Source organism: Amedibacterium intestinale (assembly GCF_010537335.1).
Lineage (GTDB): Bacteria > Bacillota_I > Bacilli_A > Erysipelotrichales > Erysipelotrichaceae > Amedibacterium > Amedibacterium intestinale.
The window spans coordinates 115343-346028 of sequence record NZ_AP019711.1 but is presented as its reverse complement, the minus strand read 5'-3'; the positions used below and the strand labels follow the sequence as shown (position 1 = coordinate 346028).

At 34.8% G+C, this 230686-nt stretch carries 221 protein-coding genes, 26 tRNA genes, 3 rRNA genes, 1 pseudogene, 3 riboswitches and 1 other annotated feature (1 of these 255 only partly in view); of the genes and pseudogenes, 54 read left to right on the top strand and 197 right to left on the bottom strand.

Features of this window, described 5'->3' with window-relative positions:
• From A9CBEGH2_RS01745 to A9CBEGH2_RS01700, 10 genes are all read right to left on the bottom strand, one after another.
• Window positions 1–164, bottom strand: the 5' portion of a protein-coding gene (locus A9CBEGH2_RS01745) for a DUF4176 domain-containing protein (RefSeq protein ID WP_115714524.1). It extends 130 nt beyond the left edge of the window; the window shows 164 of its 294 coding nt (coding positions 1–164); the start codon lies at window positions 162–164; its stop codon lies off the left edge, out of view.
• Between the two features lie 22 nt (window positions 165–186).
• Entirely contained in the window at window positions 187–990 is an 804-nt protein-coding gene (locus A9CBEGH2_RS01740) for a hypothetical protein (protein ID WP_118361180.1), read from the bottom strand.
• Between the two features lie 351 nt (window positions 991–1341).
• Entirely contained in the window at window positions 1342–1635 is a 294-nt protein-coding gene (locus tag A9CBEGH2_RS01735) for a pore-forming ESAT-6 family protein (protein ID WP_115714521.1), read from the bottom strand.
• An 11-nt stretch (window positions 1636–1646) separates the two neighbouring features.
• On the bottom strand, window positions 1647–1949 hold the full coding sequence (locus tag A9CBEGH2_RS01730; RefSeq protein ID WP_118361182.1) for a WXG100 family type VII secretion target: 303 nt from the start codon (window positions 1947–1949) through the stop codon (window positions 1647–1649).
• Between the two features lie 19 nt (window positions 1950–1968).
• The gene (locus A9CBEGH2_RS01725; RefSeq protein ID WP_118361184.1) at window positions 1969–2223 is read right to left on the bottom strand and encodes a hypothetical protein; all 255 of its coding nucleotides are present in this window, start codon (window positions 2221–2223) and stop codon (window positions 1969–1971) included.
• On the bottom strand, window positions 2220–6314 hold the full coding sequence (locus A9CBEGH2_RS01720) for a type VII secretion EssC family protein (protein WP_147360161.1): 4095 nt from the start codon (window positions 6312–6314) through the stop codon (window positions 2220–2222). The genes A9CBEGH2_RS01725 and A9CBEGH2_RS01720 overlap by 4 nt, the downstream gene beginning before the upstream one ends.
• Entirely contained in the window at window positions 6304–8784 is a 2481-nt protein-coding gene (locus tag A9CBEGH2_RS01715; RefSeq protein ID WP_118277824.1) for an Ig-like domain repeat protein, read from the bottom strand. The genes A9CBEGH2_RS01720 and A9CBEGH2_RS01715 overlap by 11 nt, the downstream gene beginning before the upstream one ends.
• 132 nt (window positions 8785–8916) lie before the next feature.
• Complete coding sequence (locus A9CBEGH2_RS01710; RefSeq protein ID WP_118277823.1) at window positions 8917–10080, bottom strand: hypothetical protein; 1164 nt, start codon at window positions 10078–10080, stop codon at window positions 8917–8919.
• 7 nt (window positions 10081–10087) lie between these two features.
• On the bottom strand, window positions 10088–10594 hold the full coding sequence (locus A9CBEGH2_RS01705; RefSeq protein ID WP_115714515.1) for a protein kinase domain-containing protein: 507 nt from the start codon (window positions 10592–10594) through the stop codon (window positions 10088–10090).
• A 3-nt stretch (window positions 10595–10597) separates the two neighbouring features.
• Entirely contained in the window at window positions 10598–11623 is a 1026-nt protein-coding gene (locus A9CBEGH2_RS01700) for an FHA domain-containing protein (RefSeq protein ID WP_118361191.1), read from the bottom strand.
• An 814-nt stretch (window positions 11624–12437) separates the two neighbouring features.
• On the opposite strand from A9CBEGH2_RS01700, the gene A9CBEGH2_RS01695 reads away from it, so the two are divergent.
• Both A9CBEGH2_RS01695 and A9CBEGH2_RS01690 read left to right on the top strand, forming a co-directional pair.
• Window positions 12438–13154, top strand: coding sequence for a helix-turn-helix domain-containing protein (locus tag A9CBEGH2_RS01695; protein WP_115714512.1), 717 nt, complete (start codon window positions 12438–12440; stop codon window positions 13152–13154).
• Window positions 13148–14098: pseudogene (locus A9CBEGH2_RS01690) on the top strand (IS3 family transposase); the annotation flags it as partial. The gene A9CBEGH2_RS01695 and the pseudogene A9CBEGH2_RS01690, both read left to right, overlap by 7 nt.
• Before the next feature lie 204 nt (window positions 14099–14302).
• Here the strand turns inward: A9CBEGH2_RS01690 and A9CBEGH2_RS01685 are convergent.
• The 7 genes from A9CBEGH2_RS01685 to A9CBEGH2_RS01655 form a co-directional block, all read right to left on the bottom strand.
• Window positions 14303–14378 (bottom strand) — tRNA-Phe (locus A9CBEGH2_RS01685).
• Window positions 14379–14381: 3 nt separating this feature from the next.
• Window positions 14382–14458: transfer RNA gene (locus A9CBEGH2_RS01680), tRNA-Met, on the bottom strand.
• A gap of 13 nt (window positions 14459–14471) precedes the next feature.
• Window positions 14472–14562 (bottom strand) — tRNA-Ser (locus A9CBEGH2_RS01675).
• Window positions 14563–14577: 15 nt separating this feature from the next.
• Window positions 14578–14654 (bottom strand) — tRNA-Ile (locus A9CBEGH2_RS01670).
• 11 nt (window positions 14655–14665) lie between these two features.
• Window positions 14666–14742 (bottom strand) — tRNA-Met (locus A9CBEGH2_RS01665).
• Between the two features lie 8 nt (window positions 14743–14750).
• Window positions 14751–14827: transfer RNA gene (locus A9CBEGH2_RS01660), tRNA-Pro, on the bottom strand.
• Window positions 14828–14838: 11 nt separating this feature from the next.
• Window positions 14839–14915, bottom strand: a tRNA-Arg gene (locus tag A9CBEGH2_RS01655).
• Window positions 14916–15577: 662 nt separating this feature from the next.
• Here A9CBEGH2_RS01655 and A9CBEGH2_RS12655 point away from each other — a divergent pair.
• The 3 genes from A9CBEGH2_RS12655 (at window position 15578) to A9CBEGH2_RS01645 (ending at window position 17724) form a co-directional block, all read left to right on the top strand.
• On the top strand, window positions 15578–16057 hold the full coding sequence (locus tag A9CBEGH2_RS12655) for a DUF6431 domain-containing protein (protein ID WP_353511641.1): 480 nt from the start codon (window positions 15578–15580) through the stop codon (window positions 16055–16057).
• 118 nt (window positions 16058–16175) lie between these two features.
• Window positions 16176–17576, top strand: coding sequence for an ISL3 family transposase (locus A9CBEGH2_RS01650; RefSeq protein ID WP_174766936.1), 1401 nt, complete (start codon window positions 16176–16178; stop codon window positions 17574–17576).
• Window positions 17566–17724: a hypothetical protein gene (locus A9CBEGH2_RS01645; protein WP_157964912.1), complete on the top strand. Its 159-nt coding sequence runs from the start codon at window positions 17566–17568 to the stop codon at window positions 17722–17724. Before A9CBEGH2_RS01650 ends, A9CBEGH2_RS01645 begins: the two co-directional genes overlap by 11 nt.
• 246 nt (window positions 17725–17970) lie before the next feature.
• Here A9CBEGH2_RS01645 and A9CBEGH2_RS01640 read toward each other — a convergent pair.
• The 8 genes from A9CBEGH2_RS01640 to A9CBEGH2_RS01605 all read right to left on the bottom strand — a co-directional run bounded on the left by A9CBEGH2_RS01640 (window position 17971) and on the right by A9CBEGH2_RS01605 (window position 19637).
• Window positions 17971–18046: transfer RNA gene (locus A9CBEGH2_RS01640), tRNA-Phe, on the bottom strand.
• 3 nt (window positions 18047–18049) lie between these two features.
• A tRNA-Met gene (locus A9CBEGH2_RS01635) sits at window positions 18050–18126 on the bottom strand.
• A 13-nt stretch (window positions 18127–18139) separates the two neighbouring features.
• Window positions 18140–18230: transfer RNA gene (locus A9CBEGH2_RS01630), tRNA-Ser, on the bottom strand.
• Between the two features lie 15 nt (window positions 18231–18245).
• Window positions 18246–18322, bottom strand: a tRNA-Ile gene (locus tag A9CBEGH2_RS01625).
• 11 nt (window positions 18323–18333) lie between these two features.
• Window positions 18334–18410 (bottom strand) — tRNA-Met (locus A9CBEGH2_RS01620).
• 8 nt (window positions 18411–18418) lie between these two features.
• A tRNA-Pro gene (locus A9CBEGH2_RS01615) sits at window positions 18419–18495 on the bottom strand.
• 11 nt (window positions 18496–18506) lie between these two features.
• Window positions 18507–18583 (bottom strand) — tRNA-Arg (locus A9CBEGH2_RS01610).
• A 115-nt stretch (window positions 18584–18698) separates the two neighbouring features.
• Window positions 18699–19637, bottom strand: a complete 939-nt coding sequence (locus A9CBEGH2_RS01605) for an RluA family pseudouridine synthase (protein WP_118361805.1) — start codon at window positions 19635–19637, stop codon at window positions 18699–18701.
• A gap of 103 nt (window positions 19638–19740) precedes the next feature.
• On the opposite strand from A9CBEGH2_RS01605, the gene A9CBEGH2_RS01600 reads away from it, so the two are divergent.
• Window positions 19741–22074 (top strand): ATP-dependent DNA helicase, encoded by a 2334-nt coding sequence (locus A9CBEGH2_RS01600; protein WP_232057298.1) that lies wholly within the window; start codon window positions 19741–19743, stop codon window positions 22072–22074.
• A 20-nt stretch (window positions 22075–22094) separates the two neighbouring features.
• Here A9CBEGH2_RS01600 and A9CBEGH2_RS01595 read toward each other — a convergent pair whose 3' ends face one another.
• Together A9CBEGH2_RS01595 and A9CBEGH2_RS01590 are read right to left on the bottom strand one after the other, a co-directional pair.
• Window positions 22095–22745, bottom strand: a complete 651-nt coding sequence (locus A9CBEGH2_RS01595; RefSeq protein ID WP_118361809.1) for an HAD family hydrolase — start codon at window positions 22743–22745, stop codon at window positions 22095–22097.
• 90 nt (window positions 22746–22835) lie between these two features.
• Window positions 22836–23120, bottom strand: coding sequence for a hypothetical protein (locus A9CBEGH2_RS01590; RefSeq protein WP_147360173.1), 285 nt, complete (start codon window positions 23118–23120; stop codon window positions 22836–22838).
• 213 nt (window positions 23121–23333) lie between these two features.
• On the opposite strand from A9CBEGH2_RS01590, the gene A9CBEGH2_RS01585 reads away from it, so the two are divergent.
• On the top strand, window positions 23334–24848 hold the full coding sequence (locus A9CBEGH2_RS01585; RefSeq protein WP_115714506.1) for a 4Fe-4S dicluster domain-containing protein: 1515 nt from the start codon (window positions 23334–23336) through the stop codon (window positions 24846–24848).
• A gap of 84 nt (window positions 24849–24932) precedes the next feature.
• Here the strand turns inward: A9CBEGH2_RS01585 and A9CBEGH2_RS01580 are convergent, their stop codons facing one another.
• The 15 genes from A9CBEGH2_RS01580 to A9CBEGH2_RS01510 all read right to left on the bottom strand — a co-directional run bounded on the left by A9CBEGH2_RS01580 (window position 24933) and on the right by A9CBEGH2_RS01510 (window position 41321).
• Complete coding sequence (locus A9CBEGH2_RS01580; RefSeq protein ID WP_115714505.1) at window positions 24933–25874, bottom strand: 3'-5' exoribonuclease YhaM family protein; 942 nt, start codon at window positions 25872–25874, stop codon at window positions 24933–24935.
• Window positions 25867–27843 (bottom strand): glycosyltransferase, encoded by a 1977-nt coding sequence (locus tag A9CBEGH2_RS01575; RefSeq protein ID WP_115714504.1) that lies wholly within the window; start codon window positions 27841–27843, stop codon window positions 25867–25869. Before A9CBEGH2_RS01575 ends, A9CBEGH2_RS01580 begins: the two co-directional genes overlap by 8 nt.
• 18 nt (window positions 27844–27861) lie before the next feature.
• Window positions 27862–28914, bottom strand: a complete 1053-nt coding sequence (locus A9CBEGH2_RS01570) for a lysylphosphatidylglycerol synthase transmembrane domain-containing protein (RefSeq protein ID WP_115714503.1) — start codon at window positions 28912–28914, stop codon at window positions 27862–27864.
• Window positions 28915–29026: 112 nt separating this feature from the next.
• Window positions 29027–29491 (bottom strand): hypothetical protein, encoded by a 465-nt coding sequence (locus tag A9CBEGH2_RS01565; RefSeq protein WP_115714502.1) that lies wholly within the window; start codon window positions 29489–29491, stop codon window positions 29027–29029.
• Window positions 29492–29580: 89 nt separating this feature from the next.
• A complete protein-coding gene (locus tag A9CBEGH2_RS01560; protein ID WP_118277462.1) occupies window positions 29581–30435 on the bottom strand; it encodes an inositol monophosphatase family protein in 855 nt (284 codons plus the stop codon).
• A gap of 40 nt (window positions 30436–30475) precedes the next feature.
• Complete coding sequence (locus tag A9CBEGH2_RS01555) at window positions 30476–31228, bottom strand: amino acid ABC transporter ATP-binding protein (RefSeq protein WP_118277461.1); 753 nt, start codon at window positions 31226–31228, stop codon at window positions 30476–30478.
• The gene (locus A9CBEGH2_RS01550; protein WP_118277460.1) at window positions 31228–31986 is read right to left on the bottom strand and encodes an amino acid ABC transporter permease; all 759 of its coding nucleotides are present in this window, start codon (window positions 31984–31986) and stop codon (window positions 31228–31230) included. The genes A9CBEGH2_RS01555 and A9CBEGH2_RS01550 overlap by 1 nt, the downstream gene beginning before the upstream one ends.
• Window positions 31987–32000: 14 nt before the next feature.
• Window positions 32001–32834 (bottom strand): transporter substrate-binding domain-containing protein, encoded by an 834-nt coding sequence (locus A9CBEGH2_RS01545; RefSeq protein ID WP_118277459.1) that lies wholly within the window; start codon window positions 32832–32834, stop codon window positions 32001–32003.
• Window positions 32835–32911: 77 nt separating this feature from the next.
• A riboswitch (Lysine riboswitch) is annotated at window positions 32912–33080 on the bottom strand.
• Window positions 33081–33108: 28 nt separating this feature from the next.
• Complete coding sequence (locus A9CBEGH2_RS01540) at window positions 33109–33594, bottom strand: VanZ family protein (protein WP_115714498.1); 486 nt, start codon at window positions 33592–33594, stop codon at window positions 33109–33111.
• Window positions 33595–33640: 46 nt separating this feature from the next.
• Complete coding sequence (locus A9CBEGH2_RS01535; protein WP_115714497.1) at window positions 33641–34936, bottom strand: immunoglobulin-like domain-containing protein; 1296 nt, start codon at window positions 34934–34936, stop codon at window positions 33641–33643.
• Between the two features lie 60 nt (window positions 34937–34996).
• Window positions 34997–36589, bottom strand: a complete 1593-nt coding sequence (locus A9CBEGH2_RS01530; RefSeq protein WP_115714496.1) for an NAD(P)/FAD-dependent oxidoreductase — start codon at window positions 36587–36589, stop codon at window positions 34997–34999.
• A 15-nt stretch (window positions 36590–36604) separates the two neighbouring features.
• Complete coding sequence (locus A9CBEGH2_RS01525) at window positions 36605–37642, bottom strand: acyltransferase (protein WP_163104157.1); 1038 nt, start codon at window positions 37640–37642, stop codon at window positions 36605–36607.
• A 42-nt stretch (window positions 37643–37684) separates the two neighbouring features.
• A complete protein-coding gene (alr, locus tag A9CBEGH2_RS01520; protein WP_118277457.1) occupies window positions 37685–38833 on the bottom strand; it encodes an alanine racemase in 1149 nt (382 codons plus the stop codon).
• A gap of 13 nt (window positions 38834–38846) precedes the next feature.
• On the bottom strand, window positions 38847–39911 hold the full coding sequence (locus A9CBEGH2_RS01515; RefSeq protein ID WP_115714493.1) for a D-alanine--D-alanine ligase family protein: 1065 nt from the start codon (window positions 39909–39911) through the stop codon (window positions 38847–38849).
• 15 nt (window positions 39912–39926) lie between these two features.
• Window positions 39927–41321, bottom strand: a complete 1395-nt coding sequence (locus A9CBEGH2_RS01510) for a UDP-N-acetylmuramoyl-tripeptide--D-alanyl-D-alanine ligase (RefSeq protein ID WP_118277456.1) — start codon at window positions 41319–41321, stop codon at window positions 39927–39929.
• Between the two features lie 303 nt (window positions 41322–41624).
• On the opposite strand from A9CBEGH2_RS01510, the gene A9CBEGH2_RS01505 reads away from it, so the two are divergent.
• Entirely contained in the window at window positions 41625–41957 is a 333-nt protein-coding gene (locus tag A9CBEGH2_RS01505) for a helix-turn-helix domain-containing protein (protein WP_118277455.1), read from the top strand.
• Between the two features lie 161 nt (window positions 41958–42118).
• On the opposite strand, the gene A9CBEGH2_RS01500 is transcribed toward A9CBEGH2_RS01505, so the two are convergent.
• Both A9CBEGH2_RS01500 and A9CBEGH2_RS01495 read right to left on the bottom strand, forming a co-directional pair.
• Window positions 42119–42835 (bottom strand): class I SAM-dependent methyltransferase, encoded by a 717-nt coding sequence (locus A9CBEGH2_RS01500; protein WP_118277454.1) that lies wholly within the window; start codon window positions 42833–42835, stop codon window positions 42119–42121.
• Between the two features lie 36 nt (window positions 42836–42871).
• Window positions 42872–43234: an HxlR-like winged helix-turn-helix transcriptional regulator gene (locus A9CBEGH2_RS01495; RefSeq protein ID WP_115716029.1), complete on the bottom strand. Its 363-nt coding sequence runs from the start codon at window positions 43232–43234 to the stop codon at window positions 42872–42874.
• Between the two features lie 414 nt (window positions 43235–43648).
• Between A9CBEGH2_RS01495 and typA the strand changes: the two genes are divergently transcribed.
• Window positions 43649–45478 (top strand): translational GTPase TypA, encoded by a 1830-nt coding sequence (gene typA / locus A9CBEGH2_RS01490; protein WP_118277453.1) that lies wholly within the window; start codon window positions 43649–43651, stop codon window positions 45476–45478.
• A gap of 212 nt (window positions 45479–45690) precedes the next feature.
• Here the strand turns inward: typA and A9CBEGH2_RS01485 are convergent, their stop codons facing one another.
• Window positions 45691–46083: a zinc ribbon domain-containing protein gene (locus tag A9CBEGH2_RS01485; RefSeq protein ID WP_115714488.1), complete on the bottom strand. Its 393-nt coding sequence runs from the start codon at window positions 46081–46083 to the stop codon at window positions 45691–45693.
• Window positions 46084–46227: 144 nt separating this feature from the next.
• Window positions 46228–46343: riboswitch (FMN riboswitch) on the top strand.
• 89 nt (window positions 46344–46432) lie between these two features.
• Between A9CBEGH2_RS01485 and A9CBEGH2_RS01480 the strand changes: the two genes are divergently transcribed.
• A complete protein-coding gene (locus tag A9CBEGH2_RS01480) occupies window positions 46433–47053 on the top strand; it encodes an ECF transporter S component (protein WP_115714487.1) in 621 nt (206 codons plus the stop codon).
• Window positions 47054–47143: 90 nt separating this feature from the next.
• Here A9CBEGH2_RS01480 and A9CBEGH2_RS01475 read toward each other — a convergent pair whose 3' ends face one another.
• The 7 genes from A9CBEGH2_RS01475 to A9CBEGH2_RS01445 form a co-directional block, all read right to left on the bottom strand.
• The gene (locus A9CBEGH2_RS01475) at window positions 47144–47881 is read right to left on the bottom strand and encodes an ABC transporter permease (RefSeq protein WP_115714486.1); all 738 of its coding nucleotides are present in this window, start codon (window positions 47879–47881) and stop codon (window positions 47144–47146) included.
• Complete coding sequence (locus tag A9CBEGH2_RS01470) at window positions 47851–48435, bottom strand: SOS response-associated peptidase family protein (protein ID WP_118277452.1); 585 nt, start codon at window positions 48433–48435, stop codon at window positions 47851–47853. Before A9CBEGH2_RS01470 ends, A9CBEGH2_RS01475 begins: the two co-directional genes overlap by 31 nt.
• Window positions 48436–48455: 20 nt before the next feature.
• Complete coding sequence (locus tag A9CBEGH2_RS01465) at window positions 48456–49301, bottom strand: putative manganese transporter (RefSeq protein ID WP_115714484.1); 846 nt, start codon at window positions 49299–49301, stop codon at window positions 48456–48458.
• A gap of 97 nt (window positions 49302–49398) precedes the next feature.
• A 5S ribosomal RNA gene (gene rrf, locus A9CBEGH2_RS01460) occupies window positions 49399–49512 on the bottom strand.
• Window positions 49513–49555: 43 nt separating this feature from the next.
• Window positions 49556–52451 (bottom strand): 23S ribosomal RNA (locus tag A9CBEGH2_RS01455).
• A 182-nt stretch (window positions 52452–52633) separates the two neighbouring features.
• Window positions 52634–54174 (bottom strand): 16S ribosomal RNA (locus A9CBEGH2_RS01450).
• The 16S, 23S and 5S rRNA genes sit together here, the layout of an rRNA operon.
• A 412-nt stretch (window positions 54175–54586) precedes the next feature.
• Window positions 54587–55030, bottom strand: coding sequence for a Spx/MgsR family RNA polymerase-binding regulatory protein (locus tag A9CBEGH2_RS01445; RefSeq protein ID WP_115714483.1), 444 nt, complete (start codon window positions 55028–55030; stop codon window positions 54587–54589).
• Window positions 55031–55169: 139 nt separating this feature from the next.
• Window positions 55170–55366, top strand: a binding site (T-box leader).
• 34 nt (window positions 55367–55400) lie between these two features.
• On the opposite strand from A9CBEGH2_RS01445, the gene trpS reads away from it, so the two are divergent.
• Window positions 55401–56387: a tryptophan--tRNA ligase gene (gene trpS / locus A9CBEGH2_RS01440; protein ID WP_118278055.1), complete on the top strand. Its 987-nt coding sequence runs from the start codon at window positions 55401–55403 to the stop codon at window positions 56385–56387.
• A 165-nt stretch (window positions 56388–56552) separates the two neighbouring features.
• On the opposite strand, the gene A9CBEGH2_RS01435 is transcribed toward trpS, so the two are convergent.
• The 6 genes from A9CBEGH2_RS01435 to A9CBEGH2_RS01410 all read right to left on the bottom strand — a co-directional run bounded on the left by A9CBEGH2_RS01435 (window position 56553) and on the right by A9CBEGH2_RS01410 (window position 63337).
• Entirely contained in the window at window positions 56553–57392 is an 840-nt protein-coding gene (locus A9CBEGH2_RS01435) for an undecaprenyl-diphosphate phosphatase (protein WP_115714481.1), read from the bottom strand.
• Window positions 57392–58714, bottom strand: a complete 1323-nt coding sequence (gene murD, locus A9CBEGH2_RS01430; protein ID WP_118276666.1) for a UDP-N-acetylmuramoyl-L-alanine--D-glutamate ligase — start codon at window positions 58712–58714, stop codon at window positions 57392–57394. Before murD ends, A9CBEGH2_RS01435 begins: the two co-directional genes overlap by 1 nt.
• Window position 58715: 1 nt before the next feature.
• Window positions 58716–59678, bottom strand: a complete 963-nt coding sequence (gene mraY / locus A9CBEGH2_RS01425) for a phospho-N-acetylmuramoyl-pentapeptide-transferase (RefSeq protein WP_115716028.1) — start codon at window positions 59676–59678, stop codon at window positions 58716–58718.
• A gap of 2 nt (window positions 59679–59680) precedes the next feature.
• Window positions 59681–61099 carry a UDP-N-acetylmuramoyl-L-alanyl-D-glutamate--2,6-diaminopimelate ligase gene (locus tag A9CBEGH2_RS01420; protein WP_158572211.1) on the bottom strand — a complete coding sequence of 473 codons (1419 nt, stop codon included), beginning with the start codon at window positions 61097–61099 and terminating at the stop codon, window positions 59681–59683.
• Window positions 61077–62996: a penicillin-binding transpeptidase domain-containing protein gene (locus A9CBEGH2_RS01415; protein WP_115714478.1), complete on the bottom strand. Its 1920-nt coding sequence runs from the start codon at window positions 62994–62996 to the stop codon at window positions 61077–61079. The genes A9CBEGH2_RS01420 and A9CBEGH2_RS01415 overlap by 23 nt, the downstream gene beginning before the upstream one ends.
• Before the next feature lie 98 nt (window positions 62997–63094).
• The gene (locus A9CBEGH2_RS01410; RefSeq protein ID WP_232057297.1) at window positions 63095–63337 is read right to left on the bottom strand and encodes a type II toxin-antitoxin system RelB family anti-toxin; all 243 of its coding nucleotides are present in this window, start codon (window positions 63335–63337) and stop codon (window positions 63095–63097) included.
• 305 nt (window positions 63338–63642) lie between these two features.
• On the opposite strand from A9CBEGH2_RS01410, the gene hdhA reads away from it, so the two are divergent.
• Complete coding sequence (gene hdhA, locus A9CBEGH2_RS01405; RefSeq protein ID WP_115714477.1) at window positions 63643–64440, top strand: 7alpha-hydroxysteroid dehydrogenase; 798 nt, start codon at window positions 63643–63645, stop codon at window positions 64438–64440.
• A 166-nt stretch (window positions 64441–64606) separates the two neighbouring features.
• On the opposite strand, the gene A9CBEGH2_RS01400 is transcribed toward hdhA, so the two are convergent.
• Window positions 64607–65254, bottom strand: a complete 648-nt coding sequence (locus A9CBEGH2_RS01400; protein WP_118276669.1) for a Crp/Fnr family transcriptional regulator — start codon at window positions 65252–65254, stop codon at window positions 64607–64609.
• A 92-nt stretch (window positions 65255–65346) separates the two neighbouring features.
• Here A9CBEGH2_RS01400 and A9CBEGH2_RS01395 point away from each other — a divergent pair, with 92 nt between their 5' ends.
• Window positions 65347–66042: an ATP-binding protein gene (locus A9CBEGH2_RS01395; RefSeq protein WP_115714475.1), complete on the top strand. Its 696-nt coding sequence runs from the start codon at window positions 65347–65349 to the stop codon at window positions 66040–66042.
• A gap of 222 nt (window positions 66043–66264) precedes the next feature.
• Here A9CBEGH2_RS01395 and rlmD read toward each other — a convergent pair whose 3' ends face one another.
• The 4 genes from rlmD to htpG all read right to left on the bottom strand — a co-directional run bounded on the left by rlmD (window position 66265) and on the right by htpG (window position 70796).
• On the bottom strand, window positions 66265–67626 hold the full coding sequence (gene rlmD, locus A9CBEGH2_RS01390) for a 23S rRNA (uracil(1939)-C(5))-methyltransferase RlmD (RefSeq protein ID WP_118361245.1): 1362 nt from the start codon (window positions 67624–67626) through the stop codon (window positions 66265–66267).
• A gap of 2 nt (window positions 67627–67628) precedes the next feature.
• Window positions 67629–68228 carry an HAD family hydrolase gene (locus A9CBEGH2_RS01385; protein WP_118361247.1) on the bottom strand — a complete coding sequence of 200 codons (600 nt, stop codon included), beginning with the start codon at window positions 68226–68228 and terminating at the stop codon, window positions 67629–67631.
• Between the two features lie 48 nt (window positions 68229–68276).
• On the bottom strand, window positions 68277–68783 hold the full coding sequence (locus A9CBEGH2_RS01380; protein ID WP_118361249.1) for an HAD domain-containing protein: 507 nt from the start codon (window positions 68781–68783) through the stop codon (window positions 68277–68279).
• A gap of 81 nt (window positions 68784–68864) precedes the next feature.
• Window positions 68865–70796 (bottom strand): molecular chaperone HtpG, encoded by a 1932-nt coding sequence (gene htpG, locus A9CBEGH2_RS01375; protein ID WP_115714471.1) that lies wholly within the window; start codon window positions 70794–70796, stop codon window positions 68865–68867.
• 212 nt (window positions 70797–71008) lie between these two features.
• On the opposite strand from htpG, the gene A9CBEGH2_RS01370 reads away from it, so the two are divergent.
• The gene (locus A9CBEGH2_RS01370) at window positions 71009–71713 is read left to right on the top strand and encodes an ABC transporter ATP-binding protein (protein ID WP_118361251.1); all 705 of its coding nucleotides are present in this window, start codon (window positions 71009–71011) and stop codon (window positions 71711–71713) included.
• On the top strand, window positions 71706–73286 hold the full coding sequence (locus A9CBEGH2_RS01365) for a hypothetical protein (RefSeq protein WP_118361253.1): 1581 nt from the start codon (window positions 71706–71708) through the stop codon (window positions 73284–73286). Before A9CBEGH2_RS01370 ends, A9CBEGH2_RS01365 begins: the two co-directional genes overlap by 8 nt.
• Window positions 73287–73327: 41 nt before the next feature.
• Here A9CBEGH2_RS01365 and A9CBEGH2_RS01360 read toward each other — a convergent pair whose 3' ends face one another.
• The 11 genes from A9CBEGH2_RS01360 to A9CBEGH2_RS01310 form a co-directional block, all read right to left on the bottom strand.
• Complete coding sequence (locus A9CBEGH2_RS01360) at window positions 73328–74356, bottom strand: DUF5700 domain-containing putative Zn-dependent protease (protein WP_115714468.1); 1029 nt, start codon at window positions 74354–74356, stop codon at window positions 73328–73330.
• Between the two features lie 186 nt (window positions 74357–74542).
• The gene (locus tag A9CBEGH2_RS01355) at window positions 74543–76117 is read right to left on the bottom strand and encodes an IS1182 family transposase (protein ID WP_115715574.1); all 1575 of its coding nucleotides are present in this window, start codon (window positions 76115–76117) and stop codon (window positions 74543–74545) included.
• 101 nt (window positions 76118–76218) lie between these two features.
• The gene (gene ppdK, locus A9CBEGH2_RS01350; RefSeq protein WP_163104156.1) at window positions 76219–78849 is read right to left on the bottom strand and encodes a pyruvate, phosphate dikinase; all 2631 of its coding nucleotides are present in this window, start codon (window positions 78847–78849) and stop codon (window positions 76219–76221) included.
• Window positions 78850–78997: 148 nt separating this feature from the next.
• Window positions 78998–79474, bottom strand: a complete 477-nt coding sequence (locus tag A9CBEGH2_RS01345; RefSeq protein ID WP_197739436.1) for a GNAT family N-acetyltransferase — start codon at window positions 79472–79474, stop codon at window positions 78998–79000.
• Window positions 79437–79937 (bottom strand): GNAT family N-acetyltransferase, encoded by a 501-nt coding sequence (locus tag A9CBEGH2_RS01340; protein WP_118276676.1) that lies wholly within the window; start codon window positions 79935–79937, stop codon window positions 79437–79439. Before A9CBEGH2_RS01340 ends, A9CBEGH2_RS01345 begins: the two co-directional genes overlap by 38 nt.
• Window positions 79938–80104: 167 nt before the next feature.
• On the bottom strand, window positions 80105–81316 hold the full coding sequence (locus tag A9CBEGH2_RS01335; RefSeq protein ID WP_118361257.1) for a precorrin-2 dehydrogenase/sirohydrochlorin ferrochelatase family protein: 1212 nt from the start codon (window positions 81314–81316) through the stop codon (window positions 80105–80107).
• The gene (gene hemL / locus A9CBEGH2_RS01330) at window positions 81313–82605 is read right to left on the bottom strand and encodes a glutamate-1-semialdehyde 2,1-aminomutase (protein WP_163051194.1); all 1293 of its coding nucleotides are present in this window, start codon (window positions 82603–82605) and stop codon (window positions 81313–81315) included. Before hemL ends, A9CBEGH2_RS01335 begins: the two co-directional genes overlap by 4 nt.
• A 13-nt stretch (window positions 82606–82618) precedes the next feature.
• Window positions 82619–83578 carry a porphobilinogen synthase gene (gene hemB / locus A9CBEGH2_RS01325; RefSeq protein WP_118276679.1) on the bottom strand — a complete coding sequence of 320 codons (960 nt, stop codon included), beginning with the start codon at window positions 83576–83578 and terminating at the stop codon, window positions 82619–82621.
• Window positions 83568–85919 carry a hydroxymethylbilane synthase gene (gene hemC / locus A9CBEGH2_RS01320; protein WP_163051192.1) on the bottom strand — a complete coding sequence of 784 codons (2352 nt, stop codon included), beginning with the start codon at window positions 85917–85919 and terminating at the stop codon, window positions 83568–83570. The genes hemB and hemC overlap by 11 nt, the downstream gene beginning before the upstream one ends.
• The gene (hemA, locus tag A9CBEGH2_RS01315) at window positions 85916–87154 is read right to left on the bottom strand and encodes a glutamyl-tRNA reductase (protein WP_115714461.1); all 1239 of its coding nucleotides are present in this window, start codon (window positions 87152–87154) and stop codon (window positions 85916–85918) included. The genes hemC and hemA overlap by 4 nt, the downstream gene beginning before the upstream one ends.
• Window positions 87155–87280: 126 nt before the next feature.
• Window positions 87281–88198, bottom strand: a complete 918-nt coding sequence (locus tag A9CBEGH2_RS01310) for an aldo/keto reductase (RefSeq protein WP_115714460.1) — start codon at window positions 88196–88198, stop codon at window positions 87281–87283.
• 235 nt (window positions 88199–88433) lie between these two features.
• Between A9CBEGH2_RS01310 and A9CBEGH2_RS01305 the strand changes: the two genes are divergently transcribed.
• Both A9CBEGH2_RS01305 and A9CBEGH2_RS01300 read left to right on the top strand, forming a co-directional pair.
• Window positions 88434–88673, top strand: a complete 240-nt coding sequence (locus A9CBEGH2_RS01305; RefSeq protein WP_115714459.1) for a hypothetical protein — start codon at window positions 88434–88436, stop codon at window positions 88671–88673.
• Window positions 88674–88687: 14 nt separating this feature from the next.
• On the top strand, window positions 88688–88867 hold the full coding sequence (locus A9CBEGH2_RS01300; RefSeq protein WP_118276684.1) for a hypothetical protein: 180 nt from the start codon (window positions 88688–88690) through the stop codon (window positions 88865–88867).
• 331 nt (window positions 88868–89198) lie between these two features.
• Here the strand turns inward: A9CBEGH2_RS01300 and A9CBEGH2_RS01295 are convergent, their stop codons facing one another.
• From A9CBEGH2_RS01295 to A9CBEGH2_RS01280, 4 genes are all read right to left on the bottom strand, one after another.
• Window positions 89199–90293, bottom strand: coding sequence for a M56 family metallopeptidase (locus A9CBEGH2_RS01295; protein WP_163104155.1), 1095 nt, complete (start codon window positions 90291–90293; stop codon window positions 89199–89201).
• Window positions 90294–90297: 4 nt separating this feature from the next.
• Window positions 90298–90627 carry a hypothetical protein gene (locus A9CBEGH2_RS01290; RefSeq protein ID WP_232057296.1) on the bottom strand — a complete coding sequence of 110 codons (330 nt, stop codon included), beginning with the start codon at window positions 90625–90627 and terminating at the stop codon, window positions 90298–90300.
• A gap of 145 nt (window positions 90628–90772) precedes the next feature.
• Window positions 90773–91126 (bottom strand): hypothetical protein, encoded by a 354-nt coding sequence (locus A9CBEGH2_RS01285; RefSeq protein ID WP_147360162.1) that lies wholly within the window; start codon window positions 91124–91126, stop codon window positions 90773–90775.
• A gap of 160 nt (window positions 91127–91286) precedes the next feature.
• The gene (locus A9CBEGH2_RS01280; RefSeq protein ID WP_163104154.1) at window positions 91287–91505 is read right to left on the bottom strand and encodes a hypothetical protein; all 219 of its coding nucleotides are present in this window, start codon (window positions 91503–91505) and stop codon (window positions 91287–91289) included.
• A 148-nt stretch (window positions 91506–91653) separates the two neighbouring features.
• Between A9CBEGH2_RS01280 and A9CBEGH2_RS01275 the strand changes: the two genes are divergently transcribed.
• On the top strand, window positions 91654–92874 hold the full coding sequence (locus A9CBEGH2_RS01275) for a hypothetical protein (RefSeq protein WP_115714452.1): 1221 nt from the start codon (window positions 91654–91656) through the stop codon (window positions 92872–92874).
• Window positions 92875–92974: 100 nt separating this feature from the next.
• Here A9CBEGH2_RS01275 and A9CBEGH2_RS01270 read toward each other — a convergent pair whose 3' ends face one another.
• The 3 genes from A9CBEGH2_RS01270 to A9CBEGH2_RS01260 all read right to left on the bottom strand — a co-directional run bounded on the left by A9CBEGH2_RS01270 (window position 92975) and on the right by A9CBEGH2_RS01260 (window position 95325).
• Window positions 92975–93217 (bottom strand): putative signal transducing protein, encoded by a 243-nt coding sequence (locus A9CBEGH2_RS01270; RefSeq protein WP_115714451.1) that lies wholly within the window; start codon window positions 93215–93217, stop codon window positions 92975–92977.
• A gap of 461 nt (window positions 93218–93678) precedes the next feature.
• Window positions 93679–94953, bottom strand: a complete 1275-nt coding sequence (locus tag A9CBEGH2_RS01265) for a glucose-6-phosphate isomerase (protein WP_163104153.1) — start codon at window positions 94951–94953, stop codon at window positions 93679–93681.
• A gap of 18 nt (window positions 94954–94971) precedes the next feature.
• Entirely contained in the window at window positions 94972–95325 is a 354-nt protein-coding gene (locus tag A9CBEGH2_RS01260) for a CvfD/Ygs/GSP13 family RNA-binding post-transcriptional regulator (RefSeq protein WP_115714449.1), read from the bottom strand.
• A gap of 138 nt (window positions 95326–95463) precedes the next feature.
• Here A9CBEGH2_RS01260 and A9CBEGH2_RS01255 point away from each other — a divergent pair, with 138 nt between their 5' ends.
• Complete coding sequence (locus tag A9CBEGH2_RS01255) at window positions 95464–95985, top strand: gamma carbonic anhydrase family protein (protein WP_163104152.1); 522 nt, start codon at window positions 95464–95466, stop codon at window positions 95983–95985.
• Window positions 95979–96617, top strand: coding sequence for a lactate utilization protein (locus tag A9CBEGH2_RS01250; RefSeq protein ID WP_115714447.1), 639 nt, complete (start codon window positions 95979–95981; stop codon window positions 96615–96617). Before A9CBEGH2_RS01255 ends, A9CBEGH2_RS01250 begins: the two co-directional genes overlap by 7 nt.
• A gap of 20 nt (window positions 96618–96637) precedes the next feature.
• Here A9CBEGH2_RS01250 and A9CBEGH2_RS01245 read toward each other — a convergent pair whose 3' ends face one another.
• The 10 genes from A9CBEGH2_RS01245 to A9CBEGH2_RS01200 all read right to left on the bottom strand — a co-directional run bounded on the left by A9CBEGH2_RS01245 (window position 96638) and on the right by A9CBEGH2_RS01200 (window position 105558).
• The gene (locus A9CBEGH2_RS01245) at window positions 96638–96871 is read right to left on the bottom strand and encodes a NifU family protein (protein ID WP_115714446.1); all 234 of its coding nucleotides are present in this window, start codon (window positions 96869–96871) and stop codon (window positions 96638–96640) included.
• A gap of 10 nt (window positions 96872–96881) precedes the next feature.
• Window positions 96882–97340 (bottom strand): divergent PAP2 family protein, encoded by a 459-nt coding sequence (locus A9CBEGH2_RS01240; RefSeq protein WP_118276691.1) that lies wholly within the window; start codon window positions 97338–97340, stop codon window positions 96882–96884.
• Window positions 97341–97436: 96 nt separating this feature from the next.
• Window positions 97437–97616 (bottom strand): FeoB-associated Cys-rich membrane protein, encoded by a 180-nt coding sequence (locus A9CBEGH2_RS01235; RefSeq protein WP_118361267.1) that lies wholly within the window; start codon window positions 97614–97616, stop codon window positions 97437–97439.
• A gap of 44 nt (window positions 97617–97660) precedes the next feature.
• On the bottom strand, window positions 97661–99676 hold the full coding sequence (gene feoB / locus A9CBEGH2_RS01230) for a ferrous iron transport protein B (RefSeq protein ID WP_163104151.1): 2016 nt from the start codon (window positions 99674–99676) through the stop codon (window positions 97661–97663).
• Complete coding sequence (locus A9CBEGH2_RS01225) at window positions 99676–99906, bottom strand: FeoA family protein (protein ID WP_115714442.1); 231 nt, start codon at window positions 99904–99906, stop codon at window positions 99676–99678. The genes feoB and A9CBEGH2_RS01225 overlap by 1 nt, the downstream gene beginning before the upstream one ends.
• Before the next feature lie 118 nt (window positions 99907–100024).
• Entirely contained in the window at window positions 100025–100621 is a 597-nt protein-coding gene (locus tag A9CBEGH2_RS12565) for a DnaJ domain-containing protein (RefSeq protein WP_163104150.1), read from the bottom strand.
• Window positions 100608–101447, bottom strand: a complete 840-nt coding sequence (locus A9CBEGH2_RS01215) for a DUF5685 family protein (protein ID WP_118276712.1) — start codon at window positions 101445–101447, stop codon at window positions 100608–100610. The genes A9CBEGH2_RS12565 and A9CBEGH2_RS01215 overlap by 14 nt, the downstream gene beginning before the upstream one ends.
• A gap of 123 nt (window positions 101448–101570) precedes the next feature.
• A complete protein-coding gene (locus tag A9CBEGH2_RS01210) occupies window positions 101571–104132 on the bottom strand; it encodes an ATP-dependent Clp protease ATP-binding subunit (RefSeq protein WP_163104149.1) in 2562 nt (853 codons plus the stop codon).
• A gap of 233 nt (window positions 104133–104365) precedes the next feature.
• Window positions 104366–105001: an HAD family hydrolase gene (locus A9CBEGH2_RS01205; protein WP_163104148.1), complete on the bottom strand. Its 636-nt coding sequence runs from the start codon at window positions 104999–105001 to the stop codon at window positions 104366–104368.
• A complete protein-coding gene (locus tag A9CBEGH2_RS01200) occupies window positions 104998–105558 on the bottom strand; it encodes a tRNA 5-(aminomethyl)-2-thiouridylate-methyltransferase MnmM (protein WP_115714438.1) in 561 nt (186 codons plus the stop codon). Before A9CBEGH2_RS01200 ends, A9CBEGH2_RS01205 begins: the two co-directional genes overlap by 4 nt.
• A 57-nt stretch (window positions 105559–105615) precedes the next feature.
• On the opposite strand from A9CBEGH2_RS01200, the gene A9CBEGH2_RS01195 reads away from it, so the two are divergent.
• Both A9CBEGH2_RS01195 and A9CBEGH2_RS01190 read left to right on the top strand, forming a co-directional pair.
• Window positions 105616–106974 (top strand): CCA tRNA nucleotidyltransferase, encoded by a 1359-nt coding sequence (locus A9CBEGH2_RS01195; protein ID WP_118361277.1) that lies wholly within the window; start codon window positions 105616–105618, stop codon window positions 106972–106974.
• Window positions 106975–107026: 52 nt separating this feature from the next.
• The gene (locus A9CBEGH2_RS01190) at window positions 107027–107815 is read left to right on the top strand and encodes a sulfite exporter TauE/SafE family protein (protein ID WP_178085850.1); all 789 of its coding nucleotides are present in this window, start codon (window positions 107027–107029) and stop codon (window positions 107813–107815) included.
• Between the two features lie 59 nt (window positions 107816–107874).
• On the opposite strand, the gene A9CBEGH2_RS01185 is transcribed toward A9CBEGH2_RS01190, so the two are convergent.
• From A9CBEGH2_RS01185 to A9CBEGH2_RS01140, 9 genes are all read right to left on the bottom strand, one after another.
• A complete protein-coding gene (locus A9CBEGH2_RS01185) occupies window positions 107875–109023 on the bottom strand; it encodes an amidohydrolase (protein ID WP_118361281.1) in 1149 nt (382 codons plus the stop codon).
• A 166-nt stretch (window positions 109024–109189) separates the two neighbouring features.
• Entirely contained in the window at window positions 109190–110299 is a 1110-nt protein-coding gene (gene dnaJ / locus A9CBEGH2_RS01180) for a molecular chaperone DnaJ (RefSeq protein WP_115714423.1), read from the bottom strand.
• Between the two features lie 156 nt (window positions 110300–110455).
• Window positions 110456–112264: a molecular chaperone DnaK gene (gene dnaK / locus A9CBEGH2_RS01175; protein ID WP_115714422.1), complete on the bottom strand. Its 1809-nt coding sequence runs from the start codon at window positions 112262–112264 to the stop codon at window positions 110456–110458.
• A gap of 15 nt (window positions 112265–112279) precedes the next feature.
• A complete protein-coding gene (gene grpE, locus A9CBEGH2_RS01170; protein ID WP_115714421.1) occupies window positions 112280–112912 on the bottom strand; it encodes a nucleotide exchange factor GrpE in 633 nt (210 codons plus the stop codon).
• Window positions 112913–112922: 10 nt separating this feature from the next.
• Window positions 112923–113936 carry a heat-inducible transcriptional repressor HrcA gene (gene hrcA / locus A9CBEGH2_RS01165; RefSeq protein WP_115716024.1) on the bottom strand — a complete coding sequence of 338 codons (1014 nt, stop codon included), beginning with the start codon at window positions 113934–113936 and terminating at the stop codon, window positions 112923–112925.
• Window positions 113937–114145: 209 nt separating this feature from the next.
• A complete protein-coding gene (locus A9CBEGH2_RS01160; RefSeq protein ID WP_163104147.1) occupies window positions 114146–115366 on the bottom strand; it encodes a tyrosine-type recombinase/integrase in 1221 nt (406 codons plus the stop codon).
• A 104-nt stretch (window positions 115367–115470) separates the two neighbouring features.
• The gene (locus A9CBEGH2_RS01155) at window positions 115471–115665 is read right to left on the bottom strand and encodes a hypothetical protein (protein WP_004614488.1); all 195 of its coding nucleotides are present in this window, start codon (window positions 115663–115665) and stop codon (window positions 115471–115473) included.
• 457 nt (window positions 115666–116122) lie between these two features.
• Complete coding sequence (locus tag A9CBEGH2_RS01145; protein ID WP_106622565.1) at window positions 116123–116356, bottom strand: helix-turn-helix domain-containing protein; 234 nt, start codon at window positions 116354–116356, stop codon at window positions 116123–116125.
• A complete protein-coding gene (locus A9CBEGH2_RS01140; RefSeq protein ID WP_071143795.1) occupies window positions 116353–116772 on the bottom strand; it encodes an RNA polymerase sigma factor in 420 nt (139 codons plus the stop codon). The genes A9CBEGH2_RS01145 and A9CBEGH2_RS01140 overlap by 4 nt, the downstream gene beginning before the upstream one ends.
• A gap of 516 nt (window positions 116773–117288) precedes the next feature.
• Between A9CBEGH2_RS01140 and A9CBEGH2_RS01135 the strand changes: the two genes are divergently transcribed.
• Window positions 117289–117648 carry a helix-turn-helix transcriptional regulator gene (locus A9CBEGH2_RS01135; protein ID WP_077712404.1) on the top strand — a complete coding sequence of 120 codons (360 nt, stop codon included), beginning with the start codon at window positions 117289–117291 and terminating at the stop codon, window positions 117646–117648.
• Between the two features lie 70 nt (window positions 117649–117718).
• Here A9CBEGH2_RS01135 and A9CBEGH2_RS01130 read toward each other — a convergent pair whose 3' ends face one another.
• The 16 genes from A9CBEGH2_RS01130 to A9CBEGH2_RS01055 form a co-directional block, all read right to left on the bottom strand.
• Window positions 117719–117943 carry a hypothetical protein gene (locus A9CBEGH2_RS01130; protein WP_163104146.1) on the bottom strand — a complete coding sequence of 75 codons (225 nt, stop codon included), beginning with the start codon at window positions 117941–117943 and terminating at the stop codon, window positions 117719–117721.
• Between the two features lie 110 nt (window positions 117944–118053).
• On the bottom strand, window positions 118054–119415 hold the full coding sequence (locus A9CBEGH2_RS01125; protein WP_163104145.1) for a HAMP domain-containing sensor histidine kinase: 1362 nt from the start codon (window positions 119413–119415) through the stop codon (window positions 118054–118056).
• Entirely contained in the window at window positions 119406–120065 is a 660-nt protein-coding gene (locus A9CBEGH2_RS01120) for a response regulator transcription factor (RefSeq protein ID WP_131034959.1), read from the bottom strand. The genes A9CBEGH2_RS01125 and A9CBEGH2_RS01120 overlap by 10 nt, the downstream gene beginning before the upstream one ends.
• Before the next feature lie 54 nt (window positions 120066–120119).
• Window positions 120120–120944 (bottom strand): NisI/SpaI family lantibiotic immunity lipoprotein, encoded by an 825-nt coding sequence (locus tag A9CBEGH2_RS01115; RefSeq protein ID WP_163104144.1) that lies wholly within the window; start codon window positions 120942–120944, stop codon window positions 120120–120122.
• Entirely contained in the window at window positions 120937–121653 is a 717-nt protein-coding gene (locus tag A9CBEGH2_RS01110; protein WP_131034957.1) for a lantibiotic immunity ABC transporter MutG family permease subunit, read from the bottom strand. The genes A9CBEGH2_RS01115 and A9CBEGH2_RS01110 overlap by 8 nt, the downstream gene beginning before the upstream one ends.
• 1 nt (window position 121654) lies before the next feature.
• Entirely contained in the window at window positions 121655–122380 is a 726-nt protein-coding gene (locus A9CBEGH2_RS01105) for a lantibiotic immunity ABC transporter MutE/EpiE family permease subunit (RefSeq protein WP_131034956.1), read from the bottom strand.
• A gap of 2 nt (window positions 122381–122382) precedes the next feature.
• A complete protein-coding gene (locus A9CBEGH2_RS01100) occupies window positions 122383–123084 on the bottom strand; it encodes a lantibiotic protection ABC transporter ATP-binding protein (RefSeq protein WP_131034963.1) in 702 nt (233 codons plus the stop codon).
• A gap of 163 nt (window positions 123085–123247) precedes the next feature.
• Window positions 123248–123895, bottom strand: a complete 648-nt coding sequence (locus A9CBEGH2_RS01095; RefSeq protein ID WP_144017118.1) for an ATP-binding cassette domain-containing protein — start codon at window positions 123893–123895, stop codon at window positions 123248–123250.
• A gap of 12 nt (window positions 123896–123907) precedes the next feature.
• On the bottom strand, window positions 123908–124084 hold the full coding sequence (locus tag A9CBEGH2_RS01090) for a hypothetical protein (protein ID WP_163104143.1): 177 nt from the start codon (window positions 124082–124084) through the stop codon (window positions 123908–123910).
• 16 nt (window positions 124085–124100) lie between these two features.
• Window positions 124101–125468 (bottom strand): ABC transporter permease, encoded by a 1368-nt coding sequence (locus A9CBEGH2_RS01085; protein ID WP_163104142.1) that lies wholly within the window; start codon window positions 125466–125468, stop codon window positions 124101–124103.
• Window positions 125469–125584: 116 nt separating this feature from the next.
• The gene (locus A9CBEGH2_RS01080; RefSeq protein ID WP_077712408.1) at window positions 125585–126706 is read right to left on the bottom strand and encodes a sensor histidine kinase; all 1122 of its coding nucleotides are present in this window, start codon (window positions 126704–126706) and stop codon (window positions 125585–125587) included.
• The gene (locus A9CBEGH2_RS01075) at window positions 126703–127371 is read right to left on the bottom strand and encodes a response regulator transcription factor (protein WP_077712409.1); all 669 of its coding nucleotides are present in this window, start codon (window positions 127369–127371) and stop codon (window positions 126703–126705) included. The genes A9CBEGH2_RS01080 and A9CBEGH2_RS01075 overlap by 4 nt, the downstream gene beginning before the upstream one ends.
• Window positions 127372–127628: 257 nt before the next feature.
• Complete coding sequence (locus A9CBEGH2_RS01070; RefSeq protein WP_021423054.1) at window positions 127629–128264, bottom strand: ABC transporter ATP-binding protein; 636 nt, start codon at window positions 128262–128264, stop codon at window positions 127629–127631.
• Between the two features lie 13 nt (window positions 128265–128277).
• Window positions 128278–129723: an ABC transporter permease gene (locus tag A9CBEGH2_RS01065; RefSeq protein ID WP_163104141.1), complete on the bottom strand. Its 1446-nt coding sequence runs from the start codon at window positions 129721–129723 to the stop codon at window positions 128278–128280.
• Window positions 129724–129726: 3 nt separating this feature from the next.
• Window positions 129727–130950 (bottom strand): ABC transporter permease, encoded by a 1224-nt coding sequence (locus A9CBEGH2_RS01060; RefSeq protein WP_003431894.1) that lies wholly within the window; start codon window positions 130948–130950, stop codon window positions 129727–129729.
• Window positions 130951–130961: 11 nt separating this feature from the next.
• The gene (locus A9CBEGH2_RS01055) at window positions 130962–131459 is read right to left on the bottom strand and encodes a hypothetical protein (protein ID WP_003431895.1); all 498 of its coding nucleotides are present in this window, start codon (window positions 131457–131459) and stop codon (window positions 130962–130964) included.
• Between the two features lie 162 nt (window positions 131460–131621).
• On the opposite strand from A9CBEGH2_RS01055, the gene A9CBEGH2_RS01050 reads away from it, so the two are divergent.
• A complete protein-coding gene (locus A9CBEGH2_RS01050) occupies window positions 131622–132308 on the top strand; it encodes a response regulator transcription factor (RefSeq protein ID WP_021364217.1) in 687 nt (228 codons plus the stop codon).
• A complete protein-coding gene (locus A9CBEGH2_RS01045) occupies window positions 132302–133594 on the top strand; it encodes a sensor histidine kinase (protein WP_021364213.1) in 1293 nt (430 codons plus the stop codon). The genes A9CBEGH2_RS01050 and A9CBEGH2_RS01045 overlap by 7 nt, the downstream gene beginning before the upstream one ends.
• Before the next feature lie 45 nt (window positions 133595–133639).
• Here the strand turns inward: A9CBEGH2_RS01045 and A9CBEGH2_RS01040 are convergent, their stop codons facing one another.
• Both A9CBEGH2_RS01040 and A9CBEGH2_RS01035 read right to left on the bottom strand, forming a co-directional pair.
• Complete coding sequence (locus A9CBEGH2_RS01040) at window positions 133640–133864, bottom strand: hypothetical protein (RefSeq protein WP_009905044.1); 225 nt, start codon at window positions 133862–133864, stop codon at window positions 133640–133642.
• Window positions 133865–133909: 45 nt separating this feature from the next.
• A complete protein-coding gene (locus tag A9CBEGH2_RS01035) occupies window positions 133910–134605 on the bottom strand; it encodes a C45 family peptidase (protein ID WP_009905043.1) in 696 nt (231 codons plus the stop codon).
• Window positions 134606–134782: 177 nt separating this feature from the next.
• Here A9CBEGH2_RS01035 and A9CBEGH2_RS01030 point away from each other — a divergent pair, with 177 nt between their 5' ends.
• Window positions 134783–135340 carry a TetR/AcrR family transcriptional regulator gene (locus A9CBEGH2_RS01030; protein ID WP_005946872.1) on the top strand — a complete coding sequence of 186 codons (558 nt, stop codon included), beginning with the start codon at window positions 134783–134785 and terminating at the stop codon, window positions 135338–135340.
• Window positions 135341–135386: 46 nt separating this feature from the next.
• On the opposite strand, the gene A9CBEGH2_RS01025 is transcribed toward A9CBEGH2_RS01030, so the two are convergent.
• The 17 genes from A9CBEGH2_RS01025 to A9CBEGH2_RS00940 all read right to left on the bottom strand — a co-directional run bounded on the left by A9CBEGH2_RS01025 (window position 135387) and on the right by A9CBEGH2_RS00940 (window position 152155).
• Window positions 135387–136172, bottom strand: a complete 786-nt coding sequence (locus A9CBEGH2_RS01025) for a conjugal transfer protein (RefSeq protein ID WP_456298100.1) — start codon at window positions 136170–136172, stop codon at window positions 135387–135389.
• A 141-nt stretch (window positions 136173–136313) separates the two neighbouring features.
• Window positions 136314–137321 carry a bifunctional lytic transglycosylase/C40 family peptidase gene (locus tag A9CBEGH2_RS01020; protein ID WP_004843365.1) on the bottom strand — a complete coding sequence of 336 codons (1008 nt, stop codon included), beginning with the start codon at window positions 137319–137321 and terminating at the stop codon, window positions 136314–136316.
• Window positions 137318–139477, bottom strand: coding sequence for a CD3337/EF1877 family mobilome membrane protein (locus tag A9CBEGH2_RS01015; RefSeq protein ID WP_163104140.1), 2160 nt, complete (start codon window positions 139475–139477; stop codon window positions 137318–137320). The genes A9CBEGH2_RS01020 and A9CBEGH2_RS01015 overlap by 4 nt, the downstream gene beginning before the upstream one ends.
• Complete coding sequence (tcpF, locus tag A9CBEGH2_RS01010) at window positions 139477–141927, bottom strand: conjugal transfer ATPase TcpF (protein WP_163104139.1); 2451 nt, start codon at window positions 141925–141927, stop codon at window positions 139477–139479. The genes A9CBEGH2_RS01015 and tcpF overlap by 1 nt, the downstream gene beginning before the upstream one ends.
• Entirely contained in the window at window positions 141905–142303 is a 399-nt protein-coding gene (locus A9CBEGH2_RS01005) for a conjugal transfer protein (RefSeq protein WP_004843362.1), read from the bottom strand. Before A9CBEGH2_RS01005 ends, tcpF begins: the two co-directional genes overlap by 23 nt.
• 109 nt (window positions 142304–142412) lie before the next feature.
• Complete coding sequence (locus A9CBEGH2_RS01000) at window positions 142413–142916, bottom strand: antirestriction protein ArdA (protein ID WP_131035046.1); 504 nt, start codon at window positions 142914–142916, stop codon at window positions 142413–142415.
• 17 nt (window positions 142917–142933) lie between these two features.
• Complete coding sequence (locus A9CBEGH2_RS00995; RefSeq protein ID WP_131035045.1) at window positions 142934–143437, bottom strand: antirestriction protein ArdA; 504 nt, start codon at window positions 143435–143437, stop codon at window positions 142934–142936.
• Complete coding sequence (locus tag A9CBEGH2_RS00990) at window positions 143356–143562, bottom strand: hypothetical protein (RefSeq protein WP_456298099.1); 207 nt, start codon at window positions 143560–143562, stop codon at window positions 143356–143358. Before A9CBEGH2_RS00990 ends, A9CBEGH2_RS00995 begins: the two co-directional genes overlap by 82 nt.
• A gap of 178 nt (window positions 143563–143740) precedes the next feature.
• Window positions 143741–144367 (bottom strand): alpha/beta fold hydrolase, encoded by a 627-nt coding sequence (locus A9CBEGH2_RS00985; protein ID WP_163104138.1) that lies wholly within the window; start codon window positions 144365–144367, stop codon window positions 143741–143743.
• A 70-nt stretch (window positions 144368–144437) separates the two neighbouring features.
• Window positions 144438–144659, bottom strand: coding sequence for a hypothetical protein (locus tag A9CBEGH2_RS00980; protein ID WP_002323342.1), 222 nt, complete (start codon window positions 144657–144659; stop codon window positions 144438–144440).
• Entirely contained in the window at window positions 144660–144767 is a 108-nt protein-coding gene (locus A9CBEGH2_RS00975) for a DUF3789 domain-containing protein (RefSeq protein WP_368361534.1), read from the bottom strand.
• Window positions 144768–144806: 39 nt separating this feature from the next.
• Window positions 144807–146003: a MobT family relaxase gene (gene mobT / locus A9CBEGH2_RS00970; RefSeq protein ID WP_163104137.1), complete on the bottom strand. Its 1197-nt coding sequence runs from the start codon at window positions 146001–146003 to the stop codon at window positions 144807–144809.
• Between the two features lie 183 nt (window positions 146004–146186).
• Window positions 146187–147581 (bottom strand): FtsK/SpoIIIE domain-containing protein, encoded by a 1395-nt coding sequence (locus A9CBEGH2_RS00965; protein WP_163104136.1) that lies wholly within the window; start codon window positions 147579–147581, stop codon window positions 146187–146189.
• Between the two features lie 73 nt (window positions 147582–147654).
• The gene (locus tag A9CBEGH2_RS00960) at window positions 147655–148071 is read right to left on the bottom strand and encodes a 2-thiouracil desulfurase family protein (RefSeq protein ID WP_002322983.1); all 417 of its coding nucleotides are present in this window, start codon (window positions 148069–148071) and stop codon (window positions 147655–147657) included.
• A 75-nt stretch (window positions 148072–148146) separates the two neighbouring features.
• Window positions 148147–148530, bottom strand: a complete 384-nt coding sequence (locus A9CBEGH2_RS00955) for a YdcP family protein (RefSeq protein WP_163104135.1) — start codon at window positions 148528–148530, stop codon at window positions 148147–148149.
• 15 nt (window positions 148531–148545) lie between these two features.
• Window positions 148546–148872, bottom strand: a complete 327-nt coding sequence (locus tag A9CBEGH2_RS00950; RefSeq protein ID WP_095905710.1) for a YdcP family protein — start codon at window positions 148870–148872, stop codon at window positions 148546–148548.
• A 238-nt stretch (window positions 148873–149110) separates the two neighbouring features.
• Window positions 149111–152155 carry an SrtB-anchored collagen-binding adhesin gene (locus A9CBEGH2_RS00940; protein ID WP_163104133.1) on the bottom strand — a complete coding sequence of 1015 codons (3045 nt, stop codon included), beginning with the start codon at window positions 152153–152155 and terminating at the stop codon, window positions 149111–149113.
• A 590-nt stretch (window positions 152156–152745) separates the two neighbouring features.
• Here A9CBEGH2_RS00940 and pgeF point away from each other — a divergent pair.
• Complete coding sequence (gene pgeF, locus A9CBEGH2_RS00935; protein WP_118361285.1) at window positions 152746–153507, top strand: peptidoglycan editing factor PgeF; 762 nt, start codon at window positions 152746–152748, stop codon at window positions 153505–153507.
• Between the two features lie 31 nt (window positions 153508–153538).
• Here pgeF and A9CBEGH2_RS00930 read toward each other — a convergent pair whose 3' ends face one another.
• Window positions 153539–154708, bottom strand: a complete 1170-nt coding sequence (locus A9CBEGH2_RS00930; RefSeq protein ID WP_163104132.1) for a cation diffusion facilitator family transporter — start codon at window positions 154706–154708, stop codon at window positions 153539–153541.
• Window positions 154709–154835: 127 nt separating this feature from the next.
• Between A9CBEGH2_RS00930 and A9CBEGH2_RS00925 the strand changes: the two genes are divergently transcribed.
• Together A9CBEGH2_RS00925 and A9CBEGH2_RS00920 are read left to right on the top strand one after the other, a co-directional pair.
• Entirely contained in the window at window positions 154836–155729 is an 894-nt protein-coding gene (locus A9CBEGH2_RS00925; RefSeq protein WP_118276708.1) for a hypothetical protein, read from the top strand.
• Window positions 155730–155752: 23 nt separating this feature from the next.
• The gene (locus A9CBEGH2_RS00920) at window positions 155753–156607 is read left to right on the top strand and encodes an NAD(P)-dependent oxidoreductase (protein WP_118276709.1); all 855 of its coding nucleotides are present in this window, start codon (window positions 155753–155755) and stop codon (window positions 156605–156607) included.
• Between the two features lie 28 nt (window positions 156608–156635).
• Here the strand turns inward: A9CBEGH2_RS00920 and A9CBEGH2_RS00915 are convergent, their stop codons facing one another.
• Window positions 156636–157016, bottom strand: coding sequence for a desulfoferrodoxin family protein (locus A9CBEGH2_RS00915; protein WP_115714416.1), 381 nt, complete (start codon window positions 157014–157016; stop codon window positions 156636–156638).
• Window positions 157017–157156: 140 nt separating this feature from the next.
• On the opposite strand from A9CBEGH2_RS00915, the gene A9CBEGH2_RS00910 reads away from it, so the two are divergent.
• Both A9CBEGH2_RS00910 and A9CBEGH2_RS00905 read left to right on the top strand, forming a co-directional pair.
• Complete coding sequence (locus tag A9CBEGH2_RS00910) at window positions 157157–158047, top strand: RluA family pseudouridine synthase (RefSeq protein WP_118276710.1); 891 nt, start codon at window positions 157157–157159, stop codon at window positions 158045–158047.
• Between the two features lie 112 nt (window positions 158048–158159).
• Complete coding sequence (locus A9CBEGH2_RS00905; RefSeq protein WP_118276711.1) at window positions 158160–159485, top strand: class II D-tagatose-bisphosphate aldolase, non-catalytic subunit; 1326 nt, start codon at window positions 158160–158162, stop codon at window positions 159483–159485.
• A gap of 32 nt (window positions 159486–159517) precedes the next feature.
• On the opposite strand, the gene A9CBEGH2_RS00900 is transcribed toward A9CBEGH2_RS00905, so the two are convergent.
• From A9CBEGH2_RS00900 to A9CBEGH2_RS00820, 18 genes are all read right to left on the bottom strand, one after another.
• Window positions 159518–160774, bottom strand: a complete 1257-nt coding sequence (locus A9CBEGH2_RS00900; protein ID WP_163052624.1) for a patatin-like phospholipase family protein — start codon at window positions 160772–160774, stop codon at window positions 159518–159520.
• A gap of 74 nt (window positions 160775–160848) precedes the next feature.
• On the bottom strand, window positions 160849–161286 hold the full coding sequence (locus A9CBEGH2_RS00895; RefSeq protein ID WP_163052622.1) for a MarR family winged helix-turn-helix transcriptional regulator: 438 nt from the start codon (window positions 161284–161286) through the stop codon (window positions 160849–160851).
• Between the two features lie 14 nt (window positions 161287–161300).
• Window positions 161301–161663, bottom strand: coding sequence for a 50S ribosomal protein L20 (rplT, locus tag A9CBEGH2_RS00890; protein WP_115714411.1), 363 nt, complete (start codon window positions 161661–161663; stop codon window positions 161301–161303).
• A gap of 19 nt (window positions 161664–161682) precedes the next feature.
• Window positions 161683–161877: a 50S ribosomal protein L35 gene (rpmI, locus tag A9CBEGH2_RS00885; protein ID WP_115714410.1), complete on the bottom strand. Its 195-nt coding sequence runs from the start codon at window positions 161875–161877 to the stop codon at window positions 161683–161685.
• A gap of 22 nt (window positions 161878–161899) precedes the next feature.
• Complete coding sequence (gene infC, locus A9CBEGH2_RS00880; protein WP_115714409.1) at window positions 161900–162499, bottom strand: translation initiation factor IF-3; 600 nt, start codon at window positions 162497–162499, stop codon at window positions 161900–161902.
• Between the two features lie 126 nt (window positions 162500–162625).
• A complete protein-coding gene (locus A9CBEGH2_RS00875) occupies window positions 162626–163783 on the bottom strand; it encodes a DUF6348 family protein (RefSeq protein ID WP_163104131.1) in 1158 nt (385 codons plus the stop codon).
• A 154-nt stretch (window positions 163784–163937) separates the two neighbouring features.
• A tRNA-Lys gene (locus tag A9CBEGH2_RS00870) sits at window positions 163938–164013 on the bottom strand.
• 220 nt (window positions 164014–164233) lie between these two features.
• Window positions 164234–164416 (bottom strand): PDDEXK nuclease domain-containing protein, encoded by a 183-nt coding sequence (locus tag A9CBEGH2_RS12650; protein WP_163052710.1) that lies wholly within the window; start codon window positions 164414–164416, stop codon window positions 164234–164236.
• Between the two features lies 1 nt (window position 164417).
• Window positions 164418–164564 (bottom strand): PDDEXK nuclease domain-containing protein, encoded by a 147-nt coding sequence (locus tag A9CBEGH2_RS12645; protein WP_408609173.1) that lies wholly within the window; start codon window positions 164562–164564, stop codon window positions 164418–164420.
• A gap of 42 nt (window positions 164565–164606) precedes the next feature.
• A complete protein-coding gene (locus A9CBEGH2_RS12760; protein WP_163052620.1) occupies window positions 164607–164933 on the bottom strand; it encodes a PDDEXK nuclease domain-containing protein in 327 nt (108 codons plus the stop codon).
• 73 nt (window positions 164934–165006) lie between these two features.
• The gene (locus A9CBEGH2_RS00850; protein WP_163052619.1) at window positions 165007–165288 is read right to left on the bottom strand and encodes a CD1845 family protein; all 282 of its coding nucleotides are present in this window, start codon (window positions 165286–165288) and stop codon (window positions 165007–165009) included.
• A gap of 1 nt (window position 165289) precedes the next feature.
• The gene (locus A9CBEGH2_RS12470; RefSeq protein ID WP_232057295.1) at window positions 165290–165553 is read right to left on the bottom strand and encodes a hypothetical protein; all 264 of its coding nucleotides are present in this window, start codon (window positions 165551–165553) and stop codon (window positions 165290–165292) included.
• 45 nt (window positions 165554–165598) lie between these two features.
• On the bottom strand, window positions 165599–166159 hold the full coding sequence (locus tag A9CBEGH2_RS12465; RefSeq protein ID WP_232057294.1) for a BRO-N domain-containing protein: 561 nt from the start codon (window positions 166157–166159) through the stop codon (window positions 165599–165601).
• Between the two features lie 181 nt (window positions 166160–166340).
• Entirely contained in the window at window positions 166341–166823 is a 483-nt protein-coding gene (locus A9CBEGH2_RS00840; RefSeq protein WP_163052617.1) for a DNA-deoxyinosine glycosylase, read from the bottom strand.
• Window positions 166817–168118: a 30S ribosomal protein S12 methylthiotransferase RimO gene (gene rimO / locus A9CBEGH2_RS00835; RefSeq protein WP_163052615.1), complete on the bottom strand. Its 1302-nt coding sequence runs from the start codon at window positions 168116–168118 to the stop codon at window positions 166817–166819. The genes A9CBEGH2_RS00840 and rimO overlap by 7 nt, the downstream gene beginning before the upstream one ends.
• 249 nt (window positions 168119–168367) lie before the next feature.
• Window positions 168368–168745, bottom strand: coding sequence for a hypothetical protein (locus tag A9CBEGH2_RS00830; RefSeq protein WP_118278044.1), 378 nt, complete (start codon window positions 168743–168745; stop codon window positions 168368–168370).
• Between the two features lie 461 nt (window positions 168746–169206).
• Complete coding sequence (trxA, locus tag A9CBEGH2_RS00825; RefSeq protein ID WP_115714404.1) at window positions 169207–169515, bottom strand: thioredoxin; 309 nt, start codon at window positions 169513–169515, stop codon at window positions 169207–169209.
• A 62-nt stretch (window positions 169516–169577) separates the two neighbouring features.
• Window positions 169578–170456, bottom strand: coding sequence for an HAD family hydrolase (locus A9CBEGH2_RS00820; protein ID WP_163052613.1), 879 nt, complete (start codon window positions 170454–170456; stop codon window positions 169578–169580).
• Between the two features lie 89 nt (window positions 170457–170545).
• Here A9CBEGH2_RS00820 and ybaK point away from each other — a divergent pair, with 89 nt between their 5' ends.
• Complete coding sequence (gene ybaK / locus A9CBEGH2_RS00815) at window positions 170546–171025, top strand: Cys-tRNA(Pro) deacylase (RefSeq protein ID WP_163104130.1); 480 nt, start codon at window positions 170546–170548, stop codon at window positions 171023–171025.
• Window positions 171026–171043: 18 nt separating this feature from the next.
• On the opposite strand, the gene A9CBEGH2_RS00810 is transcribed toward ybaK, so the two are convergent.
• From A9CBEGH2_RS00810 to A9CBEGH2_RS00780, 7 genes are all read right to left on the bottom strand, one after another.
• The gene (locus tag A9CBEGH2_RS00810; RefSeq protein ID WP_115714401.1) at window positions 171044–171892 is read right to left on the bottom strand and encodes a Cof-type HAD-IIB family hydrolase; all 849 of its coding nucleotides are present in this window, start codon (window positions 171890–171892) and stop codon (window positions 171044–171046) included.
• Window positions 171893–171938: 46 nt separating this feature from the next.
• Window positions 171939–172655, bottom strand: coding sequence for a glucosamine-6-phosphate deaminase (nagB, locus tag A9CBEGH2_RS00805; protein WP_115714400.1), 717 nt, complete (start codon window positions 172653–172655; stop codon window positions 171939–171941).
• A gap of 88 nt (window positions 172656–172743) precedes the next feature.
• The gene (locus A9CBEGH2_RS00800; protein ID WP_115714399.1) at window positions 172744–173172 is read right to left on the bottom strand and encodes a hypothetical protein; all 429 of its coding nucleotides are present in this window, start codon (window positions 173170–173172) and stop codon (window positions 172744–172746) included.
• Between the two features lie 48 nt (window positions 173173–173220).
• On the bottom strand, window positions 173221–175395 hold the full coding sequence (locus A9CBEGH2_RS00795; RefSeq protein WP_115714398.1) for a heavy metal translocating P-type ATPase: 2175 nt from the start codon (window positions 175393–175395) through the stop codon (window positions 173221–173223).
• Window positions 175396–175410: 15 nt separating this feature from the next.
• Window positions 175411–175773: an ArsR/SmtB family transcription factor gene (locus tag A9CBEGH2_RS00790; RefSeq protein WP_115714397.1), complete on the bottom strand. Its 363-nt coding sequence runs from the start codon at window positions 175771–175773 to the stop codon at window positions 175411–175413.
• Between the two features lie 89 nt (window positions 175774–175862).
• On the bottom strand, window positions 175863–176996 hold the full coding sequence (locus A9CBEGH2_RS00785) for a glycerate kinase family protein (protein ID WP_115714396.1): 1134 nt from the start codon (window positions 176994–176996) through the stop codon (window positions 175863–175865).
• 4 nt (window positions 176997–177000) lie between these two features.
• A complete protein-coding gene (locus tag A9CBEGH2_RS00780; protein ID WP_232057293.1) occupies window positions 177001–178326 on the bottom strand; it encodes an alanine/glycine:cation symporter family protein in 1326 nt (441 codons plus the stop codon).
• Between the two features lie 106 nt (window positions 178327–178432).
• Here A9CBEGH2_RS00780 and A9CBEGH2_RS00775 point away from each other — a divergent pair, with 106 nt between their 5' ends.
• Window positions 178433–178966 (top strand): DJ-1/PfpI family protein, encoded by a 534-nt coding sequence (locus tag A9CBEGH2_RS00775; RefSeq protein ID WP_163104129.1) that lies wholly within the window; start codon window positions 178433–178435, stop codon window positions 178964–178966.
• Here A9CBEGH2_RS00775 and A9CBEGH2_RS00770 read toward each other — a convergent pair.
• Window positions 178963–180492 carry an IS1182 family transposase gene (locus A9CBEGH2_RS00770; RefSeq protein WP_163104128.1) on the bottom strand — a complete coding sequence of 510 codons (1530 nt, stop codon included), beginning with the start codon at window positions 180490–180492 and terminating at the stop codon, window positions 178963–178965. The two genes, A9CBEGH2_RS00775 and A9CBEGH2_RS00770, sit on opposite strands and share 4 nt — an antisense overlap.
• A 346-nt stretch (window positions 180493–180838) precedes the next feature.
• On the opposite strand from A9CBEGH2_RS00770, the gene A9CBEGH2_RS00765 reads away from it, so the two are divergent.
• Window positions 180839–181786 (top strand): magnesium transporter CorA family protein, encoded by a 948-nt coding sequence (locus A9CBEGH2_RS00765; protein WP_115714394.1) that lies wholly within the window; start codon window positions 180839–180841, stop codon window positions 181784–181786.
• Between the two features lie 58 nt (window positions 181787–181844).
• On the opposite strand, the gene A9CBEGH2_RS00760 is transcribed toward A9CBEGH2_RS00765, so the two are convergent.
• The 7 genes from A9CBEGH2_RS00760 to A9CBEGH2_RS00730 all read right to left on the bottom strand — a co-directional run bounded on the left by A9CBEGH2_RS00760 (window position 181845) and on the right by A9CBEGH2_RS00730 (window position 188578).
• Window positions 181845–183256 (bottom strand): IS3 family transposase gene (locus tag A9CBEGH2_RS00760; RefSeq protein ID WP_118278058.1). Its coding sequence is split into 2 segments (ribosomal slippage): window positions 181845–182744 and window positions 182747–183256, totalling 1410 coding nucleotides; the frame shifts between segments, so codons are not numbered across the junction.
• Window positions 183257–183336: 80 nt separating this feature from the next.
• Window positions 183337–184467, bottom strand: coding sequence for a DUF362 domain-containing protein (locus tag A9CBEGH2_RS00755; RefSeq protein WP_115714393.1), 1131 nt, complete (start codon window positions 184465–184467; stop codon window positions 183337–183339).
• Between the two features lie 54 nt (window positions 184468–184521).
• Window positions 184522–184665, bottom strand: a complete 144-nt coding sequence (locus A9CBEGH2_RS00750; RefSeq protein ID WP_157964910.1) for a hypothetical protein — start codon at window positions 184663–184665, stop codon at window positions 184522–184524.
• A 135-nt stretch (window positions 184666–184800) separates the two neighbouring features.
• Window positions 184801–185154: a helix-turn-helix domain-containing protein gene (locus A9CBEGH2_RS00745; protein ID WP_118277988.1), complete on the bottom strand. Its 354-nt coding sequence runs from the start codon at window positions 185152–185154 to the stop codon at window positions 184801–184803.
• A gap of 203 nt (window positions 185155–185357) precedes the next feature.
• Entirely contained in the window at window positions 185358–186587 is a 1230-nt protein-coding gene (locus A9CBEGH2_RS00740; protein WP_118277989.1) for a hypothetical protein, read from the bottom strand.
• A 36-nt stretch (window positions 186588–186623) separates the two neighbouring features.
• On the bottom strand, window positions 186624–187313 hold the full coding sequence (locus tag A9CBEGH2_RS00735) for a ferrichrome ABC transporter substrate-binding protein (protein ID WP_115714390.1): 690 nt from the start codon (window positions 187311–187313) through the stop codon (window positions 186624–186626).
• 110 nt (window positions 187314–187423) lie between these two features.
• On the bottom strand, window positions 187424–188578 hold the full coding sequence (locus A9CBEGH2_RS00730) for an alanyl-tRNA editing protein (protein WP_118277990.1): 1155 nt from the start codon (window positions 188576–188578) through the stop codon (window positions 187424–187426).
• A 239-nt stretch (window positions 188579–188817) separates the two neighbouring features.
• Here A9CBEGH2_RS00730 and A9CBEGH2_RS00725 point away from each other — a divergent pair, with 239 nt between their 5' ends.
• The gene (locus tag A9CBEGH2_RS00725; protein ID WP_118277991.1) at window positions 188818–189696 is read left to right on the top strand and encodes a class I SAM-dependent methyltransferase; all 879 of its coding nucleotides are present in this window, start codon (window positions 188818–188820) and stop codon (window positions 189694–189696) included.
• A gap of 155 nt (window positions 189697–189851) precedes the next feature.
• Here the strand turns inward: A9CBEGH2_RS00725 and A9CBEGH2_RS00720 are convergent, their stop codons facing one another.
• From A9CBEGH2_RS00720 to A9CBEGH2_RS00665, 12 genes are all read right to left on the bottom strand, one after another.
• Window positions 189852–191426, bottom strand: coding sequence for an IS1182 family transposase (locus A9CBEGH2_RS00720; protein ID WP_115715574.1), 1575 nt, complete (start codon window positions 191424–191426; stop codon window positions 189852–189854).
• A 150-nt stretch (window positions 191427–191576) separates the two neighbouring features.
• Window positions 191577–191650: transfer RNA gene (locus A9CBEGH2_RS00715), tRNA-Gly, on the bottom strand.
• A gap of 10 nt (window positions 191651–191660) precedes the next feature.
• Window positions 191661–191736 (bottom strand) — tRNA-Lys (locus A9CBEGH2_RS00710).
• An 8-nt stretch (window positions 191737–191744) separates the two neighbouring features.
• A tRNA-Tyr gene (locus A9CBEGH2_RS00705) sits at window positions 191745–191828 on the bottom strand.
• 7 nt (window positions 191829–191835) lie between these two features.
• Window positions 191836–191911 (bottom strand) — tRNA-Thr (locus tag A9CBEGH2_RS00700).
• A 6-nt stretch (window positions 191912–191917) separates the two neighbouring features.
• Window positions 191918–191993: transfer RNA gene (locus tag A9CBEGH2_RS00695), tRNA-Val, on the bottom strand.
• An 18-nt stretch (window positions 191994–192011) separates the two neighbouring features.
• Window positions 192012–192085 (bottom strand) — tRNA-Gly (locus A9CBEGH2_RS00690).
• 10 nt (window positions 192086–192095) lie between these two features.
• Window positions 192096–192171 (bottom strand) — tRNA-Lys (locus A9CBEGH2_RS00685).
• An 8-nt stretch (window positions 192172–192179) separates the two neighbouring features.
• Window positions 192180–192255 (bottom strand) — tRNA-Thr (locus tag A9CBEGH2_RS00680).
• 6 nt (window positions 192256–192261) lie between these two features.
• Window positions 192262–192337, bottom strand: a tRNA-Val gene (locus A9CBEGH2_RS00675).
• A gap of 131 nt (window positions 192338–192468) precedes the next feature.
• Window positions 192469–192747, bottom strand: a complete 279-nt coding sequence (locus tag A9CBEGH2_RS00670; protein ID WP_157964909.1) for a cyclic-di-AMP receptor — start codon at window positions 192745–192747, stop codon at window positions 192469–192471.
• Window positions 192748–192833: 86 nt separating this feature from the next.
• Window positions 192834–193268 carry an ACT domain-containing protein gene (locus tag A9CBEGH2_RS00665; RefSeq protein WP_115714386.1) on the bottom strand — a complete coding sequence of 145 codons (435 nt, stop codon included), beginning with the start codon at window positions 193266–193268 and terminating at the stop codon, window positions 192834–192836.
• Between the two features lie 126 nt (window positions 193269–193394).
• Between A9CBEGH2_RS00665 and A9CBEGH2_RS00660 the strand changes: the two genes are divergently transcribed.
• A complete protein-coding gene (locus tag A9CBEGH2_RS00660; protein ID WP_118278052.1) occupies window positions 193395–194387 on the top strand; it encodes an aspartate-semialdehyde dehydrogenase in 993 nt (330 codons plus the stop codon).
• A 25-nt stretch (window positions 194388–194412) separates the two neighbouring features.
• Here the strand turns inward: A9CBEGH2_RS00660 and A9CBEGH2_RS00655 are convergent, their stop codons facing one another.
• Window positions 194413–195582: an NAD(P)-dependent malic enzyme gene (locus A9CBEGH2_RS00655; protein WP_118278003.1), complete on the bottom strand. Its 1170-nt coding sequence runs from the start codon at window positions 195580–195582 to the stop codon at window positions 194413–194415.
• A gap of 197 nt (window positions 195583–195779) precedes the next feature.
• On the opposite strand from A9CBEGH2_RS00655, the gene A9CBEGH2_RS00650 reads away from it, so the two are divergent.
• Both A9CBEGH2_RS00650 and A9CBEGH2_RS00645 read left to right on the top strand, forming a co-directional pair.
• A complete protein-coding gene (locus A9CBEGH2_RS00650; RefSeq protein ID WP_118278002.1) occupies window positions 195780–196838 on the top strand; it encodes a helix-turn-helix transcriptional regulator in 1059 nt (352 codons plus the stop codon).
• A gap of 99 nt (window positions 196839–196937) precedes the next feature.
• A riboswitch (Fluoride riboswitch) is annotated at window positions 196938–197015 on the top strand.
• Between the two features lie 61 nt (window positions 197016–197076).
• Complete coding sequence (locus tag A9CBEGH2_RS00645) at window positions 197077–198282, top strand: cation:proton antiporter (protein ID WP_118278001.1); 1206 nt, start codon at window positions 197077–197079, stop codon at window positions 198280–198282.
• 188 nt (window positions 198283–198470) lie between these two features.
• On the opposite strand, the gene A9CBEGH2_RS00640 is transcribed toward A9CBEGH2_RS00645, so the two are convergent.
• The gene (locus A9CBEGH2_RS00640) at window positions 198471–198965 is read right to left on the bottom strand and encodes a DUF1836 domain-containing protein (RefSeq protein ID WP_118318222.1); all 495 of its coding nucleotides are present in this window, start codon (window positions 198963–198965) and stop codon (window positions 198471–198473) included.
• 38 nt (window positions 198966–199003) lie between these two features.
• Window positions 199004–200002 carry an asparaginase gene (locus A9CBEGH2_RS00635; RefSeq protein WP_115715521.1) on the bottom strand — a complete coding sequence of 333 codons (999 nt, stop codon included), beginning with the start codon at window positions 200000–200002 and terminating at the stop codon, window positions 199004–199006.
• Between the two features lie 158 nt (window positions 200003–200160).
• On the opposite strand from A9CBEGH2_RS00635, the gene A9CBEGH2_RS00630 reads away from it, so the two are divergent.
• Both A9CBEGH2_RS00630 and A9CBEGH2_RS00625 read left to right on the top strand, forming a co-directional pair.
• Window positions 200161–200236: transfer RNA gene (locus tag A9CBEGH2_RS00630), tRNA-Glu, on the top strand.
• Window positions 200237–200238: 2 nt separating this feature from the next.
• Window positions 200239–200314: transfer RNA gene (locus A9CBEGH2_RS00625), tRNA-Asn, on the top strand.
• Window positions 200315–200378: 64 nt separating this feature from the next.
• Here A9CBEGH2_RS00625 and A9CBEGH2_RS00620 read toward each other — a convergent pair.
• Together A9CBEGH2_RS00620 and A9CBEGH2_RS00615 are read right to left on the bottom strand one after the other, a co-directional pair.
• Window positions 200379–200657 (bottom strand): DUF2500 domain-containing protein, encoded by a 279-nt coding sequence (locus A9CBEGH2_RS00620; protein WP_115715522.1) that lies wholly within the window; start codon window positions 200655–200657, stop codon window positions 200379–200381.
• A 46-nt stretch (window positions 200658–200703) separates the two neighbouring features.
• On the bottom strand, window positions 200704–201270 hold the full coding sequence (locus A9CBEGH2_RS00615; RefSeq protein ID WP_115715523.1) for an N-acetylmuramoyl-L-alanine amidase family protein: 567 nt from the start codon (window positions 201268–201270) through the stop codon (window positions 200704–200706).
• A 126-nt stretch (window positions 201271–201396) separates the two neighbouring features.
• Here A9CBEGH2_RS00615 and A9CBEGH2_RS00610 point away from each other — a divergent pair, with 126 nt between their 5' ends.
• Window positions 201397–202278 carry a DUF368 domain-containing protein gene (locus tag A9CBEGH2_RS00610; protein ID WP_115715524.1) on the top strand — a complete coding sequence of 294 codons (882 nt, stop codon included), beginning with the start codon at window positions 201397–201399 and terminating at the stop codon, window positions 202276–202278.
• Between the two features lie 45 nt (window positions 202279–202323).
• Here the strand turns inward: A9CBEGH2_RS00610 and A9CBEGH2_RS00605 are convergent, their stop codons facing one another.
• Together A9CBEGH2_RS00605 and A9CBEGH2_RS00600 are read right to left on the bottom strand one after the other, a co-directional pair.
• Complete coding sequence (locus tag A9CBEGH2_RS00605; protein WP_118361649.1) at window positions 202324–204156, bottom strand: cytidylate kinase family protein; 1833 nt, start codon at window positions 204154–204156, stop codon at window positions 202324–202326.
• Window positions 204157–204159: 3 nt separating this feature from the next.
• Entirely contained in the window at window positions 204160–204771 is a 612-nt protein-coding gene (locus tag A9CBEGH2_RS00600) for a TetR/AcrR family transcriptional regulator (RefSeq protein ID WP_118277055.1), read from the bottom strand.
• Window positions 204772–204921: 150 nt separating this feature from the next.
• On the opposite strand from A9CBEGH2_RS00600, the gene hflX reads away from it, so the two are divergent.
• Window positions 204922–206166, top strand: a complete 1245-nt coding sequence (hflX, locus tag A9CBEGH2_RS00595; protein WP_115715527.1) for a GTPase HflX — start codon at window positions 204922–204924, stop codon at window positions 206164–206166.
• A gap of 1 nt (window position 206167) precedes the next feature.
• Here hflX and A9CBEGH2_RS00590 read toward each other — a convergent pair whose 3' ends face one another.
• Both A9CBEGH2_RS00590 and A9CBEGH2_RS00585 read right to left on the bottom strand, forming a co-directional pair.
• Window positions 206168–207079, bottom strand: a complete 912-nt coding sequence (locus A9CBEGH2_RS00590; RefSeq protein ID WP_115715528.1) for a tyrosine-protein phosphatase — start codon at window positions 207077–207079, stop codon at window positions 206168–206170.
• Window positions 207076–207954, bottom strand: coding sequence for an NAD(P)H-hydrate dehydratase (locus A9CBEGH2_RS00585; protein WP_118277056.1), 879 nt, complete (start codon window positions 207952–207954; stop codon window positions 207076–207078). The genes A9CBEGH2_RS00590 and A9CBEGH2_RS00585 overlap by 4 nt, the downstream gene beginning before the upstream one ends.
• Before the next feature lie 173 nt (window positions 207955–208127).
• Here A9CBEGH2_RS00585 and coaBC point away from each other — a divergent pair, with 173 nt between their 5' ends.
• From coaBC to A9CBEGH2_RS00555, 6 genes are all read left to right on the top strand, one after another.
• Complete coding sequence (gene coaBC / locus A9CBEGH2_RS00580) at window positions 208128–209342, top strand: bifunctional phosphopantothenoylcysteine decarboxylase/phosphopantothenate--cysteine ligase CoaBC (protein ID WP_115715530.1); 1215 nt, start codon at window positions 208128–208130, stop codon at window positions 209340–209342.
• Complete coding sequence (locus tag A9CBEGH2_RS00575) at window positions 209336–210109, top strand: type III pantothenate kinase (RefSeq protein WP_115715531.1); 774 nt, start codon at window positions 209336–209338, stop codon at window positions 210107–210109. Before coaBC ends, A9CBEGH2_RS00575 begins: the two co-directional genes overlap by 7 nt.
• 99 nt (window positions 210110–210208) lie before the next feature.
• The gene (locus tag A9CBEGH2_RS00570) at window positions 210209–210667 is read left to right on the top strand and encodes a MarR family winged helix-turn-helix transcriptional regulator (protein ID WP_118277057.1); all 459 of its coding nucleotides are present in this window, start codon (window positions 210209–210211) and stop codon (window positions 210665–210667) included.
• A 4-nt stretch (window positions 210668–210671) separates the two neighbouring features.
• On the top strand, window positions 210672–211907 hold the full coding sequence (locus tag A9CBEGH2_RS00565; protein WP_118277058.1) for an MFS transporter: 1236 nt from the start codon (window positions 210672–210674) through the stop codon (window positions 211905–211907).
• 152 nt (window positions 211908–212059) lie between these two features.
• Entirely contained in the window at window positions 212060–212512 is a 453-nt protein-coding gene (locus tag A9CBEGH2_RS00560) for a LytTR family DNA-binding domain-containing protein (protein ID WP_118277059.1), read from the top strand.
• A gap of 5 nt (window positions 212513–212517) precedes the next feature.
• The gene (locus A9CBEGH2_RS00555) at window positions 212518–213240 is read left to right on the top strand and encodes a LiaF transmembrane domain-containing protein (protein ID WP_118361659.1); all 723 of its coding nucleotides are present in this window, start codon (window positions 212518–212520) and stop codon (window positions 213238–213240) included.
• A 51-nt stretch (window positions 213241–213291) separates the two neighbouring features.
• Here A9CBEGH2_RS00555 and A9CBEGH2_RS00550 read toward each other — a convergent pair whose 3' ends face one another.
• Entirely contained in the window at window positions 213292–214170 is an 879-nt protein-coding gene (locus tag A9CBEGH2_RS00550) for a YitT family protein (RefSeq protein WP_332066353.1), read from the bottom strand.
• A 225-nt stretch (window positions 214171–214395) separates the two neighbouring features.
• Between A9CBEGH2_RS00550 and A9CBEGH2_RS00545 the strand changes: the two genes are divergently transcribed.
• The 5 genes from A9CBEGH2_RS00545 (at window position 214396) to A9CBEGH2_RS00525 (ending at window position 220421) form a co-directional block, all read left to right on the top strand.
• The gene (locus A9CBEGH2_RS00545; protein WP_118361661.1) at window positions 214396–214959 is read left to right on the top strand and encodes a TetR/AcrR family transcriptional regulator; all 564 of its coding nucleotides are present in this window, start codon (window positions 214396–214398) and stop codon (window positions 214957–214959) included.
• 29 nt (window positions 214960–214988) lie between these two features.
• The gene (locus tag A9CBEGH2_RS00540) at window positions 214989–217919 is read left to right on the top strand and encodes an acyl-CoA dehydratase activase-related protein (protein WP_163104127.1); all 2931 of its coding nucleotides are present in this window, start codon (window positions 214989–214991) and stop codon (window positions 217917–217919) included.
• Between the two features lie 2 nt (window positions 217920–217921).
• Window positions 217922–219220: a 2-hydroxyacyl-CoA dehydratase gene (locus A9CBEGH2_RS00535; RefSeq protein ID WP_115715538.1), complete on the top strand. Its 1299-nt coding sequence runs from the start codon at window positions 217922–217924 to the stop codon at window positions 219218–219220.
• Between the two features lie 92 nt (window positions 219221–219312).
• The gene (locus A9CBEGH2_RS00530; RefSeq protein WP_115715539.1) at window positions 219313–219981 is read left to right on the top strand and encodes a uracil-DNA glycosylase; all 669 of its coding nucleotides are present in this window, start codon (window positions 219313–219315) and stop codon (window positions 219979–219981) included.
• A gap of 23 nt (window positions 219982–220004) precedes the next feature.
• Window positions 220005–220421, top strand: a complete 417-nt coding sequence (locus tag A9CBEGH2_RS00525; RefSeq protein ID WP_118277063.1) for a C-GCAxxG-C-C family (seleno)protein — start codon at window positions 220005–220007, stop codon at window positions 220419–220421.
• A gap of 41 nt (window positions 220422–220462) precedes the next feature.
• Here A9CBEGH2_RS00525 and A9CBEGH2_RS00520 read toward each other — a convergent pair whose 3' ends face one another.
• The 3 genes from A9CBEGH2_RS00520 to A9CBEGH2_RS00510 all read right to left on the bottom strand — a co-directional run bounded on the left by A9CBEGH2_RS00520 (window position 220463) and on the right by A9CBEGH2_RS00510 (window position 224832).
• Window positions 220463–222214: an ABC-F family ATP-binding cassette domain-containing protein gene (locus A9CBEGH2_RS00520; RefSeq protein WP_118277064.1), complete on the bottom strand. Its 1752-nt coding sequence runs from the start codon at window positions 222212–222214 to the stop codon at window positions 220463–220465.
• A gap of 76 nt (window positions 222215–222290) precedes the next feature.
• A complete protein-coding gene (locus tag A9CBEGH2_RS00515; protein ID WP_163104126.1) occupies window positions 222291–223616 on the bottom strand; it encodes an RsmF rRNA methyltransferase first C-terminal domain-containing protein in 1326 nt (441 codons plus the stop codon).
• A 208-nt stretch (window positions 223617–223824) separates the two neighbouring features.
• The gene (locus A9CBEGH2_RS00510; RefSeq protein ID WP_118277065.1) at window positions 223825–224832 is read right to left on the bottom strand and encodes an Abi family protein; all 1008 of its coding nucleotides are present in this window, start codon (window positions 224830–224832) and stop codon (window positions 223825–223827) included.
• A 294-nt stretch (window positions 224833–225126) separates the two neighbouring features.
• Between A9CBEGH2_RS00510 and A9CBEGH2_RS00505 the strand changes: the two genes are divergently transcribed.
• Window positions 225127–225312, top strand: coding sequence for a hypothetical protein (locus A9CBEGH2_RS00505; RefSeq protein ID WP_118277066.1), 186 nt, complete (start codon window positions 225127–225129; stop codon window positions 225310–225312).
• 119 nt (window positions 225313–225431) lie between these two features.
• Here A9CBEGH2_RS00505 and A9CBEGH2_RS00500 read toward each other — a convergent pair whose 3' ends face one another.
• Both A9CBEGH2_RS00500 and A9CBEGH2_RS00495 read right to left on the bottom strand, forming a co-directional pair.
• Window positions 225432–227768, bottom strand: a complete 2337-nt coding sequence (locus tag A9CBEGH2_RS00500) for a P-loop NTPase family protein (protein ID WP_163104125.1) — start codon at window positions 227766–227768, stop codon at window positions 225432–225434.
• Between the two features lie 111 nt (window positions 227769–227879).
• Window positions 227880–230453 carry an ABC transporter ATP-binding protein/permease gene (locus A9CBEGH2_RS00495; RefSeq protein ID WP_163104124.1) on the bottom strand — a complete coding sequence of 858 codons (2574 nt, stop codon included), beginning with the start codon at window positions 230451–230453 and terminating at the stop codon, window positions 227880–227882.
• Window positions 230454–230686 lie beyond the last annotated feature (233 nt).

The window sequence follows — 230686 nt, the reverse complement described above, 5'->3', positions numbered from 1 at the left end:
GGATCCAACATACCTTCAGGATAATAGACTGCACTGTAATCATACAATTTCCCACTTGAAATATGTTCTTGTATTCTTCCTACAATAAGTACTTTTTTTGTTCCTTGTTTTAAAGAAACTACACTTCCTAATGGTAATAAATTTTTTAAAGTTTCTTTTTTCATCTTAGTTAAACTCCTTAGCTTATCAGTTATATTTTACCTTAATTTTAAATCCTAAACCGGCCACTAGACTTGCTTTTCCTCCAATGGTAAACTCCCCGCTTTTACTGGAAAATTCCACGCCTCCGCCAAGTGCACCAACTTCTCCGCTGCCAGTTGCCTCAATCGTAATTCCAAAAATCGTAAAGGAACCTTTTACTTCACCTCTAAGCGCCGCAACACTTCCTTCGGCTTTTAGAGAAATTTCTTCTTTATTAATCACCGCTTTTGCTTCACCTGTTGCGACTCCAACTCCAACCTTACCTTCTGCATCTGCATGTATGAATGTATTTCCTATACTTCCAAACGCCTTCACTTCTGCTAAAGCTGCCTGTACCTCTGCTCGCAATTCAAGATGGGGGTCGAATTTTCCATTTAACATTGGCACTACTTTCGCATCCATAGAAAGATCTGCACTTCCTAACGATAAGGAAGTTCCAGCATTTAAATACTTTTTCGATGTAGTAAGTGAAGCTTTATAAGCAGTAAATCCTGCAAATATACCGGCACAAACACCATTTTTTAAATAGGAAAACAGATTTTTTGATGGGGATAAACTATGATGAAACCGATGGGTAGTTTTCATCATTTCTGTTTTTATTGGACTTTTAAGTATTCCTTTTACAGCACTGCCTTTTAAAGGAAAAAGTGCTATTGATGACAAGCTGTTTATTTCCCTTGTTTTTTTCAACAATGCAGTTTCCAGTTCTTCTGTATCTTGTATACTTCTTCTTAAATATGTACACAAAGATTGATGGGCTTTTTGTAACTGGATGAAATTAGAATACAATTCCTGTGCCTGTATTTGCTTTTTACTGTCTTTATAAGAGTTTATTTTAATACGATTTGTTAAAGCATATAGCTTTGTAAATGAGATATTTTGCGCTTTTTGAAGTGCATATGTTAATTTTCCAGTATCCGTTTTAATCAGTTGTTTTTAAATCTTTATATTTATTTTTGTTTTAGCTGATTACAAATAGTTCTTTGTTTTTGTATCATTTGCAGCATGTTATGTAAGTGCTGTTTCATATATGGGAGTTCTTCTTTTAATACCACTGAAAATATATAGGAATAGCTGCTTCTCAGGTTTTTTTCAATCAAATTTAATTCCTGCTCATATTGTCTAATGACATGCAACATTTCAGCGGAAAGCATCTGCACCGCTATTCAACTGTTGTTCCATCTGCTGATAAGCTGCTGCTGTCTGATCTAAAAATTTAGCGTATGATTCAACAATAACTTCATAATTGTCAAAAACTGGAAGCATTGCCTGAAACCTGTTTTTTAATGTTTCAGAAGATGGGCTTTGCCAGTAACTGGACAATTGCATCATAACCGCTGATATTTCTTTCAAACAGCCGGAAAGTTGTTTGTTCTGCATACGAATACCTTGTGCTGTTTGTTGTAATTGTTCAAGCGTAATTTGAATTTCCATGTGATTCCTCCTTAGTTTGCTAATCGCCTTGCCTGTGCCACTCTATCATTTTGCATATCGCGATATGCTTTGGCGCTGATTTTCAAGAAGTTTGCATACTCTTTCATAAGCAAATGCATTGCTCGAAAATCTTTCTCAAATCCTTTAATTTGCTGTGTAAAGGCCTGATTATCCTTTCCACTCCATCCACTTGACATCGCATCAACCTGCTGAAAAAGCTGATTGTAATGCTTCTGATATGCAAGTGCCTGCTGTTCAATTCTTGTCGCACTGCTTTCCAAACGCGATGGATCCACTTGAATTTGAATTCCCATAAGACTCTCCTCCTTTCTTTTATATAAGCAACAGACAATCACCATAAGCAATATCACTTTCATATAAATACTGCTCAGGATGCATAATCTGTTTACTTCTTTCGTTATATACGTACATAAACATCTTTATAGGAATATCTTTTTGAGTAATATATTCTAAATTTCTATATATCATTTCTTTCATTTCTTCTATTTTTAAAGAAAGTGAGACTTCCACAAGAAAGCGTAAGGATAAAATAGGAATAAAAACTTCTATAAGAATTCTTTTCTTCATATATCTATCTCCTGTGCAATCTGTAACAATATATGCTTTCTATTTAAAATGACGGCATTTCTTCGTTTTTCTTCATAAGCAATACCTTGCATCCCTAACATATAAGATGCATCTGCCAACCCTCTTCCCACCCATACCATTAAACCTTCTTCCATACGATCCATAAAAACATCAAGTTCTTTCATTTGCTGATAACAAGACATATCAAGAAAAAACACATGATTTACATCATTTTGTTCCAGCAAAGAAATTGCACCTTCTTCATTATCTAGTAATAGAGATACATTCTCTTTATCCCATATACAGAAAGAAGATTTCGTTTCCTTTTTATTTTCTATATATGCAGCACAATGATCTTGAAGCTGTCTTTTTATTCCTTTTACAAATCCATTTAGAAAAGTAGTATTTGTCAAGAAAACAATAAATTTCTCTTTTTCAAAACTAACCTGATATTCCTCCATACTTTGCTTGTCTATTCCGATAAAAAGATATCCTTTCCTCGTCTTTGGAAAAGGGATAACTTTCGAGATACTAGGCAAGGCCCATGGCTTTTTATGTTTCTTATAAGATACTCTTATCTCTTTATGAAGCTGTACGATTTTTACTTGTCTGCCATCATCACATACATAACTTCCCTTTTGATGTAATGGCCTTTCTAAATTTTCGTTTCCCAGCAATGTTATATAACTACTTTCTTCACGCAATTCTCCTATGATACGTAAATCAAAATAAGGAAAAAGCAGATAAGGAATCATCTGTAAATCACTTCCAAAAACAAAGAAATGAATATTCGTTTTTTCTCCCTCTCTTAAAAGAAAGAGAATATCTTCCATAAGTTCAGGAAATGTTTCTTTAAAATATTCAAATTCCTGCAATACAATAACAATATCATTCTTTTCTTCTTCATTCTTTTTTCGTTTACGTATTCTATTTTTTAAATATGAAAGAAAATGTTTTATTTTTTCAGATTCTTCAACAGAAATTGCCTCCTGCACGCTTGGATACTGTAATAAAGACTCTTTTGAACCTGGATGAACCGCTAATATATAAACATAAACAGGGTTATCCTGATATAAATTTTCATTTTCCTGTAAGAAGACATTAAGAAAACTTGCCTTTTCTTTGCTGTCGATGAGTAAAAGATGATGGAATTGAGAAATATCAAGTATCCATGGATATTGGCTTTGTTTCGAAATATCATCTACCATCCCCATATTCCAGCAATTTTGTAAAGAACTCTTTATTCTTTCTAAATCTGGTTTTAAATTTGGAAAAAACAATTGTTTAGCACATTTTCCTTTCGCAATTTTTTTCAGATAGAAAACAATCATTTGCAATTCTGTATGTTCCCTATAGGTTTTAGGCTTCACTTCTTTTAAAAGTTCTTTTTGCTGATTAAAGATTCGAAGTACTTTATCTTCTTTATCATTTTTTGTTTTTTCATCTATATATGGCTGCTGTGTCCATGCACTTTTTCCTTTCACATAGACTTCATTATTTCCAACTTGAAGATAAAATTCTCCTGGATTTTTCAAATATACTGCATCATCATTTTTCAACATATCCATACTATCTTGTCGATCCTGTACTTTTAAACATAAATGAAAATGAGAATTGCTCCAAATTTCTTCATCAACTACACCAAATGGCTTTTGTGTAGCTAATAAAAGATGAATGCCTAAACTTCTTCCAATTCTAGCAATCTGCTTTAAAAAATCTAAAAAGTCTGGATATTGTTGCTTTAATTGTGCAAACTCATCTATAACTATGAACATATGAGGAATAGGTTCTTTTCTTTTTTGTTCATGAACAAGTTTTTGATATTTATAAATATCCATGCTTCCTAAGGAATCATTCGCAAATATCTGTTGACGACGATTGACTTCACTTTGTAAAGAAAGATGCATTCGTCTTCTTTCATCTTCACATAAATTTGTCATTATACATGAAACATGGGGAAGCCCCTGTAATGCATTTGCCATCATTCCTCCTTTATAGTCAATAATAACAAAGCAAACATCTTCATATGAAAATTGGATAGATAAAGAAAGTATATATGTCAAAATACATTCACTTTTCCCACTACCTGTAGTACCAGCAAACAAGCCATGTGGTCCATGTGCATTCTCATGTGCATCTAGCCAAATATATTCATTAAACTCATCAATTCCAATGGGAACACGCAAAGAATCCTCGCTTTGTGATTCTTTCCACCTTTCTAGAATATTTAATTGGTTCAAACATGTACAAGAGTATAGAGAAAGAACTCCAAAACTTTCATAAATATCTTTTTTATCCTCTTCAAATTCCTGTAAAAGCATAAGTTTTCGAAATAAATTTTCAGTAGATTCCTTTTTTTCAACTTCAAATAAAATGTTTTCCTGTTTTTTATTTTCTTTATAAAACACATTTTTATCTTCAGTAGAGAAAATAAAATCTACGGAATCAGAAAGCATTTCTTTTTCTTTACAACATTGTATGTATTTCACGTTTTTCATTAAATAAACACTATTTAAAATTTGCTGTGTCAGTTTTTTTGAAATATTTAATAAGACAATGATATAAAATCGATTCTCACTTCTTTTTTGTTTGAGATACACTAATAATTTTTGTATATCTTTTTCATCACTATATACATGACGTATATTGTTTTCCTCTACTTGAGAAATCCATTTTGCTTTTGATTTCCATAAATATTCCTGCTCACCAACAAGCAGTATAGTTACATCTTTTTTAGAATGAAGAGCTGCTATATACAAAATAAACATATTCCCATAATACAATGCCTTTTCCCCATAGACTCCTATCGTATACTTCTTTAAATCAACAAGAAAAGGATATTTTATTTCATATGAACTATTTACAAACTTCAAATATTCTTCTTTTACTTCATTTTTCTGAAGATCAAACACTTCCTGTTTATCAGAAATAGGTGCTTTTATTTTTTTCAGTTTCCATCCACAGTGAAGATACAAAAAATCATCATTCTCTTTTTTTCTATTCCACAAACACGGACTTCTTGTTTCAATATATTTTTTCACAGTAATGAAATCTTCTATTTTATTTCTTTCATAACATTGTTTTTCTTGAATGTATTTATAAACTTCATTATTTTTCACTTTTAGATATCTGCGATAGTCGTTTAAAAGACTGTTGTATTGTTTTTTAAATCGTATTTTTTCATAATATTTTGAAATCAATGGCCAAAACATTGTAGTAAGCATCATACTTACAGCCATTGTAACTGAAGGTATTATCTGCTGTAGTGAACTTTTTTGAGAAATCGCTTGTTGAAGCATAAAAACCGCGCTTAATAAAGAAGCCGATCCCATCGTAAAGGATGGTCCTAAAGTATACCAAAATGGCATTTCTTCTTTCGTACTTATGTGTATTAATTCTAGTGAAATTTCTCTTTCCGCAAAGACTGGTTTTATTTTCTCTTTTGTGTAAATAACAGCTGGAAAACCTGGGATTCCTTTTCTTTGTACATATTGATGTTCCTTCTTCTTCATATGTATAAAGGTATCTATATTTTCAGAGATGAAAAAATAAGAATGCACATATAACATTTGAATTCCTGGTATTTGGATACTGTCTCCATCTTGTAATTTTTTCTCTTTTACACGTTTGTTATTTACATATACACCATTTTTACTTTCTTCATCAAACAAATATAAATCTTGTTCCTGCTTTTCGAATCGTATATGTATTTTAGAAACAAATGGGTGATTTATACATATATCACAAGCATCATCCCGTCCCAATAGAAAACTTTTTTTATCGGGAATTTTTTGTGAAATAAATGTACTTTTTTCTAACTCTTCCATATATAACAAAACTAAAGATGATGCACTCTGGATGTAATTGACTTTTTTAATTTCCAGATACTTATTCTCTTTTGAAAGAAGATGATACGTATTATTTTCTCGAATACACCATTTTCCTTTTGATTTATAAACTTCAACGAAAGGCTCTTTTGACCTCTCTATTGTGCGAAACAGCCAATAACACGATTGCTTATCTGATAGAATATAAGAATCAACACATGTTTCACTATAAGCACTAATCTGAATCAGTTTTTCATTTTTCATGTTTTTTCCAAATCCAGAATCCACAGGAAACAATGAAAAGGATTATAACGCCTGCAATAATACCCATTTCATTACTTCTAAAAATGGATAGTATCTTTTTTTTCATAGTATTTTCTAAAACATATCCCTGCCATGTATAAGTGCTTATATTTCCTGCGGCATCTTCTGCCTGTGCTTCCACTTTTACCAATCCTGTTTCTGGTAGAAAAATAAAATTTTGATTATTATTTACTTTTTGTTTTATTCCATTTATATAAAGAGAAGTAAGTTTCTCATCATTTTTGTCCTCTTCCATCAAAATCGAAAGCTGCAAATTTTTCTTTTTTATTTTCGCATTCTGCTCAATCATATTTCCATTCTCGTCCATCATTGCCAACTTAGGAGCTGTTGTATCAATTTCAAATCTAAATGGCTGTAGAAAACCTTTCTGATTTTGCGCATTATCCTGTACATAAACCTGAAGTTCATAAAATCCATCTTCTTTTATTTCTTTTCCCCATTCATAAGGATAAACTTTTTGATTTCTCAACATTACGTAATTTAATATTTTAAAATCTTTATCTTCCCCTTTCAACTTTGGTTTCCAGCTGCCAGAATATGGAGTACCATGAAATACATCATTCCCAATTTGAGGATCAGCCAATAAAGAATCTAATACAATTTGAAACTCTTTATGCGTTATATTTCCAGCTTTATCTTTCAAGGTTAAATAAAAGGAATACGAACTTTCTTTTTCTTTAGAAGGCATTGCTTCCCATTCAAAACCATCATTTCTTAATGGTAGTTTTAACCTTTGTTTATCATGTACTAACCAAAGTTCTTCTATATCTGGATAAGCCTCTTCCCATGAAAAAGAAAGATTCACTTTTTGATTTGTTCTATATGTATGATTTGTATCAACTTCTAAATCATTTACTTTCATAGAAACCTTATAAGGAACTGTATCTAAAACAAAATATTTCGGTTTTATCACCGTTTTATTTCCTGCTAAATCCCATATTTCAAAAACCAAATCATATGTTCCATCTTCTACAAAATTCATATCTGCAAACCAAAAAACATCTTCTTTCCATCTAACAGGGATTTCTTCTTTTCCATTATTTTGCAAGCGATATAATTTGCTTTTTTCAATATCTATATTAGGTTCTTTAATTTTATACTGCAGATGAAACGGTTTATTCTCAAAATCTTTTATTTTTTTATTGCTACCTAAAACTTCAGGTTTTCTACTGTCAACAATAAATGATGGATACTTATTTTCTATTTTATGTCCACCCTTATCCTGCAGCTCATAAGCTATTTCATAAGTTCCATCTTTTAAAACAATTTCCCCCTGATAACCTCCTTCTGTTTTTTTCCATGGCAGTTTTTTCCCATTTACCATAACAGCACTTTTTTCTTTATTTAGATGGTTTTCTTTAACAATAAAATTTAGTCGCTGCTCTTCGTTATAGTAATTTGACGCATGATCAATATTTGTATCATTTAATCGTACTTCTACTTCTGGAAATAAAGTATCTAATTCAAATTGTAAAGCCTTTAAATTCTCTACAACATTCCCTGCATGATCCTCAAGATATACTCCCAATGTATATTTACCTGATGTAGAACATGGAATTTTCATTACCCATAGATTTTCTTTTTTAATCCATTCTCCTGCTAATTCTTGTTCATTTACATATACTTTACTTTTGTCTTTCTGAAAATTAAGATCTTCTACTTCTACATATACATCCTGCTGTGCATAAAAAACTGTATTTTTCGATATAACGTTTATACCATCACTAAAGCGATAGACAGGCTTTTTAAAATCTACATGTAGAGGAAAGTCCTCATTTGAATAGGTAATTGAATTCCCTGCTTTATCCTCTCCATAAACATGAAAAACATAAGTTCCTTCTTCTTTTAAGTTATAGTCATAATGTCGTTTTCCCTGTTCACTGTAAATTACTTCTCCATCTTTATTAATAGATATTGATGTCGTTTCCTTTTTTAAATTTTTATCTTGAAAAGATATTTCTATTTTCTCTTTCTTATTTACAAAATCAGGTAAACTCTCAAATTCTTTATTACCTGCCTTAAAGATGAGAGTTGGTTTTTGTTGATCAATTACAAATTCGCTGGATAAATAAGTTTTTTCTTTTCCAGGTAAAACAACTTCAACTCTGTATCTTCCATCTTCAGAAAATGGAATGGTTGCTGTATAAGTATCTTCAACCCGTTCCCACTCTGTTTCTACTTTCTTTTTCTGCTTTTTCTGTAATTTATAAAGTTCAATGTCTTTCTCAAATAAACCACTTGGAATATCTATGTTCATTTCTACAAAATTGTTATATCCTTCTTTAATCTCTTCTTCATTAATCAAAAATTCTATCGTTTTTTCTTCTACATCATCCGCAAAGATATAAGTTGAAAAACTACTCAGCAATAGAAGAACTACTATTCCTATTAAAAATATCTTTTTTCTCATATGACTCCTCCTTATTTATTAAAATGATGACTCTGTTTTTTAAATTCATATTACTTATATAATTTTGTTTCTTTATATAAGAAGATCATGCCTATACTCCCTAAAACCATCCCACACGATAAACTTATAACCTCAATTATTTCCCACATACGTTATCCCCCATATCTCTAACTTTTCTTTTACTTCTTTTTCCAGTATCTCATCTTGTCTTGTCAGCTGCTTTATTTGCCTTAGGTAACGAATAGATTGTTTCAAATAATCAATACTTTTATCACTTTCATATCCTGTCAAAATGTAATACATAGAAGCTTTTATTCTAAAAATAACATCATTTCTTAAAGAATCTTCTATCTTTAACGTTTCATAGAAAGCTTTTTTCATATCTTGTATATTCTCCTGACGTTGATAATATAGTCCTTGTCTATAAAGACTTTCTGCTTTCATTTGTAATATATCTGTTTTTGTTAAACCTTTATCATATAGTGTATTTTTAAGCTTTTCAATTATTTGCAATTCCTGTATAAAGGCTTCTTCCTGAAATACTTCCTCTTTTGCGTAATATACTTGATAAAGCCATAATAATTGATCTTGCAGTAATCTTTTATCTGCGAAATTATTAATATCTGTTTCTATTTGTTTTAAATCCTGTATGCTTTTCTGTGTATCCTGTTTTGTAAGTGGATATGGATAAGCAAGCATAGATACAACACTTACATAATGAACATATTCTTTACACTCTTTTAATTGATTAATTAAAATCTGCTTCGCCTTTCGATAATAGTGCATCTCATCCTTTTCTAAATATTTGTAAAAGAGAAATTTATAGATTTCTATATTTTTTGTATCACTTATTTGAATTAAATGTTCCAATTCACTTAGTGCATCTTTTTGACTATTACTAAAAAAATCAAATGCCTCTATATACGTTACTTCTCTATCAGGAAATATTTTTACAGCTTCCTGATAGTTTGTATTTTGCATAAATTTCATATAATTGGCTTCGTTCTTTTTCTTTATATGCTTAAATAATGCAAAAGATAGAAAAATACAGATACTGAAAATAACAAGGATATAGAGTATTCTTTTTTTTCTATTGCTTTTTTTTAAGTCTAATGCTTCACTTACTTCTTCGATACTTTTATATCTTGCTTCTTTTTTTTCGGCACAGCATTTGTTTAAAACTTTTAAAAAGATGGAATATTCTTTTGATTCAGCAGATGTATAAGATAAAAGCGTTTGAAATGTTTTTCCAAAACTATAAATATCACTAGTATAATCTGCAATACCTTCCTCCATAATTTCTTTAGGAGCAAATCCTGGGAGTTCCTGTCATTACATTTTGTCGTTCAAAATAGAAACAGCAGCTTCCAAAATCAATCAGCCAAACGTTACCTTGCTCATCAACCATAAGATTCTGTGGCTTTAAATCTAGATATAAAATTGATTGCTTATGTAAATATTGTAAGATTTCTAATACGTTATGCATACATCGATGAATGTGTACTATCTTTTTTTCTTTAACATAGATATCCATTGACTGCCCTTTAACAATTTCCATAACCGCATACATCTTGGTATCATCCTCAAATGTATCTATAATCGATGGAATGCCTTTATACGCAAGCTTTGTTAATACATATATCTCTTTTTTAAATGCATTTCTTATTACCTGATGTGCATTCTTTTCCACAACCTTCATTGCCCACTCTTTATTTAATAAATGATCCCAAACACGATAAACACTTGAACTCCCTCCTCTACCTATTACTTCTCTTTGTTCATAACGACCATGTAGAAGCATTTCTTTCATAACCTACCCCTTTCTCTTATCATGAAAAACATAAGTGCTGTTTCCAAATGTTAAAACATCATTATCCTGTAGTTGCTTTTCAATAATTCTTTCTCCATTACAGTAAGTTCCATTTAAAGAATGAAGATCTTTTATGCTTTTCTTTTTAGAATCGTATACCGCATGATAAGAAGAAACACTTTTATCATCTATCGACATCTCATTATCTGGATTTCTGCCTATTGATAGATTTGTACCTTTAATAATATATTTTTCACCACTATCTTGATCTTCAAAATAACATTCCTCTGTATCAAGAGGCTGAAATAAGACAATCGTTTCATTGTTTTTTTCCTTTCTGTTAGATGATGCAATATAAGTTTGTTCTTTTTCTGCTACAAGACTTTCTTGTAAATTCGTTGGATACCTAAGCGCTCTTGGTATATCTCGAATTTGAAACTTTGTTTCTTCTCTATGTTTAAATTTCTGATACCACTTTATTTTTTTCTTATGCTTGTTTTTAATCTGCTGTAAACGAGATATTAAAACTGGAAAAGAACTTTCTTTTTCTTTCATAAAGCATAATAAACAACCAAATACTTCATAAGAATCTTTTGCGTGCAATTCTTTCAGCAACTCTTGCAGAAATAATGTATATATTTCTTTTTCTTGATTCCAATATTCATGAGCAACAGGAAAAACAAGAAAACAGAAATCATTTGTATCAGAAGAAAGATAAACATATTCTAAAGAAGTAATAGCTGGTTTTGTAATTCGGTTTTTAACAAATCGTTCAAATAGAATAATGAGAAAATCAAGCAACTCTTCCTGCGTGAACTCATGTTCCCCTAAATAAGATTTTAAAGAAACATAACCTTTTGAATCAAAATATAACCGAGAGCGATACTTTGGATCACGAATACAAGGTAGACAGTTGACGTCATTTAAAATTTGCTGATAAAGGTAATCATCAAAATCTTTTATTCGCTTTAAATGAACCTCTATAAATCCATCTTCTCTAAATTCTATTTTCTTTATCTTATCAATCATAATGTCTCCTCAACTTTCTACATAACTTTATACGTACAGGAAAATAGAAAATACAAAAAAAAATTATTTTCACATAATTACACATAATTTTCATGCTATAATCATTCACGTTACGAAAGGAGATATCATGCGTTATTCAAAGCTTTCACTTCTGGAAATGTTACATATAGGTGCTATAATTTTCTTAAATCTATATGTTTATACTTTAATACCGCCATTGTCAGAAAATATGTCTGGCTTAGGAAATAAATTTCAACATCCGCTATACTTATTTATATGGTCATTATCCATAGCAACATTCTTTTTAATTCATACAAAAGAACTAATGCAGTCATATAATTATCCAAATAAATGGGGGAAAATATTCTTATATATTAGTACTATATTGATGGTGGTATGTATTTTACTCCCATACAAACCTTTTCAATTCCCTTTATTGTCAAAATGGCATGTAAGACTTGCAATGTTTGCTACTGTTATATACATACTAGTATTCTTGCATTTTTTATGTTATCAAACGTTACATACCTTTAACATAAACATAAGTTATCTAAAATTTTATTTTGTGTTTATTTTTTTAGAATTACTTTTATATATTTTAAATGGAGGTGTTTCCACGTTATTAGAAACATCTTTTGCATTGATTATGAGTTTATTTCTTCTATACTTGCAACATAAATAAACGCTTAACTATATTAGAATAAAAACTAAAAACACCTTAATACAAAGTGAAAAACATCATGTATTGATATGATCCCACTAAAGTAGACACACGAAATAAACAAACGTGTATCTATGGAGGTGGGATTTTTCTATGGGAAGAAAGCCAAAGTTATCAACAAAAGAAAAAGTATATATTTGTGAACAATATTTAAACAGAGAGAAAAGTGTAAGAGAGCTTGTCAATGATTTTAATATCGATAAGAAGACAATAAGTACATGGATAAAGATGTATCAGTCATTGGGACCTAGATGTTTCAACCATAAAACACATAATGCAAAATATACTAAAGAGTTCAAACAACAGGTAGTTCAAGCATATTTTGCAGGAGAAGGTTCTCTCGTAGATATTGCCATCAAATATGAAATTCCTTCATACAGTACTGTCAGAAGCTGGATTAAGAAGTATAATAACCTTGAAGAACTTAAGGATTATGATCCTAAGCCGGAGGTTTATATGAAAGATCGCAGCAGAAAAACAGCAAAAGAAGAACGTATTAAAATCGTAAATTACTGTTTGGAACACAACAAGAATTATAAGGAGACAGCTGAACTATTTGATATTTCATACACGCAGATATATCAATGGGTTAGAAAATATCTATCAGCTGGAGAGGAAGGTCTTATCGATCGTCGCGGACAGCACAAGACTGAAGAACAGCTAAGCGAAACAGAGAAACTGCAACGTAAGGTAAAACTTCTTGAGCATCAGCTTAAGGAAATGGAAATGGAGAATGAGCTCTTAAAAAAAGTACAGGAAATCGAAAGGAGGCGGTATTCTCCAAAACGAAAAACGAAGCGAAATACTTAGCTATCAGAGAACTTCATGAAGCAAAGAAATATAGTATCAGCTGGATGTGCAAACGATTAGGTGTTAAACGTTCAGCCTATTATAAATGGCTGAATCGCTCTATTACAGCCAATGAACAGGAAGATATGAAACTAGCAGAAATCATCATGGAATATCATCAGAAATATGGTGGGATTTTAGGTTATCGCAGAATGCGTATCTTCATCAATCGTAAATATAATAAGCACTATAATACGAAACGTGTTCGTAGAATAATGAGGATTCTTGGGATTCATTCTGCAATCAGAGGAAAAAGAACCTGTTGTACGGTTTCAAACAAGCTGAATCAAAAAGCTGAGAATATACTCCACCGAGAATTTGAAGCATCTGGACCAAATGAAAAATGGACAACCGATGTAACGGAGTTCAAAGTCCCACATTCGCAAGAAAAACTATATCTTAGTGCATTTTTCGATCTGTATGATCGTTCTATTATCGCATGGTCTATTAGTAATCGAAATGATAATGCACTTGTGTTAGACACCTTCAATCAAGCAATCAAGCTAAATCCAGATGCTCACCCGCTATTTCATTCAGATCGGGGTTTTCAATATACAAGCCCGGTATTCCAGCACAAGCTGAAGGAACAAGGAATGACGCAGTCCATGTCAAGAGTAGCGTGTTGTCTGGATAATGGTCCAACAGAAGGTCTATGGGGAATCATTAAAACAGAAATGTATAAGATATATGATATCCATAATAAAGAGAGCTTGGTGGAAGCAATTAGCAAATACATCGATTTCTATAATCATCAACGTTATCAAACGAGATTTGATTCAAAAGCACCAATGGAAGTAAGAATAGAAGCTATCAATAATGAAAAACCAAAACATTATCCAATCGCATTTAATCCAAGAATCGCAAAATATAAGGAGTCACTCAAAAACAAAACCCAATCAGCATGATGCCAATTGGGTAATAAATTTTACTTATTTAGTGTGTCCACTTGACAGGGACCAGATCAGATTAAGGTGTTTTTTTTTGACTACGATTTGACTACTTCTATTTGCACTTATTCACACTTGTTCACACCAATTTTACAAATGAAATCATATATACAAAAAAAACGTTTCAGCCTTTATTCATCAGCTGAAACGCTATTTTCCAAATGGTGGTCCCGGTCGGAATCGAACCAACGACACAAGGATTTTCAGTCCTTTGCTCTACCGACTGAGCTACGGGACCATTTGGTTGCGGGGGAAGGATTTGAACCAACGACCTCCGGGTTATGAGCCCGACGAGCTACCAGGCTGCTCTACCCCGCGATATTTAATTCGATGGCGGAGGAACTGGGATTCGAACCCAGGCGCCAGTTTCCCGACCTACCGGTTTTCAAGACCGGACCCTTCAACCACTTGGGTATTCCTCCATCTTTTTACTTTTTTGGTGGACCCTGTAGGACTCGAACCTACGACCCACCGGTTATGAGCCGGATGCTCTGACCAACTGAGCTAAGGGTCCTTTTAGCTAATTGGTGGCGGGGGCGAGACTCGAACTCGCGACCTTCCGGGTATGAACCGGATGCTCTAGCCAACTAAGCTACCCAGCCAATTTTAATGGTCGGGACGACAGGATTTGAACCTGCGACCCCTTGATCCCAAATCAAGTGCACTACCAAGCTGTGCTACGTCCCGTTTAAAATAAATGGCGCGCCCAGCAGGAATCGAACCCACAACCTTTTGATCCGTAGTCAAACGCTCTATCCAGTTGAGCTATGGGCGCACATCTAACACTCTTTTCATCAGTGCCCTAATATAATATCAGATTCCTTCACTTTATGCAACCCTTATTTTACTTTTTTTGTTAAAAATATCATTTCTTCTACAAATCGTTTAATTTTTTATGATATTTATATATATCATAATTAAGATATAATTTATCTAAAAATACAATATAAACATTTTTATTTAGTATGTACTTAAGAATAAGTATATAATGATTAGAACCACATAAAACACTAGCTATATCATATCAATTTCTATCATAACAATTAAAATGTTTTTTGTACGTTTTCAATAAAAACCTTTAACAAAACATCATCCAGACTTATCTAAACGTCTATTTCAAGATTATTTTATTAAAGTATACAACCTCTTAATCTATATCCTCTTATATTTCATATAGAATAGATATATAGGTAAATTCATAAAACTATTTCGGTAATCTAAAATTACGTGGTGTTTGAAAGGACAACACTTTATGCTGTGGTCTTAGTGACTGCAGCTTTTTTCATGCTCTCATCATCTTTGGGGTACCTTTTCTGATATTTCCTCATTATTTCGATCATCATTTATGTTATCATATCTTTAAATCAATATATAAAAAAAGTAAGAACCACAAAGTTTAGCGACCTAGGTTCTTACTTACCCAAAGTAGGCATCTTTATGATAACATTTAATAACTTTTCTCTCAAGTACATATCTCAAAAATCTTATGACGACTATATTTCTAAGATCGAACTTTCTTCCATCACATGTCCATGCTGTTCTCATCTTGGATTTCATTTTCATGCTTATTATAAAAGATCTTTACTTACACATAATGGTATTATTACCTTAAAGATATGCAGGATTATTTGTCCTCACTGTCACAAGACTCACGCCATCCTTCCTGTTTCTTTAATTCCTTACACCAGACTCCTGGCTTCTGATGTAATAGAAATCATTCTCGATCACGATACTGATAAAGATCATTCTAACCTTTTTCTTGATCCAGTTTACTTTTACTCCATCTTTCATCGATATCATTCCTTTTTACTGAATATTTCCTATTTCCCTTCAATTACTGATTTTTTCGTCTTTCATATTCATAGATTTCATAGAAATTTTGCTCAGTTGCGCGGCTTTCTTTTCATTCCCACATAGGATTCCTTTCCTGCCTTCCATTTTGCCTTCATAATGACACTGTAATGATCATTATAGACTGGAGGTTGATGAAAACATCCATTGTATTTTCAGTTCTTGATGTTTTCTTTTGATTTTTATGAAAAACGATACTACTTCTGCGTCCATCAGTGACGACTATATCCTTCATCTCTTTCATCTCCAGAAAGAACAGATAGATTCTTTCCAGGTAAATCATCAGGATGATGGTGTTCATGTAAGGATCAAGCTTACCCCAAAGACTACTTCATGTCCTGTCTGCGGCTTTCCCACTTCCAAGGTAAAAAGCTATGTACATAAACGCATAACACATTCCATGCTGAATACGGAAGCCTGCTATATCGATTACCAGGCCAGACGCTATATCTGCCCTGCATGTAATAAGACTTTCTATGAGGACAATCCTTTTACTTTCAAGGGAATGAAGATCTCTTTATTGACCGTATATAATGTCCTTCGAGATCTGAAAAACCCTGCCGATACATTTAAAAGCGTTGCACAGAGAAATCATATATCCTCTACTTCTGCCATGTCCATCTTTGACAGGCATGTCCAGATATCCAGAAGAAAACTTCCTGAATATCTGAATATCGACGAAGTCTACAGTTTCAAATCTGAAAACAGTTCCTATGTATGTGTCCTTCTGGATTTCAACTCCCAAAATGTCATCGATCTTCTTCCAGGCAGGAAAAAGTCCGAACTCATCAATTACTTTTCTTTCATTCCCCGAGAAGAAAGATGTGCTGTAAAGGCCGTATCTATTGATTTATGGGAAACCTACAGGATCGTCGCAAAGATGATGTTCCCCAATGCCGCCATAGCTGCGGATAAATTCCATCTCATCCAGGAACTGAACAGAAGAGTAGACAAGGTGCGTCTGCGTACGATGAATCAGTTAAAGAACTATAAGCTCATGGATCTGAAAAATGCAGATGCAGCTTCGATAGAAAAAGCTGAAAGAATGCGTAAACAGTATTACCTTTATAAAAAATTCAACTGGCTTCTCTTCACAAACGATCCTGCATATACAGATCCAAATAGAGAAAAGAAATATAATAAAGTACTTCAGGGATACTATAACTATAACGATATCCTGCATTATATGTGTTTGTATAACCCTGAACTTGAAGAAGCCATGAATCTGAAAGACAGGATGATATATTTCTATAAGAACAGTGATCTTGATAATGCAAGAAAAGATATCAATGAACTGATCAGTGCTTTCAGGGATTGTAAAGTACCTGAAATATCATCCTTTGCGAATACGATGACCAGATGGAAGACTGAAATAATAAATTCTTTTATCGTCACGAATGAACATGGAAGAAAGATAAACAGCGGGATCATAGAAAACAGAAACAGGACGATCAAATGTATCAAGCACAATTCCAATGGATATACCAATTGGAAACGATTCCGAAACAGAGTGCTTTATGTACTGAATAAAGATACCACTTATCACTTATACCCTAAGGAAGGAGAAAATGAAAATGAACAATAAAATTTATTACCAACGTAAAGAAAGATGGCTCAAAAGAGAACTTTACATTAAAAAGCAGCGCCTTATGATGCTGGAGCTGGAAGTAGAAAATCTACGATTGAAACTTCTTTTGGAAAAAGAAAAAAACAAAAATATTCTTCCATTCTGATATTAAAAACGAGAGAGCTGATCAGCTCTCTCATCCTTTACATCTTGTTTTCAATAAACATCTTTGGGGTACTGATGCCCACAAGTTATTTTATTGTCCTTTGTTAGTTTTACCACACGTAATTTTACAAAGCCACTATTTCAATAGAAACGAAGAAACAACAATACGTAAAATTTACACAAGATACATCATATACAAAAAAAACGTTTCAGCCTTTATTCATCAGCTGAAACGCTATTTTCCAAATGGTGGTCCCGGTCGGAATCGAACCAACGACACAAGGATTTTCAGTCCTTTGCTCTACCGACTGAGCTACGGGACCATTTGGTTGCGGGGGAAGGATTTGAACCAACGACCTCCGGGTTATGAGCCCGACGAGCTACCAGGCTGCTCTACCCCGCGATATTTAATTCGATGGCGGAGGAACTGGGATTCGAACCCAGGCGCCAGTTTCCCGACCTACCGGTTTTCAAGACCGGACCCTTCAACCACTTGGGTATTCCTCCATCTTTTTACTTTTTTGGTGGACCCTGTAGGACTCGAACCTACGACCCACCGGTTATGAGCCGGATGCTCTGACCAACTGAGCTAAGGGTCCTTTTAGCTAATTGGTGGCGGGGGCGAGACTCGAACTCGCGACCTTCCGGGTATGAACCGGATGCTCTAGCCAACTAAGCTACCCAGCCAATTTTAATGGTCGGGACGACAGGATTTGAACCTGCGACCCCTTGATCCCAAATCAAGTGCACTACCAAGCTGTGCTACGTCCCGTTTAAAATAAATGGCGCGCCCAGCAGGAATCGAACCCACAACCTTTTGATCCGTAGTCAAACGCTCTATCCAGTTGAGCTATGGGCGCACATCTAACACTCTTTTCATCAGTGCCCTAATATAATATCAGATTCCTTCACTTTATGCAACCCTTATTTTACTTTTTTTGTTAAAAACGAGACATTGCCAGCTTTTAAATACACTTATAGATTTTTATATATTTTTTCAACACCTGTATCCTGCAGCATAAATTCTTTCCCATCTAAATACGATAATATTGAATTATTTTCTGTATGAAAATTCACTTTATAAGCGCAAAGTGCCTGATAATCTTGTCTTCCATTTCTTTTAGCACCATACTTGATATCTCCATATAAAGGATGCCCTAAAAAAGACATAACTGCTCGAATTTGATGGCTTTTCCCTGTAATAAGTTCTACTTCTAAAAGACTGAAACCATTTTTCTCACTTAATACCTTATACCCTGTTACTACTTTTTGATATCCATCTTTTTTATCCTTGCTAATTTCTACATGATTATCTTCAAACTTTTTATGCCAAACTTCTATGATGCTTTTATTTGTTTCCATCTTGCCTTCGACAATACATAAATAATACTTATCAACTTTTCTTTCCTTGATACAGTTATTCATCTCTCGCAATGCTTCTGCATTTTTTGCAGCGATAACAATCCCTTCTGTATTTCTATCTATACGATGACATAAAGCAGGTGTAAAGCTTTGTGAAATTTCTGGATCATATTCTTTTTTTTCATATAAATAATGTAAATAACGATCCGCTAAATTATCCTGCAATTCTTTTGTATCACTATGCACCAACAGCCCTGATGGCTTACACAATAATATAATATTATTATCTTCATACAAGCAGTTTACTTTCGAAGGAACCTTAAGAAACTTCAATTCTTTCTTATTTTCAAAAAACTCCTCTGCTATAAAACACTGTACGGTATCCCCTTCCTGCAATCTTTGTGAAATCTCACAGCGCTTGCGATTAACTTTTATTTTTTTATTTCTAATATATTTATACATAAGACTCTTAGGCATCGTCTTCATTGTTTTCATGATAAACTTATCCACTCGTTGATTGGCATCATCTTTTTGAATTACAAATTCTTTCATTATAAACCTCCAGTTTTTTTACATAAGTATTATACATGACAATCAAGCATTCTACATTGTAAATTTCTTAAAAAATGTATACAATAAACTATACGAAAGTGGAGTGATTTTTTTGGAATGTCGTTTATCTGTAAGAGAGCTTGTTGAATTTCTTTATAAAAGTGGGGATCTTTCTTATACTCCAGCCTCAATAGAACGTGCAAATCTAGGCAGCAGAATCCATCGTTTGCTACAATCGCAAGGAAAAGGAAACTACCAAAGTGAAGTTTATTTAAAATTAGAAACAGAACTCGATACCATCAATTTCATTATAGACGGACGTGCAGATGGGATCTTCAAAGAAGAAGATAACATTATTCTTGAAGAAATCAAAACAACTGCTATTCCTTATGATGAAATCGATGATTCCAATTTCCTGCACTTTGCACAGGCATATTGTTATGCCCACATATATGTACAGCAAAATGGGTTAGACAATATCCTTGTACAGCTAACTTATTACCAAATTGAAACAAAACAAACCAAAACATTTCGACAGGTCAAAACAAAAGAAGAACTTCTTTCCTTTTACACACAAACTTTATCCCTTTATCTTCGCTGGGCAAAACTTACACAAAAGATTCGCATGAATAGTGCTCTGTCTTTGAAATCACTTGTATTTCCATTTGAAAATTATCGAAGTGGACAAAGAGAATTTGCCAGTGGTGTTTATAAAACTATCTTAGATAAACGTTCTTTATTTGCCCAAGCTCCTACAGGAATCGGAAAAACGATTTCTACTCTTTTTCCATCACTAAAAGCTATTGGAGAAGGCAAGGCGGAAAAAATCTTTTATTTATGCGCAAAAAATATCACATCCAGTGTTGTATACAATACCTTAAATCTTTTATATGAACAAAAACTTCCTTTCAAAAGTGTAGGTATTACTGCAAAAGATAAAATTTGTTTTTTAGAAGAAAGAAATTGCGATCCACATATTTGTCCATATGCAAAAAGATATTACAGTCGCAATAAAGATGCTTTATATGAACTTTTATCCAATGAAGATCTTATGGATAAAGAAATTTTATCTCAGTATGCGAAAAAACATTCTATCTGCCCTTTTGAATTAAGTCTAGATGCTTCTTTATATGCAGATCTTATTGTTTGTGATTATAATTATGTATTTGACCCTAGAGTATATTTAAAACGTTTCTTTATGGAAAAAGGAAATTACATATTTCTTGTAGATGAAGCGCATAACCTTGTTGATCGAGCTAGAGAAATGTATAGTGCTGTTCTATCAAAAAGTTCTTTCCAGCAGCTATCAAAATATATTCCAAAAGAAGAAAAACAGCTGCATTCTTCTATCAAGTCTGTTCTTGCAGATTTTAAAAAGTTATCTTCTCTATGTGAAGATAACGAATTTTATGCTTCCAATGAACCACAGCTTTCTATATTAGAAAAGATAGATCATTTTATTGAACACTGTGATGGATATTTACAAAGTGAACATGATGATACATATGATGAAGATATTAAAGTAATCTATTTTAATGCAGTCAATTATTTACGTATTTCGGATTACTATGATGAAAACTTTGTAACCTGGATACATAAAGAGAATAAAGATGTAACTATCAAACAGTTTTGTATGAATCCTAGAACTCCTTTAAAATCCATTATGGAGAAAGGAAGAACCTCTGTCTTATTCTCTGCTACATTATCCCCTATTGATTATTATTTAGATTTACTAGGAGGAGAAGATGAAACAAATCGGTTATCATTGCCCTCTCCTTTCCATAAAGAGCAATCGATGATTCTTATAAACAACGCTATTTCTACAAAATATAAGAATCGAAGTTTATCTCTTCCTTCCCTTATATCCTATTTACATGCTGTTATTTTATCAAAAAAAGGCAATTATATCGTTTTTTGTCCAAGTTATGCGTATATGGAACAAATTCATGATGCTTTCACAAACGAATACCCTGACATCCAAACTACTATTCAAAAAGAAAATTTATCAGAGGACGAAAAGAAGATGTTTTTAAATCAGTTTTCCAGCACTCAGAAACTACATGTATATTTCTGTGTACTTGGCGGCATGTTTTCAGAAGGTATTGACTTAAAAGGTGATTTATTAATAGGAACCATTTTAATAGGTGTTGGACTCCCTCAAATCAATCCTCAGCAAGAATTATTAAAAGAACATTTTCAAAAAGAAAAAAAGATGGGTTATGCTTATGCATACCAGTTTCCGGGAATGAATAAAATATTACAGGCAGCTGGTCGTGTCATACGCAGCGTCCATGATAAAGGTGTTATTGTTTTTATTGATGAACGTTTTACTACCCCACCATACAAGCGATTATTTCCAAATCATCTTCAACATTATCAAATTATAAATGAGCCGCAGAAAGCATACCTTTCGCTGCTTTCATTCTGGAACAGCTAGATTATATAAATCTAGTTGTTTTATTTTATATTTTCAACAATAAAATCATAAAACTGTTTCATATTATCCACAACATAGGAATCTGTATTCAATAATTTACTTTTATGTTCATGTCCATTTGCAATCAAGACACAATGACAGTTTGCATATTTCGCAACTTCACTATCATGAACACTATCTCCTACAAACAATACTTCATCAGGGTTAAATCCGCTTTCCTCCACAAAACATTTCGCCAGCTCTGCTTTTGAGTGTGCATGTATATTATCCAGTCCCTTGATATCTAAGAAATATTTTTTTATATCATATTCTGCAAGCTGCTCATGTAAAAAATCCAAATTGCTTGCGCTTAATAAATACTGTGAAACATCTTTAGATCTTACTTTCTGCAACGTTTCTTCTACATTTTTATGAAGAGAACAAGACAAAGAGTTTGGCTGGTAATAATCCATATATTGTTTTGCCAGAACTGAAAAAGGAGTCTTATTAAAATCAAAGCCCACTTTTTTATAATATTCAATAACAGGAAATTGAAAATATTTCCGATACTCTTCTTTATCTAGCACCAAAGGAAGATTTTCTTTTTCCAACACATAATTTAATGCTTCCATACTAACATCTAAATCATCTAATAACGTTCCATTCCAATCCCATATAATATGCTTAATCATAACTCTTTCACCTCTTAATGCAACCTATTATATCTTAAAATAGAAATAACGCAAATGGTTTGTATGTAAACTATGAGAAAGTTCTCATAGTTAGTAGTCATTGCAGTTATTACAGAAATCCCCGTTATCCTCAAAGCGATTGTCTCTGCAATCACGTCTTCCATCGACATAACAGCGATTTCCCCTGTAGCCGCAGCGATCAAAATCACGATATTGGCAGTGATTGCATGAACGAACTGAGATATGCTGGCATCCACATCTTCTATTCCATCCATCATATTGACTGCAGCCACATCCCCTATTCCATCTTTCATCATTAAAACCATCACAGCATCTTCCATAATTTTTTCCATCATTCCATCTTTCATCAAACATATTTGTTTCCTCCTTGTCTATGTGAGATAACTACATCTCACTTTACTATATGTTTATAATGTATTTTTTGATAGGCAAATATATGGTATAGAAAGAATTAATCAAAAGTATATTTTATTTTGCGACCTTTCCTAATTTTATTTGTGAATTTTTTAATTTTTCTCTTTTAAATTTTACTATTTCAAGTATAATGAATATGAGGTGAACAAGTTTATGAGAGGAATCTACAATTCAGTAACAGATATTCGTAGAAAAGTATTTACGGAAATTGCCCGTCTTGCGTATGAAGGAGGAGATTACGCAACTAAAATCGAACAACTTCCTTACAAGATTCTTCCTGGAGAACATGCGAAATATAGAGAAAGCATTTTCTTAGAAAGAGCTATCGTTGGGGAACGTCTTCGTTTAGGAATCGGACTTCCTTTACGTCGTATGGATGAACATGCTCCTGTTAGCGAAGGCATTGAAGAAAGTGCTATTGCGGAAAAATATTATGATGATCCATTAATTAACATCATTAAATTTGCATGTAATGCATGCCCTGAAAAACAGATTGTTGTCACAGATACATGCCAGGGATGTTTAGCGCACCCTTGTGTTGAAGTTTGTCCTAAAGATGCTGTTAGTATCGTAAATGGAAAATCTTATATAGATCAGGAAAAATGTATTAAATGTGGCCGCTGTATGGACGTATGCCCTTATGGAGCCATTAACAAACTTGAACGTCCATGTGCAAAAAGCTGTGGAATGGATGCAATCAAATCAGATGAATTTGGTCGTGCAGAAATTGATTATGATAAATGTGTATCTTGCGGTATGTGTTTAGTAAACTGTCCATTTGGTGCAATTGTTGATAAAGGACAGATTTTCCAGACGATTCATGCAATGAAAACTGGCAAAGAAGTTGTTGCAGCCATTGCTCCAGCATTTGTAGGACAGTTTGGTCCAACAGTAACACCTGAAAAAGTAAAAGGTGCATTGAAAGAGTTAGGGTTCTCAGATGTAGTTGAAGTAGCTATTGGAGCTGATTTATGTACAGTTGAAGAAGCAGAAGACTTCTTAAACAAAGTTCCAAACGAACAGCCATTTATGGCAACTTCATGCTGTCCTGCATGGTCAGTTATGGCTAAAAAATTATTCCCAGATTTCAAACCATATATTTCTATGGCATTGACACCAATGGTTTTAACAGGTCGTTTAATTAAAAAACAGAAACCTGATGCAAAAGTTGTTTTCATCGGACCATGTGCTGCAAAAAAACTTGAAGCAAGTCGCAAAAGTATAAGAAGTGATGTAGACTTTGTTCTTACATTTGAAGAAGTTATGGGTATGTTTGAAGCTAAAGGTATCGATTTAGCACAAGCTACTGTTGATGAACCATTTAACGAAGGAACTGCAAATGGTCGTGGATTTGCCGTTAGTGGCGGTGTTGCAAACGCAGTAAAACAATGCATTCAGGAAAAACACCCTGATATGGAAGTGTTGATTGATTCTGCAGAGGGATTGAAAAACTGTCGTACAATGTTAATGATGGCAAAAGCTGGAAAACGTAATGGATACCTGTTAGAAGGTATGGCATGTCCTGGTGGATGTGTTGCTGGAGCAGGAACATTACAGCCAGTTATGAAATCAAGTGCTCTTGTAAAAAAATATACAAGTGATGCTGAAAAGAAACTTGCATTTGAAAGTGAATATCTAGATAACCTGGAATTAATTAGCGAAAATTAAAAAGGAAAATTTAAAAAGCATTGTGAAGTTCAAAGTAATTCACAATGCTTTTTTTCATAAGAGGAATAAACAAATGTTCCTCTTTTATTTTATCTTTTGTTTATAAAAGCTTCGATTTTCTAAAGCAAAAATTCTTGGTGTAAATTCACCTTCCTGTACACCACTTAATGCTTTCTCTATAGTATTCATGCGGGCATCGATGTTATCAATCAAATAGAGCATCTCAGCTTCTGGAAGCATTGGGAGTACAGGTGAACCATACTCATACTGTCCATGATGTGACAAAATCATATGTCTTAAAAGCATTGTTTCCTCCTCTTTTTCCAAGTGAAGTTCTTTTGCTTTTTCATATACTATTGCCTGCATGATACTAATATGTCCAAGCAGTTTTCCCTGTACTGTGTATTCACTTACTAAAGCTCCACTCAGCTCTATTAGCTTTCCTAAATCATGAAGGATAACTCCCCCAAATAATACATCTTTATTTAACAACGGATACTGCTTGCATAAATGATCTGCTAAATCCAGCATTCCAACTACATGTGTAGCCAATCCTCCCGAAAAATCATGATGGTTTTTCGTTGCAGCAGGATAATCAAAGAAATCTTTTTCATAGTCATTGACTACTTCTAAAACAATTTTATAAATTGTCTGATTTTTAATCTCGCTGATTCTTTCATATAGACGCTGTTTTAATTCTTCTTTACTTATTGAACCTGATTTCACAAATTCATTAATATCTATCTCATTTTTATCCACAACTTCCATTTTATTTACACGAAACTGTAATTGTTTTTGATGACAAAGGACATCTCCCTGCACATTTACTATCATACCTGGTGCAAATGCATGTAGTAACGCTTCATTAACATTCCAGTATTTCGCATCCATACGTCCAGTTTTATCCTGAAACTGTAAAGATAGATAAGGTGCTCCTTTTGCTGTAACACCTTTATTTACCTGTAGAAGCAAGACCGTTATCGTCCCACGAAATCCATCTTCTAAGTCTTCAATTCTTTTATTCATCCAAACACTCCATTTCTTCTAATTTACATTGTATATCACTTCGTGAAAATCCTTTTCTCATACAATATAACATAATTTTCGACTGTAGTTCTTTTCCTTGATACTTTCTTACATAACTACGCAATGCTTTTTGAATCGTTTTTTCCAAAGCTGGACTTTCATCTTCTTGCTCATAATCCAATTCTTCAGCAGAACGTCTGGCAATATCACCATCAAACCCAAGCGATATCAATTTATTAATAATTTTTTGTTTTTTCATTTTACGGGAAGTATCTTTCATAGTAGTCATCAATTTTTGTGCCATCTTCTTTGCCTTGATAAGCTCCCCTTCATTATCTAACCCTTTCAAAGCTTCTTCCACATCTTCACTATTTATTCCCTTATTAATGAGAGAATGTCGTATATTGCCTTTTCCAACAAGTGAATACTGTAATTTTTCAATTTTATTTTGTATATACAATTCATCATTGATATACCCTTTTTCCTCTAATTCATCTAATACTTCGTCAATCATTTGATCACTTAAGATATTTTTTCTTTGAAAGAACAATTTCATTTCCTTTCGAGTATAATCTTTTACGCGCAATTTTCGAACAGCATTTCTATATGCTTCTAATTTCAATTCCTTTTGTTTAAAATCAGAAACTGTAAATCTATCAAGCATCGTATGAAGTCGAATTTTGTAAGAAAAATAGTCATCAAAACTGATCAATATCTTCTGCGGCTGATCTTCAGAATCATTTTGTACATAAATACGTACACAATCATCAAACGTCTTGATTTTCACAACTTCATATGCCTGAGAATAATCATCAATCGCCTGATAATAAACACTTAAAACTTTTGAACAGAAGACTTTTGCATCATACTGCGTTACTTTGCTTATCGCTTTTTGACGGAAATTTTGCCGTTGTTCTTTCGGCAAAGAGAAATAAGATGTTAGTTTTTCCGCAAACATTTGCGCATCATCAAATAAAAACCCACTTTCTCCTTCAACAACTAAGTTTTCCAAAACATCATCCCACCTGGCAAATACAGGAAGACCGCAAGCTAAAGCCTCAATATATGTCATTCCTTGTGTTTCTGTTAAAGAAGCAGATACGAAGCAATCTGCGCAAGCATAGTATAATGGAACTTCATCACTTGATTTTTTACCAGTAAAGATAACTTTATCCATCAACCCATAATTCTTTACCATTTTTTTCAAATCTTCTAATTGTGGTCCATCTCCAACAATCATAAGCTTAATATGTGAATCAGTAATGTAACGAAATCCTTCGATGGGAATATCTATACTTTTTTCTGGAGCTATTCTTCCCACAAACACAACAACTTTGTCCTCTTCTTTAAGATCATACATTTCTTTAATCTTTTCTACTTCTTTACTATCTATAGTGTCATGATTAAATTTTTCAAAAGAAAGTCCTGTAGGAATAACATAGATAGGTGTCTTAACACCATATTTTAATAAAGTTTCTTTTGTTTTTTCACTTGGTGAAATCACAGCCTGTGCACTATCAGAAAGAACTTTAGAAAAACTAGATACTATTTTTTTAGAAACTTTTTCAATCTCTTCAATATCAAAACGATTTACATAATGAGTATAATCTTCATACATTGTATGATATGTTGTAACTACTGGAATATTTAAGTATTTCGCAACAATTCTTCCAAACATACCAACTCCAAATTCTGTATGAACATGTATGATATCCAAATGCATCTTCTCAATTTCATCCCTAGCACTAAAATGATAAGGTGTAGACAATTTATATCCATATAACCATTTTAGTTCTAATCCAGGAAGACGCAGAATATTTCCTTCTCTTTTTGTATGAGAAGCTTTGTGATTAGTAATTACAAAGACCTCATGTCCATCTTTTTCCAATTCTTTTTGTAATGTTACAATACTAGATACGACCCCATTAATATCCGGTGTATAAGTATCTGTAAAAAGTCCAATTCTCATAAAATGAACAATCCTCCCCTATATACCTCTTTCTTTAATTCTTTCTTTTGTGTATTTATGTTTTAATATCACAAAAGTAATTGCCCCTGCTATCATGATGAAATGATATGTAGAGAACCGCCATAAGATCATAATACTGCTAGCTAACGCTGAATCTTGTAATAAATACCCATACAGCATCGTAAATACAAATTCGGTCCCACCACTTGAACCAGGAATGGGAATAAATGCATTTGCCATCATAACAAAACTAGACAAAGCCAAACAATCTAAAAGGTACTCAATTCCCAGTGGGTGTCCTAAAGCATTCGCAATTACCCATGGCAAACTGAATTGAACGCTCATTCGCAAAACACTTAAAACTGCTGTTTTTAAAATCAACATTTTTTCATGATGCAGACGCTTAATTTCTTTTGTAAAAGACATTACCTGTTCACTCCATGTTACAAGTGTTTTTTCCTTATCCTTTACAATTTTAAATTTCGCAAGAATACGAACTACATTTCCACTCAATTTCACATATAATTTGGGAAATAAGGCCATTGTCCATAATACTACAATAATGGCAAGATTGACTCCATATCCAGCTAAAATAAAAACAAGCAAGATCCCTCCCATTATCTCCACATAGTAAGAATAGCGAAGAAAAAACAAAATAGTGACATAAATCATTAATGTCGTTTGGAATATAATAAAATCACCCCATAAAATACTAGCTCCATCACTAAGCTTTATTTTTTGCTTTTTAAAAATATAAGCTTGTGCAAATTGTCCACCTGTTGAACTTGGTGTAATACTGCTGAAGAAAAAACCTACAAGATAATTCGATAAGCCTTCACGAAACCGATAATCTTTTTTATTTTTTCTAGTAAAAATTGTTAATACATATCCCGAAATACACGAATACATGATTCCCCAAAACAATATTAATACAAGCCAGTAACTTTTCATTCCAGAAATCATTGTGATGACTTCCTGATAATTATCTTTTAACGCAAACCATAAAGCAACAATCGTTAAGGAAGTCACAATAAAGATATTAATGACATAACTTTTCACTGAATTTTTCATGATGCTTCTCCTTTTATTTTCTAAATTTGAATATAAAAGTAACCTCTCTAGATTATTATATCATAGAATTGTTTAGGACTATAGAAACAACAAACACATTTCAATGAATTTCCTATACTTCTTTCAAATACTCCCATAAATGTTCCAATGCTCTATTTAAACGGCGATGCAAAGTACTCTCTACTATTCCACCCTGACGAAGTTCTATAACCTTTTTATCAAGATTTCTTACATATAAATCAAATAATAAATTTCTTTCTAATTCAGGCAATTGCTGTATTGCAAGCAATAAAACATAAAAATCTTCATCCTGTTTTTTTCTTTCCTGCTGATTTTTATGTCTTTTTTCCATTGCGGACAAAACAGGATCACCGCTATAGTAAGTTTTTCTGCTTGATGAACAGTTAATAATACTTTTCGTATAATTTAAATAATCTACAAGATCATCTTCTACTTCAAGAGATCGATTTGATTCATCGTATAAGATGCTCCTTAAACGAAGTGTTGCTGTATACTTTTGTAACTGTTTCATTTTTTTCTTCATTTCTTTATGAATATATTCTTTTTCTTCTTTCATCTTCTTTTCTCCTTTTTTATCTATATACGAAATAAAGTAGAAAAAGTCACAAAAATATTGTAAAAATATATTCAAGTATAAAAAATACATTATTTTTTGTATTTACTCAAGACTTGCATCAAATAAGCATTGATTGTAATTACAAGTTCTTTTTGCCTTCCATGCGTTTCCCATACGATAGGATTACCTTGGAAATCAAGAGCTTTTCCCTGCTGCATAAAAGAAAAAATAACAGCTAATAAAATATCACGCAAATTTCTTCCGGCACCTATATATGCACAAGCTTTTGCATTTATGCATTCAATAATCGCATCAGGACATCCAATTTGATTCTTAGTATCTTCTATCATTTCAAAGCCGTTTTCCTGTAAATAAGAAACAAATGAAGTTGCTAAACGATAATTATAATATATTTTATCTTTGTTTATCATGGATGGAAAAACCAATCGCTTTCTGTCATCTATATGTTTTGGATTATGATATACATATGCACCTTTATCTTTTTCACACACATACATTATTTTTCTTTTAGGAAAATAAACAAGAGCACATAAAAATGTATTTTCTTTTATAATACCTGCACATATTGACCATCCATCTTCTTGTTGAATATAGCGAAGCGTGCCATCAATAGGATCTAAAATAAATGTGCATTCATAATTTTTCAAATTATATAAAGACGTGGAACAAGTATCTTCTTCTACATCTAAAGTCAGTATATCTTTATATGGAAGAAGTGCATTCAAAAACATTTCCTGTACGATTTCATCAGCCTTTGTTTTAGCTTCTCTCATTGCTTTATGACAGGATGTTTCATTTTCAATTTCATCAACTGGCTTTTTTTCATTCACAATTGTTTTCTGCATTGATAAAGCAACTTCTCCGGATTTTAATGCAGTTTTAAATAAAAGTGAAAATATATTATCTTTATCAATTCTATTCATTTAAAATCTCCCAATTCATAATAACATAGAAAAAGCAGTCTTATTTTTGACTGCTTATACGATAACGCTGCAAGAACTCTTTCGTTCTTTCCTGTTGTGGATTTTCAAAAATTTGCTGAGGAGTTCCCTGTTCCGCAATAATCCCTTTATCCATAAAGATTACACGGGAACTGATATCATGTGCAAACTGCATTTCATGAGTAACAACGATCATTGTTAAACCTTCTTCAGCAAGCTGTTTCATTACATCAAGAACGTCACCAACCATTTCTGGATCTAGTGCACTTGTTGGTTCATCAAACAATAAAACCTCAGGATCCATACACAATGCTCTGGCAATCGCAACACGCTGTTTCTGTCCTCCGCTAAGCTGTGTAGAGCTGGAATTAGCAAATGCTTCCATTCCTACTTTTCTCAAGTAATACATGGCTTTTTCTTTTGCCTCTTCTTTACTTCTTTTTAAAACTTTAATCTGTCCAATCATACAATTTTCCAAAACAGTTTTATTATTGAAAAGATTGAAAGACTGAAATACCATCCCTACCTTGGAACGATGCGTATTTAAATTAATTTCTCCTTTTAAAATATCTTTTCCATGATAAAGAATTTCTCCTCCATCTGGTGTCTCCAGCAGATTGATACAGCGAAGCAATGTACTTTTCCCACTACCACTGGAACCAATAATCGTAATAACTTCCCCGCTATCACAATGAAATTCAACATCATTCAATACTTTTAAAGCTCCAAAGCTTTTTTTCAAGTGATTAATTTGAATAATACTTGTAGAATTCATTATGCTTCACCCGCTTTCTGATCAAATCCATTTTTTTGTGTATTCATCTTTTTCTCGACATAATTTAAAATCATTGTAGCAAAACTTGTTAGAATCAAATAAACTGCACAAGTAATCAAGAATGTTTCCATGAATAAGCCAACACTTCCAGCTATAGAACTTGATTGAAAATATAAATCTGAAAGACTAATTACATTTAACATAGAGCTATCTTTAATATTAACTATAAATTCATTACCAATGGATGGGAAAGAATTACGAATTGCCTGCGGTAAAACAATATTCATCATTGTTTGTGTATTCGTCATACCTAAACTTCTAGCTCCTTCAATCTGTCCTTTATCAACAGACTGAATCCCAGATCGAATTATTTCTGCCATATATGCCCCAGTGTTTACCGAAATAATAGTTACACCAGCAACTAATGGCGTCCATCCGATGATTGGTTTTAATGAGTAATAAAAGAACATTGCCTGCACCATCATTGGCGTACCCCTAAAAAACCAAACATAAAGTGCTACAAAACCATGTATTATTTTTTTGATAATTTTTACAGGAAGAGCATCTCTTTCTTCTATAACAACAGATCTGGCACCGCCTAAGATAAGTCCTAAAACAAGTCCAAAGATCGTACCTAGCATTGATAATAATAATGTAATTTTAACCCCATACCAGAACAATGGATAATACTCTTGCAATATCAGCAAGGATTTACCAAGCATCCCTGTTCCTTCAGGTATATTAAATAAGATAACCATTTTTTATAAACTCCTTATTTTGTATTTTGGCTGTTATTGGCCTCTTTCATCCAATTCGTTCTTGTTTCTGCATCAATTTTATCTAAAGACTTCTGTACACTTTCAAAGAATTCAGAACCTCTAGATCCTTCTTTCATACCGATAGAAACACTGTTATCAATATTAAAACCTTTTCCTTCTGCAAAATGTACAATCGTTAAATCCTTATTCGTTGAAACAACACTTTCTGCAACCGGAAGTTCAGCTGTAATTCCATCAACTTCTTTGTTTTGTAAAGCTACAACCATTTCCGGATATGTTTTCTTAGGAGTAGCATGTTTTACTCCTTTAATTTGATCAATTACCGTGTCGTAATTTGTTGACAGCTGACCAATGATCGTCTTACCACTAAACTGCTGAATATCGTTGTATTTTACAACATCTTTATCTGATTTACGAACAATCATGACCATTTCAGAATCATAGTAAGGAGTTGTAAAGTCCATTCCTTTTTCACGTTCAGGATTTGCTGTCATACCTGCAATAACCGCATCTATTTCACCAGAATTAAGTGCAGGCTGCAAACCTTCCCACGCGATTTTCTTTACCTGTACTTCACGTCCTAAATCTTCTGCAATAGCTCGTGCTACTCGCACATCATATCCATCACAGTATCCAGCACCACCAATACTTACACTTGTTTCAGTCTGTTCTGTAGTCTGCCAGTTATAAGGAGCATAGTTACATTCCATACCTACTGTAAAGTATTCTTTTCCTGTGTTTTCAGAAGTTTTAGCTGAATCATTTGAGCTCCCGCATCCTGTTAATACCATTGTCATCGCAAATGCTGCACATAATAATTTTTTCATTTTCTTTCCCTCGTCTTTCTTTATCTAGTTACTTAACAAAAAAGTCGTGCTATTACACGACTCTATAATTTAAAACGAGTGTTAATAGCTCCTCTTCACGAATGAAGGAGTGTTGTAGGTATTTCCACACAACCCCAAACAAAATTTTTGCCAAAATTATGTTTTCGGCGATGATTACCTTTCGAAGTTTTCATAGTTTGCCAACTCCCACTTCTACTCTGATGCATCGCTGCCTCTATACGATTTTTTTGTTGTCTGTATCATACACCTCACACTATATCTTGTCAATGCTTTTTTTGACTTTTCTTTTTCCAGTTTGCATTTTATGCTTTAAAACAAACCACAACTGCTGCACACATAACCCTAAAAAGGATCCACTTGTATCAATAAATACATCTTGCCATTGTCCAGATCTTCCACTTACAAACAGCTGATGAAATTCATCTGTACAGGCATATAGCATACTGAAAATCAACGCAAATATAAAAGAGCTTTGAATCTTGCTTTCTCTAGCAAACATATAAAGCAACATTGCTAAAATCGCATACTCACTCATATGGGCAGCTTTCCTAATAAGAAATTGAATGGTATCAAGAGAAATCCATTGATTATGCATTAGCTGAATACCTGTAATATTTTCTATGAAGAGAATCACCTGATTACTGACCCCAGAAGACTCTCCCCCATTTTGCATAGAAAAAGAAAAAATAACGATCATCCATAAAACACTTAAAAACAGATACACAATGCGTTTTTTCATTTCATCACATCCTGCGTATCATTATATCTTTTTTAAAGATAAATTTCTACTTGATAATTTGAATATGATCTACCGTATCAAAACGATAACCTAACTTTTCCATTTGTGTCAAAAATTCATCCATGGCTTCATAATTTCCTTTATTGCTTGGATGAAGTAAATAAATCGCACCATTATGATAGTGATCAATCAAAGTCTTTAACGCTTCCTCTTTGCTTACATCACTTGCAAAATCATAATACGCATGACTCCAGTTAAAACTTTTGTATCCTAAATCGGATACCATTTTCATAGTTCTTTCACTTGCACCGCCTTTAGGGAATCGAAAGATTTTTTTCATCGGCTCTCCTACCACTTCCATATATGTTTTTGATGTTTCTGTAATCTCTTTTACAAAATCATCTACTTTTGAAGCATTTGCCAATGTTGTCATATCATAATGATGCCAGGTATGATTTCCAATAACATGTCCATGTTTTACTAAATCACGTATAAAATCAGCTTCATTTTTTATATAGTTTCTCGTTAAGAAAAATGTAGCTTTTACATTATGTTTGTTCAATACATTAGCGATTTCTTTTATATAGGTAATATCATTTCCACCTTCATCAAATGTTAAATATATTACTTTCTCATCAGGTCCTAAATAACAGGTATTATATTTACTCAACAAAGAGGAAGATAATGCTCCTTTATTTCTCTCATGATTTTTACTTTTTTCAAACCACCATTCTTCCATCTTATTATCATAAGAATCATAATTATAATACAACTTTTGATTTGTTGGATCAGGACATACCTCTACTTGTCTTTCTACACTGCTTTGATTGCCATTTTTATCCTTTACAGAATAGATAATCTTATAGTTTCCTTGTTTTTTTGTATTTACATTATTTTTAATTTGTACCTTAGCTGTAAGATCCCCATCATAATCATCAATTGCTGTATATCCTGCTTCTTGATATGTTTCATTTTCAAATATACGCAATGGATTATCTCCTTTTAATTTTAATTTCGGAGCTTTTTTATCCACTACTTTGACTATTCGCTCTACTGTTTTATTTTTCCATTCATATACAATCGTATACTCTCCTATTCGATTCCTATTTACATTACTCGTAGTACGTACATCATTTTGAAAGTCTTTTAGATGATATCTTGCCTTTACACCTGGATCTTGAAAAGGTTTCTTTACCTGTACTTCCATGACTTTCTCCCCTTTTAAACTTAATAAAGGGGTAAACCATCCACTAAAGAAAAACAGTTTAATAATAAGTGCCATTAGTAATACTGCAACTATAAAAACCCCTGTATAAACATAAACTTTGCAACGCCTACTCATACCTTCACCTCAACGTATGTGTATGCTTCCAGATAAGAAAATATACAAAAAAAGAGCTTTTTAGCTCTCTTCCAAATGATAGATCTCAATAATTTTTTCTGCACAGCGAAGTCCATCAATAGCAGCAGATACAATACCTCCTGCATAACCTGCACCTTCTCCACATGGATAGCATCCTTGTATCCCTACACATAGACAATCTTTTTCACGTGTAATACGTACAGGAGAACTGCTTCTTGTTTCTATTCCTGTAAGAACAGCATCATCCATAGCAAATCCTTTTAATTTACGATCCAATCCTTTAATTCCTTCCTCCATAGCTTCACAAACATAGGAAGGTAGAATATCATGAAGATCACATGGAGTTACACCTAAAGCATAGGTAGGAGTAACACTTTTCATGACCGTAGATGGTCGATGTTTTAAAAAGTCTTTTACCAGCTGTGCGGGTGCTTTATAATTGCTTCCAGCTTTTAAGAATGCTTTTCTTTCTAAATCTTCCTGAAATGCAATGGCTTTTTCTGGCGTATTTCCATAATCCTCTGGTCGTATCTGTACTAACAATGCACTATTCGCATTCTCTCCATCACGAGCATGCTCGCTCATTCCATTTACCACAACACCACCTTGCATGGAAGCAGATGGTACAACATATCCACCTGGACACATACAAAATGTATAAACACCTCTTCCATTCGATGCCTGATATGTTAAACGATATTCTGCAGATTTTAAGCGGGGATGTCCAGCGAATGATTTATATTGCGCTTTATCAATTATCGATTGCGGATGTTCAATACGAGCTCCAATCGCAAATGGTTTAGGTTCGATATAGAAACCTCTTTTCATCAGCATGCGCAAGGTATCTCTTGCACTATGACCGATTGCTAAAATCATTTGTTCGCAAGGAATTCGTTTTCCATTTACAATGATTGCCTCTAATCTCCCTTTTTGGATTTCTACATCTTCCAACTGTGACTGGAAGTAAATTTCTCCACCTAAAGATTGAATTTCTTTACGTATATTTCTTACGATATTACGTAATAAATCTGTACCAATATGAGGGTGTGCTTCATATAAAATCTGCTTAGGTGCTCCAAAACGCACGAATTCTTCTAATACTTTATAAATTCGTTTATCTTTTACACGAGTTGTTAGTTTTCCATCAGAGAAAGTTCCTGCTCCCCCTTCTCCAAACTGCACGTTGCTATTTTCTTTCAAAATTCCTTTTTCCCAAAATTCCTGAACACTTTTTACTCTTTCTTCAACACATTCTCCTCGCTCTATCACAATCGGACGAAAGCCTGCCTGTGCTAATAGTAAAGATGCAAACATGCCTGCTGGTCCAAACCCTACAACTACTGGTCGTGTAGATAATCCCACCATTCCACACACAGGAATTGTATAACTTTCATCAGGGGCTTTGGTAACATCTTTGATTTTTTTCTTTAAAAGAGTATCCTCATTTTTTACTTTACAATCTACACAGCAATTAAAATGAAAATCATTTTGTTTTCTGGCATCAATACTTTCTTTTCGTAAATGCCATTCTAAAAGATCTTCTTTATGAATATGCAGCTTTTTTATTATTTTTTCTTCCAAGCATTCCTTTGGTTCATCTAACGATAAACGCAGTTGTTGAATTCGTAACATATGAAAAATTCCTTTCTAATACAAATGTTTGAATATCCTCCATTTTTTTGAAAAACCATAAACACAAATAGAAAATACAAGAGATAATATACAGGATAATACATAAATAAGCAAATTCCCTGCATTTGGCAATAAAGCAAACAATACAACAACAAACATAATGTGAGATACATAAATAAGCAAAGACAATATGCGCAACATTTTATAAATCGGTCTATCCCTCCATTCCAGCTGCAATAGAAATGCAAATAGGAAACTAACAGCAGGAATCAAAAATAAATACATACTTGCTAAATCATGCATAAATCCTGCTTTCCGTAAATAAAAACACTCTATACATAACCCAACAAAAGAAACAATAAAACCGAAAAGCATCATTTTAGAATTATGAGATACTTTTCTTCTATGCTGTGCATAATAGGCTCCTAAAGAAAGAAAAACAGGCGCAAAGAAAAATCCATTACGGGTTGTTGAGAATATGGAAGTATAGGCATCATATACAGTGCTGATACCTGGTATAGATTCCAATACGTCTGGATAAATATTACCTGCCATGCCAATTAAATATAACACCATGGAAATTCCTATTGTCATACGCATTGAAAAATGACTTCTTAAAAAATAGACAATACACATACCAAATAATAAAGCTGGTAAAAACCACAAATGATAATAACTTCCATTAAAGAAAAAATCTTTTATGTACTGTGCCAATGCCATTCCAAAATCATTTTGTCCCCTTATCAACAAGTATGAGAAAGGTAAATATAAAATCGTCCATATAATATAAATTTTAAAGATTCGATATAAATAATGCTTTAGCTGATAACGATTTTCAGCATCATTCCATTCCCTATTCGTATTAATTTTTGTAAAAAATAGAAAACCGGAAATTATGAAAAACAATGGTACTGCAAGTCTTGCGATAATCTGTACTAAGATAAAATTAGCATCTGGAGATATCGTAGCCAGTAGCGCTGTATGTATACAAATAACCAAAAAAGCACTAATAAATTTAGCCACATCCAATGCATAATAATTCTTTCTTTCCATCCTCTAATCCTCCTTGTTTTGAAAAAATAGCCATAAAGATGGCTATTTATATATTCTAGGAACTCTTGCCGTAATCCAGCAGAATGTTTCATTATTAATCGTTTGAGCTAGTCTTGTCAATTCATCAATTGGCAAAACTTCATCCCCATCTTTCCCAAATAATGTTACGACATCCCCTTCTTTTACATCTTCTATTTCTGTAACATCAATCATTAACTGATCCATACAGATATTTCCAATGATTGGCACACGTTTCCCATGTAAAAGAACGACTGCTCCTTTATTAGAAACACTTCTTGGATATCCATCTGCATATCCAATAGAAACTGTCGCAATTTTTCGTACATCTTTACTTATAAAGTGACGCCCATAACTTACACTTACATTTGGCTGAATGGTCTTAACCAAAGAAATATTTGCTTTCAATTCCATAATAGGTTTGAAATCAGGATGCGTCACTGTTTCAATCTGATCATTGCTAGTTGCTCCTAAATATAAAAGTCCAGGTCTAACATAATCATACTGCAGCTCAGGATAGTTTAATATCCCATAACTGTTTTGTAAATGACGAATTCCTGCATCTATTCCATCTTTTTTCAAATCAGAAAGAACACGTTCGAATAATTCAATTTGTTTCGATGTGAACTTCTTATTGTCCGCATCCAATTCATCACTTACACTAAAATGCGAGAAAATCCCTTCTGCTTTAATGTGTTTCATGCGATATATTTCTTCAATCTGTTCAATATGGTATTCCTGTTCCTGACAAATTATCCCAAGTCTTGACATACCTGTATCTACCTTAATATGCCCTCTCATAATGACATGATGCTCTTCGCAATATTTGTCGGCCTTTTTCGCATAATCTAAAGAAAGAAAAGTTTGAATTAGATTCTTTTCTATCACATAATGAAAATGTTCTGGAGGTGTATACCCTAAAATCAAAATTTCTTCCTGAATACCATTTTCTCTGAGTGTTAAAGCCTCATCAATACTACTTACACCAAAAAAATCAATACCGCATTTTTCCAACTCTTTACAGCACACAACATCCCCATGCCCATAAGCATTAGCTTTTACAATTGCCATGATTTTTGTCGTAGAAGGAAGAATTTTACGTATTTCCTCTACATTATGCTTAATTTTTGAAAGATCTATTTCTACCCATGCTCTGCTTTTGCTTTCCAGCATGTTTTCACCTCTTTTATTCCATTGCCAACGCAATTAATTTATCTAGTAAATCTCCAAATTCAATACCAGCCTCTTTCATCATTGTAGGATAACGAGAAGTTGATGTAAAGCCTGGAATTGTATTTACTTCATTTAATACAATTGTATTTTGTGGTGTTACAAACATATCCACACGTGTCATTCCTTTACAATTCAATGCACGATATGCCTGTAATGCCATACTTCTTGCCTCTTCAAACAATTCTTTTGAAATACGTGCAGGACAATAAATATGAGAATCTACCATTTGGTATTTTCCCTCATAATCAAAGAATGGAGCTGCTGTTTCAATTTCATCAACGCTGCCGGCAAACAATTCTTTGTTTCCCATAACAGCGCAACCGATTTCAAATCCCTCAATAGTTGTTTCTAAAATCACTTTTCCTTTTCCATCATGATAGAAAGCATCTTTCATGCTTTCTTCAAATTCAGAAAAATCTTCCACTTTATGAATTCCAAAACTACTTCCTGCATTCGCCGGTTTAATAAAAATAGGAAGACCAAGTGTTTCTTTCGCACTTTCAAAGATTTTTTTATAGTCCATATCTTTTTCTTCATAAATGCACATATATGGAGCACATGGAACTTTCGCATGTTCAAGAATAATATGTGTCATTTCTTTATCCATACATACGGAACTACTCATATGACCACATCCAACATATGGTATGCCACTTAATTCAAATAACCCTTGAATTGTACCATCTTCCCCGTTTTTTCCATGTAGAACTGGAAAGATACAATCAACAGGAATCTGCTCATAGTTTCCATCCTCTTTTAATTTCAAGAAACCTTTGAAATGTGTTGAGCAAGAAAGTACACATGGTGTACAGTATTGTTCCTGCAGCCAATGATCATGTTCGATACTTTCTATATCTCCATCATATGCATACCATTCCCCATTTTCACTAATTCCAATCAAAATAAGTTCATATTTTTCTTTATGCAAGGAATGAATCAAACTTCCTGCTGAATGAAGTGAAACAGGATATTCACTTGATTTTCCTCCAAAAACAACTGCTAAACGTAACTTTTCCATTTTATTCCTACCTCTTTATTTCTTATTTTTTTCTATTAATACATTTACTAATTCATCTAGCTTCATGCCACGTGAACCCTTTACCAAAAGCATACAGTCTTTATGCATGTATGGGAAAAGATATTCTGAAAGTTCTTCTTTATTTTCAAAATGCACAACTTTCACATCATCTGTATTATGATTAAAAGCTCCCTGGGCAATATATCGTGCCATATCCCCAATTGTTAAAATTTCCTGTAAATGAAATCTTGCTGTTTCTTTTCCTAAATCATAATGAATCTGATCACTTGTTTCTCCAAGTTCCAGCATATCTCCTAAAACAGCAATCTTATATGGAACTTCAAACTCTTCCATAGTTTCAAGTGCAGCAATTGCACTTTGTGGATTAGACTTATAAGAATCATTTAAAATCAAGCAGCGATCACAGTCAACCAATTCATTTCTTAAGCCTGTCTTTTCAATATTTGAAAAACCTCTTTGAATTTCTTCATCACTTACATGCAATGCTTTCGCTGCAATCATAGCTGCCGTCGCATTCATGGCCTGATGTTTCCCAATCATATCTAAAAAATAAGATGATTGTTCAGAAGGTGTAACGCTAAAGTATATTCCCTCTTTTTTCTGACGTACTGCAGATACGATGTAATCATTTCGCTTGTCCATTCCAAATGTACGTATGGAAATAGAACCAGGAATTTCTTTTTCTCGTACAGCATTTTTTAATAACTCCTGATCACCATTATAAATAAGCGATCCATTCTCATTTAGTCCTTCCACAATTTCAACTTTTGCTTTTGCGATATTTTCCATTGTGCCTAGATTTTCTAAATGTGCTGTTCCTACATTTGATATGATTGCAATATCTGGTTCTACCAAGTGAGTCAAAAAAGATAATTCTCCAAGATTTTCCATTCCCATTTCTACAACAGCAACTTCTACATCTTCATTAAGACTTAACAAAGTTAAAGGAACACCAATTTCATTATTATAGTTTCCTAATGTTTTCTGTGTGATGTAATGTTCTTTCAAAACAGAAGCAAGAATATCTTTTGTACTTGTCTTCCCATTACTTCCTGTAACCCCAACAACCTTCATATGTAATTGTTTACGATAAGCTTTTGCCAGCTCCTGCAGAGCTTTTGTTGTATCATCCACTAAAATAACTACAACATCTTCTGGTGGATTTTCCTCTTTTCTTTCCCATAAAACAGCTTTAGCCCCATTGTCTATTGCCTGTTGGACAAACAGATGTCCATTGTTGTTAATACCATGAATAGGAATATATAGATTCCCTTCTACAACTTTACGAGAGTCGATACATACTCCTTTAATTTTTTCTTCGATATTTCCATTTTCTATATAATCAGCATCAAGCATGCGAATAATAGCATCTATTGAGCGAATAATCATAAAGCTTCGTCCTTTCTTACTTAGCCTAAATTTTTAGCTTCCTCAAATAATCAATTCTAGACTATTATAGCATATCCAAATCTACTTGATGTAGAAAATTTTATAATTTCCATACTTTCTCTACTTTTCAAATAAAAGAAATTAAAATCTCCCTTTAATTCAATTCATTGATAAAATCCAACAATATCCGCAATTATTTTCTATGGTAAATAATATTTTACCATTTTTAAAGGTATAGCAACAAGGACTCTTCAAATTCCTTTATACTTATTTATAATAAATGTAATAGAAAGAGGTGTTAATATGTTAAAAATTGGTGGTATCCTAAAAGCTAAGATGCATGAAAAAGATATTCGACAAAAAGAATTGGCAGATATGATGGAACTGGATCAGCGCACCATCTCTAATTATTGTAATGACATTAATTTTCCAAACCTGGACACATTATCCAGATTATGTAATATTCTTGAAATAGATATTAATGACATCTTAGAAATCCACGCAAAGGGAAATAGTGATATCTTGATTCAAAGTGATTTGGAAATGAAGCTGTTAGAAGATTTTAGAAAACTTTCCAAAGAGAAACAAAAAGAGTTTTTAAAAGCAAGTTCATGTATCATAAAAATAGTGGAATAAATATAAGAATCCAGTATCCTCATTACATTAAATAGTGAAAACTTATGCAGAAGTGATAACAAATCGTTATGTACTTCTGTTTTTTTATAGAAAAAGCGGTCAATCTTGATAGACTAACCACCTAAAAAATATAGATATAAAATGAACTATGATTTATTTTTTTACCTTAAACTGCTGCACTTTACCTTTTTTAGCCTTACTATCATTACCATAGGAATTTCTCTATTGTTTTTAAAGCACTCTTCATAAAATCCGTCAATCACAAACCCCGCTCTAAAACAAAGGTTAAAAATATCTTGCATAGATCGATGATAATAAATCTGTTTTTTAGGCTGGCCTTCAATCGCAATACCATAATAACTGTGAGGTGTCATATACTTTTCAGTCAGTGTAACAAAGCAAGGATGCTGCGTGGCAAAAACAAAAATACCATTTTCATCCAGCAATTCATATACAGCCATAAAAAGTGGTTCAATATCTGTAATATCCATAATTGCCATATTGGAAACCGCTTTTGTAAAAAGACGATTTCTTTTTAATGTTAAGATGCTTTCCCTACTGGCTGCATCTGCTACACAAAATTCGATTTGTTTCAAATATTTAGATTGCCTCTTTTTCGCAAGTTCTATCATTTTTTCACTGTAATCAAAAGCAACAATCCCAGCTCCTATTTGCGCAAGATACGAAGAATAATTTCCATTTCCACAAGCAACATCTAAGATGTAATCTGTAGAATTAGGAGATAAAAGTTCTGTTACTTTAGGACGAACTACTTTTCTATGAAAATCATTAGACTGATTGCCCATTGCATTATCCCAAAATTTTGCATTCTTCTCCCATATTTTTTTACTTTCTTCTGTTCCCATTTTCTTTTTCATCTTTGTTATCACTCCTAATACAGTAAACCTATTTTATCATTCACTAACTTTTTCGATATAGCCTTCCTGTATCAATACTTCATGCATTTGATAATCCATCATAATTTCAATACCCACATCCATCATCGTACGCATACATCTTAAATACTTTGCACCACGATTTGTTAAAGCATATTCTATTTCCATTGGCTTTCTTTTTGCATGTACAATACGTGAAACTAATCCCAAAGAAATAAGTTCCTCCAGTTCTTTTTTCCAATCCGCATTAGAAATTGCATTTCTTAATCCCTGATCATTTTGTTTTCGCTTTTCCATTTCCCACAACAATAAAACTTTTGTTCTATTTAAGCTTATATCCTGTGCCAATTTTAAAGGGTCTCTGTATTCTCTAACATTCATATTTTTCATCTACTCCATTTCTTTATTAATTGTATCGTAGCAGAATACCAAAATGCATGCAATATTTAAATATATATAACATCACATATTTTCACTTAATTAAACCGTTATAATACCGTACTTTTATCCTATACTATTAGTGAGCAAGGAAGTAACCTTGCTTGTATGTACTCATCATTCTCCCTAATGATAATTCATACAATTTTCTATCCCCTTAAATAATCATAATTATTTAGAAAAAGCCGGTCTCCCCTTAACCGGCTTTTTCATTTTAATACGTACTTGTTATATGTAAAAAAGAATAAAAACAAGAGAAATAGAGAAAGCCTTTACAATGTAGAATTTCATATTTTTATTTGTAATTCCTTATGTTTAGGTATAAGATATAAAGTGGTAAAAAAGGTGGAATTTAATATGAATGAAAAAGAAAAGATTATTAATATCGCAGTTATTGCTCACGTTGATGCAGGAAAATCTACTCTTGTAGATGCATTTCTTCGTCAAAGTGATGTCTTTAGAAGCAATGAAGAAGTTATAGATTGTGTAATGGATAGTAATGACCTTGAAAGAGAAAGAGGTATTACGATTTATTCCAAAAACTGTTCCGTAAAACATGATGGAGTTAAAATCAATATTGTAGATACTCCAGGACACGCAGATTTTTCAAGTGAAGTGGAACGAATTATCAAAACTGTAGATACCGTTATTTTATTAGTTGACTCTAGTGAAGGTCCTATGCCTCAGACACGTTTTGTTTTAAGCAAATCTTTAGAAATGGGACTTCGTCCTATTCTTTTAATCAACAAGATTGATAAGAAGGATGCACGTCCTCAAGAAGTTGTAGATGAAGTATATGAGCTATTCTTAGATCTTAACGCAAATGATGAACAGTTAGACTTCCCTATTCTTTATGGAATCGCAAAACAGGGAATCGTTCAATATGATTTAGATACACCTAGTGATTCTATTGAGCCATTATTTAAAACTATTTTAAAACACTGTGAAACATATCCAGATATGGATGATGAACCTTTACAAATGCAAATCAGTGCTCTAGGTTACGATGAATATATTGGCCGTCTTGGAATCGGTCGAATCTATCAGGGTATTTTAAAACCTCAGCAGCAAATCGTTGTATGTGATTCTTTTGGAAACCAAAGAGTAAACTCAACAAGTCAGATTTTTGTATATCGTGGATTGAGTCGTGTTTCTGTAGAAGAAGCACATAGTGGTGATATTGTCGTCGTTGCAGGAATTTCTGATATTTCTATTGGAGAAACTTTATGTGAAAAAGATTATATTCTTCCACTAGAAAGCATTCATGTAGAAGAACCGACTTTAAGCATGAACTTTATTGTAAATAAGTCTCCATTCGCGGGAAAAAGCGGTAAGTTTGTTACTTCAAGAAATTTAAAAGAACGTCTGGAAAAAGAACTGGAAGTTAATGTAGGGTTAAAAGTTGAACCAACAGAAAGTGGAGATTGTTTCAAAGTAAGTGGTCGTGGAGAACTACATATTTCAGTACTGCTTGAACAGATGCGTCGTGAAGGATATGAAGTAGCTGTAAGTAAACCGGAAGTTATCTTGCATAAAGATGAAAATGGAAAAACAGTAGAACCTGTTGAAGAAGTTGTCGCAATCGCACCAGAAGAATACAGTGGAACAATTATTAATAAATTAAACTTAAGAAAAGGTACGATGATCGATATGCAGGAAGAAAATGGATATGTAAAAATCACATATGAAGCCCCTACTCGTGGATTATTGGGATATCGCAGTGAATTTATTAATGATACGCGTGGAGAAGGTACACTTGTTCGACGAATTAAAGGTTACACTCCATATAAAGGAGAGATCACACAACGTGCAAATGGTGCTATGATTTCTACTGAAACTGGTAGTGCTATGACATATGCATTATGGAATCTTCAGGAAAGAGGTACCTTATTCATTACTCCTCAAACAGAAGTTTATGAAGGAATGATCGTTGGAGAATCTGCAAGAAATGTAGATATGGATGTCAATCCTTTAAAGAACAAGAAACTAACTGCAATTCGTTCAAGTGGAAATGATGAAGCTATGCGTTTAACACCACCAAAAGAAATGACATTGGAAGAAGCACTTGAATGGATCAATGATGATGAACTAGTTGAAATCACACCTGATTGTATTCGTTTGCGTAAAAAAGGATTGAAACCTCATGAACGTAGACAATACTATCGTGAAAAAATTGCAGCAGAATAGACCTTAGATAGCTTTTAAATTCATGCTGTAACAAGATAAAGAAATAAAAGGATTATATCTGTAATAACTATGGTGCAGATACAGTCCTTTTTTTTCATCTATTTTTACAAATACAGTAAAATATATGTTTATTTCTCATTATCTATAAAAAAAAACCTCCAAAAGCATTCGCTTAACTTTAGAGGCTTGCTGTATATATAAGTTTATATTTCTTATGTTCTTTTATCAAATTTTGTTTTACATTTTGGACATGTTATAGTGATTGCACCTTTTCCTTTAGGAACTCGTAATGTTTGTTTACAATTAGGACATGTAAAATAACGATATACCTTTCTATCTTTAAATTTTTTCTTCTTATTCGAAATCCACATACGTAATTTATATGTTTTTTGTAAATAGCGTGTATTTTCTGATGAACGTTTATAAGTATTTCGGCTAAGAATACGAAACCAGCAGTAAATTAATACGAATAAAGACAATAAAAACAGTATATTATACCTTAACAGAACTGATAATACCGCTATTGCAAGATACAATCCTAATAAAAAATTTCCAAATTGATCTACTCCATAACGACCTCTCATAAAATTCTGTAACCACTTCATAATAAGACTCCTTTCACTATGTAGTGAATTATATCACTTTATATGTACAGATGCTATAGTTTGAAATTTATTCTATATTTTCACATAGTTTTAAAGTATTATATGATTTGACAAAGTGAGAAATAATTGTTAGTATATGATTGACAAAAACTTCAGGGTAGGGTGTAATTCCCAACCGGCGGTAAACCCCGCGAGCCTAAAGGCATGAACCGAGTGAAATTCCGGTGGCGACAGTATAGTCTGGATGAAAGAAGTATGTCTACTCTTTTCTATTATTCCCTAAAGGTTTTGTTGGAAACCTTTTTTATTTTATATAAAAGGACTGGCTTATACAAAGGGAGGATTTTTTATGTCAGCAACGTTTTCAACAAAAAGAAAATCAAGCATTTCATTTATTGCGAAAATCAGCATATTAGGTGCACTATCCTGTATTTTAATGCTTTTTGAATTTCCAATTCCTATCGCACCCCCATTTTATGAATTAGATTTCAGTGAAGTTGTTGTTTTGATTGGAGGATTTGCTTTAGGCCCTGGTGCTGCTGTTTGTATTGAAGGTTTAAAGATATTGTTAAATTTATTATTAAATGGAACTATAACAATGGGAATAGGTGAACTTGCTAATTTTCTTATAGGATGTTCACTTGTACTACCTGCCACAATTTTATATCAGAAACATAAAACTAGAAAAATGGCTTTACTTGGTCTTCTCATTGGTGTTCTAAGTATGACACTGGTTGCAGCTCTTATCAATTATTTTGTATTGATTCCCGCTTATGCATTCTTTCTAAGTCCGGCAATAACATTAGATAAGATCATTTCTATGGGACAAGTGATTTTCCCATCAATAAATAGTTTATCAATGGTTATTCTTTTATGCGTAATTCCTTTTAATTTAATAAAGGGAATCCTTGTTAGTACAATAGTTTTATTTTCTTATAAAAAAATAGCTCCACTTTTAAAAAAGAATTAAAGAAAATTATTGTTTCTATTTGCACTTTACTAAAATTATCAAATTTAGTTTTAAAGCAGCACTTTACATATCTTTAAGTGCTGCTTTTCTTTAATCTAATTCTTTTCTTAATATCTTTCTTATAATATTCTCTAAAAAAACAAGCAATATAACAATCCATCCAGTCCATGCAAATAGACCGATCATATCAAAATTTAAACGACATAGATTCATTTGTCTTCCTATACCTATTTGTACCTGAGAGAATATTTCTGCCATAATACCTACTTTACAAGCAAGGGATAACCCATTTGCAATACTTGCGTAAATTGAACTTTTCAATAATGGAAAATACACTTTTCGAACTCGGTAAATAAATGAAGTCTGATATAAACGCATAACACTTAGTAATTCATCATCTATATCTTTCCATCCGTTATACAGACTGCTATAAATAGTAGGAAATAAGATTAAAAAACAAATGATAGCAGAACTCATTTCCGAATTAAACCAAACCAAAACAATTAATATATAAGAAATATTAGGTATGCTCCTTGAAAGAACTAAAACTGGAGTAAATATATCCTCAAATAATTTACTTTTAAAGCTTGCATAAGCGCATAAAAAAGCTAAAACAAACGCAAAGCCTAGACCAATCAAAATACGCCTTAATGAAGCCCCTATAGCCTGATAGAAAGAGGGGTAAAATAGAAAATCAATCATTCGATGAAAGACTTGTATTGGATAAGGAAGCAGCCAGTCATTATCTATAGTAAAAGCAGCTAACTGCCACAAAAGAATTAAAACCAGGAAAGAAGTTAAAATTCGAATTTTACTTGATCGAAACATGGTGCTTTAACCTCTTCACTTTCTATACATAAATTATCTTCCTGATTTTCAAAATCCAGTTGACCATTAAAATAAGCATCTTTTTCATCATCTAAAACTAATATAGGCATTCGATGATGAATTCTTCTCAAAACACCCTTACTTTCCTGCGTTAAAATAACAAACTCTTTTCTCTCATTGTAAATAGCGGCCATATAAATCACTGACTGTTTTTTTTTACATATAAACTTTTTCTGTTTTAAATGTCCATTTGTACTCCATTCATAAAATCCATTACAAGGAACTAAACAACGATTCCCCTGTATATTACAAAACATTTGCTTCATATGCAAAGTTTCACTTCTTGCATTAATAATGGATCCCTTATAACCATCAAATCCCCATTTCATTACATCAATGTCATAACTATCTTTATTTTGAAGCAAAACTAACACTTCCTGAGAAGGAAAAATCTCATCTGATGCAAATTCTACTAAATGATTCTTTTGTACAAGATCTTGTAAATATAAAGAAACACTATCTTGTTTAAATTGAAAATAAAACCTTCCACACATAACAAGCACCTGCTTTCAAATTAAAGAACAATATCAAGTGTCATTCCGCTAATAACACCTATGATAAATAATATAACAAAAATTCTTACTAAATCTTTCCTATTATCGTACATTCGAACTAAAGTTAGTAAACCCAAACCAGCTCCTGTAATTAATCCAGCAGTCAATGAACCAAAAGTAATGATGCCATCAACATACAACTGAGAAAGAATTACACTAGCTACACAGTTAGGTATAAAACCAACAAAAGCAGCTAGTAACGGTTGTAAGAAAGATCCAGAAGCCAAGAATTTTGATATCGTAGATTCACCAGTATAAGAAATAAGTAATGTTAAAATCAAATTCACAATAAAGATAAAACAAAAAACTTTAAATGCATGAATAAAAGCAAGAGAAAATATAGAAGAATGAGTCTTACTTTCTTCTTCACAATGTTCATGTATATTATGCAAAGGAGATGAATTCTCATTATGCATTTTCTTTAAAATCATATCAAGTAAAAAACCAGATAAAGCAGCGATAATCAACTTTATTACAACTATTGAAAATAGCGTTTTACCTTGATTAGGCTGTGATAATAAAATTGGAATCGCTTCATCACTAGTTGCGACAAAAACCGAAATTAAAGTACCTAATGTAATCGTCTTATTAACATATAAACCACTTGCAATTACTGAAAAACCGCATTGTGGTATAATTCCTAAAATAGCCCCAATAATAGGTCCAAAACTTCTAGCTTTAACCAATAAGTATTTCATATGACTTGTACTTTTATGCTCGATATACTCCATTAACAAATATGTTAAATATAAAAAAGGTAACATTGTTATAGTATCAAAAAAAGCATCAAGCAATATTTCTCTCATTAAAGTGCCTCCTTTCATATAGGCCGCTACATTATAACATAGAAGTAGAGAAAAGGTAAAAGGATAAACAAAAAAAGAGCCTCAAGGCTCAAAAAGGAACTGGCGACGTGCTATCTTCACCAGAGCACGTCTGGATATTGTCGCCGCTGAAGTGCTTAACTTCTGTGTTCGGGATGAGAACAGGTGTGTCCACTTCGCCATCATCACCAGATCCCTGAAGGTTCGAACCTTCAAAACTGAACAACAGTCAACATTTGATTAAGTCCTCGACCTATTAGTATCAGTCAACTCCACGCATCGCTGCGCTTCCATCCCTGACCTATCTACCTCGTCGTCTTCAAGGGGTCTTACTACTTGCGTATGGGAGATCTCATCTTGGAGTAGGCTTCGCGCTTAGATGCTTTCAGCGCTTATCCCTTCCCTACTTAGCTACCCGGCTATGCTGTTGGCACAACAACCGGTGCACCAGCGGTAGGTCCATCCCGGTCCTCTCGTACTAAGGACAGCTCTCCTCAAATCTCCTACGCCCACAACAGATAGGGACCGAACTGTCTCACGACGTTCTGAACCCAGCTCGCGTACCGCTTTAATGGGCGGACAGCCCAACCCTTGGAACCGAATTCAGCTCCAGGATGCGATGAGCCGACATCGAGGTGCCAAACCTCGCCGTCGATGTGAACTCTTGGGCGAGATCAGCCTGTTATCCCCAGGGTAGCTTTTATCCGTTGAGCGACGGCCCTTCCATTCGGCACCGCCGGATCACTAATCCCGACTTTCGTCCCTGTTCGACCTGTCTGTCTCACAGTCAAGCACGCTTCTGCATTTGCACTCGCCGATTGATTTCCGTCCAATCTGAGCGTACCTTTGGGCGCCTCCGTTACTCTTTGGGAGGCGACCGCCCCAGTCAAACTGCCTGCCTGACACGGTCCCCCGTCCAGCTTCATGGACGCAGGTTAGAACTCCAATCAGACAAGAGTGGTATCCCAACGTCGACTCCAGATACACTGGCGTGCATCCTTCTTCGTCTCCCACCTATCCTGTACATCTCTGATCAAAATCCAATATCAGGCTGCAGTAAAGCTCCATGGGGTCTTTCCGTCTAGTTGCGGGTAACCTGCATTTTCACAGGTACTAAGATTTCACCGAGTCTGCTGCCGAGACAGCGCCCAAATCGTTACGCCTTTCGTGCGGGTCAGAACTTACCTGACAAGGAATTTCGCTACCTTAGGACCGTTATAGTTACGGCCGCCGTTCACTGGGGCTTCAATTCATTGCTTCGTCGAAACTGACAAATCCTCTTAACCTTCCAGCACCGGGCAGGCGTCACCCCCTATACTTCGTCTTGCGACTTCGCAGAGAGCTGTGTTTTAGTTAAACAGTCGCTTGGGCCTCTTCACTGCGGCTTACTTTCATAAGCACTCCTTCTCGCTAACTTACGGAGTCATTTTGCCGAGTTCCTTGGCAACAGTTCTCTCGCTCACCTCAGGATACTCTCCTTGCCCACCTGTGTCGGTTTTGGTACGGGCCGCTATGGAATCAGCACTAGAAACTTTTCCTGGAAGCTGGCCTCGCATGCTTCGCTACTCCCCAAAGGTTTCGCTTACCTATCACGTTTTACATTCCGTGCACGCATTTTACTATGCACCTGCTATTCGCTTCGACCACAATCCAATAAGTGGCTCATGCTAGCCTTCTCCGTCATTCCTTCATTTCCATCGCGGGTACAGGAATATCTGCCTGTTTTCCATCGACTACGCCTTTCGGCCTCGCCTTAGGTCCCGACTTACCCAGGGCGGACGAACCTTCCCCTGGAATCCTTGGGCTATCGGTGTGCAGGATTCTCACCTGCATCTCGCTACTCACACCGGCATTCTCACTTCCATGCTCTCCACCACTCCTTTCGGTATGGCTTCCACGTGCATGGAACGCTCCCCTACCACTTGTATTACTACAAATCCGCAGCTTCGGTAGTATGCTTAGCCCCGGTACATTTTCGGCGCAGGGTCACTCGACTAGTGAGCTGTTACGCACTCTTTGAAGGATGGCTGCTTCTGAGCCAACCTCCTAGTTGTCTGTGCATCCCCACATCCTTTTCCACTTAGCATACATTTTGGGACCTTAACTGGCGGTCTGGGCTGTTTCCCTTTTGACCATGGACCTTATCACCCACGGTCTGACTGCCGGGAATATCTCATGGCATTCGGAGTTTGATTATACTCAGTACCCCGGGATGGGGCCATCGTACATTCAGTGCTCTACCTCCACAAGACTCATCCTCGACGCTAGCCCTAAAGCTATTTCGGGGAGAACCAGCTATATCCGTGTTCGATTGGAATTTCTCCCCTAGCCACAACTCATCCGCCAACTTTTCAACGGGGGTCGGTTCGGTCCTCCATTCAGTTTCACCTGAACTTCAACCTGGTCATGGCTAGATCACACGGTTTCGGGTCTATGTCATCGTACTGCCGCCCTATTAAGACTCGCTTTCGCTTCGGCTCCGCATCTCCTGCTTAACCTCGCACGATAACATAACTCGCCGGTTCATTCTACAAAAGGCACGCCATCACACCTTAACGTGCTCTGACTTCTTGTAAGCATACGGTTTCAGGTTCTGTTTCACTCCGCTCCCGCGGTTCTTTTCACCTTTCCCTCACGGTACTGGTTCACTATCGGTCACTTGCTTATATTTAGCCTTGACGGATGGTCCCGCCTGCTTCCGACAAGATTTCTCGTGTCTCGCCGTACTCAGGATCCCGCTGGGCTTCCTCACGGTTTCGGATACGGGACTTGCACCCTCTCCGGTCGGCCTTTCAATGCCGTTCTCCTACCATGATTCTTGCCGTATCGCGGTCCTTCAACCCCAGACCTCGGTCTGGTTTGGGCTCCTCCCCTTTCGCTCGCCGCTACTCAGGGAATCACTGTTGTTTTCTTTTCCTCCGGGTACTTAGATGTTTCAGTTCCCCGGGTACCTCTCTCGCAGACTATTTGTTCATCTGCGGATGACATGCTATTACGCATGCCGGGTTCCCCCATTCGGATACCGGCGGATCTTTGCTTACGTACAGCTCCCCGCCGCGTTTCGCCGTTTGTTGCGTCCTTCTTCAGTTTCAAGTGCCTAGGCATCCACCGTACGCCCTTTCTTACTTAATCACCATTAGCTTAGCTTTGAGTTTTCTGTTTGTTTAACTTCAACTCGTGAATTTCTTACAACTTTTCGTTATAGACCTTCTGTTATGTCTTCTGTTATTCAGTTTTCAAAGATCGATTCGGAATGCTTCTCAGCCTTCCAAAACCAAACAGGAAATATCTTTCTCTACACTCTTTCTCCTTAGAAAGGAGGTGATCCATCCCCACGTTCCCGTAGGGATACCTTGTTACGACTTAACCCCAGTCATCGGTCCTACCTTCGACGGCTCACTCCTCACGGTTATGCCACCGGCTTCGGGTATTACCAACTCCCATGGTTTGACGGGCGGTGTGTACAAGGCCCGAGAACGTATTCACCGCAGCATGCTGATCTGCGATTACTAGCGATTCCGACTTCATGGAGTCGAGTTGCAGACTCCAATCCGAACTGAGACGGCCTTTATGAGTTCCGCTCCCCCTCGCAGGTTCGCTTCTCTTTGTAGCCGCCATTGTAGTACGTGTGTAGCCCAGGCCATAAGGGGCATGATGATTTGACGTCATCCCCACCTTCCTCCGGTTTGTCACCGGCAGTCTCGCATGAGTCCCTAACTCAATACTGGTAACATGCGACAAGGGTTGCGCTCGTTGCGGGACTTAACCCAACATCTCACGACACGAGCTGACGACAACCATGCACCACCTGTGTGATGTATAGCTATCTCCCTATCTCTAGGGCATTTACATCCATGTCAAGGCCTGGTAAGGTTCTTCGCGTTGCTTCGAATTAAACCACATACTCCACCGCTTGTGCGGGCCCCCGTCAATTCCTTTGAGTTTCACACTTGCGTGCATACTCCCCAGGCGGAGAACTTATTGCGTTAACTGCAGCACTGAGTCTCCCCAACACTTAGTTCTCATCGTTTACGGCGTGGACTACTAGGGTATCTAATCCTATTTGCTCCCCACGCTTTCGTGCCTCAGTGTCAGTTGCAGGCCAGGCGACCGCCTTCGCCACTGGTGTTCCTCCATATATCTACGCATTTTACCGCTACACATGGAATTCCATCGCCCTCTCCTGCACTCCAGTTCACCAGTTTCCAAAGCCAACAGCAGTTGAGCTGCTGCCTTTTACTTCGGACTTAATGTACCACCTGCGCACCCTTTACGCCCAATGATTCCGGATAACGCTCGCCACCTACGTATTACCGCGGCTGCTGGCACGTAGTTAGCCGTGGCTTTCTGGTAAGCTACCGTCACTTCAGTATCATTTCCTCTACTGACCGTTCTTCACTTACAACAGAGCTTTACGATCCGAAGACCTTCTTCACTCACGCGGCATTGCTCGTTCAGGGTTCCCCCCATTGACGAAAATTCCCTACTGCTGCCTCCCGTAGGAGTTTGGGCCGTGTCTCAGTCCCAATGTGGCCGTTCGCCCTCTCAGGTCGGCTACGCATCGTCGCCTTGGTGTGCCGTTACCACTCCAACCAGCTAATGCGCCGCAGGTCCATCCATGTTCGCACCTTTGCAGGTCCTTTAATGAATACGAGATGCCTCCTATTCACCTATCCGGTTTTAGCTACCGTTTCCAGCAGTTATCCCGGGCACATGGGCAGGTTACCTACGTGTTACTCACCCGTTCGCCACTGAGCTCTTACAGAAGCAAGCTTCCATATTCGCTCCGTTCGACTTGCATGTATTAGGCATGCCGCCAGCGTTCATCCTGAGCCAGGATCAAACTCTCCATTTGATTTTAGCTCAAAACGTTTTCTGCTAACGTTTTTTCTTTTGTTTTGTTATCTTTTTCATTGTTTGAAATTGACGTTTCCTGTTTAGTTTTCAAAGACCGAGCCAAGCTCTCTCGCTTGGTGCTCGTATATATTACCACCCGCTCTTCCCTCTGTCAACATTTTTTTACTCTTTTTTTTACTTTTTTTTCGAGTTTTTTAATATGCTTTATATTTGTTACTTTTATCAGTGTATAATTCTTGTAATAATATAATATTTGATATTTACTATATATCCAGTAAAAAATTCTTCTCTAATCGTAAAATCACATTTCTTTTACCATTACTATTCTTTATTACGTTAATCTTCCATTATTACTTTTGTCCTATTAAATAAAAAAATCCTGTATTAATTTCATTTACAGGATTTTCTTTTTACTCAGCACTACAAGCTTCTTCTCGAAGATATCCGCAAATCGAAAAATTCGGACAAGTCGGATTACAGGCACGTTGTGCAGCAAGACGTAATTTCGCAGGAACTAATGCTGTAATTTCATCATCATCATATCCTACAACAAAACTGCTTTCATTAATCATTATTGGCCTTTTCAATATAGATGGATTTTCTCGAATGATTTCAATTAATTCTTTCACAGAAATGTCTTCTAAATCTCTATTAAGATTTTGAAAAGCTTTACTCCTAGTTGAAATAATATCTTCCGTTCCATTTTCGCTTCTTTGAAGTAAATATTTAATTTCTTCCTCTTTAAGAAGAGTAGTAAATATATTTTTTTCTACGAATTTCATATCATTATCTTTTAACCATTGTTTAGCTTTTCTACAACTTGCACAACCTGGAGAAGTATAAAGAATAATCATACATTCTTCGCCTCCTTTTCATTCATCTTTTTTATGATAAATATATTATAGCGAATACATTTATTTTGTAAACCACCTTTAATTAATTTATTTTCCCCTTGTGTTTTATAATTACTAATAGTATGATTAAAGTACAATTTGTTATGCGATGAAAAAGGATTAGTAGAAAAACAGATTTTCTTTAAAGAGAGTTGATGGCTGGTGAGAATCAATAGGAACTGTTATTTGAATTGGGCCTTTAGAGCATGTTCTATCTATAGAACCGGTCGTCGCCGTTATCGATGAGTGGCTTGAATAAGCAATTAAGGTGGTACCACGCATAAAAGCGTCCTTATAATGGTGCTTTTTTTATTTTTAGGGAGGGTCATAAATGAAAAAAATGTTGAGTGGAATTAAGCCAAGCGGACGTTTGACACTTGGAAACTATATAGGTGCAATCCGTAAATTCGTAGAGTATCAAGATGAGTATGAATTATATGTATTTATTGCGAACCTACACGCTATTACTGTAGCACAAGATAAAGCAGAGTTGAAAAAAAATACAAAGGATTTAATTGCTTTGTATTTAGCTTGCGGTCTTGATCCTAAAAAAGTTACTATCTTTTTACAAAGCGATGTACATGAACATGCTGAACTTGGCTGGATTTTAACTTGTAATTCTTATATGGGTGAACTGCAAAGAATGACACAATATAAAGATAAAACTGCAAAAGGTGAAACTGGGATAACAGCTGGACTGTTTACTTATCCATCTTTAATGGCCGCAGACATCCTTTTATATGATGCAGATTATGTACCTGTTGGAATAGATCAAAAACAGCATGTAGAATTAACAAGAAATTTAGCTGAAAGATTTAATAACCGTTATGGCGAAACCTTTGTCATTCCAGAACCAGTAGTTGCCAAAGTTGGGGCTAAGATTTATTCTTTGCAAAATCCAACTAAGAAAATGTCTAAATCAGAAGAAAATCCAAAAGGTACAATTGATTTACTAGATGAACCAAGTCTAGCTCGCAAGAAAGTTATGTCTGCCGTAACTGATTCCTTAGGTATCATCCAATATGATCCGGAAAATCAGCCAGGTATCAGCAATCTATTAACAATTCTTTCTTCCTTAAATGGAGAATCCATTGAAAGTATTGTAAATAGATATGAAGGAAAAGGATATGGAGAATTCAAAAAAGAAGTTGGACAGCAGGTATTTGACTTTTTAGCTGATTTACAGAAGCGCTATAATGAAATCATTGCCAGTGGTATGGCAGAGCAGGTAATTAAGGAAGGAAATGAAAAAGCATCTTTCATTGCTAGAAAAAAACTTTCTAAAGTAAAAAGAAAAATTGGTTTTGAAGTCTTCTAAATCATATTAAACATATAAAAAAGCCATTGACACTTTCGTTATTAAATCAAATGATGTCATTGGCTTTTTATTTTATCTAAAAGATAAAATGAGTAGATATCATAAACTACCCATTTTTGTATATCACCTTTTTATCTAACAGTATAGATTATCAGACTCATATTTTTATTTCAAAAACATGAAATATCCTAAGACCAAAATACCAAGTACAATTCGATACCATCCAAACACCTTAAAGTCATGTTTCTTAATATATGTCATCAAGAATCGAATAACTATAATAGACACAATGAAGGCAGTAATCATTCCAATTAGTAGAAGTCCCCATTCACCTAAAGAAAATACTAAACCAGCTTTTACTAATTTTAATAAACTAGCTCCAAACATTACAGGAATAGCAAGGAAGAAAGTAAATTCTGCCGCAACAGTACGACTAATTCCAATCATCAATCCTCCAACAATCGTAGCTCCACTTCTACTAGTTCCCGGGAAAATTGCCGCAATTAACTGAAAAATACCAACAATCATCGCATCTTTATAAGACAGATCCTCTAAACTTGTAACTCTTGCACGTCTATTTTTGTTACCATTCTCAATAATAATAAAAGCAATACCGACAAGTACAAGCATGACTGCTACAACAAAGCCATTATATAAATGTGCTTCTAACCAATCATCTAACAAGATACCAACAATAGCTGCCGGAATACAGGCTACTAATATTTTAAACCAAAGATTCATAATATCATAACGAATAAATGGACGATTTTTATTTTTCAAATTAAATGGAAAAATCTTATTCCAATATAACAAAACAACTGCTAAGATTGCCCCTAACTGAATAACAACCAAGAAAACATTCCAAAACTCTTCAGATACCTGTAATTTCAAAAACGGTATTTCTTCAATTAAAATCATATGCCCGGTACTACTGATAGGAAGCCATTCCGTAATTCCTTCAACAATACCATAAATAATTGTTTTTAATACTTCAAAAATATACATTACAACTCTCCTTCTCTAAAATATTCCTTTACAAATTCTTTAAAAGTCTCTCCCCTAACTTCATAGTTTTTATACTGGTCAAAACTACTACAAGCCGGAGATAACAACACAACATCACCAGACTGTGCAATTTGAATTGCTTCTTTTAAAGCCTCTTTCATAGTTTCTGTTGTAATCGTGTTTGTAAAAATATCTTTAAATTTCTCTTTTGTTTCTCCAAAAGAAATACAACATTTTATCTTCTTGTCAAAAACAGATAATTCATCAAATGGAATTCCTTTATCATGTCCTCCTGCAAGCAAAATAATATTTTTTTCAAATGAATTTAACGCCGCCTGTACAGCATGTGTATTGGTTGCCTTGGAATCATTATAAAAACGTACTCCATCTTTTTCTCCAACATATTCTAAACGATGTTCTACCCCATGGAAGTTTTGAAGGGTATGTGCAATATTTTCCGGTGATACACCTAATTTATAAGCCATACATCCCGCAACCATTGCATTCATCAAATTATAATCCCCCACAATTTTTACATCACTTTCATTAAAAAGAGGAATATCCCATAACCAGACAGCTTTATCTTTACGATATAAATCTACATCTTGTCGAGTGAATGAGTAATCTATACAGCGACATGGAATATTTTTTGCATATTGCATAACAGTTTCATCATCAACATTACGTAAAAACCAGTCATTTTCTTTACAGTTCTCATAAATACGCATTTTCGATACATAATAGGAATCAAGTGATGGCATATAATCCAAATGATCTGGAGCAAGATTACATACAACACTTACTTCAGGTGCAAATGTATCAATACCTAAAAGCTGAAAATTGCTCAGTTCTAATGCCACATCTTTTTCTTCCTGTTCATGCTGCAATGCTAACTCGCTTAATGGAAAACCAATATTTCCGGCAACGATAGCTTTTCCATTTGATTTTAACATCTCATAAAGCAATGTAGTTATTGTCGTCTTTCCATTGGTACCAGTCACTGCTCCATAATGAAATTTTTTCGCAAAACGATAACCAATTTCCACTTCTGTAAAAATTGGAATATTTTCATCTACAAAGTATTTCACAAAAGGAACCGTATACTTTATTCCTGGATTTTTTACCACAAATGCCCATTCTTTATTACGTAAATGATCTGGATGTCCACATTCAAACACATGCATTCCAGAAGCAATTAATTCTTCCTTATCTTTAATTTCTGCCATATCTGTAATTGTCACTTCATAATCATGCAAAGACAGCAGTTTAGAAACTGCAACTCCACTTCTAGCTGCACCAATTACCAATACTTTTTCTTTCATTTTATATCACTCCCAACCATAAACCAAGAGCTGCAAACACAAGAGCGATACACCAAAACATTAACACAACCTGCGTTTCTTTCATTCCGCCTAATTCAAAATGATGATGCAAAGGAGACATTCTAAAAACTCTTTTTCCTGTTAATTTAAAACTTGTAACTTGAATGATAACAGACAAGACTTCCATTAAAAATACACCGCCAATTATAATTAACAAAAGTTCCTGTTTTAAAACCATGGCAGTTGCCGCAAGCAAACCTCCAATTGCCAAAGATCCTGTATCTCCCATAAAGATTTTTGCAGGGTGCAAATTAAAACGAAGATAGCCAAGCAATGCCCCGCTTACAGCCAATAAAAACATTGCCAGATCATGTTGTCCTTTCAACAAAGAAAAAATAATGAATGGCGCAATTGCTATTAAAGATGTTCCTGCACACAATCCATCTAATCCATCTGTCAAATTCACCGCATTGCTTTCTGCTGTAAACATAATAAATACCAAAAAGAAATATAAAATCCCTATATTTAAACTAAGATGCAATACAGGTATTTCAATACTTGTATCTGCTACATATGTGTAGCAAATATAGAAAACAACTGCTAAAACAGATTGTAAAAGGAATTTTACAGATGGTTTTAATCCATCATTATTCTTTTTCACTACAATTAAGAAATCATCTAAAAAGCCAATGAAAGCATATCCCAAATAAGCAAACACTACAATCAGCATTTCCGGTGTAGCAAAAGCTTTATAATCTAATATCAGCATAACCAGTATTGGGACAAGTACAAATACAATCCCGCCCATAGTTGGTGTTCCTGTTTTTGCCATATGACTTTTCGGTCCTTCTTTTCGAATGCTTTGTCCAAATTTAATTTTATGTAGAAACGGAATCAGAACTGGCATTACGACCAATGTCAAAACCAGTGCAGCTCCGAATGCAAGCAAATATTTTATTTCCAATTTCATTCCTCCTTATGAAAAAGTTCTTTCACAAAGTCTTCATCATTATAGGGATAAAATACACCATCTATTTCCTGTGTAGACTCTGCTCCTTTTCCAGCGATTACTATTATATCATTTTTTTGAGCAATATTGAAACAATGTTTGATCGCATACTTGCGATTTTCAAAAACCATGTAATTCTCTCCTCCAGCCTCCAGCATATCCAGCAAAATAGAACTAACTTTTTCATTTCTTGGATTATCTGCAGTAAAAAAAGCTATATTGCTATATATCATAGCTATTTGTGCCATATGGCTTCTTTTCTTCTTATCACGATTTCCTCCACATCCTATAATGCAATATAATTTCCCTGAACATATTCCTTTACAATAGGATAAAACTTCTTTTAAAGAACTAGCTGTATGCGCATAATCAATAATCGCTGTACATGGTTCTTGACAAATTACCTCCATTCTTCCCTTTTCACTATTTAATTCCTTTACATCTTCCTGCAGTTTTTCATAGGAAATACCTAAAATTCGACATGATGTAATACATAAAGCTACATTATATACATTCCATTTCCCCAAAAGAGAAGTTGTAAAAGGAATTCCCTGCACCTGCATAGAAACACCTTCTTTAGAATGTTTTTGATGATCAATTACCACATGACAAGATTGATTTCCAACTATAATACAGTTTTTATGATTCACATGCAGTAACTCATCTGTATAAACTCCATCATCGTTGATGATAATTTTTCCACCTTTTTTTAAATACTGATGCAGTTTAAATTTCGTATAACGATAATGCACCTGTGTAAAATGATAATCTAAATGGTCACTGGAAATATTCGTATAAAGTATCAAATCAAACCGCAAAAGACCTATACGTTTTTGATCAATGGCATGAGAGCTCACTTCCATAACTACATGTGTAATTTGTTTTTGTAATGCTTCATGAAACAATTCTGCTAGTATATACATATCAGGAGTCGTATTTCTTATTTCTTGTTTATCCCCATTCATATCTACAAGATGCGTTCCAATACGCAATACCTTATATCCTTCTTTTTTTAATATTTGTGTAAGAAAACAGGCCGTTGTTGTTTTCCCATTAGTTCCACTAATACCAATTACTTTTATATTTTCACAAAGATCTCCATAATAAAACTTTAATATTTCTTTTTGTACCTGTTCAATATTAGAAATGACATAAACATTTTCAAATTCCAATGCATACTCGCAAAAAACAACAGCACCTTTTGATAAGGCTTCTTGGATATGCATCATTTGATGAAGATACGTATCTTTGTGACTTATAAACAACCAGTTTTTCTCTACTCTTCGACTATCGTCGCTAATTCCTTGAAGTATACAATCTTTGCCACATTCTTTATGAAGCAAGGCTAAAACATCACTTAACTTTATCGTCTCCAAGATAAATCCATACCTCCCCTCCTTCAGAAGAAAACATCGTTCCTTCCTCTGGCATTTGTTCTATTACATAATCTCCCTCGCCAATAAAGGTAAACGTAACTCCTTCCTGCTGCACTTCTTTTTTCTTTTTCCCTACAAAGTTTTCCACTTTTATATTTTCTGTTTCCGGCCAAACAAGTTTTTTAGGAATTTGATTCTTTGTCTTTTCAACGCCAAGATAAGGTAAAATATCTTCATAACAAGATTTCGCAATAGGGGCAATGACCGTTCCTCCATACAAAACATCATTTTGAGGACTATCTGCTGCGATATATAAAACAATCTGTGGATCATCCATTGGTGCTGCAGATAAAAATGACAATATATAATCAGAAGTGGAATATACTCCATTTTCTGCTTTTTGTGCAGTTCCTGTTTTTCCCCCTATTTTATAACCTTCCATATAAGCCGGTTTTCCACCTCCATTTGCAACGACACTTTCCAAAGCATAACGCATTTGTTTACTTGTTTCTTCTTTAATTACCTGTCTTTTTGGAGTAGGCTTAAATTCTACAAGTGGATCGTGCGTAATAGGATCTAAAACACTTTTCGTAATATAGGGCTGATACAAAGTTCCTCCATTGATAATCGCACTAAATGCTGTTACTAACTGAATAGGAGTTACACTGATTCCTTGTCCAAAAGCAACGGTTGCCTGTTCTAATTCACTCATCTTTTTTTTATCAAACATAATTCCACTGGATTCTCCTGGCAAATCTATGCCTGTTTTCTCTCCAAATCCAAATTTTTTAACATACTCTACTTCTTTGTCCAATCCCAATCTTCTTGATATTTCTACAAAGCCTGGATTGCTGGAATTTTCCAATACCTGTAAAAATGTCTGATGTCCATGTCCTCCGGCTTTCCACGATTTAATGCGTGCTCCATTTACCATTTCATACCCCTTGTCATCATACGTATCCTTAAACATATCAAATAGGTTTAAATCTAAAGCACTTGCGAAAATAACCGATTTAAATGTAGATCCTGGTTCATAACTCATCCAAATAGGAAGATTTCGATTATATACATCACAATCATAATCTTCATAATGATTAGGATCAAAATCAGGTTTTGAAACCATTGCGAGAATCTCTCCAGTTTTTGGATTCATTGCCAGTGCTAAAGCCGATTTGGGATGATATTTTTTTACTAAATTATCTACTTCTCTTTCCACAATTCCCTGTATCGTAGAATCAATGGTCAATTGTACATCCATCCCTCTACCTGGAGCTTCGTATCGTTCCTTATACATCTTTACATTATGTCCTTTCGCATCTAAAGGAATCTTTAATGCTCCATTTTGTGCACGCAAAATATTATCATACTGCAGTTCCAATCCTGCTAACCCTTGATTATCAATACCCGTAAATCCTAAAACCTGTGCCAAATAATTATTATTTGGATAATAACGTAAAGAATCCTGTACTAAATAGACCCCATCTAAGCCCAGTTCTTCTATTTTCTTTGCTTTTTTGTCATCAATAAGCCGCCCTTCTGGCTGAATTTTTTGTGTACTTGCTTTCTTAGTTAAGGTTGACTTTATTTTCTTTTCATCTGCTTCCAGTATATCTGCCAGCTGTTTTGCAGTAGTATCTGCATCTTTAATTTGTGCAGGCACCACCATAACAGAAGTACTTGGTACATCATAAGCCAGCTTCTCCCCTTTTGAATCTAAAATACTTCCACGAAGTCCTGCCACAGTAAAATCTCTTTCCCACGACTCTTTCGCTTTTTCCATGATTTCTCCATGATGAAAAAGCTGTTCATATCCTAGTTTTCCTAAAATACAGGCAAATAACATCACGCAGCATAAAAAAATAACTTGTATTCTTTTCTTTACTTTCCAGCGAATCATACATACACCTCATCACAAGTATATGAACGCTTTTCCTAATACATGCGAAAAGCAGCATAACCTCGTATGCTGCTTTTCAGACTTTTGTATTCAGATTGTTAATTAACATGCAGTTCCTCTTTAAAGAACTCATGTAAACTCATTTCTAAACCTTCTGTAATAACAACGATTAGAAAGTCAATGGAGATACGATGATTTCCACTCTCCATTCTGGAAATATGGGATTGCTTAACTCCGATTTTATCGGCCATCTGAATTTGTGTAATACCTCTTTCTTTTCTTAAATCTTTAATTCTTTGAATGATAGCTCGGCGATACTTGTCTGTCATGGTATTTTCCATATAGCATCCCTCTTTTCACATATACCATAACACATATAACATTAGATATCCACCAAATTATATAAATCTTTATAGATTACTTTTTAAATCCCCTTAAATCAATGATATAATTGTGAAATACTAGCTTCTTTTTACCCATTTAGCTATATTGTAGTACAATACTTGTCATACTTTCCAACAACCTTTATAATGGATACATTGGATGATATCACTTAATCCAATTTATTTTTTATTATAGATTGCACATAATAAAAAATATACGTATTCTATAAGCATATCACATAGTATATTAAGGAGGTTTTTCTATGAGACTACAAAATAAAGTTGCTGTTGTTACCGCATCCACACGTGGTATCGGTGCTGCAATCGTTGAGACATTCACAAAAGAAGGTGCAAAGGTGTATATGGCTGTACGCAATCTGGAAAAAGCACAGGAAATGGCAGAACGCCTAAATGCTGAAGGTGGACAGGTATATTGTGTATATAATGATGCTACGAAGCAGGAAACTTATAAAACTATGATTGAAGAAGTAGCACAGAAAGAAGGAAGAATTGATATTCTTGTCAATAACTATGGAGGTTCAGATCCAAGAAAAGATCTGGATATCAAACTTACTACGTATGAAGACTTCATTCAAACATTAGACCAAAATATTGGAAGTGTATTTATTGCCTCACAAGCTGTAATTCCACACATGGCAAAAAATGGTGGTGGAAGCATCATCAATATTTCTTCTATTGGAGGTATTCGACCTGATATATCTCAAATCTCCTATGGTACAAGCAAAGCATCCATTAACTACCTTACAAAGCTAATTGCAGTTCAGACTGCCAGAGATAACATTCGCTGTAATGCTGTTCTTCCAGGAATGACCGCAACCGATGCAGTTATGCAAAACCTTAGCGATGATTTTCAGGAATTTTTCCTAAAACATACACCAATTAAAAGAATGGGAACTCCAGAAGAAATTGCCAAAGCTGTCTTATATTTTGCCAGTGATGAATCTGCATTTACTACAGGACAAATCATGGATGTCTCTGGTGGATTTGGAATGCCAACACCTGTTTTCGGTGATATGATAGCTATGAAGGATAAACGATAATTCAGAATCATATAAAAACAAAAAGAACAATTTTACAAAACTTTATGATAACATAGAGATTACACGATCATAGAATCTCAACTAATCACAAAGCAGTATCAAAAATAGGTACTGCTTTCTTTTTATTTAATTTCATTAAAATTGTTCTTTAATTTTTAAACAATTACTAAGTTTTAAGTATAAAATGATTTTTCTTATAATCAATTAAACCATCTTTCTGCATTTTAGAAAGTTCATTACACATAGAACTACGATCAACATTCAAATAATCCGCTAACTGCTGTCGATTATATGGAATAAGAAAAGAATTGTTTCCATAATATTTAGCACACTGTGAAAAATAAGACATTAATCTATCTCGGATAGATTTTGAACTGGTATGTTGAATCCTTTGCGAAAGCTGAATGTTTTTGTGTGCAAATATGCCTAATAAATTTTTGATAAGTTTTGTATGGAAAAAACAGGTGTTGGAACAGATAGTAAAGACTCTTCCTACATTTAAAAAAAGTATCTCCGTATCTTCTATTGCAGACACTGTAACTAGCATCGCTTGTCCTGGAATACAAGCATATGCTTCAGCGAATACAGAACCAGTAGAAACATTTCCTAAGACGCTGTTATTTCCCCAAATATCATTACAAGATATGATTACCATGCCAGATAGTACAATACCTATGTTCTCTGTAATATTGCCTTCAGAAAGAATTGTTTCTCCTTTTTTATAACTTCGTTTTACCGCATTAAGACAATCCAAAAGCAGTGTTATTTCCTGTTCTTGTAAACCTTGAAACAACTGTGTATTAGACAAATTCATATTTTTTCTCCTTTTGTTGTTAAAACAACAGAATTTCATTTTTGATTATAGTATGCTTAATCTACAAACACAAGAGAAAGGATGGATTTAGAATGATTCGAAAAATTATACAAATAGATGAAGAAAAATGTAATGGCTGCGGTGCATGCGCTGAAGCGTGTCATGAAGGGGCAATCGGTATGGTAAATGGAAAAGCGAAACTTTTAAGAGATGATTATTGTGATGGCTTGGGAGACTGCTTGCCAACATGTCCTACGGAGGCAATTTCCTTTGTGGAACGAGAAGCTGCTGCATATGATGAAAAAGCTGTTTTGGAAAACAGAAAAAACAACTCATTAAACACACAAACAGGCTGTCCTGGAAGCCAAGCATATCGTATAGAACATTTACAGAATACTATTTCTCCAATATGCGAAGAAGCGGTATCACAGCTTGGACAATGGCCTTGTCAGATTAAATTGGTACCAGTTAGCGCCCCATATTTTGATGGTGCAAATTTATTGGTTGCGGCAGATTGCAGTGCATATGCATATGCCAGAATGCACGAGAAATTTATGCGAGGAAATATTACAATCATTGGCTGTCCAAAGCTGGATAATATTGACTACAGTGAAAAACTGACACAAATCATTCAAAACAATGATATTAAGAAAGTAACCATAGTACGAATGGAAGTTCCTTGTTGCGGTGGATTAGAAATGGCAGTAAAAAAAGCGTTACAGGCAAGCGGAAAATTCATACCTTGGCAAGTTGTTACAATATCAATGGATGGTAGAATTTTAGAATAGCACTTACTATCTCGAATTTTCTCATTTATGATTATTTTCATTAATGAAAAATAATTCTAGATATTTCACTAGCAAAAATCCTTAATAAATATTATAAAAGTGGACTTCATCAATCCACTTTTTTGATTAAAAAATGTAATTTAAGCTTAAAAAACGACATTTATATTTTTTTCGTAACCACCTAAAGACTTCTAGATAGTTTCCGCTGTCACTTCCACAATTTCAATTACGTATTTTGGTCAACAATACTACGCTCTCAACATGAAAAGTATGGGGAAATAAATCCACACCTAAAACCTCTTTCCCTTCATATCCCAGTTTTTTAAACAGCTTTAAATCTCGAATCTGCGTCTGTGGATTACAGGATATATACAAGATTTTTTTAGGTTTTACGCCTACAGCGCTTCGAATAAAACACTCATCACTTCCACTTCTAGGTGGGTCCATAATAACAACATCCAGCTTTTCCTTCTGCTGTGCCATTTTCTGCATAAAGCTACCTGCATCATCACAAATAAAACGGATATTCTTAACATGATTTCGATACGCATTATCTTTTGCATCCTTAATCGAATCTTTATTGATTTCTACCCCCATTACTTCTTTTACAAAACCAGCCGCATACATACCAATCGTACCAATCCCACAATACGCATCTAGAATTTTTTCATTCCCTTTTAACTGTAATTTTTCAATTGCCTTTTTATACAACACTTCTGTCTGTGCATGATTAATTTGATAAAAAGACTTCGCCGAAATACGGAAGGTCAATCCACATAATGTATCTTCGATATAACCTTTTCCATATAATACACGTTCCTCATTTCCCAGTACAATACTTGTTTTTCTAGTATTGATATTTTGAACAATAGTTGTGATTTGTGGATGTGCTTTTACTAAAGCATTTACAAAGTTACGTCTTGCAGGAAATTGTACGCTATTAACAACAAGAACTACCATAATTTGCTTACTTACTTCACCATAACGCAAAATAACATGACGCAATAAACCTCTTCTGCTATCTTCATCATAAGGTTCAATTCGCATCTGTTCCATCAATTTCACAATCGTTTGTACAATTTCATCACATTCTTTTGGGTGCAGCAAACAATTTTGATAAGGAATGATCGTATGCGAAAATTCTTCATAAAATCCAGCACGAATCTTTTTTCTTTTATCTCTTTGAAATCCAATGATCATCTTATTTCGATAATGATATGGATCTTCCATAGACAATAAACCCTCACATTTTAAAGATAGTTCTTTTGCCTGTTTACATAAATTTTGAAGATATTCCAGCTTATATGTATGCTGTGCCTGCTCTTTCATATGTAAAAGCTGACAACTTCCACATCGATCATAAATACCACAGTTTACTTTTCCTCTATTTTCTGATGGTTTTATGATTTCTAACAATTCTCCTGCATATCCTTTCTGCAGTTTTTTCACGACACGTACACGTACTACTTCATTTAAAATTACATGACGTACAAATATACGATCTTTTCCACTGTATAAAATCCCATTTCCAACTTCATCTAAGGATGCAATCTTTCCTTCTATAATCTGTTTGATTTTTACCATTCTTACTCCTCTTTCAATCGTTTTCTTATCCTGTCGCATGTAACATCTACATCTTCTATTATCATACCATGAAAGCCTAAAGCTTTCGCCGCATCAACATTCTCTTTTCGATCATCTAAAAATAAACTTTCACTTGCATTAATACCATATGCACTTAACAATTCTTCATAAATTTTTTTATCCGGTTTATTCCTCTTTATTCGATAAGAATACATTCCACCATTCACATCAAAAAAGTAAGGGTATTCCTTTTTTAAATACAGATAACTATCTTCACTTATATTTGATAAAAGAAATATTTTATACCCTTTTTCCTTCAGTTCTTCTATCAATTTTTTCATTGGCATAATAGGTTTCATAAACTCTTTCCAATGCGTAAGAATATATAAAATCGCATCCTTATCTTTAGGATAAGTATCTAATAAATTCTTCTCTACTTCTTCTTTTGTAAGAATTCCCTGATCATATAACGCCCACTCTTTACTACCAAATACATATGTACAAAGTGTTTCTGTCTTTTCTTTAAATACAGGATAAAAATACTCTACAGGATGAAAGCTAACCAGTACATTTCCTATATCAAAAATTACATTACGTATCATTCTCTACATCACCGCTTCCCATTATACTATAAAAATAAACATTACTTCCTATTTTTTACCTAGAATCTTTACTGCTTCTTCATAACAGTCCAATGTAAATACATCTGGACATACAACACAATGTTCAGGAAAGGTTTCCCTTAAATCTAGATCATCTATAACCACATATTTCTCTATTTCTTTATGGTGCTGCAAGTAATCTTCTATTTGTGTTTCTTTTAAAAAATCAGCTGTATCCTTCGTTAAACCAATTACATAAGAATCTAAATCATAAATCTTAAACAAGAGTTTCATATCCTCTAAACTACGTAAATACTTCCATGATGAAGAGATTACAATTTTTGCGTCTGTTTCTTCAACTAAACGTTTTACATAAGAAACTGCCTGCTTATTCCACCCTTCATATACAAGCTGTAATTCTAATGCATTTGCCTGTTTAAAGATACGATCTTTTCTGATAAGCTTCTTTTTAATTTTTTCAGGTTTCTTTGTAAGCAATTTTCTATCATGATAAGGATACAGCACACCATCAACATCTAAGAAAATGATTTTCATAAACAATCCCTTCTTTCAAACTTATTATAACAAATGAAAAAACCTTGTTCATAGATTTCTCTACAAACAAGGTCATATTTTTTATTTTGCTGCTTTTACCATGAAATCACAGATCTTTCTTGAAAATTCTACCGGATTTTCAATTGGGAAACCTTCAATCAGCAATGCCTGATTATATAGTAATTCCGCATATTCTTTAATTCCATCTTTATCATTTTCATAGACATTTTGTAAAGCTTCAAAAATTGGATGATTTGGATTGATTTCCAAAATACGAGTCGCTTTCATACCATAAGGATTTCCTTCTGGCATTGCGCTTAATACTTTCTCCATTTCAAAAGACATTCCTTCATCACTTGATAAACATACAGGATCATCTACCAGACGAGAACTGATTTTTACTTCTTTTACCTGTTCTCCTAAAGCCTCTTTCAAATCTTTTAACAGATCTTTATTTTCTTCTGCTTTCTTTTCTTTTTCTTTCTTTTCTTCTTCACTATCTAAATCTAAATCCCCTTGAGAAATATTTTTAAAGTTTTTCTCTTTATAGTTCATTAGTGTCTGTAATACAAATTCATCCACATTATCTGTTAAATATAAAATTTCATAACCTTTGTCTTTTACTTTTTTAACGATTGGAAGTTCATCCATCATCTCTACTTTATCTCCACTGACAAAGTAAATATCTTTTTGACCTTCTTCCATTCGATTTACATATTCATCAAGAGTAACCAGTTTTCTTTCTTTGCTGGAGTAGAACAACAATAAATCTTGAAGAAGTTCTTTATGGGCACCAAATTCATTATATACACCAAATTTGATTTGTACTCCAAAATTGTTCCAGAATTTTTCATATTCTTCACGATCGTTTTTCAACATCAACAACAATTCGGATTTAATTTTCTTTTCAATACGGTTTGCGATAACTTTTAGCTGACGATCATGCTGCAGCATTTCACGAGAAATATTTAAGGATAAATCTTGTGAATCTACAAGTCCTTTTACAAAACGGAAATGTTCAGGAAGAAGTTCTTCCGCATTATCCATAATGAAGACTCCACGACTATACAGCTGTAAACCTTTCTTATAATCCTGAGAATAATAATTAAATGGCGTTTTTGATGGAATATAGAGAAGTGTTGTAAAAGAAACAGCTCCTTCTACACTTGTGTGAATGACCTTTTGTGGATCTGTATAATCATTGAATTTATTCTTATAAAATTCATTATATTCTTCTTTTGTAATTTCAGATTTGCTGCGTTTCCATAATGGAACCATAGAATTCAAGGTCTTTAATTCTTTCACCGTTTCATATTTTGGTTCTTCATCTTCTTTTGCATCTTCATTTTCAATACGACGCTGTTCTTCCACCATCATCTGAATTGGATAGCGAATATAATCAGAATATTTGTGAACTAAACGTTCAATTTCATACTGCTGCAAATATTCATCATAGTTTTCTTCATCCCCGTTATCCTTTAGATATAAGGTAATTTCTGTACCACATGAATCCTTGCTTGTTTCTTCAATTGTATAACCATCAATGGCATCACTTGTCCAAATATATGCTGTTTCTTCTCCATACTTCTTAGAAACAACTTCAACTTTTTTCGCTACCATGAAAGCAGAATAGAATCCAACACCAAACTGTCCAATGATATCATCTGCTTCTTCTTTCTTTTCCTTTTCTTCTAATTCTTTTTTAAATGCTAAAGAACCACTTTTCGCAATCGTACCAAGATTTTCTTCCAGTTCTTCTTTATTCATACCAAGACCATTATCACGAATTGTTAGTGTTCTTGCATCTTTATTCACTTCTAAATATACTTTGAAATCCTCGCGATTTACATCACTTAAATTTTCACTAAGAGCTTTGTAATACAACTTATCGATTGCATCACTTGCATTGGAAATTAATTCTCTTAAAAAGATTTCTTTATGTGTATAAATAGAATTAATCATCAAATCTAATAATCTTTTTGATTCTGCTTTAAATTGTTTTTTACTAGCCATCATCCTACCTCCTGTTAGCACTCTATATCTAAGTCTGCTAACAGTATAGTACAATCTTTTAGCACTGTCAACAGCTAAGTGCCAATTTTTTAAAAACTTGGAAACAAACGTATAAACATATCACAACCTTTATAAAGTTTTCATATATATCAAAAACAAAATATGCTATGATAAAAACAACATTAAAATACTTGCAAAGGAGGAAATTTATAATGGAACTTATCATCAATCATCTACAGAAAAGTTTTGAAAACAAAGAAGTCTTAAAAGATATAAGCTATACCTTTTCCAAAGGAAAAATCTATGGACTTTTGGGAAGAAATGGAGCAGGTAAAACTACTTTATTTAACTGTTTAAATCAAGATATTACAATTGACAAAGGAACCTTTACTCTGATGGAAGAGGAAGAGCATCCACTGCAGATGGAAGATATTGGATATGTGTTATCAACACCTGCCGTACCTGAATTTTTAACCGCCAGAGAATTTCTTAAATTTTTTATTGAAATCAATGAACATCAAATAGAAAATTTAAAAACGATTGATGAATACTTTGATTATATGAATATAGAAGCGGAAGACCGCGATCGTTTATTAAAAGATTTTTCACATGGAATGAAAAACAAAATGCAGATGCTAATCAACATCATCGCAAAACCAAAAGTTTTATTATTAGATGAACCTTTAACCAGTTTAGATGTTGTTGTCGCAGAAGAAATGAAAAACATTTTAAAGGAACTAAAAAAAGACCACATTCTGATCTTATCTACACATATTATGGAGCTGGCATTAGATTTATGTGATGAAATCGTTATTTTAAACCATGGAGTCTTACAGGAAATAAAACAGGATGCCTTGGAAGAAGATGCGTTTAAAGAAAAGATTTTAGAAGCATTAAGGGAAGAAGAACATGTTTAAGATATTTTATATTTCTTTTCGTTTAAAGATTTCTTATCGTGTAAATACCATACTTTACTCTTTAAAGCAGCTTCCATTTATCAAAAAACTGCTTCCTGCATCTTTATATGCCAGTAAAACATTAAAGCGATTTGCTTTGCTTCTTGCGATACTCATGGAAATCATATCCATCCCTTTATTTAAAGGACTGTATCTGTTTGTTATGATTTTATTACCCATTTTGTTAACAAACACACCAGCAAATCTTATTCCACAGGCTTTTCTGCATATTCTATTATTTTTAACAATCGCAGGAAGCCTCTCTAACAACACGATATTTTCTCCAAGTAAAGACAAATACTATGCCATTATTCAAATGCGTATGAATGCTAGAAATTTTACCCTTGTCAATTATGTATACGAAATGGCAAAGATATTTGCTGGTATGGCTCTTTGTCTAATTCCTCTTTGTATTATTTTTCATTTGCCTTATATTTTCATCATCTGGATTCCTGTTATGATTATCGCATGGAAAACTGTCTTTGGTGCATGGTCCTTGCGACAATATGAAACCAAACATATCCTGCGCAATGAAAGCAATCCTGTAAAATATGTATGGTTTACAATTGCAGCTACTTATTTACTCGCCTATGCAGGTATCTTTATAAAACAATATCTTCCTTTATTCCTTAGTTATCTATTAGGAACTTTTATGATGATTCTTGGTATTTTTGCCTATGCATATATGCGAAAATTTCCTTTGTATCGCGCTATGTATCAGCAGCTTCTTTCACAAAGCACTTCTGCAATCAATGTTTCTATGCAAAATATTACAAATGATACGTATCGAAAAAACATCAGCAATGATACGGGTATTACCAGTGATAAAAAAGGATATGCCTACTTCCATGATTTATTTATCAAACGTCATCAAAAACTATTATGGTACAGCGCAAAGAAAACAGCTGTCATTACGTTTGTGATTTTTGTTATCGCATGTGCTGCATTGATCACAATACCGCAAGCAAAAGAACCAATCAATCATTTACTTCTGGTATTTCTTCCCTATTTTGTTTTCATTATTTATTCCTGTCATTCAGGCAAATCTGTTGTACAGGCAATGTTTCGAAACTGTGATCACAGTATGTTGACATATTCTTTTTATCGAAGACCCGATGTTATTTTATCCCTGTTTCGCTTACGTTTATTTGATGTCATTCGTATTAATCTGCTGCCTGCTTCTATCATTGCGATTGGATTACCAATCTTACTTTATATAAGTGGAGGAACTTCCAATCCATTGACATACCTCATTATTTTCATTTGTATCATCGCAACCAGTACATTTTTCTCTATTCATTTTTTAACTTGTTACTACCTGCTTCAGCCATATAATGAAGCTACAGAAACCAAAAGCAGTTTATACAGTATCGTTATGTCATTAACATATCTAATCTGTTTCGGCTTTATATATTTAAAAATGGATACATTTATTTTTGGAACAATCATGATAATCTTCTGTATTTTATATACAATTGTTTCCATGACTCTTGTTTATCGAATGGCTTATAAAACATTTAAACTTAGAAGATAATAGAAAAAATGCTGTGTCAAAAAAACATAGCATTTTAATTTTCACCTAATAGCATATTCTTCCTTATGTATAAAATTTAAAGCATTGTTAAAATAAGCAATACATTCTTCTGGATGATTCACCACATAGTAAAGTGTTTCCATACCATACACATCATAAATAGTTCCCCATATTTCATTACCAAATGTATAATAACGTGATTGTTTTAATTTAGGTATCTCCAAATACTCTTGCCCTTCAATAAAGCAATTCAGCCAATAAGAACTAATTCGCTTATTTACTTCTTGTAAAGTATTTATTTTTCCATGTCTTATTTTATATATATCGCTTTTAAATTCTCTCCATGTATTATCAAATTCTTTATTAAGATATTGAATAGAAAATTCATCTAAACCAACATTCTCTTTCCTATCTAAGAATCGTTTTTTAGAAAGGAAACCCTGCACATTATTCGTAAATTTTATCGCAAGTCCTTCACTGGCAAACGATTGTACAAAATAACCCTCTAGATGTTTGTCTTCTTTTCTTATATTTTTCTTAAATACAAGATGATGGAGCTCATGTGCCAGTAAATATGAAAAATGAGGATATTCTTTATTTTTTATAAGCTGTAAAATATCAAAATGAATACAGTTTCTATATGGATAACCAAAAGACTGTCCAATTCCGCAGGTGAAAAGAAGCTTACTATCAACAAGAGAAAATGAACTTGGAAAGCTTTGTTTAACTAACAAGATTGCTTTATCTATATCCTCTTTTGAAAGTTTATCAAAGAAAGATTGAATTTGTTTTTCATAATTGTCTATATGCATAAATATGTCTAACCAAAAAGAATGGTGATTACGCAAATCAAAATTTTCTATTTCCTCTTCTTGTAAAGTTTCAAAATTCATAAAATAAATTATAAATGCCGATTCTGAAACTCTTTGACCATATCGTCTAAATTCAAAACGATAGTCAGGATGTCTCAATACATTTTCAATATCTCTCATTTTTAAATTTCCATCTTTTTTCTTTCTTAATAATTGTAAGATACAGGAAATTGATGAATAGCTTATACATATTTTCATTTTCTATCACCTTCTTCCTACATTGACAAAAGGGGCTGTGACGAGTAAGAGAAATTATAGTTTCTCCGAAAATCACAGCTTTTTTTAATAATTCTTCCTGCTTTTGGGTATTTTAAAAACAACTATCCTTAAAATAGCTATTTTCTACCTTTGCTTTTCAATCTTCCCCCTGCTCATTGTGGAAAACTAATTCATATTTTTCACCTTTTTTCGATTATGGTACTTTCTTAGGTTATATCCTATACATACCAGAATCAATTCTACTTTTACTCCGCTTTCCCCTCGTCGATGAAGTCGCACATATTCAAAGTCCTGCTTGATATCCGCAAATGCCCCCTCTGCCTGTGCGCTGCGTTTCCTCATCAACATCTTTCCTTCTTCGCTCTTTAGATATTCATCTATTTCTGTATGCATCTTCTCTAATGCCGGTACGATCCTTGCACTTCTTCCATTTTTTGAAGTCGTGCATTTATTTCTTTGTGCACACCCACAACAGTTTTTATTTCTATAATACACTGTCATTTTTGGATACTGTCCCTGGAGATTTACTCCGATTCGCTCTTTTTCAAACACATGTCCTGCAGGACAAACTGGTGTTCCATCCTCCATGCGTTCCATATGCCGCAGCTGATAACGGTTCTTGTCAGTTACTTTTTCTTTCTTCTTTTCATATCCGCTATATTTCAATATGCCTTTGATCCCCTTGCTTTTACAGTAGCTGTAGTTTTCATAGCTCCCATATCCTGCATCCGTTACTTCCATCTTTGGATACTGCCCATACAGTTCTTTGTATCCTTCTGTAAATGGCTGCAGGGTTCTCATGTCGTTGGCATCACTGCTGATATACTGATAAGCGATGTACCCATTGTTTACTCCTATCTGTACATTATATCCAGGCTTGAACACATTCGTATGATTATAATAATCATATTTCATATGCATGAATGTGGCATCCGGATCCGTCTTGGAGAAACTGTTTCTTTCTCCAAGTATATCTTCCTGTATGGCATACTGCCACATCTTGACTGCACTTTTCTTCAGTTCATCGCACAATTTTGCGATCTCGTGTTTTCCTCTGCCTTTTCGGATATGTTCTTTTTCCTTCAGCCAGTTTTCAAGTGCTTCATCTATTTTTATCATATATTCGATATTTGGATATTTCAGAATCGAATAATGTATATCGATTTCATGTTTCTTAAAGTATCGGTTTACCTGTCTCAACAGTTCCATGCATTTCTGCCAGTGTCTTGGAAGATAACGCTTGCTCCAGCCTCTCCAGCAGAAAGTCATCTTATTGGCATTGGCCTCAAATTTCGTCCCGTCAATATAAAGAATCTGTTCTTCCAATGCCTTTTCATCTTGTACATACAGATAGATTTCTTTCGCAATGGTTTCTATCGATTCTTTCAGTGTGTTATTGATGAAGCGTTCAAAGCTCTTGTAGCTGGGAATGAAGCCGTTTGTGATACTGCGATAACGGACATCATAGCGGCAAAGTTTTTCCAGCTTGCGTAAAGAAGCGTAGCCGTCTTCAGCGAAGGCCATAAGAATGACGGTCAGCATCATGACAGGATCATAAGAACGAGAATCAAGATGATGGAAATCTATGAACTTACTCAGATCAATCCTCCTCAAGACTTCCAGGATCGTGATACTCAAATCATCCTTAAGGACATCGTTTTGAAAAGAAAATTCAAAATCCAGTAGCATATATGGCTGATATGCTGTATAATTTGGTTGGTTAATTTGAGTAATTGTCATACATAAATTATACCAAAAAAATACACCTTTTTCCTTATAGGATTGGGTGTATTTTTTTACCTTAGAGCTTTGATTTATCTGTCACAGCCCCTTTAAACTTTCTATTTTCCATATTTAATAGATGCCTGTGCAGCCGCAAGTCTTGCAATCGGTACACGATATGGACTGCAAGATACATACGTTAATCCCATGCGATGACAGAATTCAATACTGCTTGGATCTCCACCATGCTCTCCACAAATTCCAAGTTTGATATCTGGGCGCGTTTGTCTGCCTCCAGATACTGCCATCTCAATTAGTTTTCCAACACCTTTTTGATCAACTCTGGCAAATGGATCTTGTTCAAAGATTTTCTTTTCATAATAATCTGCCAAAAAACCACCTGCATCATCACGAGAGAAACCAAAGGTCATCTGAGTTAAATCATTTGTACCAAAGCTAAAGAATTCCGCTTCTTCCGCAATTTCATCTGCCAACAAAGCAGCACGTGGAATTTCGATCATCGTTCCCACATGGTATTTCATTTCCACATGTTCTCTTTCTAATATTTCATCAGCTGTGCGTACAACAACATCCTTTACATATTTTAATTCATTCTTATCACCAACAAGAGGAATCATAATTTCCGGTTCAATCTTCCAATCCGGATGTCTTCGATTTACATTAATCGCTGCTTCGATGACTGCAGTTGTCTGCATTTCCGCAATTTCTGGATAAGAAATAGCCAAACGACATCCACGATGTCCCATCATAGGATTAAATTCATGAAGGCTCATAATTACACTGCGTAAGCTTTCTAAATCAATTTTCATATCTTTCGCAAGCTGTGCAATGTCATAAGAACTTGTTGGCAAGAATTCATGTAAAGGTGGATCTAAATAACGAATCGTTACCGGCATACCTTGCATTGCCTCATAAATGCCTTCAAAATCTCCTCTTTGCATAGGAAGAAGTTTTGCTAGTGCCTTTCTTCTTTGTATTTCTGTTTTTGATACAATCATTTCACGTACGGCTTTAATACGATCTCCTTCAAAGAACATATGTTCTGTACGAACAAGCCCAATACCCTCAGCACCAAATTTTACTGCCTGTGCTGCATCTTTTGGTGTATCTGCATTTGTACGTACTTTTAATCTTCGTGTTTCATCTGCCCATGTCATAAAACGTTCAAAATCACCAGAAATTTCTGCAGGAACCGTTTTAATTGGTTCTCCATATACATTACCGCTAGAGCCATCCAGTGAAATATAATCCCCTTTATGATATTGTTTTCCACCAACTTCAAAATATTCCTCTTCTTCATTGATGTGAATATCTCCACATCCAGATACACAGCATGCACCCATTCCACGCGCAACTACAGCTGCATGAGAAGTCATTCCTCCACGTACGGTCAAAATTCCTTCGGATACATGCATACCTTCAATATCTTCTGGAGAAGTTTCCAAACGTACCAATACTACCTTATGTCCTAAGGCTGCTTCCGCAATTGCCTGTTCTGCAGTAAATACAATCTGTCCACAAGCTGCACCAGGAGATGCCGGTAATGCATTTGCGATTGGTTTTGCACCTTTTAATGCTTCTGCATCAAACTGTGGATGAAGCAAAGCATCTAGCTGTTTCGGTTCTACCATCATCAACGCTTCTTCTTTTGTGACCATACCTTCATCTACCATATCGCAGGCAATCTTTAATGCTGCCGCTGCTGTACGTTTTCCATTTCTTGTCTGCAGCATATACAATTTTCCTTTTTCAATCGTAAATTCCATATCCTGCATATTTTTATAATGTGCTTCCAAAGCTTTACTAATTTCACTAAATTTCTGATATGCCTGTGGAGATACTTCTTTTAGCTGATCAATGGTTTGCGGTGTACGAATACCAGCGACTACATCTTCTCCCTGTGCATTCATCAAAAATTCTCCATACAGCTTATTTTCTCCTGTACTTGGATTTCGTGTAAAGGCAACCCCTGTTCCACAATCATTTCCCATATTTCCAAATACCATCATCTGTACATTTACTGCTGTTCCCCAGCTGGATGGAATATCATTCATCTTTCGATAGAAAATAGCACGCTGATTGTTCCATGAACGGAATACTGCTTCTACAGCACGATATAACTGTTCTTTAGGATCGGATGGGAATTCTTCTTCCAAAGATTCTTCATAAAACTTTTTAAATCGTTTTACCATGAGTTTCATATCATCCGCATCAAGCTGTGTATCTTCTTTCACTCCTTTTGCTGCTTTCATTTCATCAATGATTTCTTCGAATTTTGCTTTGTTTAACCCCATAACAACATCCGCAAACATTTGAATAAAGCGTCGATAAGAATCATAAGCAAAACGTGGATTATCTGTAAGCTTTGCGATTCCTTCCACTACTTCATCATTCATACCTAAATTTAAAATGGTATCCATCATTCCAGGCATAGACGCACGTGCTCCAGATCTTACAGATACCAACAAAGGATTTCTAGGGTCACCAAACTGTTTCCCAGCCAGTTCCTCCAATTTCATTAAATAATCAAAAATTTCTTTACGGATAGATTCATTAATTGTTTCCTTATCCGCATAATACTGGTTACATGCTTCGGTAGTAACCGTAAAGCCATAAGGCACAGGCATTCCTAAATTCATCATTTCAGCCAAATTTGCCCCTTTACCCCCAAGCAATTCACGCATATTTTCATTTCCTTCTGAAAACAAATAGACATATTTCTTCGTCATTTGAATACCTCCTTGTGAATTATGTAATCGTTTACATTTGCTATGAACACATTATAACAGATAATTATTTATTTTCCTAGTATTTCTATAAAACTTATAAATTTCACAAGTTATGTATATTCTTCAGTTCTTCTATAAGATAGTTATTTTAAAAGGACAAAAACAACTCCATTTCATTTTCTTTTTTCTTAAACCCCTTTTGCTCATAAAGACGCTTTCCCTCTTCACTATTATGAAGCCACAGCCTTTTTATACCATGTACTTTACAATATGCAATCATAATATCTAAGATTTGATTCGCAAAACCATGATTTCTATATAATTTATAAGTATATATGTTTAATACATAACCTTCTAATCCACTCAAATTCTCACTGTGTGGAATACGTGTAAAAAGACATAAAGAACCTAGCGCAACAAGTTTTTCATTTTGGTATATTCCCCAGCTTAGCAAATCTTTATTTATATGTGCCAAATAGTATTGCTTGGTTGCTGCTTTTAGTTCAAAAATATTGTTATCCTCATGAAGTTCATCTAATTCTTCAAATAACTGTATTCGTAAACTTAAAAAATCATTTACTGCTTTTTCATCTAGCTGTACGACACCACATTCTATCATATTCATAATGATCCTTTCTCACCATCTCATTATTCTTGTTTCCTTTGTTTTTATACCATATCATCTCATATTCTTTTTCCCCTGTCTGCTCATCTATATTCGCACATTTAATCTGAAAACCTTCCCTTTGATAAAAATGAATGGCTCTTTCATTTCTCTGATATACACTTAAATATAAAAACTCATTTCGCTCTTTTACAAAGTTCAGTAAATCTTTTCCAATTCCTTTTGACTGCACCTCCTTTGAAACAAAAATACCTTCGATATATTCTTTATTTAAACCTATAAATCCCTGTACTTCACAATCTTTCTCATAAACATAAATTTCTGCCTGTAAAAACATTTCTTTTACCTCATCAAAATGACCTTTCCAATAATCCTTTGGAATAAAAAAGTGTGCATCTATATTGGAAATAAGCCATATATTCGCTACTTTTTCTAAATCTTGTTCTTTAAATTCTCTAATCATGCTCGCTCCTCTACCTTTTTATCTCTAATCTAAACTTGCATTTATCTTTAATTTTCCACAAATATTATACAGTATAATTTTTTCTTTTAAAAAGGCTTTAGTAAAAGAAAAAGACCAATGAAAAAGTCGTTTTGCTTTCTCTTTGGTCTTATTGTGTTTATATTCTTTTATTTTACTTCATCATTTACTTGTCTATCTAACAAGGAGAAGGGTTCCATTTCTACCGTATATCCTTGTTCAAGAAGTCGTTTAACAAAAGAGTCTTTCCCTTGCACGATATCTTTTTTAAAATGATAACCTCTTCCAATAAATAAAGGAATCACACATAATTCTTTTTTTGTAAAACTGTACATTGTCTCTTTCATCCATACAGCTTCTGCACCATATTGTCTACAAAGTGATTGAAATTCAGGATTTTTTTCATGCATAACAAAGATACACAGCTTTGTAGAATGTTTCTTTACCAGTTCCTGTATCCATATTTTCCATTTCGAAGCAGAAATCCAAAAAGGAAGAATCTCTCCATAAACACGGCATTGATGATATACATTTTGATACCATGTTCCTTTATTGACAAACAATAAGTCAAAACAAAATTGTATTTCTTTTAAATGTTTCGCAAGAAATAAAATTTCATCCAGTGAAAAAAGATGCGGGTATTCTTCTTTACATTTTTCATAGATAGGCAAAGAGGAGAAACAAGCCTCTATGTGATCATCTTCTGTTTGAATGTGCTGGATAAAGCGGGGAAGTTCTTTTTCCAGCAACACAGAATCTTTGCTGCCATGCAGGATTTCTATACGAACTTTCTTTTTTTCCAGCATATGCGCAATGCTTACAAGTTTACTTTCCGGATAGAAACTAATAACAGGTCGCAATGCTTTATATGTTTCTTCGTTTACACCATTAGAAATAATTGATAACAGCGTGAATATTTTAATATATTTATTTTTTATATCATCTACTGCTTCCTGTACTATCTTTTTTCCAAGTGCCGGTGCTAAACCATGGGTATCTAGTGCTAGCGTAAAATTTTCCTGTACACTTTGCATCATGGAAGAAACACTGACATTTTCATCCCTTACAGCACTTCCACATAAAATCCCGTTCTTTTTACAATACATAACGATTTCATGATTGTATGTTTCATCATTTGTAGCTGCATATACAAGAAAGGCATCGTTTAAAAAAGTAAGGGATAATTCTTCTTCGAAACAGATTGCTTTGCTTTTTTTAATTTCCTCACAAATAGTGAAAGCTACTACATATACATTTGCACCACTCTCTAAAAACTGTTTACATTTTCGATAAGCAACGTTTCCTCCACCTACAAGTACAACTTTTTTATTTCGAAGATGAAGATTTACACATACACTCATGCATACAGCTCCTGGATACTTTCCTGAAAAGCCTGGATGGTTTTTTCAATATCTTCATCACTGTGACAAGTATTTAAAAACAATACCTCAAACTGTGAAGGACTCATCATGATTCCCTTATCCAGCATTTTTATAAATACCTTTGAAAATGCTTCTGTATCGCATGTACATACATCTTGATAATTTCTAATTTTTTGATTTGTAAAAAAGATTGTCATTAAAGATCCCATCTGTACCACCTGGGCATCTACCTTGTATTTGCGAAGAATCGCATCAAAGCCCTGCGCAAGTTTTTTTATTTTCTTTTCCAGTTCTACATATACTTCTGGATGTTGTTTTAAATATGTTAGCTGTGCCAATCCTACATGCATAGCTAACGGATTTCCACTTAATGTTCCTGCCTGATATACATTTCCACTCGGTGTTACACAATCCATTATTTCTTTTTTACCACCATAAGCACCTACTGGAAGTCCACCGCCAATGATTTTTCCAAAGCATGCCATATCACAGGACACTCCATAATAAGAAGATGCACCACCAAATCCAATTCGAAAACCGCTAATGACCTCATCAAAAATAAGAACAATTCCTTCTTCGTCACAAATCTTGCGTAAACTGCATAAAAAATCTTTATCTGCAAGTACAAGCCCCATGTTTGCCGCAATCGGCTCTAATATAATCGCCGCAACCTCTCCCTTATTCGCTTCCACACAGGCTTTTACAGAAGTTATATCATTGTATGTACATACCAAGGTATTTTTGGTAATATCCTTTGGTATGCCAGGACTTGTCGGCATTCCAAATGTTAAGGCTCCTGAACCAGATTTTACCAGCAATGCATCATTATGCCCATGATAACATCCTTCAAATTTTATGATTTTATTTCTTCCCGTATAGCCTCTGGCAACACGAAGCGCACTCATCGTTGCTTCTGTTCCAGAATTCACCATACGTACGCTTTCCATACATGGATAAGCTTCCAGCATAAGCTGTGCTACTTCACTTTCCACTGGGGTAGGCAAGCCAAAACTAAACCCTTTATCCATTGCCTCTAACAAAGCTTTTTTAGCAAGAGGATTTTGATGTCCTAAAATAAGTGGTCCCCAGGAACTGATATAATCAATGTATTCATTTCCATCCACATCAAAGATATGAGACCCTATTCCTTTTTCGATAAAAATTGGTTTTCTTCCTACATTTCCAAAAGATCGAACAGGGGAATTGACACCTCCAGGAATCAACCTGCAAGCTTTATCGAACATTTCTTCTGAACGCTTTGTATTCATAAGTCACCTCCATTTATAATTTCTTCGCAATTTCCAATGCAAAATACGTAATGATCAAATCAGCACCGGCTCTTTTTAAAGATAACAGTGTTTCATAAATAACTTCTTCTTTCATTAAACCATTTTTTACCGCAAGTTTTAACATACTATATTCTCCACTGACATTGTAAGCACAGATAGGATAATCAAAACGCTGACTTGCTTCCTTAATGACATCCATATAAGCAAGAGCTGGCTTTATCATGATAATATCTGCTCCTTCTTGAATATCTGCTTCTATTTCTCTTAAGGCTTCTTTCCCATTTCCATAGTCCATTTGATAAGATTTACGATCTCCAAATCCTGGCGCACTATGTGCAGCCTCACGAAATGGTCCATAATAATTGGATGCATATTTTGCAGAATATCCCATGATTGGCAAGTCATAATACCCATGCTCATCTAATGCATTTCTTAAAGAAGCGATATGTCCATCCATCATATCACTTGGGGCAATCATATCAATACCTGCCTCTGCATAGGATAATGCTATTTTATTTAAGTATTCTAAAGTGACATCATTTTGTACAACACCTTGTTCATTTAAAATACCGCAATGTCCATGATCCGTATATTCACACATGCATACATCGCCAATAAGATATAATTCTTCATCTAGTTCTTTTAGTTTTTTGATTCCTTCCTGAACAATGCCATGTTCATGATAAGCACTTGTTCCCATACAATCTTTATGCTGTGGAATTCCAAATAAAATAACAGCACGGATTCCTGCTTCCTTTAATTCCTTTACAACTTCCTCTAAAGCATCTAAACCATATTGATATACACCAGGCATACTGGAAACTTCCTGTTTACCAGAAAGTCCTTCCATTAGAAACAATGGATAAATAAGATCTTGGGCAGAAAGTGCATGTTCTCTCATTAAGCCGCGAATCACATGATTTTTTCTAAGTCTTCTTCCTCTATAAAACATCTTTTTGTTTCCTCCATACTTCTTCAATTTTTTCTATACAGCCATCAAAAGTAGAGTAAGGTGCTGTATAAATATTTGTTATCCCTGCCTCTTTCAAAGTTTTTGTAGTTGCTTCTCCAATCGAGATAATCACAGGCACTTCTTCCTGTTTTAATAATTTAGCACATGCCTTTACCGCAGAAGAACAAGTAAACACCAGCATATCATAGTCCTTTATACAGATATCTTCATCTACACTGCATACTTCATTTTCATATACGATAACATGATGCAAAGCACTGCCTTGAAGCAATACACTATATAAATGTTCACTATACATATTTCCACTTAAAAATAAAACGGAATCTTCTTTCTTAAGCTTTTGTTTCAAAAACAGCGAAAGTGCATCAGCACAAAATACTTCTGGTACTTCCACCTGTATCAAATGCTCCTCAAATATTTTCGCAGTAGCACTTCCCACACAGTAAATTTTCATATTTCCTAAAGCACGTATATCCTGCTTGTTTTCTTTCAAGCTTTGAAACAGTGCCCATGCACTATGTTTACTTGTACAAACCAAAACATTATAGTTTTTATAATCCAGTGCAGACAAACGTTTCGTAAAGTAATGAATTTGTCCTGTTGATAATTCTGTTACAGCTGCTCCTTTTTCTTTTAGTTTATATGTCATAGAGGATGTTGTATGTGGTCTTGGATATAAAATGCGACATCCATAAAGCATTTGTTTCTCTACAAAGGATAATTCTTCATGTAACGAAACAACATTTCCCACCACAATCAAAGCAGGAGAGTCCAAAGGAGTCATGATCAGTTTTTCTTTAATATCTTTTAATGTTCCATATACTGTTTTCTGTGATGTCCATGTCGCATGGGAAATAACCGCAATTGGTGTAAAAGCATCTTTCCCACAAGCAAGCAGACGATCTACAATTTCATTTAGTTTACTTAACCCCATCATAAATACACAGGTATCCTTACTTTTGGCAATCGATAAAAAATCGATATCTGCCAATGCATCTTTTTTATCGTGTGCACTTACCACATGAAAACCACCGGCAACTCCTCTGTGCGTAATCGGAATTCCTGCATAAGCAAGACCGGCAAGAGCAGAGGATACACCAGGAACTACTTCAAATGCTATCCCCTGTTTTTTAAGATAAAGAGCTTCTTCCCCACCTCTTCCAAATACATAAGGATCTCCTCCTTTTAACCGTACGACACAGGCATACTGATGCGCTTTTTTCACCAAAAGTTCATTGATTTCCTCTTGTTTCATCGCATGATTTCCAGCTTGTTTTCCAACATAGATAAGCTCACAATCCTCTTTCGCAAACAAAAGCATATCATTTTCCAATAAGCGATCATAAAGGATACAATCTGCTTTTTCCAGCAATGCTTTTCCCTTTAACGTCAAAAGATCACTTCTTCCTGGTCCCCCTCCAACCAGGTACACCTTTCCATGTTCTTTCATATTATGTACAGCCTGTTTTAACAATCCCTGTTTTTCTTGATGAGAGCCTTCTAAATGCAGTTGCTTAAGATTGGTTCCATCCTCATTGCCATATACGCAATGAAAAGAAATATGATCGTTTTTATCTTCAAGATAAGCACCAATCGGTACATGACAGCTTCCTTCCATGGCCTTTAAAAAACCTCTTTCCATTTCCCATCGAAGCATTGCCTTTTTATCACTTAACGCATTGATTTTTGAAATAAGTGCAGAATCCTTTTTTCGACATTCAATTGCTAAAATTCCCTGTCCACATGCTGGCACCATTTCTTCTGGTGAAAAGATATAAGAAATACGATCCTGTAATCCTAAACGTGAGAATCCAGCAGCTGCCATGATAATCCCATCCAGCTGTTCTATTTCCATTTTCTGTAGTCTTGTATCCACATTTCCACGAATTCCCACACACTGGATATCTGGACGAAGCTTTTGTAACTGAAAAGCTCTTCGCTTGCTTCCCGTTCCTATACATGCATTCTTTTTTAACTTTTCAAAAGAAGTCGCTTCTCTTAAAATCAGTGCATCTCTTGCATCTTCACATTCCCACGCATGACAAAAACAAAGCCCCTCAGGAATTTCACTGGGCATATCTTTTAAGCTATGTATCGCAAAATCAATACGTTTATCCAAAAGCTGCTGTTCAATCTCTTTTACAAACAAGCCCTTATCCTTCATCTTATCTAAAGCGATATCTTGTATACGATCTCCTTTTGTTTTAATAACCGCAATTTCAAAAGTATCCAAAGGATATGCTTTTTCCAATTTTTGTTTTACCCAGTTCGTCTGTGCAAGAGCCAGTTTTGATCCTCTTGTACCTATCACATATTTCATCCTGCATCCTCCATCTCAAACAGTTTTTCTACCATTTCTTTATATTGTTCCTGTTTATCCACTTCTATCTGCTTTAATGTTCGAATCGGCTCTTTCATTAATCGATACATAGAAGCATGCAATGTCTTATATAAAATATATTTTTCTCTTTTTGTTAGTTCCAGTTTTCTTTCCAGTAAATCATAGGTACTTTGTATAACTTCATCGCATCGTTCCTGTAAACCTGCAATCGTTTTATCCATAGGAACAGATGCCATCCATTTTTCACAGTCCTGTACACTTTGTATGATGTGATGTCTTGATGCCTCTGCCAGCTCTTCTCTTTTTTTAACATTTGCGCATGCAATTTCCTGTAAAGAATCAATGTCAAATAATGTAATGTCTGGATGATATTTTAACTGTTCATCGATATCTCTTGGAGATGCCAAATCAAGACAAAGAAGTGGCTTTCTTCTTGTTTTCAGTTTTTCTTTGCAAATAAGTACATGCGGACATGAAGTTGCACATATTAAAACATCACATTCCTCAAGTATTTCATATCGTTTATCAAAGGAAATAATTTGAATATCTTTAAATTTCTCTTGTAAACGCATCGCATTTTTTATAGAACGATTCACGTTATATACTTTAAGAGGATGATGTTCAAATACATACTGCATAGCTAAGGATGCCATATTTCCTGCACCGATTACCATGACTTTTTTTCCTTCAATACCACCATGTGCCATTAACTGTAAAATTCCAATATAGGCAATACTTAATGGATGCTCACTAATTTTAAAATCTCTATGTATTGCTTTTGCACAGCGAATTCCTTCTTGAAATAACTTATGCAACACCTTATTGCATTTTCCCTGTTCCTTAGCAAATTGAATACTTTCTGCCATTTGTCCTAATATTTGATCTTCTCCAACTACTAAAGACTGTAATCCTGCACATACCTCAAACATATACGTAAGGGCCTCTGTTTCCTGTTTATGAAAGATTTTAAGATTCTTATCTTTCATATGAAAAAAATCTAAATAAAGCTCCTTCATCTTACAAAGCTGTTCTTCTTTCTCATACAAAAAATAAATCTCACTTCGATTGCAGGTTGATACAATCGCACCATATAAGATTCCTATATTCTCCATACAAGCATATATTTCTAATTTTTTTGTATCAGAAAAAGATACCAGTTCTCTTTGTGCTATAGGTACATATTGAAAGTTCGTCCCTACAACTGCAAACTTCATAACATAGCCCCGCTTTCTAAACTTACCTTAAGCATTATACATCTTCTTCTATACAACATGCAAATAGAAATCCCCTTTGTAAACCATATCAAACAAAGGGGATCTTAATCTTTTCATTCTACTTTATTATGGCAAAACCTTTTCAGTGCTTAAATACAATGCATACCAGTCTTCACGACGCATTTCAACATCACAGGCAGTACATAAATCCTCTAAGTGTTTGATGGAAGTCGTACCTGCAATGGGCTGCATTTGTGCAGGATGACGCAAGATCCAGGCAACAGAAACAGCTGCTTTACTGATACCGTATGTTTTTGAAAGCTCTTCTAACTTCTGATTTAAAGATACATAATTTGGATGATCTAGGAAACATCCTTCTTCCCATGATGCCTGTACAATAGACCATGGCTGAATCGTAATATCATGAAGCTGACAATAATCTAAAAGCATGCCATCACGATCAATAGCTTCCTGATCCTTCATATTTACATGGAAACCACTATCGATCATACCAGAATGTACAACATTAAACTGCAGCTGATTAAACAACAATTTTCCTTTAAAATATTTCTGCAGTCTTTCGATTTGATAAGCATTCATATTCGATACGCCAAAATAGCGCACTTTACCAGAAGCCTGCAATTCATGAAATGCCTCTGCCACTTCTTTTGGATCCATCAAAGCATCTGGACGATGCAACAACAATACATCAATATAACCACATTGCAAACGCTCTAAGCTGTTTTCTACACTTTCTAAAATATGTTCTTTACTAAAGTCATAATATCCTTTACAAATACCACATTTTGTTTGAATGATCATCTTCTCTCTTAATTCTGGACGTTTCTTTAAAACTTCTCCAAAAAGTTCTTCACTTTTTCCACCGCCATAAATATCTGCATGATCAAAAAAGTTAATTCCAAGGGAAAGTGCTTTATCCACTAATGTTTCTAACGCATCTACCTGCATATCGGCAATTCTCATGCATCCAAGCGCAATTCTTGAAACCGTTAAATCAGTACCTTCAATTTGTTTGTATAACATTTTGTTTCCTCCTTGTATCATGTGATGATACACTATTAATATTTTTTGTTACCTCTTACATTATAACAAATTCTTCCATTAAAAATAATATGAAACATACTTTGTAACAAATAGAATCTATTGTTACTTTTATACAAAAGATAAACGATTATTTTATACTCATTTGTATATTCTTCATAAACTCTTTATATGATTTCTTTATAATATCAGCTAGTAAACAAAAGGAGAATCCATTATGAATAAAAAAAAGATGTGTTTTATTTTGATAGGAACAGGAATTATCATAATGACTATAGCTAGTAGTGATATTACAAGTATACTTTCCAGCATACTTAATACGATATTTAATATGAAATTACCAGATGTCTTTTTTAATTCCTTTGTTTTTCGGGCAACTCTTATTGGTATAGGAGCTATTTTTACACTATCTGGTGGATTGTTTTATAGACACATGATGAAAAACAACAGCTTATAATATCAGGAAGTATAATGTTAGATTCTGTAATAGCCTATATAGGAGAAGTGTTCTTAGATGCTGTGATTGATAAATCACAAAGTATAAAGATTTCAAAGAAAAAAAGAATTATTTATACCATAATATTTTTATTAATAACTCTTTTTTATGTTGCCTTGTTTTTAATTATTACGCATATCGCAATCTTCAATTAGAATCTCGACCGGTCTATATCAATCAAAATGTTTGTTGTTAGTTTTATTTTGATAATAACATTTCTTGTTTATGGAAAAGAGATAATCAGCAAAAGAAAAGAGCGAAAAAGCGAAACAAACATGAAGCAATAAAAACATTCTTTTAAAAAGCTAACAGCTTTATTATAAAAGCAGTAAAATAATTAAATAAAGTTTGTATCTTACCTCCCTGTTTCTGGGATTTGACCTCTTCAGCTCTGTTTAAATCATGTTTATTTTTATACTCTCTCTATTAAAATCAAGTATAAGTACAAAGAACAAGTTGCGATGATTTCTATCATAATTTTTTTCTTTACTCTTCTTCTACAATCTTTAACCCTCTAAGCGCTGAATCATAAATATTGTCAATCTTAGCCTTTTGCCCAGCAACTACTAAAGAATAACTTCCATCTTTATGATGAATGATATATTGAAATTCGCTTTCATCTATAGTTCCCTTTATGACAGGTGAATTTGAATAATATGGCTCTAAAATAATTGAATTTGAAAGTATTGGTACAAACAGCAATATCAATAAAACTAGCTTACTCGTTTTCTTTTGAAAGTTTCCTTCTAAAAGATAATGAATTCTATAGGATAATGTTTTCTTATTTTCTTTCAACAGACAAGTTGAAAATAGTTTTAAAGAAGTTAATTCATTAGAAATTTTCCTCTGAACTGATATCAAGGTTTCAGCATAGCTCAAACTCTCATAATGACTGATAGATGTTATAACTTTTGAATCAGCTCTTAATTCCAAAAACAAATCAATTTCATTCTGTAACAAATATATGGGAGGAAACCACCAGTATATAATTGTTAGTAATTTAATAACCTGTTTTATATAAATATCGTGTGATTTAATATGATATGCTTCATGCAGTAATATATTGCGTAATTCCTTTTTTGAAAATGGAATATCCGGTAGTAAGATTGATTCTTTAAAGCCTAATACCATTGGAGAAGATATGTAGGGCGAAATGTAAACAGCAAAATCGTTGCCATCATATCTATCTAAAAAGTCCGAAATCTTTTTTTGTTCACATTTTTCCAAAATAAGATTGTGCAGATATCTAAATTTTTTCAGCCTTCCAACATAAATTACGATACCTATAAACACTCCTAATAACCAGCCAATAATCAATAAATCCATGATCTTAATATGATAAATAATCTCATAATTTAGTAATTCCCATATTGGATTCATTACAACAGGAAAAGGAACTGTTATTGTAAAAGGAATTTCTATAGGAATAAATATTCTTAACAGGATAAAAAATACTAAGACTGATAAAAAATCAATTCGAAAAAGTTTAGACCCCATCTTTCGTGTTAGTATCAGATAAAATAATAAAATTAAAACAGAAGAAATAACTAAAGTAATAAACAGTGATGATGCTGTAATCATATTTTTATCCTTTTAGTTCTTTCTTTTTTTCTTTTATTAATTCTTCCAGTTCATCTAAAGATGATATGTCTTCACTAAACCTTATATAATTTGATGCTAACTGATAGCTGGTCTGATCATTTATATTTTTTGTAATATAATCAGCTTGTGAAAATGCAGGTTTATATTTTCGAGTAATTGAAGTTTTATTGTATCCTATTCCACTTACTTCAACATAATTCATTTTCAAAAGTCTTTGTAAAACCTGCTGAATCGTATAAATACTTACATTACCAGCTAGTATGCATATATCATTCGCAGATAAATCAACTTCACTGTTCCATAATATCTCCATAACCAGCTGCTCTCTTTTCGTCAATTGTTTTCTGTTCAATATAATCACTACCTATCCATTTTGTAACAGTTATTGCGTATTTTCCAAAAAATCTATAGCTTTATTTTAATTGCTATTTTTAACAATCCAGTAATAATTAAAACTGCTATTTATACATCCAGTTGCAAAATTTTGTCTTTATTTCTTCTTGTAAAAAATTTAATATAATTCCATCATGCGTTGAATCATCGTTATACGCATAATTATCTTTGAACTCAGATAAACTTACGAAAATTGTTTTATAATAAGTTTTCTTTTTATCTAATTCATATTCCCATATTTCATAGGAAAAGATTTTTTTTATATAATCATAGTCTACATAAAACTCAAAGACGTGATGATTTTTATTTACATCGCATATTGTGGCGTAGTGAATTTCTCTTTTACCTACACTCATTGAAAAATAGTTTGAATCATTTTCGTCAAAATCTGATTCATATGTTAAATCAATTTTATCCATAATTACATCTCTGAACCCACTTTCTCTATAAGGTATGGCATAAAGCCCTGCATTTTTATAAAGCCAATAAAGCACATTATTTTATCATAGAATTCCATATATTCAATAAAAAGCCACACTTTCTAAAATTAATAATACAGATTGTTAGATTGAAGTAAGGCTATCTTTGTTTATTTAGCTTTGCTAATTCTTTCCAAATGAGAAAACCAAAGAAAGCAGTAACAAGTGTATTTAAAGTGATTGCACCATAGATCCATCTATCTGCTTGTCCAGTGTAATCATTTAATGAACCAACCAAAGTTTCAAATAAACCACCTCCTAGAAATAAACATACTGCAATAATGAACCATATTACGATAAACAGAATTTTTCTTTCCATAGTATACACCTCCATTTTTTTATTTAACTTCTAACTTTATTATAAGACAAAAATAAAAAATAGCAAGTATTGTAATAAATAACAATAGATGCTATTATTTATTTAGAAAAGAGATGTGTAATAATCATTAGATAAAGGAGAAATCATTATGTTTAAAAAAATATCGACACTGCTTCTTTCTATTCTTACTTTTATCTCGTTTTTACCTTTTCAAAGGCATGTAAAGAATGAGAATTTGATGAAATATGCTTTCATACGTTGCAGACGTCTTTTTCTAACTTGTGTCTGCGTGTTTTTACTTACAGCATGTAGTTTTTCAGATAATAAAATAATTCTAAATACGAAAGATTTTGATTATTCTATGCCAAAAGTTGAGGAACTTAAAAAAGCGGATAAGAATGATTTATTAAAAAATTCTATACCTATCGACTGTATGATGGTTCCTTTAAAATTGACTAATAATAATGTACTCATAGGAACTGAAAAAAGAATCATTAAGTCTTATGATATAAAGAATAAAAAAGAAGAAGTATTATACACTATGAAAGAACAGTCTGAAACGGATACAATTGGAATATTAGCTGTATCGGATGACTATTTAATTTTTCGTGAAATAGTAAATGGAAACAATTTCAAATATTATGTATATGATTTTAAATACAAAGAATCAACTTTAATCAAAGAAAGCAAGGAATTAAGTACTTTAGTTTTTGATGAAGCAGTTATCGACAATGATAAAGCATACTTATTCCTATGTGATAAGACTAATGATGAACAAGGATTCACTTACAATGGTTATATATATGATTTCAAGTCTAAAAAACTGAATATCTTTGAAGATAAAGAATCCGTTAGTTTTCCTTGTTTCTTGAATGATAAACTATATTATCTGCAAATAGATAATGAAGAATTAACTACAGAACTAGTTCAATTTGATACAGACAGCAAAGAAAAAGAAATCTTAATTAAAGGGAATCTAAAAGAAGGATATATATCTGAATTAAAGTCAGATGGGGAAAAGCTGTATGTCTTTGTAACCAGAGAAGATAGTAAAACATATTGTTTTGAATACTACCCAGATAAAGATGAGATAGATCCATATTTCGCAATGAATTCAACTGATGGTTTAACAGTTTCCAAGAGATATATTACATGGATTAATTGGGATTCTCCAGATAGTAGATTGCATACGATGTATTATATCTTTGATACAAAAAACAACCTTCTTTATGATTATGAAGGCAGTGAGATAGTACAAGCTGATAAGCAGATGGTATGGTCTAAATTCTTAAAAGATGAAAAAGATATTCCAAAAGGAGAAATCTTTAAAAAAGGCAATGTTCAATTGATGTGGTACCCTTTTGATTGATTCTTTGTGACATTCATCATCTTGTAAAACAAATAGCATCCTAATTTTATAGAAACAAGAAAAGTGCCTTTTCAGGCACTTTTCCGCTATATTCATGCAGTTAGTTTTCCCCTAGTAAATTAATTATTCCTACTGATCTATCATAATCATCTTTATGTACATATATTCGATACTGACAACTGACAGTTGGATTTCCATGTCCTGAACCAAATACGGTATTTGTACCAGTATCTGTTTTTATATAATAAGGAATATTATTTGCTGCCAACAGACTTCGAATCTGTGCCTGTTGTTCCATAGAATACGTAGAAATCAGTTCTTTTCTATTAAATATTGTAATCATTTTTCTGTACCTCCTATTCTTTCTTTTCTTCAATATATCATTCTCTTTATGAGGATTCAATATCTTTAAGATAATGAGGGTATTTTTATTTCTAAGCTTAACAACAAAACTACCATTTAGAGATAAAAAGAAAGCTATTTTCTTCCCTAGAAATGGATTAATATGTAGAGCAGTGAAAATTAAGGAACCTTTGATCTAGATATAGAATTAGATTTATTGATAAAAGATAGACAATTTAAATTAAAACTGTCATCAAAGTGTAAGATAAGAGAATTCGACCAACATTTCAGGAAATGCAACACTAAATTCTTAGGTTATATTTATCACCAATAAACAAAAAACAATAAACTAGACGCTTGAAAATCAGCGTCTTTTCTTATAAAATACCAAAATTTATTCTGAATTACATCTATACAGAAAAAGTGCCTTTTCAGGCACCTTTTATGTTATATATATACTTCTTAGTTTTTCCCTAATAAACGGAACATATTTTTCTTATAAACTTCTACACCTGGCTGGTTAAATGGATTAATATCTAACAAATAACAAGTCATTGCACAAGCTCTGAAGAAGAAATAGCACATATATCCAAAGCTTTCTGCACTCATATCGTCCATTGTAAGAATTAAATTTGGAACTCCACCAGTTACTTCGTGTGCTTCCAATGTTCCCTGACAAGCCATTTTATTTACCCAGTCAACAGATTTTCCAGCTAAATAATTCATGCCATCTGCATTTTCAGGATCACTTGGGAAAGTTAAATCTTTCATAGGTTTATCTACTAACAATAAAGTTTCATATAAAACTTTCTTACCTTCCTGAATAAACTGCCCCAAAGAGTGTAAATCTGTTGAGAAATTTGCACTTGTAGGAAGATTTCCTTTTTCTTCTTTTCCTTCACTTTCTCCAAACAATTGTTTCCACCATTCCGCAACCATGGTCATCTGTGTTTCATAGCTTACAAGCATTTCCACATTTTTACCTTGATTTTCTAAAATTCTACGACATACGGCATATGCATAGGCATCATTTTTTGTTAAATCTGGATCTGCCATATCATCATATGCTTTTTTCAATCCATTCATGATCGCATCAATATCAATTCCAGCTACGGCAATTGGGAATAAACCAACTGGAGTAATCACAGAGAAGCGTCCTCCAATATCATCAGGGATGACAAATGTTTCATACCCTTCTTTATCCGCAATCGCTTTTAAAGTTCCTCTTGCTTTATCTGTTGTTGCGACAATACGTTTACAAGCTTCTTCTTTTCCATATTTTTCTTCCATAAACTGTTTCAAGAAACGAAATGCCAAAGAAGTTTCTGTTGTTGTTCCTGATTTAGAAATAACGTTAACACACACTTCTTTATCTTTGATATAATCCAATACCTGTGCAATATAAGAAGATGAGAATGTATTTCCTAAAAAGATCATTTCTACTTTATCTTTACTGTAAAGCCCATTGATCATTTCAATCGCAGCACGTGCTCCTAAATAAGAACCACCGATTCCACATACAACACATACTTCACATTTGTTTCGAATTTCTGCAGCTACTGTTTTAATTTTTTCAAATTCTTCTTTATCATAATTGTTTGGCCATTCTACCCATCCAACAAAATCATTTCCTTTTCCTGTTTTGTTCATCAATGCTTCATGATGAGCATTTACTTTATCCTGATAAGATAAGATGTCCTCTTTCAAAAACGCATGTTTTGTGTCTAATTTCATCATAATTTTAATCTCCTTACTTTATGAAACAGCTTCATTGATCCACTCCGGTAGCTTTTCTGCCAAAGATGAAAATCCTATTTTCATTTCCGGAAGTTCTTGAATGATGCGGCTTTTTCCAAACGAACGCGGTTTCTTTTTTGCTACAGCTTTTAAAGATAAACGAAAGTGTGTATTGTCTTCATCCACATCCAGAATCTTAACCCTAACACGCTGATTAATTTTTACATAGGTATGTACATCACGTACAAAGCGCTCACTAATTTCTGAAATATGAATCAATCCGTTATGTTGACTGTCCAAATAAACAAAAGCCCCATAAGGTTTGATACCCGTAATAACACCTTCCACTATTTCTCCTACCATGTAGCGCATATGACCACCTCGCTTCATTCTTATTTATTATACCACGATATCCCTTATTAGAAAAAGACCATAGGACAAATTATCAAAAAAGATATATCTCTATTTCCATTTTCAATTTATAATAGAATTAGAAAAGGAGATGTCATTATGATAAAAAAGTATAAAGAAACATATCCTACTATTCATGATTCCTGCTTTGTTGCAGAAAATGCTGTCGTTATTGGAAAGACAACGATACAGGAAGGAAGCAGTGTATGGTATCACAGCGTCATTCGCGGCGATAGTGATGAAATTTACATAGGAAAGGATACAAACATCCAAGACAACTGTACCTTACATACTGATTTACATCATACGTTGTACATTGGAAATCGTGTAACGATTGGTCATCAGGCCATCGTACATGGGGCACATATAGAAGATGAAGTATTGATTGGTATGGGAGCTATTATTTTAAATGGGGCACATATTGGAAAACACAGTATCATTGCGGCTGGTGCGCTTGTCCCTGAAAATATGATAATTCCTGAAAACAGTGTTGTTATGGGATGTCCTGCAAAAATAAAAAAAGAAATCACTCAAGAACAGATAGAAAGCATTTTACACAATGCGAAACACTATAAAGAGTTAGGACAGGAATACAAAGAAATGGAGGATACACAATGTTAGAACCAAAACAAGAATTTATTAATTTACGTGTAAACAAATGCAAAGAAGCATTAGAAAAGCAGCATATCAAAACATATATTACAGAAAACAAAGAAGAAGCCAATCAGCTGGTAAACAGTTTAATTGAAGATCATAGCCTTGTTTGTGATGGTGGTTCTATGAGTCTTCAGGAATGTGGCATTATTGAAACTTTACATCACCGTAACATAACCTTCCACTCTCACAGCGATCCTGCAATGAGCAAACAGGAAAGTGATGAAGAGGCACGAAAAGCTTTTTATGCAGATACGTTTCTATGCAGTGCCAATGCGATTACCATGAAAGGAGAACTTATCAATGTTGATGGTCATGGAAATCGTGTGAGTGCGATGATCTTTGGACCTAAACAAGTCATTATTGTTGCCGGATATAATAAAATCGTAGAAGATGAACAAAGTGCTATACAGCGGATACGTACGATTGCTGCTCCTGCAAACTGTATGCGTTTAAATAAAAAAACACCATGTCGTTTTACAGGCAGCTGTACACAGTGTTATAGTGAAGATCGTATATGTTCCAGTTATGTAAAAATAAATTACGATAAAGAAGATCGTCTTCGTGTAATTTTAGTAAAAGAAAACTTAGGGTATTAAAAAAGGGCAATCGCCCTTTTTCAATCCTGTGCAAGTACAACTTCAACAATACCCTCTACTTCATCCATCAAAATCGCTTCAATACCATCTTTTAAAGTATCTCCAATAGACATACAGCCAACACATGCGCCAAGCATACGTACTTCTACGATTCCATCTTTAAAAGACACAAATTCCACATCTCCACCATCTCTTTGGATATAAGGGCGAATCTTTTCAATTACTTTTTTAATTTCTTCTTCTTTTGTCATCATATAAACCTCACTAACTGTAAAATAACGGATATAGAAGCAATGGCAAAATAGCCCCTAAAACTATACCGCCAATAACTTCTACATATTTATGTCCAAGTACACTTTTCAATCTTTCCTGATAAATAGGATCTGAAAATTTTAAGCCTTTCATTTCTTCCAAATCACTAATCAGCTGCTTTGTAAGCTGAATATTTTTTCCAGCATAATAGCGCACATTGGCTGCATCATATACAACAATAAAACTAAACACGCAGGTAATCGCAAACAAAGCAGAATCAAATCCTTCACTTAAGCCAATCGAAATACTTAATGCTGTTACTGTTGAACTATGAGAGCTGGGAAAACCGCCGCTTGCTATACATTGATGCACATCAAATTTCTGTGTTCGCATATACAAAACAATCGGCTTTAAAACCTGTGCTATTACATTTGCCAGCAAAGATACGACAAGCGGATATATGGAATGCATTTCATCACCTCATTTTCAACAATTTCTATACTAATAGTATAACACATATGTATACTTTCTAACAATCACACAAAAAGCAGAAAATCCAGATAAGAATTACTTTTTATCTGGATGATCTTTTTTATATTCTTTATATAAATCAGAATAGCTGCCGCAAGAACTGCAGCTATTAGAACTGCATCCTGAACAATTACTTTTCTTAGATCGTGTTGCCTTAAACGCAATCACCAATGCGATGATAATTACGATACTGACGATAATATCTGCAGGATTCATTTTATCACTTCCTAACTATAGTATATGAAAGTTTTATCCTTTTGTCATCCCAAAAGAAGTGTTCCCAGCTGATAAATCACAAATGCCGTAATATAAGCGATTCCAGTTTGATAACATGCTGTAAAGATTGCCTGTTTCAAAGAACCAAGTTCTCTTCTGGTAGCTGCAAATGCTGCCACACATGGCATGTACAAAACCGTAAAACACAAAAATGCAAAAGCAGATACAGGGGTAAATATTTGTTGAAGCGCAGCACTTAATCCTGCATCACTTGTTGTATTGGTTAATACCGATAACGTTGATACAACACTTTCTTTGGCAGTAATACCCGTTACCAAGGCAGTCGATGCTCTCCAGTCATCAAAACCTAACGGCGCAAAAATATGTGCCAGCCCAGAACCAATGGTAGCCAGAATACTTTGTGATGAATCGCTAACATAGTTAAATGACATATCAAAACTTTGTAAGAACCAAATCAATACGGATGCGATAAAAATAATGGTAAAAGCTTTACGAAGGAAATCTTTTGCTTTTTCCCATATATGTAAGAATACACTTCTAGGCTGTGGAATACGATACGCTGGAAGTTCTAATACAAAAGGAACCGGATCTCCCTGAAATATGGTAGATTTTAATAATAAGGCAGAAAGAATTGCCACTAAAATTCCTATAAGATATACACTAATTAAAATAAGAGCTGTATAGTTTGGAAAAAAAGCAGCTGTAATCATACCATAAATAGGAAGTTTTGCACTGCACGACATAAATGGAGTAACAACGATCGTCATTTTACGATCTCTTTCACTGCTTAACGTTCTTGCGGACATGATTGCAGGAACACTGCATCCAAAACCAATTAACATCGGCACAAAACTTCGTCCGCTTAATCCAATTTTACGTAATGCTTTATCCATGACAAACGCAACTCGTGCCATATAGCCACTATCTTCCAGTAAAGATAAAAAGAAAAATAATACGACGATAACAGGAAGGAAAGACAATACGCTTCCTACCCCCTGACAAACTCCATCAATCAAAAGAGCACGCAGCCATTCACTAATATTCCATGACACAAGAAGATCATTAAATGAGGGAATCGTCCAATCAATTCCCTGCTCCAGCAAAGCCTGCAAATTTCCACCAATTGGTCCAAATGTTAAATAAAAAATACATAGCATAATAAGAAGAAACAAAGGAATCCCCAGATATTTATGTGTTAAGATACGATCTAGTTTTTCACTTCTTTCCTGTGCATAACTTTTATTCTTTTTATTTACACAAACTGCTACGACTTCTTCGATATAAGAATAGCGCATATCTGCTAAAGCAGCCTCTCGATCGGTATGCAGGGCATCTTCCATGCTGGAAACGATCTTTTCAATAATATCCAAATCATCTTTATGCAAAGACAACTCTTTCTGCATTGGTTCATCCCCTTCTACCAGTTTCGTAGAAGCAAAACGAGTAGGATAACCTGCTTCCTTTGCATGATCTTCTATGATATGAGCAATCGCATGAATCGCACGATGCACTTCCCCTTTACAAAAGTCAGGATTTGGAATCTCTTTTTTCTGCACTTCTTTTTTCATGACAGAAATCAAATCATCAATTCCTTCATTTTTACTTGCGGAAATCGGAACCACAGGAACTTTTAAATAGGCAGACAGTTTTTCCACATCAATACTATTTCCGCTTTCTACCACTTCATCCATCATATTCAACGCAATAACCATAGGACATTGCAGTTCCATCAACTGAAGAGATAAATATAAGTTACGTTCAATATTTGTCGCATCAACAACATTTACAATCAATTGCGGATGCTGCTTGACAATAAAATCCCTCGTTACAACTTCTTCACTTGTATAAGGAGATAGCGAATAAATCCCTGGCAAATCAACAAGTACAGCAGAAGAAAAATTACGAATCTTTCCTGTTTTTTGTTCCACTGTAACACCGGGAAAATTACCTACATGCTGATTACTTCCTGTTAAGCGATTAAATACAGTCGTTTTCCCGCAATTCTGATTACCAGCTAAGGCGATTGTAATATCTGCCATCATTCCACCTCCGCTACTTCAATTTTTGCAGCATCATCTAAACGAAGTGTCAAAACATAGCCACGTAAATATAATTCCATCGGATCTCCCATAGGAGCAATTTTATTTACTTTTACATGGGTTCCAGGTGTAAGTCCCATATCTAAAAGTCTTCTTCTTAAAGCCCCTTCTCCACCAACGGTTTTAATGATACCAGATTTTCCTGGCTGAATTGTATTTAAAGATGTCATATACATCAACTTCTTTCTGTCTGTTAGCCCAGGCTAAGTATAGCAGAATTTTCTCATTTGTCAATAAAGCTAAAAAAAACTTACCTCATAAAAAAAGCACAATGTAAAAACACTGTACTTAAATACAACAGCAAAGTGGATAACATCCTCCACCACAGCACATATTTAGTAAAAGAAGCTGACAGCAGCAGTTAGAGTTAAAAGAACCAAATGGCTGCTGCATATTTTGATAGCGGGCACGTCCCTGCTGCAGCTGTGCATATAACTGGCGATACTGTGGATTAGAGGGATCCATTTCACAAGCTTTTTCTGCTGCCTCCATGGCCGCAATGCTATTGCCCATTCCATAATTCGCAATTGCAAATAGATAATACCAGTCTGCCCCTCTTTCCTGTATATTTACAAGAATATTATAAGCAGCCTGATATTGTCCCATATTCAAATAACTGATAACACTTTGATAATCATTAGAATAAGAGCCCTGCTGATAATTTCCATAGCCTTGCTGATAACTTTGCTGCCAGAAATCATTTCCACCATGTTTTTTCATATCCATGATCTGCTGATAGGCATTTTGAATCTGCTTAAATTTTTCCTCTGCACCCGGTTCCTTGTTTACATCCGGATGATACTGTTTTGCCAAACGGCGATATGCTTTTTTAATATCTTCTTCACTGGCATCTCTTGAAACACCTAATATTCTATAAGGATCCATTCTCTTCTCCTACCCTTGCTTTTTTTACCGTATAATACCTTGCCCAGACACCGGAATACAATATATTTCTTAAAATATCCTCATATTTCAAAATAGGAAGCATTTCAAATGCATCTGCACTTTCCGCAATCAGCATTTCTAAAACAGGCTGTATCCATGTATCCAGTTGTTTTTCATCTTTATTTTTTAATGGATTATACAAATTCTTTTCTTTATCTTTTTTTACATCATCGTATGCATCCAGCAAATAAATAAACCTGCCTAGATAATCTCCCATCTTTTTAAGATAAGGCATCCATGCATCCTCTTTATAACAGCAAATCTCTGCCATAAACTTCCCGCTTAACGCACACATCCTATCTAAATCATCACAGTTTTCTTTTTCCAAAGAGGAACTTTCTTTTAAAGCCTGTATTACGATATCACATTTTTCAGGATACTTCTCATAGACTTTTTGATACTGCCGATGCAGAATTTTCTGAAATGCTTTTGCCTTATAAGAATGCTCATCTTCCCAATCATCCTGACATTTTAAATACGTCAACAAAACCGTCATATCTGCAGCATATGTAATATAAGTATTTTCTAAAACATCTTTTTTATGTGCAGGATGTAGTATACAGCGAATCTTTCTTTCTTTTGTCTTTGGTTCATATAATCCACTTAACAGAATAGCCAGAAATGTCATATCATAATTCAATGCGAGTCGTGAGAATTGTCCAAAACGTTGTTTTAACTGCTGGCATAAGCCACAGTAAAAAGACTGATACGTATCAAAATCTTTTATTTTTAATTCCGGCTTGTTCACAACAACATACCCAAACATAAACCATCTTTCCTTTCTGGCACATCTGCAGTATAGTTTACCCTTTTCCTTTTTAAAATTCAAGATATCCCTTTTAAATAACATGTTTTAACACATTTAAAAAGGATGGGAAATCCCCATCCCTTATGCATCCATATGACGAATATTTACTACATATTCTCCATCCACTACATCTACATCCACAATATCATCTTTTCCTGCATTTCCTTCAATCATCTTTTTCGCAATCAAAGTTTCAATATTACGTTGAATATATCGTTTCATAGGACGAGCTCCAAATACTGGATCTACCCCCTGTGTCGCGATGTTGTAATATACAGCATCACTTACATGCAGCTGGATATCTTTATTTTTCAAACGCTGAGATAATTCGTTCATAAATTTATGAGCAATCTTACCTAGCATATCATCATTCAATGCATTAAATACAACGATTTCATCAATACGGTTAATAAATTCAGGTTTGAAGTATTTCTTTACTTCTTTCATATAGTTTTCCTGCTGGTTTTCTTTATCAAAGGCAAACTGACTTCCTAAATTACTTGTCATGATCAGCAATGTATTCTTAAAGTCAACCGTAACTCCCTTGCTGTCGGTAATACGTCCATCATCCAAAATCTGAAGCAATACATTAAAGACATCTGGATGTGCTTTTTCCACTTCATCAAACAAGATAATAGAATATGGATTTCTACGTACTGCCTCACTTAACTGTCCACCTTCTTCATATCCTACATATCCTGGAGGAGCACCAATTAAACGAGATACACTGTGTTTCTCCATATATTCACTCATATCAATACGAACGATATGACTTTCACTGTCAAACAGCTGTTCTGCCAAAGCTTTCGCAACCTCTGTTTTACCAACACCGGTAGGTCCTAAAAACAAGAAACTTCCAATAGGTCGATTCTCATCTTGAATCTGTGCCTTGCTTCTTAAAATCGCATCACTGACTAATTCTAGTGCTGTATCCTGTCCAATGACACGTTTTTGTAAAGCTTCTTTTAGATGCAGCAGTTTTTGACGTTCACTTTCTACCAATCGAGATACTTCTACTCCTGTCCATCTGGAAACAATTTTCGCAATCAATTCTTCATTAACCGTTTCCTGAATCAAAGCATTTTCATCTTTTGTTTTTTCTGCCTGCTTCTTGATCAACTGTTCCAAATGCGGTATTGTCGCATACTGTAATTTTGCGGCATCTTCATAACGTGCTTCATTTTGTGCCTGTTCCAATTCTAAACGAGCTTTTTCAAGACGAACTTTCGCATCTTTGCTTTCTTCTAATTCTGCTTTTTCATCTTCCCATTTTGTATATAATACATCTTTTTTTGCACGAAGTTCATTTAACTCAGAGCGAATATCTTCCAAACGCTCTTTGGATTTCTTATCTTCTTCTTTCTTTAAAGCTGTCTCTTCAATCTGAAGCTGCATGATCTTACGCTGCAATTCATCCAGTTCCTGCGGCATAGATTCCATTTCTACACGAAGCATTGCACAGGCTTCATCAACTAAATCGATAGCTTTATCCGGCAAGAAACGATCACTTATATAGCGATTGGACATAGTCGCAGCCGCAATCAAAGCTTCATCTAAGATTTTTACTCCATGATAAGATTCAAAGCGATCTTTTAGTCCACGAAGAATACTAATGGTATCTTCTACCGTTGGCTCCTGTACCATTACTTTTTGGAAACGTCGCTCCAGTGCTGCATCTTTTTCAATATATTGACGATATTCATTAAACGTTGTCGCACCAATACAGCGAAGTTCTCCTCGTGCCAGCATAGGTTTCAGCATATTTCCAGCATCCATACTGCCCTCTGTTTTACCAGCACCAACAAGATTATGGATTTCATCAATAAACAAGATAATATTTCCCTGTGCTGCTTTTACTTCTTCCAAAATAGCTTTTAAACGTTCTTCAAATTCTCCTCGATATTTTGCACCGGCAATCAAAGAACCCATATCCAATTCCATCAGTTTCTTATCTTTCAAGCTGCCAGGCACATCACCTTTCATGATACGCCATGCAATTCCTTCTACAACAGCTGTTTTCCCAACACCAGGCTCTCCAATCAGCACCGGATTGTTTTTGGTTTTACGAGATAAGATCTGAATCACTCTTCGAATTTCATCATCACGTCCAATGATAGGATCAATTTTTCCATTTTTAACATCTTCAACTAAATCTCTTCCATATTTGCTTAAAGCCTCTACATTGCTTTCTGCATTTGGAGAATCCATTTTCTTTCCCCCACGACGTTTTAACTCTTCTTCCTTACAGACATCTTCTTTCAAATGAAACTCTTTTACCAATTTCTTTGAGATATAAGATTTGTTAAACATAAGACTGATAAATACACTGGCAACACTTAAATATGTCTCCTGTACACTATCGCTCCACTGCTGTGCCTTTGTAAAAGAAGACACTACTTCATTAGTAAATTGAGGATTTACATTAGAACTTCGTGCCACTCTGCCCATTTCCTCATCAATCATCTGCAAAGCACGTGTTTTATCAATCTGCAAACGTTTTAACAAGCCATCCAATACATCATTTTCAAAAATTGCTTTCAACATTTGTATCGTATCGATACTTGCATGCTGATAACTTTTACAGATTTCCACAGCATGCATAATGACTTCCTGCAGTTTTTCACTCATTTTTTCAAAATTCATGATATCACACTCCTTTTTAGCACTCTATCACTTTGATTGCTAACTGTATTATAACACTTCTTTTAGCACTGTCAATATAAGAGTGCTAAAAAATATATTTTTTTATTTCCTTCTACTATTTTTCACAATCTGCCTCATCCTTATTCTGTTTTTTATGTACTTTATAATCCGCAAACACAACAATTCTAATAACTTATGAGCAGAAAAAAAGCAGAGAATTTCTGCTTTTTACATTATAAATACTTTATTATATCCAGCATATGATCAACGATATGATCAGCAGCACTTTGATCAATATCATATTCATAATCACGATATGCACAAACTTCCATGCCCGCACGAAGAGCTGCTTCAATACCATATACGGAATCTTCTACTGCCATACATTCTGAAGGCTGTAATCCTAATTTTTCAATCGTATGTAAATAAATTTCTGGATTTGGTTTGCTTTCGTCAAAATTCTCTCCGCTTGTAATCACTTCAAAATATTCTTCCAAACCACACTCTTCCAGCATCTTATATATTAATCTTATTGGGCTGCTGCTTGCCAATGCGATACGATATTCATGTTCCTTTAACCAATCTAAAGTTTCCTTTACCTGTGGATTCAATACTTTTCCATAATCATATGGATGCTGCAAATCATATGCTTCATACCCCTCTCGAAAAGCCTCCATTGTCCAGTCTTTTCCCATCAGTTCTGCACTTTTTTCACAAGTTACATCATAAGAAGTACCTATTAAAGATGCAAGAAATTCATCACTTGGCTCCACTTCATTTTCCATCATAAATTCTTTTAAGATACGTAAATTTTCCGGTTCACTGTTTACCAAAACCCCATCCATGTCAAAAACAACTGCTTTTATCATTTTCTTTCCTCCTTGATTTTTTCAATAACTAATACATATGGTGCATCTTTTTTGTTTTGCATACATATCTTCATGACACTGTAATAGCGAGAATGCAAAGTTTTGCACCATGTATCAAAGTAACAGCTTTCCATTTTTCCTTCCTCATGTCCTGGATATAAAGTCAACACAAGTGCTCCATGAACATTCAACAGTTTTAACGCTTTTTCTACTGCTATTTTACTTGTTTCTAGTAATGTTGTAATGTTTTTGTCTCCCTGTGGAAAATATCCAAAATTAAAAATACCTGCCTGATAAGATGTGACATATGTATCACAATGCTCATGCCCATCAAGAATACAATCAACTTTTTCAAGACAATTTTCCTGTGCCAGCAGGGTTTCTGTAATCTTCTTTGCCTGTGGCTGAATATCAAATGCATATACATGAGAAATTTCTTTTTGTTTTGCTAAAAATAGCGTATCAAATCCTTGTCCCATTGTAAAGTCTACACATACACAATTTTCTATGAAATACGTTTTTAGTATATCATGCGTAATTTCTACAATTTTTTTCATAGAATCTCCTTTTCATTTTTATCATCATCATTATATAATAATTATGAGGTAAAAACCATGAATAACACGATTCCACATGATGTTTCTTCTATAATGAAGATTTTAGAAAATAACAAATATGAGATATGGCTGGTTGGCGGCTGCGTTCGTGATATGTTAATGAACAAATCCTGCAATGATTATGATCTAACAACGAATGCAACACCTGAAATCATGCAATATCTTTTTCATAATCATGGATATAAAACAATAACAACAGGTAGTAAACATGGCACCATAGGTGTTCTTTGTAATAATAAAATTGTAGAAATTACGACATATCGAACAGAACAAAATTATCAAAGCCATCGCTATCCCGGCAGCATAACGTATACATCTTCTTTAGAAGAAGATCTGAAGCGAAGAGATTTTACAATGAATGCGATTGCCTGGCATCCTGAAAAAGGATTTGTTGACCCTTTTCAAGGTATAGAAGATATTAAAAACAAACAAATCCGATGTGTAGGAAATCCTCACAAGCGTTTTGAAGAAGATGCTTTACGTATTCTAAGAGCTTTACGTTTTCATTGCACACTGCACTTCTCTATCGAAAAAAAGACAGAAGAGGCTTTGCGAAAAAGCGTTTCTTTGTTAACCTATATTTCAAAAGAGCGAATACGAAATGAATTTAATAAAATGCTGATGGGAGAATTATGCAATACATTAAACATGTTAAAAGAGAATTATGTTTTACCTTATATTCTTCCAGGTTACGAATCACTTTATGATCACACACAGCCTACCCCATGGCATTGTTATGATATATTTACACATACAGACATTGCTTTAAATCATACAATTGGTTATCCACTCGAAAGCAAACTCGCTATTGTTTTTCATGATTTAGGAAAGATCGAGTGCGAAATTATAGATAAACAAGGAATTGCTCACTATAAACATCATGCCCTTATTAGTGAACAAAAAGCAAAACAGTATATGCAAGATTTAAAATATGATAAAAAAACAATTCAAAAAGTATGTACACTTATTCGTTATCATGATACCTACATCACACTGGATAAAGCATGTTTAAGAAAATTTCTTTCCTATTTTAATTATGATTTTTCCTTTGCAAGACAAGCACTAGACATACAGCTGGCAGATGATCATGCCAAAAATCAAGAAAAAGTAAAAGAAAAGATTGTAATCATACTACAAGGCAAAAACATGCTTCATCTAATGGAACAGCAACATGATTATGTTACCAAAAAAGAATTAGACATAAATGGAAATGATCTTATCCGTTTAGGATATAGTGGAAAACAAATACAGGAACAACTAGATATTCTCTATAAGTACGTAATGGAAGACCCTGCAAGAAATAAGAAAGAAATTCTAATTTCTTATTTGAAATCTTCTGACTTCTTCATTTCCTAAAGAAAAAGTGCTATACTTAAAAAGTTGTTAAAAAGAAGTTTTGGAGGTTTGTATGTATATCTTGTTTTTTATCATTAGTTTTTCTGCTTCTATCATAGGTGCAATCTGTGGCATTGGTGGAGGAATCATCATTAAACCTGTCATGGATGCCTTTGGTGTATTAGATGTATCTGTTATTAATTTTTTATCTGGATGTACCGTTTTATCAATGACGACATATTCCGTTTGTAAAAGTCTTATCGCAAAAGATTCATCCATCAATATGAAACTTGGAACTCCTTTAGCAATCGGTGCTGCCATCGGAGGACTAGCAGGAAAAGAGTTATTCACTTATGTAGCTTCTTTATTTGAAACTCCAAATACAGCAGGAGCTGTACAGGCTTTTATCTTAATGCTGATCACATTAGGAACTTTGCTTTATACGATAAAAAAAGATTCTATTCATACACATCGAGTAACTAATTTATTCCTATGTTTAATCATAGGTTTCATACTGGGATGTATTTCCTCTTTCCTGGGTATTGGAGGAGGTCCTATTAATCTTGTTGTCTTATACTTCTTCTTTACGATGGGTACAAAAGAAGCTGCACAAAATTCTTTATATATCATTTTATTTTCACAGGGAACAAGTACATTAAGAAGTCTATTTACAACTAACCTTAGTCAGATAAGCATCTTCTTGCTTGCTGGAATGGTTATCTGTGGAATACTGGGTGGTATCTTTGGACGTAAGATCAACAAGAAAATCAATGAAGCCATGGTTGATAAATTGTTTATCGGTTTAATGATCGTTATTATATTTATCAATATATACAATATTTATCATTTCTTATCTATGTAAAAGAAAAGAAACATAATTCCTGCGTTAAGCAATACAGGAAACTTATGTTTCTTTTTTATTTATCTTTGATATACAACTTTTCCATTAATGATCGTATAATCTACCTTTGTTAATGAGTCTAAAATAGATCCATCACAAATGACAATATCTGCATCTTTTCCTGCTTTTAAACTTCCTAAACGATTATCTAACCCTAAAATTTTAGCTGGATTAATAGTAATTGCCTCTAAAGCTTCTATTTCTTCCATCCCAGCTTTCATAGCTAATCCTGCACACAAAGATAAGTATTCCTGTGGAATTACAGGAGAATCTGTTGTAATAGCCACTAATACGCCTTCATCCATCAATGTTTTTGGTGTTGTAAATGATTTGTTTGCTAATTCAAACTTACTTTTATGTGTTAAGGCAGGACCTACAATTGCAGGATATCCACTTTCTTTTATCTTCTCTTTAATCACTTCTCCATCTGTACAATGATCCAAAGTAACATCAATGTCAAATTCTTTCGCAATACGTATAATTGTTAATATATCATCAGCACGATGCGCATGACATTTCAAAGGAATTTCTTTTTTTAATACTGGAATCATTGCTTCTAACCTCATATCATATGCAGGTGTATTTCCTGCATTTCTTCGTGCACTCTCTTTCTTTTCCATATATTCTTTTGTTTTATATAAAGTTTCCCTTAAAAGAGCCGCAATATTCATTCTAGTCTTAATTTTAGATTCCTGATATACACGTTTTGGATTTTCACCAAAAGCACACTTCATGGCAACTGGATTTTTAATAACCATATCATCTATACAGTTTCCATAGGTTTTATAAACCATAAAAGTTCCACCAATGACATTGGCACTGCCAGGTCCTGCAGCAACTGTAGTAACACCTGCTTCACATGCATGACGTATTGTTTCATCCATTGGATTACAGCCATCAATCGCTCTTACATGAGGTGTAACAGGATCACTGCTTTCATTGACATCATTTCCTTCCATGCGAATAGACGACTCTTCCATTCCTAAATGACAATGTGCCTCTACAAGACCAGGATACACATATTTATTAGTCGCATCAAGAACATCCTCATCTTCTAATTGTTCCAAATGCGCACCTATTTCACTAATATGCCCATCTAAAATTCGAATATCCCCAATAAAAATTTCTCTGTTTTCCATCGTATAGATTTTACCATTTTTAATTAACATAAGATTCCCTTCTTTCTTTGAAATCTATTATATTCCTTTTGACGCAGATATACAATTTTACATATCTTAGTTTTAACAACATTTAACTGTCTGATTTCAAAACTAACGATTTACTATACAAAAAAGGGGGATATGATCCCCCAATAATAAACAAATATAAGATTTTCTACTTAAATGCTTTTTTAAACTTCTCAAAAGGAGATTCATGCCCTTTTTTACTACGAAGTTTTTCATATAAATCTTTTTCTTCTCTGGTAATCTTTGTTGGAATTTCAACACGTACTTCTACATATTGATCTCCCTGCTGTCCACGTGGAGATTTTACACCTTTTCCTTTTAAACGGAACTGCTGTCCATATTGCGTTCCTGCAGGAATGGTAAGCTCTACATCCCCATATACAGTTGGAACATCAATTTTACATCCTAACACAGCATCAACAGCACTAATAGGAATAGAAATTCGAATATCATTTCCATCACGAACAAATTGTTTATGACGTCCAACTAAGATTTCAATATACAAGTCCCCATTAGGACCTCCATTAATTCCACGTTCTCCTTTATTTGGAACACGTACCTGCTGACCAGACTGAATACCTGCAGGAATCTTGATATCCAATTTCACACGTTTATGTTCATAACCTTTTCCACCGCATTTTGAACATTTATGCAAAATTTTCTTTCCGGTTCCATTACAGTCAGGACATACAGACTGTGACTGGAACACTCCAAATGGTGTACGCTGCTGTGTCGTTACTGTACCACTTCCTCCACAGCGAGAACATGAGGTAATATCTGATTTTGATCTAGCCCCTGTTCCAGAACATTCTTCACAAGGCTCATCAACTTCCAGCGTAATTGTTTCAGTTCTACCAAAAATTGCGTCCATGAAATCAATACGCATCTGCATGAAACGATCATTTCCTTTACGAGGTCCTGTATTGCTTCGACGACTTCCACCGCCAAAACCTCCTCCAAAGAAAGACCCAAAAATATCACCAAAATCTTCAAATCCTCCAAAGCCTTGTCCACCAAAGCCCTGTGCACCATCCATACCTGCAAAACCAAACTGATCGTATGTTGCTTTCTTTTGAGGATCACTTAAAACTTCATAAGCCTCATTAATTTCTTTAAATTTTGCCTCTGCATCCGGTTCTTTGTTTATATCCGGATGGTATTTTTTCGCCATCTTACGATAGGCTCTTTTTATCTCATCATCACTTGCACCTTTGCTAAGCCCAAGGACTTCATAATAATCTCTTTTTTCACTACTCATTCGGATCACCCTCCTATGGAGTTATCTTATCTTTCTTGTCGTTTATTACAGATGATAAATTCTCCACTTTCTTCCTATAAAACGTTACTACCCGACTTGAGGCAGTAACATCACAAAACCTAGTGCAAGCACTAGGCAATGTGATGAATTGCTAATTTATTTTTTCTCTTCAAATTCAGCATCTACAACATTATCATCGTTGTTTGTTCCTGTATTTGCATCTGCTCCCTGAGCAGCCTGCTGTTGATACATCTGTGCACTTGCTGCCTGTGCTGCTTTTTCCAATGCATCTAATTTTTCTTTTACGGCAGCCATATCATTTTCATCTAATGATTTCTGCAAGTCATCGCGAAGTTTCTGTGTTTCTTCTTTCTGTTTTGCATCAATCTTATCACCATTATCAGCTAGCATTCCATCAATCTGTGCGATGAATCCTTCTGCACGGTTTCTTAAATCGATTTCTTCTTTACGTTTTTCATCTTCTGCTTTGTGTTCTTCAGCTTCACGTACCATACGATCGATTTCTTCATCACTTAAACCAGAAGTATTCTGAATTGTGATAGACTGTTCTTTACCAGTACCTTTATCTTTTGCAGATACATGTACGATACCATTAACGTCAATATCGAAAGTAACTTCAATCTGAGGAACTCCACGACGAGCAGGAGCAATTCCATCAAGTTTGAACATACCTAATTCTTTATTGTCGTTAGCCATTGGACGTTCACCCTGAAGTACACGAATATCTACAGCTGGCTGGTTATCTGCAGCAGTTGAGAAAATCTGTGATTTACTTGTAGGAATTGTTGTATTACGAGGAATTAGAACGGTCATAACTCCACCCATTGTTTCAATACCTAAACTTAATGGTGTAACATCTAACAACAATACATCTTTTACATCACCCTGGATAACTCCACCCTGAATAGCAGCACCCATAGCTACAACTTCATCCGGGTTTACAGAACGGTTTGGTTCTTTTCCTAATACGTTTTTAACAGCTTCCTGAACAGCTGGAATACGAGTAGATCCACCTACTAACAATACCTGGTGAATATCATTTTTTGTAAGTCCAGCATCACGAAGTGCGTTACGAACTGGTTCCATTGTACGATCTACCAAGTGTTTTGTCATTTCATCAAATTTAGCACGAGTTAATGTTGCTTCAAAGTGAAGAGGTCCATCAGCTCCAGCAGAGATAAATGGCAATGAAATCTGTGTCTGTACCATTCCACTCAAATCTTTTTTCGCTTTTTCACCAGCTTCTTTTAAACGCTGCATTGCCATTGCATCTTTTGACAAGTCAACACCATTTTCTTTCTTGAATGTATCTACCATCCAGTCAACAACAACGTTATCAAAGTCATCTCCACCTAAGTGTGTATCTCCATTTGTAGATAATACTTCAAATGTTCCGTCTGCAAGTTCCAAAATAGAAACGTCAAATGTTCCTCCACCTAAGTCATATACAAGAACTTTCTGTTCTTTATCTGTTTTATCAATACCATAAGCAAGTGCTGCTGCCGTTGGTTCGTTGATAATACGTTCTACTTCCAATCCAGCAATTTTACCAGCATCTTTTGTTGCCTGACGCTGTGCATCATTAAAGTATGCAGGAACAGTAATAACGGCTTTATCAACTTTTTCTCCTAAATAATCTTCTGCATATCCTTTCAGATACTGAAGGATCATAGCTGAAATTTCCTGTGGAGTATACTGTTTTCCTTCCAACTCTACTTTTTCATTCGTTCCCATCAAACGTTTTACAGAACTAATTGTATTTTTGTTAGTAACTACCTGACGTTTTGCAGCATCACCAACGATACGTTCTCCATTTTTATAAGCTACAACAGATGGAGTTGTACGATTTCCTTCTGGGTTTGTAATTACTTTACATTCCCCACCATCCATAACAGATACACAGCTATTTGTTGTTCCTAAGTCAATACCAATAATTTTACTCATAATATATATCCTCCTTTATTCACTTACCTTAACAAGGGTAGCACGTAATACACGATCTTTTAACATATAACCTTTCTGTAACACTTCCACAACCATTCCAGGCTCTACACCTTCTACAGCTTCCTGCATCAATGCCTGATGGAAGTTTGGATCAAATGGTTTATCCTGTGCTTCAATTTCTTTTACACCTTCGTTATTCAAAATATGAATCAACTGCTGATAAATCATTTCAAATCCTTTTACATAATTCTTCAAATTTGGATCTTCCACATTGGTTGCCAATGCTCGTTCCAAGTTGTCAATAACTGGCAGCACCTCTGTCGCAAATCCCTGAATACGATATTTTCGTACATTGTCAGCCTCTGCCTGTAAACGTTTCTTTAAATTTTCTGCATCGGCATAAGCCTTAAAGTAGGCATTTTTACTAGCTGCAAGTTCTTCCTTCAGTTTCGCAACCTCTTCTTCCAGCTCTTCAATTCTTTTTTTCTTGAAAAGCTTGGATGATTTTTTTTCTTCTTTATTTGTTTCTACATTTTCTGTTTCTTCTACATTTGCATCTTCCTTTGCTACTTCTTCACTTGATGCCTGTGCAGTTTCTTCTTTTACTTCTTCTTTAATTTCTTCCTGTACATTTTTTTCTTCCTGCATACTGACCTCCTTATTCTTCCTGTCGATACATATCTTCCAACACTTTACTCATATATTCCATTAAGGCAACTACACGATTGTACTGCATCCTTGTTGGACCAACAATCATCAGTTCTCCTTCTTCTTTGTCATTCATTTTAAATCGGCTGGAAACAACTGCTACATTGTCCATTTGAATCAAATTGTTTTCTCCGCCAATTTCAATCGCCACATTTCCTTCATGATTTGCAATCTGTCGAAATAAAGAGCTATCCTCCAGCATTTTCATCAATTCTTTCAGTTTTTCAATATCCGCAAATTCCGGCTGATATAACATATTAGATTGCCCACTGCAGTACACATGTTCACTTGCAAATTTCATAAATGCACTAACGAATGCTTCAAACAGCACTTCATGACGGGCAACATGAGAAGCTATCAAAGGTTCAATTTCCTTCATTCTCTCAACAACATTGCAAATTGGCGTTCCGACTAGCTTATCATTTAAAATATTACAGCAAGTTTTAATATCCTCTAAGCTAACATCCGCTTGAAAATGAAATGTCTTATTCTCCGTATGTCCATGGTCGGTAATAAATACTGCCACAGCACTTCTTTCTGTTAATGGAAACAGCTGTACATGCTGCAGTGTCTGATATCTGCTTTCCGGTCCAAGCACAACAGAAGTTAGCGATGTCATCTGCGATAAGATTTCACAGCTTTTCTTAACAACTTCATCCATGGAAAAATGTCTTTGACGAAAAACTTCCTGCAGGGAATCTTTGATTCCTTCATCCAATTGCTTTTCCATTAGATTTTCAACATAGAAACGATATCCTTTGCTGCTGGGAATTCTTCCACTGGAAGTATGTGTTTTTTCTAACAATCCCATTTCTTCTAAGGCTGCCATTTCATTTCGGATGGTAGCACTTGAACAGGAGAAATCCAAGAGATCAATCAAACGCTTGGAACCGACAGGCTCTGCTGTTTTGGTAAATTCATCCACAATTGCTTTGAATATCGCAATCTGTCTATTTGTTAACAGCATCTCTCTCACTCCCTCTAGCACTCCTACCTTATGTCTGCTAATAGTATACGTCAATTCGTTAGCACTGTCAACACCTGAGTGCTAATATTTTTGTTATTTTTTTGCAAACCCTTTAAAATCAATGGTTTGCAGTATCTTATTTCTTTTGAAATTGTGATTTTTTCTGTTTTGACACCAATTTGACACCAATTTTTCTTTTTATGGTGTCAAGCATTTAACACCATACTATCTAGTCTTGCAATCTCATTTTCAATCCTTGTCAGCTCTCCAATATGGTTGTACACTTCCATTGTTACATCTATATGAGCGTGTCCCATAATATATTGAAGAACTTTTACGTCCATACGGCACTCTGCCATTCTGGTACAAGCTGTGTGACGCATTACATGAGCTGAAAACTTTGGTAACAGCTCTGCTTTCCTATGCTCTTTTTTTGCTCTCTCTACTTCGGTTTTGTTATATGCGTCTACAATGTTATATAAAACACTATTTACGCCATTCGGCATAAGCGGTCTGCCCGATTTCGCTGTAAAGACAAACCCCGAATACCCGTCCACCTCAATGCTCTTATCCTTTGCAAGCATGAAATTGATTTTCCTTTGTTCCTCAAAGGCTTTTGCAACTTCTTGTGTCATAGGTATAATACGAATACCCGACTCCGTTTTTGGTGTTGAGATATGGAACTTGCAACCGTCGCCTAAATTCTTATAAATGAGCTGGTGGTCTACATTAACCGTTTTTGCCTTGATGTTTATATCTTTCCATGTAAGACCAATAAGCTCCCCACACCTTAACCCTGTACCAATCATTATGGTAAACATAGGATAATATGTGTTATAGACATTGCTCTGTTTTACAAACTCCATAAAATTTTCTTGTTGAGAAACTGTTAAGGCTTCTTTTTCCTCTGCTGGTTTTCCATAATCGCTAATGGAACTTTTTGCAGGGTTCTTTCGGATAATATCATCATCAACAGCCATTTCTAACGCAGGATAAAGCAGGTTGTGAATATACTTGATTGTAGAATAAGCATATCCAGCTTTGGAAAGTTTCGCATAATATGCTTTAATATGTGAGGGTAAAAGCTGAACAACTTTAATATTTCCAATCTCGCCTTTTACTCTGTTTTCCCAAGCACGAACATAACTAACTCTTGTAGTATCAGCCAACTCACGAGTTGCCATATAACGCTCAAATAACGTGTTGAGCGTCATTTTTTTGATTGCTCCGTCTGTCAATATGTTATCTTCCATATCCTTTGCAATCTGCTTCTCTTTTTCTCGAAGCTCTGGTAAATCTTGTGCATAGACTGTCAATCTCTTGCCTGTTCTTACATCTGTATAACGATAACTGTATCTTCCATCATTACGCCAGTTTTCGCCCTCTCTTAATTTTCTTCCTTTTGGGTCTTTTCTACTAATTGCCATGAGAACCATTCCTTTCTGAAAAAGCCTCTTTTCTTGTTCTCACAGCGTGCTTTGTCCTTTCTTATTATACTACACACGCCAGAGAACATAAATAGAAAATCGCTCTATTCTTCCAAATATAACAAGTATTTCTTGACTTTTTCTATGGAATAAAGAACCCTGCGACCTATCACAATTTTTGCTCCTGCCTGCTCACCAATCTTTCTTGCAGTAGCACGACCACAAGATAACATAGCAGACAGTCCCTCTATATCAACAGCAATCGGCTGTTCCGTTGCTCTTATCTTCGTTTTATTCATATTCCAACACCTTACCTCGCTGGAACATCACATCATTTAACACATCAGTATTTAACATAATGTAACACCCCCTTTACTGTGTGTCTATTTTATAAGTTACATAAGCAGGCAGACGGCTTTGGAAAGCTCCGTTAGTATCTCAACTATTCCCATTCTTGTGGGCAGAACCGCACCATGCGGACGTATCATTATTCTGTGAAGATAGGTCATGGCAAAACGACTTTTCCAACAGTCGCTCTCGGATCACTGCGTGGGTCGCTCGCTTTCTTTTGAAAAGGTCGTGGCGTACAGTCCCCGTGGCTCGCTATCTCACAAACGTATCTGTCTGCTTTATTCAGTTGTCAAAGAACTATCGGCTATCCAGCCCATTAAAACCAACTTTCAGATTTTGGTTTTAATAGAATGACAAGTGAAGTGGCAGGAAAGGGGGGGACGTGCCAGACTTCACTTGTATGTACTACATTACTACAATTTCAAAATTCATCAGCATATCAAGTAACGCTATCTGAACTCTGTTTTTTAATTCAGCGTCAACTACCATGCAGACGTTACCGTATTCATCATACAATTTACGCAGGCAAAGTTTAGAAATGTAACCGTCATAAAATTTCATAACAGTTTCAATCGCTTCTGGGTCGCCCTCTGTTGCTGATAAAATAACCTCAAAAGGCAGATGTTCATATTTCTTCATTTGCGTTCCTCCATAATTTTTCTCATTGCTTCAAGTGTTTTTGTTCTGTGATACTGAACGTTAGAACGGGGAATTTTAATAAATTCGCTGATTTCACTATCCGACATATCCATAAAGTAGGACAACAAAATAATGTTGCGTTTCTTCTCTGTCAATGTTTTAAGGGCTTCGCTTAACTGGTCGTCCTCAACCCAGACTTCAATGCCTAAGATATTGAATACAGTATAATCGCTTTCGTATTTATCCAATTCTCCAAAACGTGATTGTTCATAATCTGGAATATCCGAAAATAAACATTCGTGTTTTTCACGCCTTTTCATATCACGGTAGCCTTTCTTTACTGCACGTTTAATTACTTTTTTTGAAAGGCAATCAAACTGTGCTTCAATGGCTTGTTTGAAAGAAGATGTTTTCATTTGCTCACCTCCTTTCCGTGCTGGATTGAAATAAACTTTTGTTTATTTCCCCCTTTCCGCACCCTAACTACCCAAAGAGGTGGCAAGCTACCAAGATTTTCAAAAAAATTTTTTTGAAAAACAAAAACAGCCCGATAATGTGTAATTACACAAACGGACTGTTTTATAAATTCTATTGATATGAATTTTTAACTCATATAAAGGGTATAATGATTGTAATAGTGGACTGAAATATTTATCCAGTTGAGAACGGCAAAGCGTTCTTTTGTATGCAGTCATGGTATAGCCCCCTTTAACCAGAGCTATTCCTCATATCTCAAGAAAAAAAGGACAGTTCTGGTTATCCAAAACCGCCCTCTTATTTTTAAAGACGCACAAAAGTATATTATCTAGGAACGGTTTTTTTTATTTACCGCACACGATAACAGCTTTTGAATTATTACTGCATACTATATGCAATTTTAACACATTCTAAATATACAGCATGAAGTATAAACTCATGCTAGGTGATTTAAAATGAGAAAAGCAAAAGAAACACAAACTTTTGATTTCAGACCTTTAGGACTGGCAATCAGAGAAGCCCGTGAGAGAGCAGGGCTTTCTCGTAATGATTTAGGCGATAAAGTGTTCTATGGAGAACGCCATATCGCAGATATTGAAAATGTTGGTTCACACCCTAGTTTTCAATTATTCCATGATTTAGTTACCATGTTCAATATATCAGTTGATGAATATTTCTATCCAACGGAGAAAGTAGCAAAAAGTACAGCTCGTCGTCAAATAGAAACCTCTCTTGATTTATTGAGTGATAACGAATTAAAAATCATTCAAGGTACGATTGACGGTATCTTGAATAGCAGGGAAAGCAAGAAGTAATCAGCTTCTTGTTTTTCCTTTTTTGCATTATCTATTTGCTGATCTGCTCCGCAGGTAGCAAATAACTTTACTAAACTTTTGTCTTTTTTGTAATCTTGTAAATATATTCTTCGGGTGTAGGGCGTTTATTCCCAAAATACTTTCTGAAATTTGCCTGCACCTCTGGGTCGGTACTGTTCATAGCTTCATCAATCGTCGCTTCAATATCAGCTCGTACATCAGCCAATGAAATACCGCCAGCTTTTGCACCTGCTTTCAATGCTTTTTTTATATCTCGCTTTTTAAGACCTATCATAATATTCATACTCCTTTTTAATATTAACGTCAGTTACCGATATATATGTCATAATTCTATAATACAATCTTTATCTTCACTTAAAGGATACCCCCCTAATTTTGAAGATTTCATAATGGTAACTGTATAGTAACTTTAGCTCCTTTGGTTTCTATCGAATTATCTAACAAAAGTTTTCCTTTATGCTGTTTTATAATGCTGTCAACAATATATAACCCCATTCCATAATGCAGTTTAGAACTTCTACTTTGGTCTGCCATATAGAAACGTTCTTTTGCGTGTTCCAATGCCTCTTTTGAAAAACCACAACCACAGTCGGTAATACAAATATTCAAATAATTGTTCTTACTCTCTACGTCTATATATAATGTGGAATTTTCGGGCGAGTACTCTAAAGAATTTGAAACTAAATTCATAAATGCTCGTTCCAGTAACATTCTATCCCCAATTATACTTTGCGGAAAATTGCGTTGTGTCTGCTGAATAACAAGTCCTTTATCTTTACAGACAATTTCAGTTTGCAATAAAATATGTTTCCAAAAATCTAAAAAATTTATATCTTCTAGTTGTAATTGATAGCCAGCAGACGCTCTGGATATATCAATCAGCGTTTTTATATACTGTTTCATCTGTTCTGAACTGGTCATTGCATACGATAAATATAGTTTTTGTTCTTCATTAAGGTTTGTTTCGTCTAACAGGTCGATATTTCCCTGCATAACGGTTAATGGTGTTTTTAAATCATGAGCAAGTGAAGCAATCTGTTCCCGTTGTATTTGTTCGGTTTTCCATTGTTTTTCCAAAGATATTTTTAAACTACTTCTCATTTTCTCAAAAGAATGTAAGACATTTTCAAATTCTTTAATCTTAGAATGTTCCACTTCAAAATCTAAATTTTGATTTTCAATTTCCTTAGTTGCTTTGAATATAGGGAACAATTCTTTGCTTAATATCTTAGCAAAATGCGTTGTTAAAAACACGCATACAACTAAACAGTTAAAAATCATTACACCTATCATTAGTATTTCTGGAGAGGGCAGATGTTCATTTAACCACGGGTCTATGAATTGAGAACCCACATAGTATTGCAAAACAATATATTCATCATCACGAGTGACAAGAAGAAATTGTGTCTTTTTGTCTGTTGTTTGTCCCGTTGTAGCAAATAGCATAGCCTGTTCATATTCATCATCATTCATGCTTGTATCAATAAGTTGATATGATTTATCTAAAAGTAGATACTTTGTTCCTAATGGAAGTCGAATATCTGTAATATCGGGTGTTGCAGTCAGTACAGGAACAAGAGCTTTTGTTTGTTGTTCACAATTATCAGCATACGTCACTATTCCCGAACTTCCTAATAATAGAAACACAAGAAACGGAATTGCAACCGATACACCTAATCCAGTCAATAACCAAAAAAGAAACTTCCAAAATGCTTTTTTTAATGATATATCTTTTTTCAATCCCATTTATATCCTATCCCCCATACAGTTAAAATCGGCTGAATATTTACTTTTGCAAATTTGGCTCGGATATTTTTTATATGAGTAGAAATTGTTGAGTTATCACTTTCTCCGTCAAAACCAAAAACAGCTTCATATATCTGCTCCTTTGAAAATACTTGTCCTTTGTTTCTAGCGAGATATTCGCAAATTAAATATTCGCTTTTAGTAAATACAACAGTTTGATTGTCAATCCTTATTTCTTTTTCTGACAAGTCAATTTTAATACGGTCAAAATTTAATGTATTATGACGTTCTCTATTTTCACGTCGTAAATGTGCATTTACACGGGCACGAAGTTCAGCAATTCTAAAAGGCTTTGTCAAATAATCATCTGCTCCTAATCCTAACCCGTAAGTAATATCATTTTCCATTATTTTAGCCGTTAAGAACAGCAATGGACAATCTATTAAATCACGAATTTTCTTACAGTAAGAGAAACCGTCAATATCTGGCATCATCACATCTAAGATAATCAAATCATAATGGCTTAATGTATCTAATGAAACCTGCATTGCTGAAGAATATACTGATACTGTATGACCGTCTTTTTGCAAACCATTTTTAATCAGTTGTAAAATCATTTCTTCATCATCAATTACCAATATATTCGACATATTTATCTGCTCCTTTCGTATAAAATTCGTGAATAATTATACCATGCTACTAAACTACTCACAAGTTACAGCTTTTGCTACACGATATTCATTATTGATCTTGATAGCAACAGCTGTATCTGTCTGTTGTCCTTTTATAGTATAAACGGATTGATAAAACCAGTTCACTCTTTGGACATTTTGGCTCTTTTCCCCAGTCCAATCAATTTGGTTCTGCTCTGATTTAGAAATAGGTAATTTTGTATTCATATCAAATAAAACCGTTTCGGCAATTATACCTAAATATTTTTCTGTTTGGTCGGAAGTCACAATCTCATTTGTAATTTGATAAATTTTATTACCGTTGATTAACTGTGTACAATTCTCCTTGTTTATGGTAAAGTTATTATCTTCGTTTGGTTTCTCTATTTGAATAAGTGTATCTTTTTCTGAAATTTTATCAGATAAAATTGCCTTATGGAAATTACCGTTTACATCAACAGTCAATATCATAGGGGCGTTGCTGTCTTTTATTTTGTAAACATTAAGATATGGTACAGTATAAACTGGTTCTGTATATTTTTGTGAAATCACTTCCATATCCTCTAGGGTATCACTATCATAATCTATCTGTTCGAGAGCATTTCCTTGTTCGTCAATAACAATCAATTTCCGAATATATCCGACCCATTCGCCAATATCGGAACTTTCATAAGTATCATCAAGTATAGCATACTCATTTCCACCATAACTAAATCGTGAAATATCGTTTTTATTAACGATACATCTTTCTTTTTCTTTCTGATATTCTGTATTATTTTCTAGCAAGGAACAGCCAGAGCAAAGAAAAGTTATACATAGAAATAACAAGCAGAAACTTCGCTTAAATATCTTATTCATGTTTTTTTCTTCCCTCCCAACAATTTATCCATATACAAGTTAGAAATAGAGTAATCCCTGTTAATAAACCTACAATCGCAATGTTCAGTATATTTATATCTGAATTTATAAATGAATGGCACAACTCAATTCCCCAAGAGAAAGGTATAAATCTGAATACTCCAGCAAGAGTAATATTGCTGTATAAAATGACCTGCAAACTTTCAAATACTCCAAAGAATAGAGAAAAACCAATTCCAAAACGATAACTTAAAAACAAATGCCAGATATAAATAACGATATTACCTGCAAACAATATAAACCCTGCACTTACACAAAAAAATAATGAAATATCAGATATTGCCAGCATTTTTACCCCCAACCAAAACGTAATCATCAAAAGTTGAATAGAAAATAAGCCTGTTAAAATCAGAAATATTAGTTTTCCATTCCAAATAGAAATACGTTCCTTTGATGAAAGAATACATTGAAAGTGTGAAGCCCTTTCTTCTAGGGAACTATTCAATCCAGTAACAATACTGATGACCAACGGGAAAACCGTAGCTGTTAATTCTAATAAAAAGTTCTCTTTATTTAGTGCAGGAACAGTTGAGTAAATAGCAAAATATGCAATATACAGCAAAGCACCAACCACAGGCAAAATAATATGAAGTTGCCAATATGAGGTATGTTTGACTTTTATAAATTCAGAGTTTATTACATTTTTCATGCTAACCCTCCTGTTTAGAAAACCATGTTGCACTAAAAGCAGATAATACAATAAAGAGTATGCTTGTTAAAACCAATACAATAAAAACAATATTTAACGATATATTTATGTGTGGCATTAACGTCCCGTTTATCTCAATTCCCATAAGTGACTCTGACAATTTGGCTGACCAGCAATGAGGGAACAAAAACCATATATCTGTATTTCCTGCTAATGGTGGTAGGAATATTCCTAAAAGTGTATTGATGAAAATTGTACCGAACATTCCAATCTTTTTTGCAAGGAATAAACATAATGGCAGTTGCCAAATAGAAGCATAACTAATCAGAATACTACCGACAAACACTTGCAACGTTGTATAAACCGTTGTGGCAGGGGCAATCACATTAGAAATGCAAATAATTAAAGATAATATCAATGCTCCAACCAATATTTTTTCAATCAAAATCAAATTCTTATAGAACCAGAATTTTTTAAGATGAATAGACATGGAAAACACAGAAAAATATTTGCCTGCTCGTTCTTCTTTCTGATTTGCAAGATAACAGAGAATAGCGATTGTTCCCGGTAACAAAAACGCATACCACCAGTACAAAGTCATATATTGATAACCTGTAAAACCACCAACCACCCAAGCAAATAAACCTGTGCAAATCGGAGCAATAACTAAAATCTTATTAGCAAATGAGCGTTTATACTTCAACATTTCAGCTTTCAAGTAATTCATTGTTAAAACTCCTTTCTGTGTTCTTTTACAATACGCATAAACAACTGTTCCAAATTTTCTCCCGAATGAAGTTTTCCCTCATAACCCAACTTTCCATTAGAGATAATGCCAATATCGTCTGCAATTTGTTCTACCTCTGACAAAATATGACTAGACAAGATAACAGTTATTCCTTGTTCTGGAAAGGAGCAAATCAGCTCTCTCAACTCCTCAATACCCACAGGGTCTAGTCCGTTTGTCGGTTCATCTAATATCAATAGCCGTGGTTTATTAAGAATTGCAAGAGCAATTCCCAAGCGTTGTTTCATTCCTAATGAAAATTGACCTGCTCGTTTTTTTTCTGTGTTTTTCAATCCTACAATTTCCAACACTTCTCTTATACGTTCATCTGAAAGTTTCAGTAATTCAGCACGAACTTTCAAATTTTCATAGGCTGTCAAATTTTCATACAATGGTGGTGTTTCAATAAGAGTACCGATATAAGATAAATCATTTCTGCTCCACTTGTGATTAGAAAATTCAATTTTTCCAGATGTAGGTTTCAATATTCCACATATCATTTTTAAAAGTGTAGACTTTCCTGCACCATTTGGACCGAGTAGTCCATATATCGAATTTTCACGGACGGTTATAGATACATTGTTTACAGCCCTTTGATTTTTGAAATCTTTACATAAATTATTTGTTCTTAAAATTACTTCCATATCGTTCATATCCTTTCCTTTTGTTTGATTAAAGCATAAAAAACAAATTTGAAGATTATATAAAGATTTAAAAATAAATATTTTAATCTAGCCGTAGTGTATAACTCGCAATAAACGAAAAATACAACTACGGCTTATTTGATATTTCGTATGAATTTTCACATCAAATTCTTTCTAATGTATCTATGATTTGTAATGTACCTCGTTTTAATTGAAAAACTACATCAGCACGTTTCGCAACTTCATTAGAATGTGTAACAATAATCGCACATTTATTCAAATGATGTACACTTTCTTCTAAAATTCTCATAATCGACATTGCCGTATCTTCATCAAGATTTCCAGTAGGTTCATCTGCCAAAATAATAGGTGCTTCGCTGGCTAATGCTCTTGCAATCGCTACACGTTGCTGTTGTCCGCCAGAAAGCTGTAACACATTTCGTTTCATTTCTTCTTTTGTCAATCCCATTTTTTCTAAAATCGGTTCGGGTGGCAATTTACTTGTCAACTTCACATTTTCCAATGGTGTCATATAATCAATCAGATTATATGCTTGAAAGATAAAAGAAACGTGATTACGACGATGATTTTCCAATCCCTTTTCTGCAATATCTTTTCCATTAAATAAAATCTTACCTTTTGAAGCACTATCCAGTCCACCAAGTAAAGAAAGTAATGTCGTTTTCCCACAACCAGATGTTCCCAAAATGACATATATCTTTCCTAGTTCCATTTGAGCATTGATACCATTTAGTACATTTTTCTTGTTATCATAAGAATATTTTAAATCTTGTATTTCCAAAACACCCATATTGTCTCCTTTCTACTTTGTCGGTGTAAATTCAAATATAAAGTCATTCGTATTTGCATTATCTTTTAATTCCCAATCATATTCATTTATATTTTCCGTATTATTTGTTGTGTCCTCAGTTTCTAAAGTACAGCCACAAAACATTACGGAACAAACGCATATCAATAGAACTATTCCTATTTTCTTCATCACAAACTACCTTTCATTAACTCATTTTTGTCAATATTTCACGGGGCTTTAATCGCATGGTTGAAATTGAAGATATACCTGCTGAAATGACAACAATTCCAATTCCCAAAATAAATAACATAACCATTTCTTCTGATTGAACTTGAATATCTAAATCTGGCATAGTTATATTTGTATTCGCCACATCATCACTTGTACCGTTTCTATTATCGGCAACCAATCCCTCGGTATCTTCTGATATTTCAATTTGCTCTGGTGCATTTTGTAAATAACTTCCTACTTGATCTGCAACAACAGTAGCAGGGAAGTAGGAAAGGAAAAACGCAATGACTGCAATAAGAAGTACCTCTGTAATATATTGACTGATAATTGATGTTTTCCTTATTCCGACAGAAAGCAAAATTCCCGTTTCGTGAATACGAGTTCTTGACCACATTGTTAAAATAAGAGAAAGAATAATAACACTTGCAATGAAAATAATAACTAAAAATGTGGATACAAGATTAGAAATCTGTTGTAATGAGCTTGTTGCCTTATCATAGTTTTCATTATTTTCTATAATAGAAAAGCCTTTCCAATCAACCGTCTTTATGTCTTTTATGGTAGAAATAATTTTCTGCATACTTTGAGGGTCAGAAATAGAAACTGTCATTTCATTAAAACCTTGAATAGCTGGACTGTTTTCTAAAGCAATGAGTGTAGCTAAATCAGCAATCATTAAATTCTGAATTTTGTCATAAGAAGTAACTTGTTCATTGATACTTTCCGTTTCATTTTGCTGAAACAAACCGACAATTTCTAGGTCAATTCCTTTATCTGTTTTAAGAATATCTCTCACTTGTATTTGATTTTTTACAGCTAAATCTTTGCTTAATATCACTTTGCCTTTATCTTGTGGGGTAATATGCCTGCCCTCAACTAAATTTATCTGTTTAGAAGTAAAATGTTTATTTTCTTCGCTTTTCCAAACACCTAAAATCTTAGTCGTATTCCTAAATTCCTCTTCTATCGGTATGTTTCCCTTAAAGAAATCAATCGTAGAAAATGCTGTAAGTGTTTCTGTTGTTGCACTACAATACTGTACGCCTTTTATTTTACTTATTTCTTCAATCAAGTCTGGAGTAATTTGCTGGGTAGAATACATAATTGTACCACCATCTACCGCTTCTACATTCAAATAAGGGTTAGCTTCCGAATAATCATATCCGATTGTAAATTCTCCCCCTAAACTTTTGCGTAAATTATCTTGTGCTAATGACGAAGCCTTATCAATAGCCAACGCACTTAAAACAAATACTGCAATAAGAAAAAGAATACAAAATAGCAAAAAACTTTTTCCTTTTTTTCTGGTGGTATATAGCCAGCCACGCTTTATACAATTCATAAAAATGCCTCCTAATTTCATAATATCTGTTGCAACAACTATAAAATAACATCTCAATATGGAAGCAATATGAAATTTCAGATAAAATCAAAAAAACCTCCCACAATGAGAGGTTTCTAAAAATACAATGTAAAACACATACCTTGTAAAGCGTTCATTTGCTTAAATGTATATGTCAGATTTAATGACTTTGCTATCATATCAACGATATATAAACCAAGACCATTTCCACCGTCTTTTCTATTTCTGGCAAAATCTGGACGGTAAAATGGTTCAAACAAATGCGGAATTATACTCTCTGGAATAGGTGTACATTCATTTTTAACCATAATTTTGTTTTTTTGCAAAACTACCGAAACACTATGTCCCAATTCCGTATAAGAAACAGCATTTGATAATACATTTGAGAGTAGTTTCTCCATGTGCTTTTTTGAAGTATTTACAAGGCAAGTATCTTGAACAGTTACTTGAAAATCAATTCCTTTTGACTGTGAAATTAGTTGGTATGGTTCACAAATTTTATTTAGAATTTCCGCTAAATTAAATTCTTCGGTTTTTTCACTTCCAGCTAAAAAGTCTAATCGGGAAGTATCTAAAATTTCTTTAATCATGTGAGAAAGTCTATCTGCGATTTCTTTACACTCCAACAAATAAACATCTTTATTTTTATATTTTCCAACTCCCAAAATCATATTTTCTAAAATCGCATTTAAAGCAGTTACGGGAGTTTTCAATTCATGTGAAGCAGAACGCAGAAAATCAACTTTTAATTGTTCGGCTTCATTACTCTTTATCTTTTCATCTTCTAAATTGTTAATAGTCGTGATTAGATTTTTATATAATGTATTTACATTTGTAGCCAAGACACCTATTTCATCAAATGAATAAACAGGACATGATACCTCTTTCTTTAATTTTGCCATTTTTTCCGTCGTATCAGAAATTTCTTTAATCGGAGTTGTAATTACTCTTGAAAATAAAAAAGAGCAAATGAAAGCGATTATTATGCTAAGTATAAAAGAAAACGGAAATGCCCGTAAAATTGCTTCAGAAACAAACCTCTCTGTATTTAGAGCATTTTCAATCATAATTCCATTTTCTGATATGCTGTTTATACTTGATAACATTTGCGGAGCAAAAGTATAAATCATTATATGTGCAATAATAATGATAAATAGCATTACAGAAAATGTATAAAGAAAAATTTTAGGGAATAATTTCAATTTTTTCATAATCATATAATTTCCTCATATTTGTAGCCTACACCCTTTACAGTAATAATATTATCTATATCAAGTTTTTTTCTTAGGTTCTTAATATAAGTATCAATTATTCTGTCTGCAATAGGATAGCCGTACCCCCATAAATCATCAATAATCTGATTTCTCGTCAGTACAAGCCCTTTATGCTCTACAAGCAATTTTAACAAATCAAATTCTTTTGGAGTAAGGTCTATTTTCTCGTTATCTTTTTTCTTTGCAGTATATCCAGCAAAATCTACCACAATATCATTTATCTGTAATTGTTTCACATCACAATTTTTCCCACTACGACGCAATAACGCTTTTACTCTTTTTTCAAGCAAAATCATAGAAAATGGTTTTGTAATATAGTCGTCTACTTCTGCGTCAAAACAAGAAACTTGTGTATGTTCATTTTCGATTGCAGTTAATACAAGAACGGGAATAGAGCTATTTTCCCGAATTTCTTTCAATACACTAATACCGTCTTTTTTAGGTAGCATAATATCCAATATTACTAGGTCAACATTATTTTCTTGTAACGTAATTATTGCTTGCACTCCGTCAAAAGCAGATAGAGTGCTATGTCCGACCATTTTCATATATTCGCTGATTGCTTCATTTGTATCATAATCATCTTCAACTACTAATAAATTTGCCATATTCTCACCTCAACGTATATTATACAAAATGAATGTGGAATAAATATGAAATTTGTTCAGAAAATAAATTTAGAGTATTTCAAAATCAAAAAAGCTTTCAGATACAAAAAAGCCCGCACAAAACATATAGTCTGTACGAGCCTTTGAAACTGTATTGTATTTAGTTCTTATAACAATGCCGTTAGGGTCAAATTGATTGTGTCGAGGTATATCTAAAATATTCCATAATGACAGCTCCTTTACGGCACTATTCTTGTTTATTCAGACAGAAAAGAAATTGCACCGTTTTTAATTTCTAAGATTTCGTCGGCTTCTTCTGCCAAATGCTTACTGTGTGTAACCACAACAACACATTTTCCTAATTCATGTGCAGTCTTTTTCAGCAAAGCAATGATTTCATCAGCGGTAGTTTCATCAAGATTTCCCGTCGGTTCATCTGCCAAAAGTACATGAGCGTCGCTGGCTAATGCTCTTGCAATCGCTACACGCTGTTGCTGTCCGCCAGATAGTTGCAATACATTTCTCTGCCAGTATTCTTTTCCAATACCGACTTCTTCCAATAATTTTTCAGCATTTCCACTACCACCTAATTTGACATTTTCAACCGTTGTCAAATAATCAATCAGATTATAATTTTGAAATACCAATGAGATATTATGCTTTCTGTGGTAATTCAGCCCTTTTTTTGTAATATCCTCGCCATTGCAAAGGACAGTCCCTTTTACTGCTGTATCTAAGCCTGCTAACAACGATAAGAGTGTTGTTTTTCCTGCACCACTCGGACCGATAATGGTATAAAAGATACCCTCCTCGAAAGTAGCAGATACATTATTCAAAATGGTTTTATCTTTTTTTGTTTTGTAAGCATAGCTTACATTCTTTACTTCTAACATTTTCGTCGTCCTCCTAACTCATTTCCGATAAAATATCTTTCGGGTTTCTCTTTAGTATTACAATTCCAGATACCAGAACAGAAGCCGTTATCAACACAAGAACACTTACACCGTCCAACAGATACATTTCTGGTGTAACCTCTACGCTGATACTCTGCACGTCCTGCTTTGGTGCAACGTATTCTGTGGATACTTTTCCCTCATTATTCTTTTCTTCCTCTTGCATTTGCTGAACCTGCTGTGATACCAGATAATTTGCCGTTACTTTGGAAACAGCAGGAGCGACAGCAAAGGATAACATAAGGGAAAGAACAGTAATCATAATCGCTTCGCTCCAAATTTGTCCGATAATTCTAAATTTCGGAACACCGAGAGATAAGAAAATACCGACTTCCTGCACTCGATTTTTCAGCCAGAACAGAAATACTAAAACAAGGATAACAAAACTTGCAACAGAGATTACCAATATCATCATTTCGCTTACTTTTGCTAAATCATTGAAGTTTGAGGACATGGTTTCGGAATTTCCGTTATTGTCAATCAAATCATATTGCTCCCAGTTGATGTCTACTTTTTGCAGATTTTCTTTTACTTCGTCGTAAGCTTCCACATCTTCTACTTTGAAATAGGCTCTTTCATATAATGGACTTGTTTCACCCTCTGCCTTTTCTGGAAATCTCAAATCTGTAAATATTACATTTTCCGAACGGTAAGTATCTCCCTGCATAAGTGGGGACATCTTTTGATCCACTTGATAAATTCCAACAATCTCAGCTTCTGATACCTTTGAATTTACAGTATCGTGGTAATCATTAAAAGAAATCTTATCGCCGATTTTCAGATTATTTTGCTTTGCAAGTTCCTCTGAAATGACACACATATCTTTATCCTCTGGGGTTATCATTCGTCCCTCTTTGATATGCAGGTTTCCAGATAAAACATTTCTGTCAAGTTTCATATCTTTGTTTCCAATTAAGCTTACACCTCCCTCATCTACACTTTGGTCTACATCTTTATCTTCAATTCTTTTGAAATTTACAGGGTTTACAGGAGTTGTTGCTGTTGTAATATTGTAATCAGCAATTCCTTTTGTTTTTGCCAGTTTCTCAATGTCTTTTATATCTAAGCTTTCAAATTCATTTGTTGTCCAGCCTGACCAAGTCTCCACACCATTGATAATCTCTTTTTCCTGATGGTAGCCACCAAAACTACCTTCCTTATCATTACCAATCTTTTCTGAGTATTCACGAACTCGTTTTGTTCGGTACTCTGCATTTCTTTCTAAAAGAAAGCCTGCACCTATGGCTTGTCTGGTTTTGTCCTGCACCTCAATACTGGCATTTTTGCTCGCCACACCTGCAAGAAGCAGGGTACTGATTGCAAAAACAATCAACAATAAGAGAATACTTTTTATGGGCTTTCTGAACACAGAACGCCTTGCCAATCCAAAAAAATTCATGTACTATCCCTCCATTTTCGCTAATATATCTTTTGGGTTTGCTCGTAATATCGGAAGAATGGAACAGCACAATGCCACCAGAATAACTGCACCACCTAAAAGGAACAACATTCCAATATCTTGTATCTGCAACACCACTTTCAGATTTTCTGTTACTGTTTCTGAACCAGTAATGACATTTTGCAAAACGCCCGAGAACAATTTACCAATGGCTGTTGCTCCTAAAACCGAAAGTGTAAATACACTGCCTGCTTCTAATAAAGTTTGCAGGAAAATTTCACTTTTTGTCTTGCCGAGGCTCATAAAGATTGCCACCTCTTTTTGCCTTGTCCGCATCCACATACATAACAGCAGGGAAACAACAACAGTACCAGTTACCAATGTAAGTACCAGCATAAGATTTGCCACCTTACTGATTTGCTCTAATGGAGCAGACATCTGTTGATAAAGGGTATCGGAAGTGCTAAGTTCTACATCATTTCCGAATATTTTTTGCAAGCTGGTTTCCAGCACATCTAATTTTTCTGGTCTTTTTGAATAAACGCAGAGTTTTTCAAATTCAGCTTCTTTGAACAATTCTTTATAAGTGCTGTTGTCAATAAAGACTTGATTTTCTATTCGATTGACTGCGGTAGTTTCTGTTGGCTGGTCTTTTTCCACATTTCCTGCGGACATGAAAATTCCAATAATTTGAACAGATACTTTTGTTCCGTTTTCTGTACTTAATTCAATCGTATCTCCAACTTTTAGCTCATTTTGATTTGCAAGGTTCGCATTGATAACAGCACCTTTTTTCTCGTGTTTGATATAATCGCCAGAAGATAAGCGGTACTGCATTTCTGAAAAAGGGCTGTCCTTTTCCAAATCATCATAGGAGAGCAACGCTATTTTCAAATTTTCCTCATTCGTAGAAGTATTGAGCGTAACGGGAGCAAAATCATTCGGAAATACCTCTTGTCTGCCGATACGGTTGATAGACGAAACATCTTCCAGCGTTTCAATCTTGTTTACTTCATTCTCTGTTATCTTGCTGTCCTTACTTGTAATTTCAGCCACAATCTTAGAGTTTGTCTTTTCCTGCATGGCTTGTTTGGACTCATTTGTAGTCCTTAAAATCATGCTTGTACCTAAAATCATACTGTTTACAAGTATCAAAACAATCAACAGAAGAATGGTTTTTCCTTTTTTTCGCTGTAAATAGCGAAAACCAAGTTGATAAAACTTCATACTTCACACCTCTATTCCCAACGGGCTATGACAACCTTTGTTGCATTGAAATGAAGTGTGTCTGAAAATTCTCCATAGAGATATACATTTGATTGTTTCTTTACATCGGATATAGACCCCGTTGTTATATTCGTAACAGAACCCAACTGTTTATTTAGTGTCGCAACAACAAATTCACAATCTGGGTTATAGGTTACAGAAACAGCATTGTCTTTATTTTCCAATCCCGACGCTTCGATTTGCAGGCTAGCTCCACCCTCAGTTTCTTTTGCTTGACTTACGGAACAACCATTGTCTGTAAATTCCAAAACACTTCCTATCAAATTAGCAGACTCTAATATGTCGTTTCCTTTATTTTCTGAAGAACCATTTGCATTTTCTTCATTCGTATTAGAATTGACAATAGGATTAGACGTATCTGGTTTCTCATCTGGACTTGCACCACACCCCGTCAATGCACAGATACATAATCCAACTGCTACAAATTTACTGATGTTTGTTTTTTTCATTTTTGTATTCCACCTTTCTTGTTCGATATGCCCCTATTGTAAAAGCAAACCATTCTAAAAATCCTGTAAAAAAGTAAGAAAATCATCATCATTTTTTAGAGGATTTTTACAGACTTTTCTGTTATACTGTCTATAATTTATATAGAAAAGGATTGATACATTATGAAAATACTTCTTCTGGAAGATGATTTAGAGTTATGTAAAAATATAAAAATTTCTCTCGAAAAAGAAAACTATATGGTTGATTGTTGCAATGACGGGGAAACCGCTATGCTGTACGCTTTAAATACAGACTATGCTTATGACCTCGCCATTGTAGACCGTATGCTACCGATTATTGACGGCTTAACAATCATAAAATCTATGCGTAGAAAAGGAATATCTATTCCTATCCTTATCATTACTGCCATGAGTACCCTTGACAATCGGGTGGAGGGTTTAGACGGCGGTGCTGATGATTACTTAGTAAAGCCATTTCATATCAAAGAATTGCTTGCAAGAGTTCGGGCATTAACAAGACGCCCTGCCAATATCCAGTTATCTTCCAAATTAGAATATGGAGATTTAACTTTCGATAAAGACAGCCGAACCTTATCTACACCCGTCAATTCTCTTTTATTAACTTCAAAAGAAACCGAGTTGACTTTTGTATTTATGCAGAACCCAGAAACACTATTTTCCCGTGAACAGCTAATCCTTAAAATCTGGGGCAGTTCTTCCGAGGTAGAAACTGGCAATGTAGACAGTTACATTTCTTTTCTGCGAAAACGCCTAAAAGAATTAAAAAGTTCCTGTAAAATAACAACGGTCTACGGTGCAGGGTACAAACTGGAGAAAGAAACATGTTAAATAACTTATACCGAAAACTTCATATTCTGTTTGCAAGTTCTGTTATGCTGATTATTACCCTTGTGATTTCCTTTGTCGTTGCGAACACAGTTCATACAGAGAAAATCAACGAAAGCACCTTATTTCAGAGATTGACAACCTTGCTGATTTATCAAGTGGAAAGTGCTTCTTCGGATATGGACAAAGCACTCAAAACCTACGAAGAGAGTTATCATATTTTTTCTTTAATTACTGATACAAGGGGGAATACCATTTATCAGAGTGATTTCCCATTTCCAACTTCTGCGGACAATCTGTTGCATGATGTAGAAAAGCAGATTTCTACACAACCATTATCACAAATAGAAAACAGCACAACTTCACAAGGCGGTTTTCTGGAAATAAGAGGAACACATCACGATACTTATTTTGTTATTCCTGCTACAATTAGGACAGCAAATGATACCGTGTATCATGCAACCTTTCTTTATCAGACAGCCAGTTTGACGGATATTTTACAAAAAACATTGCCTATATATCTTCTTATCTGGTTTTTGGCTTGTATCGTTGTTATCGTGCTGACCCGTTATCTGCTGAAAAAGTCGTTTGCTCCAACGGAACGAATACTGCAAAGCCAAAAAGATTTTGTTGCAACAGCGTCCCATGAATTAAAATCTCCACTTGCTGTTATGATTTCCAACACGGATATGCTTCTTGATAATGTTTCCTTAAACGAGCAGGCAAAGCAAGCCGTACAGACCATAGATTTTGAATGTATGCGGTTATCCCGTTTAGTCAAAGATATGTTGCTTTTGGCTTCTTCCGACGCTAAAACATGGACATTGCATAAAAGCACAATCAATGTAGATACCTTGCTCATTACGTTATATGAAACCTACGAACCCGTCTGCATGAAGCAGAATTTAGAACTAAAACTGCATTTATCCGAGGAAAGTTATCCTGCTATGTTTACCGACAAAGACCGATTATTTCAAATCTTGTGTGTCTTTATGGATAATGCCATTCAACATTCCAAGAATAATTCTTTAATAGAGATAGAAGTAATCGCCACCGAAAAAAATATTGCTTTTTCTGTGGTAGACCACGGGCAAGGCATTTCTGATGAAGATAAGCAGTATATCTTTGACCGATTTTATAGTGGCGACAAGTCCCATACGAACAAATCGAATTTTGGACTGGGACTAAGTATCGCCAAAGAATTAACTCAAATGCTGAACGGTATTATCATTATCAATGATACTGCTGGTGGAGGTGCTACTTTTACTGTTAAATTTCCTCTGAAATAGATTAAGGCTTGCAGATCATACACTATGTATGGAGCAAGCCTTTTTTCAAATCTTTGTCTTTTTGGTAATCTTGTAAATATATTCTTCTGGGGTAGGGCGTTTATTACCAAAATATTTTTTGAAATTTGCCTGCACTTCTGGGGCGGTGCTATTCATAGCTTCATCAATCGTCGCTTCAATATCTGCCCGAACATCAGCCAATGATACACCGCCAGCTTTTGCACCAGCTTTCAACGCTTTTTTTATATCTCGCTTTTTTAGTCCTATCATAATAACCTTTCTTATCATAATTGCAAATTTATAAATTCATTAGTATTAAAACTGAAATTCAAATACATTACTAAAATCATTGTTCAAGACATAATAAACTTTATTTTTTTCTGTAGAATATACAAATGAAACCCTAGTTGCCCACAAGTCTTTTTGAGAAACAGATTTTAATACTTTAAATGCGTCATTTACTGAAAAATCTTTATCATATCCTGCCAATAACTCTTTAGCCACTTCGTATCTTGTATCCCCAGAAACAATGTACGGCTTTGTTATATCTGGTTTTAGAATAGAATAATTTGTAATAAGTGAAAAATTTTCTTGTTCATATCTATACCCAATTCCAGGTTCAATAATTAAAACTCGTCCTTTTTTATCAGAAAGCATAGCTTGCATAGTAGCATCTGGTGCATAAATAATTTTTTTCTTTTTAACAATGTCCAAGGCTTTATCAAAAGAAATCTCTGCCTTAATGAATTTTTCTGTTAATTCAGATATTGTAATACAATCCTCGCTTTCTATATACCTTGCATTTTCATTACCATGAACATAAAGAAGTGTTCCTACATTACCATTTTTATTTATCCCATGAAATGAATGATACAGACCGTCAGGCATTTTAATACCAATATAAAATCTATTTTCTTCGGTAATTACAGTATGATCCCATACAGAAAGGTCAATATCAAAATTAAAACCAACAATTTTATCTATACCATTGTAAACAAATCTTGTACACATATAATCACTCCTCAAAATACTATTTCAAATAGTCATTTAACTAATCTAATTAGTATTTTAAAATGTTTTTGTAAGAAAGTCAATAAATAATCATAATTTTCTAATTGTGTTATTGACTACACTAATTCAATTAGCTAGAATTGTGTTTGTATGATATTTTGAATGAGGTGCATAACTATGAAAACCACTAAAGAAGCAGTAATAAAAGCAACATCAGACTTAGCAGATGAAAAAGGATTAAATAACGTTTCGTTAAAAGCTGTTGCTCAAAAATTAAACATTCGTACACCATCTTTATATAATCACATAGAAAGTTTAGATAATCTTCTTTTAGAAGTTGCTCATAATGGTATGCGTGACATGAATGAAAGAATGATGAAAATTGCCGTTGGAAAAATAGGGAAAGAAGCAATTAAGTTAGTTTCTATCGAATACCTAAACTATATGATTGAACACCCCGGAGTTTATGAAACAATTCAATGGGCTGTGTGGCACGGAACAGAGGAAACAGCAACCATTTTTAACAACTATCTTTCATTATTAACTACTCTTATCCAATCGTGCAGTCTTAACAAAGACAAAACACTTGAAATATTAAATATGCTTACTGGAATAATTCACGGTTATACAACTTTGCAATTAGGAAACGCTTTTTCTGCCTCAGATAAAGTTAGATTTGAATTAGCTGAAGCGATAGATACTTTATTAGTCGGGATTTTCCAGAAGTATAAATAATATATTTAGGCTTGCAAATCAATACAGAACTGCAAGCCTTTTTCTTTTATCCTACAATCTTCCAGTTGCTATCCTTATGTAGCACAAGCTCATACTGTGATACTTGTGTCGCCTTTGTCTGATTATCAAGGAATTTTACAGCTACTTTAACTTTCACATTATCCCCGTCCTTTGTAAAGATAGGGTTTACCAGTTCAGAATAAAGGTAGTCCCTGCCGATAGGCTCAATCACATTTCCAGATACATAGTAAGCAAGCTCTTTTTCTGTGGCTGTTGGATAGAGCTTAAAGAATGTTTCCAGAAATGCGGTAGCGTCATTTACCGTATCAGCGTCCACGCTTGCGTCTGCTTCTGGTGTCTTAGGCTCATAGTCTGATTTTTCGATTGCTGGTGCAAGAGTAGGGTTCTGAATGATTACCATATCCCCGTCAGCGTCTACATGGACTTTTACAGTATAAGTCGCTTTCACATTGCTTGTCTGTTCTCCCTCTTTTATCTGCTGATCTACTTCGTAGGTAGCAGAAAAAGTGTCCGTTCCCGATTGCTCGATATGCCACACAATCACATCTGTAACTGTGGAGCTGGTCGGTATATCCGTTCTGATTGTATCAACATTCAAGTCTTGCAATTCCTTTGTCAGATAACCGCTGATTGCCTGCGTCCTTGCTTCAATCGCTTCTTTGCTGTTACTCCATGTGTAATAAGACTTCGCAAAGTTCTTCACGAAATTTTCTATCCCGTTGGTGTCCTGCAAACGAAGTTCAATGATTTCTTTTTCATGGGTCGTGTGCTGGTCGATAGCGGTAAAATTCTTATACACCCCAAAGCTCACGCTTGCGATAAGCACCACCCACAACGCAATCATGGTTTTCTTATGTGTGCCTACCTTGACAGTACGCACCTTTTTTTCTTTTGGTTCTTTGACAGTTTCTGTCTGTTTCTTATTTTTCTTAAACATATTTTCAAGTCCTTTCTATTGTTTTACTCGTCCTGCACCGATTAAGTGCTGTTGCCAGTAACTACTACTTAGGTCTGCATATCCTATCGGGTCGCCTGCATGATACATCTGATTATTTCCTACATAAATGCCGACGTGGGTTACATACGAACCAGCGTTATAGGTAGAATGGAAAAACACCAAGTCCCCAGCCTTTGCCTGCGAGAGTGGAAGATGTTGGGTAGCGTCATACTGTGCTTGTGCCGTTCTCGGTAAGGAGATACCAGCTTTTCCATAACACCATTGCACAAGTCCGCTACAGTCAAAGGAAGTGTTCGGGTTACTGCCACCATACACATACTTCCAGCCTTGATATTTCAACGCTTCATTCATAATCGCTTGTGCCGTCGCATTATCAAAGTGTGCCACGGTCAGATATTGATTGACTAATTCCACATAGAACATATTTCCATAGCCATACCGCCAGCCCCCATTCTTTGCAACGGCTATCGGGTTGGTATAGGTTACTTTCTTTCCACCCGATTTCTCACGGGCGAAGCTCTCTGCAAGATTAAAAGTGTGCTTCTTTCCTTTTCCTGCCACATATCCCACATAGCCACCACCATAGTTATAAGACTGTATCGCTACATTCAAATCGTCGATACCTTGATTTTTGCAAGAAGAAAGCAGGGACGCAAAATATTTACACCCCTGCTTGATTGAGCTTTCCGTATCTAAAGAGTTGGGCGGTAGTCCCAGACTTTCTGAACTCTGCATAACATCTTCTGCCGTACCGCCACTTTCTACTTGAATGATAGCCAATAGCACATTGACATACTCGGAGATACCGTATTCTCTGGCGTATTTTTCTACCATAGGCTGATGTTTCAAGACTTCTGCGGATAAGTTCATACCCGTAATGCCAGAAGAAAAATTGCTGTTCTCGTCGTCGCTGTCCGCACTAATCAACACCCCAAAGAAAAGCACCAGAGAAAAGAGGATAGGAAACAGACTGCCAATGAGAGCGATATGTTTCAGTTTCATTTTTTCTTCTGTCCTTTCTTCGTTACAAGGTTACGGGTTTTCTCTGTGGTCTGCTGAACCTTTGTCCTACGGTCTTTGGTGTAATTCTGGCGTGTTTCCTGCGATACCACTTTTTCTACATTCTGCCTATGTACTGTCTGTGCAGGCTGGGTCGCTTTCCTATCAGAAACACCAGAAGATAACGGACGCTCTTTAATAACATTTGTCTTGACTGGCTCACTTGCTTTTGAAGTGGTCGCTGTGGCAGGACGTTTCACTTCCTGCATTTTTTCAGCACTCGTCTTTGAAGCTGTGGCTGGTCGCTCATGGGGACGGGTAGCTCCCGTTGTCGCTGATCCGTCAGCCTTTCGCTGTGCCTGCCTTGCTTCTTGTGCCTTTTGAAGCTCCATACGCTTGTCAGCGATATTCTGTCTATGCTGTTCCTGCTTTTCCAATCGTCCCGTCTGTCTGGACTGCTGTTCCTGCACCATGCCACGCTTGAAGTCGGACACGCTGGACTTTGCCTTTTCCTTTGCGGAATACACCGCATAAGCGGTCTGTGTCGGCATATCCTTGATATTTTCTTTGACAGCATTTGCCTTGTCTTTTACTTTATTTTTCGTATCTAAGACAGCACCCACCTTTGAACCTGCACGTTGTCCCATGCTGAAAGATGTATTACCCCGACTGTCTTTTGTAGCTGTGTTCCTTGTCGGTTTTCTGTTTGAAATCGTGCTACCTGCCACCGCACCAGCGACACCGCCAGCAGTAACCGCACCAGCAAGCCGTCTTTCCATACGCCTAGCTCTATGTCGCATAAACAGATACGGTCTGCGGAATATCCTGCGTCCCATGTTTTGACTGTCGCCAGCGTTCAAAGAGAACATATTCATTAAGTCGCCTAACTTGATAAAGATACCTGCAAAACACACTATCTGTAAGAACGCCACCATAAAAAACGGGTACTCTTTGGAGATGTTATAAAACATACTGGAAATACTGAACGCCACCGTTACAATGAGTGTAATTCCTGCCCGTGTCATTATGGTATTAAACACCCTCACGATTGCCTGCTTTGCCAGATTTTGTTGACTAGGTATCATGGAAAGAAGAAAACTGATAGGTAAAAACATTGCAAAGATAATAAAAAGTATCTGGCTTAACATCATTATCCCCGTCAGTAAGAATACAAAGATTGTGATACCTATATTAAAAATGAATAGGAAGAACACCATACCTAAACGGTTCACGACCTGCGGTATCGTCAGATTGTTGTTGTCATTGTCCTCAATTTCCGTTTTTACGACTTCTTCTCTGGTTTTCCCGTCCTCGTCCTCTGGGCTTGCCGATACCAGAGCTTCCACACGGTCTGTCCCGATTTCTTCTGCGTTGCTGTTCCCAAATTGCAAGAGTAGCCACGGCTGTTCCACTTGAATAGAAAATAGGCTGTCCCGTATCAAGTCCACGCTGTCCTTACCCTCGCTTTCAGAGTTGGGGAGCATGATTTTTGTTCCCAAGTCAAGTGAAGCGGTACTGATGTCTGATGAAAACTCATTTATCTTCTTGATGTAGTCGGGAGCATAGGCAATAAACGAAGCCGACAGCACGAACACCACAAGAAAATTGATAACCGCTTGAACCGCTTTGCTGGTTTCTCTTTTTATCAGTCCTGTATAGGCAACATAAATGCCAATGATTAAAATTATCAGTAATAGAGAACCTACATAAAATCCCGTACTCCCGAAGCCATTCTCGGTAACACCTGCAAGGGTCTGTATGCTTTTGCCGATACTGTCTGCCATATCGTTGATGAAGTCCAGTTTATAGGCTTCCTGCACCACATAGCCCGTTGCATTGCTTAAATAAAGGCTTATCGTCCAGACAAAGTTGGTAATGCAGTAAAGCCCGTACTGCACCGATTTTCCAATACCGTCCAGCCAGTTCCACGGAAGCCACGACCAGCTATTATCCACATAAAAATCAAGCTGGTAGTTGGAAAGGGGATATTTTGAGTATAGATTTTCTGCGTTTATGGTATCGTCCACAAGCCCTGTCGCATGAGCTACCGTCCCCAGAAGTGAAAGCAGGATAAGGGAGAGTGCCACCACGAACAGAGCCATTTTGAGAAAGTGGAAAATCTTCTTTTTTGTGAACGCACCTTTTATCCTTTCTTTCATCACTCCACCTCATTTCTCTGCATGGGCGGTCTGGTATCAAAGGCGTGTAGCAGTTCTTCAAAGACTGGGTGTATCTGCACCACACCAACACGTCCGTATAAGTCCTGCAATAAGCATTGTCCGTTCTCCAAATCACGCAAGCGTTTCTGGTTGTTCTCGTCGTCCTTGTCGATACCGAAAAATTCTAAGGTCTGCTTTATCTCGTTGATGTCAGTAGAACGGAAAGCGAATTTTAAGCCGATATTGTTTTTCAGACTTTCCTTTGACACGTCGCCAGAGGATTGTGTAACGAAATAAACGCCTGCCTGCATAGCTCGTCCAGCACGAACCAGCTTATTTGATAGCGTTTCGCCTTGTGCCACATTTAAGAACGCCCACGCTTCGTCAAGGTCTACAATCTTAAAAATACTTCTGTCTGAATGGATAAAATCAAGGGCAAAGGTACTAATCACAATCAGCATTGCCACCGATAATAATTCAATGGTCGTGTATTCGTTAAAAGTGGTATCTTTATCTGGCAGTACAAGGTCAGCTACTTGAATGATATTGAGCTGGTTATCCAGACTGATTGTATTTTCTACTGTCCCGTCCGAAAACAGCAGATGTGCAAAATCATAATTTGTAAAACTGGCAATATGATTTGCGATATGGTTCGCAATCGGTGTATTCTCTTGCCGTAATTCTGTGATAACATTTAACAGTCCTCTGTGTTCGCTTTCAGATACCTTGCTGATTGCACTAATAAGCACAGGGAATTTATCTCCGTCACGGGTAGAGATACCCGTTAAAAATGTTAAGATTTCTTTTGCCAGCGTCGCTCCGTCCTCTTTATCTTTCATAATCACAAATGGGTCAAGAAGTCCTGCATTGTCCTTGTCGCTGGTAAGGTTTACGATATTGATTTCACGGGCTATCTCTGGGAGCGTTTCTTTCCAGTTGCCACGCTCTGATTTAGGGTCTAAGATAACCGCTTGACCGCCAAACAGCACAGCATAATACACCAGAAGATTGTTGCAGAACGACTTCCCACCGCCAAGCGAACCGACAAAAGCAGAAGCAAGGGCATTTGTTACTGTACCTTTCACACCTTGACTGGCAAGGGACGGTTGCAGGTACACATTTCTTCCCGTATCAACGGAATAGCCCATATAGATACCCATAGTTTCTCCTAACTGCTGGGTCGCACCAAAACCAAGCCCTGCCAAGAAATCTGATTTTACATACTGCACATAGTCATTGATATATCGCTTGCTGGCTGGAAGAAATTCAGAATGAAGCCCCAGCATATCCCCAGCAGGACGCACCAACTTTACATTGAGGTCGTCGTAAAAGTCCTTGACTTCATCACAACGGCGTTTCAGCTCGTCAAGATCGGGTGCAGACACCCGTATCACGTAGCTTAACTTATACATACTTTCTTTGCTCTGGTCTAAGTCTGTTTCCAGCTCGTCCACGCTGTCTAAGGCGTCCACCACATTTGAGCTGGTTTCACTTCCTGCTTGATAAGCGTGATTGTCAAGGTCTTTCAATTCCTTTTTCTTGTTTCTTACTGTCGTTAATGCTTTTCGGTTCTCCACGATTTCTACATTCATAGAAGTATCAACGGGGAATGTGAATTGCTGTTGCTGGAAATAGAAGATTTCAGACGACGGAAAATCAAGCTCCCCGACAATCGCATTGACAGTAAAGTAGGACACATAACTTTCCTTGTCCTCATGTTCCAATCGTAAATACCGCTGGCTTTCCTCAATCACACACCTTGTCGGACGGATAAGGTCGTAGTATTTTATCAGCGTTTCTTTGTTCAATTTTTTCTTTGGTAGCTGGTACTCATAATCTTCATAGGCGATACCGTCCCTGCCGTAAAGATGTTCCATGAGATACCCAAAATCATTGATTTCCAAGCGACGCACCTTAAAACGCCTTGATATTTTATTTTCCAGTAACTTTTCCATTTTCATGTAACGGTTGATTTCATCATTCGGCATGGAAACAAAGTCATTCATCAGCGTGTGGTTCACTTCATGGAGAAATTCCGTAAACGTCAGCCACGCCGATTTTTTGATGTTCTTCAGATTGAGCTGTTCTTCCGTAACCATGAGCTTAAAGCCAAGAAAAAAACGGTAGTCCACTTGATTGTCCCCAATCATAGATACTAACGCTTCGGTCTGTTCGTCTATCTTCTGATAGGCAACTTCCTTTAATTTTCCAGTTACCAGTTTCTTTGACTGTTCCTGCATACTTCGTATGGAGCTTTCTGTGGCAATCTGCAAGGCATGAATTTTACCCTCACGGGACTGTGCGATAAGCTGGCGAAAGCTGTCATGCACGATAAATTTCTGCTCTGCGGATAGGAAAGAATAGTTATACGGTATCAACTCATAGTAAGCGAACACCTCATTGTCCTTGTTCCAGACAAGGTTATTGTCAATATATTTTATCGGGAACATAGTTCACACTCCTTACTGCCGTGATTGTTTCATTCAAGGTCTGCTTATGCAGTTTTACGGCTTTTCCTGCATAAGTGATTTTAGGTCGCAGGGCATAGGTTATCTGTGATTTCAAAAAGCTGTACGGCTTCTTTCCGTCAAAAGTTTTCTGCGACATAAACCAAGTGAGAGCAACGGGAATACCAAAATATTTGAGAAATGCTCCCTCAATCATGGAAAGTGGGGGAATATCCCCAAACAGAATGATGATAAATTCCGTAATCACAAACCATGTAATCTGTGTAAAGGTAACGGGAAAGGGTAAGTTAAAGTCATTGATTGCATACAAGACTTTTTCCACGTTCCAGATACCCGTATAAGATTTAATCTTTTTCAAGTTCTTTCAGCTCCTTTCAAAATAGAAAAGGACAGCCATGTTTCAGACTGTCCCTTAAAAGAGAAATACACTGTCAGTAGCAACAATGCTTGTCGCTGATCTTCCAGCGTTAGTATGGTATCTCGCACATACCTCGGCTTGTTTCGATAAAGCAACCGCCCATATCCAAATCTCGCCCGTAGGCTTCATAGTCAATGTAGTTCTGTAAGCTGGGTGGAATATCCCCTAGTGCCTGCAATTCGTCTACATAGTAGTAGGCAACGTCTGTCATGGTTTCACAGTCGGGATAATAATAAATATCGTCCTTGTGTTCCACGACTTCTTCCAGCGTCCCGTAGTGGCTGATAAATTCGTCCAGACACTCTACGATATAATCGGGAAGTTCCTCTATCATTTCATACATATCATTGAGTTCCTCAATGGAAACATACTCGCCAATCGCAATAGGGAAGTTGTCGGTATCATGGATAGCGTATTCCTCATACTGTTCATTCAAGCCGATTTTTTCTTTCACATCTTCCTCGTCAATAGGAAACGTGAACCAAGCACCGACTAAATATCCCTCATTGTATTTGCCAAGATTAGCAATATAAACCGCCATATCATCAATCATAAGCACCACCTCATTTCCTACTCTGGCAGTTCAAAGATACCGTGTTCTGTTACTAAAAATTTCCCGTGTTCCTGCAAGTGAGAAGCGTAGGCTTCAAAGTCAAAGTAATATTCTTGACAGTCCTCGGATAAATGTTTGAACGTCGGGTCATTCATCAGCTTTTGCCTTGCAACATCTATCATGCTTTTGCAGTCGGGATAAACCGTAATCACATTTCTGCAAATATAAAGTGCTTCTAAATTTTCATACACGGTAAGAAGTGCTGTATATTCTTCTTGCATATCACTTGAAAGCTGGCGGTACATAAAATCTAATTCGTTGAGCTGGTACACGCTTGTATGTTCGTGAACTTCATCAGCATAAGGCAACACCTTTTCGATAATACAATAATCTTGACTTTCTGCACCGATACCTAACTTTTCTTCAAATTCGGCAACATCTATCGGCAGGTCGAACCAGTATGATATTGTTTCTTCGCCAGTTGTTCCTTTCGTTTCCACCAGCACCCTTGTTTCCTGCATTGTTCCTCACGTCCTTTCTGTTGTTTCATCACATCTTTTATGGTCTGGTACGACATACCAAACACATACTTTGAAAAATCTTCTAACTGTCTTTCTTCATAGTTGGCAGGGTTCAGTCGTTTCATTTCCTGCCACACCTTACGCTTGTAAGAGGACAGGTCGGAAATATAATCACAGCCGACCTTTGCCTGCATATCCTTAAAAATATCGTTCATTTCATCACTCCAATCTGAAATTTAGGTATGAAAAAAGCAGTCAATCATAAGACTAACTGCTTTGTGTGTATGGACATGAAATTGTTTATCAGACATATTGTTTGAAAAATGCATTTAACTTTTGCCCTAGTAGTGTTGGGTTATCTGTATTTACTTCATGTCCTGCATTTTCAATAATAGCTATTTCTGCGTTTTCTATCTGTTGTTGCAATTCTAAAGAAGCTTTTTTATTTATCTTATCCTTATCGCCACAGACAACAAGTACCGAACATGATATTTTTTTCAGTTCATGTTTAAAATTAAGTTCTGTCATAGATTTGCATAGATTGATAAAATCTGTTTTCTGAAAACCCATTTTTTCAAATGCTGAACAAGGCATAATACGGAATATCAGATTTTGCATTTTTAACAGATACTTTGGCATTTCATATTGTGTGCCTATTAACACTAATGAGTTCATTTTTTCTGGGTGTTCTATCGCATACTGCATAGCAAGAATACCACCTAAAGAAAGTCCACAAATATTTAGCGGTTCTTCAAACTGTTCACAGTATGTTTCCAATGTCCGATACAATGTATCATAACATGGTATTTTTCCAAAAAGCCAATCTGATAAATTAGGGCATAAAACTTCAAAATCATCATTGAATACTTTTACGGTATCACTCCAACTTTCAGAAGATTGTCCCAAACCGTGAAGCATTATATATTTCATTCCATCACTCCTAGATACTGTGTTTCATATCCACATTATAACATTCGCATATCAGCACCACAATAAAATTTTATGCACCGATAATCTTATTGAACAGCTCTAACAATACATCTTTCACACCGCCAGCGTTGAATACCAAACCGACAGCAATCAAGGCAACTACCAAGAAGCCGATAAGTTTTGAAAACTCACGCTTGAACCCTAAGTAGATACCGATAACCACAATCGCCATAAGCACTAAGCTCTGTGCGTTTGATAAAAACCATTGATACAAATTTTGTCCGAAATTCATTTAATTGTCCTCACTTTCTTCTAATTGTTTCATTTCATAGTCAGCTTCTTTGCCGACATTCAAAATACACATCAAGACTACGCCGATACCCATTCCCATAGATACCAGCAGGAAATCTTTTAATAATACCCACATTTTTTATCACTCCTAACTTTCCACCAAATCTTTTGCAGGGGTCGTCTGCTGTTTGATTATCATTTTATGCTTTTCTGTGAGCTTTGCCTGCTGTTCGATTGTTTCCATGTAGTCTGTACCGTTTCCTTTATCAATCTTTTTCAGCATTTTCAAGGTTGGTGCTACCTGCCTTTGTACCCAACGCAATGTGCGGTCTAAGGTGTAAGGCTCTGGCTTTGTCGTCAGCTTCAAGCTCTGTCTGTTATCGCCAATAAACCAAGCCCAGCGGTCATTGAGTTTCCATTCATTTTTTCGCTTGTCGGGTTCTTCATCAACAAACCGTACATACTGGTTGATGATAGAAAAGGCGGTCTGCTCTGCGTCATAATAGGTCAGCAAATCTCGTACTGCATAATAGGCACGTTCATTTCTAAGCCGTATCTCAAAACGGTTGATAATGTCGGCTTCTTCAAGCGGTGTCCCTAACTTGACGTACTGCTCATAGTCCTTTTCATAGATACAAAAATACACATCTGATTTCAGCGAACCAAGATAAAGGGTGCGTCCCATATATTCTCTGTCGTCCTCTCTATGCTTGATAAGCTCGCCCGACTGGTAAAACTTATAACTTCTGGACTTTCCGATATATTCCCGTTTTCTGCATTTTTCCGCAAGCTCTGAAATATCCAAAATGCCCGTATGGTCGTTGATAGCAAGGTCGATACGCTTCATCACGCCACCGTCTACGAGTGCGTCCATGAGAAAGTCATACCAGCTTCTTTGCTGTGCCAGCAGGTAACTTTCAAACTGCCTGCAACCACGCCCCTTTAACTCTAAAAGGACACCTTTTTCTTCGTCAGCCGACGTATAGATAAAGATGTCCCCTAAAGAGTAATGCTCCGTATAACTGTAATGTCCATAATCTTCATGGAGCATATAGTTGATATTCAGTTTTAATATGTCTTTGATGATATGCTGTATATCCAGCGTGGGAAAACGAATTTTCACATAATCAAACAGCATGGTAAGCGGTGCTTCTGGATTGAACCTTGCCAGTTCTTTATGCAGAGTTTCCAAAAGCTCCTTTGACGGCTTCATTTTTCCGCTTTCTATCTTATTGAGATATTCTCTTGTGATACCAGAAGCCACCGCCAGCCTGCCTTGTGAGATACCGTAAGCAATCCGTTTCTCCCGTAATTCTTTTATCCATTGTTCTTCATTCAGAACCATACCCCCAATCTGTAAAGTGTGAAGTTTTTTTAGGCGACTTCACAGCCGATTTTTGCTAGGAAACCATGCCAGAAGCCTTATGTTTCCTATGTTTTTTGTCTATTGTCTATTTGCAAACGTACCCCTCTGTTAGATACCGAGGGGTTTTACCTGCTGGCGTGGCTAACGCCACACCAGCAACGGCTAGTCCGTGCCGTCGCCTTTCGCTTCGCACGTCGCCGTCCCGTCCTGCCTTGCTTGAGCAAGAGAGCCGATAGTCTGCAAAAAATCATGTCCTTTCGGGACTAAAGGCGTGTAAAATTCGCTTATCACGCTTGTTCCCACATCACAATAGCCACGCCCCTTGATACGTTTCTGGAAAAACTGCTTTTTCACATCTGAACCAAAAAGCATACCGTAACCTAATTCGCTGATACGCCCAAGTCCCACACGGAAATTGAAGTTATCTCTGATACCGTCCGAGAAATACTTTGCGTCTGGACGCTGGCAGGCAACGATAAGGAAATAACCTGCTTGTCGTCCTAACATGACGATTTTCTTTAACTGGCTAAGTAAGCCCACGCTTTCTTTCGTCCCCAGTATTTCAAAAAATGCCACATATTCATCAAAGATAAGAAAGCAGGGTGGCAGTCCCAGATAGGCATAGTTTTCGCCCGTCTTATAGTTCGGGTGTTGCTTCATTTCCTCACTTCGCTGTACCATGCCCTCATAAAAGGCATTGACGCAATCAATCATTTCTTCTTTGGTGTGATACACATTTTCCATAACTGTCCCTAAGTCTGCAAGGTCAGCGTTCTTCGGGTCTAAGATATAAAGGACAGCGTTGGTATGCAGTAAGGCTTCAATGAGTGTCAGCAGAAAATAGGTCTTACCACCACCCGTACCACCAGCAATCAAGGCGTGAGGGAGTGCGTCATATTCCCAGACAAGATTTTTCATCAGTCTAAGACAGCCTTTTTCTGCCCGTACTTCATCAATGGTAATGCGGTTCGCTATCATATCATAAAGCAGGGTATATTCGATATAGCCGTCATGCAGGGTCTTGTCGGTCAGCTCGCAATATAAGCCACTTTCCAATTTATCCTCTAACCGTAAAAGCTGGTCTTGATATTTCCCCAGTGTAATTTCACAGCGGATATGAAGCAGTCCCTTTTCCATTTGATAATAAATCTTTGGAAACCAGACGATTTTTTCCCTTGATCTGCTTTGCAGGTCAGTAAAAAAACCGCTGTCTTGTACGGTATCGGCTTCATACCACTTGTTTTCCAGTATCATTCTTGCCAGCTTTTGACGGTGCAGGAGCTTCTTGAAACTGTCGTAACAGAAGCGGTAATATAGAAAAGCGACCAATGCACAAACACCAGTCGCTATCAGTATGGTTATGAAGTTATAAGGAGAAAGCGTCAAGCCGTTCTCTAACAAGCTGAAATGCTCCCAATCGGTACGCATGAGCTGTTTGATATTCAGTAGCAAAAGAACCGCCACGAATACAAACAGAAGCGTCCCTATGGAAAAGTGATAGACAAGGTGCTTGTCGCTGGCTCTGATACGGTGTCCTTTGTTCCAAATCTTTTGCATAAATCAATCACTCCTTTCTAGGTACGAAAAAAGCAGTCAATCCTAAGACTAACTGCTTTTTCATTACCATTCATTAAAAATCTTCTGAGTCCAACACTTTATATCCAGCCTCAATTAACGCTTGTGCAAATAGACCTTGACCTTTTATCAATTTCCCCGTAAAACTACCATCATAAATATTCTTGACTGCACAAGTTGGGCTTCTTGATTGCAGAATAACTAAATCTATTTCCATACTTCTTATTTCATTTAAAGCCAACTGTACCGCATGACGATATTCCTCATCAACAATATTTCCATTTATATCCATGACAATACCATTTACTATTTCCGCACTAGGACGTGGTGTAGGCATATTCGCTAATAATTCTGGACAAATTTCGATAACTTCTTTGTCTTTTAGAAACTCTACAACTTTCGGATTGAGATTATTCCCACCGTTATATTTGCAGTTTTTTCCCATGATACATGAACTAACTAATACTTTCATAGATAAGCACCTCACAATTTATCCTAATTATATCATTCAACGAATTACCTCACAATAAATATCTAATCTCTAATTTTATTTTTTCGGCTGTCCCTGTGTGTTATTATTCTGTGGATTGCCTACGTTCTGATTGCCTTTGTTCTTCAACACAATATCCTCTGCTTTTACATACCAGTCCACATCTGCACCCGTATAGGTCTTTCTTGATACCGTATCGGCTACGGGATTGACAAGTTCCACGACTGCATTGTACGGAAATTCTCTTAACGGTACTTCTGGCGGTACGGACACGGGGATAATTCCACCATGCAGACTGCACTTCAAATCATAGATACGCTTTTTAAGCTGGGTACTCGGTGTCCCGTCCTCATTCTGTAAGAATACATCACGCATCGCTGTAAATTTTAATTCTCCAAATGTTTTCTCTTTGTCAATAATAAACCCGTTTGATAATCTCATAAATTCTTCACTCCTTTACTTTTCTTCAACTGCTACAATATCATCAGCAACTAACACATAATCGGTATGTCCCATATCCCCGATTGCGTAACCTCTGCCGTATAACTTCGGATTGACAAGTTTTACTTTCTGTTCATACTTGAAATGCTTTTCGCCAGCCTGCACGGGAATTTCCACCACAACATTTTCGCCTTTCTGTACGTCAGAATAAAGGTTATAGCTTCGTCTGGCTATGACCCTGCGGTTGTTTTTATCCCTTTCAAAGATAGGCTCGCTTTCGCCTGCAAATTCAAGAGTTCCAAAAGACTGTGCCATATCTGGCACGACATATTTCATTTCCATATTGTTTTACCTCGTTTCTTTCTATATTTGATAAGTTTTTTGATTGTGATTTCTTATTCTGGCGGTTTGGGAAGTACCAGCAATCCCCCAGATAGTAAAGGGTAAAATCAATGCTTACGCACCCTTGACTATCCGTGTTCTTGCAGGTTGTAGGCAGACAAGCCAGAATAAGCGGAAGTCTGCCGTTTGACAGCTTCGGCGGAGAGCTTGATTTTTCTTTCCTCATATCGTTACCGCCTTATGATTTCTTCATTTTACGGCGTTTGTAAAGATATGTTCCAGCCAGTCCACCAGCAGACGCAAGCAACATCACAATAAATGCCATTACATTTGTACTGTCGCCCGTTTTGGGACTGTCGCTAGGTCTGTTAGGCTTTTCTGGTGTCGGTGGTGTTTCTGGCTTCTCTGGTTCTTCTGGCTTTTCCTTAAAGGTAATTGTCTGTCCCTTATCCTCAATATCCTTATGCTCGGTAACTTTCTTCGGTTGGTCTGGATTGCTCAAATCGTACAATTCTTCAAAAGTTACAAGCTGTTTTCCCTCAAGAGAAGTAGCGTCAAAGGTAAAGGCAACTTCCACTTTCATAGTTTCGCTGTCAGCAGTAAACGTATAATCACTTTCCACACGTTTTTCATTGATAAGAAGTTCTGCATTTTCTTCTTTCAACATCTGCCAGCCCACAAGTTTGTACTGTGTACCGATTTCTAAGCCCTCTAAGGTTACAGTATCAATGATTGTAACGTCTTTTCCTGCTTCAAGCTCTTTGTTGCTGTTCTTATCGGTAGCAGTCGTATGAATTTTGATGATACGCTCTGTGATAAGTACCGTCTGCCCGTCATCCTCAATGTCCTTGTGTTCCGCAACTTTTACGGGTTCGTCTGGATTGCTTAAATCATACAATTCTTCAAAGGTAACAAGGTTTTTGCCACCTAAAGCAGACGCATTGAATGTATAGGAAATTTCCACTTTCATTTCTTCATCATCAGCGACAAAGGTATAATCGTTTTCCACACGTTTCCCGTCAATGATAAGCTCGGCGTTTTCTTCCTTTAATATCTGCCAGCCTTTCAACTGATATTTTGTGCCTTTTGTAAGTCCGTCCAATTTTACAGTATCAACAATCGTAATCTCTTTTCCTGCAAGGATAGTCTTTTCGCCGTCTTTGCTGGTCGCTGTGGTATGGATAGAAATTTCTTTTTCGTATTCATCAGTCAGCGTTCCCAAATCAATCACAAGGTTATTTCTTGATACCACGATTTCAAAAGGTGGGATAAGTTCAAAGCCTTTGTTACTATCAGAGCGTAATTCTTCAATGATGTAGGTATCATAAGGTAATGCACCCTTGCTGTCGTCTGGTTCAGAAGTTCCAAACCACACACCGTCCTCGCTGGTCTTGCCTGCGTTGGTATTGTGCTTATGTGAAGCCCATTCAGCAGAAGTGGAGAATTGCCCGTTATCATCAGTTACCACTACATGATTTTCGCCCGTCGTCTTGCTTGTGATCCGAAACGGAACATCAGCAAGATGCTTGTGTGTACCTGCACCGATTTTTACACCCTCAATATCTCCACGCTTAATCTGATTATAGATAGAATGGGCTTCATCGGTTAAGTCCACGATTTTTCCATTTTCTGTGATTGTAAAATCAATCGGTTTTGCACCGTCTGTCAAATATCCGTTTGGAGCTTCATTTTCAACGATACGGAATTTTCCATAAGGTAAGAGGTCAGAAGAAGTAGAAGCGATACCCTCAATATCTGTACGAATAGTTTTTACGACTTCATTTTTCTTATATAGCTTGCCCTCAACCAATACCGCATTATCATTTAAGGAAATAATGTCAAAGGCAGTATCTTTTAAAGTGGCACTTCCTTGTGGCTTCGTATCGCCCGTTTCTAAATCTCGTTTCTGAATTTTGACACCGCCACGAATAACCTTGTCTGATACGGAAAACTGGTTACCTCCAGATAGTACGGCAAGGTCGCCGTCCTCGGTAATCTGTGTTACATATAAGCCCTTTATCTGTTCGGACTTATCGCCAGCCTGCATATATGCACCCTCTAACAAGTAGCCGTTTGGAGCTTTTGTTTCTTCAACGGTTAGTGTCCCAAGTGGAAGAACCGCTTTGCCGTCCTGCATATAGAAGCTGTCGCCAGATACCTTGTATGCGTCCGCTAATTTTGTGATGTAATGAGTTGTCCCCTTGCTGTCTGTTTCAGCGATTGTCTTTGTAACCCATGTACGAGTAGCTTCGGCAGGGAGATTGCCTTTATTGTAGAAGCCAGCATAATACTTCCATGTAAATTCCGCACCTGCTAAAGAAGCGTTCCCTTGCGGATTGTCTTTCTGTGTTTCCATATCAATCTTGAAAAGCTCAATCAAAGTGTCTGTTACTTTTGGTGTATCTGATACTTTCAAGGTCACTGTTTCGCCAGCTTTGATTGTTAATGGATAGATTGTTTTATCCACTTTATATCCTGCTGGTGCGGATAATTCCTTGATATAGACTGTGCCAGCCTTTACCTCTACAATATCTGTATTTCCGTTTTCATCAGTCATAAGGGTGGCAAGCTGTTTCGTGCAGTCCTTATCAGCAAAGACACCATAGGTTGCACCAGAAATAGAGTAATTCCCGTTACCGTTTGTAATGCTGGTATTACTGGAAGTCTTTTGTAGTTTTGCATTTCCAACATTCAGCTTCGCCCAGAATTGTCCCAATTCCTGCCCCTCGCCAGAGTAGATATAACCGCCACATTCATAGCGTCCTCTATTCTCTTTGACAAAGGCTCTTGCACCAGAGAAAACTTCGTCCTGCGTAGCCTTTGGAATTTCATCATAAGAAGCTCGCACGTTATCACATTGCCAGCCAAGATGTACGCTCAATCTCTGCCAGACTACACATTGTTCCAACAGATAGATTTGCTTGTAGTTTAGTTCCTTGTGAGCTTCGCCATACTGTTTGACATACTCTAAGGATAACGCCACATCTGAAATCTGGTCGGCACTCATGCGTGAGCTTGCGTCAGCTCTGGTCTTGTAGCCATTCTTAAAATCTGTGTTAATATCAATACAATATGCCGTTTCTCCCTCGACTTTCATATAGCCCTCATTGAATGTCGAACCGATAGAACCGTCATTCATTACTTTTTCAATGATACCGACACGCTCTGCACTTTCCGTCCAGTATTGCTTGCTTTCTGCATGGACGGGTGTAGTCGGTAAAGCAGTAACGACAGTTGCAAGAGCTAAGAAGCCCGTACACAATCGTTTCCATGTCTTTTTCATAAATCTAATGCTCCTTTCATTTTGGGTAATAAAATAGCCGTCCAATAAGAACGGCTGGAAATAGAAAAGGAACGTCATTTTAGGCGTTCCATAGTCTATAAAATATTCAATTTTTTTACTGATGTGTTACTCATCAAAATCTCAAATCAAGGTTATTTGACACCAATTTTGACACCAAATTTTTGTATATTGACGATTTTTGATGAAATGTGATAAATTCATAAAACCCGTGAAAAGCCTGTAAATAGGCACTTTACGGCACTCTATGAACTAAGACAAAAGCTACGCTGTAATAACAAGTACATAGTGCTAATTTTTTTGTTTTTTTACATTTTCTTTTTATAATAAAGGAAAGACTTTCAATAGTATTCCCCTTAATAAGAACAATTATTATTTGTGATACAAATACTCCCTAATAAAAAAGTACTGTTTTTACCTTTCATATCCCAAAAGGAAAACAGCACTATCATTTTTATTTATTACGATGTATCCCTGCTTTTACCAGGTTTTTGTTTCTTCTATTTGCATTTCTTTTCTTTATCATATATACTGCATCTGCACACATACAATACACAGAAGGAGGTTTCTTTATGAAATTAAAACCATGGATGAATAATTCATATATTTTATCTGGCACAACATTGCGTGATCCCCATGAAAAAGAAAACGGCAACATGGCACTTCACGTTCCAGGAAATAAAGACAATATTTTAGAAAATCGAAAAGCATTTGGAAAAGAAATAGGAAAAGATTTAAGCGATTGTGTTTTTGCCTGTCAGACACACAGCGATCATTTTTATAAAGTGGAAAACAAAGATAAAGGAAAAGGTAGCTTACATTATGAAGATGGTATTGCGGATTGTGATGCTTTGTACACAACAGAAAAAGGCATTGTCTTAGGTGTTTTTCATGCAGACTGTGTTCCTGTGCTTTTATATGATCCTATAACTTCTTTAGTTGCGGCAATTCACAGTGGATGGCAGGGAACAGTGAAAGAAATCACATCAAAAGTAGTATCTCATATCATACAGACAGAAGGCGTTGATCCAGCAAATCTACAAGCCTACATCGGTTGTGCCATTGAAAAAAACAGTTTAGAAATTGGAATGGATGTAATTGAAAAAGTACAGGCGATGAGCTTTGATACCTCTTCTTATCTTATAAGAAAAAATGAAGATAAAGCATATATGGATAATAAAGGATTAAATATGCAAATGCTTTTAAATGCTGGTGTTTTAGCGGAAAACATTCATATAGATCGAAACGATACCTTCCAGGAAAATGATGCTTTCTTCTCTTATCGAAGAGATCATAACTGTGGAAGACATATGACATACATTATGTTGAAATAAAAAAGCAGAAACTTAAGCTCTGCTTCTTTTTTTATCCTGCATAATCTTTATCAAATGTAACAACCAAATAGCAGGCATCATACTTCTGATCGACCTGTTTCTTTAATTCTTGTAAAATTTCATTATTTTCTAATTTTAAATGATATGGTACAACAACATCAAAAATAACATTCATGTGGGTATCTCCTGACACTACCCTGAAATCATGCAGGGTTAGATCCTTATGAATTGCTTTTAATGCTTTTTTTATAAATTCTTTTAATTCATTTGTAACTGGATCATCTCTTTTAATTGGGTCCATATGAATAACCAATTCTATTCCCATAGATTTTTTTACATCTCTTTCAATATTATCAACCATATCATGAGATTTCATAACATCTACTTTATAATCCACTTCAACATGCACACTGGCAAACAAACGATTGACCCCATAATCATGGATAATCAAATCATGAATCCCTAAAACTCCATCATATTCATAAATTTTGTCTTTTAAAGATTGTACAAGTTCTTTGCTGGGAGCTTTTCCAAGCAGTTCATCTAATGCAGACTTAATGATTCCTCCACCTGCATAAATAATCAGGCAGGCAACGATAACCCCCATATATCCATCTAAATTAAAATGTAAAATTGGAGATAAAATCGTAGATAACAATACTGCACCGGTAGCCATGACATCACTAATACTATCCGCAGCTGTTGCCTCCATGATACTGGAAGATAATACTTTTCCATAATGATGATTGTACATATACATCCAAAGTTTTACACCAATAGAAACTACTAAAACAATCACACTTACCCATGAAAACAGCACTTCTTCAGGATGAAGAATTTTTCCTGCACTAGTTTTAATCAATTCAAATCCCAGCAAAAGAATCAAACAGGCAACCAGCATACTTGCGATACATTCATATCTGGCATGACCAAATGGATGCTCCTCATCCGCAGGGCGTGAGGATAAGCGAAAGCTAATCAAAGAAATGATGGAACTTCCCGCATCCGAAAGATTGTTAACTGCATCTGCAGTAATGGAAACACTTCCTGCAAGTGTCCCCGCCATAAACTTAAATATAAACAAAACAATGTTGTTTACGATTCCTACAAGGCTTGTTAAATTGCCATAGGCATGGCGAACATTTTCATCCTCTGTATTTTGATAATCCTTAATAAATGTTTTTGCTAAAAACGAAATCATTTTCTATCACCCTTATCTGTACAAATGTATAGTTTACCATATTTTATAAAACTGACAACCTCTTTTTTATGCAATCCCCCCTGTACATGTTATGTATTTATCTTTCATATAGTGTATAGGTGATTCTATGCGAAAAATAATTCCTTATGGCCTATTTCTTTGTTTTCTTTTATCTCTGGCATTTGGTTCTTTAACCTACGCTTCTACAAAAGAAGCTTTAACTCTATGGTTTGAAAAACTAGTACCTTCTATGTTTGTCACAATGGTTCTTATTCGCTTGCTGTATAAAACAAATCTCTTATATGCCTTTACTCCAAAATGGCTGTGTAAATGCTTTGGTGTATCGAAAGATGTATTCGCTTTTCTTATATGCAGTATCTTTTTAGGATTTCCTGCTTCATCAGGATTTTTAGATGAACAATGCTATGTGTGTCATATTGAAGAATCTCAAAGAAAACGTTTGTTATATACCTGCTGTTTTCCTACGATTGGCTTTGTTGTTTTAACAATTGGTGAAGTATTGTTTCATTCTCTTAAAATTGGTTTTCTATTATATGCTGCACAGCTTTTATCAGGACTCACCCTTCTTTTTATAACACGTTCTACTCCAGTATATGCAACTTTTCCACATCCAAACAAAACACAATTATCCTTTTCGCTGCTTAGCGATGCAATTAAGGAAAGTGGAATAACCCTTTTTATGATAGGTGGATATCTTATGGTATTTATGAGTATCAGTACACTCTTTTTTCAATTTCTGCCAGAAGCAGTATCTCTTCCTCTACAAATCATTCAGGAATTTTCCAGTGGCGTATACATTATATCCAATCTTTCCTGCCATACTTTTTTAAAACAATGTTTTATTTCCATGCTTTTAGGTTTTGGTGGACTTTGTGTACACATGCAGATTTTTTCTTTCCTTAACTATACGCATCTATCCTATCCTCGCTTTCTATGTTTTCGTATTCTGCAGGCATTGTTTTCTCTTCTTTTCTTTTTAATTCTAAGTTTTGCGTTATAATAGAAAACAGGAGAGTGATAATTATGAAAATCGCATGGATTGGAACTGGTGTAATGGGAAAACATATGCTTCTTCATTTACATGAAAAAGGTCATGATGTATCTGTATATAATCGAACATATCAAAAAGCAGAACCTTTAAAAAAGGAAGGAATACATGTTTGTAAAACTATAGAAGAGTGTGTGCAGAAAGCAGAAGTTATTTTTACAATGGTGGGATATCCAAAAGATGTAGAAGAAGTTTATCAGGAGATATTCACTCATGTCTCAAAAGGAGCTATTCTTGTTGATATGACGACAAGTTCTCCACAATTGGCAAAACAATTATATCAAAAAGCAAAAGAATTAGGTTTGTCTATGTTGGATGCACCTGTATCTGGAGGAGATAGCGGAGCTAAAAACGCCACCTTAAGCATTATGGCAGGTGGAGATAAAGAAACCTATGAAAAAATCGTTCCTCTTTTCAGCTGTATGGGGACATCCCTGCATTATATGGGAGAAGCTGGAAATGGACAGCACTGCAAAGCATGTAACCAGATTGCCGTAGCCGGTGCTGTTGCCGCTATGAGTGAAGCTATTGTCTATGCAAAAGCACAGGGACTTGAAGTAGAATCTGTACTAGATGCCATACGAAAAGGTGCGGCTGGAAGCTGGCAGATGGATCATACAGCACCAAGAGTTTTAAACAATGATTTTGAACCAGGATTTTATATCAAGCATTTTGTAAAAGACATGCATATCGTTCAGCAGGAAATGAAAGATAAAAACGAATTGCAGATGTTAAATTCTGTTTGTTCCATGTATGAAGAATTAGAAAAAAACGGTGAAGGAAACAAAGGTACACAGGCTTTGCTTCATTATTATGAGAATGTAAAATAAAAATGTCCAGTACTTGGACATTTTTTATTTATGCTTCAACTTCTGTTTTCCACAAACCATGTAAGTTGCAGTATTCATAAACGTTAACATTTCCTTTATATCCGTTTAAAGCAAATACTGCTTCTGGTTTTTCATTTGGTTTTAAGTTTACACGTAGAACTCGATTATCAAATTCAACTAAAACCATTGTAATATAGTGTTCTTCCAACATTGGATGTTCTACAGAACCAACTTTTACTGTTAAGATATCACCATTTATTTCGACTACTGGTACATGTTTTTCTACAGCACCATCTGTTGTGTTTGCATTTAATTCAACCATTGGTTTTCCGCAGCACATTACTGGAACACCTTTGTCTTCAATCATTTCCACAATGTTACCGCAAATTGGGCATTTTAATAATTTCATATTCTTTCCTCCTAAGAATCTAAAATTCTTTTATTCCTTGAATACATTTATATTATAGCACCAATATATATGAATTAAAAACTATTTGCTCAATATTATGAAATATGCTATCCTACCCATATAGAAAAGGAACATAAACAATGAAACTTACATTAAAATATAAAAAGCTGTATATAAACATAGATACTGATTGTACAACCGATATGATTTTAGAACAGTTATATCAATCCAAAAAGAATCGATATCTTTTATATCAGGAAGGAAAAATCTCAATAAGTAAAGAAACGATCAAACAAAACACTGCTGTAAAAAAAGGTGATATAGTATGCATACAGCTTCCTGAAGTGGAGGATGATATAGAACCTGATTTTACTCCTATTGATATTTGTTATGAAGATGATATCTTTTTGGCAGTCAATAAACCTAGCACTCTGCTTGTTCACTCCGATGGCACAAATACTGCTCACACCTTATCAAATCGAGTAAAAGCATATTATATGCAGCAGGGATATCAAATTCCTGTACGCCCTCTTCATCGTCTAGATATTGAAACTAGCGGTCTGGTATTATTTTGCAAGATCCCTTTTTTTCAGCCTATGCTAGATACTATGTTAAAGGATAAAAAAATTCATAGAGAATATATAGCACTCATACAGGGACATTTACCTAGAAATCATATGACAATCAACAAACCTATCGGAAGAGATCGTCATAACGCTAAAAAAATGCGGATTTCAAATACTGGAAAGCCTGCCTGTACCGATGTTATGACCATAAAAAAATATAAAAACTTTAGTATGGTGCATTGCATTCTGCATACAGGTAGAACCCATCAGATTCGTGTCCATTTATCTTCAATTCAGCATCCCTTGTTAAGTGATCCTTTATATGGGACAAAAGATACAAGAATACAGCGTTTGGCATTACACGCATTTAGGTTAAAGTTTTACCATCCTATTCTTCAAAAAGAACTATGTGTCGAGTGTACAATGCCAGCAGATATAACAAAAGTAATACAGCAGGGAAGTTAACATTCCTGCTGTTTTGCATTTTTCAATCATTAACTTGCACAAACTAATGTATTCGTTTACTTTCTTAACAAAAGTGCTATAATTTGCTTAGATATTAAGGAGGATTTTTATCATGCCAAATACAAACCCATTAAAACAAATTGTAATAAAACAGAAAAAAGGTGAACCAGTAGGAATCTATTCCTGCTGCAGTGCAAATGATTATGTTATTGAAGCTGCACTGGAAAAAGCAAAACGCGATAATTCCTGCGTATTGATCGAAGCAACAGCAAACCAGGTCGATCAAAATGGTGGATATACAGGAATGACACCTGCTGACTTCATGGCTTTCGTAAAAGAAAAAGCAGAAAAAGCTGGATTATCTATGGATCGTGTTTTCCTTGGCGGCGATCACTTAGGTCCATTAACATTCGCTTCTCTTCCTGAAAAAGAAGCTATGGAAAAAGCACGTGAACTTGTTCGCTGCTATGTAGCTGCTGGATTTACAAAAATCCATATCGATACAAGTATGAAAGTAGCTGATGACGATCCAAATGAACGTTTAAGCGATGCAACAATTTCTCGTCGTGGAGCTGAACTTGCACGTGTTTGTGAAGATACATATCAGGAATTATTAAAAACAAACCCTGATGCAATTCGTCCTGTTTACATTGTTGGAAGTGAAGTTCCAATTCCAGGAGGAGCACAGGAAGAAAATGCAGGTATGCAGGTAACAAAAGTAGAAGATTTCAAAGCTACTGTAAAAGCATTTGAAGAAGCTTTCGCAAAAGAAGGATTAGAGGAAACTTGGAAAGATGTCATTGCAGTTGTTGTACAGCCTGGAGTAGAAGAAAAAGATGCTGGATGTACAGAATACGACAGAAGCAAAGCCGTTGATCTAATGGCATCCATCAAAGAGTATCCTAACCTTGTATTTGAAGGGCACTCTACGGATTATCAGACAAAATATAAATTGCGTGAATTGGTAGAAGATGGTGTGGGAATTTTAAAAGTTGGTCCAGGTATGACTTATGCAATGCGTGAAGCATTATTCTCATTGGCATATATGGAAGAAATGATGTTCCATGGTACAGATGTAGAAACATCACATTTCATTGATGTATTGGAAGAAGCAATGTTGGAAGAACCTAAAAACTGGAGCAAGCACTATCATGGAAATGATGCAGAATTATGGTTCAAGCGTAAATTCAGTTTCTCTGATAGAAGCCGTTACTACATGCCAAATCCAAAAGTAGCTGCTGCAAAAGATAAAATGATTGCCAACTTAAGAAAAGAAGGAATCAACTTGGCTGTTTTATCACAGTTTATGCCAATTCAATATACAAAAGTACGTGAAGGTGTCTTAGAAAACGATCCAGAAGCATTGATCAAAGATCGTATCTGCAACACAATTGAAGAATATACATTCGCAAGTCATCAGGACGAACTATTCAAATAAGCACTCAAAAAGCCACGATGTGGCTTTTTTCTTTATCCATGTTGTTTTAATAAATATAAAGCATACGCTTTTATAAAGGAGTCATTAAATACTACACTTCCAAAACCAAGAGCAGATATATTGGCATCCTCTTTAAGAAGATAATGATACAACAGACAAACACTTTCCATGCTGCCATCTTTCTTTACATTTTTTAAATCAATCTTCTTATTAAAAGATATATGTGCGTGCTCATCTGCAAAGCGAAGAAGTTCAGTTAAAAATTGTTTGAAATCCCACACTTTAAGATCATCAAATCGAAAACTAAATGCACATGATTCAAGAATTGCTAAATAAGGATATGGAAAAGACATATAGGAATCAATCGCATCTAACACCTGATGAAATACAATTTTTTCAACAAGAAACTTCATCTTTTCTCTTTGTAAAGTTTCTTCTATCGTTTTCATTCCATATTTCAATACATCCTCAACAGCTTCTATTTCCTTTTTCTGCTTTTTATCAAATGTATAAATCGTGCCAATATAATAGTTAAATTTTTTTAAAGTATCCTGATATCCCAGCTGAATATTTCTATGAATAACTTCTTTATCAAAGAGTAGAAAACTTCCTAAAGAAACATGTGGCTCTATGCAAATAACATCTGCCTTGATATCATTTGTTCTAAGTATCCCAACTGCTTTTAAATTAACCGCAACAACTTCCTCAGCCCCCATACTTTCCGCAAGATGGATTGGTACATTATCATAATAGCCTCCATCCACATACATTTCTCCATCGATTTCCTTCATAGGAAACATAGGAAAACAGGAACCGCTAGCTATGATATAATCTAATACCGTTTCTGGTGTCATGTCCTTCTTATAAAATACTTTTGGCTTTTTCTTTGTAACATTCACCGTCATACACGCATAATCTATAGGACTAGAGAAAAAACGTTCCGCATCAAAATAACGTCTTAATAAATCTTCGAAAGGAGTAATATCTGCACCTTTATTATGTATATAACTAGATAAAAAATCATGATATTTTTCTTTTTGCGACATCAAAAGTTCCATATCAAGATCGATATTCACTCCATTTGTCATAATATCCTCTACATGAAGATTATCCCACAATTCAATAACTTTATCATATTGTCTTTGTACATATAAAACGCCAATCATAGAGCCAATACTTGTACCCGTCACTATATCAAATGTTTGCCCTAAAGTATCCAGTGCTTTCCAAACACCAATTTCATATGCACCCTTACTTCCTCCACCGCCAAAAACCAACGCTCTTTTCATTTTCTTTTCCTCCGGATTCTCTATTTCTAGTATATCCTAAATAGAAAAAAGAATCTCCTTGAAATAAGAAGATTCTAATATTTTTCTTTAAAAAATTTCATAATATTTTTTAAGGAACGGATTAATTCTTGTTCTTTATCTACATCCAGTTCATTTAGAGCTTTATCAATCATCTCTTCATGAAAACGTTCATGTACTTCAAGAACAGCGGATGCTTTATCCGTAAGATGCAGACGCACAATACGTTTATCTTTTTCATCCTTAACACGCTCTACATATCCTTTTTTTACTAACTTAGAAGTTGATACAGTAAGCGTTCCCTGTGTAACCATTAAACGTTTCGCAAGTGCTGACATCATATTCGATTCACTTTTTTGTATTGCTTCTAGGATATGTACTTCGGTCATAGATAAATCGACACCCTGATCACGAAGATTCTTCTCTTCAATTGCTAAAATATAATTAAATAAATATACAAGCAATTCATTCAGTGTATGTCTTGTGTCGTCCATACGATTACCTCAAATTAAGCTTTTTCTAAAGCTGCTTTTGCTGTATCTACGATTTTTGTAAATCCTTTTGCATCGTGAATAGCAATTTCAGACAGCATTTTACGGTTGATTGTTACATTTGCAAGTTTCAATCCGTGCATTAATCTTGAATAAGAAATATCGTTCATTCTTGCTGCAGCATTGATACGAGCAATCCACAATTTACGCATATCACGTTTTAAATCTTTACGGTCATTGTATGCATATTTGAAAGAGTGCATTACCTGTTCGTGAGCTGTTTTATAAAGAATGTGTTTAGCTCCATAGTAACCTTTTGCTAATTTTAAAACCTTTTTTCTTCTCTGACGTGTTGTATATCCACCTTTAACTCTAGCCATGTTATATTCCTCCTATTACTTATTTAACCAACATCTGCTTAATACGTTTGAAATCTGTGTTGTGTACAGTAGCAGATTTTCTCAAATGACGTTTCTGTTTCTGTGTTTTCCCATGGAAACGGTGAGAAGTATAAGCGTGACTTCTTTTTAATTTTCCAGAACCTGTCTGTTTAACACGTTTTGCAAGTCCTCTATGTGATTTCATCTTTGGCATAAGTAGTACCTCCTGTTAATAACTATTTCTTCTTTGGTGCCAGAACGCAAGACATTGTATTTCCTTCCAGAACCGGTTTCTTTTCTACAACCGCAATGTCTCCAATTTCTTCTGTGAAGCTATTCATAATTTTCTTACCAACATCAAGTCTTGTAATCAAGCGTCCTCTAAAACGCATATCTACTTTGACTTTCATTCCGCCTTCAATCCATTTACGTGCATGACGCATTTTTGTTTCAAAGTCGTGTCTGTCAATAACTGGTGACAAACGAATTGGTTTTACCTCAGTAACATGCTGTTTCTTTTTCGCTTCTTTTGCTTTCTTTTGCTGTTCAAAACGATGTTTTCCATAATCCAGCACCTTACATACCGGTGGTACAGCCTTTGGAGCTACACACAGTAAATCTAAATTCTGATTGTATGCAATTTCCAAAGCTTCACGACGCATCTTAATACCAAGTTTTTCTCCGTCTGCATCAATAACCATAACTTCTTTAAACTTGATTTTTTCATTTACCAGATCATCGTTTACATTGTTAGGAATAACTCTCTTATTTATAATAGACACCTCCAATTGCCATAAGAAAAGCGGGTACTCATATGCACCCGCTAAAATAATCATCGTTACGTTTCGATTGATGTAGCATTTACCTATGTCTTAAGACATCAGGTGAGAAGGGGTGCTTCTAACTTTCCACTAACTTTTCTGCTTGCTTATCATAACACATAGCTTTCTTCACGTCAAGCACTATCTTAAAATATAATCAGATTTTCCAACATAACCGATTCCAGAAACCTGTAAGCCCTGCTGTACTTCCCCATTTTCCAATGCTTTTTGAATAGCTTTCGCATTCACACTAAATTCCATGACTTTCTTTATTTTTTGATCATCTAGGATTTCCTTTTGTAAATGATGTTCCACACAGCGCTCTACTATCGGAAATGACTGCAGCTGGGATTGATATAACTCCCTTGTTTTATGATCTTTTTGAATAAGAAACAGTTTCTCACCAAATTCTACACCCATATAATACGCTTTTGTATATAACTCAGGTATAAAATAAAGGACTTCATACACTAAAGATGTATCTTTATAACGTTTTAAAAGTTTTTGTCGAATTTTTTGATATTCTTCTTTATTATCACAATTCTCCAGCAAGGCAATCGTTTCATACGTCAATTTACTAATGGTTTGATTGTCAATATCACTTTCAATATACGTATCTTCATCTTGCATCAGAAATATCCATTGTCTCTCTGTACAAACATCCCCTATACAATCCCACTCTCCTGTAATAGAAAGAAGCTTTCTTGACATTTCCCTGCTTTCTTTACCATTAAACATTACCTCGCATTCTACTTCTCTTTTCTGTTTTGAAGCAAACACTTTCACTGCATATACTTTTCTATTTCCCAAGCGCAATGATAAATCGTTTTTTAGCAGATTCCAATAATCACTTTCTTCAATTCCTTCTTTTTTTCCAATTCCTCCAAGAGGACTTTTCCATACATGAAAACGATGCATCTCCTGTGTAAAGATTTCAACTGTATCAATATACGACTCTTTATTACAAACCTTTAAGTAAACCTGCAAAACCTGCTCATAAAACTGTTCACAAGCTGAATAATATACCTCATCTTTACTATCCCCTACAGCTGCGATAACCTCGCTGACTGGTTCATCTAGCCACTCATGATGAAGCTGAAAAACAATTTGTGCAACATTATCCTGAAAAGACAATACATCCGCATACACATAAATATCTTCATCTTCTAAAATAAATGCATTTTGAAATACAACACCATCCCCACATATAGAAACCAAATTCTCCAAAAGGCCTTCATTTTGAACATCATTATTTGATGATGCAATTTCTTTCATTTTTCTTTTTTTCTTAAAAAACATACAATCACCTACTTCTTGTAAGATTTTTTATTATTTAATTATACATCATTCTTTTATATCTTTCTAGAAATAGAAGAGAAAATCCCATTAGCTTTCATACAAAAAAAATAAAACCCCTTAAATAACTACTATTTAAAGGGTTGTCTTATTATATTGGTGACTCCTTAGGGAATCGAACCCTAGACCCACTGATTAAGAGTCAGTTGCTCTGCCAGCTGAGCTAAGGAGTCATTTGCTTGCTTAATTATTATACATCAGCCGTTATGCAAAAGCAATCTTTTTTTATTCTTATGATAAAAAAAACAGTATAGACATAACCCTCTCGTGTCAACGTATTGACACTATAATTTTTAACATTATTTTTAGTTATGAGTGTAGTGGAATTATACATAATTCTACGTATGATAAAAGCTTTCCTAAAATTAACCAATAAAACTATCTATAAGCATTTTAGCACATTTCTTTCATCTCGTTGACTATAAATTCTTTTAGCTTTTGTTTATTTGGAAGATGTAACATATATGTAGAAACAAAGAGTTGATTATCCATTCCAGACAATGCGTACTCGACCATTCCATTTCCTTTATCAGTACAAAGAAGTATCCCTATTGGTGGATTATCGCCATCATTCATTTCATGTATTTTTATAGTATCCGACATAGGCATTTAACTGTCCTAAATCTTCATGTCTGAACTCATCATTTTTAAGTTCAATAATAACATTGCAATGCAATATTCTATTATAGAAAACCAAATCTACAAAATAGTATTTGTCATCAATGATGATTCTCTTTTGTCTTGCTCCAAAGCAAAACCCTTGTCCTTATTCAAGCATGAATTCCTGTAAGTTATCCATTAAAGCTTGTTCTAAGTCGGTTTCAGATACACTCTCCTTTGCATCGAGTCCAAGAAATTCAAAGGTAAATGGATCTTTAATTATTGGTACAAGAATATTTTCTTTGCTCTTTGATATTTCCATTAACTGCTCTGGATTTTTACTAATACCTTCAAAATAATTATTTCCAGACCTTTTATTGATCTTTATCCAGCAGTTTATTAGCTGAAGAACTAATGCTTCATTTAAACCTATTTCTCTTGCAAGTGTTTTATTGGCAAGTATCGGTTGTTCATCAAACAAATACATACTCATAATTTCTCCCTCCTTTCATTTTGGGTAAAGAAAAAGACGATAGTTTGTATTCCATCGTCTTCGTTTTACCATGTTATATTTCTTTTAATTTCTCTTTTCCGTATTCAAGATATGCCACCATCCACATTGCAATCTTAGGCAATCCATAAGGACTTATTAAAAACGCAATAATAAGTGCTTCTATTCCAAGTTTCACTTCACCTTGAATAATGCAAGCCAACGCTCCAAGGATTACTAGAAATGAGAATAATCCTAGAATTGTTCCACCAATCGTTACGATAAACTTTGAAAAAGCAATCAGTAATGAAAGAATAAGAATAATCGGAAACAAGATGATTCTTAGTAACAGTTTCATTTTATTCTTCCTTATCATCATCTTTATCATTTGGAATTTCTTTTGCCACATCTCCAATCAGTTTACCAAAATCAATTGCATTTTTTGATGTAATAACTGGTTCTCCTGTTTCTTTTTCAAGGGTTTCCCTTGCGACCTTTGCTACATTACCACCTCTTTTAGCAACTTTCTTATTTTCTTCTAACCCTTGAGGATTTGAAGTATTTGCAATATCTTTTGTAGCTGTTTCTGCCAGCATATTAAGGATAAGTTCTGTAGTCGACATATTATCTCTTAAATTTTGCTTTTTAAGTCCTTTTAAATCTTTGTACTATCTTGTTGTCATACCTGACCAAGCTTTTGAAATTTCATTGGTTAAAATGGCATATTCTCTTCCTTGCTCAATACCATGTTCATTCCAAGTATCAGTTAATTCTTTTCTTACTTGAATAGCTTGTAATCTTTGATTGATCCATTCTTTTGAATATCCTTTTTTCGCATATGTTTCTAACGCTCTATCAATCGTAAGTTCTGGATCAATGATTTCATCAATTCTTTCCTTACCGACTTCGGCTAGCCACATTTTAAATGGTTCAGCTTTTGGCGATGGAATTGATTGTATAATACGAAAAATACCTTGCATATCAGCAACATCCGTATTGTACTTTTTTCCATCAGAAGATTCTAATTTCAGTTGTCGACAAATTGTCGACAACTCACTTTTCTCTTCATCTGTCATTCTTTTTTTGACCCTATACCAATAATCTCGTGGGTTCTTGCTTTCTGTAAGAACTCCAACCACATCTACTACACTGAAATACCATTCTTCTTTTTCATTGTCCCAAGCGGAACGTATTTGATTTCCTTCAAATAATTTAATTTCGTTTTCCAAAATAGTTCCCCCTTTGAGTTGATGTACTGTTTACAACAACCATTATACAATAGTCGCTCAAAGCAGCACACCAACTATTTGATTTTTCAGCTTTTATCTTTGGTAGAAGTCTAAAAACCTTTGTATCTACTTGGCTATTTGCCTCTGTCATTGTTATGACACGAAACCCCCATACTGTTTCTTACAAATTTTGTTTCTTTAAAACTTCTCTCCACTTTTCAAATAAAACATCTTCTTTTATCGAACGATTTGCATTGCTTGTGCTTGGAAGATATACACAGGAAAGAGAAAGATGAGAAAAGTGTTTCTGATACAAATCATAGCTTTTTCTTCCATTGCATATCACAAACTGTATAGAAGGATATTTTTCCAGTAACTCTTGGATTGGGTTTACTTTTTCATTATGTATCTTGGAATCTAAACTTCCTTCCCTTTCACATTCTCCAATCACATCCCATAGCAGAAGATGATGAGAATAAATAATTTGTTTCTTTTCTTCATAAGTAGAAATCGGCATTTCGAATACATCACTCATAATTTTCCAGAAACGATTATGTGCATATCCATAGTATTCCTGTTTCTCAAGTGATACTGCACTTGGCATAGAGCCTAGAATCATTACTTTAGGCTCTTTGGATATGATAGGATCAAAACCTTTTAACACTCTTCGACTCCAATCAAATCATGTGGAAGTGCATCTGTAATACGTACCTTTACAAAGCTGCCAAATTCAATAAAACGATCACTTGTAAAAATGACAATACCATCAACTTCATCTGGTGCACTGCTTTTTCCACGTCCTCGATATTTTCCAGTTAATCCTTCCTGATCTTCTACCAGAACTTCTACAACTTCACCAATCATCTTACGCTGATTTTCTAATGAAATTTCTTCCTGACGTGCCATTAAAGTTTCTAGACGCTTCTGTTTTACATCTTCATCAACTGCACCTGACATATAATATGCTGGTGTATCTTCTTCAGGAGAATATGTAAATGCCCCCATACGATCCCAGTGCACATCTTCTACAAACTGCATCAGATCTGCAAAATCTTCATCACTTTCAGTAGGGAATCCTACAATAAAGGTAGTACGCAATGTTGGATAAGCAAAGGTAGAGCGAATCTTTTTACAAAGTTCTAATACATCCTCTTTATGTCCTCTGCGATTCATCAATTCCAGCATACGATTATTTGCATGCTGCATAGGAATATCAAAATAAGGAACAACTTTAGGAAGCTGTGCCATTCCTTCAATTAATTCATCATCAATTTCATCTGGATACATATACAGAATACGAATCCAATGGAAACCTTCAATTTCATGCACTTTTTTCAACAAATCTAATAAACTGCGTTTTCCATACAAGTCTACACCATATTTTGTTGTATCCTGTGCAATCAAAACCAATTCTTTTACTCCTTTATTTGCCAGCTCTTTTGCATCTTCTACCAGCTTTTCAATAGGGAATGATACATTTCCACCACGAATCAAAGGAATTGCACAATATGTACAGCGATTGGAGCATCCTTCCGCAATCTTTAAATATGCAGTCCAAGGTTTACTGGATACCAGACGTTCACATTTATTATAGCTAACCAAATCTTTACCATCTAACAGCTGTGCCAAGATTTCATGAAGATGCGGGTATTCTTTGATACTGATTACTGCATCAATCTCTGGAATTTCCTTTTCCAGTTCTTCTTTATAACGCTGTGCAAGACATCCAACAACAATTAGACGTTTACAGTTATGTTTTTTATATTCTGCCATTTTAAAAATAGTCTGAATGGCTTCTTCTTTTGCGGAATTGATAAATCCGCATGTATTGATAATAATGGCTTCTGCTTCATCTGCATTATGAACAAGTTCATGATTGCCACTTTTCAGCATTCCCATCATTTTTTCACTGTCTACTAAATTTTTACTGCACCCCAAAGAAATAAAACCTATTTTCACATGTATCACCTCGCGTAATACTATAACATGATTTTTCTTGCAGGTAAAAGAAAAACATTCGAATACGCATAAAAAAAGGATAAGGTCCTGCCTTTATGCAGAACCTTATCGAAGAATTATAGGGGATAGAATGATGATACGCAAATAGGGATATTTAAAAGGGATCTTTACGTATACATAGCAGTGATTACTGCCACTTATAAAATACAATATAGAATTTAAAAAAGATGTCGAATATTGAACTTATTTCTAAATTTTTACGATATTTACAAATGTAGGTATCATATCCAGAAACTCTTGATAAGATACATGCTGCATGCATCCATCTTCTATATATGGCACAAAGCAGCATCCCCTGTTATCATAAATAACATCATATGCATCTTTTTTTACATAAAAAATAGAAATCGGTATTTTATAACGCGTTTGATTTCCATTTACCAAATGATCTTCATAAGCGTAGTGTGTACTCACATAAACAGGATGATCAATTCCTTCTACACATATTTCTCCACTTTCTATGGATGGCAAATAAAAATCGGTTTCATCTAAACTTATATACATATTTGGAAATTGTTTTTGTGCATATTCTAAAATTTCTTCTGTCTTTAAATTTGTAATCTGCATGTCTTACACCTCTTTATGATTATACCATGTAAGCTCTTTTTCTTCTAAGGAAAATATCATATCACATAATTTTGAGTGTTTTTATGCAGAACACACATAATTTAACATAGTTTCAACATACTTATATGATAACTTTATCCTATACTATAGTCAGCAGATAGATAATAGTTATCTGCTGTATGATTATTTTCCCCTCTATAAATAATATTCATACTTTCTCCCTTTCATAAACTTTATAATTATTAAGAAGTGCACTTCGAATAAAAGTGCATTTCTTTTGTTTTATCCCCCACATAATTTAACATAGTTTGGACACACTTTTGTGACAAGATAGTACTATACTATAAGTACAGATAGAAAATATCTGTAATATAATTTTCCCCTCTATAAATTATATTCATACAACTCCCTTTAAACTTAATAATGAAAAGAAGCACATATGTGCTTCTTTTCATTATCTCTTATAACATTTTTTCTAATGCTTCTTTTAATTGTGGTGCTGGAACATATCCCTGCATTTTCCCTACAGGCTGTCCATCTTTAAATACGATCATTGTAGGAACAGACATAATGCCAAACTGTGCAGCCAAATCTCCATCCTGATCAACATCCACCTTTACAATTTCCACTTTGCCAGCCAATTCTTCACTTACCTGTTCCAATACTGGACTTAGCATTTTACAAGGCCCGCACCAAGTCGCAAAAAAATCAACCAAAACAACACCTGAAGAAATTGTACTTTCAAATTCATTTCCATTTATAATTTTCATAATGACACCTCCATCGTTATTAACAGTATAGCACACTATTTTCTTAACATGCATTCATATGCCTAAGAAAACAAATATTTTAAGATTGCCTGTGCAATCCCATCTTCTTCATTGCTTAAAGTAACAGCATCTGCTGCTTCTTTAACTTTAGGAAGTGCATTTGCCATTGCAATTCCTATCCCGCATTCTCTAAGCATTTCTATATCGTTTTCTCCATCTCCAAATGCCATGACATTATCGAAAGATATTCCAAGATTATCACATAACTCTTTCAAGCCACTTGCCTTTGTTACATCTTTCATCATAATTTCCAGCCATTTCTTTGTGGTTCGACCTACCCAGTATGTATCTTTAAAATGCTTAGCAGCTTCCCTGCTTACTTTATCCATTACTTCTGGATGATACGTAATGGAAACCTTGTTTAAATCACATGTAATCTCTTGTGCACTTTCAATATAGTAAATATTAGGATAACCTTTTCGATTATCATAAACAAATTCAAATGCTCCACCAGTATACGGTATATCTTTAGGAAGATGATGTTTGGCTATGTACTGTTTCTTTTCTTCTAATATTTCTTTTGGATTATAATCGTACATACCATCATCCAAATGCCCAATTATTTCTACTTTAAATTGTTGAAAATAACGAAAAATATGCTGTGCATCTTCTTTTGGCATTCTTTTTCTAATATGACGTTTTTGTTCTTTCACATCATAAATCGCCATACCATTTACTTCAATTAAATATCCACCATATATATCCATCTGCAACTCTTTCGCATATTCCATAAGTTTACAATAGCTTCTTCCACTTGCTAAAGCTAAACGAATTCCTTTTTTCTGTACACGTAAAAGTATTTCTTTTGTTTTTTCAGATATTTGATTATTGCTTTTTAAAAGCGTTCCGTCCATATCCATTGCGATTAATTTAATATCCATATTTATTTCCTCCAAAGCTATTATACAATCCTTTTCTCTTTACGCAAATAAAAAACATGCTATACTTTTAACTGTTGGAGGGATGTAGGATGAAAATACAAAAAACAAATGCTATGCGCATTTTAGATAAAGCCAGCCTGCCGTATGAAGTATTTACTTATGAACATGGAGATGGTGCAGTCGATGGCATCAGTGTTGCGAAATTATTAAACCAAAAAGAAGAAACGGTTTTTAAAACATTAGTAACGATAGCAAACACAAAGGAGTATTTTGTCTTTGTAATACCTGTTGCCCATGAATTAAATTTAAAAGCCTGTGCAAAAGCGGCAGGGGTGAAATCAGTAGAAATGATTCATGTCAAAGATATTAATAAAATCACCGGCTATATTCGCGGAGGCTGTTCTCCTATTGGAATGAAAAAAGCATATACTACCTTTATTGAAGAAAGCTGTCTGCAACATGATACAATTATTTTTTCAGCAGGCAAGATTGGCTATCAAATTGCCATGAATCCAAAAGAACTTATGAAACTTATTCATGCACAATGTGCCCATATCATAAAAGACTAAAACCAGCAATCGCTGGTTTTATTTATGCAGTACATATTTATCAAGAGCTTTCGCAATCCCCATATTATCATTGGTATCTGTTACATCATAGGCAATCTGCTTCAAAGAATCCATAGCATTGCCCATCGCAATGCCATATTTTACATGTGCAAACATAGAAAGGTCATTTTCCGCATCTCCAAAAGCCATCATCTCATCAGAGGAAATACCTTCTTTTTCTCCTATTTTAGATAGTGCACTTCCCTTGCTTACACCTTTAGGCATAACTTCAATCCATGCTTCCCCTACCTTCACGATATCATAGTCCTCTAATTCTTCTTTTATTACAGGTAAATACTTTTTGAAAAAAGAAGCAGTTTGAATCAATACAAACTTATTGATATCTTGTGTGATTTCAAAATTTTCATCATGAATCGTAATAAATCTTCTCTTCCCCTGATTAAACCCATAATCCATTGGCTTTCCATGAAGCATACTGTTTAATTTCTTCATAAAACGTAAACGACGAGATATATAATCATAATGATCATAACCGCAGCAGCTAATAGCTTCAAAATTATATTTTTTTGCTACTTTCATGATATGACGGGCATCATTTCCATCAAACACATCATCTACCGTATATTCTTTTCTTTTAAAATCATAAATGATTTGTCCATTTACTCCCGCAACATAATGATTTCCATTTTCTAATCCCAATGGTTCACTTACAAAGGTAATTCCACCTTTATCCCTTCCTGTCGCAATAACAATATGAACTCCCATTTTCATAGCTTCCTGCAGCTTTTCTTTTGTCAAAGGATCGATCGTTTTTTCACTTGTCAAAAGTGTTCCATCTAAATCCAGTGCAATCAGCTTGATTGTCATATTTCTTCCTCCTCATCTATAAAAAAAGTCTTTTTGAAAGACTTTTTTATAGTTTCGCTGCAGCAGCTTCATCTACGATAACAACTACATCGTTATGATTTTGCAATACAGAAGCAGGACAATTAGGATCAACAGGACCATTTACCATAGCTGCAACTGCATCTGCTTTATTAGCACCTGAAGCAACCAATAGAATTTTTTTCGCTTTCATGATTGTCGCAATACCCATTGTGATTGCCTGTGTAGGTACTTTATTAATATCATTTTCAAAGAAACGAGCATTGTCAGAACGTGTTTTTTCAGTTAAATCAACAATATGAGTTTCTTCTGTAAATGGAGTACCAGGTTCATTGAAACCAATGTGCCCATTTCCACCAATTCCCAATACCTGAATATCTACCTGTACATTTTCCATTGCTTTTTCATAAGCTTGGCAATCTTCTTTTGTATTTCCATATGGAACATGAATTTTATCTTCCGGCAAATCAATTCCATGGAATAAATTTTCATGCATAAATGTCCAGTAGCTTTGTTCGTGGTTACGATCAATTCCCACATATTCATCTAAGTTAAAAGACTGGCACTGTGCATAGCTTGTACCATTTTCTTTATGATCTTTAATCATATTTTCATATAATCCAATTGGACTAGAACCTGTCGCAAGACCAAGAACTGCATCTTTTTTAGAAGTAACAACTTCTTTCATCACTTTAAAAGCCTCTGCACTGACTTCATCATAGTTTTTTACTTTAATTACTTTCATTTCCTAATTCCTCCAATTTCTATCATTATCATACCATCATTATACCTTGTTTTCAATGTAAGAATAGGAAAAAGGGAAGGATTAAAAACTATCCTTCCAAGTTATTTCTTTCAATCCAATCCCAAAAACGATCAGGCTGTGCCGGGGTAAATCCTTTTTCCCCATCTTTCACTTCCCCATTTTCAATATAGTAATAATGAGGCGTCTGATCTGGTCTGCTTACATATTTTGATAATGCATCAACATCTTTTTGTAAACTATCCACACTGCTATCATCCATCACAGCATTATTAATTACCACTTCATGATCATCCAATGTAGAATGCAAATATTCTAATAAAGCTTCACAATATCCGCATTTTTTTCTTGTCACCAAAAGCACAAAACTTTGCTTTTCTTCAAATTTTACAATCGCATCTTCTACACCTATTTCCTGTATCTGAGCATTGTTTTGCTTTTGACATCCACCTAGCAGCAAACAGCTTATAAACATACAAATGATTCCTATTTTTTTCACTGTCGTTCTCCTTTTTACATCTTTTTATAATATTTAATTGTATAAAATCTATTTAATCTTTAATACACGCATAGAATTTAATACCGCTAATAAAGCAACACCAACATCTGCAAATACACCCATCCACATATTTGCATAACCAGCTACTGCAAGTATCATTATTAAAACTTTAATTCCTAAAGAAAACGCAATGTTTTGATTTAAAATTTTCATTGTTTCCTTAGCAAGATGAATAGCATATGCAAGAGCATTTGGATCATCTTTCATCAAGACAATATCAGCAGCCTCAATTGCGGCATCGCTTCCAATTCCTCCCATAGCAACTCCAATATCCGCTCTGGCAAGCACAGGTGCATCGTTGATTCCATCTCCTACAAACACCAATTTTCCATTTTCTGTTTCTTCTTCAAGAAGTTCTTCTACTTTCTTTACTTTATCATCAGGAAGCATCTGCATATAAATTTCATCCAGTTCTAATTTAGAAGCCAAAGCCTCTCCTGCTTTTTGATGATCTCCACTTAGCATAACAATACGAGAAACCCCTTGTTTTTTTAATTGTGCAATTGCCTCTTTGCTTGTTTCTTTGACTTCATCATCAATTACCAGATACCCTAGGTACACTTTATTTTTAGAGACATATACGATCGTTCCTGTATGATCAAAAACAGGACAGTTAATATTGTTTGTTTCCATAAATCGATGATTTCCTATCATAAGTTCATCCTCATCGAAATATACACAAACCCCATTTCCTGCAAATTCTTCATATTTGCTCAATCGTTTGGTATCTATCTGTTTTCCATAAGCATTTCTTATAGACTGCGCAATGGGATGATTGGAATATGCTTCTGCATAAGCTGCAAGCTGCAGCAATTCCTCTTTGTCTTCTGCATGAATTTCAACAACTTGAAAACTTCCTTTGGTAAGTGTTCCTGTTTTATCAAAGACCACACAATCCACCTTTTGTAAAGCTTCCAGATAGTTTCCTCCCTTGATTAAAACACCATTTTTACCAGCAGCACCAATCCCTGCAAACAATCCTAAAGGAATGGAGATTACAAGGGCACAAGGACAGGATACAACTAAAAATGTTAAAGCACTTTCAAGCATCGCATGAAACTCTACACCCTCAATAAACAAAGGTGGAACAATAGCCAAAGCAAGTGCTAAAAACACAACAATCGGTGTATAGATTTTCGCAAATCGTGTAATAAATTTTTCCATTGGCGCTTTTTTGCTGGAAGCATTTTCTACAAGTTCTAAAATACGAGAAACCGTAGAATCTTTGTATTCATGTGTTACCTCTAAAACCAAAAGACCACGCAAATTAACACTTCCTGCAAGCACTTCATCCCCCGCATGTACTTCCTGTGGCAGTGATTCTCCCGTTAATGCAGAGGTATCTAAACTTGTACTTCCTTCCACAACAACACCATCCAAAGCAACACGCTCTCCTGCTTTGACCAGCATTTTAGAACCAACTTTTACTTCTTCTGGTTTTACTGTTATTTCTTTCCCATTATCTTCAATACAAGCGTATTCACTTTTTAAATTCATTAAAGAAGAAATGGATTTTCTAGAACTGTTTACTGCATAAGACTGCAGCATTTCTCCAACTTCATAAAAGATCATGACCGCAACAGCTTCTTCATAATCTCTTAAGTAAAATGCTCCTAAAGTCGCAATGCTCATTAAAAAGTTTTCATCAAACAGCTCTTTACGTCCAATATTTTTTACAGCAGTATACAATACACGACATCCTGCGAAAAGATAACTCAAAATAAAAAGCCATTCTATTTTTGTAAAAGCCGCAATCACAAACAAAATGATTCCTAAAAACAATTTCCAGTTTTTTTGGATAGATAAAACACTTTCTTCTTTACCATCTGTTTTTTCAAATTGTACACTGACTCCATCTTCCATTTTCTCTGCTGCTTCTTTGATATTTTGAAATGTTTCTTCTTTGTGTGAAACATCTTTTACTTCTACAAATAAAATTCCTTGCGAAAAATCAAGAACTGCTTCTTTTACATTTTCCATATGCTTTACATGTTCTTCAATTTTTGCGGCACAATTCGCACAGTCTAATCCTGTAATATATAATTTTTCCATTTTTTTATGAACTTGAATCTCTTTGTGTTCATGACTATGCTCACAACTGCATGTATGATGATGTTCATGGTGATGCTCATGAGAACATTCTTGATGTAGATGTTTTTCCATAATAACAGCTCCTTTCTACTCTTTTTCTAAAATATGAGATAATCCCGCATCATAAATCATTTGAATATGGTCATCATCTAACGAATAATATACATTTTTTCCACTTCTTCGATAACGAATCAAGCGATTTTGTCTTAACAAAGACAACTGATGCGATACTGCTGAATGTGTCATATCTAACAAATAGGCAATATCACACACACAAGCTTCTTCTTTAAATAAAATACTTAGTATTTTTAATCTTGTTGGATCAGAGAACATTTTAAACAAAGTTGATAATTGCTGATACTGTTCCTGCGATAACATGCTCTCCTGTATTCTTTTTATAGAATCTTCATGAATTTTTATTTCTTCACAAGCGAATATATCTTTTTTCATAAGCTTCTCCTTTCAACATATGAACATTTGTTCATATGTATTATAAAACATGCTTTCGTACTTGTAAAGAAAAAAGTCTCTTTCGAGACTTACTTTTTATAATACTGTATGGTTTTCATAATTGTATAGGTACAAGCTTCCAGTTTTTCAGGAGCACTATCCAATGCACTTTGAAATGTCATTGCACGATCTGCTATACTGTAAATTCCAATAAAACCTAAATCGTACAATTCCATATAATCCATACCCAAAGCACCGCTTATACAGATTACAGGCTTATCATATGTATTTGCCACCTTAAGAATACCTACTGGAACTTTTCCAAAAGCAGTCTGTCGATCGCTTTGTCCTTCTCCTGTTATAACTAAATCACAAGTTTTCACCTGTTCATGAAAATCGCTGTAAGACAGCAGCAATTCAATACCAGGTATCATTTTCGCATGCAAGATTCCAATCAAAACAGCACCAATGCCGCCGGCTGCCCCTCCACCTTCAAAAGAATTGATATCTACCTGTGTATAACGTTGAATCTGGTTGCGGAAATTTTCCATTCCCTGATCCAGTCGCTTCATCTGATTGGGAAACAATCCTTTCTGTTTTCCAAACACAAAAGTTGCCCCTTCTTCTCCAAGAAGATGATTTTTAACATCGCAGGCCGCAATTAGTTCGATATCCTTTAAATCATTAAAACGATTAAAATCAATATAGCGAACTTTCTCTAGATTCATGGCCTGAGGAGAAAGATATTTATGATTGCTGTCATAAAAACGTGCACCTAAACTTTGAAGAAATCCCATTCCTCCATCGTTTGTAGCACTTCCTCCAAGTCCTATGATTATTTTTTTACACCCTTTGTTTACCGCATCCAAAAGTACACTGCCCACACCATAACTGCTTCCATAAAAAGGTGCTCGCTTTTCTCTTGGATGCATACTTAACCCTATGATATTAGCTACTTCAATAACGGCTGTTTGTCCATCATCAATAAGCGTATATTCTGTTTCTATAGGTTTTCCATAAGCATCGCTAGCTTTTACTTTCTGTTTTACTCCGCCACATGTTTCATGAAAAGCATCCACAGTTCCTTCTCCGCCATCCCCAATGACATAGGAAATTGTTTCTATTCTTGGATTTACTTTATGAATTCCCTTTTCAATATGCTGTGCAACCTTAGAAGAAGTCATACAGCCTTTATAAGAGTCGCAGGCGATTACTACCTTCATTCCATCACTTCCCTGTTTTTTCCATATATTCTTTTGTTAATTTTACCACAATTTTATATAAAAGTACTAGAGAAATTAGATTTGGAAAGGCCATCAATGCATTAAACACATCTGCTAATCCCCATACGAAACCTACATCCAGCATACCTCCAAACATAAGCAGAAAAAGAAATACAAAACGATATATTTTTAAAAGGAAATCCCCCTTGCTTACATAAGATATACATACACTTGCATAATAATACCATCCAAGAATAGAGGGAAAGGCAAAAAACAAAAGAGATATCGCAAACAAAATTCCTCCTGCATTACCAAAGCCATCACGAAAACAGGCAACCAGTAAATCAACTCCCTCTGTCCCACTTCCATATACCGGACTGCTCAACAATACAAATCCACTTAATAAAACAACAAGAGTATCAAAAAACACTTCAAAAATACCCCAAAATCCCTGTTCAACAGGATTGGCATCTTCTACACTTGCATAAGATAAAGGAGAACTTCCCATTCCTGCTTCATTTGAAAATACACCTCGACTGATTCCATACTGCACTGCTTTTCCTGCCACTCCTCCACAAATGCTATGGAATGAGAAGGCATTCTTCCATATAAAAGAACATACAGATGGCAAAGAAGATGCATGACGTACAATCAGATATACGCAGGCACCAAGATAGAAAATTGAAGCTATTGGGATAATTCTTTCATTCCATTTCATAATTCCTTTTGATTTTCCCACAAGAACTTTATAAACAAGATAAGCCAGTATCACTCCTACAGCCAAAGATGGAACTGGTAAAAATTCTTGTATCGTTTGGGTAATGGTTTGTGATGGTATTAGATTTCCAATCCCAAAAGAGGCAAGAATACAAAACGCACAAAAAAGAAGTCCCAGCACTGGAAGATGACATCCATTTTTTAAAGTAGTCATTGCCCCGCCCAAATATCCTTTTTGATGATGATATTCACGATAATATACAGCCAATACAACTTCTCCATACTTGCTCATCATACCAGGTATTGCACCAACACACATCCAAAACAAGGAACCTGGACCACCCATGGAAATAGCCGTTGATACACCTACGATGCTTCCCACTCCAAGCGTCCCTGCCAATGCTGTGGAAACTGCCTGAAAAGCTGTAATTCCATTTGTTCCCTGTTTTCCAAAAGAACCTAGTGTTTTACGAAAAATCAAGCCTGCTTTTGTAAATGGAAGAAATTTACAGGAAACCATAAGCAGAATTCCACACCCTAAAAGAAAAACAACCATAAAATCTCCCCATACAAGTTGATGCATTACATTTTCTATTATGTTTAAAACATTCACAAAACGCCCTCCTTTATCCAATATATTCTTCTCTTCTTATAAAAAGAAGAAGCTTTTAAAAAAATGGTGTATAATATTTTTGAATAAAAAAACGAGGAGGATGTTTATGTCTGTATTATGTATACTAACAAACGGATTTGAAGAATTAGAAGCAGTAGGTACAATTGCATTATTTCGAAGAGCAGGTATTCAAATTGATGTGTGTGCCATTTCTGATACAAAAGCGAGTGGAAGATTTGAATTAACTTTCTCAGATATCAAAAATCTTGATGATGTTGATTATAAAAGTTATGATGCTTTATTTTTCCCAGGAGGTCCACATTATCAGAAACTGGAACAAAATGAATATGTAATGTCTATTTTAAAATATTTTATGGAAAACAATAAAATTGTTGCGGCTATATGCGCTGCTCCTACTATTTTAGGAAGACAGGGATATTTAAAAGATAGAAACTATACATGTTTTACTTCTATGAATGAAGATTTTGGAGGTACTTATGTAGATCAGTATACGGTAAGCGATGGAAATTTAATTACGGGAAGAAGTGCTGCTGCCTCTATTGATTTTGCTTTCGCTTTTATGGAAAAGCTGATCGGAAAAGAAAAATGTGAAGAAGTCAAAACTTCTATTTATTATTAAACAAAAAATCCTCTTTTAGAGGTTTTTTTGTTACAGATTGTTGACAAAGTGGTACTTATAAACAAGTATCGCTTTTCTTTTTTCTTAAAATAATTTAAAATTGTGCTTTTTATTAGATTTTGTGCAGTTTTAGAGAGGTTTTTCCACCTCCATCTGGACATTCTTTTTAGATTATAACACGCAAAAATCATCAGCGACTGATGCTGATTTTTTTGTAGTCCTCTTAACCTGGTATATCTCAACGTGTGATGTTCTTTACAGTCTGCGAACACCCTCTCTATGCTTTCTTTACGCCTTGGATAGATTTCTTTCCATTCCGGTGTATGTCGTATCTCATCCATTACCTCCTCTCGGTATTCCTCCCATACATGACGTGTCACTACTTTCTGAAAGTTCTTTGATGATGTACATCTTCCTCTTAAAGGACAGTTCTCACAATCCTTTGGATTTGATTTGTATTCTTTATATCCAAGCTTGTTTGTCGTGCTGTATGACAGCACCTTATTATTTGGACACAGATAACAGTCATATCCTTCATCATATACATACTCGTACTTCTTATAATATCCTTTCTTTGTCATTGGTCTTTTATAAGGCGCATACATTTTTTGCCCATTTTCTAATACCGTCTTACAAATTGCCGGTGTTATATAGCCCGCATCCAGACATACATTTTTTATTTGATCCATATATTTATCGTTTAATACTTTATACGCTGAAAAGAAAGACACGCTGTCATGTACGTTTCCCGCAACACATACGCTTGCCAGTACAAATCCATTTCTATCGCAAAATGTTTGATGTGAATAAGCAAAACATTTTTCTTTTTCACCTTTATGGAAACAGCCACTCTCCGAATCTGTTTTACTGATTTTGATATGCTTTGTTTGTATGTCCCTTTTCAGTTTTCCCGTTTCTTCATCAAAATTTAATTCTTCTTTTTCGTTTTTTTTAATTGGTTTCTTCCCATGTTCCTCACGATCCCTGTTTATCTCATCCAGCAGATCGTTTTCATATATCTTCTTCATAATTTCAACTTCTTCATCTGTATACTTGTTTTTATTCGCATTTGCCTTTTGATGTGTGGAGTCTCCATATACAGTTTCCATATCTACAAAGCCATAAGAGATTGCCTGTTTCAATATCTGATCAAATATTTTTTCAAATACTTCGCTGTTACTATATCTTCGGATATAATTTTGACTCCAGGTAGAATAATTTGGTACCTTTTCATCCATGGAGATTCCCAGAAACCAGCGATATGCAAGATTTACTTGTATTTCTTTACAAGTCTTTCTCATTGAACCTATTCCGAAAATAATATTGATGAAGATCATTTTAAAAAGAACCACAGGGTCTATGCTTGGTCTTCCAACATCACTGTAAAGATTTTCTACAAGAGGGTAGATAAAACTCCAGTCAATACAGTTGTCTAACATTCTAACATCATGATCCTGTGGTATTAATTCTTCTATTGTATTCAGTATGATAGTATCATTTTTTCCATTTCTTTTTGTCATTGCCATATGTAATCACTCCTATTTTACCCACTTTTATTATACCATTTTAAGCATTATAAAAGGCAAAAAGAACCATATGTTTTTGGGTAAAATAGGAATCTTTTTGCCTTTTTTATTCTATCATATAAAAAATAGACTGTCGACACCTTTGTCAACAGTCTGAAACAAAAAATCCTCTTTTAGAGGTTTTTTTGTTATCTTAGCAGTTTTTCTGTGCTATAATACAGAAAGTTAGAGAAAGAAGGTGTATGTCATGTCTCCAGAACCCGAAAGTCCTTATTCGAATACGTATAAAATAATATATATGCAGGAGGCATGTTACACGATCCTCCTGTAAAAGAGGAGGGAAACTATGTTAGAATTTTACAAAACTTTTGAAGATGGAATTACAAAAAAAATAGATGCGCCGCAGCATGGATGCTGGATTAGCGCAATTGCTCCTACACAGCAGGAAATTGATTATCTGATTAATGAAATTGGTGTCTTGCCTGAATTCGTAAAAGCTTCCTTAGATGAAGAAGAAAGTTCACATATTGACTATGATGATGATGAAGCACAAACATTAGTTATTGTCGATTATCCAAATGCCGATGAAGATGATGCAGCGGATGAAAATACCTTGTTATATACAACACTTCCATTAGGGGTTGTTATTATGAAGGGTTATATTGTAACGATTTGTTTATATGATAATTTAAATATCGAAGATATGGCAAAAGGAAGAATACGTGGCATGAATACAGATATGAAAACACGATTCCTGCTTTTACTGTTATTAAAAATCGCACAGCGTTTCTTGATTTATTTGCGTCAGATTGATCGTGTATCTTCACGTACGGAAAAACGTCTGCATCAATCCATGCGTAATCAGGAACTTATTCAAATGCTTGGATTAGAGAAATCTCTTGTTTATTTCTCTACTTCACTAAAAACAGATGAGGTTACTTTAAATAAGATCATGCGTGGTAAGTTAATCAAACTTTATGAGGAAGATCAGGATTTACTGGAAGATGTTTTGATTGAAATTCACCAGGCAATTGAAATGTGTAATATTTATTCCAACATCTTATCTGGAACAATGGATGCTTTTGCTTCTGTTATTTCCAATAACTTAAATATCGTGATGAAGGTTTTAACGGTTATCACCATCGTAATGGCAATTCCAAACATCATTTTCAGTTTCTATGGAATGAACGTAAATGGATTTGATGGCACTATGTGGTGGATTCCAGCATTGATTGCGATAGTCGCATGTATTATTGCTACATTGATTTTCAAAAAGAAAGATATGTTTCATTAAAAAAGTATCGGCTTATTGAAGTGAACCCAATTTGTTGGACACTTAATTAAATTTGTTTTTAAGCAGTTATTAAGGATTGATTCCTGTATTGGACAGGAGTTAGTCCTTTTAATTTTGCTGTTATTCTTTGTGTATTATAATAATCAATATATTCTTCCATCGCAACCTTTAAATCATCTAATGTTTTAAAACTATATTCATACCCATAAAACATTTCATTCTTCATCCTTCCAAAAAAATTCTCCATTGGTGAATTATCTAAACAGTTCCCTTTCCTTGACATCGATTGTTGAATTCTTTTTTCTTCAAGCATTTCATGATATGACTGCATCTGATATTGCCAGCCCTGATCGCTATGAAATTTCAATCCTTCTAAATTGTCATATTTATCAAATGCTTGTTTAAGCATATCTTTTATTTGTTCAAAATTTGGACTTTTTGATATATTGAATGATACTATTTCTCGATTATGCAAATCTAATATCGGTGATAGATAAAGCTTGCCTGCTGCTATATGAAACTCTGATACATCTGTAGACCATATTTCATTGCATCTTGTTGTATTGAAGTTTCTATCATAATATGTTTTATGTTTTTCTTCGTCTACTACTTTACTAAGTAATAAATTTTTTGTTGTACCATTCATATCGCCTTTATATGATTTATATCTTGCTTTTGGTGTTTGTCCATATAATCCCATTATAGACATTAATCGTTTGACTTTCTTATGATTGATCGTATAACCCATATTTCTTAGCTCCAAAGTTATTCTACGATACCCATATCGTTCCTTATGTGTATAAAAGATATGGATGATAATATTCATTATTTCATCATTTTTCATATCTTTGTTAGTCTTTGATAATGTGTAGTAATAAGTTGAACGTTTTAATCCTGATATTTTAAGAAGAATCTTTAATGAATATTTAAGCTGCAGTTCACAAACAATCGTTACTTTTTCTTCGATTGTTGATTTTTCCTTTTCTGAACTGCAGCACGCAGCTTTTTTAAGTATTCATTCTCTGCTTCTAGATACTGATTTTTATTTTCAAGATATTTTATTTTTTCTTCAGGTGACATATCTTCATATTTTTTATTGAATTGATTTTCTTTGTTCATAGTAGATGGTCTTCCTTTCTTTTTTTCTACTATAACATATCCATTCTCTTTGTACGAGTTAATCCAGTTATTTAATAATCCATCACTAGTCAAACCAAATTCAATAGCTGTACTCGTTGATGATTGACCGTCAATAAGGACTTTATTAATAATTTCTAATTTCAATTCTGGTGAATAATAATTATTTTTGTTAGATCTTAAAATATCAAATCCATGTCTATCTATTAATCTAACTAAATAATTAATCTTACTAGATTTTATTTGATATTCTTTAGATAAAGACGATACAGTTTCTCCTTGTTTTCGTTTTTTATATAATTCTATTTTTTGTTCTCTTGTCAGTTTTGCCATAATAAAAATGAACCTCCATTATTTGGTGTCCAAATAACGGGGTTCATTTCATATTTCAGTCGATACTTTTTTTGACATAATTACTGCACCTTTATTAGCTCATAGTTTCTTGTCCCCAACCCAATCTTTTCTGCATGTTCCAGACATACTTTCCAATCTGTTTGAGGACTCACATTTGTAAAATGATCATGATGATCTTTAAAGTCATGTGCATGGATATGTTCATCCAATAAACTTCCATTTGTTACATCCATCTTATTGCACATATCAGCACAAGCCTGATCTAACGCAACTGGATCAAAGGATGCAAACATTCCAACATCAGGAATAATCGGCAAATCATTTTCTGGATGGCAATCGCAATACGGTGATACATCCATAACAAGATTTATATGGAAATTATCACGTCCATCTACTACTGCCATACTGTATTCCGCAATCTTTCGATTTAAATCATCATTTGCACTGGAATTTTCGTTATAAATCGCATCAAAATTACAGGAACCTAAACATCTTCCGCAACCTACACAACGTTCATGGTCGATATGCGCATGACGATTTTCATCAAAGTAAATGGCATCCTGCGCACAATTTTTCTCACATACATGACAACCCCTGCATAACTTTGTATCTACACTTGGCTTTCCTGAATTATGCTGTTCCATTTTTCCCGCTCTGGAACCACAACCCATACCTATATTTTTTAACGCTCCGCCAAAACCAGTACATTCATGTCCTTTAAAATGACTTAGCGAAATAAAAACATCTGCATCCATAATGGCCTTTCCTATTTTCGCAGTTTTACAAAGCTCTCCATTACGAACTGGGACTTCTATATCATCTGTTCCTTTTAATCCATCTCCAATCAATACATGACACCCCGTAGAAAATGGAGAAAACCCATTTTCATACGCTGTTTCTAAATGATCAAGTGCATTTTTTCTTCTTCCCACATACAGCGTATTACAGTCGGTTAAAAAAGGCATTCCTCCTAATTCTTTCACCACATCTGCAACAGCTTTTGCGTAATTCGGACGCAGATAAGATAAATTTCCCGGTTCACCAAAATGAATTTTAATCGCAGCCATTTTCTTATCAAAATCAATTGTTTCAATTCCTGCATGACGCATAAGTCTTTTTAGCTTTTCTAATAAATTCGTTCCAGGAACTGCACGAAAATCACACCAGTAAACCTTTGCTTTTTCTTCCATATTTCTCTCCTCTTTCTTTTCTTTTATTTTATCAAAAAAGAGAAGACAAAAACACTAATCATTAAAATCTTGCATCATATTTTTCAAAGAACATATGAACTCTTGAAATATTTCTTTCTTTTCTTCACTAAGATTTCTATAAAACTGTATAATTTCTAATTCTTCTTTTGTTACATTCATTTTTATGTTTTCTTCCATATATAGTCACCCTCTTATATATAGTATAGAGGAATACAGAAATTTGTCTATATAGCAAGTGGTATAGAAATCAGAAATATTTAAATAAAAGTAAAAAAACTGGAGTATTTTCCTTATTTTGGGAAAAATTTCCAGCTATTTAATTAATTTACGCATTTGACGAACAATTTGTACAAACTCTTTTTTCTTTAATGCGGAAAGACCATCCAGCTGACTTATATATTCAATTTCATCTTTCTCACTCACAATACGGCTTGGATGATGATACACAGGAAGCAGCAGAATCTGATCCATACTTATTTCCAATTCTTTACAAATATTGTTTAAAATATCCAAAGGAGGTTGTGTTTTTCCTGTAACATAAGACGAAATCGAACGTTGTGTAGAACCCACCGCATTTGCAAGTTCCTGCTGTGTCATGTTTTTTCTCTGCATACCTTCTCGAATTGCTTTTCCAACGATATGATTGATTTCTGTTAACGTTGCCATACTCCACCTCTTGTTTTTTTAATTATAGGATACTTCTTATCTTTTTCCTCTATTTAAGAAAAACAAAGAGTAAAATATGTAATTATTTCTTTATTTTAGAATTATATAGTATCTTTTTAAGAGCTTATATGTATATTTATACAAAATCACATTCTATACTTATTCCATTTCTGTATAAAAAAAGAAGAAATATTACATCTCTTCTAATTTTTAATCGTTTCTTCTTCCCTTACCTGGTGTACGACCTGTTCACAATATGTTTTTAATTTATGTATTGATGCTTCATCACTCGCAAAACCTTCTATAAACAACATATCATGTTCATGATTAAATTGTACAAGAATACGTAAATATTCTCCTAGATTTTCTACGATTCCTTTTCCATCGCAGTTTTCTGAGCATATAGAAAATTCTTCTATCGTTTCTTTTGATGGATGTTTTATAGCTTCCACATAATTGGAAACTTCCGCATCAAAAGTATAGGCATTCACTTTTACCATCCATTCCCATGGTGTATCTGCACTTTTGTATGGTGCCATAAAATGCATGGTCTGTGTACTTTTATCAAAACTTTTTTCCGCAAATCCATCCATTGGGATATCCCAGTTTCCAAAAGGATAATAGATTGTATTCTTCCTATATCCTGCATTATGCAGTTCAAGTAAATTTGCATGTTTGATAGCTTCCTGTCGATAAATTGCATTACATAATAAGCGATATTCCTTCATAGGCAATGCTTCCGTATCATCCTTTTCATATGCTGCCTCTAAATAATCTATAATTGTATTTGCCATTTTATCTGTAAATTCATTCATAGCACTATAAGAAAAGAATCCATCTTTACATAGAAGCGCTAAAGCACAATTGCGATAAAATCGTGCATCACGTTCTTGTGTATTCCAAATAAAGAAATCATTAGCTAGATCCTCTATATCTCGATTTAAAAAATCTTCCAGGGAAATATATCCAAGTGGTGTTACAAGATGATTTTCTAGAGAAGATGGTCTGTAAAAATCATTATTCCAGCAAATCTCGTTTATTTCATTTTTTCCCGCATACTCACGAATATCTCTTAGCCAGCGATAAAATGTACCATATTTTAAATTTTCAAAGTTTCTTTCCTCATAATATTTTGCAGGATCACTAACTTCCCATTTCATACTGTTATTATCCGCAATAACTTCATCAATAAAAGAGCACACATAAGCATGAAAACCAGGACCAGCTACATCACTTTCACTTGCCAGCGATACAAAACGTCCTTCATAACTGCACTCAATATAACCATAAGGACACACCTCAATAATAACGCTTGTATCATAATCTTCTATCTTTAACTGTTTCTTTTCACAAAGCTGTTTTAAATAAGAACTAAACTGTTCACGTTCCTCTTCTTTTTCTAATTTACTTTCTACTACAATTTCAATAGCCATAGTTTCTCCTTTCAAAAAGGACTGATGATTCACTCCCTACTCTACCCCTAGTACTCTCCAGCACATCTGATATGTTTCCTGTTTTAAAACAAGAGGATCTTTTGTATAATCAACACTTCGATCATATAAGAAGTCTTCAAAATTGCTGATACGTAATGTCATATTCGTTTTTAATGCCTCTTGAGGTAATTTATTTTCTTTATAAGTTACCTTTAGTTTTATAATGTATCCAGAATTTGTAAATTTACCAAAATCTAATTGTGCCTCTTCCATGCTTTCGACACTAACCTGATCTACCTCTGGAAGATTTTCTTTTCCATATTCATTTACAATTGTAGAATAATTGCTGTAATAATAAGATTTCGCATACTGCATAAAAGTAGCTACCTTATTACTTGGAATAAATTGCAGACCGCCAATATCTTCAGCAGATTTTTTATTCGACAATGTGAAAAAATCATAAACAAAACTAATCGCAACCTGTTTTGCCTCTTCTTTATTATCTTCTTTTTCCACTGCAGCACTTAAATCATTATATGCAAGTATCTGATTTTCTGTAGGATTCAAAGGAGAAGTATATTGCTGATTTTCAATCAGTTGTGTTTTTTCCTTTGGTTCTTCCGTTATTTGTTCTTTTTTGTTCTCTTCCTTTTTACTGCAGCCATTTACCATCAGAAATGAAAAGATGCAGCAGGAAAGCAGTACCATTTTTACTATTTGTTTCATGAGTTTACCTCCATAAAGCGATTATAAGTATACCATAGATTTCCTTTAAAAACGAATCCTCTTATCAATTTTAAGAATTTCTTCATGATTAAGAAAATCCTGTAAACATCTTACAGGATCAAAGTTTTCATATACGTTTCCATTTCTTCTCTATAAAGGCCTCCACCTTGTGCTGTATTTCCTTTACAAGAGCCTTTTATGTGATATTCTGATACAAAATGATCAAATACATGCTTAACATCAAAATTACTTTGTTCATGCTTAGCAATCACAATATGCGCATTATCATAATCACGAGTTAAAAATACAACTGCCTTATGATATTTGTCACAAATCATTTGCGCCAAACGATGCATTCCTTTTGAATCCAAATCTTCAAATGTTCTCACAAGAACTTCTTCCTTGCTGTTTCCAAGTTCTCTAGCCAGGGAAGATATATATTTATCTTTCCACTCATCCACATGTTTTCGAAGCTGTTTGTTTTCACTTAACAAACGGCTGACCCCTGTATTAAGATACAAATGAGAAACTGCCAATGTATCACTTGCCTCATCTAAAACACGATAGCGGCGTCTGATACAGTCAAGCAGCTGATCACCAACCAAATAACGAATCTTATAACCATTTTTCGTCTTTTCAAATCCTTCAATAAACAGCATTTGCAAATAACGTAAAGATGGCACATGCATACATCCACACATTGTATAATCCAATACACCAATTCTTACAACACGAAGATCTGAGCGCATGATTTCTTTATCAGTTAAATATTCATTTGCCTCTGCATGTGTCGGATATAATATAGAAACTGCCAAATCATCACGAATCAAACCATTGCACAAAACCTGCAGTTCAATCGCCATTTTTTCATTAAAATTATCAAAACTTAATTCTACATCATTTACCTCATCACTTACATGATGTGATAATGTTTTTACATTATATACATTTTGAAGAACAGCACTAATCAAATGCTGAGCCGTATGAATCTGACATTTACGAAACCTTTCATGAAGGTTCACGCTCATAAATACACTGCCTTCTAATTTTTCATCTAACAGATGCCATACATATCCATCTTCTTTCTTCAATCCATGGACCATATGGCGATCAATCATACCAATATCACTTTCCATTCCTCCCCCTTCCACATAGAATATGGTATCCTTAAAAGCATGCCAGTACATTCCTTTATCTTCTTTAACTTTAATAACTTCTGTTTGAAGCTCTGTTTTAAAACAATTATCATACAATTTGTTGAACATAGGATCGAAACCTCCTTTAATCCATAATTTTATTATATTTTAGCACATTTTTCTTTTTCTTACACAAAAAGAAAGCATTTTCATAAAACTATATGCAGCACTTCTTTTAAAAAAATAGATATTCTTTTCTAAAAACATATAAAACTATAACTCATAAAAAAGATGAATGTTTTTATCTCTTTTCTATCCCCTTTAAATCATGTATAATAATACAGAAAACAATGACAGGGAGGATTTTTATGAATCAGGTTGCAGATCAATGGTTAGATTATGAATGTATAGATGCTGGAAATGGTGAAAAACTGGAAAGATGGAAAGATATTATTCTAAGACGTCCTGATCCTCAGGTTATCTGGCCTGTTGATACAGAAGACAGCTTGTGGAAAAACCCTCATGCCCATTATCATAGAAGTAAAAGTGGCGGAGGCCATTGGGAGTATAAGAAAAAGTTTAAAGAAAGCTGGACGATTTCATTTAAGGAACTTCGTTTCAAAGTTTCACCTACCGGATTTAAACATACCGGATTATTTCCAGAACAAGCTGCCAACTGGGATTTTATGATGAAGAAAATCAAAGACAGCAAACGCGATGATATTCGAGTATTAAATTTATTCGCTTATACAGGAGGAGCTACGATGGCTTGTGCAGCTGCAGGAGCAAGTGAAGTTGTACATGTTGATGCCAGCAAAGGAATGGTTTCCTGGGCAAAAGAAAATATGGTTCTTTCCCATTTAGAAGATAAAAAGATTCGTTTTATTGTGGATGATGTATTAAAATTTGTACAAAGAGAAAAACGAAGAGGAAGAACATATCATGCGATCATTATGGATCCACCAAGCTATGGCAGAGGACCAAATGGAGAAGTATGGAAATTAGAAGAGCAGTTATATCCTTTAATCTCTGCTTGTATGGAAATATTAGATGAAGATCCTTTATTCTTCTTAGTCAACTCTTATACAACAGGATTTCCACCAACTGTATTACATAATCTGCTAAACAGCACAGTATTAAAAAAACACCCAAATGGATATTTAGAAACAGGGGAAATTGGTTTACCTATTACAAAAAGTCACACCATTCTTCCATGTGGTATTTATGGACGCTGGGTAAAAAAATAAGGGGCTGTGACGAGTAAGAGAAATTATAGTTTCTCCGAAAATCACAGCTTTTTTTAATAATTCTTCCTGCTTTTGGGTATTTTAAAAACAACTATCCTTAAAATAGCTATTTTCTACCTTTGCTTTTCAATCTTCCCCCTGCTCATTGTGGAAAACTAATTCATATTTTTCACCTTTTTTCGATTATGGTACTTTCTTAGGTTATATCCTATACATACCAGAATCAATTCTACTTTTACTCCGCTTTCCCCTCGTCGATGAAGTCGCACATATTCAAAGTCCTGCTTGATATCCGCAAATGCCCCCTCTGCCTGTGCGCTGCGTTTCCTCATCAACATCTTTCCTTCTTCGCTCTTTAGATATTCATCTATTTCTGTATGCATCTTCTCTAATGCCGGTACGATCCTTGCACTTCTTCCATTTTTTGAAGTCGTGCATTTATTTCTTTGTGCACACCCACAACAGTTTTTATTTCTATAATACACTGTCATTTTTGGATACTGTCCCTGGAGATTTACTCCGATTCGCTCTTTTTCAAACACATGTCCTGCAGGACAAACTGGTGTTCCATCCTCCATGCGTTCCATATGCCGCAGCTGATAACGGTTCTTGTCAGTTACTTTTTCTTTCTTCTTTTCATATCCGCTATATTTCAATATGCCTTTGATCCCCTTGCTTTTACAGTAGCTGTAGTTTTCATAGCTCCCATATCCTGCATCCGTTACTTCCATCTTTGGATACTGCCCATACAGTTCTTTGTATCCTTCTGTAAATGGCTGCAGGGTTCTCATGTCGTTGGCATCACTGCTGATATACTGATAAGCGATGTACCCATTGTTTACTCCTATCTGTACATTATATCCAGGCTTGAACACATTCGTGTGATTATAATAATCATATTTCATATGCATGAATGTGGCATCCGGATCCGTCTTGGAGAAACTGTTTCTTTCTCCAAGTATATCTTCCTGTATGGCATACTGCCACATCTTGACTGCACTTTTCTTCAGTTCATCGCACAATTTTGCGATCTCGTGTTTTCCTCTGCCTTTTCGGATATGTTCTTTTTCCTTCAGCCAGTTTTCAAGTGCTTCATCTATTTTTATCATATATTCGATATTTGGATATTTCAGAATCGAATAATGTATATCGATTTCATGTTTCTTAAAGTATCGGTTTACCTGTCTCAACAGTTCCATGCATTTCTGCCAGTGTCTTGGAAGATAACGCTTGCTCCAGCCTCTCCAGCAGAAAGTCATCTTATTGGCATTGGCCTCAAATTTCGTCCCGTCAATATAAAGAATCTGTTCTTCCAATGCCTTTTCATCTTGTACATACAGATAGATTTCTTTCGCAATGGTTTCTATCGATTCTTTCAGTGTGTTATTGATGAAGCGTTCAAAGCTCTTGTAGCTGGGAATGAAGCCGTTTGTGATACTGCGATAACGGACATCATAGCGGCAAAGTTTTTCCAGCTTGCGTAAAGAAGCGTAGCCGTCTTCAGCGAAGGCCATAAGAATGACGGTCAGCATCATGACAGGATCATAAGAACGAGAATCAAGATGATGGAAATCTATGAACTTACTCAGATCAATCCTCCTCAAGACTTCCAGGATCGTGATACTCAAATCATCCTTAAGGACATCGTTTTGAAAAGAAAATTCAAAATCCAGTAGCATATATGGCTGATATGCTGTATAATTTGGTTGGTTAATTTGAGTAATTGTCATACATAAATTATACCAAAAAAATACACCTTTTTCCTTATAGGATTGGGTGTATTTTTTTACCTTAGAGCTTTGATTTATCTGTCACAGCCCCTTTTTCATTATCAAAAATATAAAAAAATATCCATACAAAGTATGGATAGGCAATCCCAATGGAGCGGGTGATGAGAATCGAACTCACGTAGTCAGCTTGGAAGGCTGAAGTTCTACCATTGAACTACACCCGCATTTTTTAAATGGTGACCCGTGGGCGATTCGAACGCCCGACCCTCTGATTAAAAGTCAGATGCTCTACCAACTGAGCTAACGGGTCATCATTAATGGTGGAGAGGGACGGATTCGAACCGCCGAACCAAAAGGAACTGAGTTACAGTCAGCCGCGTTTAGCCACTTCGCTACCTCTCCGTTAAAATGGTGCCGACTATAGGAATTGAACCCACAACCTACTGATTACAAGTCAGTTGCTCTACCAATTGAGCTAAGTCGGCATTTCATGGTGGAGGTTAACGGGCTCGAACCGCTGACCCTCTGCTTGTAAGGCAGATGCTCTCCCAACTGAGCTAAACCTCCAGTTTTTTTTATTTAAGATGGAGCGGGTGATGAGAATCGAACTCACGTAGTCAGCTTGGAAGGCTGAAGTTCTACCATTGAACTACACCCGCATTTTTTAAATGGTGACCCGTGGGCGATTCGAACGCCCGACCCTCTGATTAAAAGTCAGATGCTCTACCAACTGAGCTAACGGGTCATCATTAATGGTGCCGACTATAGGAATTGAACCCACAACCTACTGATTACAAGTCAGTTGCTCTACCAATTGAGCTAAGTCGGCATTTCATGGTGGAGGTTAACGGGCTCGAACCGCTGACCCTCTGCTTGTAAGGCAGATGCTCTCCCAACTGAGCTAAACCTCCAGTTTTTTTAGCACCCTCTTGTTGAGTGCCCATATATAATATCATCAGATATTTTTTGTGTCAATAATTTTTTTTATTTTTTTATTTATTGTTTCAGCATATTGTTTTCAATCCTTATTCTTCTTTATTATTTAACCATTTTTCTTTATATATTGAGATGCAGGAATAGAAAAAACCTGAATCTTAGCTTCCACATCTAAAGATGATGAATACATTACATTAATTTTTTCTAGTAGATGCATTACTTTTTCCGTATCATGCTGATCCACCCCAAGAATAAGAACAACTTCTCCATATTCCAGAAATCCACCATTGCTTCCAACTTCTGTAGCAAAAAAACCTTCATTTGCAAGCCTTCCTTTAACTTCATCTATATATTCTTCTTCTGCAATGATCAACAATACATTCATGTAAAAACACCTCGTTATAATCATATCATATTTTTTTCAAAATTTGCTATTCTAAAAAGAAAACATCCCCCTAAATTTAAGAGATGTTATTCAACCGCTAAAAGCTGTGGATTATTTACACCATGACATATCCGTAATTTTTCCATTAATTCATCAATAGAAATATTCATATCACTAATATCAAATGAAATAACAACACTTGCCCAATCATGAATTGGAATATTTTGATTAATCGTTAGAATATTCGCATTTCCCTGAGACATGATCTGTAAAACTTCAGACAAGATCCCCTTATCATGGTGCAGCATCAAAGAAATAACCGCTTTTCTTGCATTTAACCCCTTATCTGGGAGAAAGACATAATCTTTATATTTATAGTACGTTCCTCTGCTGATCCCAACTTTTTTCACAGCTTCACTTACCTGTCGAACTTCTCCATTTAACAAAAGTGTTCTAGCTTCAATAACTTTATCAAGAACTTCCGGCAAAATGCTGCTGTCTACTATATAAAATTTCTGCATATTCTCTCCTCCCTTTATATATTTTTAATCATACAATCTTCCTAAAAGAAACTCAAGTTTTTTTCTTCATTTAACACCTTTTCAATCCTATATTCATATACTATATAGAAAAGAGAGGAGTCTAGTATGAAAACTTATAACCTTGCCATCTTAGGCGGCAGTGGTGCCGTTGGATATGAAATGTTAAAGCTTTTAATAGACAGAAATTTTCCAATAAAAAATCTATATCTTTTCGCCAGCAAAAAAAGTGCTGGCAAAAAGATCACCTACAAAGATAAAAGCTATATCATAAAGGAACTTCACAACAGCAGTTTTAAAGATATTGATATCGTTTTAGGAGCTATAGATGCAAAAATCATGAAGTCCTATCTTCCTGCAATCATGCAAGATGGAGCCATTCTTATTGACAACAGTTCTGCTTTTCGTATGGAAAAAGGGATTCCTCTTGTGATACCCGAAATAAATCCACAAGACATTTATACTCATAAAGGAATTATCTCTAATCCAAATTGTGCAACCATCATTGCTTTAACAGCTTTATACCCTCTTCATCAACATGCCCATATCAAGCGTATGATCGTATCCACTTATCAGGCAGTAAGCGGTGCTGGGGAAAAAGGAATCAACGAATTAAAAGAACAGATACAAGGCAGCTTTGCTCATCAGGTTTTCCCCTACCCAATCGCATTTAACCTGATCCCGCAAATCGGAGATTTTGAACAAAACGATTACACCAGCGAAGAAATGAAAATGCAAAACGAAGGCAGAAAAATTCTTCATCAAAACGATTTATCTATAAGCTGTACGTGTGTACGAGTTCCCGTATACCGTTCGCATAGCCTTTCTATTTACGTAGAGTTTGAAAAAGAAATTGATGTTTCTACTGCTAAAAATTTATTAGCAGATGCAAAAGGTGTAATCTTGCTTGATGACAACACCCAATATCCAATGCCGCTTTATTCCAGTGAAAAGGATGATGTTTATGTTGGAAGAATACGACAAGATTTGAAAAACAAAAATCATGCGTTACACCTTTGGTGCTGTGGCGATCAGCTTAGAAAAGGTGCCGCATTAAACGCTGTACAGATTGCAGAATTGCTTATCAAAAATCATGTATAACAAAAAAGAGCCAAAGCTCTTTTTATTATATTCTTGCTACTCCACTTTTTATTGCCGCTTCTTTTACAGCTTCAGCAACTGCTTTTGCCACTCGTTTATCCAATGCGCTTGGAATAATATAATCTGCTTTTAATTCATCTTCTGAAATCAAAGAAGCAATCCCATACGCTGCAGCAATTTTCATCTCTTCATTGATATCACTGGCACGAACTTCTAAAGCACCTTTAAAAATACCTGGGAAAGCCAAAACATTATTAATCTGGTTAGGGAAATCACTTCTACCTGTACCAACAACAACGGCACCTGCATGCAGCGCTAAATCTGGCATAATTTCCGGTGTAGGATTTGCCATCGTAAATACAATTGCTCCCTTATGCATAGAAGCTACCATCTCTTCCGATACAATATTAGGTGCAGATACCCCAATAAATACATCCGCATCTTTCATAGCATCTGCCAAGGTCCCTTCTTTTTCACATCCAGTAATATCCACAATTTCTCTTTGCCCACTTGTCAGATTGTTATTATGAATATTTAAAATACCAGCTTTATCTACCAGTGTGATATTTCCAAACTTCATATCCAGCAGCAGTTTGGCAATTGCTACACCAGCACTTCCTGCTCCATTGATGACAATATCCACAGTTCCCATTTCTTTATGTACAACTTTTAATGCATTCAACAATGCACTAGCAACTACGATTGCTGTACCATGCTGATCATCATGAAATACAGGAATATCACAAACTTCTTTTAATTTTTTCTCTATTTCAAAACAGCGTGGAGCTGCAATATCTTCCAAATTAATTCCGCCAAAACTTCCCGCAAGCAAAGAAATCGTTCTCACAATTTCTCCAACATCTTTGCTTCGAATACATAAAGGAATTGCATCCACTCCTCCAAATTCTTTGAATAAGACACATTTTCCTTCCATGACGGGCATACCAGCTTCTGGTCCAATATCACCTAAACCTAATACAGCACTGCCATCGGTAATTACCGCAACACAATTCCCTCTTCCTGTTAACTCATAACTCTTATTAGGATTTTTCTGAATTTCCAAACATGGTGCAGCAACACCCGGTGTATAAGCAGTACTTAAATCATCTCTTGTTTCTATTTTTACTTTTGAAACAACTTCCAGTTTCCCTTTCAGCTGTTCATGCATTTCCATTGCTTTTTTTGCATAGTCCATATCTCTCTACTCCTTTTGTTCTTTTTTATTTTATCACGTTTTCTATTCGTGTAAAAGCATACAAAGTCATCTATATATAATATAGAGAAAATTTACTATACGTTAAATTTCTAAAAGAAAAGTTAAATATAATGCAATTGTATATCTACACATACCCTTTATAATATAAATATAGAAAACAAAAAGGAGAACGATATATGAAAATGCATGAAATCATAAAAAAGCGAAGACTTGAAAAAAATCTCACACAGGAACAAATAGCACAATTTCTTGGAGTTAGTACTCCTGCTGTCAACAAATGGGAAAAGGGAACTTCATTTCCAGATATCACCCTTCTTCCTCCTCTGGCAAGACTTTTAGATACCGATTTAAATACGTTATTATCGTTTCAAGAGGATTTAAGCGAACAGGAAGTTGCCCTTTTCATGAATCATGTATCTGAATTATATGATAATGAAGGTTTTCATAATGCATATACATGTGCAATGAAGAAAGTAAAAGAATTCCCTTCCTGTGATCTTCTTATTCTTTCCTGCGCAACACTTTTACAAGGCATGTATATGATGGAGAAACCAAAACCAGAAAAAGAAATACTAGAGACAATCGAGTCTTTATATGAACGTGTACTGCATTCCAGCAACATTTCTATTCAGCAGCAGGCACGCTCCATGCTAATTTCCAAATATATCAATCAGAAAGATTATGAAAAAGCAGAACAAATGCTGCAAATGATTCCGGATAAACAACCTGTAGATAAAAAACAGAAACAAATACAATTATACATGGCAAAAGGAAACTATGAAAAAGCACAGAAGATCACACAGGAAAACTTATTAATGCAAGCAAACGAAATACAGACTACGCTGTTAACTCTTTTGGATATCGCCATTAAAACAAAGCAGGAAGAAGATAGCTTTTATATCGCAGAGGTTGCGAAAAAGAATGCAGAAGTACTGGACTTATGGGAGTATATTTCCTATCTTCCACTCTTTCAGCTATACACCGCTTATAAAAAACCTATGAAATGTATGCAGGTTTTAATTCCCATGTTGAAATCTTTCACACATGTTAAAGATATCAGCACCTCTCCATTGTATCGTATGATAGAAGTGAAAAAACAGGATTCAACTTTTGCAAAAAAAATGCAAAAAACAATTCTGCAATCCATAAAAGACGATGAAGAAACTGCCTTTTTAAAAAACAACAAAGATTTTCAGACTTTATTAAAACAGTATTCTAGTGAAGAAGACAATTAAATCTTTGCAGGTTATCTATATAAAAATAAGTTTTATAGACACTTGCATAAAAAGGGAATTTCAAAAAACGTTGACAAATGATAATTCTTTTTGTTATGATTTTGCAGTGGGAATGAAGTTCTCCCTTAGTTGTATAAACTAAAACCGCTAATGTTAGCTGATGACTTCTGCCTTTTTTTGACGCAGAAATTATCAGCTTTTTTTGCGTCTTAATCAATGAAACAGGAGGATGAATTTTATGCTGATCAGTATTTCGATGATTTTATTGATGGGAATGTTTATGGGATGGATATGTAAAAAGATCCACTTGCCTAGTTTAATGGGAATGCTTTTAACAGGAATCATTCTTGGCCCATATTCTCTTAATATGATTGATGATTCTATTTTAAACATATCTTCAGATTTGCGACGCATCGCACTCATCATCATTTTAACAAGAGCAGGTCTTTCTTTAGATGTAAATGATTTAAAAAAAGTAGGACGTCCTGCCATACTCATGTGTTTTGTTCCTGCCTGCTTTGAAATGTTGGGAATGGTTTTATTAGCACCCAAATTATTAGGAATTTCGATTTTGGATGCAGCCATCATGGGAGCCGTTGTTGCGGCTGTTTCTCCAGCAGTCATTGTCCCTAAAATGTTGAAACTCATGGAAGAAGGATATGGAGTAAATCATAGTATTCCACAGCTCATACTTGCTGGTGCCTCTGTTGATGATGTATTTGTCATCGTAATGTTTAGCGCATTTACAGGATTGGCACAGGGAAATGATATATCTATTAGAAGTTTTGTGAATATTCCTCTTTCGATTGTTTCAGGAATTCTTATAGGGCTGCTTATTGGAACAATTCTTGCAATTTATTTTAAAAAGATTCATATAAGAGACACTTCAAAAGTAATCATCCTTTTATGCATATCTTTTCTTTTGGTTACATTTGAAGATAAATTTTCCAGTATTATTCCCTTTGCTTCTTTGATTGCCATCATGGCAATCGGAATCGCTTTGCAAAAGAAACGTGATATCGTAGCCCATCGATTGTCTGTGAAATTTAACAAACTATGGGTTGTTGCCGAAATCGTATTGTTTGTCTTAGTTGGCGCTACGCTGGATATAAAATATGCCGTAAGTGCAGGTGTTTTATCGATCATTTTAATCTTAGGTGTCCTTGTATTTCGAATGCTTGGCGTATGTTTATGCTTATTAAAAACAAAACTTACATTAAAAGAAAGAATGTTCTGCATGATTGCTTATACCCCAAAAGCAACTGTACAGGCAGCTATCGGAGGTGTCCCCCTGGCAATGGGGTTATCTTGCGGAAATATAGTATTAACAGTAGCAGTAACTGCAATTTTAATAACAGCTCCTTTTGGTGCACTGTGCATAGATATTGCTTATAAAAAATTATTGTCCAAAAGCGATGAACCAAGTGTAACACATACTATATAGTAAAAAACAAGCAGCACAGAATTTTGCTTCTTATGAAGTGCAGCCAGTGACAAGTGCTGCTTTTTATATTATCAATTCTTATTTTTCTAGTGAATCATGTAATCATCACTTTCTATTATGGCGTTTTTTTCACTGCTTAGAAAAAAGCAATGCAGCATTTAGAGTTCCTGCATTGCTTAATATCCAATTTATTTTAAAACCTCTCTTACATAAACTGTATATGCGACAGATTGTAATGTATTACATATTAGCACGACCTCTGATGCAGATACATTTTCACTTGGAATATGCTGTATTTCTTCACACTTGAAAATAGAGGACAAACAATTTTCCAATTCTGTACAGAAATAATTATACGCAAGTTCCTGTGGACATTTTTCTATCTGTACTTGTATCAGAGTACTGATTTCTTCTAATGAATATACAGACTTCAAAATACACACCACAATCAGATAGGCAACATGTTCTTTTGTATAACGCTTTCTCACAGGCGCATGTACAATTCCATGTTTTACATAGTTATTGATCATCGTACTTGTAATCTTCTTTCCCTGTTTCTCTGTTGTAAATGGGGTAAGATATCCATTCAGCAAAGTAACTAGCTGATCCATATATAAATCCATTTGAGGAAGTTCTTCCCAGCGCGGACAATGGAAATCTTCAAAAATACTTTTCTTATCCATATTTTCACCTGCTTTCCTAATACCTATTGTTTGAAACCTTATATCAGTGTAATTTCATTCACAAAATTCGTTTCAAACAGTTTTTTCACTTCTTCTCTATCTGTTGTTTTACCAAGTGCCCACATAAGTTTTGCAAGTGCTGCCTCACTTGTCATATCCCATGCCGGAATAACGCCCTGCTGCAAAACTTTCTGTCCTGTTTGATAAATCGTAAAATCACTGTGTTCATATAAACATTGACTGCATGCTACAACACTGATTCCCTGTTTTGCCATTTCTTCCAGTTTTGATACTAAATCTCTTCTTTCAAAATGCATGCCGCCAGCACCAAATGCTTCAATAACAATTCCTTTATATCCCATATAAGAAAGCATATCAAAGATTTCTGGATTTAATCCCGGTGTAAGCTTTAATAAGAAAACTTTCTTACATAAAGTATCCGCTAAATGAAACTCTTTTTTAGAACGAATTAATAAATCTTCATGAAATTCCATACCTTTCGCATTTAAAATAGCTGCAGGTTCTACATTTACACTTTCAAATGCATTTAAATTCATTGTGCGCACTTTTACCGCTCTAGTTCCTAATATTAACTGACGATTAAAACATACATATACACCTTTCAAGCCATCCTGAAGTGCTGCTGCAAAAGAGCAGCGAATATTGTCTACTCCATCACTTAAAGGATGTTCAAGGGGAAGCTGAGATCCTGTCATAATAACTGGAACAGGCAAGTTCTCTAACATAAAAGATAAAGCACTTGCTGTATACGCCAATGTATCTGTTCCATGAGTAACGACAATCCCATCATAATCTTTTATAGCTTTTGCAATTCTTCTCGCAATCAAGATCCATTCTTCAGGCTGTACATTGCTGCTGTCTAAATGCAATAAATCTTCACATTCAACCAATGCCTCTTGCTGATGAGTACCCAAATACCCTAATAACTCTGAACTTGTCAAAGAAGGAACCAAACCCTCTTCACTTTCACTAGAGGCAATCGTACCTCCAGTTGTTAAAAATAAGATTTTTTTCATAACTTGCCTCCTGTCATTTATAAGGTATTCCTATTATAACGAATTCGTAAAATAAAAAAAATAATTTTTTATATTTTTTTAAAAAATATGTTGACAGTATGATAAGTCGATGGTATTATATACAGGCACCAAGCGAAAAGCTGGTGAAATAAATAAGTGGCGCGTTGGAGAAACGGTTAACTCACATGCCTTTCACGCATGCATTCACGGGTTCGAATCCCGTACGCGTCACCATTGCCTAAATAGCTCAGTAGGTAGAGCATCCGGCTGTTAACCGGCAGGTCACAGGTTCGAGTCCTGTTTTAGGCGCCATTTAATAAATCAGAGTCTTTAAATAAAGACTCTTTTTTTGTGCATGAAAATAGACATAACTGTTTTACATAGTAAATTCTTTAATTTTATCACCAAAGCTTATCAATTCATTATAATGTTTATGAGGAATATAGGTAAGTTGTGCTTCATCTTTTTCATTTACTACATGATATTCATATTCACTTACAGTAAAAGAAATCGTTCCATCCTTTGTTTCAAACACAAGTTCATATAATTCTTTAGGAATTGGAATACCTTTTCCAGAAGCTAAATCCTCAAATGTCTGTTGATTCTTTTTAATAAGTTTCGCATTGGTGGATATTTTTTCTCCTTTCGCTTTCATGATGAATACCTCCTGTTTTATCTAGTTTTATTATAGCACTTTTCATCTATAGAAAACCAAAATAATCTAATATTCCAAGATAAATTCCATAGGAAAAGCCATACAGACAGCACTTTAATTTATCTGCATCTTCAACATTGGTAAGATATGCCAATTCCACCAAAATCGCTGGCATTTGCGTTCTTCTAAGCACATACAAAGAAGGATTAACACGTACAAGATTATCCTTTGTCCCTGCCACTTCTACCATAGATCGTAAAACTTTTTGTGCTAAATCATATGCAATACTATCTCTTTCATAAACATAGACTTCACTCCCATTGATTTGCGGATTTTCATTCGCATTTGCATGTATGCTAATAAAATAGTCCGCAGGCCACTCATTCGCCATTTCTACTCTTTCACGTAAACTGCCTGGAGTATCATTTCCTAATACAGTATCTGGATAGGGACGTGATACCATAACTTCAAAACGCGGATCTACGCGCAAAAAACCTGCCAAATAAATACCTGCCCAATAGGTCACTTCACTTTCTACTAATCCATTTGCACTTGCCCCAGCATTGATATTTCCAGGATTATGTCCCTGGTCTACAAAAATTTTTATTGCCATTTTCTCTCCCCTTCTTCTTATACTATGTAATTTTCTTCATAAATTTACAGTTTTTTAACATATCAGGCATTGGCATATTCTTTTTTTTATGTATAATAAGATTATTATGAAAGGCGGTATAAGAATATGATCATGAACCTTATTCGTGGTTTCTGTATGGCACTTGCGGACAGTGTTCCCGGTGTATCTGGAGGAACCGTTGCATTTCTTCTTGGTTTTTATGATAAATTTATTTCTTCCATCGATGATTTAATATCTGGAAACATGCAGAAAAAGAAAGAAGCATTGATATTTCTGATGAAACTTGGTATTGGATGGGTTATCGGATTTGTGAGTGCTGTTAGTGTACTGGCTAGTATCTTTGATACAAAAATTTATGAAATCAGCTCTTTGTTTATGGGATTTATCCTATTTGCGATTCCTCTTGTCATCAAGGAAGAGAAAAAAAGCATGATTTTTAAACCTTCCACAATTGCGGCAGGTATTGCAGGTGTTGCGATTGTTGCGCTAATTACGTATTTCAATCCTATGAGTGGACAAGGGACTTCCATTAATCTTTCCGTATTAAATATCGGTTTGATTATCTATGTATTTATTGCGGCAATGTTTGCGATCAGTGCCATGGTACTTCCAGGTATCAGCGGTTCTACCTTACTCTTGATTTTTGGATTATATGTTCCTATTATCAGTGCTGTAAAAAGTGTAATTACTTTTGATTTTGCTTACTTACCAATATTAATCGTATTTGCTTTGGGTATTTTAACCGGTGCTGCCAGTGTTGTTCGCATCATCAAATGGGCATTGGATAAACATCGTCCTATTATGATTTTTTTGATTATCGGTATGATGATTGGTTCTTTCTATGCAATTATCATGGGACCAATGACATTAGAAACGCCAAAAGATCCATTAAGTTTTGAAACTTTCAGTATTCTATGGTTTGTCATTGGCGGAGTTATTATTTATGGGTTGCAGCTATTGAAAAAATTCAGTGAAAAGAAAGCTTAAGAAACATTTAAAAAGTGCCAAATGGCACTTTTTTTATAGTATTTTCTATGATTTTGTTTTTTCCATATATAAGGTTTTGATGATATCTACACATCCATCTATACCAATTAAAGAACTATTTAAGCACATATCATAATTTGTCATTTCCCCAAATTTCTTACCTGTATAATGTTCATAGTAGGAAGCTCGCTGTTTATCTGTTTTCTCAATTTTATCCAACGCTTTTCCTTTTGCTTCTTTATACACATGTTCTATACGCTGTTTTCGCTCATCAAGATCGGCGTAAATAAAGACCTTGATTACATTTTTTCTTCCCTTTAACACAAAGTCAGCACATCGTCCAACAATTACACAAGGTCCTTTCTTCACAAGATTTCGTATCACATTTGCCTGATGCAGAAAGATTTTATCATTTAAAGAGAAGTTTTGAACACCACTGCTTAAATCATACTGCAAGCTGCCATATCCCTCATTGTCTCCATGATCAAATAATTCTTTATCGATATCACTTGATGATGCTGCCATTTCAATAATTTCATGATCATAAAACTCAATATTTAAAGATTGTGCAAGTTTTCTGGCAACTTGTCTTCCTCCACTGCCATGTTGTCGAGAAATTGTAATCACAGGATAGGCAGTATCGGAAACAGAAACAATTTCTCCTCCCTGCATTTCCCCAGACCATTCAAATCCTTTTTTCGCCATGATGACCGCAATAATTTCATTAATGACAGCTGCTGCCGCAATCGTTCCCTGTACGATTTGTGCACATTCTGGGGCAGGTGCTGCCAAAACAGAAACTGCAATTCCTGTAAACACTAAAGAAACTCCGGAATGCGGCAACAATGTAAATCCCAAATATTTTTTTACGGTTACTGGTGCCTTGGTAATAGAAGAGCCAAAATAGGCACCAAAATATTTCCCACAAGCTCTTGCGATAATATAAATTGCGGTAAACAATCCTGCTCCTGCAATCAAATGATAGTCTAACGGCGCTCCAAGATTTAAGATGACAACAATCATTGCCACACCCAAAACAGGATTAAAACCATGCATAATTTGTTCCAAGCGTTTCTCGGAAACCATATTTGCAAATGTTGCAGAGAATGCCATACCAATCAGCATGAAATTCAGAATTGGCTTTGGAAGAACATAATTATTAAAGATAAAGCCAACCGCAGATGCCACAAGAATCATAATAAGCAAAGTTATCAAGGTTGCCTTTGTATCTTTCTCTTTCTTTAATACGATTCCTGCCAGCAAACCAACTACAACACCAATCACCAAAGGTAAAATAACAACCAGCGCAATCATGTAAGCTGGAAGATCTCCTGCAGATAAATTTCCCGCAACAATGGCAATCGTTGTAAAGAATACAATGCAGCCAACAATATCGTCCAGGGCAGCCATTGGTATCAGCGTATTTGTTACTGGTCCTTCCGTTTTAAATTCACGCACAATGGATAAAGCTGGGGCAGGTGCTGTAGCCAAAGCAATTCCACCAAAGACAAAAGCAAGATAGAAAGGAATATCAGACATATAAAAGACAACACCAAACACGAAAGATACAAACAAGAAAGTACCAAGAGACTGTGTTAAAGTTGTAATGATAATTGATTTTCCTGATTTTTTTATCTTATTCCATACAAGTTCTGTACCAATCATCAAACCTACACCACATTCCAAAATATGGACACTGTTCTCATACCATGCCGCATCTAAAATATCCTGATTCACCAATGCGAATGCATGTGGACCTAAAAGCATACCTGCAATCAGCCATCCTAAAATAGAAGGAAGCTTTACTTTAGAAACAAGTTTTCCAACAAATACCGCCACAACAATAGCAATCAACAGCCGTAATAAAGACACTATCATACACTATCTCTCCTTTGCTATTCCATAAAGCATGAAATCAATCCATTGCGGAATCATGCTTTCATGCTGTTCTATAATGTTTTCTAAATCATCACAGTTTGATGAATGTTTTCTGAAATACTCATTATATGCACTCTGACAAACATCCAGATACATAAGCGCATCCTCCTTGGAAACTCTTAATTCCAGATGTTTTAAGTATTCCCAATATACCTTCGCATTAAATGCATTCAAATCTTTTTTTACTTCATTTACTTTTTCAAGCAAATGATTGGGAGTATGAAGAATTGAATGAAAAAACAATCCTCTTAACTTGGGATGTTCTTTAAAAAACTGCATTCGAACTTCCATCAATCCTTTGATATCCATATCGTTTTTCAGCGTATTTACATAATCTGTATAGTATTGCAGAAGCGTATCGTAACATACCTTTACACAAGATAGATATAATTCATCTTTATCTTTGAAATAATGATAAATAATCCCTTTCGAGATATTCCCTATCTTACAAACATGATTTAGCGATGCTTCTTCATATCCATGTTCATTAAACTCATAAATCGCACTTTCAATAATCTTTTCTTTCATTCGCTTTGTTTGTTCTTTTCTTTCCAAATAAGCCACCTTCTAAATTATTGACCAACTGGTCTATTTCATTGTATGCTTTATTGACCATTTGGTCAATAATATTTTCTGTAATTCTTTATTTTATTTGTGTTATACTAAAAAATGCTTGTTATATACCATGCATCAGGAGAATAAATAATGGAAAAAGTTTTTGTTGTTTTTGCGGATACAGAGAAAAAAGAAGAGGAAGAACTAGAGTTTCTAGAGCTTGTAAAAGCCTGCGATTTTCAAATTGAAGCTATCTTCTCACAGCTTTTAAAGTCCATTACATTAAAAACCTATATCGGCAGTGGAAAATGTCTTGAAATACAGGAAGCCTTACAGGATAGCGATATATCATATATTATTTTTCATCAGGACTTAACACCTTTACAAATACGCAATCTGGAAGCACTCTTTCATGTACCTGTCATGGATCGAAGTGAATTGATTCTTGCGATATTTTCAAGACGTGCCAAATCCCCTGCTGCCAAACTGCAAATTGAAAGTGCACAGCTAAAAAAGATGCTGCCTAGATTAATTGGTTCTAATACCCAGCTATCAAGACAGGGAGGCAGCGGCTTCAACAAAGGTTCTGGAGAAAAGCAATTGGAACTGGATCGAAGAAGAATTAAATCGCGTATCAGTGAAGTGGACAGAGAATTAAAAAAACTTGCGACACAGCGAAAAACACAGCGCAAGGCAAGAGAGAAAAATGCACTTCCTTTAGTTGCTCTTGTAGGATATACAAATGCAGGAAAATCTACGATTTTAAATCGTGTTCTTACACACTGCAAAGGAAAAGAAGAAAAAAAGGTATTAGAGAAAGACATGCTGTTTGCGACATTGGATACCTCTATTCGTCAAATCCAGCTTCCTCACGGACATTCTTTTTTACTAAGTGATACGGTTGGCTTTATATCCCATTTGCCACATGAATTGATCAAAGCCTTTCATTCCACATTAGAAGAAGTCCGCTATGCAGATTTGCTGTTACAGGTAGTGGATGCTTCCAGCAAACAGCACAATCAGCATATCGACATTACCATGGATACTTTGCGTCAAATTGGTGCTGCTGATATTCCAATGCTTATTATCTACAACAAATGCGATAAAACTTCGTATACACACCCGCAAATACAGAATCATCATTTGTATCTATGCGCAAAAGATGATAAAGAAGTTGATTACCTGATTCAAAAAATTACAGAAACCTTATTCCCTGAGAAAAAAGTAGAAATGTTTCTGCCTTATACACAATATAACATCTATTCTTATTTAAAAGAACATGCCCATATTCTAAAAGAAAAACAGGAAGAGGAAGGAATCTCCATCTGCCTGTATATCAATGATCGTATCTATAAGAAATATAAAGATTTTATTCAAAAAGTATTTCCCGAATAACTCAATATAAATAACGTTTTCTTAAAAACTCTAGTTTATCCTGATCAATACCATACTCTTTAAACAGGTAGGTATTAAAATCAGGATATCTTTTTTTAATTTCATCCATACTAGCCTGTAAACATTCTTCATGTACCATCATCAAGTATAAAACCTGCTCTTTTAATGCACCTGCTTTTACACCTATCTGTTTATTTTCCTTCGCACGATAAAAATTGCTGGCAAGATAATCCTGCATGATGGTTTTCTCATCTACCCCAAGTGTTTTTAAGATTAGATAAGAAGCCACCCCTGTTCGATCTTTTCCTGCACTGCAATGAAACAACAAAGGCACTTTTTCTTCCAGAAGCAAAGAAAACATCTTCTTATAGGCATTATTATGAAAAGGAAGCTGTTTATAGATTTTTAATAAATAGGATGTTAATTCTTCTGGTTTCACTTGTCCTAAAAGCGATTGAAAATCAAAATTACCCTGTAACTCTCCGATTTCTTTGATTGCCCCAATTGGATAATACTCCCATCCAAGCTGTGCATCTTTTAAATGTTCCATTTCCCCATGACTTCTAAAATCCAGTACAGATTGAATATTTAACTGTTTTATATAGGAAAGCCCTTCTTCATCGCTGACAATTGCCCCACTTCGATAAAAGCAGTTATATCGTACCTGTTTATGATCTTGGGTTTCATATCCCCCAATATCTCGAAAATTTAAAATATGTGTATTTTCCAGCAATGGATTTGCATAGTATCGAGTATTTCCATCTTCTTCTATACGATACACAAAACGATCGTTATCCTCTATACTCCATTGCCCGCTACCTTCAAACAATGGATGTGTATCCTGTTCCTTATAAATTTGATACTTCTTTTCTGAATGAAAAATTATGTTTTTATTCTCCTGTCTAATTTTCATACGTTTTCCCTCTTTTCTAATAAGCAAAATACATCGGATAACTTTTCGATAACATCACTTGGAAGCATGCTTGTACAAGACATACTTTCTTTTAACAGATCTGCTGCTTTCGCATGTACATATACCCCACATATTGCACTTGTTTTCATATCTTTGCCTTGTCCATATAAGCCTGCACATATTCCACACAGCACATCGCCACTTCCCCCTTTCGCAAGTCCATGATTGCCTATGACATTAAGAAAGAAATCTTTCTGATACGCAATCATGGTCTTTGCATCTTTAGCGATGATACATACATTGGGATATGTTTCACAGAAAGCAGCAAGAATTTGTTCACGATGAATTTTTATTTCTTCTAATGGATAGGCACTTAGATAGGAAAGTTCTTTGGGATGTGGTGTTAACAGGACTGCAGCATCTCTGTGTAAAAGATGTTTATAATCTTTTAGAAGATATAAGGCATCACCATCAATAATACAGGGAAGATGACTAAAAAGAACGGTTTCCAGCAGTTTTCTTGCCCCGATACCTCTTCCAATTCCATTTCCTATGACTACAAACTCAAACTGTGACAGTTCCTTTTCTAAAAGAGATGTAGCCTCAAGGGAAAAATAGCCTTCTTCATTACAAGGAGCAGGAATCAGCATTGCCTCATCCAGCTTCATGGATATTATTTCACGTATGCAGGAAGGTACAAATAAAGTCAAGGTACCAATACCGCTTCGAAGCGCTGCTTTGGCACATAAAGTAATTGCCCCATGCATGCGTGCGCTTCCTCCAATCATCAAACATTTTCCATAAGTCCCTTTATGAGAATCCTCTTTTCTTTTTGGTAATATTTCTGAAATAAAACGCTCTTCTAGTATTTGCATGCAAACACCTTCTTTCTATCCTTATTATAAATCAAAACAATCATAATTTTTATATCTTTTCTATTTGTGAATTTTTTCTCATTTTTTACATTCTACTTCTTGTCGTGTTTTTCACATTGCGTTATAATGATATAGATTATATTAGGAAACATCCTACATGAGAGGTGCAGGAAATGAAAAAAACAATTGTATTGGGTGTTACCGGTGGCATTGCGGCATTTAAAGCTGCACAGCTTACCAGCAACCTCATAAAAAAAGGATATGACGTAGAAGTAATCATGACAAAGAATGCAACAGAATTCATTGCCCCTTTGACATTTGAATCTCTTACAAAACACAATGTCATGGTTTCTACTTTTGAAAAAGTGGCAGATCGAAGTGTAAAACATGTATCCATTGCCAAACGTGCAGATATTTTTGTCATTGTACCGGCAACAGCCAATGTCATCGCAAAAATCGTACATGGGCTTGCGGATGATATGTTAACAACAACTTTCCTTGCGGCAACATGCCCAAAAGTCATCTGTCCGGCAATGAATACAAATATGTATGAAAACCCCATCACGCAAAACAATTTGAAGTTATGCAAAGAGTTTGGATTTGAAATTATCGACTCTGCCGATGGATATTTAGCGTGTGGAGACAGCGGAAAAGGAAAACTGCAGGATATTGCGCTTATTGAAGAGCGTATAGAAGATATTTTACATGCATCTTCGGAATTAAAAGGAAAACATGTACTTGTCAGTGCAGGACCTACACAGGAAGCGATGGATCCGGTTCGCTTTATCTCCAATCATTCTTCCGGGAAAATGGGATATGCGATTGCCAGAGCAGCTGCCAATATGGGCGCAGAAGTCACACTGGTAAGTGGTCCGGTTTCTTTATCTACCCCTTATGGTGTAAACAAGATTTCTATCACAAGTGCAAATGAAATGAGTCAGGCAATCAAAGAACATATGGAAGAAGCAGACTTTATTATTAAGGCCGCAGCCGTTGGCGATTATCGTGTAGAACATATTTCCAATGAAAAAATCAAAAAACAGGGAGATATCTTAGAATTGACATTGCATAAAAACGAAGATATTCTTGCCTATATCGGTGCCCACAAAAAGCCACAGCAGGTATTATGCGGATTTGCGATGGAAACCGAAAATCTAGTAGAAAATGCAGAGGAAAAACGGAAAAAGAAAAACTGCGATATGATCGTAGCCAACAACCTGAAAACAGAAGGTGCCGGTTTTCAAGGCGATACCAATGTAGCTGTTTTATTACAGGAAAATGGAACAGAAGAACTTGGTTTAATGAGCAAATATGAACTTGGAAAAACCATATTGTTGAGAATGCTGGAAATACAAGAAAACAGGAAAGGAACATCTGTCTCATGTTAATGGTCATTGATATAGGAAACACAAATATCACCGTTGGTATTTATAAAGGAGATAAACTGATTGGAAACTATCGTCTGACTACCAAGATGAAGCGAACAAGTGACGAATATGGCTTTATGATCATGAACTTTTTGACATCCTCCAAAGTATCTTATGATCAAATCAAAGATGTCATCATTTCCAGTGTCGTTCCCAAAATCATGCACTCCTTTTTAAACGGGATTCGCAAATACATGCATAAAGAACCTATCGTCGTAGGTCCCGGTATTAAAACTGGAATCTCTGTTAAAGCAGAAAATCCAAAAGCTGTAGGATCTGATCGTATCGTTGATGCGGCAGGTGCCTTTTATGAATATGGAGGTCCCTGCCTTGTTGTTGACTTTGGCACAATGACAACGTTTGATTATGTCGATGAAAAAGGCAACTTTGAATTTGGAGTGATTACCCTTGGCATTGAAACCGGAGCACAGGCCATGTGGTCACAGGCTGCCAAGCTTCCAGAAATCGAAATCAAAAAACCAAAAACCATTCTGACAAAAAATACCCCTACCAGTATGCAGGCAGGACTTGTGTATGGCTATATTGGACAAAGCGAATACATCATTCGTAAATTTCAGGAAGAATTAAATGTAAAAATGCGTGTTATCGCGACTGGCGGATTAGGAAAAATCATTTATAAAAATACCGATTATATTGATGTATATGATCGTGATTTAACATTTAAAGGTTTAAAACATATTTACGAAAAATACAATTCCAGCAAATAAGAGGTACGTAAACGTAAGCGTATCTCTTTTTCTATTGACAGCAGCAAATAGTTGATATATCATCTAATTAGTTGATATATCAATCATTAAGGAGGAAATATGGATCACACAAAGCGTAAGATAACAAAGATAGCACGTGAAGTAAATAAATTTACGGTACGCACTTTAAAACGTGAGGGAATCGGAAGTTCTGAACTGGATTTTATTCATATGGTACGTAAAAATCCCGGTATTACGCAGGGGGAAGTATGTAGAAAACTCGGTATTGATAAAGGGGCCGGGGCAAGATTGGTTTCCAATATTGAAACAAAGGGCTATTTGATTCGAAAGCCAAATCCACAAGATAAGCGAAGTCAGCTTTTATATGCCAGCGAAAAAGCGAATCATTTAAAAAACTCAAAAGCACACATCGAAACCATATTTTATGAATGGTTATGTGAAGGCTTTAGTGAAGAAGAAAACAAACAGTTTGCATCTTTGCTGGATATTGTATATCAGCGTTGCAAAGAAGAATCCAAAAATGATTTTCAAACAATATCAAAAAGAATAAAGGAGTAAGACCATGAAAGAAAAGAAAACATCGCACTTATCAAAAGCAATGCTGTTTATTTTGCTGTTTGGAATTGTCAGCTTATTTTCTGATATGACACATGAAGGTGCATCCAGTATTCGCGGAGCCTATCTTTCTTTGCTTGGGGCATCTGCCGGCATGATTGGTTTTATATCCGGTTTCGGTGAACTTATTGGTTATTCCATGCGTTATATTTTTGGAAAAATTACTGATAAAACCAAAAAATACTGGCCAATGACCATTCTTGGATATCTATTGGATATTCTTGCGGTACCAGCTTTGGCACTTGTTGGGGAACATGGGTGGATCATGGCTTCTATTTTACTTGTTATTCAAAGAATGGGAAAAGCCATTAAAAAACCAGCCAAAGATACCATCATGTCTTTTGCGGCATCACAGGAAGGTTCTGGAAAAAGTTTTGGTATTCAGGAATTACTTGATCAAATTGGCGCTTTCTTAGGACCGGTATTATTGTACTTAGTTATGTTATTTAAAACTACAGGCACTGTTTTTGAAAAATATGCTACCTGTTTTGCGATTCTTGCGATTCCTGGATTTCTTACCATTCTTTTGCTGTTTTTTACCAAACACAAATTTCCAAACCCAGAACATTTCGAACCAGAGCCAAAAGAATATATTCCTTTCAAAATGAAGAAAGAATTCATCTTTTATATTGCAGGCATCAGTTTGTTTGCATTTGGATTTATTGATTACTCTATCATTATTATGCATGTATCAAAAACATTTGGAAGTCTTGCCAGTGGTCTAGCAGAAACCACTTCCCTTGTAAACAGTGGAACATTGCCATTGCTGTATGCAGGTGCCATGATCATAGATGCTGTGGCAGCTCTTGTCTTTGGTTATTTATACGATAAAAAAGGAACAAAGATTTTAGTATTATCCACCTTGATTTCTGCACCATTTGCTATTTTTATCTTTGCTTTCCATTCCACTTCTTCCCTTTTGTTTGGCATTGCGTTATGGGGCATCGGCATGGGAGCACAGGAATCTATTTTAAAAGCCGCTGTTACCAATATGGTTCCTAAAACAAGTCGTGCCAGCGGTTATGGAATTTTTGAATGCAGCTTTGGTATCTTCTGGTTTTTAGGAAGCTGGCTGTTAGGTGTTTTATACGATGTAAACATCTATGCTATGATTTTTGTTTCCGTATTTGCCCAGCTTGCTGCTATTCCTTTCTACATCTCATCATCTAAACAAACAAGATAAATTTATGGGAAAAGGCAATCGCTTTTTCTCTTTTTCTTTTCATTTCCCTTCCTGTTTTTTACCACTTACCCTGTATTTTTTACCACTTGCGTATAAGCAATTTACATTCTGTTTTAAATATGATTAGATATAGCCATGGGAAAGGAGTCGTTATGAAAATCAAAATTGAACTTGATGAGCAATTGCAGGAAGGAGAAATCATTATACGTGCGAACTCCTTAAACCAAAAGGTTTTGGATATTCAAAAGACACTGTATGATCTATCAAAATACCAGCAGACAATCGTATTTTATCAAGGTGATCGCTCGTATTATCTGCCACTGGAAGACATTTTATTTTTTGAAACGGATGGGAAAGAAATCCTTGCGCATACAATCGATCAGATGTATACCATTAAATATCGCTTATATGAACTGGAAGAAATACTTCCCGGCTATTTCATGCGGGTATCAAAATCTACGATTTTAAACATAAAGCGTATTTATTCCCTAACACGATCGTTACCTTCCAATTGCAGTGTACAGTTTCAAAACACACATAAACAAGTCTATGTTTCAAGATATTATTATAAACCGCTAAAAAGCAGGTTAGAAGAAAAGAGGTAAATTATATGAAAAAACAAAGATGGTTCTGGGGATTCTTTTTTATCCTCAGCGGTATATTAATTATCGTCAGCAAATTAAATCTTATCCCTATAGAAATCAGTGCATGGAGTTTATTCTTTACAATTTTCTTTGTCGCAACAACAATCCAGAGCATTCTCCATAAAAATGTATTTGGAACCTTGTTTTCCCTTGCCTTTCTGGCAATCATTTACGCAAAACCTTTAGGTATACAAGCCATTACCCCATGGACACTTCTTGCGACAACTTTATTGATCAGCATTGGTATTAGTATGGTATATCGTCCTAAAAAAAACATCTATAAAAACTGCAGCAAGAAAGCAGAAAGTTTATATGGAAACACCAATATGCAATATGAACAATCTAATGATGGATTTTATAAGATGCATACAAATCTTAATTCAAGTACCCGCTATATCCATACCGATGACTTTAAAGGAGCAGATATACGATGTCGCTTAGGTTCTATGAAAATCTATTTTGATCAGGCAAACATACAGGGAAATCATGCCGATATTTATCTGGATATTGAATTATCCAGTGTCGAATTATTTTTCCCAAAAACATGGAAAATAGAAAAAAATTTTAATCAGTCTATGTCTGGCTGCAATGAAGATGAGCTTTTCTCTAATGAAACCACCATTATTGAAGCTACGGTTACCTTGCATGGCAGTCTTACAACATCAGGATTAGATATTCATTATATCTAAAAAGGATTCCTGCTTTCCACTAGAGGATCGCATGGAATCCTTTTCTTATATCTATAATCTTCTCTCAAAGTTACCGCTCACACGCATTCCTTCACTTAAAATAACAAAAGCATGCGGATCTTGAGCTTCCACAATTCTTCTGATTTGATCTTCTTCATATTTATTGATTACCGTCAACAATATATAAGTATCTGTATTTGTATAAGCGCCTGCACCTTTCCAATACGTTACCCCTCTTCCCATTTCTTTCATGATAACTTTTTGTATTTCTTTATTTTTTGTAAAGATCATTGCGGTCATATTGATGTTTTGAAAATGCATTTTATCAAGCATCAAAGAAAAAGAAAGCATAAAGATAATTGAGTAAACTGCCGTTTGCACATTAAATAAAACTGCACAAAACAAATATACGATCACATTGATTATTAAAGAAAGTTTTCCAACAGAAAACTTTTCACTTTTTTTTGTCATATAAACACCGAGTATATCAAGTCCACCGCCACTTCCAGAACTGCGCAAAACCATCCCGATACCAAATCCGCCAATGACTCCCGCTACGACACAGGATGTAAGCACATCTTCAATGATAGGAGTATTGGGAACCATGATAAATGTTAATGCTGCCGTTTGAACTATGACATTTACCAGTGTTTTTACAAAAAAGGAATGAGAAATACTTCGATAGGCCAGAACAAATAAAGGAATATTGATCAAAAAATTTAAGATACCTGCAATATCGATTTGATGTGGGAATGGAATATGCATATAGTCAACCAAAATCGTTCGTAAGACCTGTGCAATCCCAACAACTCCACAACTATACAAATCCAGGGGTACAATAAATAAATTAACAGCTGCCGCAAACAGGATTCCTCCTGTAATGACCCAAAAATACTGTCTAATTTCTTGTTTCATTTTCAATTGTTTCATCAATAAAATCCCCCTTTATAAAACTTTTATATTATACCATATTCTCAAACACATTTTCTATTTTCTAGAAATGAAAAACACCCATTTCCTGCTGACTTTCATCAAAATATAAAGTAAACGATTTCAATTTTTCATATATAGAATATTCATAAAAATAACAAAATCCATATATTGACCGGTGGTCACAAAAGGAGTAAACTTACTATGGTATAAGGATGTGACATCATGGAAGAATTAAGTAAACAAAGCAGAATCTTGCACTCTGCCATCGCACTTTTTTCAAAATATGGTATTGAAGATACCAGTGTAAATGATATTGTGAAATATGCACAGGTAGCCAAGGGGACGTTTTATACATATTATAAGGATAAAAATGAACTGATTTTTATTATTCTTTGTAAGAAGTATGGAACCATGTTAAATGAGATTTTACAGGAATCTCATCAAATTTCGCTGGATGAGAAGCGATCCTGGAAACTTGTATTTGTAGAAAAGCTTGCAGATTTTTACAAGCAGCAGCCACAAATCTTAAAAATGGTACACAATCATGCCTCATGCTTAATAAAAACAAAAGAAAGGCGAAATCAGATTTTTTCGTATCTGCCTTCTCTTTCTGAGTTTCTTTCCTTGTTTAAAAAAGAGAATGAGGATATAGAACAAACATTAAAAAGAGTGCTTTTGTTATTAGAAATAACAAATACTGTATGTTATAACGCTTTGTTTTACCAGCATCCAGATACAATTGAAAATATTCTTCCTGAGTTAACAAAAATTATTTGTTACGCATAGCATTATACAAAAAGAAAAGAGAGATATATATGACATATAAACTAGGAATTGATGTAGGTTCTACTACTTTAAAAGCTGTCTTGCTGAATGATGTAGACGAAATTATATACAAAAGTTATGAACGTCATAAATCAAAAGTAAGAGAAATGAGTGTTGCGAAACTAAAAGAACTAGAACCTTATTTAAAAGGACATGATATTGCTTTGGCAATTACAGGAAGTGCAGGACTTGGAATCGCAAACGATGCGCAGTTTCCTTTTGTACAGGAAGTTTTCGCAACCGCACAGGCAGTACGCCAGTATTATCCAAGAACCGATGTTGTTGTAGAGCTTGGAGGAGAGGATGCGAAAATCATTTTCTTAAAAGGGGCTTTAGAAGAAAGAATGAATTCTACCTGTGCAGGTGGTACAGGTGCTTTCATTGACCAGATGGCTTCCTTATTAAATGTAGATCTGGAAACGATGGATAAGCTTTCCCTGCAATATACAACATTGTATCCGATTGCTTCTCGATGTGGAGTATTTGCGAAAAGTGATGTGCAGCCCCTCATCAATCAGGGAGTAGAAAAAAGCAACTTAGCTGCCAGTATATTTCAAGCTGTTGTCGATCAAAGTATTGCAGGACTTGCCCAGGGAAGAAACATAGAAGGAAATGTCTTGTTTCTTGGAGGACCGCTTCACTTCTTAAAAGGATTGCAGAATCGCTTTAAAGAAACCTTGCATTTAAGTGAAGAAGAAGCAAACTTCCCTGCTTTGGCTCCTTACTTTGTAGCCCTTGGCAGTGCTGTTTATGCAAGCGGAGAAACAAAAACCTATACGTATGAGGAAGCTTTACATAAAATGGAGCAGATGGCAAATATCGAAGTAAAAACAGATGGATTAGCTCCTTTATTCAAAGATGAAAAAGAGTATGAAGAATTTATAAAGCGTCATGGAAATGCAAAAGTTGCACGAAGTGATATTCATACGTATCAAGGAAATGCCTATTTAGGAATCGATTCTGGAAGTACAACGACAAAACTTGCGCTTATTGATGAACACGATAACATCTTATATGAAAGTTATGCCAGCAATCAGGGAAATCCCATTGACGTCATCAAAAAGGAACTCTTGAAAATTTATGATTTGATGGAAGATCGTATTCATATCGTTCACAGTGCGGTTACCGGTTATGGGGAAGAATTAATGAAACACGCTTTTCATCTCGATGTTGGAATTGTAGAAACCATCGCCCATTATACAGCTGCCAAGCATTTTAATCCAAATGTAGATTTTATCATTGATATTGGCGGACAGGATATGAAGTGTTTCCGTATCAAAGATAATTCCATTGATGATATTTTATTAAATGAAGCATGTTCCAGTGGATGTGGAAGTTTTATTGAAACTTTCGCTAAAAGCATGGAATATGATGTAAAAGAATTTGCGAAAATGGGACTAAACGCAAAACATCCTGTTGATTTAGGTACAAGATGTACCGTATTTATGAATTCATCTGTAAAACAGGCACAGAAAAATGGGGCAAGTATTGAAGATATTTCAGCTGGACTATGCATTAGTGTTGTGAAAAACGCATTATATAAAGTAATTCGTGCCAAAAATGCAGATGAGATTGGCAAAGAAATCGTTGTGCAGGGAGGAACCTTTCTAAATGATACAGTTTTAAGAAGCTTTGAAATGGAACTTGGAAGAAATGTTATTCGACCTGGTATTGCACATTTAATGGGAGCATATGGAGCTGCTCTTATCGCAAAACATAAAAACAAAACATCTTCTTCTATTTTAACAAAACAGCAATTGCAAGCCTTTGCCCATACTTCCAAAGCAATAAACTGTGGTTTATGTACAAATCACTGTAACTTAACCGTAAATACCTTTGATGATGGAAGCCGTCATATTGCCGGAAATAAATGTGAGCGTCCAGTTAGCGGTAAGGTAAACAAGGAAAAACTTCCTAATTTATATGATGATAAATATGAACGTTTACGCAATCTAAAAAGTATTCCGGGAAAACGTGGCAAAATCGGAATTCCTCTTGTTTTAAATATGTATGATACTTTACCTTTCTGGCATAGTTTCTTTACAAACCTTGGATTTGAAGTTGTATTAAGTGATCATTCTACAAAGGCTTTATATGCGAAAGGACAGCATACCATTCCAAGTGATACCGTTTGTTATCCGGCAAAACTGGTACATGGTCATATTCAATCTTTAATAGATAAAGGTATGCAGACGATCTTTTACCCATGCATGACATATAACGTAAAAGAAGAAATGAGCGACAATCATTTTAATTGTCCAGTTGTTGCCTATTATCCAGAAGTTATAGAAGGAAATATGAATTTAGAAGATATAACATTCTTATATCCATATATATATTTAGAAGATCCTGCTGTTCTAATAAAACAGATGAAAGAAGTGTTTCATGCTCACAATATAAAAATTGATGAAGATGAAATTCTTGCGGCAAGCAAACATGCTTACGAAGAATATGAAAACTTTAAAAACCAGATTTACAAAAAAGGACAGGAAGCAATCGCATTCGCAAAAGAACATCAACGTAAATGCATCGTACTGGCTGGACGACCATACCATGTGGATCCACAAATCAACCATGGAATTCATCGTTTATTAAACAACTTAGGATTTGTTGTTCTTAGTGAAGACTGTATTCCTAAACAGCCGCAAAGACCAAGCATCCATGTTTTAAACCAATGGACATTCCATGCTCGCATGTATAATGCTGCACAATTTGTCTGTTCACAAAAAAATATGGAAATGATTCAATTGGTAAGTTTTGGATGTGGAATTGATGCGATTACTACAGATGAGGTAAAAGACATTCTTCGCTCACACAACAAATTATATACACAGATAAAAATCGATGAAGTTGACAATTTAGGGGCTGTAAAAATTCGCTGTCGTTCTTTACAGGCCGCAATGGAAGAAAGAGAGGGATAACTATGCAACGTGTAGAATTTACAAAAGAAATGAAAAAAACACATAAGATTCTTGTACCTATGATGCTGCCTATTCATTTTCAGTTCCTGCAAAATATCTTTCATAAAGAAGGTTATAATGTTGAACTATTAGAAACAAAAGGACAAAGCATTATTGATGAAGGATTAAAAAATGTACACAACGATACTTGTTATCCTGCCCTATTAGTCATTGGACAGATGATCGATGCCTTAAAGAGTGGAAAATACGATACTGATCATGTTGCTCTGGCAATTACCCAAACAGGAGGAGGCTGTCGTGCTTCCAACTATATTCACCTTCTTCGAAAAGCGCTTGTACAGGCAGGTTTTGCCCATGTTCCTGTTATCTCTGTAAACTTCTCTAAACTGGAAAAAAACAGTGGATTTAAACTAACTCCTAGTATGCTTCTACGTTTATTATATGGCTTTTTATACGGAGATATGCTAATGTGGTTAAAAAATCAATGTAAGCCATATGAACTGGAAAAAGGGTCCAGTGATGCCCTTGTGACAACCTGGATAGAAACAATTACACGTGAATTTGATTCTTTATCTTTTTTAAGACTTCAAAAAAACTATAAAGAAATGTTAGAAGATTTTGCTTCTCTTCCAAGAAGCGGAAAAAAGAAAATTCGTGTAGGTATCGTTGGTGAAATCTATATGAAATATGCACCTCTTGGAAACAATGATTTAGAAGAATTCCTGATTCATGAAGGCTGTGAACCAGTCGTTTCCGGAGTTCTTGATTTTGGTCTATACTGCCTGGAGAATGCAAAAATTGATTATGAATATTATAATCGCAATAAAAAATCACATACGATCGTTTCCCTTGCATCAGCATATATTCAAAACCTGCAGAAAAAAGGAAACAAACTAATTGAACAGCAGGGTATCTTCCATGTACCTGACAGTTTTCAGGAAGTCATTGAAAACAGCGAAGGTATGATTGATCGCGGTGTAAAAATGGGTGAAGGATGGCTTTTAACAAGTGAAATGGTTACCCTAATTAAAAATGGTGTAAACAATATTGTCTGCTGTCAGCCATTTGGATGCTTGCCAAATCATATCGTGGCAAAAGGTATGGCGAGAAAGCTAAAAAACAAATACCCGTATTCCAATATCGTTGCTGTAGATTATGATCCAAGCGCAACGAAAGTCAATCAGGAAAACCGCTTAAAACTAATGCTAAGCAATGCCAGATTAAATGAAACTTTCCTAAAGGAAAAACAGGAAGAAACAAATAAAGCTATCGCAAAACAAACTGCCTATGCATGCGATTAAGCATATTATTAACAGTAAATACATCGTCTATTTACTGTTTTTATTTTATACAATTTATTGTAAAATAAATACAGATGGAAAGAAGGAATGCTATGGTACATATAGGAAACAGCTGGGATGTCTTATTAAAAGATGAATTTCAGAAAGAATACTACCAAAAACTTCGTATATTTCTGGCAAATGAATATAAAACACAAACAATTTATCCAGATATGTATGATATCTTTAACGCATTAAAATACACCCCATATGAAAAAGTACACGCTGTTATTTTAGGACAAGATCCATATCATGGACCTAATCAGGCTCATGGACTATGTTTCTCTGTAAAAAAAGGAGTTGCTCCTCCTCCATCCTTACAAAACATTTTTTTGGAATTGCACAGAGATATAGGCTGTACGATTCCAGATCATGGAGAACTTACGCAATGGACAAAACAGGGGGTATTGCTTCTGAATACAGTTTTAACTGTACGAAAAGGACAGGCAAACTCGCATGCAAATAAAGGATGGGAGATATTAACAGATAGAATCATTTCTTTATTAAACAACAGAGAAGAACCCATCGTATTTTTATTGTGGGGGAAACATGCGCAAAACAAAGCTGCTTTGATAAGCAATCCTCAGCACCTGATTTTAAAATGCTCCCATCCAAGTCCTTTTTCCGCAGATTATGGATTTTTTGGATGTCGTCATTTTTCTAAAACAAATCAGTTTTTAAAAGAACACAATTTGCCACTCATCGACTGGCAGATACACTAAAGAAAGATAAAGGAGAAAAATAGATGTTAAAAGATGTTGCAGTAAAATATTATAGAAATGGCTATAACTGTGCAGAAAGTATTCTGCAGGCTGGAAATGAATATTACCATTTAGGTTTACATGAAAAAGATATGATTATGGCGGCTGCATTTGGAGGAGGTTTTCAGGTTGGAGATATATGCGGAGCATTATCCGGAGCTGCCTGTGTGATTTCTTCCCGTTATGTAGAAACCAAGGCACATGATTATAAAGATATGCGTGAAATTACACAAAAACTTGTATCTGCATTCCAAGAACGTATGGGTTCTCGTCTATGTTCACAAATAAAACCTGTTTTCCACACAAAAGAAACAAAGTGTGAAAATACTGTGGCAATAAGTGCTGAAGTTTTAGAACAAGTTATTCAAGAATGGGATGAGGCACAAAAACAAAGAAGTTAAAAAAGGCATTTTCTGCTATGACAAGCAGAAAAATGCCTTTTCTATTTATTCTTCATATCTTCGATCATCTGTTTTTTCTCACTTAGTTCTTCCCATCGCTCCATTAATTTTTCCAGTTCATTTTCTAAATTCATTCGTGTATCGCTTAACTGCTGGATCTTTTTAAAGTCATCCCCTGCCAAAGCCATTTCCTCATCTAAGGATTGAATCTTGTTTTGAATATCATCCATTTTTTGATCCATGCTTTCTAATTCCTGTTTTTCTTTTGTGCTCATTTTAGGAATACTTTGACGGACAGTTTTTTCTTTTTCCGTTTTTTCCTTACTATAAGATTGTTCTAGCTTTAAAGCACTATATCCTCCTGTATACTGACGAATAACACCATTTCCTTCAAAAACAAACATCTTATCGCATATACGATCCAAGAAATAACGATCATGTGAAACCGTAATAATAGCACCATTAAAATTATCTAGGTAATCTTCTAAAATCTGTAAAGTTTCAATATCTAAATCATTCGTAGGTTCATCAAGAAATAAGATATTTGGTGCAGATATCAATACTTTCAACAAATACAAACGTCTTCTTTCACCACCAGATAATCTTCCAATAGGTGTATACTGCATTTTTTTATCAAACAAAAATCTCTCCAGCATCTGTGATGCGCTAAAGCTTCCTTCCATGGTTTTAATTTCATTGCTGGTATCTTTAATATAATCTAAAACAGTTTTCGAGAAATCCATCTCTTCACAGCCTTGTTTAAAAAATGCAATACGAACCGTTTCTCCATGTTCAACGATTCCACTATCCGGCATTTCTTCCTTCGCAAGGATACGCATTAAAGTGCTTTTACCACACCCATTTACCCCAAGAATTCCTATACGATCATTTCGCTGTAAATGGTAGGAAAAATCATGAAACAAGACTTTATCTTTATAAGCTTTTGATAAATGTTCCCATTCCATTGTCTTTTTCCCTAATCGAGAAGTTAGTGTATCCAGTTTTACGCTGCTGCTTTCTTTATAATCTTCTATCTCATTTAATTTATGAAATCTTTCAATTCGATCTCTGCTTTTTGTTCCTCGTGCCTGTACGCCGGCTCTCATCCATTCCAGCTCTTTTCTAAGAAGATTTGCACGTTTTCTATCCTGCACCATCATCATTTCTTTTCTTTGTTCTTTCGCCTCTAAAAACTCAGAATAGTTTGCCTCATACGTGTACAGACAAGTCCGATCAATTTCTATGATTTTTGTACATACCCTTTCTAAAAAATAACGATCATGCGTTACCATAAATACAGCTTTACTAAATCTTTGTAAATAGTTTTCCAGCCATTCAATCATCTGGTTATCTAAATGGTTGGTAGGCTCATCCAAAAGCAGTAAATCACATGGTTTCAACAAAGCTCTGGCAAGAGCTACTCTTTTTCTTTGTCCTCCACTTAAATGTGCTACTTTTTCATCTACGTTATAAATTCCAAGCTTTCCTAAGATGGCTTTTGCTTCAAATTCCTTTATTTCTTTATCCATAGATAATATCTGATGAAGAATCGTATCCTCTTCCTTAAATACAGGATCTTGTGCCAAATAAGAAATACGAAGTCCATTTTTTCTTATCATCGTACCTTCTTCATATTTTTCCTCACCTGCAATCATTCGAAGCAAAGTTGTTTTTCCAGTTCCATTTACGCCAACCAAAGCTATCTTATCTTTATCTTCAATCGCAAAACTTACATCTTTTACGATACATTTTATATTTTGATGTTTTGTCAGATGTTCTGCAGACAAAAGCATACCATCACTCCTTGTCTTTATACGCTATTCATTTTATCACATGAAACATAAAAACAAAACAGCAGAATCCTGCTGTTTAACGAAGTCTCATTCCTTTTGGATACTTATTTTTTAACACACTTCCATCCCCTTTCGCAAAAGCGATTGGATGATGTTTCCATGTAAGAGCTGTATATCCTTTATAACCTGTTACAGGAAGTAAATTTCCCTTTAAATACCTTTGTGTTTCTTCCTCATTCATATCATAAATCTGCACAAAACATCCCTGATGTACTTGTGCACTATAAAAATGCTGATGAGGTTCAAAACGATTTTTCACAATATTCCCACATAAAATACCCTGGCGAAGAATATGAATATTTTTAAGTTTTATAAAAGGGGTATTCTTTGCATATACTTTATCCTGAATTTGCAGCGTATAGGAAGGAAGAAGTGTTAACTGCTGTTTCAAAAAAGATGCAGCACAAGGATCAATTTTTGAAGTAACTTCTTTTCTTCGATCATAAGAGGAAGATCCATTCTTTTTAAATTTTGCCACAAAATGTCCTTCTCCTTCATCCATTGGAAAAATTCTTCTTACTTTTTCTACTTCCAGATCTTTATACGCAAATCCACATCTTCCAAACGAAACTCCACTATCAATGAGCTCCATATCTGCATACTTCTTCAAAAATTCATATACGACATGTTCATTTTCCTCCATCGAATAGGTGCATGTGGAATAAACCAGAATCCCGCCTTCTTTTAATGTTTCATATGCACTATCTAATATATGAAGCTGTCTTTGTGCACAGGCTTCTACATGTTCTACGCTCCAGTCTTCCATTGCTTTGCTGTGTTTTTTAAACATCCCTTCCCCGCTGCAAGGCGCATCTACCAGCACTTTATCAAACCAGCCATGCATTTCTTTTTCCAAATCTTTTGGATGAGCATTGGTAATCATACATTCACTAAATCCTAAACGCTCCATATTGCTTAATAAAGCCATTGCACGTTTTGGCTCAATTTCATTACTAACAAGAAAACCGCTATGATTTAACTTTGCGGCAATCTGTGTGCTTTTCCCACCAGGTGCAGCACACATATCAAGTACCCAGTCTCCCTCTTCTACACCTAAAACTTCCACTGCACTGGATGCACTAGGCTCCTGCATGTAAAACAAACCAGCTAAGTGTGCCGGATGATTTCCTAATCCTTCTACTTCCTTTGGAAGATAAAAAGACTGTGGGCATATCGAAGATGGCCTAAGAGAACATACTCCCAGCTTTAAAAACTCTTCTACACTAATTTTTGATGTATTAACACGAAGACCACGATAAGCATCTTCTTCCAATGTTTCCAAATATTTCGGATATTCTTCCTTTAAATACTCTTCCATTCTTTTTAAAAACAATTCTTTCATAATAACCAACCATTCCTTTCCACTTCGCTCCAAGGCATACATAGTATTGAATAATTGCCTTTGACGAAGTCTTTTTTATTTCTATTTAATATTTAATTTCTAACTGAAAAATTTTTGTTGATTTATTAAAAAAATAGCATATAATAATAGTGACGAAGGAGAACTTGGTTCTCAAACTAGCGGATCAGCAATGGTCTGCTTTTTATTTTTATTTCTGTGTAAATTCTTGCATTACTTCAAAAATCTTAATGTATTTCAAGTTGAAATCATTTACTTTTAATTTTAAATCAACATAGGTAACATGATTAAATGAAGAAGATGCAAAAGTATTGGATAACAATTTAAACACTGCATAAATTTGTGATTCTTTAACTTTCTTCATTGGTTTTAGTTCAGATACAAGCAACGGAAATATTGGTTCATAGTGATTTACTACATTACGAATACGGCGAATAATTTCAAGTGCTCCAGAAAAATTCAAAATCTTTGCTAGCGAAATCTTTCCATAGTCTTCAATATCATAAAACTTTGAAATAATTTTCTTTTGAGAATTACTATCTAACATTGAAAATAAGATTTTAAGTTCTCCCAAAGTTAAAGAATTTGGTAATACCCACAGAGGTGCAATTACTTGAGTTTTCAAATAATGGCTAATCAATTGATTTGACTTTTCAATTGTACCTCCATCACGAGAAATACCTGTTCCAATCTCTTTCAAATGAATTAACAAATCTTTTTTACAATCAAGATTATATTGATCTTCTACATATCCATTCTTGGTTAAAATGAAGGGATAATTCGCACAAAATCTAGGCAAATCATCAAAATTACCACTTTCCAAAAAACGATCAATTTCTTCTATATAAGAGGTACAATATTTATCTTCATTCTCACTATTAACATATTTGCTGCAGATTTCTGAAAACAAAACTGTTTTAAACTTCTTTTCAAAAGAACCAATATAGGAATACATAGCAGTACAAAAGTTGTCATCCACTTTCACAATTTTAAGAATCTCTTCAAAATCAATTTCATTTATATAAATATGATTCCCTTTCTCGTCTCTACCATTAGAAAAGAACTCCTTATAAGGATTAATTAATGAAGAATAACTTCTCTCTTCAAAAATCTGTTTATGTTCATTTTTTACAATTATCTTTTTATTATCTTTTAAGTATTCAATTTGTTCATCAACAGATTTATATGTTTTTTTCATTGAATATCACCTGCAGAAATTATACCATGGTTATAGCCATACATAAATATTATAAAAAGACAAAAAAATGATAAAAGTTACTATTCACCGATAAAGTAGAAACAAGAAGAAGTCCGTTAAAATTTCTCGATCAGGAATTTATCTTAAACCTTGTCTGGTTGAAATTGCGCATGCAGCGCTAAAGGATAAAGAGCATACTTACTACGCCAACAAGTTTAATAAGTTGTCAAAACACAGAGGAAAGAGACAGGCATATATAGCCATAGCCAGAAAGATACTGGTAGCAGTAATCACATGCTTCTTACAGGAGAAACATGGAATCCAAGCAACTTGGTCGATATCGAAACACTGACAGAACAAAGGAAAAAATATCTTAAAAGCAATCTAAAATCAGACATTGGGCAATTATTAAGCATTGGACTTACGATTGAAGATTTAAAAGATTTTATCCAACAAAACGCTAAGACAATCCCTGTTTAACAACACCTGCTTTTTGGGGGCAAGAGGAAAATTTACCCTTTTTTACGATTTTCAGTCAATCAATTTCTATATTTTTATTCTGATTAATCTCATACTAACTTTGTTATTTTATCATATTTTCAATCATTCGCATACCAGTCCGGTAACACCGCTTCCTTATGTAAAACATAAAGAAGTACCCCTTTTTTCAAAAAATAAATACTTATACTCACAAGTAAAATCATCCCTAAATACAAAAACTGCTGTGGCATCGCTTCTAGTTTCCAAACCAGAAGTATCAGATATATAAAAGAGAAAAACAAAGATACACATAACCCTGTCCATACATCTTTTTTGATATATTTTAAAAATGTTTTCTCGTATTCCTTTTGTATGCTTTTCCGGCTGTTTCCATATGCATACCATATACTCATTTCTTCCTTCATATGCTTCATTGTTCTTTTTAACAGCCACATCATAACAATCCCATATAATAACAGCAAACAGACACTGCTACCTAATAGAAATATACTTAAATCTTGTATATCAAGTACTAGTAAACGAAATACATCATCACTTGGCAATACAGCATCATACGTATCGTTTGTATATAAGAAATGTAACGTACTTTCCAGCTGATCTTTCTTTCCATAATACATAACATTTTGTATACCTGCCCCACTTTGTACATAAGGTTCTAATACACTTTGTTTCATGTAAATAGTGGCATTATCATCAATATACCCCTGTTCTATTTCATCGTCATCTGGCAATAAAAATCCCTTGATAATAAAATCTTTTTGAAAAAATGCACTGGCATCTGGATTCGTAGAAATGGTATATGCCTGTACACGAACACTTTGATTTATCCACTGTTCTATATAAACCAAATATTCCCATATCTTTTCTTCATATGTTTTATTTTCATCAAAAAATATTCTCTGATATGGAAAGCCTAATAATACAGCACTTTGAAAATCCAGTACAACTTCATTTTCTTTAAGTGTATCTAATGAATTTAACACCATACTCCCATTTGTATAATATAAATAATGCGGATTTTCAGAGAAACGATTTATTTCATAGGAACGATTGTTTATTAACATGCGCTTGCTGCTTAATGGAAAACTTTGCATATTGGATAAAGGGTGATGCTGGATAAAACCTTTCTTTACAAACAGGTATGTATCATTCATATAAGGCATTTGTTTTTCCTTTGCATGCTCATAAGAAATCTCTTCTACAATTCCACTTATTCGCAAAGGAATGCCATACCAGTAAAAAACTTTTCCAAGATAATTTTCAAAAGATGTACCCTGCTCATTTATAAGATAGCGTGCAGCATCCAAGGTTAGTGCTGCTTCATTATACTCCTTTGGATAATACCCAGAAACTAGTTTTATCCCTGTATCTTCCATATTCTCTGCTTCATAAACTCCCATTGTAGATACAAATGGTACATTATTTGTTGTATAAATACCATTTAAGTAGGCGTTTGCCATATAAAAATCAACAGGAGCATAAGAAACCATTACATTTCCTTTTATATTCTTTTCAAGTTCTTTTATATCCTTATCTTGAAATTGCATATATTGTCTTGGGTATATATTTCCTAGGAAATCCTGTACATGTTTTTCAATTAAAAAATGCTGTTGTCCATGTTTTTCTAATATTTTCATCTGCATATCCACAACATTTAAATTTGTACATAAAAAGAACAGACTGAAACATCCTAGTATCAAAATCATAACTACACGTAAAGCACGATAAACAAAACGATAACGATATCGATAAGATAAAAAAGAAGGATAACTGTAAGGTTTTACTTTACCCTGTTTTATCTGTTTTTTATTCTTCAAAATTATACCTTGATCATCACTTTCTAAATATCCATCATGAAATTCAATACTGCGATCTGCATAATAAGATGCTTTTTTATCTCCTATAATAATTACCAGCATATATTCACTGCATTTTTGTAATAACTCATACACATATTCTCTTTCTTTTAAGGATAAAGGTGTACTATCTGGATAAAAAACTAACACCTTGCTTTCTTTCAACATACAGCGTGCCAGCAAAACACGAAAACACTGTTCAAAGGAAAGATCCTGCATAGTTTCTTTTTCAATCGTATATAAATCCCATAAATTCATGATTTCATAATATGCCTGTTCTTCATAAGATAAATGCATACAAACAACATCTTTCACACATTTATTTTTTATTATTTGAAAATCCGATACCAGAGAAGAAACATAGTGTTTTCTGTATTCTAAAAGGGTTTCTTTACAAACTGAAAAATCATCAATTTGAAACTTGCCTTTTTGTATGCTTTGTATACCACAAAAAATATCTGCAAGTAATTTTTCACTTTCACTGTCAGAGGAACTTATACTTATTATTCCACAATCTTCCAATGTAAAACTAATATCATGAAAATATGGTTCTGCACAAACATGTTCTATTTTCAGCATAGTGTCCCTCCTTTTCTTTTAAACTATCAAAATTACTCAAAACCGTCAATGCCTATATAAAAAATGTAAGAAAAAAGCAATAGATATAAAACCTATCGCTCATTCTTTCTTTTACTCACTGCGCAAAGCTTCTACCGGATCTTTTTTCGATGCGATACGAGATGGTATCAATCCTGCAATAATCGTTAATACCAAAGAAATAAGAACTAAAACAATTCCACCTGCAACAGGTAAACTGGAAACATTCGCTACCCCGCTCATATCTTCTATGATCATACTAATTGGAATATTTAACGCTACTGTAATTCCAATTCCAATCAATCCGGAAATCAAACCAATAATAAAGGTTTCTGCGTTAAATACACGAGAAATATCTTTTTTGCTGGCACCGATTGCACGCAAAATTCCAATTTCTTTTGTTCTTTCCAAAACAGAAATATACGTAATAATTCCAATCATGATACTAGATACAATTAATGATACACTTACAAAAGCCATTAATACATAACTAATCATATCAATAATGGATGTAACAGAATCCATCATTGTACCAACGATATCATTATAACTGATAACATTGCTTTCTTTGCCATCTGCTTCCTGTTTTTCATTATACGTATTGATTAGCTCTGCGACAGCTTCCTTGTCATCAAAACTTTTCGCATAAATATTAATGTAACTTGGAGAATTCATATCTACAGCACCAAGTTTTTCCAAATTAGATTCATAGGTTGCATTTACATTTTCGTTATAGCTAGACATATAAGCAGCCAAATCTTCCTGTGATAACATTGCCATCTGCATTTTCTGCTCATCACTTAAAGAAGATAAACTAAACTTTTCATTTTTAGAGAAAGGTGTACCTGTAAATACATTGGTGTCTTTGTTTTCTTTCTGTTCTTTTACAATATCACTTTTTTCTACTTCTTCTACGACATGTTTTTCTAATGCATTTGTATAGTAAATGCCTCCCATTTCACTTTTGGATAAAGCTTTTTCTTTTGGCTGAATGATTCCAACAACCTTCATGGTTTCTCCATTTTTCACAGCATTTTCAACATAAGCTTCATCATCGCTCATATCGATCCAGATTCCATTCATATTCTTATATAAATCACTATTTAAAACAAGTTTAAACTCCATATCCAATAATTCATCGATGGTATAGGATACCTGCTCATCTTTTTTAATTTCTTTTCCTTTCTGCAAAGCTTCAAAATTATCTGATAAATCATCCTGATTTAATAGTCCTAAAGAATATAGGGCATAATCTGTAATTTCTGAATCACCATCAACTGCCAAAACAACTTCATGATATTTTTTTGGCCAATTTCCCTTTAAAAGAGTATACTCTTCTTCTCTTAATGTTTTATTTTCTGGAAGCTTATTCCAAACTTCATTATTACTGGATGCCTGTGCTCCCATAAAAGATTCCTGCATTTGTGCCATATTGCCAAATCCCAGTTTCTCCATTACCTGATTAGGACTCACCTGAACAAGACCATTTTTCCCATGTTCATTAAATACATTCAATTTTAAATTATATCCATACTCGATAGCTTTCGTATGTTCTTTGAAAGCAGAATCGTTATCCAGATACTCTTTAAATGCAGCCAGGTTATTTTTATCCATTTGATCTGACATTGTTTCCATAATATCATTGATCATCTGTTTTGAATATATTTTATCATCAGCATGTTCCTTGCTTTCTGCATTCATTCCCATCATCGTCTGCATCATGACACTCATATCCATCGAATTGTCCTGAATGGTAATTGGATAAGAGGAAAGTGTTTCTTTTTCTACGGAACTGATATAGCTTTGTACCCCATTTGACAAAGATAAAATCAACGCAATTCCAATAATACCGATACTTCCAGCAAATGCCGTTAAAAAAGTTCTAGCCTTTTTTGTCATTAAATTATTTAAACTTAAAGATAAAGCTGTAACAAAAGACATCGATGTCTTTTTTAGCTTCATGATTTCATTTGTTTTTTCTTCTTCCAATGTATAAGGATTACTATCATCGACAACTTCCCCATCCAGTAAACGAATGATACGTGTAGAATATTTTTGCGCAAGCTCTGGATTATGTGTAACCATGATGACCAGTTTCTCTTTCGCAATCTCATTTAAGATTTCCATGATTGCAACACTTGTCGCAGAATCCAAAGCACCTGTTGGCTCATCTGCCAGTAAAATATCTGGATTATTTACCAAAGCACGAGCAATGGCAACACGCTGCATCTGCCCTCCACTCATCTGGTTAGGACGTTTATGAATCTGGTCTTTTAACCCCACTTTTTCTAATGCTTCTAACGCTCTTTTTCTTCTTTCATCGCGAGAGACACCAGATAATGTTAAAGCAAGTTCTACATTTGCTAAAACACTTTGATGTGGAATCAAGTTATAACTTTGAAAAACAAAACCTATCGTATGATTGCGATAGCTGTCCCAGTCTTTATCTTTAAAATCTTTTGTAGAACGATGATCAATCAGTAAATCTCCACTTGTATAATGATCAAGTCCTCCAATAATGTTTAACATGGTTGTTTTTCCACAGCCACTTTGTCCTAAGATGGACACAAATTCATTTTTACGAAACGATAAAGATATTCCTTTTAAGGCATGTACCGTTTCATTTCCACTGATATAATCTTTCTTTATGTTCTTTAGTTCCAGCATACTATACCTCTTTCTATATACTAAAATACGGGATTTATTTTATCACTTTTATAATCTATTAACAATCTAAATAACAAAAAGGGTAATCTAAAATTACGTGGTGTTTGAAAGGACAACACTTTATGCTGTGGTCTTAGTGACTGCAGCTTTTTTCATGCTCTCATCATCTTTGGGGTACCTTTTCTGATATTTCCTCATTATTTCGATCATCATTTATGTTATCATATCTTTAA

Excerpts from the sequence above, each read along its gene's own strand:
- A9CBEGH2_RS00875 (WP_163104131.1), bottom strand. The coding sequence starts at position 163,783 with ATGTTTTTTAAGAAAAAAAGAAAAATGAAAGAAATTGCATCATCAAAT.
- A9CBEGH2_RS01525 (WP_163104157.1), bottom strand. The coding sequence starts at position 37,642 with ATGGAAAGAAAGAATTATTATGCATTGGATGTGGCTAAATTTATTAGT.
- A9CBEGH2_RS01365 (WP_118361253.1), top strand. The coding sequence starts at position 71,706 with ATGTTTAAGATATTTTATATTTCTTTTCGTTTAAAGATTTCTTATCGT.
- A9CBEGH2_RS01695 (WP_115714512.1), top strand. The coding sequence starts at position 12,438 with ATGGGAAGAAAGCCAAAGTTATCAACAAAAGAAAAAGTATATATTTGT.
- A9CBEGH2_RS01510 (WP_118277456.1), bottom strand. The coding sequence starts at position 41,321 with ATGATTATTCGCTCAATAGATGCTATTATTCGCATGCTTGATGCTGAT.
- A9CBEGH2_RS01015 (WP_163104140.1), bottom strand. The coding sequence starts at position 139,477 with ATGAAAGAAAGGATAAAAGGTGCGTTCACAAAAAAGAAGATTTTCCAC.
- alr (WP_118277457.1), bottom strand. The coding sequence starts at position 38,833 with ATGCTGGAAAGCAAAAGCAGAGCATGGGTAGAAATAGATCTTTCAAAA.
- dnaJ (WP_115714423.1), bottom strand. The coding sequence starts at position 110,299 with ATGAGTAGTGAAAAAAGAGATTATTATGAAGTCCTTGGGCTTAGCAAA.
- A9CBEGH2_RS01095 (WP_144017118.1), bottom strand. The coding sequence starts at position 123,895 with ATGGGTGTTTTGGAAATACAAGATTTAAAATATTCTTATGATAACAAG.
- A9CBEGH2_RS01275 (WP_115714452.1), top strand. The coding sequence starts at position 91,654 with ATGTTTAAAAAAATATCGACACTGCTTCTTTCTATTCTTACTTTTATC.
- nagB (WP_115714400.1), bottom strand. The coding sequence starts at position 172,655 with ATGAAAGTAATTAAAGTAAAAAACTATGATGAAGTCAGTGCAGAGGCT.
- rplT (WP_115714411.1), bottom strand. The coding sequence starts at position 161,663 with ATGGCTAGAGTTAAAGGTGGATATACAACACGTCAGAGAAGAAAAAAG.
- A9CBEGH2_RS01380 (WP_118361249.1), bottom strand. The coding sequence starts at position 68,783 with ATGAAAATCATTTTCTTAGATGTTGATGGTGTGCTGTATCCTTATCAT.
- A9CBEGH2_RS01255 (WP_163104152.1), top strand. The coding sequence starts at position 95,464 with ATGATAAAAAAGTATAAAGAAACATATCCTACTATTCATGATTCCTGC.
- A9CBEGH2_RS01200 (WP_115714438.1), bottom strand. The coding sequence starts at position 105,558 with ATGAAAAAAATTGTAGAAATTACGCATGATATACTAAAAACGTATTTC.
- ybaK (WP_163104130.1), top strand. The coding sequence starts at position 170,546 with ATGAAAATACAAAAAACAAATGCTATGCGCATTTTAGATAAAGCCAGC.
- A9CBEGH2_RS01290 (WP_232057296.1), bottom strand. The coding sequence starts at position 90,627 with ATGGAGATATTATGGAACAGTGAAGTTGATTTATCTGCGAATGATATA.
- A9CBEGH2_RS00785 (WP_115714396.1), bottom strand. The coding sequence starts at position 176,996 with ATGAAGGTAGTAATCGCCTGCGACTCTTATAAAGGCTGTATGACTTCT.
- A9CBEGH2_RS00720 (WP_115715574.1), bottom strand. The coding sequence starts at position 191,426 with ATGACAATTACTCAAATTAACCAACCAAATTATACAGCATATCAGCCA.
- A9CBEGH2_RS01075 (WP_077712409.1), bottom strand. The coding sequence starts at position 127,371 with ATGGCAAATTTATTAGTAGTTGAAGATGATTATGATACAAATGAAGCA.
- hemB (WP_118276679.1), bottom strand. The coding sequence starts at position 83,578 with ATGTTTTATAGAGGAAGAAGACTTAGAAAAAATCATGTGATTCGCGGC.
- A9CBEGH2_RS00850 (WP_163052619.1), bottom strand. The coding sequence starts at position 165,288 with ATGAAACTGTTACTAAGAATCATCTTGTTTCCGATTATTCTTATTCTT.
- A9CBEGH2_RS12565 (WP_163104150.1), bottom strand. The coding sequence starts at position 100,621 with ATGGATCCTTATAGAATATTAGGTGTTTCAAGAGATGCCAGTGAAGAA.
- A9CBEGH2_RS00790 (WP_115714397.1), bottom strand. The coding sequence starts at position 175,773 with ATGAAAAAAGATATATTCGCTTGTGAAGAAATAAAAATTCATGAAGAT.
- A9CBEGH2_RS00995 (WP_131035045.1), bottom strand. The coding sequence starts at position 143,437 with ATGCAGGAAACAAGGGTGCTGGTGGAAACGAAAGGAACAACTGGCGAA.
- A9CBEGH2_RS01060 (WP_003431894.1), bottom strand. The coding sequence starts at position 130,950 with ATGAAGTTTTATCAACTTGGTTTTCGCTATTTACAGCGAAAAAAAGGA.
- A9CBEGH2_RS01070 (WP_021423054.1), bottom strand. The coding sequence starts at position 128,264 with ATGTTAGAAGTAAAGAATGTAAGCTATGCTTACAAAACAAAAAAAGAT.
- hdhA (WP_115714477.1), top strand. The coding sequence starts at position 63,643 with ATGAGACTACAAAATAAAGTTGCTGTTGTTACCGCATCCACACGTGGT.
- A9CBEGH2_RS01000 (WP_131035046.1), bottom strand. The coding sequence starts at position 142,916 with ATGATTGATGATATGGCGGTTTATATTGCTAATCTTGGCAAATACAAT.
- A9CBEGH2_RS01265 (WP_163104153.1), bottom strand. The coding sequence starts at position 94,953 with ATGATGAAATTAGACACAAAACATGCGTTTTTGAAAGAGGACATCTTA.
- A9CBEGH2_RS00515 (WP_163104126.1), bottom strand. The coding sequence starts at position 223,616 with ATGAAAGAATTGTTTTTAAAAAGAATGGAAGAGTATTTAAAGGAAGAA.
- A9CBEGH2_RS01235 (WP_118361267.1), bottom strand. The coding sequence starts at position 97,616 with ATGAATCCTGCAGATATTATCGTCAGTATCGTAATTATCATCGCATTG.
- htpG (WP_115714471.1), bottom strand. The coding sequence starts at position 70,796 with ATGGCTAGTAAAAAACAATTTAAAGCAGAATCAAAAAGATTATTAGAT.
- grpE (WP_115714421.1), bottom strand. The coding sequence starts at position 112,912 with ATGCAGGAAGAAAAAAATGTACAGGAAGAAATTAAAGAAGAAGTAAAA.
- A9CBEGH2_RS01500 (WP_118277454.1), bottom strand. The coding sequence starts at position 42,835 with ATGAAAAAGAAAATGGGAACAGAAGAAAGTAAAAAAATATGGGAGAAG.
- feoB (WP_163104151.1), bottom strand. The coding sequence starts at position 99,676 with ATGGCAGATATTACAATCGCCTTAGCTGGTAATCAGAATTGCGGGAAA.
- A9CBEGH2_RS01190 (WP_178085850.1), top strand. The coding sequence starts at position 107,027 with ATGTATATCTTGTTTTTTATCATTAGTTTTTCTGCTTCTATCATAGGT.
- A9CBEGH2_RS00545 (WP_118361661.1), top strand. The coding sequence starts at position 214,396 with ATGGAAGAATTAAGTAAACAAAGCAGAATCTTGCACTCTGCCATCGCA.
- A9CBEGH2_RS00495 (WP_163104124.1), bottom strand. The coding sequence starts at position 230,453 with ATGCTGGAACTAAAGAACATAAAGAAAGATTATATCAGTGGAAATGAA.
- A9CBEGH2_RS01415 (WP_115714478.1), bottom strand. The coding sequence starts at position 62,996 with ATGATTCGCTGGAAAGTAAAGAAAAGAATACAAGTTATTTTTTTATGC.
- dnaK (WP_115714422.1), bottom strand. The coding sequence starts at position 112,264 with ATGAGTAAAATTATTGGTATTGACTTAGGAACAACAAATAGCTGTGTA.
- A9CBEGH2_RS01210 (WP_163104149.1), bottom strand. The coding sequence starts at position 104,132 with ATGAATTTTGAAAAAATGAGTGAAAAACTGCAGGAAGTCATTATGCAT.
- A9CBEGH2_RS01715 (WP_118277824.1), bottom strand. The coding sequence starts at position 8,784 with ATGAGAAAAAAGATATTTTTAATAGGAATAGTAGTTCTTCTATTGCTG.
- A9CBEGH2_RS00745 (WP_118277988.1), bottom strand. The coding sequence starts at position 185,154 with ATGGCAACGTTAACAGAAATCAATCATATCGTTGGAAAAGCAATTCGA.
- A9CBEGH2_RS00525 (WP_118277063.1), top strand. The coding sequence starts at position 220,005 with ATGTTAAAAGATGTTGCAGTAAAATATTATAGAAATGGCTATAACTGT.
- A9CBEGH2_RS01120 (WP_131034959.1), bottom strand. The coding sequence starts at position 120,065 with ATGTCGAATATATTGGTAATTGATGATGAAGAAATGATTTTACAACTG.
- coaBC (WP_115715530.1), top strand. The coding sequence starts at position 208,128 with ATGAAAAAAACAATTGTATTGGGTGTTACCGGTGGCATTGCGGCATTT.
- A9CBEGH2_RS00730 (WP_118277990.1), bottom strand. The coding sequence starts at position 188,578 with ATGTTCAACAAATTGTATGATAATTGTTTTAAAACAGAGCTTCAAACA.
- A9CBEGH2_RS00555 (WP_118361659.1), top strand. The coding sequence starts at position 212,518 with ATGAAAAAACAAAGATGGTTCTGGGGATTCTTTTTTATCCTCAGCGGT.
- A9CBEGH2_RS00550 (WP_332066353.1), bottom strand. The coding sequence starts at position 214,170 with ATGAAACAATTGAAAATGAAACAAGAAATTAGACAGTATTTTTGGGTC.
- A9CBEGH2_RS01045 (WP_021364213.1), top strand. The coding sequence starts at position 132,302 with ATGTTAAATAACTTATACCGAAAACTTCATATTCTGTTTGCAAGTTCT.
- A9CBEGH2_RS01650 (WP_174766936.1), top strand. The coding sequence starts at position 16,176 with ATGAAAAACGATACTACTTCTGCGTCCATCAGTGACGACTATATCCTT.
- A9CBEGH2_RS01035 (WP_009905043.1), bottom strand. The coding sequence starts at position 134,605 with ATGTGTACAAGATTTGTTTACAATGGTATAGATAAAATTGTTGGTTTT.
- A9CBEGH2_RS00520 (WP_118277064.1), bottom strand. The coding sequence starts at position 222,214 with ATGCTTTTGTCTGCAGAACATCTGACAAAACATCAAAATATAAAATGT.
- A9CBEGH2_RS00505 (WP_118277066.1), top strand. The coding sequence starts at position 225,127 with ATGCTTCTTACAGGAGAAACATGGAATCCAAGCAACTTGGTCGATATC.
- A9CBEGH2_RS01100 (WP_131034963.1), bottom strand. The coding sequence starts at position 123,084 with ATGGAAGTAATTTTAAGAACAAATAATTTATGTAAAGATTTCAAAAAT.
- A9CBEGH2_RS01550 (WP_118277460.1), bottom strand. The coding sequence starts at position 31,986 with ATGGTTATCTTATTTAATATACCTGAAGGAACAGGGATGCTTGGTAAA.
- A9CBEGH2_RS01560 (WP_118277462.1), bottom strand. The coding sequence starts at position 30,435 with ATGAATAGAATTGATAAAGATAATATATTTTCACTTTTATTTAAAACT.
- A9CBEGH2_RS00775 (WP_163104129.1), top strand. The coding sequence starts at position 178,433 with ATGTCTGTATTATGTATACTAACAAACGGATTTGAAGAATTAGAAGCA.
- A9CBEGH2_RS01295 (WP_163104155.1), bottom strand. The coding sequence starts at position 90,293 with ATGATTACAGCATCATCACTGTTTATTACTTTAGTTATTTCTTCTGTT.
- A9CBEGH2_RS00920 (WP_118276709.1), top strand. The coding sequence starts at position 155,753 with ATGAAAATCGCATGGATTGGAACTGGTGTAATGGGAAAACATATGCTT.
- A9CBEGH2_RS01445 (WP_115714483.1), bottom strand. The coding sequence starts at position 55,030 with ATGATTATTCTTTATACTTCTCCAGGTTGTGCAAGTTGTAGAAAAGCT.
- A9CBEGH2_RS00645 (WP_118278001.1), top strand. The coding sequence starts at position 197,077 with ATGCTGATCAGTATTTCGATGATTTTATTGATGGGAATGTTTATGGGA.
- A9CBEGH2_RS00965 (WP_163104136.1), bottom strand. The coding sequence starts at position 147,581 with ATGCAAAAGATTTGGAACAAAGGACACCGTATCAGAGCCAGCGACAAG.
- A9CBEGH2_RS00660 (WP_118278052.1), top strand. The coding sequence starts at position 193,395 with ATGAAAACTTATAACCTTGCCATCTTAGGCGGCAGTGGTGCCGTTGGA.
- A9CBEGH2_RS00980 (WP_002323342.1), bottom strand. The coding sequence starts at position 144,659 with ATGAATTTCGGACAAAATTTGTATCAATGGTTTTTATCAAACGCACAG.
- A9CBEGH2_RS00950 (WP_095905710.1), bottom strand. The coding sequence starts at position 148,872 with ATGGAAATGAAATATGTCGTGCCAGATATGGCACAGTCTTTTGGAACT.
- A9CBEGH2_RS01145 (WP_106622565.1), bottom strand. The coding sequence starts at position 116,356 with ATGAAGAAATATGAACATCTGCCTTTTGAGGTTATTTTATCAGCAACA.
- A9CBEGH2_RS00635 (WP_115715521.1), bottom strand. The coding sequence starts at position 200,002 with ATGAAAAAAATCTTATTTTTAACAACTGGAGGTACGATTGCCTCTAGT.
- A9CBEGH2_RS01340 (WP_118276676.1), bottom strand. The coding sequence starts at position 79,937 with ATGATTAGAGAATTTAAAGAACAAGATTTAGAAAAAGTAGCGAATATA.
- A9CBEGH2_RS00540 (WP_163104127.1), top strand. The coding sequence starts at position 214,989 with ATGACATATAAACTAGGAATTGATGTAGGTTCTACTACTTTAAAAGCT.
- A9CBEGH2_RS00755 (WP_115714393.1), bottom strand. The coding sequence starts at position 184,467 with ATGGAAGAAAAAGCAAAGGTTTACTGGTGTGATTTTCGTGCAGTTCCT.
- A9CBEGH2_RS01475 (WP_115714486.1), bottom strand. The coding sequence starts at position 47,881 with ATGTTTCGATCAAGTAAAATTCGAATTTTAACTTCTTTCCTGGTTTTA.
- A9CBEGH2_RS00955 (WP_163104135.1), bottom strand. The coding sequence starts at position 148,530 with ATGAGATTATCAAACGGGTTTATTATTGACAAAGAGAAAACATTTGGA.
- A9CBEGH2_RS00590 (WP_115715528.1), bottom strand. The coding sequence starts at position 207,079 with ATGAAAATTAGACAGGAGAATAAAAACATAATTTTTCATTCAGAAAAG.
- A9CBEGH2_RS00725 (WP_118277991.1), top strand. The coding sequence starts at position 188,818 with ATGAATCAGGTTGCAGATCAATGGTTAGATTATGAATGTATAGATGCT.
- infC (WP_115714409.1), bottom strand. The coding sequence starts at position 162,499 with ATGATTATTTTAGCGGGTGCATATGAGTACCCGCTTTTCTTATGGCAA.
- A9CBEGH2_RS00570 (WP_118277057.1), top strand. The coding sequence starts at position 210,209 with ATGGATCACACAAAGCGTAAGATAACAAAGATAGCACGTGAAGTAAAT.
- A9CBEGH2_RS01645 (WP_157964912.1), top strand. The coding sequence starts at position 17,566 with ATGAACAATAAAATTTATTACCAACGTAAAGAAAGATGGCTCAAAAGA.
- A9CBEGH2_RS01540 (WP_115714498.1), bottom strand. The coding sequence starts at position 33,594 with ATGAAAAAACGCATTGTGTATCTGTTTTTAAGTGTTTTATGGATGATC.
- A9CBEGH2_RS01565 (WP_115714502.1), bottom strand. The coding sequence starts at position 29,491 with ATGAAAGAAGAAAAAGAATATATTCATAAAGAAATGAAGAAAAAAATG.
- A9CBEGH2_RS01335 (WP_118361257.1), bottom strand. The coding sequence starts at position 81,316 with ATGAGTGTATGTGTAAATCTTCATCTTCGAAATAAAAAAGTTGTACTT.
- A9CBEGH2_RS01030 (WP_005946872.1), top strand. The coding sequence starts at position 134,783 with ATGAAAACCACTAAAGAAGCAGTAATAAAAGCAACATCAGACTTAGCA.
- A9CBEGH2_RS01050 (WP_021364217.1), top strand. The coding sequence starts at position 131,622 with ATGAAAATACTTCTTCTGGAAGATGATTTAGAGTTATGTAAAAATATA.
- mobT (WP_163104137.1), bottom strand. The coding sequence starts at position 146,003 with ATGGTTCTGAATGAAGAACAATGGATAAAAGAATTACGGGAGAAACGG.
- A9CBEGH2_RS12655 (WP_353511641.1), top strand. The coding sequence starts at position 15,578 with ATGATAACATTTAATAACTTTTCTCTCAAGTACATATCTCAAAAATCT.
- A9CBEGH2_RS00500 (WP_163104125.1), bottom strand. The coding sequence starts at position 227,768 with ATGCTGAAAATAGAACATGTTTGTGCAGAACCATATTTTCATGATATT.
- A9CBEGH2_RS00765 (WP_115714394.1), top strand. The coding sequence starts at position 180,839 with ATGTTAGAATTTTACAAAACTTTTGAAGATGGAATTACAAAAAAAATA.
- A9CBEGH2_RS01585 (WP_115714506.1), top strand. The coding sequence starts at position 23,334 with ATGAGAGGAATCTACAATTCAGTAACAGATATTCGTAGAAAAGTATTT.
- A9CBEGH2_RS01310 (WP_115714460.1), bottom strand. The coding sequence starts at position 88,198 with ATGTTATACAAACAAATTGAAGGTACTGATTTAACGGTTTCAAGAATT.
- A9CBEGH2_RS01385 (WP_118361247.1), bottom strand. The coding sequence starts at position 68,228 with ATGATACGTAATGTAATTTTTGATATAGGAAATGTACTGGTTAGCTTT.
- rpmI (WP_115714410.1), bottom strand. The coding sequence starts at position 161,877 with ATGCCAAAGATGAAATCACATAGAGGACTTGCAAAACGTGTTAAACAG.
- trxA (WP_115714404.1), bottom strand. The coding sequence starts at position 169,515 with ATGAAAATTATAAATGGAAATGAATTTGAAAGTACAATTTCTTCAGGT.
- A9CBEGH2_RS01105 (WP_131034956.1), bottom strand. The coding sequence starts at position 122,380 with ATGAATTACTTGAAAGCTGAAATGTTGAAGTATAAACGCTCATTTGCT.
- A9CBEGH2_RS00650 (WP_118278002.1), top strand. The coding sequence starts at position 195,780 with ATGAAAATGCATGAAATCATAAAAAAGCGAAGACTTGAAAAAAATCTC.
- A9CBEGH2_RS00820 (WP_163052613.1), bottom strand. The coding sequence starts at position 170,456 with ATGGATATTAAATTAATCGCAATGGATATGGACGGAACGCTTTTAAAA.
- A9CBEGH2_RS01115 (WP_163104144.1), bottom strand. The coding sequence starts at position 120,944 with ATGAATAAGATATTTAAGCGAAGTTTCTGCTTGTTATTTCTATGTATA.
- A9CBEGH2_RS01580 (WP_115714505.1), bottom strand. The coding sequence starts at position 25,874 with ATGAATAAAAGAATTGAAGACTTAGAAGATGGATTTCGTGGGACGATA.
- A9CBEGH2_RS00830 (WP_118278044.1), bottom strand. The coding sequence starts at position 168,745 with ATGCAGATTACAAATTTAAAGACAGAAGAAATTTTAGAATATGCACAA.
- A9CBEGH2_RS01355 (WP_115715574.1), bottom strand. The coding sequence starts at position 76,117 with ATGACAATTACTCAAATTAACCAACCAAATTATACAGCATATCAGCCA.
- A9CBEGH2_RS00620 (WP_115715522.1), bottom strand. The coding sequence starts at position 200,657 with ATGAAAGCGAAAGGAGAAAAAATATCCACCAATGCGAAACTTATTAAA.
- A9CBEGH2_RS00985 (WP_163104138.1), bottom strand. The coding sequence starts at position 144,367 with ATGAAATATATAATGCTTCACGGTTTGGGACAATCTTCTGAAAGTTGG.
- A9CBEGH2_RS00640 (WP_118318222.1), bottom strand. The coding sequence starts at position 198,965 with ATGGATAAGAAAAGTATTTTTGAAGATTTCCATTGTCCGCGCTGGGAA.
- A9CBEGH2_RS01110 (WP_131034957.1), bottom strand. The coding sequence starts at position 121,653 with ATGAAAAATGTAATAAACTCTGAATTTATAAAAGTCAAACATACCTCA.
- A9CBEGH2_RS01215 (WP_118276712.1), bottom strand. The coding sequence starts at position 101,447 with ATGTTTGGGTATGTTGTTGTGAACAAGCCGGAATTAAAAATAAAAGAT.
- A9CBEGH2_RS01360 (WP_115714468.1), bottom strand. The coding sequence starts at position 74,356 with ATGAAAATATGTATAAGCTATTCATCAATTTCCTGTATCTTACAATTA.
- typA (WP_118277453.1), top strand. The coding sequence starts at position 43,649 with ATGAATGAAAAAGAAAAGATTATTAATATCGCAGTTATTGCTCACGTT.
- A9CBEGH2_RS01135 (WP_077712404.1), top strand. The coding sequence starts at position 117,289 with ATGAGAAAAGCAAAAGAAACACAAACTTTTGATTTCAGACCTTTAGGA.
- A9CBEGH2_RS01480 (WP_115714487.1), top strand. The coding sequence starts at position 46,433 with ATGTCAGCAACGTTTTCAACAAAAAGAAAATCAAGCATTTCATTTATT.
- A9CBEGH2_RS01080 (WP_077712408.1), bottom strand. The coding sequence starts at position 126,706 with ATGATTATGAAAAAATTGAAATTATTCCCTAAAATTTTTCTTTATACA.
- A9CBEGH2_RS01185 (WP_118361281.1), bottom strand. The coding sequence starts at position 109,023 with ATGTTAATTAAAAATGGTAAAATCTATACGATGGAAAACAGAGAAATT.
- A9CBEGH2_RS01305 (WP_115714459.1), top strand. The coding sequence starts at position 88,434 with ATGAATAAAAAAAAGATGTGTTTTATTTTGATAGGAACAGGAATTATC.
- A9CBEGH2_RS00810 (WP_115714401.1), bottom strand. The coding sequence starts at position 171,892 with ATGACAATCAAGCTGATTGCACTGGATTTAGATGGAACACTTTTGACA.
- A9CBEGH2_RS01065 (WP_163104141.1), bottom strand. The coding sequence starts at position 129,723 with ATGAATTTTTTTGGATTGGCAAGGCGTTCTGTGTTCAGAAAGCCCATA.
- A9CBEGH2_RS01555 (WP_118277461.1), bottom strand. The coding sequence starts at position 31,228 with ATGAATTCTACAAGTATTATTCAAATTAATCACTTGAAAAAAAGCTTT.
- A9CBEGH2_RS00930 (WP_163104132.1), bottom strand. The coding sequence starts at position 154,708 with ATGATTTCGTTTTTAGCAAAAACATTTATTAAGGATTATCAAAATACA.
- A9CBEGH2_RS01590 (WP_147360173.1), bottom strand. The coding sequence starts at position 23,120 with ATGTTTGATGAAAGATGGAATGATGGAAAAAATTATGGAAGATGCTGT.
- A9CBEGH2_RS01300 (WP_118276684.1), top strand. The coding sequence starts at position 88,688 with ATGTTAGATTCTGTAATAGCCTATATAGGAGAAGTGTTCTTAGATGCT.
- A9CBEGH2_RS00615 (WP_115715523.1), bottom strand. The coding sequence starts at position 201,270 with ATGGCAATAAAAATTTTTGTAGACCAGGGACATAATCCTGGAAATATC.
- A9CBEGH2_RS01515 (WP_115714493.1), bottom strand. The coding sequence starts at position 39,911 with ATGGAAAAGTTACGTTTAGCAGTTGTTTTTGGAGGAAAATCAAGTGAA.
- A9CBEGH2_RS01090 (WP_163104143.1), bottom strand. The coding sequence starts at position 124,084 with ATGAAGAAAATAGGAATAGTTCTATTGATATGCGTTTGTTCCGTAATG.
- A9CBEGH2_RS01225 (WP_115714442.1), bottom strand. The coding sequence starts at position 99,906 with ATGACATCTTTAAATACAATTCAGCCAGGAAAATCTGGTATCATTAAA.
- A9CBEGH2_RS00605 (WP_118361649.1), bottom strand. The coding sequence starts at position 204,156 with ATGATAGTGTCTTTATTACGGCTGTTGATTGCTATTGTTGTGGCGGTA.
- A9CBEGH2_RS01040 (WP_009905044.1), bottom strand. The coding sequence starts at position 133,864 with ATGATAGGACTAAAAAAGCGAGATATAAAAAAAGCGTTGAAAGCTGGT.
- A9CBEGH2_RS00910 (WP_118276710.1), top strand. The coding sequence starts at position 157,157 with ATGAAACTTACATTAAAATATAAAAAGCTGTATATAAACATAGATACT.
- A9CBEGH2_RS00925 (WP_118276708.1), top strand. The coding sequence starts at position 154,836 with ATGCGAAAAATAATTCCTTATGGCCTATTTCTTTGTTTTCTTTTATCT.
- A9CBEGH2_RS12760 (WP_163052620.1), bottom strand. The coding sequence starts at position 164,933 with ATGAGTATGTATTTGTTTGATGAACAACCGATACTTGCCAATAAAACA.
- A9CBEGH2_RS00735 (WP_115714390.1), bottom strand. The coding sequence starts at position 187,313 with ATGAAACAAATAGTAAAAATGGTACTGCTTTCCTGCTGCATCTTTTCA.
- A9CBEGH2_RS00905 (WP_118276711.1), top strand. The coding sequence starts at position 158,160 with ATGCCAAATACAAACCCATTAAAACAAATTGTAATAAAACAGAAAAAA.
- murD (WP_118276666.1), bottom strand. The coding sequence starts at position 58,714 with ATGAAAGAAAAAGTATTGGTAATTGGTGCAGCTAGAAGTGGAGTTGCA.
- A9CBEGH2_RS01465 (WP_115714484.1), bottom strand. The coding sequence starts at position 49,301 with ATGAGAGAAATATTGCTTGATGCTTTTTTTGATACTATAACAATGTTA.
- A9CBEGH2_RS01250 (WP_115714447.1), top strand. The coding sequence starts at position 95,979 with ATGTTAGAACCAAAACAAGAATTTATTAATTTACGTGTAAACAAATGC.
- A9CBEGH2_RS00565 (WP_118277058.1), top strand. The coding sequence starts at position 210,672 with ATGAAAGAAAAGAAAACATCGCACTTATCAAAAGCAATGCTGTTTATT.
- A9CBEGH2_RS01280 (WP_163104154.1), bottom strand. The coding sequence starts at position 91,505 with ATGGAAAGAAAAATTCTGTTTATCGTAATATGGTTCATTATTGCAGTA.
- A9CBEGH2_RS00960 (WP_002322983.1), bottom strand. The coding sequence starts at position 148,071 with ATGAAAGTATTAGTTAGTTCATGTATCATGGGAAAAAACTGCAAATAT.
- A9CBEGH2_RS01535 (WP_115714497.1), bottom strand. The coding sequence starts at position 34,936 with ATGAGTAGGCGTTGCAAAGTTTATGTTTATACAGGGGTTTTTATAGTT.
- A9CBEGH2_RS01130 (WP_163104146.1), bottom strand. The coding sequence starts at position 117,943 with ATGATAGGTCTTAAAAAGCGAGATATAAAAAAAGCATTGAAAGCAGGT.
- A9CBEGH2_RS00750 (WP_157964910.1), bottom strand. The coding sequence starts at position 184,665 with ATGGAAGAAAACATAAAAATGAATGTAACAAAAGAAGAATTAGAAATT.
- A9CBEGH2_RS01085 (WP_163104142.1), bottom strand. The coding sequence starts at position 125,468 with ATGAATTGTATAAAGCGTGGCTGGCTATATACCACCAGAAAAAAAGGA.
- A9CBEGH2_RS01160 (WP_163104147.1), bottom strand. The coding sequence starts at position 115,366 with ATGGCAATTAGTAGAAAAGACCCAAAAGGAAGAAAATTAAGAGAGGGC.
- A9CBEGH2_RS01055 (WP_003431895.1), bottom strand. The coding sequence starts at position 131,459 with ATGAAAAAAACAAACATCAGTAAATTTGTAGCAGTTGGATTATGTATC.
- A9CBEGH2_RS00895 (WP_163052622.1), bottom strand. The coding sequence starts at position 161,286 with ATGGACGACACAAGACATACACTGAATGAATTGCTTGTATATTTATTT.
- A9CBEGH2_RS01710 (WP_118277823.1), bottom strand. The coding sequence starts at position 10,080 with ATGGAGGAAGGTATTGCAGATTATACTAGTGATATTTATAGTTTTGGA.
- A9CBEGH2_RS01505 (WP_118277455.1), top strand. The coding sequence starts at position 41,625 with ATGTTAAAAATTGGTGGTATCCTAAAAGCTAAGATGCATGAAAAAGAT.
- A9CBEGH2_RS01410 (WP_232057297.1), bottom strand. The coding sequence starts at position 63,337 with ATGGAAAATACCATGACAGACAAGTATCGCCGAGCTATCATTCAAAGA.
- A9CBEGH2_RS00510 (WP_118277065.1), bottom strand. The coding sequence starts at position 224,832 with ATGAAAAAAACATATAAATCTGTTGATGAACAAATTGAATACTTAAAA.
- A9CBEGH2_RS00530 (WP_115715539.1), top strand. The coding sequence starts at position 219,313 with ATGGTACATATAGGAAACAGCTGGGATGTCTTATTAAAAGATGAATTT.
- ppdK (WP_163104156.1), bottom strand. The coding sequence starts at position 78,849 with ATGACGAAGAAATATGTCTATTTGTTTTCAGAAGGAAATGAAAATATG.
- A9CBEGH2_RS01245 (WP_115714446.1), bottom strand. The coding sequence starts at position 96,871 with ATGATGACAAAAGAAGAAGAAATTAAAAAAGTAATTGAAAAGATTCGC.
- A9CBEGH2_RS12470 (WP_232057295.1), bottom strand. The coding sequence starts at position 165,553 with ATGTCGACTACAGAACTTATCCTTAATATGCTGGCAGAAACAGCTACA.
- A9CBEGH2_RS01725 (WP_118361184.1), bottom strand. The coding sequence starts at position 2,223 with ATGAAGAAAAGAATTCTTATAGAAGTTTTTATTCCTATTTTATCCTTA.
- A9CBEGH2_RS01470 (WP_118277452.1), bottom strand. The coding sequence starts at position 48,435 with ATGTGTGGAAGGTTTTATTTTCAATTTAAACAAGATAGTGTTTCTTTA.
- A9CBEGH2_RS00900 (WP_163052624.1), bottom strand. The coding sequence starts at position 160,774 with ATGAAAAGAGCGTTGGTTTTTGGCGGTGGAGGAAGTAAGGGTGCATAT.
- A9CBEGH2_RS00990 (WP_456298099.1), bottom strand. The coding sequence starts at position 143,562 with ATGAAACGACTGAACCCTGCCAACTATGAAGAAAGACAGTTAGAAGAT.
- A9CBEGH2_RS01575 (WP_115714504.1), bottom strand. The coding sequence starts at position 27,843 with ATGAGAATTGGACTTTTTACAGATACTTATACACCGGATATTAATGGG.
- rlmD (WP_118361245.1), bottom strand. The coding sequence starts at position 67,626 with ATGGTAAAAATCAAACAGATTATAGAAGGAAAGATTGCATCCTTAGAT.
- A9CBEGH2_RS00535 (WP_115715538.1), top strand. The coding sequence starts at position 217,922 with ATGCAACGTGTAGAATTTACAAAAGAAATGAAAAAAACACATAAGATT.
- A9CBEGH2_RS01345 (WP_197739436.1), bottom strand. The coding sequence starts at position 79,474 with ATGAATATGATAGAATGTGGTGTCGTACAGCTAGATGAAAAAGCAGTA.
- A9CBEGH2_RS01730 (WP_118361182.1), bottom strand. The coding sequence starts at position 1,949 with ATGGGAATTCAAATTCAAGTGGATCCATCGCGTTTGGAAAGCAGTGCG.
- A9CBEGH2_RS01735 (WP_115714521.1), bottom strand. The coding sequence starts at position 1,635 with ATGGAAATTCAAATTACGCTTGAACAATTACAACAAACAGCACAAGGT.
- A9CBEGH2_RS00665 (WP_115714386.1), bottom strand. The coding sequence starts at position 193,268 with ATGCAGAAATTTTATATAGTAGACAGCAGCATTTTGCCGGAAGTTCTT.
- A9CBEGH2_RS01285 (WP_147360162.1), bottom strand. The coding sequence starts at position 91,126 with ATGGATAAAATTGATTTAACATATGAATCAGATTTTGACGAAAATGAT.
- hemC (WP_163051192.1), bottom strand. The coding sequence starts at position 85,919 with ATGAAATATGTGATAGGTACAAGAGGATCAAAACTGGCTCTTGCACAG.
- A9CBEGH2_RS00585 (WP_118277056.1), bottom strand. The coding sequence starts at position 207,954 with ATGCAAATACTAGAAGAGCGTTTTATTTCAGAAATATTACCAAAAAGA.
- A9CBEGH2_RS01545 (WP_118277459.1), bottom strand. The coding sequence starts at position 32,834 with ATGAAAAAATTATTATGTGCAGCATTTGCGATGACAATGGTATTAACA.
- trpS (WP_118278055.1), top strand. The coding sequence starts at position 55,401 with ATGAAAAAAATGTTGAGTGGAATTAAGCCAAGCGGACGTTTGACACTT.
- A9CBEGH2_RS01700 (WP_118361191.1), bottom strand. The coding sequence starts at position 11,623 with ATGATTGATAAGATAAAGAAAATAGAATTTAGAGAAGATGGATTTATA.
- A9CBEGH2_RS01370 (WP_118361251.1), top strand. The coding sequence starts at position 71,009 with ATGGAACTTATCATCAATCATCTACAGAAAAGTTTTGAAAACAAAGAA.
- A9CBEGH2_RS01260 (WP_115714449.1), bottom strand. The coding sequence starts at position 95,325 with ATGCGCTACATGGTAGGAGAAATAGTGGAAGGTGTTATTACGGGTATC.
- A9CBEGH2_RS01155 (WP_004614488.1), bottom strand. The coding sequence starts at position 115,665 with ATGAATAAAACGAAGATAAGAGCAACGGAACAGCCGATTGCTGTTGAT.
- A9CBEGH2_RS00575 (WP_115715531.1), top strand. The coding sequence starts at position 209,336 with ATGTTAATGGTCATTGATATAGGAAACACAAATATCACCGTTGGTATT.
- A9CBEGH2_RS01530 (WP_115714496.1), bottom strand. The coding sequence starts at position 36,589 with ATGTTACGAATTCAACAACTGCGTTTATCGTTAGATGAACCAAAGGAA.
- A9CBEGH2_RS01705 (WP_115714515.1), bottom strand. The coding sequence starts at position 10,594 with ATGAAAGAAATGCTTCTACATGGTCGTTATGAACAAAGAGAAGTAATA.
- A9CBEGH2_RS01435 (WP_115714481.1), bottom strand. The coding sequence starts at position 57,392 with ATGTATATTTTTGAAGTATTAAAAACAATTATTTATGGTATTGTTGAA.
- hflX (WP_115715527.1), top strand. The coding sequence starts at position 204,922 with ATGGAAAAAGTTTTTGTTGTTTTTGCGGATACAGAGAAAAAAGAAGAG.
- A9CBEGH2_RS00940 (WP_163104133.1), bottom strand. The coding sequence starts at position 152,155 with ATGAAAAAGACATGGAAACGATTGTGTACGGGCTTCTTAGCTCTTGCA.
- A9CBEGH2_RS01125 (WP_163104145.1), bottom strand. The coding sequence starts at position 119,415 with ATGGGATTGAAAAAAGATATATCATTAAAAAAAGCATTTTGGAAGTTT.
- A9CBEGH2_RS00670 (WP_157964909.1), bottom strand. The coding sequence starts at position 192,747 with ATGAATGTATTGTTGATCATTGCAGAAGAAGAATATATAGATGAAGTT.
- pgeF (WP_118361285.1), top strand. The coding sequence starts at position 152,746 with ATGAAATTAAAACCATGGATGAATAATTCATATATTTTATCTGGCACA.
- A9CBEGH2_RS01270 (WP_115714451.1), bottom strand. The coding sequence starts at position 93,217 with ATGATTACAATATTTAATAGAAAAGAACTGATTTCTACGTATTCTATG.
- hemL (WP_163051194.1), bottom strand. The coding sequence starts at position 82,605 with ATGAATACAAAGCGTTCAGAAGAAATGTTCGATAAAGCTTGCAGGTTG.
- A9CBEGH2_RS01495 (WP_115716029.1), bottom strand. The coding sequence starts at position 43,234 with ATGAATGTTAGAGAATACAGAGACCCTTTAAAATTGGCACAGGATATA.
- A9CBEGH2_RS01720 (WP_147360161.1), bottom strand. The coding sequence starts at position 6,314 with ATGAAAAATGAAAAACTGATTCAGATTAGTGCTTATAGTGAAACATGT.
- A9CBEGH2_RS01570 (WP_115714503.1), bottom strand. The coding sequence starts at position 28,914 with ATGAAAAATTCAGTGAAAAGTTATGTCATTAATATCTTTATTGTGACT.
- A9CBEGH2_RS12650 (WP_163052710.1), bottom strand. The coding sequence starts at position 164,416 with ATGAATGATGGCGATAATCCACCAATAGGGATACTTCTTTGTACTGAT.
- A9CBEGH2_RS00740 (WP_118277989.1), bottom strand. The coding sequence starts at position 186,587 with ATGGCTATTGAAATTGTAGTAGAAAGTAAATTAGAAAAAGAAGAGGAA.
- A9CBEGH2_RS00915 (WP_115714416.1), bottom strand. The coding sequence starts at position 157,016 with ATGAAATTATTAAAATGCCCAATTTGCGGTAACATTGTGGAAATGATT.
- tcpF (WP_163104139.1), bottom strand. The coding sequence starts at position 141,927 with ATGTTCCCGATAAAATATATTGACAATAACCTTGTCTGGAACAAGGAC.
- A9CBEGH2_RS00770 (WP_163104128.1), bottom strand. The coding sequence starts at position 180,492 with ATGGCAATGACAAAAAGAAATGGAAAAAATGATACTATCATACTGAAT.
- A9CBEGH2_RS00655 (WP_118278003.1), bottom strand. The coding sequence starts at position 195,582 with ATGGACTATGCAAAAAAAGCAATGGAAATGCATGAACAGCTGAAAGGG.
- A9CBEGH2_RS01595 (WP_118361809.1), bottom strand. The coding sequence starts at position 22,745 with ATGATTAAGCATATTATATGGGATTGGAATGGAACGTTATTAGATGAT.
- A9CBEGH2_RS01020 (WP_004843365.1), bottom strand. The coding sequence starts at position 137,321 with ATGAAACTGAAACATATCGCTCTCATTGGCAGTCTGTTTCCTATCCTC.
- A9CBEGH2_RS01485 (WP_115714488.1), bottom strand. The coding sequence starts at position 46,083 with ATGAAGTGGTTACAGAATTTTATGAGAGGTCGTTATGGAGTAGATCAA.
- A9CBEGH2_RS01240 (WP_118276691.1), bottom strand. The coding sequence starts at position 97,340 with ATGCATTCCATATATCCGCTTGTCGTATCTTTGCTGGCAAATGTAATA.
- A9CBEGH2_RS01205 (WP_163104148.1), bottom strand. The coding sequence starts at position 105,001 with ATGATAAAAGCAGTTGTTTTTGACATGGATGGGGTTTTGGTAAACAGT.
- A9CBEGH2_RS01605 (WP_118361805.1), bottom strand. The coding sequence starts at position 19,637 with ATGAAAGAATTTGTAATTCAAAAAGATGATGCCAATCAACGAGTGGAT.
- A9CBEGH2_RS00795 (WP_115714398.1), bottom strand. The coding sequence starts at position 175,395 with ATGGAAAAACATCTACATCAAGAATGTTCTCATGAGCATCACCATGAA.
- A9CBEGH2_RS01195 (WP_118361277.1), top strand. The coding sequence starts at position 105,616 with ATGAATAACACGATTCCACATGATGTTTCTTCTATAATGAAGATTTTA.
- hemA (WP_115714461.1), bottom strand. The coding sequence starts at position 87,154 with ATGAAGTTTGCAGTTGTAGGGACGAACTTTCAATATGTACCTATAGCA.
- A9CBEGH2_RS01395 (WP_115714475.1), top strand. The coding sequence starts at position 65,347 with ATGATTCGAAAAATTATACAAATAGATGAAGAAAAATGTAATGGCTGC.
- A9CBEGH2_RS01140 (WP_071143795.1), bottom strand. The coding sequence starts at position 116,772 with ATGAAAACATCTTCTTTCAAACAAGCCATTGAAGCACAGTTTGATTGC.
- A9CBEGH2_RS01400 (WP_118276669.1), bottom strand. The coding sequence starts at position 65,254 with ATGAATTTGTCTAATACACAGTTGTTTCAAGGTTTACAAGAACAGGAA.
- A9CBEGH2_RS00560 (WP_118277059.1), top strand. The coding sequence starts at position 212,060 with ATGAAAATCAAAATTGAACTTGATGAGCAATTGCAGGAAGGAGAAATC.
- A9CBEGH2_RS00610 (WP_115715524.1), top strand. The coding sequence starts at position 201,397 with ATGATCATGAACCTTATTCGTGGTTTCTGTATGGCACTTGCGGACAGT.